General features: G+C 71.9%; 200 protein-coding genes, 3 pseudogenes and 2 riboswitches (2 of these 205 cut by a window edge). Of the genes and pseudogenes, 103 read left to right on the forward strand and 100 right to left on the reverse strand.

The features are described 5' to 3' along the window. Positions 1-318 carry the 5' end (the start) of an ADP-ribosylglycohydrolase family protein gene (locus AB0C15_RS06805; RefSeq protein ID WP_357349453.1) on the reverse strand. The gene continues 603 nt to the left of window position 1, outside the view, so 318 of the gene's 921 nt are visible here — the first part of the coding sequence; its start codon is at positions 316-318; its stop codon lies beyond the left edge, outside the window. 73 nt (positions 319-391) lie between these two features. Here AB0C15_RS06805 and AB0C15_RS06810 point away from each other — a divergent pair, with 73 nt between their 5' ends. Both AB0C15_RS06810 and AB0C15_RS06815 read left to right on the forward strand, forming a co-directional pair. Then, on the forward strand, positions 392-1,081 hold the full coding sequence (locus AB0C15_RS06810) for a response regulator transcription factor (protein WP_091401712.1): 690 nt from the start codon (positions 392-394) through the stop codon (positions 1,079-1,081). Positions 1,082-1,110: 29 nt separating this feature from the next. Further along, positions 1,111-2,514 (forward strand): HAMP domain-containing sensor histidine kinase, encoded by a 1,404-nt coding sequence (locus tag AB0C15_RS06815; protein WP_357349455.1) that lies wholly within the window; start codon positions 1,111-1,113, stop codon positions 2,512-2,514. A 229-nt stretch (positions 2,515-2,743) separates the two neighbouring features. Here AB0C15_RS06815 and AB0C15_RS06820 read toward each other — a convergent pair whose 3' ends face one another. Together AB0C15_RS06820 and AB0C15_RS06825 are read right to left on the reverse strand one after the other, a co-directional pair. Further along, positions 2,744-3,766 carry an adenosine deaminase gene (locus tag AB0C15_RS06820; protein WP_357349457.1) on the reverse strand — a complete coding sequence of 341 codons (1,023 nt, stop codon included), beginning with the start codon at positions 3,764-3,766 and terminating at the stop codon, positions 2,744-2,746. Further along, positions 3,763-4,584 (reverse strand): trans-aconitate 2-methyltransferase, encoded by an 822-nt coding sequence (locus tag AB0C15_RS06825; RefSeq protein WP_357349459.1) that lies wholly within the window; start codon positions 4,582-4,584, stop codon positions 3,763-3,765. Before AB0C15_RS06825 ends, AB0C15_RS06820 begins: the two co-directional genes overlap by 4 nt. Positions 4,585-4,667: 83 nt before the next feature. Here AB0C15_RS06825 and AB0C15_RS06830 point away from each other — a divergent pair, with 83 nt between their 5' ends. After that, positions 4,668-5,651: an aldo/keto reductase gene (locus tag AB0C15_RS06830; protein WP_357349460.1), complete on the forward strand. Its 984-nt coding sequence runs from the start codon at positions 4,668-4,670 to the stop codon at positions 5,649-5,651. A gap of 77 nt (positions 5,652-5,728) precedes the next feature. Further along, on the forward strand, positions 5,729-5,920 hold the full coding sequence (locus tag AB0C15_RS06835; RefSeq protein WP_357349462.1) for a hypothetical protein: 192 nt from the start codon (positions 5,729-5,731) through the stop codon (positions 5,918-5,920). Between the two features lie 126 nt (positions 5,921-6,046). On the opposite strand, the gene AB0C15_RS06840 is transcribed toward AB0C15_RS06835, so the two are convergent. The 7 genes from AB0C15_RS06840 to AB0C15_RS06870 form a co-directional block, all read right to left on the reverse strand. Further along, a complete protein-coding gene (locus AB0C15_RS06840; protein ID WP_030338233.1) occupies positions 6,047-6,250 on the reverse strand; it encodes a cold-shock protein in 204 nt (67 codons plus the stop codon). A 287-nt stretch (positions 6,251-6,537) separates the two neighbouring features. Further along, the gene (locus AB0C15_RS06845) at positions 6,538-6,810 is read right to left on the reverse strand and encodes a DUF4235 domain-containing protein (protein WP_130400249.1); all 273 of its coding nucleotides are present in this window, start codon (positions 6,808-6,810) and stop codon (positions 6,538-6,540) included. Further along, positions 6,807-7,181 carry a DUF3618 domain-containing protein gene (locus AB0C15_RS06850; RefSeq protein ID WP_357349464.1) on the reverse strand — a complete coding sequence of 125 codons (375 nt, stop codon included), beginning with the start codon at positions 7,179-7,181 and terminating at the stop codon, positions 6,807-6,809. The genes AB0C15_RS06845 and AB0C15_RS06850 overlap by 4 nt, the downstream gene beginning before the upstream one ends. Continuing rightward, on the reverse strand, positions 7,178-7,612 hold the full coding sequence (locus tag AB0C15_RS06855; RefSeq protein ID WP_357349466.1) for a phage holin family protein: 435 nt from the start codon (positions 7,610-7,612) through the stop codon (positions 7,178-7,180). Before AB0C15_RS06855 ends, AB0C15_RS06850 begins: the two co-directional genes overlap by 4 nt. Positions 7,613-8,107: 495 nt before the next feature. Beyond that, the gene (locus AB0C15_RS06860) at positions 8,108-9,295 is read right to left on the reverse strand and encodes a mechanosensitive ion channel family protein (RefSeq protein ID WP_357349468.1); all 1,188 of its coding nucleotides are present in this window, start codon (positions 9,293-9,295) and stop codon (positions 8,108-8,110) included. 83 nt (positions 9,296-9,378) lie between these two features. After that, complete coding sequence (locus AB0C15_RS06865; protein ID WP_357349470.1) at positions 9,379-10,200, reverse strand: DUF1206 domain-containing protein; 822 nt, start codon at positions 10,198-10,200, stop codon at positions 9,379-9,381. Positions 10,201-10,260: 60 nt separating this feature from the next. Next, entirely contained in the window at positions 10,261-10,605 is a 345-nt protein-coding gene (locus AB0C15_RS06870; protein ID WP_357349877.1) for a hypothetical protein, read from the reverse strand. Between the two features lie 97 nt (positions 10,606-10,702). Between AB0C15_RS06870 and AB0C15_RS06875 the strand changes: the two genes are divergently transcribed. After that, on the forward strand, positions 10,703-11,929 hold the full coding sequence (locus AB0C15_RS06875) for a cysteine desulfurase-like protein (RefSeq protein WP_357349472.1): 1,227 nt from the start codon (positions 10,703-10,705) through the stop codon (positions 11,927-11,929). Next, positions 11,926-12,213 (forward strand): GNAT family N-acetyltransferase, encoded by a 288-nt coding sequence (locus AB0C15_RS06880; RefSeq protein WP_357349474.1) that lies wholly within the window; start codon positions 11,926-11,928, stop codon positions 12,211-12,213. Before AB0C15_RS06875 ends, AB0C15_RS06880 begins: the two co-directional genes overlap by 4 nt. 9 nt (positions 12,214-12,222) lie before the next feature. On the opposite strand, the gene AB0C15_RS06885 is transcribed toward AB0C15_RS06880, so the two are convergent. Further along, positions 12,223-13,713 carry a glycoside hydrolase family 3 N-terminal domain-containing protein gene (locus AB0C15_RS06885; RefSeq protein WP_357349476.1) on the reverse strand — a complete coding sequence of 497 codons (1,491 nt, stop codon included), beginning with the start codon at positions 13,711-13,713 and terminating at the stop codon, positions 12,223-12,225. Further along, positions 13,710-13,838 (reverse strand): hypothetical protein, encoded by a 129-nt coding sequence (locus AB0C15_RS06890; protein WP_357349478.1) that lies wholly within the window; start codon positions 13,836-13,838, stop codon positions 13,710-13,712. Before AB0C15_RS06890 ends, AB0C15_RS06885 begins: the two co-directional genes overlap by 4 nt. An 80-nt stretch (positions 13,839-13,918) precedes the next feature. On the opposite strand from AB0C15_RS06890, the gene AB0C15_RS06895 reads away from it, so the two are divergent. From AB0C15_RS06895 to AB0C15_RS06905, 3 genes are all read left to right on the forward strand, one after another. Then, positions 13,919-14,044: a hypothetical protein gene (locus AB0C15_RS06895; RefSeq protein ID WP_357006270.1), complete on the forward strand. Its 126-nt coding sequence runs from the start codon at positions 13,919-13,921 to the stop codon at positions 14,042-14,044. 83 nt (positions 14,045-14,127) lie between these two features. Continuing rightward, complete coding sequence (locus AB0C15_RS06900; protein ID WP_357349479.1) at positions 14,128-15,759, forward strand: RecQ family ATP-dependent DNA helicase; 1,632 nt, start codon at positions 14,128-14,130, stop codon at positions 15,757-15,759. A gap of 88 nt (positions 15,760-15,847) precedes the next feature. Then, positions 15,848-16,351: a hypothetical protein gene (locus tag AB0C15_RS06905; protein ID WP_357349480.1), complete on the forward strand. Its 504-nt coding sequence runs from the start codon at positions 15,848-15,850 to the stop codon at positions 16,349-16,351. Here the strand turns inward: AB0C15_RS06905 and AB0C15_RS06910 are convergent. Continuing rightward, entirely contained in the window at positions 16,341-17,930 is a 1,590-nt protein-coding gene (locus AB0C15_RS06910; RefSeq protein WP_357349481.1) for an MFS transporter, read from the reverse strand. The genes AB0C15_RS06905 and AB0C15_RS06910 overlap by 11 nt on opposite strands. 82 nt (positions 17,931-18,012) lie before the next feature. Between AB0C15_RS06910 and AB0C15_RS06915 the strand changes: the two genes are divergently transcribed. Next, positions 18,013-18,774: a TetR/AcrR family transcriptional regulator gene (locus AB0C15_RS06915; protein WP_357349482.1), complete on the forward strand. Its 762-nt coding sequence runs from the start codon at positions 18,013-18,015 to the stop codon at positions 18,772-18,774. 10 nt (positions 18,775-18,784) lie between these two features. Next, positions 18,785-19,819, forward strand: coding sequence for a helix-turn-helix domain-containing protein (locus tag AB0C15_RS06920; protein WP_357349483.1), 1,035 nt, complete (start codon positions 18,785-18,787; stop codon positions 19,817-19,819). A 155-nt stretch (positions 19,820-19,974) separates the two neighbouring features. On the opposite strand, the gene AB0C15_RS06925 is transcribed toward AB0C15_RS06920, so the two are convergent. The 8 genes from AB0C15_RS06925 to AB0C15_RS06960 are packed head-to-tail and all read right to left on the reverse strand — an operon-like array spanning position 19,975 to position 28,539. Beyond that, on the reverse strand, positions 19,975-20,958 hold the full coding sequence (locus AB0C15_RS06925) for a DNA topoisomerase IB (protein ID WP_357349485.1): 984 nt from the start codon (positions 20,956-20,958) through the stop codon (positions 19,975-19,977). Further along, complete coding sequence (locus AB0C15_RS06930; protein ID WP_357349487.1) at positions 20,942-21,895, reverse strand: glycosyltransferase family 9 protein; 954 nt, start codon at positions 21,893-21,895, stop codon at positions 20,942-20,944. The genes AB0C15_RS06925 and AB0C15_RS06930 overlap by 17 nt, the downstream gene beginning before the upstream one ends. Beyond that, positions 21,892-22,593, reverse strand: coding sequence for an SDR family oxidoreductase (locus AB0C15_RS06935; RefSeq protein ID WP_357349489.1), 702 nt, complete (start codon positions 22,591-22,593; stop codon positions 21,892-21,894). The genes AB0C15_RS06930 and AB0C15_RS06935 overlap by 4 nt, the downstream gene beginning before the upstream one ends. After that, entirely contained in the window at positions 22,590-24,029 is a 1,440-nt protein-coding gene (locus tag AB0C15_RS06940; protein ID WP_357349491.1) for a PfkB family carbohydrate kinase, read from the reverse strand. The genes AB0C15_RS06935 and AB0C15_RS06940 overlap by 4 nt, the downstream gene beginning before the upstream one ends. A 16-nt stretch (positions 24,030-24,045) precedes the next feature. Then, positions 24,046-24,738 carry an SIS domain-containing protein gene (locus AB0C15_RS06945; protein ID WP_357349879.1) on the reverse strand — a complete coding sequence of 231 codons (693 nt, stop codon included), beginning with the start codon at positions 24,736-24,738 and terminating at the stop codon, positions 24,046-24,048. Continuing rightward, positions 24,735-25,952 (reverse strand): glycosyltransferase, encoded by a 1,218-nt coding sequence (locus AB0C15_RS06950; RefSeq protein WP_357349493.1) that lies wholly within the window; start codon positions 25,950-25,952, stop codon positions 24,735-24,737. The genes AB0C15_RS06945 and AB0C15_RS06950 overlap by 4 nt, the downstream gene beginning before the upstream one ends. Continuing rightward, positions 25,937-26,911 carry a glycosyltransferase gene (locus AB0C15_RS06955; RefSeq protein WP_357349495.1) on the reverse strand — a complete coding sequence of 325 codons (975 nt, stop codon included), beginning with the start codon at positions 26,909-26,911 and terminating at the stop codon, positions 25,937-25,939. Before AB0C15_RS06955 ends, AB0C15_RS06950 begins: the two co-directional genes overlap by 16 nt. Continuing rightward, entirely contained in the window at positions 26,908-28,539 is a 1,632-nt protein-coding gene (locus tag AB0C15_RS06960; RefSeq protein WP_357349497.1) for an HAD-IIIA family hydrolase, read from the reverse strand. The genes AB0C15_RS06955 and AB0C15_RS06960 overlap by 4 nt, the downstream gene beginning before the upstream one ends. A gap of 200 nt (positions 28,540-28,739) precedes the next feature. Between AB0C15_RS06960 and AB0C15_RS06965 the strand changes: the two genes are divergently transcribed. From AB0C15_RS06965 to AB0C15_RS06975, 3 genes are all read left to right on the forward strand, one after another. Further along, on the forward strand, positions 28,740-29,180 hold the full coding sequence (locus tag AB0C15_RS06965; protein WP_357349499.1) for an SRPBCC family protein: 441 nt from the start codon (positions 28,740-28,742) through the stop codon (positions 29,178-29,180). Positions 29,181-29,182: 2 nt separating this feature from the next. Next, positions 29,183-30,184 carry an SDR family oxidoreductase gene (locus AB0C15_RS06970; RefSeq protein ID WP_357349502.1) on the forward strand — a complete coding sequence of 334 codons (1,002 nt, stop codon included), beginning with the start codon at positions 29,183-29,185 and terminating at the stop codon, positions 30,182-30,184. Between the two features lie 149 nt (positions 30,185-30,333). Next, a complete protein-coding gene (locus AB0C15_RS06975; RefSeq protein ID WP_357349504.1) occupies positions 30,334-31,101 on the forward strand; it encodes a polyprenol monophosphomannose synthase in 768 nt (255 codons plus the stop codon). Positions 31,102-31,195: 94 nt separating this feature from the next. On the opposite strand, the gene AB0C15_RS06980 is transcribed toward AB0C15_RS06975, so the two are convergent. Further along, positions 31,196-32,824: an NAD(P)/FAD-dependent oxidoreductase gene (locus AB0C15_RS06980; RefSeq protein ID WP_357349506.1), complete on the reverse strand. Its 1,629-nt coding sequence runs from the start codon at positions 32,822-32,824 to the stop codon at positions 31,196-31,198. A 72-nt stretch (positions 32,825-32,896) separates the two neighbouring features. Here AB0C15_RS06980 and AB0C15_RS06985 point away from each other — a divergent pair, with 72 nt between their 5' ends. Continuing rightward, positions 32,897-34,330: an aldehyde dehydrogenase family protein gene (locus AB0C15_RS06985; RefSeq protein ID WP_357349508.1), complete on the forward strand. Its 1,434-nt coding sequence runs from the start codon at positions 32,897-32,899 to the stop codon at positions 34,328-34,330. Between the two features lie 72 nt (positions 34,331-34,402). Here AB0C15_RS06985 and AB0C15_RS06990 read toward each other — a convergent pair whose 3' ends face one another. Next, on the reverse strand, positions 34,403-34,804 hold the full coding sequence (locus AB0C15_RS06990; RefSeq protein ID WP_210785235.1) for a ChaB family protein: 402 nt from the start codon (positions 34,802-34,804) through the stop codon (positions 34,403-34,405). Positions 34,805-34,980: 176 nt separating this feature from the next. Here AB0C15_RS06990 and AB0C15_RS06995 point away from each other — a divergent pair, with 176 nt between their 5' ends. From AB0C15_RS06995 to AB0C15_RS07010, 4 genes are all read left to right on the forward strand, one after another. Beyond that, positions 34,981-35,967, forward strand: a complete 987-nt coding sequence (locus tag AB0C15_RS06995) for a YihY/virulence factor BrkB family protein (protein ID WP_357349510.1) — start codon at positions 34,981-34,983, stop codon at positions 35,965-35,967. Between the two features lie 91 nt (positions 35,968-36,058). Next, positions 36,059-36,475: a DUF2795 domain-containing protein gene (locus AB0C15_RS07000; RefSeq protein ID WP_203149384.1), complete on the forward strand. Its 417-nt coding sequence runs from the start codon at positions 36,059-36,061 to the stop codon at positions 36,473-36,475. A gap of 52 nt (positions 36,476-36,527) precedes the next feature. Beyond that, positions 36,528-36,989, forward strand: a complete 462-nt coding sequence (locus AB0C15_RS07005; RefSeq protein ID WP_357349512.1) for an SRPBCC family protein — start codon at positions 36,528-36,530, stop codon at positions 36,987-36,989. Positions 36,990-37,086: 97 nt separating this feature from the next. Beyond that, positions 37,087-37,347: a hypothetical protein gene (locus AB0C15_RS07010; RefSeq protein WP_357349514.1), complete on the forward strand. Its 261-nt coding sequence runs from the start codon at positions 37,087-37,089 to the stop codon at positions 37,345-37,347. On the opposite strand, the gene AB0C15_RS07015 is transcribed toward AB0C15_RS07010, so the two are convergent. Further along, positions 37,305-38,588: an MFS transporter gene (locus AB0C15_RS07015; protein ID WP_357349516.1), complete on the reverse strand. Its 1,284-nt coding sequence runs from the start codon at positions 38,586-38,588 to the stop codon at positions 37,305-37,307. The genes AB0C15_RS07010 and AB0C15_RS07015 overlap by 43 nt on opposite strands. 158 nt (positions 38,589-38,746) lie before the next feature. Here AB0C15_RS07015 and AB0C15_RS07020 point away from each other — a divergent pair, with 158 nt between their 5' ends. Next, positions 38,747-38,956 carry a hypothetical protein gene (locus AB0C15_RS07020; protein WP_196922173.1) on the forward strand — a complete coding sequence of 70 codons (210 nt, stop codon included), beginning with the start codon at positions 38,747-38,749 and terminating at the stop codon, positions 38,954-38,956. Here AB0C15_RS07020 and AB0C15_RS07025 read toward each other — a convergent pair. Beyond that, on the reverse strand, positions 38,953-39,402 hold the full coding sequence (locus tag AB0C15_RS07025) for a hypothetical protein (RefSeq protein WP_357349519.1): 450 nt from the start codon (positions 39,400-39,402) through the stop codon (positions 38,953-38,955). The two genes, AB0C15_RS07020 and AB0C15_RS07025, sit on opposite strands and share 4 nt — an antisense overlap. A gap of 162 nt (positions 39,403-39,564) precedes the next feature. On the opposite strand from AB0C15_RS07025, the gene AB0C15_RS07030 reads away from it, so the two are divergent. Further along, positions 39,565-39,918, forward strand: coding sequence for a DUF6401 family natural product biosynthesis protein (locus AB0C15_RS07030; protein ID WP_357349521.1), 354 nt, complete (start codon positions 39,565-39,567; stop codon positions 39,916-39,918). 65 nt (positions 39,919-39,983) lie between these two features. Here AB0C15_RS07030 and AB0C15_RS07035 read toward each other — a convergent pair whose 3' ends face one another. After that, positions 39,984-40,793 (reverse strand): hypothetical protein, encoded by an 810-nt coding sequence (locus AB0C15_RS07035; protein ID WP_357349523.1) that lies wholly within the window; start codon positions 40,791-40,793, stop codon positions 39,984-39,986. Between the two features lie 187 nt (positions 40,794-40,980). On the opposite strand from AB0C15_RS07035, the gene AB0C15_RS07040 reads away from it, so the two are divergent. The 3 genes from AB0C15_RS07040 to AB0C15_RS07050 all read left to right on the forward strand — a co-directional run bounded on the left by AB0C15_RS07040 (position 40,981) and on the right by AB0C15_RS07050 (position 45,226). Then, positions 40,981-43,119 (forward strand): SpoIIE family protein phosphatase, encoded by a 2,139-nt coding sequence (locus tag AB0C15_RS07040; protein ID WP_357349524.1) that lies wholly within the window; start codon positions 40,981-40,983, stop codon positions 43,117-43,119. A 27-nt stretch (positions 43,120-43,146) separates the two neighbouring features. Beyond that, on the forward strand, positions 43,147-43,824 hold the full coding sequence (locus AB0C15_RS07045) for an HAD family hydrolase (RefSeq protein ID WP_357349526.1): 678 nt from the start codon (positions 43,147-43,149) through the stop codon (positions 43,822-43,824). Positions 43,825-43,930: 106 nt separating this feature from the next. Then, positions 43,931-45,226 (forward strand): cation:proton antiporter, encoded by a 1,296-nt coding sequence (locus tag AB0C15_RS07050; RefSeq protein ID WP_357349528.1) that lies wholly within the window; start codon positions 43,931-43,933, stop codon positions 45,224-45,226. Between the two features lie 43 nt (positions 45,227-45,269). Here the strand turns inward: AB0C15_RS07050 and AB0C15_RS07055 are convergent, their stop codons facing one another. Next, positions 45,270-46,229, reverse strand: coding sequence for an FAD-dependent oxidoreductase (locus AB0C15_RS07055; RefSeq protein WP_357349530.1), 960 nt, complete (start codon positions 46,227-46,229; stop codon positions 45,270-45,272). A 107-nt stretch (positions 46,230-46,336) separates the two neighbouring features. Between AB0C15_RS07055 and AB0C15_RS07060 the strand changes: the two genes are divergently transcribed. Further along, positions 46,337-46,555, forward strand: a complete 219-nt coding sequence (locus tag AB0C15_RS07060; protein WP_357349881.1) for a DUF3072 domain-containing protein — start codon at positions 46,337-46,339, stop codon at positions 46,553-46,555. A 475-nt stretch (positions 46,556-47,030) separates the two neighbouring features. Here AB0C15_RS07060 and AB0C15_RS07065 read toward each other — a convergent pair whose 3' ends face one another. From AB0C15_RS07065 to AB0C15_RS07075, 3 genes are all read right to left on the reverse strand, one after another. After that, complete coding sequence (locus tag AB0C15_RS07065; RefSeq protein WP_357349533.1) at positions 47,031-47,531, reverse strand: metallophosphoesterase; 501 nt, start codon at positions 47,529-47,531, stop codon at positions 47,031-47,033. Positions 47,532-47,664: 133 nt separating this feature from the next. Beyond that, a complete protein-coding gene (locus AB0C15_RS07070; protein ID WP_357349535.1) occupies positions 47,665-50,541 on the reverse strand; it encodes a ricin-type beta-trefoil lectin domain protein in 2,877 nt (958 codons plus the stop codon). 152 nt (positions 50,542-50,693) lie between these two features. Next, positions 50,694-52,523: a glycoside hydrolase family 15 protein gene (locus tag AB0C15_RS07075; protein WP_357349883.1), complete on the reverse strand. Its 1,830-nt coding sequence runs from the start codon at positions 52,521-52,523 to the stop codon at positions 50,694-50,696. A gap of 112 nt (positions 52,524-52,635) precedes the next feature. Here AB0C15_RS07075 and AB0C15_RS07080 point away from each other — a divergent pair, with 112 nt between their 5' ends. Further along, positions 52,636-53,223 (forward strand): general stress protein, encoded by a 588-nt coding sequence (locus AB0C15_RS07080; protein ID WP_357349538.1) that lies wholly within the window; start codon positions 52,636-52,638, stop codon positions 53,221-53,223. Positions 53,224-53,275: 52 nt separating this feature from the next. On the opposite strand, the gene AB0C15_RS07085 is transcribed toward AB0C15_RS07080, so the two are convergent. The 3 genes from AB0C15_RS07085 to AB0C15_RS07095 form a co-directional block, all read right to left on the reverse strand. Continuing rightward, entirely contained in the window at positions 53,276-53,593 is a 318-nt protein-coding gene (locus tag AB0C15_RS07085; RefSeq protein ID WP_357349540.1) for a DUF6506 family protein, read from the reverse strand. Positions 53,594-53,839: 246 nt separating this feature from the next. Further along, complete coding sequence (locus tag AB0C15_RS07090) at positions 53,840-54,436, reverse strand: DUF1684 domain-containing protein (RefSeq protein WP_357349885.1); 597 nt, start codon at positions 54,434-54,436, stop codon at positions 53,840-53,842. Continuing rightward, positions 54,433-54,870: a helix-turn-helix domain-containing protein gene (locus AB0C15_RS07095; protein WP_357349542.1), complete on the reverse strand. Its 438-nt coding sequence runs from the start codon at positions 54,868-54,870 to the stop codon at positions 54,433-54,435. The genes AB0C15_RS07090 and AB0C15_RS07095 overlap by 4 nt, the downstream gene beginning before the upstream one ends. Positions 54,871-54,931: 61 nt before the next feature. Here AB0C15_RS07095 and AB0C15_RS07100 point away from each other — a divergent pair, with 61 nt between their 5' ends. Further along, on the forward strand, positions 54,932-56,005 hold the full coding sequence (locus AB0C15_RS07100; RefSeq protein WP_357349544.1) for a hypothetical protein: 1,074 nt from the start codon (positions 54,932-54,934) through the stop codon (positions 56,003-56,005). On the opposite strand, the gene AB0C15_RS07105 is transcribed toward AB0C15_RS07100, so the two are convergent. Further along, on the reverse strand, positions 55,952-56,521 hold the full coding sequence (locus AB0C15_RS07105; protein WP_357349546.1) for a WHG domain-containing protein: 570 nt from the start codon (positions 56,519-56,521) through the stop codon (positions 55,952-55,954). The genes AB0C15_RS07100 and AB0C15_RS07105 overlap by 54 nt on opposite strands. 60 nt (positions 56,522-56,581) lie before the next feature. On the opposite strand from AB0C15_RS07105, the gene AB0C15_RS07110 reads away from it, so the two are divergent. After that, positions 56,582-57,070 carry an FBP domain-containing protein gene (locus tag AB0C15_RS07110; protein WP_357349548.1) on the forward strand — a complete coding sequence of 163 codons (489 nt, stop codon included), beginning with the start codon at positions 56,582-56,584 and terminating at the stop codon, positions 57,068-57,070. A gap of 45 nt (positions 57,071-57,115) precedes the next feature. Here AB0C15_RS07110 and AB0C15_RS07115 read toward each other — a convergent pair whose 3' ends face one another. Further along, positions 57,116-57,649 (reverse strand): GNAT family protein, encoded by a 534-nt coding sequence (locus AB0C15_RS07115; RefSeq protein WP_357349550.1) that lies wholly within the window; start codon positions 57,647-57,649, stop codon positions 57,116-57,118. A gap of 158 nt (positions 57,650-57,807) precedes the next feature. On the opposite strand from AB0C15_RS07115, the gene AB0C15_RS07120 reads away from it, so the two are divergent. Together AB0C15_RS07120 and AB0C15_RS07125 are read left to right on the forward strand one after the other, a co-directional pair. Beyond that, a complete protein-coding gene (locus tag AB0C15_RS07120; protein WP_357349552.1) occupies positions 57,808-58,290 on the forward strand; it encodes a MarR family transcriptional regulator in 483 nt (160 codons plus the stop codon). Between the two features lie 11 nt (positions 58,291-58,301). Next, the gene (locus AB0C15_RS07125; protein WP_357349554.1) at positions 58,302-59,288 is read left to right on the forward strand and encodes a pirin family protein; all 987 of its coding nucleotides are present in this window, start codon (positions 58,302-58,304) and stop codon (positions 59,286-59,288) included. A 67-nt stretch (positions 59,289-59,355) separates the two neighbouring features. Here AB0C15_RS07125 and AB0C15_RS07130 read toward each other — a convergent pair whose 3' ends face one another. Beyond that, the gene (locus AB0C15_RS07130) at positions 59,356-59,484 is read right to left on the reverse strand and encodes a hypothetical protein (RefSeq protein WP_357349556.1); all 129 of its coding nucleotides are present in this window, start codon (positions 59,482-59,484) and stop codon (positions 59,356-59,358) included. A gap of 134 nt (positions 59,485-59,618) precedes the next feature. Here AB0C15_RS07130 and AB0C15_RS07135 point away from each other — a divergent pair, with 134 nt between their 5' ends. After that, positions 59,619-61,208, forward strand: coding sequence for a phospholipase D-like domain-containing protein (locus AB0C15_RS07135; RefSeq protein WP_357349558.1), 1,590 nt, complete (start codon positions 59,619-59,621; stop codon positions 61,206-61,208). Here AB0C15_RS07135 and AB0C15_RS07140 read toward each other — a convergent pair. Then, a complete protein-coding gene (locus AB0C15_RS07140; protein ID WP_357349560.1) occupies positions 61,157-61,906 on the reverse strand; it encodes a hypothetical protein in 750 nt (249 codons plus the stop codon). The two genes, AB0C15_RS07135 and AB0C15_RS07140, sit on opposite strands and share 52 nt — an antisense overlap. Positions 61,907-62,282: 376 nt before the next feature. On the opposite strand from AB0C15_RS07140, the gene AB0C15_RS07145 reads away from it, so the two are divergent. Beyond that, entirely contained in the window at positions 62,283-63,107 is an 825-nt protein-coding gene (locus tag AB0C15_RS07145; RefSeq protein WP_357349562.1) for a SigB/SigF/SigG family RNA polymerase sigma factor, read from the forward strand. 151 nt (positions 63,108-63,258) lie between these two features. Beyond that, positions 63,259-65,799 carry an ATP-dependent helicase HrpB gene (gene hrpB, locus AB0C15_RS07150; protein ID WP_357349564.1) on the forward strand — a complete coding sequence of 847 codons (2,541 nt, stop codon included), beginning with the start codon at positions 63,259-63,261 and terminating at the stop codon, positions 65,797-65,799. An 8-nt stretch (positions 65,800-65,807) separates the two neighbouring features. On the opposite strand, the gene AB0C15_RS07155 is transcribed toward hrpB, so the two are convergent. Beyond that, positions 65,808-66,533 carry a protein phosphatase 2C domain-containing protein gene (locus AB0C15_RS07155; RefSeq protein ID WP_357349566.1) on the reverse strand — a complete coding sequence of 242 codons (726 nt, stop codon included), beginning with the start codon at positions 66,531-66,533 and terminating at the stop codon, positions 65,808-65,810. Between the two features lie 261 nt (positions 66,534-66,794). Between AB0C15_RS07155 and AB0C15_RS07160 the strand changes: the two genes are divergently transcribed. Beyond that, positions 66,795-69,404 carry a glycoside hydrolase family 9 protein gene (locus AB0C15_RS07160; RefSeq protein ID WP_357349568.1) on the forward strand — a complete coding sequence of 870 codons (2,610 nt, stop codon included), beginning with the start codon at positions 66,795-66,797 and terminating at the stop codon, positions 69,402-69,404. A gap of 64 nt (positions 69,405-69,468) precedes the next feature. On the opposite strand, the gene AB0C15_RS07165 is transcribed toward AB0C15_RS07160, so the two are convergent. Continuing rightward, positions 69,469-70,125 carry an HAD family hydrolase gene (locus tag AB0C15_RS07165; protein ID WP_357349570.1) on the reverse strand — a complete coding sequence of 219 codons (657 nt, stop codon included), beginning with the start codon at positions 70,123-70,125 and terminating at the stop codon, positions 69,469-69,471. A 14-nt stretch (positions 70,126-70,139) separates the two neighbouring features. Here AB0C15_RS07165 and AB0C15_RS07170 point away from each other — a divergent pair, with 14 nt between their 5' ends. From AB0C15_RS07170 to AB0C15_RS07180, 3 genes are all read left to right on the forward strand, one after another. Next, a complete protein-coding gene (locus AB0C15_RS07170; protein ID WP_357349572.1) occupies positions 70,140-70,469 on the forward strand; it encodes a hypothetical protein in 330 nt (109 codons plus the stop codon). Positions 70,470-70,661: 192 nt separating this feature from the next. Further along, positions 70,662-71,912, forward strand: a complete 1,251-nt coding sequence (locus AB0C15_RS07175) for a DUF222 domain-containing protein (RefSeq protein WP_357349574.1) — start codon at positions 70,662-70,664, stop codon at positions 71,910-71,912. A gap of 120 nt (positions 71,913-72,032) precedes the next feature. After that, on the forward strand, positions 72,033-73,376 hold the full coding sequence (locus AB0C15_RS07180) for an MFS transporter (RefSeq protein ID WP_357349576.1): 1,344 nt from the start codon (positions 72,033-72,035) through the stop codon (positions 73,374-73,376). A gap of 3 nt (positions 73,377-73,379) precedes the next feature. Here the strand turns inward: AB0C15_RS07180 and AB0C15_RS07185 are convergent, their stop codons facing one another. The 5 genes from AB0C15_RS07185 to AB0C15_RS07205 are packed head-to-tail and all read right to left on the reverse strand — an operon-like array spanning position 73,380 to position 77,940. Continuing rightward, positions 73,380-73,637: a UBP-type zinc finger domain-containing protein gene (locus AB0C15_RS07185; RefSeq protein WP_091401591.1), complete on the reverse strand. Its 258-nt coding sequence runs from the start codon at positions 73,635-73,637 to the stop codon at positions 73,380-73,382. Then, a complete protein-coding gene (locus tag AB0C15_RS07190) occupies positions 73,634-75,205 on the reverse strand; it encodes a Na+/H+ antiporter (RefSeq protein ID WP_357349578.1) in 1,572 nt (523 codons plus the stop codon). The genes AB0C15_RS07185 and AB0C15_RS07190 overlap by 4 nt, the downstream gene beginning before the upstream one ends. Before the next feature lie 37 nt (positions 75,206-75,242). Further along, positions 75,243-76,208, reverse strand: a complete 966-nt coding sequence (locus AB0C15_RS07195; protein ID WP_357349580.1) for a TIGR03885 family FMN-dependent LLM class oxidoreductase — start codon at positions 76,206-76,208, stop codon at positions 75,243-75,245. A gap of 40 nt (positions 76,209-76,248) precedes the next feature. Next, positions 76,249-77,664, reverse strand: a complete 1,416-nt coding sequence (locus AB0C15_RS07200; RefSeq protein ID WP_357349582.1) for an NADP-dependent succinic semialdehyde dehydrogenase — start codon at positions 77,662-77,664, stop codon at positions 76,249-76,251. A 12-nt stretch (positions 77,665-77,676) separates the two neighbouring features. Further along, positions 77,677-77,940, reverse strand: coding sequence for a DUF6343 family protein (locus AB0C15_RS07205; RefSeq protein ID WP_357349584.1), 264 nt, complete (start codon positions 77,938-77,940; stop codon positions 77,677-77,679). A 123-nt stretch (positions 77,941-78,063) separates the two neighbouring features. Here AB0C15_RS07205 and AB0C15_RS07210 point away from each other — a divergent pair, with 123 nt between their 5' ends. After that, positions 78,064-78,657, forward strand: coding sequence for an antibiotic biosynthesis monooxygenase (locus AB0C15_RS07210; RefSeq protein WP_112584652.1), 594 nt, complete (start codon positions 78,064-78,066; stop codon positions 78,655-78,657). Between the two features lie 120 nt (positions 78,658-78,777). After that, positions 78,778-79,629, forward strand: coding sequence for a GDSL-type esterase/lipase family protein (locus tag AB0C15_RS07215; protein WP_357349586.1), 852 nt, complete (start codon positions 78,778-78,780; stop codon positions 79,627-79,629). A gap of 16 nt (positions 79,630-79,645) precedes the next feature. On the opposite strand, the gene AB0C15_RS07220 is transcribed toward AB0C15_RS07215, so the two are convergent. The 3 genes from AB0C15_RS07220 to AB0C15_RS07230 all read right to left on the reverse strand — a co-directional run bounded on the left by AB0C15_RS07220 (position 79,646) and on the right by AB0C15_RS07230 (position 81,564). Further along, positions 79,646-80,416: an EcsC family protein gene (locus AB0C15_RS07220; protein ID WP_357349588.1), complete on the reverse strand. Its 771-nt coding sequence runs from the start codon at positions 80,414-80,416 to the stop codon at positions 79,646-79,648. 49 nt (positions 80,417-80,465) lie between these two features. Beyond that, the gene (locus AB0C15_RS07225; protein WP_165435705.1) at positions 80,466-80,612 is read right to left on the reverse strand and encodes a hypothetical protein; all 147 of its coding nucleotides are present in this window, start codon (positions 80,610-80,612) and stop codon (positions 80,466-80,468) included. Positions 80,613-80,718: 106 nt separating this feature from the next. Then, positions 80,719-81,564: a peptidase M23 gene (locus tag AB0C15_RS07230; RefSeq protein ID WP_357349590.1), complete on the reverse strand. Its 846-nt coding sequence runs from the start codon at positions 81,562-81,564 to the stop codon at positions 80,719-80,721. Between the two features lie 419 nt (positions 81,565-81,983). Here AB0C15_RS07230 and AB0C15_RS07235 point away from each other — a divergent pair, with 419 nt between their 5' ends. From AB0C15_RS07235 to AB0C15_RS07245, 3 genes are read left to right on the forward strand one after another with little or no spacing between them, the layout of a single operon-like run. Further along, positions 81,984-82,904 (forward strand): PAC2 family protein, encoded by a 921-nt coding sequence (locus AB0C15_RS07235; protein ID WP_357349592.1) that lies wholly within the window; start codon positions 81,984-81,986, stop codon positions 82,902-82,904. Between the two features lie 37 nt (positions 82,905-82,941). Next, complete coding sequence (locus AB0C15_RS07240) at positions 82,942-83,739, forward strand: exodeoxyribonuclease III (protein ID WP_357349594.1); 798 nt, start codon at positions 82,942-82,944, stop codon at positions 83,737-83,739. 17 nt (positions 83,740-83,756) lie between these two features. After that, the gene (locus AB0C15_RS07245; protein ID WP_357349596.1) at positions 83,757-84,074 is read left to right on the forward strand and encodes an antibiotic biosynthesis monooxygenase; all 318 of its coding nucleotides are present in this window, start codon (positions 83,757-83,759) and stop codon (positions 84,072-84,074) included. 39 nt (positions 84,075-84,113) lie between these two features. On the opposite strand, the gene AB0C15_RS07250 is transcribed toward AB0C15_RS07245, so the two are convergent. Further along, complete coding sequence (locus AB0C15_RS07250; protein ID WP_357349598.1) at positions 84,114-85,082, reverse strand: zinc-binding dehydrogenase; 969 nt, start codon at positions 85,080-85,082, stop codon at positions 84,114-84,116. A 196-nt stretch (positions 85,083-85,278) separates the two neighbouring features. On the opposite strand from AB0C15_RS07250, the gene AB0C15_RS07255 reads away from it, so the two are divergent. Beyond that, positions 85,279-86,148: an alpha/beta hydrolase gene (locus AB0C15_RS07255; protein WP_357349600.1), complete on the forward strand. Its 870-nt coding sequence runs from the start codon at positions 85,279-85,281 to the stop codon at positions 86,146-86,148. On the opposite strand, the gene AB0C15_RS07260 is transcribed toward AB0C15_RS07255, so the two are convergent. Both AB0C15_RS07260 and AB0C15_RS07265 read right to left on the reverse strand, forming a co-directional pair. Then, on the reverse strand, positions 86,094-86,759 hold the full coding sequence (locus tag AB0C15_RS07260; protein WP_357349887.1) for a class F sortase: 666 nt from the start codon (positions 86,757-86,759) through the stop codon (positions 86,094-86,096). The genes AB0C15_RS07255 and AB0C15_RS07260 overlap by 55 nt on opposite strands. 253 nt (positions 86,760-87,012) lie before the next feature. Continuing rightward, on the reverse strand, positions 87,013-87,675 hold the full coding sequence (locus tag AB0C15_RS07265) for a hypothetical protein (RefSeq protein ID WP_357349602.1): 663 nt from the start codon (positions 87,673-87,675) through the stop codon (positions 87,013-87,015). Between the two features lie 134 nt (positions 87,676-87,809). Here AB0C15_RS07265 and trmB point away from each other — a divergent pair, with 134 nt between their 5' ends. Together trmB and AB0C15_RS07275 are read left to right on the forward strand one after the other, a co-directional pair. After that, complete coding sequence (trmB, locus tag AB0C15_RS07270) at positions 87,810-88,439, forward strand: tRNA (guanosine(46)-N7)-methyltransferase TrmB (protein ID WP_357349889.1); 630 nt, start codon at positions 87,810-87,812, stop codon at positions 88,437-88,439. Between the two features lie 106 nt (positions 88,440-88,545). Then, positions 88,546-91,059: a DUF3516 domain-containing protein gene (locus tag AB0C15_RS07275; protein ID WP_357349604.1), complete on the forward strand. Its 2,514-nt coding sequence runs from the start codon at positions 88,546-88,548 to the stop codon at positions 91,057-91,059. Here AB0C15_RS07275 and AB0C15_RS07280 read toward each other — a convergent pair. Beyond that, the gene (locus tag AB0C15_RS07280; RefSeq protein WP_357349605.1) at positions 91,037-92,167 is read right to left on the reverse strand and encodes an acyltransferase; all 1,131 of its coding nucleotides are present in this window, start codon (positions 92,165-92,167) and stop codon (positions 91,037-91,039) included. The genes AB0C15_RS07275 and AB0C15_RS07280 overlap by 23 nt on opposite strands. A 127-nt stretch (positions 92,168-92,294) precedes the next feature. After that, a complete protein-coding gene (locus AB0C15_RS07285; RefSeq protein ID WP_357349607.1) occupies positions 92,295-93,398 on the reverse strand; it encodes an LPXTG cell wall anchor domain-containing protein in 1,104 nt (367 codons plus the stop codon). A 276-nt stretch (positions 93,399-93,674) separates the two neighbouring features. On the opposite strand from AB0C15_RS07285, the gene AB0C15_RS07290 reads away from it, so the two are divergent. Both AB0C15_RS07290 and AB0C15_RS07295 read left to right on the forward strand, forming a co-directional pair. Continuing rightward, positions 93,675-94,319 (forward strand): hypothetical protein, encoded by a 645-nt coding sequence (locus tag AB0C15_RS07290; protein WP_357349609.1) that lies wholly within the window; start codon positions 93,675-93,677, stop codon positions 94,317-94,319. Between the two features lie 460 nt (positions 94,320-94,779). Beyond that, complete coding sequence (locus tag AB0C15_RS07295; protein WP_357349610.1) at positions 94,780-95,673, forward strand: hypothetical protein; 894 nt, start codon at positions 94,780-94,782, stop codon at positions 95,671-95,673. 388 nt (positions 95,674-96,061) lie between these two features. Here the strand turns inward: AB0C15_RS07295 and AB0C15_RS07300 are convergent, their stop codons facing one another. Genes AB0C15_RS07300 through AB0C15_RS07320 form a run of 5 tightly spaced genes read right to left on the reverse strand, consistent with a single transcriptional unit; the run spans position 96,062 to position 102,198 of the window. Further along, positions 96,062-97,009, reverse strand: a complete 948-nt coding sequence (locus tag AB0C15_RS07300) for an iron-siderophore ABC transporter substrate-binding protein (RefSeq protein ID WP_357349611.1) — start codon at positions 97,007-97,009, stop codon at positions 96,062-96,064. Continuing rightward, positions 97,009-98,004: an ABC transporter ATP-binding protein gene (locus AB0C15_RS07305; protein ID WP_357349614.1), complete on the reverse strand. Its 996-nt coding sequence runs from the start codon at positions 98,002-98,004 to the stop codon at positions 97,009-97,011. The genes AB0C15_RS07300 and AB0C15_RS07305 overlap by 1 nt, the downstream gene beginning before the upstream one ends. Before the next feature lie 19 nt (positions 98,005-98,023). Next, positions 98,024-99,139: an iron ABC transporter permease gene (locus AB0C15_RS07310; protein ID WP_357349616.1), complete on the reverse strand. Its 1,116-nt coding sequence runs from the start codon at positions 99,137-99,139 to the stop codon at positions 98,024-98,026. Further along, a complete protein-coding gene (locus tag AB0C15_RS07315; protein WP_357349618.1) occupies positions 99,136-100,182 on the reverse strand; it encodes an iron ABC transporter permease in 1,047 nt (348 codons plus the stop codon). Before AB0C15_RS07315 ends, AB0C15_RS07310 begins: the two co-directional genes overlap by 4 nt. Before the next feature lie 60 nt (positions 100,183-100,242). Further along, entirely contained in the window at positions 100,243-102,198 is a 1,956-nt protein-coding gene (locus tag AB0C15_RS07320; RefSeq protein ID WP_357349620.1) for a multicopper oxidase domain-containing protein, read from the reverse strand. A gap of 117 nt (positions 102,199-102,315) precedes the next feature. Between AB0C15_RS07320 and AB0C15_RS07325 the strand changes: the two genes are divergently transcribed. Beyond that, a complete protein-coding gene (locus tag AB0C15_RS07325) occupies positions 102,316-102,675 on the forward strand; it encodes a YciI family protein (RefSeq protein ID WP_357349622.1) in 360 nt (119 codons plus the stop codon). A 12-nt stretch (positions 102,676-102,687) separates the two neighbouring features. On the opposite strand, the gene AB0C15_RS07330 is transcribed toward AB0C15_RS07325, so the two are convergent. Continuing rightward, on the reverse strand, positions 102,688-103,074 hold the full coding sequence (locus AB0C15_RS07330) for a cytidine deaminase (RefSeq protein ID WP_357349624.1): 387 nt from the start codon (positions 103,072-103,074) through the stop codon (positions 102,688-102,690). A gap of 150 nt (positions 103,075-103,224) precedes the next feature. Between AB0C15_RS07330 and hrpA the strand changes: the two genes are divergently transcribed. Then, the gene (gene hrpA, locus AB0C15_RS07335) at positions 103,225-107,271 is read left to right on the forward strand and encodes an ATP-dependent RNA helicase HrpA (protein ID WP_357349626.1); all 4,047 of its coding nucleotides are present in this window, start codon (positions 103,225-103,227) and stop codon (positions 107,269-107,271) included. Positions 107,272-107,336: 65 nt separating this feature from the next. On the opposite strand, the gene AB0C15_RS07340 is transcribed toward hrpA, so the two are convergent. Beyond that, positions 107,337-108,269 carry a LysR family transcriptional regulator gene (locus AB0C15_RS07340; RefSeq protein WP_357349628.1) on the reverse strand — a complete coding sequence of 311 codons (933 nt, stop codon included), beginning with the start codon at positions 108,267-108,269 and terminating at the stop codon, positions 107,337-107,339. Between the two features lie 35 nt (positions 108,270-108,304). Between AB0C15_RS07340 and AB0C15_RS07345 the strand changes: the two genes are divergently transcribed. The 7 genes from AB0C15_RS07345 to AB0C15_RS07375 all read left to right on the forward strand — a co-directional run bounded on the left by AB0C15_RS07345 (position 108,305) and on the right by AB0C15_RS07375 (position 116,514). After that, positions 108,305-109,036 carry a succinate dehydrogenase cytochrome b subunit gene (locus tag AB0C15_RS07345; protein ID WP_357349891.1) on the forward strand — a complete coding sequence of 244 codons (732 nt, stop codon included), beginning with the start codon at positions 108,305-108,307 and terminating at the stop codon, positions 109,034-109,036. Position 109,037: 1 nt separating this feature from the next. Beyond that, the gene (locus AB0C15_RS07350; protein ID WP_357349630.1) at positions 109,038-110,975 is read left to right on the forward strand and encodes a fumarate reductase/succinate dehydrogenase flavoprotein subunit; all 1,938 of its coding nucleotides are present in this window, start codon (positions 109,038-109,040) and stop codon (positions 110,973-110,975) included. After that, on the forward strand, positions 110,972-111,736 hold the full coding sequence (locus AB0C15_RS07355; protein WP_357349632.1) for a succinate dehydrogenase/fumarate reductase iron-sulfur subunit: 765 nt from the start codon (positions 110,972-110,974) through the stop codon (positions 111,734-111,736). Before AB0C15_RS07350 ends, AB0C15_RS07355 begins: the two co-directional genes overlap by 4 nt. A 267-nt stretch (positions 111,737-112,003) precedes the next feature. After that, entirely contained in the window at positions 112,004-113,188 is a 1,185-nt protein-coding gene (locus tag AB0C15_RS07360) for a zinc-dependent alcohol dehydrogenase (RefSeq protein WP_357349634.1), read from the forward strand. Positions 113,189-113,201: 13 nt separating this feature from the next. After that, a complete protein-coding gene (locus AB0C15_RS07365; RefSeq protein ID WP_357349636.1) occupies positions 113,202-114,131 on the forward strand; it encodes an SDR family NAD(P)-dependent oxidoreductase in 930 nt (309 codons plus the stop codon). Between the two features lie 114 nt (positions 114,132-114,245). Further along, the gene (locus AB0C15_RS07370) at positions 114,246-115,250 is read left to right on the forward strand and encodes a serine hydrolase (RefSeq protein ID WP_357349639.1); all 1,005 of its coding nucleotides are present in this window, start codon (positions 114,246-114,248) and stop codon (positions 115,248-115,250) included. 124 nt (positions 115,251-115,374) lie between these two features. After that, positions 115,375-116,514, forward strand: coding sequence for an MBL fold metallo-hydrolase (locus AB0C15_RS07375; RefSeq protein WP_357349641.1), 1,140 nt, complete (start codon positions 115,375-115,377; stop codon positions 116,512-116,514). 48 nt (positions 116,515-116,562) lie between these two features. On the opposite strand, the gene dgt is transcribed toward AB0C15_RS07375, so the two are convergent. Next, entirely contained in the window at positions 116,563-118,074 is a 1,512-nt protein-coding gene (gene dgt / locus AB0C15_RS07380; RefSeq protein WP_357349644.1) for a dGTP triphosphohydrolase, read from the reverse strand. Between the two features lie 141 nt (positions 118,075-118,215). Here dgt and AB0C15_RS07385 point away from each other — a divergent pair, with 141 nt between their 5' ends. Together AB0C15_RS07385 and AB0C15_RS07390 are read left to right on the forward strand one after the other, a co-directional pair. Beyond that, the gene (locus tag AB0C15_RS07385) at positions 118,216-120,744 is read left to right on the forward strand and encodes a Tex family protein (protein WP_357349646.1); all 2,529 of its coding nucleotides are present in this window, start codon (positions 118,216-118,218) and stop codon (positions 120,742-120,744) included. A gap of 466 nt (positions 120,745-121,210) precedes the next feature. Continuing rightward, entirely contained in the window at positions 121,211-121,678 is a 468-nt protein-coding gene (locus AB0C15_RS07390) for a hypothetical protein (RefSeq protein ID WP_357349647.1), read from the forward strand. On the opposite strand, the gene AB0C15_RS07395 is transcribed toward AB0C15_RS07390, so the two are convergent. Then, positions 121,608-122,555, reverse strand: coding sequence for a DUF389 domain-containing protein (locus tag AB0C15_RS07395; RefSeq protein ID WP_357349649.1), 948 nt, complete (start codon positions 122,553-122,555; stop codon positions 121,608-121,610). The two genes, AB0C15_RS07390 and AB0C15_RS07395, sit on opposite strands and share 71 nt — an antisense overlap. Positions 122,556-122,973: 418 nt before the next feature. On the opposite strand from AB0C15_RS07395, the gene AB0C15_RS07400 reads away from it, so the two are divergent. From AB0C15_RS07400 to AB0C15_RS07445, 10 genes are all read left to right on the forward strand, one after another. Then, positions 122,974-123,687: a sugar transferase gene (locus AB0C15_RS07400; protein WP_357349651.1), complete on the forward strand. Its 714-nt coding sequence runs from the start codon at positions 122,974-122,976 to the stop codon at positions 123,685-123,687. Further along, positions 123,684-124,832, forward strand: a complete 1,149-nt coding sequence (locus AB0C15_RS07405; protein ID WP_357349653.1) for an aminotransferase class I/II-fold pyridoxal phosphate-dependent enzyme — start codon at positions 123,684-123,686, stop codon at positions 124,830-124,832. The genes AB0C15_RS07400 and AB0C15_RS07405 overlap by 4 nt, the downstream gene beginning before the upstream one ends. Continuing rightward, positions 124,829-125,473, forward strand: a complete 645-nt coding sequence (locus AB0C15_RS07410) for an acetyltransferase (RefSeq protein WP_357349655.1) — start codon at positions 124,829-124,831, stop codon at positions 125,471-125,473. The genes AB0C15_RS07405 and AB0C15_RS07410 overlap by 4 nt, the downstream gene beginning before the upstream one ends. A 72-nt stretch (positions 125,474-125,545) precedes the next feature. Continuing rightward, entirely contained in the window at positions 125,546-126,769 is a 1,224-nt protein-coding gene (locus AB0C15_RS07415) for a glycosyltransferase family 4 protein (protein ID WP_357349657.1), read from the forward strand. A gap of 140 nt (positions 126,770-126,909) precedes the next feature. Beyond that, complete coding sequence (locus AB0C15_RS07420; RefSeq protein WP_357349658.1) at positions 126,910-129,636, forward strand: O-antigen ligase family protein; 2,727 nt, start codon at positions 126,910-126,912, stop codon at positions 129,634-129,636. Positions 129,637-129,653: 17 nt separating this feature from the next. After that, on the forward strand, positions 129,654-130,922 hold the full coding sequence (locus AB0C15_RS07425) for a glycosyltransferase family 4 protein (RefSeq protein WP_357349660.1): 1,269 nt from the start codon (positions 129,654-129,656) through the stop codon (positions 130,920-130,922). Further along, positions 130,919-132,157: a glycosyltransferase family 4 protein gene (locus tag AB0C15_RS07430; RefSeq protein WP_357349662.1), complete on the forward strand. Its 1,239-nt coding sequence runs from the start codon at positions 130,919-130,921 to the stop codon at positions 132,155-132,157. The genes AB0C15_RS07425 and AB0C15_RS07430 overlap by 4 nt, the downstream gene beginning before the upstream one ends. Before the next feature lie 113 nt (positions 132,158-132,270). Beyond that, entirely contained in the window at positions 132,271-134,145 is a 1,875-nt protein-coding gene (locus tag AB0C15_RS07435; RefSeq protein WP_357349664.1) for a nucleoside-diphosphate sugar epimerase/dehydratase, read from the forward strand. A gap of 192 nt (positions 134,146-134,337) precedes the next feature. Beyond that, positions 134,338-137,442 (forward strand): M14 family zinc carboxypeptidase, encoded by a 3,105-nt coding sequence (locus AB0C15_RS07440; protein WP_357349665.1) that lies wholly within the window; start codon positions 134,338-134,340, stop codon positions 137,440-137,442. 91 nt (positions 137,443-137,533) lie between these two features. Next, positions 137,534-138,469: an NAD(+)/NADH kinase gene (locus AB0C15_RS07445; RefSeq protein ID WP_357349667.1), complete on the forward strand. Its 936-nt coding sequence runs from the start codon at positions 137,534-137,536 to the stop codon at positions 138,467-138,469. 545 nt (positions 138,470-139,014) lie between these two features. On the opposite strand, the gene pgm is transcribed toward AB0C15_RS07445, so the two are convergent. Together pgm and glgC are read right to left on the reverse strand one after the other, a co-directional pair. After that, the gene (pgm, locus tag AB0C15_RS07450; RefSeq protein WP_357349669.1) at positions 139,015-140,655 is read right to left on the reverse strand and encodes a phosphoglucomutase (alpha-D-glucose-1,6-bisphosphate-dependent); all 1,641 of its coding nucleotides are present in this window, start codon (positions 140,653-140,655) and stop codon (positions 139,015-139,017) included. Between the two features lie 31 nt (positions 140,656-140,686). Beyond that, positions 140,687-141,919, reverse strand: a complete 1,233-nt coding sequence (gene glgC, locus AB0C15_RS07455; protein WP_357349671.1) for a glucose-1-phosphate adenylyltransferase — start codon at positions 141,917-141,919, stop codon at positions 140,687-140,689. A 72-nt stretch (positions 141,920-141,991) separates the two neighbouring features. On the opposite strand from glgC, the gene glgA reads away from it, so the two are divergent. Continuing rightward, a complete protein-coding gene (glgA, locus tag AB0C15_RS07460) occupies positions 141,992-143,197 on the forward strand; it encodes a glycogen synthase (protein WP_357349673.1) in 1,206 nt (401 codons plus the stop codon). A gap of 14 nt (positions 143,198-143,211) precedes the next feature. Here glgA and AB0C15_RS07465 read toward each other — a convergent pair whose 3' ends face one another. From AB0C15_RS07465 to AB0C15_RS07475, 3 genes are all read right to left on the reverse strand, one after another. Beyond that, positions 143,212-143,418, reverse strand: coding sequence for a hypothetical protein (locus AB0C15_RS07465; protein ID WP_357349676.1), 207 nt, complete (start codon positions 143,416-143,418; stop codon positions 143,212-143,214). A gap of 632 nt (positions 143,419-144,050) precedes the next feature. Continuing rightward, positions 144,051-144,491, reverse strand: coding sequence for a hypothetical protein (locus AB0C15_RS07470; protein ID WP_357349678.1), 441 nt, complete (start codon positions 144,489-144,491; stop codon positions 144,051-144,053). After that, positions 144,488-144,709: a hypothetical protein gene (locus AB0C15_RS07475; RefSeq protein ID WP_357349680.1), complete on the reverse strand. Its 222-nt coding sequence runs from the start codon at positions 144,707-144,709 to the stop codon at positions 144,488-144,490. The genes AB0C15_RS07470 and AB0C15_RS07475 overlap by 4 nt, the downstream gene beginning before the upstream one ends. A gap of 285 nt (positions 144,710-144,994) precedes the next feature. Between AB0C15_RS07475 and AB0C15_RS07480 the strand changes: the two genes are divergently transcribed. From AB0C15_RS07480 to AB0C15_RS07490, 3 genes are all read left to right on the forward strand, one after another. Then, on the forward strand, positions 144,995-147,226 hold the full coding sequence (locus AB0C15_RS07480) for a maltotransferase domain-containing protein (RefSeq protein WP_357349682.1): 2,232 nt from the start codon (positions 144,995-144,997) through the stop codon (positions 147,224-147,226). Next, positions 147,214-149,316 carry a 1,4-alpha-glucan branching protein GlgB gene (glgB, locus tag AB0C15_RS07485; protein WP_357349683.1) on the forward strand — a complete coding sequence of 701 codons (2,103 nt, stop codon included), beginning with the start codon at positions 147,214-147,216 and terminating at the stop codon, positions 149,314-149,316. The genes AB0C15_RS07480 and glgB overlap by 13 nt, the downstream gene beginning before the upstream one ends. 101 nt (positions 149,317-149,417) lie before the next feature. After that, positions 149,418-149,780 (forward strand): hypothetical protein, encoded by a 363-nt coding sequence (locus AB0C15_RS07490; protein ID WP_357349685.1) that lies wholly within the window; start codon positions 149,418-149,420, stop codon positions 149,778-149,780. A 27-nt stretch (positions 149,781-149,807) separates the two neighbouring features. Here the strand turns inward: AB0C15_RS07490 and AB0C15_RS07495 are convergent, their stop codons facing one another. The 4 genes from AB0C15_RS07495 to AB0C15_RS07510 all read right to left on the reverse strand — a co-directional run bounded on the left by AB0C15_RS07495 (position 149,808) and on the right by AB0C15_RS07510 (position 157,790). Then, complete coding sequence (locus tag AB0C15_RS07495) at positions 149,808-150,200, reverse strand: hypothetical protein (protein ID WP_357349687.1); 393 nt, start codon at positions 150,198-150,200, stop codon at positions 149,808-149,810. A 59-nt stretch (positions 150,201-150,259) separates the two neighbouring features. Continuing rightward, positions 150,260-150,664 carry a hypothetical protein gene (locus AB0C15_RS07500; protein WP_357349689.1) on the reverse strand — a complete coding sequence of 135 codons (405 nt, stop codon included), beginning with the start codon at positions 150,662-150,664 and terminating at the stop codon, positions 150,260-150,262. Positions 150,665-150,729: 65 nt separating this feature from the next. Beyond that, on the reverse strand, positions 150,730-151,311 hold the full coding sequence (locus tag AB0C15_RS07505; RefSeq protein WP_357349691.1) for a DUF6346 domain-containing protein: 582 nt from the start codon (positions 151,309-151,311) through the stop codon (positions 150,730-150,732). 26 nt (positions 151,312-151,337) lie between these two features. Beyond that, positions 151,338-157,790: an RHS repeat-associated core domain-containing protein gene (locus tag AB0C15_RS07510; protein WP_357349694.1), complete on the reverse strand. Its 6,453-nt coding sequence runs from the start codon at positions 157,788-157,790 to the stop codon at positions 151,338-151,340. Positions 157,791-158,170: 380 nt separating this feature from the next. On the opposite strand from AB0C15_RS07510, the gene AB0C15_RS07515 reads away from it, so the two are divergent. Then, a complete protein-coding gene (locus tag AB0C15_RS07515) occupies positions 158,171-162,625 on the forward strand; it encodes a LamG-like jellyroll fold domain-containing protein (RefSeq protein ID WP_357349696.1) in 4,455 nt (1,484 codons plus the stop codon). Between the two features lie 94 nt (positions 162,626-162,719). Here the strand turns inward: AB0C15_RS07515 and AB0C15_RS07520 are convergent, their stop codons facing one another. Continuing rightward, on the reverse strand, positions 162,720-163,715 hold the full coding sequence (locus AB0C15_RS07520; protein WP_357349698.1) for an alpha/beta hydrolase: 996 nt from the start codon (positions 163,713-163,715) through the stop codon (positions 162,720-162,722). Between the two features lie 83 nt (positions 163,716-163,798). Between AB0C15_RS07520 and AB0C15_RS07525 the strand changes: the two genes are divergently transcribed. Then, positions 163,799-164,446, forward strand: a complete 648-nt coding sequence (locus AB0C15_RS07525; protein WP_357349700.1) for a TetR/AcrR family transcriptional regulator — start codon at positions 163,799-163,801, stop codon at positions 164,444-164,446. A gap of 7 nt (positions 164,447-164,453) precedes the next feature. Here the strand turns inward: AB0C15_RS07525 and AB0C15_RS07530 are convergent, their stop codons facing one another. Then, a complete protein-coding gene (locus AB0C15_RS07530; protein ID WP_357349893.1) occupies positions 164,454-165,494 on the reverse strand; it encodes a phosphatase domain-containing protein in 1,041 nt (346 codons plus the stop codon). A 172-nt stretch (positions 165,495-165,666) separates the two neighbouring features. Here AB0C15_RS07530 and AB0C15_RS07535 point away from each other — a divergent pair, with 172 nt between their 5' ends. From AB0C15_RS07535 to AB0C15_RS07550, 4 genes are all read left to right on the forward strand, one after another. Beyond that, positions 165,667-167,283, forward strand: coding sequence for a hypothetical protein (locus AB0C15_RS07535; RefSeq protein WP_357349702.1), 1,617 nt, complete (start codon positions 165,667-165,669; stop codon positions 167,281-167,283). A gap of 65 nt (positions 167,284-167,348) precedes the next feature. Then, positions 167,349-168,146 (forward strand): peroxide stress protein YaaA, encoded by a 798-nt coding sequence (gene yaaA / locus AB0C15_RS07540; protein WP_357349704.1) that lies wholly within the window; start codon positions 167,349-167,351, stop codon positions 168,144-168,146. Between the two features lie 106 nt (positions 168,147-168,252). Beyond that, on the forward strand, positions 168,253-168,999 hold the full coding sequence (locus tag AB0C15_RS07545) for a hypothetical protein (RefSeq protein ID WP_357349706.1): 747 nt from the start codon (positions 168,253-168,255) through the stop codon (positions 168,997-168,999). Between the two features lie 58 nt (positions 169,000-169,057). Continuing rightward, a complete protein-coding gene (locus AB0C15_RS07550; protein WP_357349708.1) occupies positions 169,058-170,014 on the forward strand; it encodes a TAXI family TRAP transporter solute-binding subunit in 957 nt (318 codons plus the stop codon). A gap of 10 nt (positions 170,015-170,024) precedes the next feature. Here the strand turns inward: AB0C15_RS07550 and AB0C15_RS07555 are convergent, their stop codons facing one another. The 3 genes from AB0C15_RS07555 to AB0C15_RS07565 all read right to left on the reverse strand — a co-directional run bounded on the left by AB0C15_RS07555 (position 170,025) and on the right by AB0C15_RS07565 (position 172,531). After that, on the reverse strand, positions 170,025-171,455 hold the full coding sequence (locus AB0C15_RS07555; protein WP_357349710.1) for a HAMP domain-containing sensor histidine kinase: 1,431 nt from the start codon (positions 171,453-171,455) through the stop codon (positions 170,025-170,027). 9 nt (positions 171,456-171,464) lie between these two features. Further along, positions 171,465-172,121, reverse strand: coding sequence for a response regulator transcription factor (locus tag AB0C15_RS07560; RefSeq protein WP_357349712.1), 657 nt, complete (start codon positions 172,119-172,121; stop codon positions 171,465-171,467). A 98-nt stretch (positions 172,122-172,219) separates the two neighbouring features. Further along, a complete protein-coding gene (locus AB0C15_RS07565) occupies positions 172,220-172,531 on the reverse strand; it encodes a hypothetical protein (RefSeq protein ID WP_357349714.1) in 312 nt (103 codons plus the stop codon). A 103-nt stretch (positions 172,532-172,634) separates the two neighbouring features. Here AB0C15_RS07565 and AB0C15_RS07570 point away from each other — a divergent pair, with 103 nt between their 5' ends. Further along, positions 172,635-172,973, forward strand: a complete 339-nt coding sequence (locus AB0C15_RS07570; RefSeq protein WP_357349716.1) for a DUF952 domain-containing protein — start codon at positions 172,635-172,637, stop codon at positions 172,971-172,973. A 56-nt stretch (positions 172,974-173,029) separates the two neighbouring features. On the opposite strand, the gene AB0C15_RS07575 is transcribed toward AB0C15_RS07570, so the two are convergent. From AB0C15_RS07575 to AB0C15_RS07585, 3 genes are all read right to left on the reverse strand, one after another. Then, on the reverse strand, positions 173,030-174,814 hold the full coding sequence (locus tag AB0C15_RS07575; RefSeq protein ID WP_357349718.1) for a CDP-glycerol glycerophosphotransferase family protein: 1,785 nt from the start codon (positions 174,812-174,814) through the stop codon (positions 173,030-173,032). Between the two features lie 201 nt (positions 174,815-175,015). After that, on the reverse strand, positions 175,016-177,127 hold the full coding sequence (locus AB0C15_RS07580) for a DUF6077 domain-containing protein (RefSeq protein WP_357349720.1): 2,112 nt from the start codon (positions 177,125-177,127) through the stop codon (positions 175,016-175,018). 125 nt (positions 177,128-177,252) lie between these two features. Then, positions 177,253-177,891, reverse strand: a complete 639-nt coding sequence (locus AB0C15_RS07585) for a TetR/AcrR family transcriptional regulator (RefSeq protein WP_357349722.1) — start codon at positions 177,889-177,891, stop codon at positions 177,253-177,255. Positions 177,892-178,071: 180 nt separating this feature from the next. Here AB0C15_RS07585 and AB0C15_RS07590 point away from each other — a divergent pair, with 180 nt between their 5' ends. The 4 genes from AB0C15_RS07590 to AB0C15_RS07605 all read left to right on the forward strand — a co-directional run bounded on the left by AB0C15_RS07590 (position 178,072) and on the right by AB0C15_RS07605 (position 183,162). Then, positions 178,072-178,968 (forward strand): ABC transporter permease, encoded by an 897-nt coding sequence (locus AB0C15_RS07590; protein ID WP_357349724.1) that lies wholly within the window; start codon positions 178,072-178,074, stop codon positions 178,966-178,968. Continuing rightward, positions 178,955-179,794, forward strand: a complete 840-nt coding sequence (locus AB0C15_RS07595) for an ABC transporter ATP-binding protein (protein ID WP_357349726.1) — start codon at positions 178,955-178,957, stop codon at positions 179,792-179,794. Before AB0C15_RS07590 ends, AB0C15_RS07595 begins: the two co-directional genes overlap by 14 nt. A gap of 146 nt (positions 179,795-179,940) precedes the next feature. After that, entirely contained in the window at positions 179,941-181,458 is a 1,518-nt protein-coding gene (locus AB0C15_RS07600) for a bifunctional cytidylyltransferase/SDR family oxidoreductase (protein ID WP_357349728.1), read from the forward strand. 33 nt (positions 181,459-181,491) lie between these two features. Next, entirely contained in the window at positions 181,492-183,162 is a 1,671-nt protein-coding gene (locus tag AB0C15_RS07605; RefSeq protein WP_357349730.1) for a CDP-glycerol glycerophosphotransferase family protein, read from the forward strand. A gap of 4 nt (positions 183,163-183,166) precedes the next feature. Here the strand turns inward: AB0C15_RS07605 and AB0C15_RS07610 are convergent, their stop codons facing one another. From AB0C15_RS07610 to AB0C15_RS07630, 5 genes are all read right to left on the reverse strand, one after another. Next, positions 183,167-183,904 carry an alpha/beta hydrolase gene (locus AB0C15_RS07610; protein ID WP_357349733.1) on the reverse strand — a complete coding sequence of 246 codons (738 nt, stop codon included), beginning with the start codon at positions 183,902-183,904 and terminating at the stop codon, positions 183,167-183,169. A 123-nt stretch (positions 183,905-184,027) separates the two neighbouring features. Further along, positions 184,028-184,876 (reverse strand): C39 family peptidase, encoded by an 849-nt coding sequence (locus AB0C15_RS07615; RefSeq protein ID WP_357349735.1) that lies wholly within the window; start codon positions 184,874-184,876, stop codon positions 184,028-184,030. A gap of 231 nt (positions 184,877-185,107) precedes the next feature. Then, positions 185,108-185,249, reverse strand: a riboswitch (cyclic di-AMP (ydaO/yuaA leader). Positions 185,250-185,533: 284 nt separating this feature from the next. Then, entirely contained in the window at positions 185,534-186,304 is a 771-nt protein-coding gene (locus tag AB0C15_RS07620) for a hypothetical protein (protein WP_357349737.1), read from the reverse strand. A gap of 134 nt (positions 186,305-186,438) precedes the next feature. Beyond that, positions 186,439-186,825 (reverse strand): hypothetical protein, encoded by a 387-nt coding sequence (locus AB0C15_RS07625; RefSeq protein ID WP_357349739.1) that lies wholly within the window; start codon positions 186,823-186,825, stop codon positions 186,439-186,441. A gap of 129 nt (positions 186,826-186,954) precedes the next feature. Beyond that, positions 186,955-188,169, reverse strand: a complete 1,215-nt coding sequence (locus AB0C15_RS07630; protein ID WP_357349741.1) for an acyltransferase — start codon at positions 188,167-188,169, stop codon at positions 186,955-186,957. A 298-nt stretch (positions 188,170-188,467) separates the two neighbouring features. Between AB0C15_RS07630 and AB0C15_RS07635 the strand changes: the two genes are divergently transcribed. Then, positions 188,468-189,631: a glycosyltransferase gene (locus AB0C15_RS07635; protein WP_357349743.1), complete on the forward strand. Its 1,164-nt coding sequence runs from the start codon at positions 188,468-188,470 to the stop codon at positions 189,629-189,631. A gap of 133 nt (positions 189,632-189,764) precedes the next feature. Beyond that, the gene (gene pseI, locus AB0C15_RS07640; RefSeq protein ID WP_357349745.1) at positions 189,765-190,817 is read left to right on the forward strand and encodes a pseudaminic acid synthase; all 1,053 of its coding nucleotides are present in this window, start codon (positions 189,765-189,767) and stop codon (positions 190,815-190,817) included. A gap of 341 nt (positions 190,818-191,158) precedes the next feature. On the opposite strand, the gene AB0C15_RS07645 is transcribed toward pseI, so the two are convergent. From AB0C15_RS07645 to AB0C15_RS07660, 4 genes are read right to left on the reverse strand one after another with little or no spacing between them, the layout of a single operon-like run. After that, a complete protein-coding gene (locus AB0C15_RS07645) occupies positions 191,159-191,683 on the reverse strand; it encodes a hypothetical protein (protein WP_357349746.1) in 525 nt (174 codons plus the stop codon). A 19-nt stretch (positions 191,684-191,702) separates the two neighbouring features. Then, complete coding sequence (locus tag AB0C15_RS07650; RefSeq protein WP_357349749.1) at positions 191,703-192,458, reverse strand: SDR family NAD(P)-dependent oxidoreductase; 756 nt, start codon at positions 192,456-192,458, stop codon at positions 191,703-191,705. Beyond that, entirely contained in the window at positions 192,451-193,731 is a 1,281-nt protein-coding gene (locus AB0C15_RS07655; RefSeq protein ID WP_357349751.1) for an AMP-binding protein, read from the reverse strand. The genes AB0C15_RS07650 and AB0C15_RS07655 overlap by 8 nt, the downstream gene beginning before the upstream one ends. Beyond that, entirely contained in the window at positions 193,728-193,979 is a 252-nt protein-coding gene (locus AB0C15_RS07660) for an acyl carrier protein (RefSeq protein ID WP_091401397.1), read from the reverse strand. The genes AB0C15_RS07655 and AB0C15_RS07660 overlap by 4 nt, the downstream gene beginning before the upstream one ends. A 100-nt stretch (positions 193,980-194,079) precedes the next feature. Between AB0C15_RS07660 and AB0C15_RS07665 the strand changes: the two genes are divergently transcribed. Next, positions 194,080-194,589 carry a GNAT family N-acetyltransferase gene (locus AB0C15_RS07665; protein ID WP_357349753.1) on the forward strand — a complete coding sequence of 170 codons (510 nt, stop codon included), beginning with the start codon at positions 194,080-194,082 and terminating at the stop codon, positions 194,587-194,589. Positions 194,590-194,685: 96 nt separating this feature from the next. On the opposite strand, the gene AB0C15_RS07670 is transcribed toward AB0C15_RS07665, so the two are convergent. Next, positions 194,686-196,422 carry a hypothetical protein gene (locus AB0C15_RS07670; protein WP_357349755.1) on the reverse strand — a complete coding sequence of 579 codons (1,737 nt, stop codon included), beginning with the start codon at positions 196,420-196,422 and terminating at the stop codon, positions 194,686-194,688. A 365-nt stretch (positions 196,423-196,787) separates the two neighbouring features. Here AB0C15_RS07670 and pseB point away from each other — a divergent pair, with 365 nt between their 5' ends. The 7 genes from pseB (at position 196,788) to AB0C15_RS07705 (ending at position 204,268) form a co-directional block, all read left to right on the forward strand. Further along, positions 196,788-197,771 carry a UDP-N-acetylglucosamine 4,6-dehydratase (inverting) gene (gene pseB / locus AB0C15_RS07675; RefSeq protein ID WP_357349757.1) on the forward strand — a complete coding sequence of 328 codons (984 nt, stop codon included), beginning with the start codon at positions 196,788-196,790 and terminating at the stop codon, positions 197,769-197,771. Then, positions 197,768-198,925: an aminotransferase class I/II-fold pyridoxal phosphate-dependent enzyme gene (locus AB0C15_RS07680; protein ID WP_357349759.1), complete on the forward strand. Its 1,158-nt coding sequence runs from the start codon at positions 197,768-197,770 to the stop codon at positions 198,923-198,925. The genes pseB and AB0C15_RS07680 overlap by 4 nt, the downstream gene beginning before the upstream one ends. Before the next feature lie 10 nt (positions 198,926-198,935). Beyond that, positions 198,936-199,784: a hypothetical protein gene (locus AB0C15_RS07685; protein ID WP_357349761.1), complete on the forward strand. Its 849-nt coding sequence runs from the start codon at positions 198,936-198,938 to the stop codon at positions 199,782-199,784. Then, positions 199,774-201,594: a class I SAM-dependent methyltransferase gene (locus AB0C15_RS07690; protein WP_357349763.1), complete on the forward strand. Its 1,821-nt coding sequence runs from the start codon at positions 199,774-199,776 to the stop codon at positions 201,592-201,594. Before AB0C15_RS07685 ends, AB0C15_RS07690 begins: the two co-directional genes overlap by 11 nt. Then, a complete protein-coding gene (locus tag AB0C15_RS07695) occupies positions 201,591-202,355 on the forward strand; it encodes a glycosyltransferase family protein (RefSeq protein WP_357349765.1) in 765 nt (254 codons plus the stop codon). The genes AB0C15_RS07690 and AB0C15_RS07695 overlap by 4 nt, the downstream gene beginning before the upstream one ends. Next, positions 202,352-203,470 (forward strand): spore coat protein, encoded by a 1,119-nt coding sequence (locus tag AB0C15_RS07700; RefSeq protein WP_357349895.1) that lies wholly within the window; start codon positions 202,352-202,354, stop codon positions 203,468-203,470. Before AB0C15_RS07695 ends, AB0C15_RS07700 begins: the two co-directional genes overlap by 4 nt. 162 nt (positions 203,471-203,632) lie before the next feature. Beyond that, on the forward strand, positions 203,633-204,268 hold the full coding sequence (locus AB0C15_RS07705; protein WP_357349767.1) for an alpha-ketoglutarate-dependent dioxygenase AlkB: 636 nt from the start codon (positions 203,633-203,635) through the stop codon (positions 204,266-204,268). Positions 204,269-204,459: 191 nt separating this feature from the next. Here the strand turns inward: AB0C15_RS07705 and AB0C15_RS07710 are convergent, their stop codons facing one another. From AB0C15_RS07710 to AB0C15_RS07730, 5 genes and pseudogenes are all read right to left on the reverse strand, one after another. Continuing rightward, positions 204,460-204,978 (reverse strand): TrmH family RNA methyltransferase, encoded by a 519-nt coding sequence (locus AB0C15_RS07710; protein ID WP_357349769.1) that lies wholly within the window; start codon positions 204,976-204,978, stop codon positions 204,460-204,462. Positions 204,979-205,241: 263 nt separating this feature from the next. Beyond that, a pseudogene (locus tag AB0C15_RS07715) lies at positions 205,242-207,323 on the reverse strand (DNA gyrase subunit A); the annotation flags it as partial. Between the two features lie 393 nt (positions 207,324-207,716). Continuing rightward, positions 207,717-208,364 (reverse strand): annotated as a pseudogene (locus AB0C15_RS07720) (LAGLIDADG family homing endonuclease); the annotation flags it as partial. A 246-nt stretch (positions 208,365-208,610) separates the two neighbouring features. Continuing rightward, positions 208,611-209,012: pseudogene (locus tag AB0C15_RS07725) on the reverse strand (DNA gyrase subunit A); the annotation flags it as partial. Between the two features lie 32 nt (positions 209,013-209,044). Continuing rightward, positions 209,045-211,174, reverse strand: a complete 2,130-nt coding sequence (locus tag AB0C15_RS07730; RefSeq protein WP_357349897.1) for a DNA topoisomerase IV subunit B — start codon at positions 211,172-211,174, stop codon at positions 209,045-209,047. A 324-nt stretch (positions 211,175-211,498) separates the two neighbouring features. Between AB0C15_RS07730 and AB0C15_RS07735 the strand changes: the two genes are divergently transcribed. Both AB0C15_RS07735 and AB0C15_RS07740 read left to right on the forward strand, forming a co-directional pair. After that, positions 211,499-212,755: a hypothetical protein gene (locus AB0C15_RS07735; RefSeq protein WP_357349771.1), complete on the forward strand. Its 1,257-nt coding sequence runs from the start codon at positions 211,499-211,501 to the stop codon at positions 212,753-212,755. Positions 212,756-212,874: 119 nt separating this feature from the next. Then, positions 212,875-213,738 (forward strand): alpha/beta fold hydrolase, encoded by an 864-nt coding sequence (locus AB0C15_RS07740; RefSeq protein ID WP_357349773.1) that lies wholly within the window; start codon positions 212,875-212,877, stop codon positions 213,736-213,738. Positions 213,739-213,824: 86 nt separating this feature from the next. Here the strand turns inward: AB0C15_RS07740 and AB0C15_RS07745 are convergent, their stop codons facing one another. Then, on the reverse strand, positions 213,825-213,995 hold the full coding sequence (locus tag AB0C15_RS07745) for a hypothetical protein (RefSeq protein WP_357349775.1): 171 nt from the start codon (positions 213,993-213,995) through the stop codon (positions 213,825-213,827). 198 nt (positions 213,996-214,193) lie between these two features. Here AB0C15_RS07745 and AB0C15_RS07750 point away from each other — a divergent pair, with 198 nt between their 5' ends. Next, positions 214,194-214,823, forward strand: coding sequence for a hypothetical protein (locus AB0C15_RS07750; protein ID WP_357349777.1), 630 nt, complete (start codon positions 214,194-214,196; stop codon positions 214,821-214,823). A 192-nt stretch (positions 214,824-215,015) separates the two neighbouring features. Next, entirely contained in the window at positions 215,016-215,387 is a 372-nt protein-coding gene (locus AB0C15_RS07755; protein WP_357349779.1) for a hypothetical protein, read from the forward strand. A gap of 36 nt (positions 215,388-215,423) precedes the next feature. On the opposite strand, the gene AB0C15_RS07760 is transcribed toward AB0C15_RS07755, so the two are convergent. Next, positions 215,424-216,329: a DUF72 domain-containing protein gene (locus AB0C15_RS07760; protein ID WP_357349782.1), complete on the reverse strand. Its 906-nt coding sequence runs from the start codon at positions 216,327-216,329 to the stop codon at positions 215,424-215,426. 133 nt (positions 216,330-216,462) lie between these two features. Between AB0C15_RS07760 and AB0C15_RS07765 the strand changes: the two genes are divergently transcribed. Continuing rightward, positions 216,463-216,966 carry a DinB family protein gene (locus AB0C15_RS07765; protein ID WP_357349784.1) on the forward strand — a complete coding sequence of 168 codons (504 nt, stop codon included), beginning with the start codon at positions 216,463-216,465 and terminating at the stop codon, positions 216,964-216,966. 78 nt (positions 216,967-217,044) lie between these two features. On the opposite strand, the gene AB0C15_RS07770 is transcribed toward AB0C15_RS07765, so the two are convergent. Continuing rightward, positions 217,045-219,108 carry a glycogen debranching N-terminal domain-containing protein gene (locus tag AB0C15_RS07770; protein ID WP_357349786.1) on the reverse strand — a complete coding sequence of 688 codons (2,064 nt, stop codon included), beginning with the start codon at positions 219,106-219,108 and terminating at the stop codon, positions 217,045-217,047. Continuing rightward, entirely contained in the window at positions 219,105-219,518 is a 414-nt protein-coding gene (locus tag AB0C15_RS07775) for an SCP2 sterol-binding domain-containing protein (protein ID WP_357349788.1), read from the reverse strand. The genes AB0C15_RS07770 and AB0C15_RS07775 overlap by 4 nt, the downstream gene beginning before the upstream one ends. Before the next feature lie 380 nt (positions 219,519-219,898). On the opposite strand from AB0C15_RS07775, the gene AB0C15_RS07780 reads away from it, so the two are divergent. After that, positions 219,899-220,084: a hypothetical protein gene (locus tag AB0C15_RS07780; RefSeq protein ID WP_204944262.1), complete on the forward strand. Its 186-nt coding sequence runs from the start codon at positions 219,899-219,901 to the stop codon at positions 220,082-220,084. A gap of 16 nt (positions 220,085-220,100) precedes the next feature. On the opposite strand, the gene corA is transcribed toward AB0C15_RS07780, so the two are convergent. Continuing rightward, positions 220,101-221,228 (reverse strand): magnesium/cobalt transporter CorA, encoded by a 1,128-nt coding sequence (corA, locus tag AB0C15_RS07785; protein ID WP_357349790.1) that lies wholly within the window; start codon positions 221,226-221,228, stop codon positions 220,101-220,103. 186 nt (positions 221,229-221,414) lie between these two features. On the opposite strand from corA, the gene AB0C15_RS07790 reads away from it, so the two are divergent. From AB0C15_RS07790 to AB0C15_RS07805, 4 genes are all read left to right on the forward strand, one after another. Continuing rightward, positions 221,415-223,355, forward strand: coding sequence for an amino acid transporter (locus AB0C15_RS07790; protein WP_357349792.1), 1,941 nt, complete (start codon positions 221,415-221,417; stop codon positions 223,353-223,355). Positions 223,356-223,441: 86 nt separating this feature from the next. Then, a riboswitch (SAM riboswitch) is annotated at positions 223,442-223,553 on the forward strand. A 273-nt stretch (positions 223,554-223,826) separates the two neighbouring features. Then, positions 223,827-224,693 carry an ABC transporter substrate-binding protein gene (locus AB0C15_RS07795; protein ID WP_357349794.1) on the forward strand — a complete coding sequence of 289 codons (867 nt, stop codon included), beginning with the start codon at positions 223,827-223,829 and terminating at the stop codon, positions 224,691-224,693. A gap of 39 nt (positions 224,694-224,732) precedes the next feature. Beyond that, positions 224,733-225,503: an amino acid ABC transporter permease gene (locus tag AB0C15_RS07800; protein WP_357349796.1), complete on the forward strand. Its 771-nt coding sequence runs from the start codon at positions 224,733-224,735 to the stop codon at positions 225,501-225,503. Beyond that, positions 225,500-226,243, forward strand: coding sequence for an amino acid ABC transporter ATP-binding protein (locus AB0C15_RS07805; protein WP_357349798.1), 744 nt, complete (start codon positions 225,500-225,502; stop codon positions 226,241-226,243). The genes AB0C15_RS07800 and AB0C15_RS07805 overlap by 4 nt, the downstream gene beginning before the upstream one ends. A gap of 28 nt (positions 226,244-226,271) precedes the next feature. Here AB0C15_RS07805 and AB0C15_RS07810 read toward each other — a convergent pair whose 3' ends face one another. Together AB0C15_RS07810 and AB0C15_RS07815 are read right to left on the reverse strand one after the other, a co-directional pair. Continuing rightward, positions 226,272-227,846, reverse strand: coding sequence for a Na+/H+ antiporter (locus tag AB0C15_RS07810; protein WP_357349800.1), 1,575 nt, complete (start codon positions 227,844-227,846; stop codon positions 226,272-226,274). A 117-nt stretch (positions 227,847-227,963) separates the two neighbouring features. After that, positions 227,964-230,686 carry the 3' portion of a BTAD domain-containing putative transcriptional regulator gene (locus AB0C15_RS07815; RefSeq protein ID WP_357349802.1) on the reverse strand. It continues 601 nt past the right edge of the window, so the window shows 2,723 of its 3,324 coding nt (coding positions 602-3,324); its start codon lies beyond the right edge, outside the window; it ends in the stop codon at positions 227,964-227,966.

Below are 230,686 nucleotides of genomic sequence, written 5' to 3' on the forward strand. Positions count from 1 at the left end.
GCCGGTGCGGATCAGCTCCAGGATCAGCATCGCGCCCGCGCCGTAGCCCCGGCCCGCCGTACACCGCTCGGCGAAGGCGAGGGCCAGCCGGTCCCGGTCGACGCCGCTGGAGTCGGCCATTTCGGCGAAGACCGAGCAGGCCATCTCGGTGTCGTCGGTCCACTCCCAGGGCCCCGGGGGCAGGGCCTCGGCGGCGAGATCCAGGGGTGCCGGCCCCGACAGGAAATACCGTGCGCCGAGCGCGTCGCCGGTGGAGAGACCGGCGAGGCTGTCCCGGGCGAGCGCCAGGCGGGCATCGGCGAACAGGGTGAACGACATCGTCGTACCAGCTTGCCCGGTCCCCAGGCACGTCGCAACGCGATCAACTTGCCAGGCCAAGTACGGTCTTGTCGTGGCCTCCGTGCTCCTGGTCGAAGACGATCACGTCGTACGCGGCGCGATGCTGCGGTCCCTCACCGACCGGGGGCATGCCGTGCACGCCGTGGGCACGGCGTTGGACGCGCTGCGTCGGGTGGCCGCGGAGACACCCGACCTGGTGGTGCTCGACCTCGGCCTGCCCGACCTGGACGGCTCGGACGCGCTGCGGATGCTGCGCGGAATCACCGATGTTCCGATCATCATCGCCACTGCCCGCGACGACGAGCAGTCGGTCGTCAAGCTGCTGCGCGCCGGCGCCGACGACTACATGGTCAAGCCGTTCACCGGGGCGCACCTCGATGCCCGGATCACCACCGTGCTGCGGCGGGCCGGGCGGGCCAGTCGGTCCGTGCAGCCCGCCGTGCACAGTGTCGGCGGGCTGCGGGTGGACGTGGGCGAGCGCAGCGCCCAACTCGACGGGGAGCCGCTGGCGCTGACCCGCAAGGAATTCGACCTGTTGGCGTATCTCGCCGCACGGCCTGGGCGGGTAGTGTCCCGCCGGGAACTCTTGGAGGAGGTATGGCGGCAGCCATCGGTCGGCGAGGACCAGACCATCGACGTTCACCTGTACTGGCTCCGCAGAAAGATGGGCGAGTCCGCGGCGAAGCCGCGCTACCTGCGCACCGTGCGGGGGGTGGGATTCCGGCTGGTAGCACCGGACTGAGGACGGCGCTGGCCCTGCTCACGGCCGGCATGTGCAGTCTCGTGGCGCTCGCGTTCCTGATCCCGCTCGGGCTCAGCCTGCGCGAGCAGAGCCGCAACGAGGCGATCGCCGACGCCGCGCGGCGCAGCGCGCTGGTGACCGGCGCGCTGGCGGTCAGCACCGACCCGGCGGTCGTCGAGCGTGCCGTGGTGGCAAGCGCCGAGGGTGCCCCCACCCGCCCCGTGGTGCACGGGTTGGGGCTGGACGAGTCGGCCGGTCGCGCCAGCGGCGGCGACCTGGACCGGGCCCGCGCCGAGCGCCAGTCGTTGCTCGTCGACGTCGACGGGGGTGTGGCCCGGCTCGATCCGGTGGTCCTCGGTGACCGGACCGCGGTCGTCGAGGTGTTCCTACCGGAGTCCACGCTCGGCGAGGGCGCCGGCGGCACCTGGCTGCTGCTGTTCGCGGTCGGTGCGGCGATGGCCGGCGCGGCGGTGTTGGTGGTCGACCGGGTCGCCGCCCGCGCGGTGGACGCGACCCGGGGTCTGGTCAAGGCCGCGCTCTCGGTGGGCGACGGCGACCTCGGCGTACGCGTCGAGCCGACCGGTCCCCGCGAGCTGGCCGAGGCCGGGTACGCCTTCAACCGGATGGCCGACCGGCTGGACGCCGCCCGCACCGACGAGCGGGAGTTGGTGGCCGACCTGTCGCACCGGCTGCGTACCCCGTTGACGGTGCTGCGGTTGGACGCCGAGGCGTTGGAATCCGACGACACGAGTGTGGGTTCCTTCAGCCCGGCGGAGTTGGACCGGCTGCGCGGGATCCGGCGGATCCGGCAGGCGATCGTCACCCTGGAGGGTGAGATCGACGTGCTGATCAAGACCACCCGCAAGGCGGTCGCGCACGAGGCCGGGCCGGCGATGTGCGACGTCAGCGAGGTGGTCCGGGACCGGATGGTGTTCTGGGCGGCGTTGGCCGGAGACCAGAATCGGCCGCACCGGGTCAACGGGGCACAGTTGCGCATCCCGGCGCCGGTGCCACGGGCCGAGCTGGCCGCCGCGCTGGACGCGGTGATCGGCAACGTCTTCCGCTACACCCCGCAGGGCACCGCGTTCGAGGTGGCCGTGTCCCGGCGTGACGGTTACGTGGCGATCCGGATCGACGACGCCGGCCCGGGCATCGCCAACCCGGACCGGGCACTGCGCCGGGGTGCCAGCGACCAGGGCTCGACCGGGCTCGGTCTGGACATCGCCAAGCGGGTGGCGTTGCAGGCCAACGGTTCGGTGAGCATCGACCGCGCCCGGTTGGGCGGGGCCAGCGTGGTGATGCTGCTCGCCGACCCGGAGGCGACGCCCCGGCAGGTCAGCCGCTTCGGTCTGGTCGGTCGGATGGCCCGCGACGCCCGGGACACGAAGGCCAGTGGGCGCCGGTGGCCCCGCCAACGCCCCACCGACGACTGACGGGGCCGGTTTTGCGCCGGCGCAAGTCTTCCTTAGATCGCGGTTAACGACCGCGTTGGATCGGCTGCGAACTGACAGGATCACAACGCGAACCCACCAGTCCCCCGGCCGAGCGCACCGCGCACCCACGGCCGGTGGAGTCGCGCGCGCGGCGGGAGTCACAGGTCCCCCCACACCCACGCTCCCGCCGCGCGCCCAGCTCGCCGAGGTGACTGCCGCGTCGACAAGCTCAGCCGGCGGTGGCGAGGTACGCGTCGATCTCGGCGGTGATCCGCTGCTTGCCGGCGGCGTCGAGGAAGGACGCGGTGACCGCGTTGCGGGCCAGCCCGGCCACCCCCTCGGCGCCAACACCGAGCAGGCGGGCCGCCACCGCGTACTCGTCGTTGAGGGTGGTGCCGAACATCGGCGGGTCGTCGGAGTTGATGGTGACCAGCAGCCCGGCCTCGACGAGCCGGGGCAACGGGTGCTCGTCGAGGGTGGCCACCGCCCGGGTCCGCAGGTTGGACGTCGGGCAGACCTCCAGTGCGATCTGCCGCTCGGCCAGGTGGGTCAGCAGCTCCGGATCCTGCGCGGCGGAGATGCCGTGCCCGATCCGCTCGGCGCCCAGCTCGTTCAGCGCGTCCCAGATCGTCTGCGGCCCGGTGGTCTCGCCGGCGTGCGGCACCGAGCGCAGCCCGGCCGCGCGGGCCTGGTCGAAGTAGGGGCGGAACTGCGGTCTGGGTACGCCGATCTCCGGGCCACCCAGACCGAAACTGACCAGCCCGTCGGGGTGCTCGTCGAGCGCGATGCGCAGCGTCTCCTCGGCTGCCGGCAGGCCGGCCTCGCCGGGGATGTCGAAGCACCAGCGCAGCTCGATGCCGAAGTCGGCCAGGGCGCGCTTGCGGGCGTCCTCGATCGCCTCGCAGAACGCCGGCGCGGGGATGCCCCGTCGGACGTGCGAGTACGGGGTGATGGTCAGCTCCGCGTAGCGGACCTGTTGGCGGGCCAGCTCCCGGGCCACCTCGTGGGTGAGGATCCAGACGTCCTCCGGGTCGCGGATGAGGTCGACCACGCTCAGGTACACCTCGACGAAGTGGGCGAAGTCGCGGAACTCGAAGTAGCTGGCGAGCGCGTCCGGGTCGGCGGGCACGGGGGTACGCCCCTGGTGGCGGGCGGCCAACTCGGCGACGATCCGGGGCGAGGCGGAGCCGACGTGGTGCACGTGCAGCTCCACCTTGGGCAGGCCGGCGATGAAAGTGGGCAGGTCGGTCACGGGTTCTCCTGGTCATGGTCGCCGGTGCGGGCGACGAGGTCATGGTCGCCGGTGCGGGCGACGACGAAGACGCGGCGGAACGGGAAGTACACCTGACCCTGCCGCACCGGGTACGCCGCGGTGAGCCGTACCCCCAGCTCGGCCCGGAAGGCGGACCAGCCGGCGGCGTCGAGCGCGGCCCGGACCGGGCGCAGCGCCGTGCCCTCCATCCAGGCCAGCACCGGGTGCTCGGCGGCGGGTCGAGCCGGCAGCAGGTGCACGTAGGTAGTCTCCCAGGCGTCCACCGCGCAGCCGGCGGCGGTCAGCAGCGCCGCGTAGTCGGCCGGGTCGTCGACCGGGTCCGCGCGCAGCAGCGGGGCGACGTCAGCCCGCCAGGCCGGCCGGTCGGCGACCTCCCGCAGGGCGCGGTGCGAGTCGGCGGCGAAGTTGCCGGGAACCTGCACGGCGAGCCAGGCGCCGGTGGGCAGCTCGGCGGCCCAGCGGCGCAGCAGCTCCTGGTGGCCGGGGACCCACTGCAGTGCCGCGTTGCTGACCACCACGTCCTCGTCGCCGGCCGGACCCCAGTCGCGCAGGTCGGCGACCGTGAAGTCAACAGGCGCACCGAGGGCCACCGCCCGTTCGATCATGTCGGGTGAGGAGTCCAGGCCGAGCACCCGGCTCGTCGGCCAGCGCTCGGCCAGGACGGCGGTGAGCTGGCCGGGGCCGCAGCCGAGGTCGACCACCCGCCGGGGTCGGTCGGCGGGGATCCGTGCGAGGAGGTCGTGGAACGGCCGGGACCGTTCGTCGCCGAAGCGCAGGTAGGTCGCCGGGTCCCACATGACCGCCCCCTTAACCGTACGTTCGTACTGCTGACGGTACGGCTCGCCTGGCAGGGTGGCAACCCGATCACTAGGCTCGGGGCATGGAACAGCGCAGCTTCAACCGGCTCGGCCGGACCGTTGGCGCGGTCGGCCTGGGCGCGTGGCAACTCGGCGCCGACTGGGGCACCGTCAGCGAGGACGACGCGATGGCGGTGCTCGCCGCCGCCGTGGACGCCGGGGTCACCTTCCTCGACACCGCCGACGTGTACGGCGACGGCCGCAGCGAGCAGCTCATCGGCCGCTTCCTGCGAACCCGACCCGACGCCGGGCTGACCGTCGCCACCAAGATGGGTCGCCGCGTCGAGCAGGTGCCGGAGTCGTACACCCTGGCCAACTTCCGGCAGTGGACCGACCGCTCCCGGACCAACCTGGGCATGGACACCCTGGACCTGGTCCAGTTGCACTGCCCGCCCACCGAGGTCTTCTCCTCCGACGAGGTCTTCGACGGCCTGGACACCCTCGTCGCCGAGAAGGCCATCGCCGGGTACGGGGTCAGCGTCGAGACCTGCGACCAGGCCCTCACCGCGATCGCCCGGCCGGGCGTGGCGAGCGTCCAGATCATTCTCAACGCGGTCCGCCACAAGCCCCTGGAGCAGGTGCTGCCGGCCGCGGCGGCGGCCGGTGTCGGCATCATCGCCCGCGTGCCGCTCGCCAGCGGCCTGCTCTCCGGCCGCTACGACGAGCACACCGAGTTCCCCGCCGACGACCACCGCAACTACAACCGGCACGGCGCTGCCTTCGACGTCGGGGAGACCTTCTCCGGAGTCGACTTCGACCGGGGCCTGGCCGCCGTACGCCGACTGGCCCCGCTCGTCGGCACGGACCGCACCATGGCGCAGTTCGCCCTGCGCTGGGTGTTGGACCAGCCGGGCGTCACCGTGGTCATCCCCGGCGCACGCGACGCGGAGCAGGCCGGCCGCAACGCCGCGGTGGCGGCCCAGTCCCCGCTCACCGAAGAGCAGTTGGCAGCCGTACGCGACACCTACGACGAGTTGATCCGCCCGCAGGTGCACGACAGGTGGTGACCCGCGCTCGCGCCGCGCCGCCCGGCCCGCGATGCTGGACGTCGGCGTGCCGCCCCGGGCGGCGGAGAGGGGACGCGATGAGGGGTTGGCTTGCGCTCACCCTCGGCCTGCTGGCCGTGGTGATCGGGGCGGTGTGGACGGTCCAGGGCCTTGGCTACGTCAGCGGCAGCGTGATGACCGACCAGAAGATCTGGGCGGTGCTGGGCCCGGTCGTGGCGCTGGCCGGGCTGGTGGTGCTCTGGTTCGGCCTACGCTCGCGTCGACGCTGAGCGGTTGCTCCACTGGGGAGGGCGTACCTACCTACGCGAAGCCCCGCATCCCGAACGGGATGCGGGGCTGCACAGCGACCCTTGGCCGGGTCGTCCCACTGGCCGGCGGGGGCCGACCAGTCTCACTCAGATGGGACGAACCTGCTCGGCCTGCGGGCCCTTCTGACCCTGAGCAATCTCGAACTCCACCCGCTGGTTCTCCTCCAGCGAGCGGTAGCCGCTGGTCTGGATGGCCGAGAAGTGGACGAACACGTCAGCACCCCCACCATCGACGGTGATGAAGCCGAAGCCCTTGTCAGCGTTGAACCACTTCACGGTTCCCTGAGCCATGTGTATCTCCCTCTAAAAACTGGCGGCCGTGCACGCCGTCCGGCCGATTGGCCGTTTTTGAGCAGCGGTGCCTGAGGCGGCCCCACGAAGGAGACTTCTCTCAACCCACGCCATCTCGCAACAGCGGGGACCAGCAAATCACGGAGGCAAAAAGTCTGTCACGACCTTCCCGACGAATTTCTCCGACATGTGACCTGACGGATGCCTCAGGTGCGCTGGGCGGCGTCCAATGCCATGCGAAAGCCCCCTTCCCATCGATGCGGGTAGGGGGCTGAAGTCGCTGCTGGTCAGTCCGGCCAACTGCCGGTCATCCGGCGGACGCCGACCGCGCCGCCCCGGTCCACAGCGGCCCGGACGACCGCGAAGATCGCGCCCTGCAACGCCGCCGCGGCCAGGATCTCGCCCCAGCCGCGATCCTCGTCGGTCGCGTTCGGCGCCTCACCGTCGCCCGCGGTGACCTTCCAGACCTGCCGGAAGATCGCCCCGGCCACCGTGCCTGCGGCGATACCCAACAACACGCCGACCGGCCGGTACGCGACCCTGCCGATACTCTTGCTCACCTACGCCTCCCCCGCACGATCATCAGCACCACCACGGTGGCCACCGCACCGGCCGCGACGACCGCCCACGGCACCGGGTTGCGGCGCACCAACTCGCCCTTGTCGTACGCCTGTGCGCGTACCAACTCGCCCTTCTCGTACGCCTGCGCCCGGGCCACCCCGGCGCCCCGCGCGGCCTGCCCGCGAACCCGGGCGACGGTCTGCGCCGCCTGCTCACGCATCCGCTCCTTGGCCTGCTCGGCGGACTCCTTGAGACGGGCCTTGACGTCGGCCTTGGCGGCCAACGCCTCCATCGTCTCGCCCAACTCGACCCGGGTACGACGGATCTCCTCGCGGAGCGCCTCCGTGTCGCCGGTCCCGTTGCCGGTCATTGCCGCCCCCTGTCCTTCACCGCGGCGGTGACAGTGTCCATGTCGGCCCGGAGGCTGCGGACCGTGGCCGCCGGAACCGGCGGGACGGCACGACTGACCTGCTTCTTGCCCACCAGGGCGAGGATGCCGGCCACCAGGAAGCAGGCCACCGCCACGATCAGCGCCGCGGCCCAGGCGGGCAACACCAGGTCGAGCAGCAGGATCGCCGTGGCGACAAACGCACCCAGGCCGAAGAACGCGAGCGCGCCGCCGCCGCCGAACAGGCCGATCCCGATGCCCGCGTGCTTGCCCTTCTGGGTCAACTCCGCTCGGGCCAGCGTCAGTTCGTCCCGTACGAGACGGGAAATCTGCTCGGTGGCCCGCTGCACCAACTCGGCGGTGGAGGGCTCGCTCCCATTCTGGGATGTGCGGGCTTTCGCCACGTCAGCCATGCTGTCCTCCTTTCCTCATCACCGCGCTGTATGCCCGGAGTCGCCGCTCGTCAATCCTAAAGCGCGGCAAGCGGCTCACCGTCACGGTTGTCCGGACGCCGCGCCGCCGATACGCGGCCAGCAACCGCGATCACGCCAGAGACGTCCGGCAGCACATCCCCCACCCAACCGCAACCAAACCTCCCAGACCCCCAACCCCTCCCCCCACCCCACCCCACCCCCACCCCCCACCCCCCAAGGTGATCAAGAGGTTTGCGTCAGAAATCGGGCTCCCGGTGACGCAAACCTCTTGATCACCGCGGGTCGGCGGGACCGGGCGCTTGGGCAGCTCAGTTGATCATGAAGTTGTTGCCGCCCGGGTCGGCGTGTCTTGGCGATAACTTCATGATCAACGCGGCTGGGCATGGGGGGAGCGGGCGAGGGGGCGGGGGGCGAGGGGGCGGGGGGGGCGAGGGGGCGGGGGGCGGGCGAGGGGTGGGGGTGGGGGTGGGGGTTTCAGGGGCGGGATTCGTCGGGGCCTACGAAGGCTTCGCTGCGGGCGTCGCCGTCGTCGCTGCCACCGAAGACACGGGCGTCGTCGGGCGCCTCGGTGTCGGGCAGGCGCCGGGCCGGCCGCCTGGGCTGCACCCACTGCCAGGAGAGGTTGCTGTTGGAGTCGCCCAGCTCGGTGCGGATCCGGGGCATCGCCGTCGGGCGGTTGTCCCGGATCCAGGCGACCAGATGCTCCCGGACGAGGCAGCGCAGATCCCACAGGCTGCCCGCGTCGGCGGCGCTCACCAGCGCGCGCACCTTGATCATCCCGCCGGTGGCGTCGGTGACCTGGAGGACGCAGACCCGGCCGTCCCACAGCTCGGTGCCCTCGCAGAGGCGGCGCAACTCCTCGCGCATGGTCTGCACCGGCACCGCCCAGTCCACGTCGAACTCGGCGGTGCCGAGTACCGCCGCCTCGGTCCGCGTCCAGTTCTGGAACGGCTTGCTGGTGAAGTACGAGGTGGGCAGGATCAACCGGCGGTCGTCCCAGATCTGCACCACCACGTAGCTGAGGGTCAGCTCCTCGATGCGACCCCACTCCCCCTCCACGACGACCACGTCGTCGAGCCGGACGGCGTCACTGAAGGCGAGTTGGAGGCCGGCGAAGACGTTGCCGAGCAGGCTCTGCGCGGCGAGCGCGGCCACCACACCGACCACACCGGCGGAGGTCAGCACACCGGCGCCGATGCCCCGCACGCTGGGGAACGTCATCAGCATCACGCCGACGGTCAGGATGACGATCACCGCGATGGTCAGTCGGCGCAGCATCACCACCTGGGTGCGTACGCGTCGGGCGTGCCGGTTGTCCGGTACGTCGATTCGGAACCGGGCCAGCGCCGTGTCCTCCACGACGATCAACAGCGAGGCGACCAGCCAGGCGGTGGTGGCGATGACGCCGAGGATGAGCAGGTGCAGCAGCAGTCGTCGCCAGCCCTCGCCGACCGCGTACCCGGTGCTGAAGCGGACGGCGAACTGCACGGCCAGGACCGTCCCGGCGACCTGGAACGGGCGGTGTGCGTGCTCGGTCAACTCGGTCAGCAGCAGTGACCGGCGGCCGAATCGGCGGGTCGTCCGGTGCACGACCTCGACCAGGAACAGGGCGACCGCCGCCGCGACGAGCGCGGCAACGGCCGTTTCGAGATAGTTCTGCACGGCTTCGGTGCTTCCCTTCGATCAGACGACGGGCACTCCGGGCAAAAGCCCAAGAGTGCCCGTCGTCCTCAGAATCGACCAGCTCAGACCTTGCGGTACCGGGACTGGAGGAAGCAGTAGACGCCGAAGGCGGCGATGCCGAGGGCGACCAGGGTGAGCAGGAACGTGCCGTACGACTGCTCGCGCAGGGTGTGCAGCGCGGCGTCCAGGCCACGGGCCTTCTCCGGGTCGTAGTTGACCGCCGCGACGATGATCAGCAGGCCGGAGATGCCGTACGCGACGCCCTTGGCGATGTACCCGGCCATGCCGAGTCGGCGGGCCAACTGGCGGGTCTTCGGGCTCATCTCACCGGTCTTCAGGTGCTTCTCGAACTTCTTGCGGGCGCCGTAGATGACCAGGCCGATGCCGATCGCGGCGAGCACCAGACCGGCCAGGCCGACGAGCCAGCGGCCTCCGCTGGAGGTCATCAGCTTGCCGGTCAGCGCCTCCTGCTGGTCGGCGCTGTTCGACGAGGCGTCCTTGAAGACCTTGAACGCGGTCCAGGCGAAGTAGAGGTAGACGATGGTCCGGCCCGCCGAGGCGACCCGTTCCATGACCCGCTCCTTGCCGCGCTCGGCGCGGTGCCCGCTGGCGGCCTCCAACGCCTGCCAGATCGCCATCGCGAGCAGGCCGACGGCGACCGCGATGACCAGGAACTTGCCCAGGGGCTGCTCGGAGAGGGTACGCAGCGCGCCGGACTGGTCGCCGTCGTCGGACGACGTGCCGAACGCGATCTGCAACGCCAACCAGGCGAAGAGGAGGTGGACGATGCCGTAGCCGATGAAGCCGGCCCGGGCGAGAAGTTCCAGCCACCGGCTGTCCGCCGTTCGGGAGGCGGTGGCTTGCGCGCTACGGGTGAGTGACATGGCGTCACAATCTCCCAATCCGACGATTTCCAAACGTCGGCCACCGCCTCCCGGCCTGGGTCAGTTACCCGGGTTGCGCGAGACGCGGATCTTGACCTGCTGGTCGGTCACGCTGTCCAGGGTGACCGCGAAGCCTCCGGCCTCGGCGGCCTGCTGGCCGGTGGTCAGGGTGAGCTGCTCGCCGGCGACCTCGACGGTCACCTGGTCGCCCTCGGCGCCGACCAGCTTGGCCTCGACGCCCAGGATGGTGGTGCTCGCGTCGACACCCCGCTCGAAGGTGACCGTGCAGGCGTCCAGCCCGCAGTCGGTGGAGGCGCCCTGGGAGCTGCACCCGGCGAGCACGGCGAGGCCGAGCGCCAGACCGGCGAGGAGACCGGCGGCGCGGCGGACGGGGGGCATGGACATGGTGGCGGGTCGGTTCGTCACCCCGCCAAGGGTACGAGACGCCCGCGACGCCCAGGCGACAGCGAGCGCGGGCCGGGCCCCGGCTATGGTCCGGGACATGCCGTTCGACATCGCCCGCACCCGGGCCGCGTACCCCGCCCTGACCGAGGGCTTCGTCCACTTCGACGGTGCCGGTGGCACCCAGACCGCGGCGGGTGTGATCGACGCGGTCACCGACGCCATGCGGTCGGCGGTCGGCAACCGCAGCGCCGCCTCCGTACCGGGGCGCCGGTCGTTGGAGCTGGTGGCCGAGGCCCGTTCGGCGGTGGCCGACCTGCTCGGCGCCGACCCGGCCGGGGTGGTGCTCGGGCCGAGCGCGACCGCGCTGACGTACACCCTGGCCCGCACGCTCGGCGCGACCTGGCGCCCGGGTGACGAGGTGGTGGTGTCCCGGCTCGACCACGACGCGAACATCCGGCCGTGGGTGCAGGCCGCCGAGGCGGCCGGCGCGACGGTGCGCTGGGCCGAGGTCGACCCGGGCACCGGCGAGCTACCCGCCGACCAGTACGCGGACCTGGTCGGTGAGCGGACCCGGCTGGTCGCGGTGACCGCCGGCAGCAACGCCATCGGCACCATGCCGGACGTGCCGGCGATCGCCAAGGCCGCGCACGCGGTCGGCGCGTTGGTCTGTGTCGACGGGGTGCACTCGGTTCCGCACGGGCCGACCGACCTGGCCTCGCTCGGTGCCGACGTGCTGGTCACCAGCGCCTACAAGTGGTCCGGCCCGCACCTGGCGGCAATGGTGGCCGACCCGGCCCGGTGGGCGGCGCTGCGCCCGGCGAAGCTGGTGCCGTCGTCGGACGCGGTGCCGGACCGGTTCGAGTACGGCACACCGAGCTTCCCGCTGCTCGCCGGTGTGACGGCGGCGGTGGACCACCTGGCGGGGTTGGACCCGGACGCGGTCGGGGACCGGCGGGCGCGGCTGCGGGCCGGGCTGGCCGCCGCCCAGGCGCACGAGGAGGCGCTGCTGGACCGGCTGCTCACCGGGCTGGCGCAGCGGCCGGCGGTCACCGTCTACGGAACGCCTGCCCGGCGCTGCCCGACGGTCTCGTTCCGGGTCGCCGGCAGGTCGCCGGCGGCCACCCAGGAGGCGTTGGGCGCCGCCGGCTTCTGCCTTTCGGTCGGCGACTACTACGCCTACGAGTACTTCCAGCTGATGGGTCTGCGCGACAGCGGCGGCGCGGTCCGGGCCAGCATCTACCACTACAACACCGCCGACGAGGTGGACCGGTTGCTCGCCGAACTCGACGCGCTTGCCGACGCCGCGGGGACAATGGCCGGATGAGCACCCTGGTCGAGGACAACCCGGCGAAGCACCGCTTCGAGATCCTTGTCGACGACGCGCTTGCCGGCTTCACCGCGTACCTGCCGCGCGGGGAGGTCCTGGTCTTCACCCACACCGAGGTGGACCGGGGCTTCCAGGGCAAGGGGGTGGGCGGCACGCTGATCCGCGGCACCCTGGACCAGCTTCGCGCCCGTGGCACGAAGCTGGTGCCGCAGTGCCCCTTCATGGCCGCGTTCATCGACAAACACCCGGAGTACGCCGACCTGGTCGTCGACCTGGCGTAGGCGGGACTGTCAGCGGGCGCCGGTGAGCACCTCTGCGGCGGCCTGTCCGCTGGCCCGGGTGGCGCCGTGGGTGGCCAGGTGCACCGCACCGGTGACCAGCTCGGGCACGCCCAGCTCGACCACCACCGCGTCCGGCCGGACGGCGAGCGCGCGGTGCACGGCGGCGGCCATCCAGTCGTGTCGGTGCAGGTCACGGACGACCAGGACCAGGGGACGGGTGCCCGCGCCGGCCCCCGGGTCGGCCGGCACGTCGGGTTCGGCGTAGCGGACCGTGCTGGTGCCGGGCAGCAGCTCGCCGAGTGGTCCGCCGACGCCCCAGGGGGTCTCGGCACCGATGGCGATGTTGCGCTGCGGCTCGAACTCGACGACGTGTGCGGCCCGGGTCAGGGGCAGCGTGGCCGTGGCGCCCCGGGTCGCCGTGACCCGGACGGCCCGGCGGGCGGCGACCAGACCGACGTCGGTCGCGGCGCGCGTCGCCGCCGCGCTGTCGCTGCGGGCAGCCATTGTCCAGGCGGCGAGTTGACCGACGCGCTTGGCGGCCTCGGCGAGACGCTCCTCGGGCAGCTCGCCGGAGACCACGGCGGCCACGATGGCGTCGCGCAGCTCACCTGCGGCGTGCTCGTCGGCGCGTTCGCCGCCGATGCAGATCGCGTCGGCCCCGGCGGCGAGGGCCCGGACCGTCGCCCCGGCGAAGCCGTACCGGTCGGCGACCGCGCGCATCTCCACCGCGTCGGTCACCACCACGCCGGAGAAGCCCAGTTCGTCGCGGAGCAGCCCACCCAGGATGCGCTGGCTCAGTGTCGCCGGCAGGTGCGCGTCGAGCGCGGGCACCAGCAGGTGGCCGGTCATCACCGCCTGCACCCCGGCGGCCACCGCGGCGCGGAACGGGGCCAGTTCGCAGGCGTCCAGCCGGGCCCGGTCGGCGGTGATCCGGGGCAGGTCGTGGTGGGAGTCGACCCGGGTGTCGCCGTGCCCGGGGAAGTGTTTGGCGCAGGCCGCGACGCCGCCGGCCTGGAGCCCGCGGACCCAGGCGGCGGTGTGCCGCGCGACGAGCGCCGGGTCGGCGCCGAAGGAGCGGACGCCGATCACCGGGTTCGCCGGGTTGGAGTTGACGTCGGCGTCCGGGGCGTAGTTGAGGGTGACCCCGGCCGCGGCCAGTTCGACGCCGAGGTCCCGGGCGACGGCTTCGGTCAGCGCCGGGTCGTCGACCGCGCCGAGAGCGAAGTTGCCGGGCCGGGAGCTGCCGTGGACGGACTCCAGCCGGGTGACGTCGCCGGCCTCCTCGTCGATCGCCACGATGATGTCCGGCCGTTCCGCGCGCAGCGTCGCGGTGAGCGCGGCCACCTGCTCGGTGTCGACGACGTTGCGGGCGAAGAGCACCACCGAGCCGAGACCCTCGCCTAGCCAGCGGCACACCCACGGCGGTGGCGTGGTGCCGACGAAGCCGGGTTGCAGCACGGCGGCGGCGAGCGCCGGAAGGTGCCCGGAGGTGGCGGTCACTGCGCCGCCTCGTCCATCACCGGCGACGGTGCGCCCCCGTCGACCCGCTGGTTGCGCTCGCTCATGCGGCCCCCGTACCCCATCTCTCGCGCGCCCTCGGCGCACCGCCACCGGCAGGCGGTCATGCCATGGTCACACCGGGCGATTCAATAGTCAATAAACCTTACAGTTGCCTCAGGGGCCGCTCCCCGGGGAGAGTTCGAGCATGGAACCCGCACTGCTGGCCGACGCGACGAGCCCGGCCGACATCCCCGGCGTACGCCTGCTCGGCCTGGTGGTCGGCGCCCTGCTGCTGCTCGCCGCGATCCGGGCGATGTTCGGCCGACGCTGACCGGGCTACGGCTCTGGCGGCCCGAGCCGATGATCTCCCGAATGCGTTTCGGTTGTCCTGGGCTCGGGTACCTCCGGCCCTCGATGAAACTGTCCACGCACTCGATGACGTTGCGCCGCGCCGCACGCAGCCTGTTCGGCTGGAAGGCACTGCGGCCCAACCAACTGGCCGCCATGCGCGCGGTCATGAAGCGACGCGACGCGCTTGTGGTGTTGCCCACCGGCGCCGGCAAGTCGGCGATCTACCAGATCCCGGCCAGCCTGATCCCCGGCCCCACCGTGGTGATCTCCCCGCTGCTGGCCCTCCAGCAGGACCAGATCGCCTCCCTCAACGAGCGGCAACGCCCGGAGCTGCGGGCGGTGCGGATCAGCTCGAACGAGACGCCCAACCAGCAGGCCGAGGCGATCACCGAGGTCCGCGAGGGCCGGGCGGAGTTCCTCTTCATCACCCCGGAGCAGCTCAGCAACCCTGCGCGGATGGCCGAGGTGGCCAGCCTGAAGCCGGCCCTGGTGGCGATCGACGAGGCGCACTGCATCTCGGCCTGGGGGCACGACTTCCGCCCCGACTACCTGGCGCTCGGGCACCTCATCGAGGGCCTCGGCCGGCCGCCGGTGGTCGCGCTGACCGCCACCGCCTCCCCGCCGGTACGCGACGACATCATCGCCCGGCTGCGGTTGCGCGACCCGGACGTGGTGGTCTCCGGGCTGGACCGACCCAACCTGTTCCTCGAGGTGGCGCACTGCCCGGACGAGGACTACCGGTGGCGGCGTCTGATGACCCTGTTGAGCGACGAGGGGCGGCCCGGGATCATCTACGTGCCGACCCGCCGCGCCGCGGAGGAGTTGGCCACCCGGTTGACCGACGCCGGCTTCCCGGCGCAGTTCTACCACGGTGGGATGGCGATCGGCGCCCGCGCCGAGCTGCACGAGGCGTTCCTCGCCGACCAGGTCCCGATCATGGTCGCGACCTCGGCGTTCGGCATGGGCATCGACAAGCCGAACATCGCCTGGGTGGTGCACATGGCGCTGCCCGACTCACCGGACAGCTACTTCCAGGAGATCGGCCGGGCCGGACGCGACGGGCAGCCGTCCCGCGTGCTGCTGCTCTGGCGGGCCGAGGACGTGGGCCTGCAACGGTTCTTCAGTGGTGGCCTGCCCGACGAGAACGAACTGCGCGACCTGGCCGCGCTGCTGCGCAAGAAGGCGGCCACCAAGACCGAACTGCGCGAGACCACCGGTCTGGGGCCGCGCAAGCTGGGCCAGTACCTGTCCCTGCTGGAGCAGGTCGGCGCGGCCGAGCCGCGCGCCCGGCAGCGCATCGGCGCTCCCCGCTACTCCCCCAACCCGACCGACGCCGCCGCGGCGGCGCTGGCCGAGGCGGAACGCCAGCAGACCGTGACCCGGTCCCGCACCGACATGATGCGGGCCTTCGCCGAGACCCGATCCTGCCGTGGGCAGACCCTGCTGGCCTACTTCGGCGAGCAGATGACGGAGGTCTGCGGTCACTGCGACAACTGCCACCACGGCACCAGCGTGGCCGACCAGGGCGCGGTCGGACCGTTCCCGGTGCACAGCCAGGTGCGGCACCCGGAGTGGGGGCAGGGCATGGTGCTCTCGTACGAGGACGACAAGATGACGGTCCTCTTCGAAGAGGTCGGGTACAAGACGTTGTCCGTGCGCGTGGTGTCCGAACAGGGCCTGCTGACCCTGGACTAGCCTGACCCGGGCACGGTTTCCGGGCCCGGTGGATCGACAAAGCAGAGCACCGATTGACCAAGCAGAGCAGGGCGGAAGGGGCGTTGTCGTGATCGAGCAGCCGGCGTACACCGGGTTCGGTTTCTCCGACGGGGAGTGGGGGCTGCTTGTCGGCCTGCCGCAGTCGGTGCTGACCGCGGCGAGCGCCGCCGAGTCCGACGGCACCCGCCGGACCATGGCGGAGAACGCCGCCGGGCTGGAGACCATCGCCGCCGGCCGGGAGTCGGCCAGCCCGCTGGTCAACGCCGTGGCCGGTGAGATCGTCAGCCAGGTCGCCGACCCGGACACCGGCGAGGAGCTGCCGGTCATCGCGCCCGCCGACCCCGGGGCGTACATCGACGACGTGCTGCTGCGGGCCGGCGAGGCCAACGCGTTGCTGGCCGCGCGGGTCGACGAGGGTGAGGCCGGCGCGTACAAGCACTGGCTCGTGAAGATCGCCGAGCAGGTGGTGGGTGCCGCGTCGAGCGGCGGGCTGCTGGGCATCGGCGGCGAGTCGGTGAGCGACTCCGAGCGGCGTTTCCGCGACCGGCTCGCGCACGTGCTCATCGACTGACCGGGGACAACGACGCGTCGGCCGGCCCGGTCGGCTCGGCGGCAAGCACCGCCGGGTCGGCCGGTCGCACGTCGCGCAGGGTGACAAGCGCGGTGACCGCGCCCACGAGCATGACCGCCATGGCGGCGTACGCGGCCAGGTGCAGCCCGTCGGTGAAGGCGACCTCGGCGGCGTGCCGCACCGCGTCGGCCAGGTCCGCCGGCAGACCCTGGGCGACCGCGAGCGCGCCGCCCAGGGTCTCCTGGGCCGCGGCGCCGGCAGCGCCGGGCAGCCCGGCCGGTAGGCCGTCGACGATCTCGCGGCGGTAGACCGCCGCACCCACGCTGCCCAGGATCGCCATTCCCAGCGCACCACCAAGCTCGCTGCTGGACTCGGTGAGCGCCGACGCGACACCTGCCTGCTCGGGTGGTGCCGCACCCAGGACCAGTTCGGTGACGAGGGCCATCACCATCACCAGGCCGGCGGCGTAGACACTGGCGCCGCCGAGCAGCAGCCACAGCGGCGTCTCCGGGGTGACCCGGGTCAGCACCACGAAGCCGAGCACGGCGATCCCGAACCCGGTACCGATCAGGTAGGCCCGTTCGACGCGCTGGGCGAGAGCGGCGGCGGCCGGCGCGATGCCACCCACGGCGAGCGACGGCACCAGGCTCCACAGCGCCGCCCGCAGCGGGCTCAGGCCGAGCACCAACTGCAGGTGCTGAGTGGTGAAGATGGCGAAGCCGACGATTGCGAACATCGCCAGCAGGTTGACCGCGAGCGACCCGGCGAAGCCGCGACGGCGGAACAACGCGAGGTCGACCATCGGGTACGCCCGGGTCCGCTGCCGGCGCAGGAAGAGCGCGCCCACCAGCAGGCCGCCGACGACGGCGAGGACCCGCACCGGGTTGAGGCCGTCGCGGGCCATCTCCTTGATGCCGTAGATCACCGGCAGCAGCGCCCCGAGCGACAGGGCCGCGCTGACCAGGTCGAACCGCCCGGTCGCCGGGTTACGGAACTCGGGCACCAGGAGCGGGGCGAGCAGGAGCAGCATCAGCATCGCCGGAAGGTTGATCAGGAAGATCGAGCCCCACCAGAAGTGCTCCAGCAGGATGCCGCTGAGCACCGGACCGATCGCGATGCCGCCGGTGAGGGTGGCGGTCCAGATGCTGATGGCGGTGCCCCGCTGCCTGGCGTCGTGGAACATGTTGCGCACCAGGGCGAGGGTCGAGGGCATCAGGGTGGCCCCACCGACGCCGAGCAGGGCGCGGGCGGCGATCAGCGTCGCGGTGCTGTCGGCGTACGCGGCCAGCAGCGACGCCGCGCCGAACGCGGTGGCGCCGATCAGCAGGAGCCGGCGGCGGCCGATCCGGTCACCCAGGGCGCCCATGGTGATGAGCAGCCCGGCCAGCACGAAGCCGTAGATGTCGAAGATCCAGAGCTGCTCGGTGGCGGTGGGGCGCAACTCCGCGCTGATGAACGGGACGGCGAAGTAGAGCACCGACACGTCCATCGAGACCAGCAGCAGCGGCAGCATCAGCACCGTGAGCCCGATCCACTCCCGCCGACCGGCTCGCGGTGCCGGCGTGGTGTTGGCAGTCATGATCAGTTTCCTTTCTGCGTATGTCGTACGCTGTTATGCGTAGACCATACGCAGAACTAGGATGGCGGGGCAAGGAGGAAATGTGGCGGCGAAGACAGACGACAGCGGGCCGAAACTCCCGCCGGCCATCGAGAGCGCCTGGGGGCTGCGGGAACGCCCACCCAAGGGCCCCCGGCCGGGAATGAGCGTGCCCACCATCGTGGACGCCGCCGTGCGCGTGGCCGACGCCGACGGCCTGGCGGCCGTCTCGATGAGCCGGGTGGCCAAGGAGTTGGGCGCCGCCACCATGGCCCTCTACCGGTACGTCGGCTCGAAGGACGAACTGCTGATGCTCATGGTGGACACCGGGTACGGCCCCTCCCCCGGCCCGCCCGCGGCGGAGGCCGACTGGCGCGCCGGCCTGACCCGCTGGGCGTGGGCCGAGCACGACGTGCTGCGGCACCGGTCCTGGCTGCTGCACGTGCCGATCAGCGGCCCACCGATCACCCCGCAGCAGCTCGGCTGGATGGAGGACGGGCTGCGCTGCCTCGACGGCACCGCGCTCGGCGAGGGCGAGAAGATGTCGGTGCTCCTGCTGATCACCGGTTACGTCCGCAACGAGGCCACCCTCACCTCGCAGGTCGCCGAGGGCAGCCGGGCGGCCGGGGTCGAGCCCAGCGAGATGATGCCCGCGTACAGCCGGACGGTGGCCCGGCTCATCGACCCGGCCCGCTTCCCGGCGCTGCACCGGGTGCTGGCCGCCGGTGTGCTCCACCAGGCCGACAACCCGGACGACGAGTTCACCTTCGGCCTGGACCGGATCCTGGACGGCGTCGAGGCGCTGATCCGACGCCGACCGGCCTGAGGGGGCCCGGATGCTGCCAAGAGACACCATCGACACCACAGTCCTGCCGCCGGGTGAACGGTTCGGCATGTGGCTGGACCTGGTCGCACGCACCTCGGCGCCGCTGCGTATCCAGTCCGCGCACCGCGACGACTTCGCCGCCCGCGCCGACTTCATCGACCTCGGCCCGATCCAACTGGTGCAGTACGAGTACCCGTCGCTGGACGCCACCCGGACCCGGAAGCTGGTCCGTCAGTCCGACCCCGAGCTGTACATCCTCGCCTTCACCACCGGCGGCGTCGGCACGTCCAGCCAGGACGGTCGCCGCAGCGAGATCCTGGCCGGTGAGTTCACCTTCTACGACGGGTCCCGGCCGCACGACGTCTGCCACCACGCGACCGAGCCGGAGCGGGACCAGGCCACTTCGATCATCACGCTGATCCCGCACGCCGCCCTGCCCCTGCCACCACAGCGGATGGCGGCGCTCTACGGCGGCCGGATATCCGGTAGCGAGGGGATCGGGGCGCTGCTGGCGCAGTTCCTCGTCCAGGTGACCGGGCACCCCGAGCAGTACCATGCCGCCGACGCCAGCCGGCTCGGCGCGGTGGGGCTCGACCTGGCCACCACCATGCTCGGCCGGCACCTCGTCGCCGAGGACGCCGTGCCCACCGAGGTCCGCCGCCGGGCGCTGCTCACCCAGGTGCAGTCGTACATCCACCGCCACCTCGGCGACGCGACCCTCGGCCCGCAGGTGGTCGCCGACGCCCACCACATCTCGGTGCGGTCCCTGCACCGGCTGTTCGAGACAGAAGACTCCACCGTGGCGTCGTACATCCGGGACCTGCGGTTGGCCCGGTGCCGCCGCGACCTCACCGATCCGGCGCTGCGCCACCAGCCCGTGCAGACCGTCGCGGCCCGATGGGGCTTTCCCGACAAGGCCCACTTCAGCCGGGCGTTCCGGGCCGCGTACGGCACCACCCCGCAGGACCATCGCGACAGCGGCTCGGATCTGGCACGGATCGTCAACCGTCGGGCGTCCATGGTCAACTCGCTGCCGGCAGACTGACACCAACGCGGCCGGCCGTCACCCGGCGGGCCGCCAACGGGGGCCGTGGCGAGGCGCCCGCCGCGCGAGCGGCGGGCGGCCGCCCGGTGGCACCCCGCTGACGCCCGAGGCTCCGGTCCCGTCGCGCTTCCCCCCAGAATCGCCGACGGGGCCGGTCAGGACCTCTCCAGCAGCTCCAGGACGACCCGTTCCGCCTCCTCGCGAGGCGCCAGCGGATCCAGCGACGCCACCACCCCGTCGTGGTAGAGGTCGACCACCCGGGGGTCCACGTAGGACGCGCGGGCCACCGTCGGCGTGTTGCCCAGCAGATCCGCCACCGCACGCATCACGGCGACCACCGCCCTGCGCCTGGCGGTCACCGAGCGGGCCGGGTCGGCGGTGGCCAGCTCGGTGGCCGCGAGCACCGTGGCGTGCCAGGTGCGGAAGTCCTTCGCGGTCATCTCCCCACCGCTGGCGTCCCGCAGGTAGCCGTTGACCTCGTCACTGCGCACGTCGCGCCACTCCCGGCCGTCCCAGTAGCCGAACAGCCGCTCGGCCCGACGCCGTCGACGGCGCAGATCGACGAGCACCTGGCACAGCTCCGGGTCCTCGATCCGGCGTACCTGCTCGATGCCGCCCTTCGCGGGGAACACCAACACCACGCAGCCGCCACGGGACCGGGCATGCTCGGGGCGCAGGGTGGCAACCCCGTACGTCGGGTCGTCGCCGGAGGCGTACTGGTCGCTGCCCACCCGGAACATCCCCATGTCCAGCAGCCGGGCCACCGTGGCCAGCACCCGGTCCCGGTTCAACCCCCGGCCGTCCAGGTCCCGCCCCACCCGCTCGCGCAGCGCCGGCAGCCGCCGCGCCACCTCCAGCACGCGGTCGAACTTCGCCTCGTCCTGCTTCTCCCGCCACCTCGGGTGGTAGACGTACTGCTTGCGTCCGGCCGCGTCGATACCGATCGCCTGGATGTGCCCGTTCGGGTGCGGCGCGATCCAGACGTCCTGCCACGCCGGGGGGATGACCAGCTCCCGCAACCGGACCAGGACCTCCGGATCCCGCACCGGGTCGCCGGACGGGTCGACGAAGAGCCAACCCCGTCCGCGCCGACGCCGTCCGTACCCCGGTCGACCCGGGTCGCTACGCCGCAACCGCACCGGAGACCCGCACCACCCTCTCCACCTCGGCCACGGCGGCAAGCACCTCGTCGAGGCGCAGGGCCGCCATCGTCGGGTGGCTTCCTACCCCGTCCCACCTGGGCCAATCCGCCTCGCCGGCCCAGAGCACCCGGTGCCGTGGCCGGTCCGGCGGTGGCCCCCACTGCGCCGGTGGCACCGGCCCGAAGAGGACCACCGACGGGGTGCCGTACCCGGTGGCCAGGTGGGCGACGCCGGTGTCCCCGCTGACCACCAGCCGGGCGTCGGCCACCAGCGCGGCGAGCGCGCCGAGGTCGGTCCGGCCGGCCAGCACGGCGTCCGCGCTCAGGCCCGCCGCCTCGGCCACCCGGGCCGCCAGCGCCCGTTCGTCGGCCGAGCCGGTAAGCAGCACCCGGTGCCCCTGGTCGGTGAGCGCCCGGGCCAGGGCGGCGAACCGCTCGGCGGGCCACCGCTTGGCCGGGATCTTGCTGCCCGGGTGCAGCAGGGTGGCCCCGCCGGGCAGCCCCGCCGAGGCGGGCCGGCGCAGGGCGAGGTCGGCGCGGTCGGCCGGGATGTCGTACCAGGACAGCAGCCGGCACCACCGGTCCACCTCGTGCTCGTCGACGGCCCAGCGCGGGCCGTCGGCGCGGCCGGCGTCCGGGTTGGCGAAGGCGAGCAGCCGGTCGGGCCGGGTGGCCGCGAGCAGCCGGTGCGACCGTGGGCCGCGCCCGTGCAGGTTGACCGCGACCCGTGGGGCCACCCCGACCCGCAGGGGTCGGTCCAGCCCGGCGGTGTCCACCAGCCGGTCGACGCCGCCGACCAGGTCGACCAGCGGGGCCAACCAGCCGGGCGCGGCGAGCGCCAGCTCCCCTGCCGGGTACGCGGCCCGCAGCGCCCGCAGCGCGGGCACCGCGGTCACCAGGTCGCCGACGCCGAGGGCGCGCAGCACGAGGATCACGGGTACGAGGTCTCCTGCTCGGCGCAGACCACCATCTCGCGCACCGCGCAGCCGGGCGGCTGGTTGAGCGCGAACATGATCGCGGCGGCGGTGTCGGCGGGCTCGTTGAGGATCGCGTCCGGCCCCGGCTTGTACTGCGGGTCACGTTCGTCGAAGAACGCGGTGCGCATCCCACCCGGGATGAGCAGGGTGACGCCGACCTGACCGGCCAGCTCGGCGGCGAGGGCCCGGGTGAACCCCACCACCCCGAACTTCGCCGCGCAGTACGCGGTGGCGTCGCTGACCGCCTTGACGCCAAGGGTGGAGGCGACCGTGACGATGCGGCCCCGAGAGGTCAGCAGGAACGGCAGCGCGGCCCGGACCACCGCCGCGGTGGCCAGCAGGTCGACGGCGACGATCCGGTCCCAGGTCTCCCCCGGCAGGTCGGCGAGGCGACCCGGCACGTCCGTGCCGGCGGCGGTGACCACCGCGTCCAGGCCACCGGCCTGCTCGGCGAGGTGCCGGGTGGCGGCCTCGGCGGCGCGGGTGTCGGCCAGGTCGCACTCGGTCCAGGACACCCCGTCGACCGGCGGCTGCCGGTCCAGCACGAGCGGTCGACCACCGGCGTCGGCCACCGCGGCGACCACCGCGGCGCCGAGGCCGCTGGAGCCGCCGGTGACCAGGACGGTGCGCCCGGCGCCGGGCCGGGTGGCGGTCATCGGGTCCGCTCCGCGAGCGTACGGACGATCAGGTCGGTGGTGGAACGACCGTCCAGGTAGGGCACCACCACGGTGTTCCCACCCCACCGGCGCAGCACCTCCGCCTCCGGCAGGGCGGCGGTCGCGTCCCCGCCGCCGGTGGCGTAGTCGCCGCCCTTGACCCAGACGTCGGGGCGTACCCAGGACAGGGCCGCGGCCGGCGTCGGCTCGTCGAAGACGAGCACCGCGTCGACGCAGCTCAGGGCGGCCAGCAGTCGGCTCCGGTCGTCTTCGGACTGCACCGGCCGGTCCGGCCCCTTCAACCCGGCCACACTGGCGTCGGAGTTCAGGCAGACGATCAGACAGTCGCCGAGCTGCCGGGCCGCCTCCAGGGTGGCCACGTGCCCCGCGTGCAGCAGGTCGAAGCACCCGCCGGTCGCCACCACCGTGCCGCCCGTTGCCCGTACCTCGCCCAGCAGCGTGGCGACGGCGGCGACCCCGACCCGGTCGGCCACCGCGCTCGTCGGTGTTCGGGGGCGCGACTGCGGTGTGTCTCCCGCCCTGGTCGGAGGCAGGGCCGCCGCCACTCCCCCACCCGCCACGTACGCGGACGCCTCGGCGACCGCCGCCTGCACCGCCTCGGAGACCAGCGCGCCCTGGGCCAGGGCGAGACTGGCGGCCGCCGCGAACCGGTCGCCGGCACCGCAGGTGTCCCCCTCGGCACTACCGGGCGTCGGCACCACGAGCGGCGTCGACCCGGCGTGGCAGAGCAGCGCGCCGTCACCGCCGAGCGTCACCGCGACCGCGCCGGCCCGCCAACGCCGCCGCAGCGCCTGGGCGCCGTGTGACGCGGTGGCCAGTCGGGAGGCGCCGGACAGCGCGGGGACCAGCTCGCGCACCTCGGACTCGTTCGGGGTGACCAGGTGCACGCCGGGCACCGCCGCCGGGCCGCGCGGGTGCGGGTCCCACACCACCGGCGCGCGGGTGGCGGCCAACGCGTCGCGCAGCGCGGGCTGCCGGGCAACCCCTCGACCGTAGTCGCTGACGAGCACCGCCGACGCGCCCGCGATCACCCGGAGCACCTCGTCGGAGGGCTGGCCCGGCGCGCCTGACGTGCCGCCACGGTCGTGGCGCAGCAGCACCCGCCCCCGGGCCCGCAACCGGACCTTCTCCGGTGTCGCGCCGGCGAGGGCCAGCGGGTACACCTGCACGCCGGCGGCGGTGAGCAGAGCGCTCAGCCGAGCCCCGCCGGCGTCGTCGGCGAGCGCGGTCACCAGCACCACCTCGGCGCCCTGCGTGGCGGCGAACACCGCCGCCAGGCCGGCGCCGCCCGGCCGGTCGGCGGCCGCGGTCTCGTCGAGCACCGGCACCGGGGAGTCCGGGCAGAGCCGGTTGACCACACCTTCCACGTCCCGGTCGAGCAGGGTGTCCCCGAGCACCACCACCGGTCCCCTCACGCTTGCCTCCTCATCCTCACGCGTCGACCTGCTGGCCCGGCCCGCCGTCGAGCACCACCTCGACCCCGGTGCGCACCGGCGCCGACTCGCCCCGCACCGGGCGGGCCGCCGCCGAACCGGCGACCGCCGCCAGCGCGGCCGGCAACTCCTGTTCGAGGTACTCGCAGAGCAGATGACTGGTCACCAGGTGCAGCTCCTGGACGACCTGGGTGTCCGGGGACGCGACGGCCAGCGCGTCGTCGCAGGCGTCGGCGAGCGGGTTGGGTACGGCGCCGGTGAGCGCCCAGGTGGTCACGCCGACGGCCCGCCCGGCCTGCGCGGCGGCGACCAGGTTGGCGCTGGTTCCACTGGTGCTGAGCAACAGCAGGACGTCGCCGGGGCGGCCGTGGGCGCGCACCTGGCGGGCGTACACGTCGGTGTAGCCGTAGTCGTTGGCGATGGCGGTGAGCGCGCTCGTCTCGGCGTGCAGCGCGATCGCGGAGAGCGGCTGACGGTCGTCCCGCAGCTTGCCGACCAGCTCGGCGGTGAGGTGCTGGGCCTCGGCGGCGCTGCCACCGTTGCCGGCGACCAGCAGGCGACCCCCGGCGGCCAGCCGGTGGGCCAGGTCCGCGCCCCAGCGCGCCAACTGCCGCTCACACCGCCGGTACGGCACCAGCGCCGCCGCGAGACTCGTCAGGTGGGTGTCGAGCAGGCTGCCTGTCGGCATCAGGCCACCACCCGGGTGGGCCGGCGCACTGCGGCCACCTCGCTGTAGACCTCGACCAGCCGTTCGGCGGTGGCCGCCCACGAGTACCGCGCCCGAGCCCGCTCACGGGCCGCCGTCGCGTACGCGAACCGCCTGATCCGGTCGTCGAGCAGCCCTTGGATCGCGGCGGCCAGCGCCTGCGGGTCCCGGGCCGGCACGAGGTCACCTGTCGTGCCGTCCAGCACGGTGTCCCGGATACCGCCCACCGCCGTACCCACGACCGGCACCCCGCAGGCCATCGCCTCCAGCGGGGTCAGCCCGAACGGCTCGTACCAGGGGGCCGCGACCAGCAGGTCCGCCGAGCGGTACCAGCGGCCCATCTCCTCCCGGGGCACCGCCCCGACCAGGTGCACCCGGTCGGCCACCCCGCACGACTCCGCGAGCGCCCGCAGCCGGCGGGCGTACGGATCGGTCTCCAACAGCCCCTCGGGCGGGCCGCCGACGACCACGCACTCGGCGTCCGGGACCAGCGCCATCGCCCGGACCACGGTCTGGAAACCCTTGCGCTCGACCAGCCGACCCACGGTGAGGATCCGGGCCCGTCCCGGTTCCCGCTCGGCGGCCGGTCCGAGCGGGGCGAAGGTGGCGAGGTTGACCCCGGACGGCACCACCGTCATCCGGGACCGGGGCACACCCATCCGGACCAGCTCGCCCACCTCGTCGCGGCACTGCGCGACGACCCGGTCCACCGACCGGCCCAGCTCCCGCTCGTAGGAGACCCGTCGGGCCGGGCTGGTGTCCTGCACGCCCTGGTAGCGGCGCTTCACGGTGCCCAACGCGTGGTACGTCTGCACCACCGGCACCCCGGTCTGCCGGCCGGCGGTCAGCCCGGCCAGACCACTCATCCAGAAATGCGCGTGGATCACCTCGGGCACCCAGTCGCCGCCGCGCCACCGGCCGACCAACCACTGACTGAACTCCCGCATGTGCGGCAGCAGGGCGTCCTTGACCACCGGCTCGGCCGGGCCGGCCGGCACGTGCACCACGTCGTACCCGTCCGGGCTGCGGACCGTCACCGGCAGGTCCGGCGCGTCGCGGCGGGTGTAGACCCGCACCTCGTGCCCGGCGGCGGCGAGCGCGGCGGACAGCTCCGCGACGTGCGTGTTCTGGCCGCCGGCATCCTCCCCTCCGAGGACGGCGAGCGGGCTGGCGTGCTCCGAGATCATCGCGATCCGCATACTTCCTCCTCCAGCAGCCGGTCCCAGTCAGCGAGGAAACGGTCGAGGCCGTACCTGTCGCGCGCGGCGGTTCGCGCCGCCGCTCCGGCCTGACGCGCGGTGGCCGGTTCGGCGATGAACCGGCGGGCGGCGTCGAGCAGGGTGTCGGTCCGGGTGGCAAGCGCCCCCGCCTCCGGCGGCACCGCCATCACCGCCTCGGTGGTGGCGAGGGCGACGACCGGCATGCCGATCGCCATCGCCTCGATGAGGCTGAGCCCGAGCGAGGTCCACCGGCACAGGTGCAGGTACGCCCGCCGACGGGCCAACTCGGCGTGCATCCGCTCCTGGGGCACGTCGTCGTGGCTGGTGAGCCGGTCGGCGGGCAACCCGAGGTGGTCGGCGAGGCCGGCGACACCCATGCCGAACACGTCGAGCGGCGCGATCTCGGCGAACTGGGGCAGCAGGTCGGTGCCGGTGACCCGACCGCGCCGTACCGGCTCGTTGATCACCACGGCGAGCCGGTCCAGCTCGCCGGTGTAGGACACGGTGGGAGCGACGATGCCGTGGTCGACCACCGTGCTGCGGGTCGCGCCGGTGTCCCAGAAGATCTGGTTGAACCCGGTGACGTGGGCGACGAGCAGGTCGTCGCGGTCGGCCATCGGGTGCCGCGTGTTGGGCACGTCGCCCTTGGGGGTGTTGTGCTCGACGTAGATCGCCGGAACGTCGCGGCCCGGGCGGCGACGGAGCCACTCCTCGGCCCGGTCGATCTCCTCCGGGCGTTGCAGGATGACCACGTCGACGTCGGCGCCCGGCAGCTCCTCCGGGGTGACCTCGACCGCGCTGTCCGGCCACCGGTAGGTGCGGGCCCGGCCGAGCCCGTACGGGCCGCGGTCCGGTGTGGTGGGAATCAGGTAGCGGTGGCTGCCGTGCACGAACGACGTGGTCCAGGAGCCGTGCACGTGCCAGAGCAGGATGTTCATCGCCCGCCACCACCACCGACGGCGAGCGTCCGAAGCGCGCCGACCACCTCGTCCGGGTCGATGCCGCTGAGGCACGGATGCCCGGGGACGGGGCAGCTGGCCGCCCGGGTGTCCCGGCAGGGCGCGGCGGCGTCACCGAGCCGGACGGTGGGCACCCGGTAGGGCCCCCACTGTCCGAACGGGACGGTCGGCGCGAAGAGACTCACCACGGGCACCCCGCTGGCCGCGGCCAGGTGCGCCGGCCCGGTGTTGCCGACCACGACGGCACTGGCGTCCGCGACGATCGCGGCCAGCCCGGCGAGGTCGGTACGGCCGCCCAGGTCGGTGCCGCCGGCCGCGGCGACCCGTGCGGTGACCGCGCGCTCGTCCGGTCCACCCGTGACCAGCACCCGGTGCCCGGCCTCGGTGAGCGCACCGGCGATGCGGGTCGCCAGCTCGGGCGGGCAGGCCCGGCTCGACGCGGCCGACCCGGGGTGCAGCACCACGTACCCAGGGTCGCCCAGGTCGGCGGGGCGCGGCGGCACGGCCTCGCGGCGGAGCCGGAGTACGGGTTCGTCGCCGTCGGACAGCCGATGGCCCGCCGCCGCCGCCAGCGAGAGGGCACGTTCGGGCTCGGGAACGCCGACCGGCACCCGGTGCCGGATGTCCAGCAGCGAGCCCGGATAGTCGTCGCTGATCGCGGCGATCCGCTCGATCCCCGCCATCCGCAACAGCAGCGCCAGCGGCAGGGCGGACTGGTGGAACGAGGTGAACACCACCGCCTGGTCCACGCCGAGGGCGCCCAGACGCGCGGTCAGGCCCCGGAGGTCCTCCGGATCGACCGGCCCCGGCGCCGGATCGATCCACGGCAGCGGGTGCTCGATGATCTCGTCGACACCGGGCAGCAGCTCGGCGGCGGCACGACCACGCGGCCCGCAGAGCAGCACCACCCGCTCCGCACCGGCCGCGACAGCGCGGATCGCCGGACCGGTGACCAGCACGTCACCCGCCGAGTCCGAACGCACCACGAGCGCCGCCCGTACCGGCGCGATGGACGAGGCCACCGGCCGCACGGCCTGTTGGCGGCGCAGGATCTCCGCCACCGCCGCCGGCAGGTCACGTGCCACCCAACCGGCGGCGGCGACCTCCTCCGGTCGGGTCACCGCAGTGGGCACCAGCACCCCCGCGGCCCCGGCGGCCAGCGCGGCGGCGACGTCCCGGCCGATGTCGCCCACGAGCACGCAGCGCGAGGCGGTGGTGCCCAGTTCGCGCGCGGCGGCGTGCACCAGACCGGGCGCCGGCTTGCGGCAGCCACAGCCGGCGGCGTCGTCGTGCGGGCAGACCAGCCACGCGTCGAAGTGGCCCAGCAACTCCTCGACGCGGGCGTGCACCGCCCGCATCTGCTCCCCGGTGAAATATCCCCGGGCCAGGCCCGACTGGTTCGTGACCACCGCCAGCCGCAGCCCGGCCGCGCGCAGCCGGTCCAGCGCCGCCCGCGCGCCCGGCACCGGGCGCACCTTCTCCGGGTCGCCGTTGTACGGCACGTCCTCGATCAGGGTGCCGTCGCGATCCAGCAGCACCGCGTCGTAGAGGGCGGGTCGGGGGCTCGCGACAGGCCCGGAACCGGCGCGGTCAGCAGCGGCGTACACCGGGGCTGACCTGCGCTGATACGGATCCTCCTGGTCCTGTCGCACAGGCGGCGGGTTCCCTGCGCCCCGAGGAGTAAACGTCGTCGTCGAGGCGGTGGGCGAGCGCGGCGAGCGGTGCCCCGGGTCGGCCTTACCCGCCGAGCCGGAGAAGCTAACCCCGCCTGTCGTTAGCCCGTACCCGGCCTGGGTATGAAAGCCCAGTGGCGATTGTGGAGAAAGTGATCGACGCTCCCCCGCAGCAGGTGTTCGACGTGCTCGCCGACGGGTGGACGTACAGCGACTGGGTGGTCGGCACCGCACACATGCGGAACGTGGACGACGCCTGGCCCCGGGTGGGCAGCCAACTGCACCACCGGGCGGGGCCGTGGCCGGTCTCGTTGCAGGACGCGTCGACGGTGCTGGTCTGCGAACCGCCACACCGGCTCGTCCTGAAGGCCGGTCTCTGGCCCGCCGGCGAGGCGATCGTGGCCTTCACCCTGGAACCCGTGGGTGACGGCGCCACCCGGGTGCGTCTCGGGGAGGACTTCGCGGCCGGACCGCTCCGCTGGGTCCACAACAAGATCAACGATCTGGTCCTGCACCGGCGCAACCGGGAGACGCTGGCCAGACTCTCCGACATCGCCATCCGGCGGAAGGGTTGACCGTGACACGGACCGTGGTGGTGACCGGTGCGAGCGCCGGTGTCGGCCGGGCCGTCGCCCACGCGTACGCGGCGCGCGGCGCCCGGCTGGCGCTGCTGGCCCGGGGTGAGGCCGGCCTGGTCGCCGCCGAGCGGGAGTGTCGGGAGCGGGGCGCGACCGACGTGCGCGTGTACCGGGTCGACGTGGCCGACGCGGGCGCGGTACAGCGGGCCGCCGACGACGTGGTGCACCACTGGGGCGGCATCGACGTGTGGATCAACAACGCGATGGTGTCGGTGTTCGCGCCGGCCTGGGAGATTCCGGCGCGGGAGTTCCGCCGGGTCACCGAGGTGACCTACCTGGGCACGGTGCACGGCACTCTCGCCGCGCTGCGGCACATGCGGGCGCACGGGCGGGGCACGATCGTGCAGGTGGGCTCCGCGTTGGCCTACCGGGGGATCCCGCTGCAGTCCGCGTACTGCGCGAGCAAGCACGCCGTCCAGGGCTTCAACGACTCGCTCCGCGCCGAGCTGCTGCACGACTGCCCGGCGGTGAAGCTGTCCATGGTGCAGTTGCCCGCGCTCAACACGCCGCAGTTCTCCTGGGTGCGCACCCGGCTGCCCCGGCATCCGCAGCCGGTGCCGCCGATCTTCACGCCGGAGCTGGCCGCCCGGGCCATCGTCTGGGCCGCCGACCGCGGGACCCGGGAGCTGAACGTGGGCGGCCCGACCTGGCAGGCCCGGGTCGCCGACGCCCTGTTCCCCGGCCTGCTGGACCGGAAGCTGGCCCGCGACGGCTACGACAGTCAGCAGACCGGTGCGGAGATCGACCCGGCGACCTGGCGGGACAATCTGGACCACCCTGGCGACGCGGACACGGACCGGGGCACGGCGGGGGTGTTCGTCGAACAGGCACGTGACCGTTCCGCGGCACTCTGGGTCGGCACGCACAAGCCGGCGCTCTCCGGTGCCGCGCTCGCCGTCGCGGCGCTCGCCCTCACTGCTGTCGCGCGCCGGCGACGGTGACCTTCGCAATCCCCTGACCAGGGCTTTCGCCTCTGTAGGCGACGGGCGGCAAGGGCCCGCAACGCCCGGGAGGGGTGCCTCCCTCGGAGCGAATGCGGGAACTGGATACCCTTTCCATGACTCTTGTCCGCAAACCGAGGATGACCGACATGATCAAGCCGGTGCAGTTGCCGTCGCCGTGGCGGGACGCACGCCTGACCGTCGTCGTGCCCACCTACAACGAGGCGGGCAACCTCCCGGCGCTTGTCGAGCGACTGCTCGCGCTGCCGCTGCCGGGGCTGCGCATCCTCGTGGCCGACGACAACTCCCCCGACGGCACCGGTGAGGTGGCCGACAAGCTGGCCATCGAGAACCCCGACCGGGTCGAGGTCGTGCACCGCGCCGGCAAGGAGGGCCTCGGCCGGGCGTACGTGGACGGGATGAGCCGGGCGATCGAGGGTGGCGCCGAGTACGTGGCGCAGATGGACGCCGACCTCTCGCACCCGCCGGAGGCGCTGCCGGGAATGCTCGGCGCGCTGCTCTCCACCCAGGCCAGCGTGGTGATCGGCTCCCGGTACGTGCCCGGCGGCGAACTGGACGAGAACTGGCCGCTCTACCGCCGGGCGCTCAGCGGCTGGGCCAACCTCTACGTGCACACGCTGCTGCGGGTACGGATCCGCGACCTCACCGCCGGCTTCAAGATCTGGCGGGCCGACGCCCTGCGCGACATCGACCTGGAGCGGGTGCAGTCCAACGGCTACAGCTTCCAGGTGGAGATGCACTACCTCGCCACCAAGCTGGGCCACACCATCCTGGAGGTGCCGATCCGCTTCGAGGAGCGGCGCGAGGGCGCTTCCAAGATGACCACCGCGACCAAGGTGGAGAGCGCGCTGATGCCGTTCCGCCTCCGCAGCAAGCACCGCAACATAACCCGCTGAACCACCCCACCCACGCCGAACCCCGCCGGGTTGATCAAGAGGTTTGCGTCGCCAGCGCCGGAGAATCCGACGCAAAGCTCTTGATCACCAGGGCTCAGGGGGATGGCGGTTGGCGGTTGGCGGGGTAGATGGCTTTGTGGGCGGCGGCGATGGCGGCGGCGTAGGCGCGGCCGGTGAGGGCGCGGTCGCGGGCGAGCGCCGCGCGGGCCGCGTTCGCGCCCGGTGCGCCGTGCACGCCGCCACCGGGGTGCGCCGACGCGCTGGCCAGGAAGAGCCGGTCCACCGGGGTGTCGGCCCGCCCGAGGCCGGGAATCGGGCGTAGGAAGAGCTGTTGGTACGCGGCGGCGGTCCCGCCGCCGAGCGTGCCACCGACCAGGCTCGGGTTGCCCTTCTCCAGGTCGGCCGGCCCGGCCACGTGTCGACCCACGATCAGGTTGCGGAAGCCCGGGGCCGCCTCCTCGAGCACGTCCTCCATCCGCTGTACGTGCCCGGCGACCTCCTCGGCCCGCCAGTTCCGCCGAAACGGCAGGTGGGTGTACGACCAGAGCGACTCGGTGCCCGGCGGGGAGTGGCTCGGGTCCGCGACCGACATCTGACCGACGAGCAGGAACGGGTCGCGGGGCAGTTCGCCACGGGCCAGTTCGCTGGCGTAGTGGGTGAGCCCGTTCAGGTCGGCGCCGAGGTGGACGGTGCCGGCGCCGGCCAACTGCCGGTTGGTCCAGGGCATCGGCGCGGAGAGCGCCCAGTCCACCTTCAGCGTGGAGCCGTCCCACCTGAAGTGCGCCAGGTCCTCCACCAGCCGGGACGGCAGCGCGGCCGCGCCGACGAGGTCGAGGTAGAGCGCGGGTGCCGGCACGTCGGCGAGCACCGCCCGCCGGGCCCGCCACAGTGCCCCGCCGGCGGTGCGGACCCCCATCGCCCGACCTCGGGCGGTGAGCACCCGGTCGACCGGAGCGCCGTAGAGGATCACCCCGCCGCGTCCCTGTAGCCGATCGACGAGCGCGGTGGTGATCTGCTGCGCGCCGCCGTCGGGCACCGGCCACCCGATCTGCTGGCCGAGCATGGCCAGCAGCCAGCCGTACACCCCGGAGCCGGCCTCCTCCGGGGAGAGGTCGGTGTGCAGGGCGCAGCCGGCCAGCAGCGCCGGCCCGCCCTCGCCGTCGAAGAGTTCACCGCCGAGTTTCCGTACCGGCACGACCAGACGCCGCCCCAGCCGCAGCGCGCCGGCGACGCGCAGCCGGCGCAGCAGACCCAGCCCGCCGCGTACCGGCGGGAAGGGTGAGGTGATCGTGTCGAGCATCGGCTCGGCCACCTCGACCCAGTCGGTGTAGGCGTTGAGCCAGCGTTTGCCGTCGCCGGGTGCGAACTGCTCGAGTGAGGCGGCGGTGACGTCCGGGTCCCGGTTGATCACCGCGGCCCGACCGTCCGGCAGCAGGTGGGCCAGGACGTCCGGGGCGTGCCGCCAGGACAGCCCGTACCGGCCGAGGTCGAGGCCACCAAGCACCGGTGAGGCGTACCCCAGGGGGTAGAAGGAGCTGTAGAGGTCGCTCAGGTAGCCCGGCGCGGTGACCTCGGCGGAGCGGACCGCGCCGCCGGGCGCCGCGGTCGCCTCCAGCACCACCACGTCCCAGCCGGCGTCCGCCAGGAGGTTCGCCGCCACCAGGCCGTTGTGTCCAGCCCCGACCACGACGGCGTCGGCGGTCTGCGCGGCGGTGGTTGTCATCGGATCCGCCTACCCGGCCCGCAACCGGGCGAAACGCGTTTGCCTTGCCGAGGCCGGGGCATCCAGCGCCGCATGTACACGGTTGCGCAGCTGGTGGGTGGGGTGTGGGGTGCGGGCGGCGACGGCGGCGAACTGGTCGTGCGTGATCCCGCGGACGACGCGCCGGTGAGTACGGTGCCGGTGGCCACCGCCGACGAGGTGGGCAAGGCGACCCAGGCGGCCCGCAACGCGGCGGCCCTGTGGGCGGCGACCGCGCCGGCCGAGCGGGCGGCGGCGCTGCACCGGGCGGCGGACGCGGTGGCGGCGGTCACCGAGGAGCTGGCGGCGGCGGTCACCGCCGAGATGGGCAAGCCGTTTGCGGACGCCCGCGGCGGCGTCGAGGCGGGCATCGGCACGCTGCGACAGTACGCGGAGCTGGCCCCGTTGCGCGGCGGGCGCTCGCTCAACGGCGACGCCGACGCGCTCGACTTCCTCACCCCGCAGCCACGTGGCGTGGTCGCGGCGATCACCCCCTGGAACGACCCGGTGGCGGTCTCCTGCGGGTTGCTCGGAGCGGCCCTGGTGACCGGCAACGTGGTGCTCTACAAGCCGAGCGAACGGGCACCGGCGACGGGTTGGCTGCTGGCCCGCGCACTGGACCAGGCGTTTCCGGCCGGGGTGTTGTCACTGCTCACCGGCGGCCCGGAGGTGGGGGCGGCGCTTGCGGCGCAGGAGGTCGACGTGGTGGCGCACGTGGGCTCCACCGCGACCGGACGGGCGATCGCCGCCGCCGCGGCCCGCACCGGCGCGAAGGTGCTGCTGGAGAACGGCGGCAGCGACCCGTTGATCGTGGACGCGGGCGTCGACCCGGAGTGGGCGGCGGAGCAGGCGGCGCTCGGCGCGTTCGCGAACGCCGGGCAGATCTGCGTGGCGGTGGAGCGGCTCTACGTGCACCGGGAGGTGGCCGACGACTTCCTGGCCGCCCTGGTGCGACGTGCCGAGGCGCTGCGGGTCGGGCCGGGCCGGGATCCGGGCACCGAGCTGGGTCCGCTCGTCGACCGGCGGCACCGGGACCACGTGCACGGCCAGGTGGCGGCCGCGGTGGCGGACGGCGCGCGGGTGCTGGTGGGCGGGGAGGTGCCGGACGGGCCGGGGGCGTTCTACCCGGCAACCGTCGTTGCGCGGTGCCGCCACGACATGCCGCTGGTGCGGGAGGAGACGTTCGGGCCGGTCGCCCCGGTGGTGGTGGTCGACTCGTTCGACGAGGCGCTGCGCTGCGCGGCGGACTCCCCGTACGGGCTGGCCGCCACCGTGTTGACGCGGTCGATGAGCCACGCGCAGCGGGCCTGGCGGGAACTCCCGGTGGGCACGGTGAAGGTCAACGCGGTGTTCGGGGGTGCGCCGGGGGGTGCCGCGCATCCGCGCCGGGCCAGCGGGCAGGGCTTCGGGTACGGCCCGGAGTTGCTGGACGAGTTCACCGCCACGAAGGCGGTGCACATCGAGGCGCCGGGCGGCGGGCAGTGGTGAGAACAGCACGGGCGGACGCAGGGGTGGAGCGTCCGCCCGTACCGCGTCGGTGGTGCGCCGGTGCGGCGGCGGTCAGTCGCCGCGAGCCTTGCGGGTGGCGCGGTCGTTGGCCTTCTCGATGGCGGTGACCAGCTCCGGTTTGGTCATGCTGGACCGGCCTGGTACGTCGAGCTTGCGGGCCACCGACATCAGGTGGTCCTTGGTGGCGTTGGCGTCCACCCCGCCAGCGGTGGGGGCCCGCCGTTCCGGCCCGCCGCCGGCGGCCTGCTGGTCGCTGGGGCCCTTGCGGCCCTTCGGCTCCCAGTGGTCGCCCACCTTCTCGAACTGGTGCTTCACCGCGGCGAAGGCGGTGCGGTGCGACCGCTCTCCCTCGCCGTAGGTCTCGACCGCCGAGTCGTGCGTCTTCTCCCAGGTGCGTTGCGCCTTCTCCGGGGAGCGTCGCAGCGTGCTGGGCAGGTCCTCGCGCCCGGGCATCTCGTCCTCCTCCGTGTCGACGGGGTGACTGAGAGACTTCCCCCGGGGCGCGGCGGCAAACCCTGGCGGCACCGACCGGGCGCGGTGGGGTTTGTCGATTTCGCTGTCCGGGTACCGCCGCGTCCAGGCCAGACCGGACGACCGGTCAACCGGCGGCCGGGGCGCAGGGAGCGGGCATGACGACCACGGACCCCGGTACGACGCTCGACGGCACCCCGGGCACTCCGGTGCCCCGACGGATGCGGCAGCTGAGCTGGCGGACCTGGCGCGGCGTGCTGGTCCGCAGTGTGCAGAACTTCGTCAACGACAACTGCTCCGACTGGGCCGCCGCGCTCACCTACTACGGCGTCCTGGCGCTCTTTCCGTCCGCCATCGTGGTGGTGGCGCTCGTCGGTCTGGTCTCCGACGGGGAGCGGACCCTGGACACGGTGGTCGACCTGGCCGACCAGGTGGGCGCCGGGTCGGTGCTGACGACGGAGAACGGCGGCGTGGTCGGGGTGATCAAGACCGTGGTGCTCGACCAGAGCAATCCCAAGCTGCTGCTGAGCTTCGGCCTGCTCGGCGCGCTCTGGTCCGCGTCGGGCTTCATCGGCGCGTTCACCCGGGCGTCGAACGCCGTCTACGGGGTGACCGAGGGCCGCCCGGTCTGGAAGCTCCGGCCGCTGCAGATCGGCCTGGCGGCGATCACGCTGGTGCTGCTCGCGGTGGTCGCCCTCGCCCTGATCGTCAGTGGGCCGGTCACCGACGCGGTCGGCGACCTGGTGAACGCCGGCGGTCTGGCCCGCACGGTGTGGAGGGTGGCGAAGTGGCCGGTCCTCGCCATGATCATGATGGTGCTGCTGTCCCTGCTGTTCTGGATCGCGCCGAACGTACGTCAGCCCCGGTTCCGCTGGCTCACCCCGGGCGGCGCGGTGGCCCTGGTCTCCTGGGCGGCGGCCTCCTTCGGCTTCGGCCTCTACGTGGCCAACTTCAGCTCGTACGACACCACCTACGGCAGCCTCGGGGCGGCCATCGCGTTCCTGGTGTGGCTCTACCTGTCCAACTCGGCACTGATGCTCGGTGTGCAGATCAACGCGGAGGTGCAGCGCGGGCGGCGGTTGCAGGCTGGCGAACCGGACCCGGAGGACCCGGTGCTGCCGCCGCGCAAGCCCGCCGACGACTGAGCCTGGCGTTTCCGGCCCGGATGTCCGGCCCGCCGCCGGACCGAGGGCCGGTGCCGGTTTATCGGCCCGGGTGCCGGGTAGCGCAGAAGGCATGGAGCGTGGCAACAGCAAGCACGGACCGAGGATCGACGAGCAGATGAGCCAGGAGGTCAGCGGCCTCGTACAGGGGCCGGGGACCGGTGGCTCTCGGGTCGACGAGTCGAGGGTGCCGGAACCGGCCGGCGAGGACCAGCCGGAGACGACCACCGCCCCGGCCGGCGACCTGCGCACCGGAACCCCGCAGGGCATGAGCTCCACGGACGTCGAGCAGCGCAGTCGGCTCGGCCGGTTCATCTCGATGAGTGCGCTGCCGGGCGACCGTCTGGTCCTCGTCGCCAGCGCCCGCGAGAACGAGGCGCCGGACGACATCGTGGCGGCGCTGGAACGGCTGCCCGAGGGCACCGTCTACCAGACGGTCTCCGAGGTGTGGGCCGCGCTGGGCAACAAGAACGAGACAACTCGCTGGTGAGAGGGATCGCCCCCGATCCGACCATCCACCGGCGACTGAAGGAGGTTCCCCGATGAGTGGCGTTACCGAACATGTGGACGTTTCCGTGCCCGTACGCACCGCGTACGACCAGTGGACGCAGTTCGAGGAGTTCCCCGAGTTCATGGAGGGTGTGCAGGAGGTCCGGCAGCTCTCCGACACGATGACCCACTGGACTGTGGACATCGCCGGGGTGAAGCGCGAGTTCGACGCGGAGATCACCGAACAGCTCCCCGACGAGCGGGTCGCCTGGCGCTCGACCGACGGCACCCAGCAGGCCGGTGTGGTCACCTTCCACCGACTGGACCAGGACAAGACCCGGGTCACCCTGCAACTCGAGTTCGAGCCGCACGGTGTGGTCGAGCAGGCCGGCGACAAGCTCGGCATCGTCGACCGGCGGGCCAAGGGCGACCTGGAGCGGTTCAAGACCTTCATCGAGCGGCGTGGTCAGGAGACCGGCGCCTGGCGCGGGCAGGTGGACCGCCCGCAGCCGTGACCGCGAGCAGTGAAGTTGAGATGGCCGCCGGAGCTTCGGCGGCCATCGCCGTGCCCGGGTCCGTTTGCGATCATCGTGCCCGGGTACGGCTGACGGTATGACCGACGACAACATCAGGGTGTGGCGGGACGAGGAACGGCTTCCGTTGGAGGAGTTGGAGCGTGCCGTGTCGGGCTCCAGCCTCGACGGGCAGGCCGACGACGTGACGGGTAACGACGCCGGTGAGGAGGCCACCTTCGGGCACGGGCCGGCCGCGTCGGACCGGGACGGGACGGCCCAGGGCAACAGCCGCGAGGCCACCGACCCCCAGCGCGCCTACCGCCCCTCCACCACGGGCAGGACCGGGCCGGACGTCTGAGGACCGCTGCCGGGCTGGGTGGGCACCTCCGGCGCGGGGGACCCGACGCCGGGTCGGCGCGCGCCCGACTCGTAGAGCGCGATCAGCGCCAGCGCGAGCACCAACAGGGCCGAGCCCAGCACCTCCACCGAAATGTTGCCGATCAGCACGCCCAGCCCGGCCGGGACGAGCGCCGCACCGATGCCGGCGGCGCCGATCTGCAACCCGATGGCCCGGTCCGCGTGCGCCGCGCCGACCCGCTCGGCGGTGGTGAGGGTGAGCAGCGGAAACACCGGTGCGGCGGCGAAACCGACCACGACCAGGCCGAGCACCGCGAGGACGGCCGGCCCGGGTACGGCGATCAGCGCCGCACCGACCGCCATCCCGGCCAGGCTGGCGCGCAGCACCAGCCCCGCCCCCAGGCGTTCGGCCACCAGCCCCTGCACGACCCGGCCGACGAAGAGGCTGCCCCAGTACGCGGAGACGGCGCCGCCGGCCAGCGCCGCGCTGAGCCCACGCCCCTCGGTCAGCAGCAGAAACGCCCACAGCCCGGCGGACACCTCGATCGCCACGTACAGGACGAAGGCGAGCGTCCCCGACCAGACCGCCGGCAGTCGCAGCGTCTCCTTGACTGTCGGTGCCGGCGCGGCGGGCGTGGCCTGGGCGGGGTCGCCCGCCTCGTTGCCGGCCGGGCCGCCGCGGTGCCAGGCCCGCACGGTGAGCACGAACGCGGCGGCGAGGACGAGTTGGGCGGCGGCCACGATGCCGTACCCCCAACGCCACGCGAGCCCGGCGCTCAACACGCCGGTCATGATCAGTGGGCCGATGGCCACGCCCAGGCCGAAGAAGGCGTGCAACCAGTTCATGTGGCGGGGTCCGAAAGCCCCGGCGGCGTACGCGTTGAGCCCGGAGTCCACCGCGCCGGAGCCGAGCCCGAGCACCAGCGCACAACCCACAAGCACCGCCAGCACCGGGCTCACCGAGTAGCCGGTCAACGCCAGGCTGGCCAGCAGGGTGCTGCCGGCGAGCAGGGCGCCCACGCCGACCCGGGCCAGCGTGAAGCCGGCCAGCACGCTCGAGGTGAGATAGCCGACGGTGCCGGCGGTGAGCACCCATCCGACCGCCTCGGTGGGTACGTCGAAATCGGCCCGGATCGACAGCCAACTGACGCCGAGCAGGCCGTCGGGGAGGCCGAGACTGACGAACGCGAGGTAGGCCAGCAGGAGCAGCATGGCGCGGGGGCGCGCGGGCGGGGTGGACACGGGACACCATCTTGCCGCAGGGGCACCCTAGCGCCGTCGGCAGCCGATCGCCCGCCGCGCAAAGAAGTCGTGTCCGTACGGTCGAGAAAACGGACAGCTCATCCAGAATCGGCCGATCGGACGACGGCAAGCCGGCTGTTTCGCGTAAGAATTTCGGGATGCATCAAGGCTCCGGAATCCTCTCCACGCGTCAGCGCCGGCTCGCCTGGCTCGGCTTCCTGCTCGCCGCGCTCCAGGCACCCGTGTCCGCCTGGCTCGTCGCCGACGAGTCGTGGCTGTTCAGCCTCTGCGTCGCGCTGATGGTGGCTACCGTGATCATCGCTGACGACGCGGCCCGGCGACGCCCGGCCGACGCGACAAGCGACTAACCTTCGCCGCCCGGCCGGGCCTCGTGGCCCGGCCGGCCCCGGCTGCGACGACGTTCCTTCATCTCCGCCTCGTAGAGGTGCCGCCGCCCGCCCACCAACTCGTCGCGGGCCTGCTGGTCCACCTCCCGGAAGAGCGCGTGGTAACCGTCGTCGAAGTCCTCGACGATCTGGAACGTCCACCGTCCGGCGATGACGTTGCGGCCGCGCAGCTCGGTGCCGATCCGCTCGGCCAGATGCGGATGCCCGGCGGCACGAAACTGCTCCACCGCGTCGTCGAGCATCAGGTCGGCGTGGCCGACCAGCTGGTGCATCGAGTAGAGGTGCCCCCGGGCCCGCTCCACACACTCCAGCGCCTCGCTGAGTTTGCCGAGTGCGGCGACCGTCTCGTCGCTGACCCCGTCCGGCCGCCGGTGCCGCTCGTCCGGTCCGTCCGCCCGCTGTACCATCCGTGCCTCCGTGCCGTGTGCCGCAGTCGGTGCCTGGTTCCCTGCTGCCCCGTCTGTGCCGGATCAATCCCCCAGGTCAGCGGTGATCGCCCCAGTGGCGCAGCCGACATCCACCGAGCGGCCGAGGTCGACACCGTCACCCGTCGGTTAGCCTCGGTCACCATGCGTGTGCCGTTCACCCGGGTCGCCTCCCGTACCGCCGTCGACTCGGCGCGGTCCACCCTGGCCGCCCTCACCGTCTCCGTGGGCACGGCCGGGCTCACCGCCGCCGCCGCGCGACCGGGTCTGCTGGCCCTCGTCGACCAGCACGCGGCGGCCGTCCGGGACAGCCTCGACGGCGACCACACGCCGCTGACCTCAGCGACGCTCGCCGGCTACGCCGAGGGGGTCCGCGCCGCCGCCCTCGAGCACGGGTGGGCGCCGCCCAGCGGGCCGGTCGACTGGAGCCAGCCGGAGTGGCTGCTCACCCGCCTGCTCGCGATCTGTGCGCTGGCTCGGGCCCTCGACCGGGACTGACACGCGAAGGAGGGCATCCCGCGTCGTGCGCGGAACACCCTCCCCACGTCGTACCGGTTCGCCCGCTACGAGCGGTACTGCTGGGCTTCGTCCACCCGGGGCATGGCCTGGGTGCGGTCACCCCCGCGGTCGGCCATCTGCCGCTCCACGTCGCTACGCCCGACCGATGCGGCCTGACGTTGCTGCTGCACCGCCCGGGCCTCCTCGGCCGCTCGACGCAGCCAACCGTCCCAGCGGTTCTGCATCGGCTTCACGAGACCACCGCCGACGCCGACGATCAGGATGCCGGCCACCGTGGCGAGCACCGCGATCAGCACCGGAGTGGTCACCGTGGTGGCGATACCCACCTGGTTCAGGGCGGCGATCACACCCAGCGCGATGATGAAGATCGCCGTCAGGTCGGCCAGCACCTTGCCGTACGAGAGCCCTCCCAACGCGCCGGTGACCAGATCCCGCACCGCGTTGGCGATCGCGGCCGCCACCACCACGATGACGATCGCGATGAACGCACGCGGCAGCCAGGCCACCACGCCGCTGATCAGGTCACTGATCGCGTTGGGCCCCCAGACTCCGAAGGCGAACTGCAGCGTGAACAGCAGTACGGCGTAGTACGCCAGTCTGGCCAGGATGTCGCTGGCGTCGTACTTCGTCCTCTCCAGGGCCCGTTTGATGCCACCGCGTTCGACCGCCTGGTCGAAACGCACCCGTTCCAGCACCGTATCCACGATCTTGAGGACGGCTCTGGCGATCAGCCAGCCGACCACGAGGATGACGATGAAGGCCACTGCCTTCGGGATGAAGAGCAGCACCGACCTCCAGGTGTCGGCGATGGCATCGCCAATGTCGGCCTGCCGGACCGCGAGGGTTTTCAGCATGATGTCCCTCCTGTCGCATGGACTGCGCCGGGCGCATACCCGGCAACAGGTCCGGCACTCCGCGCAGCACGCGGCGTTTTTCGCAACCAGGGCCCCTGAACTGCGCGAACGGCCACGGCGAGGGACGCGGCGACGGCCCGCCGCAGTGATCGGATGCCTTTTCCGGTCGGCCGACTAGGCTGCGGACATGCCAGGAACGGTCGGGCGGGTCCCCACGCCAGCAACTCCGGGCCCGGACGCACCCACCGGGTCCGGCCCGGGGCTCGGCGTGCTCGCCCACGACTGGGCCGACAGCCCTCTGGGTCCGGCCGACGACTGGGACGTCGCCCTCCGGGCCGTGGTGGAGCTGATCCTCGCCGCGCCGATGCCGATGGCCCTGGCGTACGGCGACGACCTCGTCCTGCTCTACAACGCCGGCTACGCCGACCTGCTGGGCAGCAAGCACCCCAGCGCCTTCGGTCGCCCGGCCGCGGAGGTGTTCGCCGAGATCTGGGCCCTGCCCGGCGTCGGTGCGGTGATCGAGCGCTGCTATCGGCAGGGCGTGCCCTTCCTGGAGAAGGAGTCCACCCTGCCGCTGGTCCGTGGGCACTCCGCGACGGTGGAGCAGGCGGTCTTCACCCGGAGCTACTCGCCGGTGCGCGACAGCGCCGGGCAGATCGTGGGCGTCTTGACGGTCGCGGCCGAGACCACCCACGTCACCGAGCAGTTGCAGAGCCTCAGCGAGGTGGCCGCGGCGCTCGCCGGCACCCTCACCCTCGACGACGTGGCCCGGGTGGCACTGCGGTACGCGATCACCACGTTCGACCCCGACCAGGCCTCGTTCGCGGTCGACGAGGGCGGCGGCGGCTGGCGCATGGTGCGGCGGGTCCGGGGCGAGTTGCTTGACGAGGCCGACGAGCGGCTGCCCCCGCTCTGGCGGCGCGCGGCTGCGGACTGGTCGGCCCCCCTGGTGCAGGCGGCGCGCTCCGGCGGCCCGTCGTTCACCCGCGACGGGCAGCCGCTGCGGGACACCGCGGTGGACCGCCACGACCAGAAGATCCGCGCGATGGCGGCCCTGCCCCTGGGCACCTCGGTGGTCCGTGGTGGGCTGGCCGTGGGCTACCAGGTCCCGCACACCTGGTCCCCCGCCGAGCGGGCCCTGCTGGCCGCCTCGGCCGAGCTGATCGGCCAGGCCGCGGAGCGGGCCCGCCGGTTCGAGACCCAGCACGGCACGGCCCAGCTGTTGCAACGCAGCATGTTGCCGGAGCACCTACCGGATCTGCCCCAGTTGCGGATCGCAGCCCGCTACGACCCGGGCGTGGACGGCAATGCCGCCGGCGGCGACTTCTACGACGCGTTCCTGCTGCCCAACGGCTCGCTCGGCGTGGTGCTCGGCGACGTCGCGGGGCACGACGTGCAGGCCGCCGCGCGGATGGGGCAGGTCCGCGCCGCGCTGCGCGCCCTGGCCCTGGCCGACCCGGCGCCCGACGCGGTGCTGGCCGGCCTGGACCGGCTGGTGACCAGCCTCGGCGCGGAGGCCAGCACGCACGAGCTGTTCGTCACCGTGGCGTTCGGGGTGATCGACGCCGAGCGGCGGGAGCTGACCCTGTCCAGCGCCGGGCACCCCGCGCCGCTGATCCGCCGCGGTGGCCCGGAGGGCCGGTTCCACGCCGAGTACGTCGACGTCCCGGCCGGACCGCCGCTCGGGCTTGGCGGTCGGCTGGGCACCACGATCGTCCCGTTCCGCCCCGGCGACACCCTGCTGCTGTTCAGCGACGGGGTGGTGGAGCGCCGCCGGCAGAGCCTGAGCGCCGGGCTGGCCACCCTGAGCGACGCCGTCGCCAAGGCCGGTAGTGGCGACCCGCGCGCGCTCTGCGCGGTGGCCACGGCCGCGGTCCCGGGCGGCACCGAGGACGACGTGGCCGTACTTGCGGTCGAGCACGCGCTCACGCCGAGCCGGTCGGCGAGCATGGAGGTGCCCGCGGAGCCGACCGCGCCCAGCCGGGTCCGACACTGGCTGACCGGCCAGCTCACCGAGTGGCAGGTGCCCGAGTCGGTGATCGGGGCGGCGGTGCTCTGCACCAGCGAGCTGACCACCAACGCGTTGCTGCACGCCGGCACGGCCGCCCGGGTCGAGATCGACCTGAGCGCCGAGCGGCTGCTCGTCTCGGTGGCGGACTCCGGCACCCGGGGCACCGTGACCCGGGCCCGTACCGACACGTTGAGCAGTCGCGGGCGCGGCCTCGGCCTGATCGAGGAGCTCAGCGACGCCTGGGGCACCGACCCGTCGGTGCGCGGCTCCACGGTGTGGTTCGAGATCCTCACGCCGCCGGCCGCGCACCCCTGAGACCACCGCAACGGTGTGGAGGACACGATGGCCACCGACCGGCCAGCCGGAGTGCTCTTCGACGTCGACGGCACCCTCGTCGACACCACGTACCTGCACACCGTGAGCTGGTGGGAGGCGTTACGGCAGACCGACCAGCCGGTGCCGATGGCGACGGTGCACCGCTCGATCGGGATGGGGTCGGACAAACTCCTCGACCACCTCCTCGGTCCGGAACGGGACCGCGACGCGGACTCGAAACTGCGCGACGCGCACGACACCCTCTACGCCGAGTACTGGGAACGGCTCACGCCGCTCCCCCGGGCGGCCGACCTGTTGCGCGCCTGCGCCGAGCGGGGGTTGCGGGTGGTGCTCGCCACCTCCGCCACGGGAGCGGAGGTGGCCGCGCTCCGTCGGGCGCTCGCCGCCGATGACGTGATCGACACGGTCACCTCCGCGGAGGACGTTAAGCAGAGCAAGCCGGCACCGGACATCCTGGTCGCCGCGCTGGAGCAGTCCGGGTTGGCCGCCGAGCGGGCGGTCTTCGTCGGCGACTCGGTGTGGGACGTCGTCGCGGCCGGGGCGCTGCACATGCCGTGTGTGGGCCTGACCTGCGGTGGCACCAGCCGCGGCGAGTTGGCCGGTGCGGGTGCCGTGGCGGTGTACGAGGACCCGGCCGCCCTGTTGACCGAACTTACCGACTCGCCGCTCACCCACCCCCGGTAAGGAACACTTCGGTCCACCGCCGCGTACGCGCATAGCCGGAGCCCTTGCGGGGCAAGGACTGTCACCACCTGCCCGCACCCTGCGGGTGCGGCGGAAAGGTGGTGCCGTGGAGCCGGTAGACGTGGCGTTCGCGCTGGTGGGCCTGGGCGCTCTGCTGGCGGGCATCCTGCCCCGGGTGTTGGAGCAGCGCCCGCTGTCCATGCCGATCGCCTTCCTCGCCCTCGGCATGGTGGTGTTCCTGCTGCCGGTCGGGCTGCCCTCACCGGACCCCCTGGCCCACCCGGAGCTGGCCACCCACCTCACCGAGATCGGAGTGATCGTCGCGCTGATGGGCGCCGGGCTCAAGATCGACCGGCCGCTGAGTTGGCGGCGGTGGTCGTCCACCTGGCGGCTGTTGGCGATCGCGATGCCCCTGTGCATCGCGGCGGTGGCCCTGCTCGGCTGGTGGTGGGCGGGGCTGGTGCCGGCCGCCGCGCTGTTGTTGGGTGCCGCGCTGGCCCCGACCGACCCGGTGCTCGCCGCCGACGTGCAGGTCGGCGAGCCGACCGACGTGGAGGATTCCGAGGACGAGGTCCGCTTCGCGCTGACCTCCGAGGCCGGGCTCAACGACGGGCTGGCGTTCCCGTTCGTCTACGCCGCCATCGCCATCGCGTCGACGAGCCTCGCCCCGGGCGACTGGCTGGCCGAGTGGTTCACCGTGGACGTGCTCTGGAAGGTCGGCGTCGGCGTCGGCGGTGGCCTGCTCATCGGCTGGCTGCTCGGCAAGCTGTTCTTCCGCGCGCCGAGCGAGCTGCGGTTGGCCCGGCACGCCGAGGGCTTCCTCGCGCTGGCCGCCACGTTCCTGGCGTACGGGCTGGTGGAGGTGGCCGGCGGGTACGGCTTCCTGGCCGTGTTCGTGGCCGCCCGGGCCATCCGGGCCGCCGAGCGGACCCACGAGTTCCACTCGGTGCTGCACGACTTCGCCGAGCAGGTCGAACGGCTGCTCACCCTGGTCCTGTTGCTGCTGCTCGGCGGCGCGATCGTGGGTGGCCTGCTGGGCCCGCTGACCTGGCCGGCGGCCGCCGTCGGGCTGGCGCTGGTGTTCCTGGTACGACCGCTGATCGGCTGGTTGTCGCTGCGCGGCGCTCCAGGGCGCCCGGCCGAGCACTGGGTCATCTCGTTCTTCGGCATCCGCGGTGTCGGCTCGTTCTACTACCTCGCGTACGCCACCACCAAGGCCGACTTCCCCCAGGCCGAACTGCTCTGGGCGACCGTCGGGCTGGTGGTGCTCGTCTCCGTCGTGGTGCACGGCATCACGGCGACCCCGGTGATGCAACTACTCGACCGGGAGGGCGAACGAACCTCCGACCCGGCCGAGCGCGACGCCGACCCGCGCCCCGTCGCGGCAGCCGGGCACGCCTGACCGGCCGCCCGCTCAGGCCGTGCACTCCTGACCAGCCGCCCGCTCAGGCCAGCCGGGCGGCCAGCGCGCGGCCGAGGTCCCGGCCGGAGCGCCAGGCGCTCTGCACCCGGGGCTTGCCGAACGCGTCGCCGGCCAGGCCGATCCCGTCGGCGTCCAGGTGGTGAGTGGCGCCGCCGGCATCGCTCGTCGGCTTCGCGTACGTCCAGCGGTGCACGTGCACCTCGACGGCCTGCTCGGGCAGCCCGAGCAGGTCGCGCACGGCCTGCTCGATCGCCGGACCGGCCCCGGTGGGTTGGGCGAGGTGACCGGCCGCGAACTCCGGCACGGTGTGCGCGACAAGCACCGGTGCGCCGTCACCACGCCTGTCGCCGTCGTCGCAGACGAGGTTGAGGACCGGATGCTCGTTGACGAACGCGCCCCGGAAGTCCGGCCAGCGTCGGGTCGGGAAGCGCAGCACCGCGGCCAGCGACGGCGACCACCGCTGTGCCTGTACGACCCGGGTGGCGTCGGTCAGGGCTGGGTCGAGCAGCAGGGCGGCCTGCGGGCCCGGCATGGCCAGCGCGACCGCCGCACACGACACGCCGTCCACCACCGGACCGGGCTCGACGGTGAGCACCAGCCGGTCGACGGTCACCGGTACCGCACCGGCCAGGTGCTCGACCACCGAACGCAGCCCACGCGGGGCGGCGAACCGCATCGGCCCGGTCACCTCGTGGGTCCCGCTCCGGTCGTACGCCTGGAAGGTGTCGGTCCACTCGCGGACCAGCCCGTCCGCGCACCACTGCGCGACAAGCGCGGCGAAGTCCGGGTCGGTGGCGGTGAAGTAGGCGGCGCCGATGTCCGCGGGCCGGCCCTGGAAACGCTTGCTCGCCATCCGGCCACCGCGGACGTGACCCCGCTCCCGGACCTGCACCGGCACCCCGGCCCGGATCAACTCGACCGCACAGGCCACCCCGGCGATGCCCGCCCCGACCACCACGACACCCGATCGATCCTCCGTCACCCGATGATCGTAGGTGGCGGCGTTCCGGGCGAACGCCGGTGGCGGCCTCCGGGAATGAATCACCCGCGATCGGGGTACTGGCACACCTGTTCGAAGAGAGGGTGATGATGATGACGGACCGCCGCACCGAGCAGGCCGACCAGAACGCCGCGATCAAGGACCCGGACGAGTGGGTCACCGGAGACGAGCCGCCGACCGCCGCGCAGGAGTCCTACCTGAGTACGTTGGCCCGGGAGGCCCACGCCGACGTCCCGCACGACCTGACCAAGGCCGAGGCGTCCAAGCGCATCGACGAACTCCAGGCCAAGACCGGCCGAGGCCAGTAACCCCGCACCCCGATGCTGTTGCGTCGGGGCTGTTGGCCGCCGAACCAGCCCGCGTTGGACAACGGGCCTTGTGGTAGATCAACGCGTCTCGAGCGATAGGCCCGCGCCGATCTTGCGCTTTCTGTCGTCGGCCTGGACGGGTATGTCCCTTGTGTCAGGACAGGAAGTGCAAGATCGCGGAGCCAGGGCCGCCCAGGTCCGCCGATCATGGAGTTGTGGTGCCTGACTTGTGGTTTACAGGCCGCATTGTCGCCCACCACAACTCCATGATCGGCGAGGCGGTGCCGGTCGACTGACAGCCGTCCCGCCAACCGAGACAGCATCGCCCGCACCTCTCCACGCGATATTGCACTTCCTGTCGCGACAAAAGGCGTACAAGGCGCAAAACAACGACAGCAAGTGCAAGATCGCGGGAGCAGGGGCGCGGGGGCCCGGGCGCGCGGGCGGGCGGGCGCAGGCGGGGGCAGGGTTGTGGTCAGGGGCGGGGTAGTCGGTGCAGGTGCACCTCGGTCAGGCTGCCCTCGTGGATCTCGGCGGTGAGGTAGGTGGCGTGGGGTTGGGAGCGGCGGTCGGTGGGTGAGCCGGGGTTGAGCAGGCGCAGCCCACCGGGCGCCTCGGTGTCCCAGGGGATGTGCGAGTGCCCGAAGACCAGCAGGTCGACGTCGGGGAAGCGCACCGCGCACCGCTTCTCACGGCCGGTCCGGGGCCCGGTCTCGTGCACCACCGCGACCCGCAGACCGTCGAGCTGGACCCGGGCCACCTCCGGCAGCCGGGCGCGAAGCGCCGGGCCGTCGTTGTTGCCGTACACCCCGACCAGTCGGCGCGATCGCGCGGACATGGCGTCGAGCAGCGTCTCGTCCACCCAGTCGCCGGCGTGCACCACCACGTCGGCCGCCTCGATGGCCGCCCAGAGGGGCCCGGGTAGGTCCCGGGCCCGCTTCGGTAGGTGGGTGTCCGCCGTGAGCACCAGCCGCATACCCGGCATTGTCCCCCGAGTCCCGGCCGCCCACCCGGGAGAACGCGGGTGGACCGCCGGGCCCCGCCTCCGCCGCCCGGCACCCGTGCGTCAGGGACGCTCGGGTACGGGTGCCGAGCCGGTCAGGGGGCGGTCACGGGAGGGTCCAGCGTTGGGCCCCGGTGCCGTTGCAGGTCCAGATCTGCAGTTGCCGACCGTCGGTGAGGTCCGAGCTGGGGATGTCCAGACAACGCCCGGACTGGGGGTTGCGCAGGCTGCCGTCCGACTGGGCGGCCCACTGTTGGGCCCCGCTGCCGTTGCAGTCGTAGAGCTGCACGGGCGTGCCGTCGGTGGTGCCGCTCGCCTTCACGTCCAGGCACTTGGCGAGCCCCCGGACGGTGCCGTCGCCGGGCAGGGTCCACCGTTGCGCGGCGGTGCCGTTACAGGTCCAGGTTTGCACCCTGGTGCCGTTCGCGGTCTGGCTGGAGGCGATGTCCGCGCACTTGCCGAGGGCCTTGACCGCACCGGTGCGCGCCCCACCGGTGCCGACGCCCGGCCCGGTGAAGGTGTAGCTGTCCACGTCGAGCAGCGCACCGCTGCCGCCGGTCATCACGAGGTACAGGTCGTGGGTGCCGTCGTCGGGCCTGGTCACCGTGGCGCTCAGCTCGGAGTAGTTGTCCCAGCCGCCGGTGTTCGGCACCGCGATGCGGGCGACCTCCGTGCCGGTCGGTGAGTCGTACCGGAAGGAGATGGTGCCCCCGGGGCCGCCGGAGGAGACCCGGGCCCGGACGCCGGTGATTCCCTTGAGGCTCACCGCGTGGTGTCGGACGCTCTCGCCGTTCTGGATGTCACCGAGCCGCTTGCCACCCTCGGCGGCCGCCTGGTCGATCACCCTGGGGCCGTTGAGCTGGACGAGGTGCTCGGCCTGCCACTGTTTCGGGTAGAGGACGATCTCCTGTTCTCCGGTGAGCGCGGCCGAGCCGGTCGCGCCGCGGTCGGTGTAGCTGCCGCGCAGGACGAAGAAGAGCACCGAGTCGGGTCCGGCGTGCACCGGGCCGGTGTTGAAGGTCGCGCCGCAGCCGGTCCCCTCCCCCTCCTCGTGGGCGTGTTCCTGGTGCCCGAGCGCGGCCCGGACGACCACCGCCGAGCAGGCCGGCGTGCCGTCCTGCGGGTCACTTGCGGTGGCGGCCACCGCGAGGTCCTGCCCCCAGTCGAAGAGCCCGCCGGCGGGCAGGCCGGTCAGGCTGACCGTGGGGCGGTTGTTGCCGACCACCACCGACACCACCGTGGTGGCGCTGCGGCCGGTGCCGTCGTCGACGGTGAGCCGGGCGCTGTAGGTCCCGTTCGCGGAGTACGTGAACGACGGGTTGGCGGCGGTCGAGTCGGTGCTGCCGTTGTTGGTGAAGTCCCAGGCGTACGTCAGCGGGTCACCGTCCGGGTCCGAACTGCCGGCGCTGGAGAAGGTCACCGAGAGGGGGGCCAGGCCGTTGTCCCGGTTGACGGTGGCCCTGGCCGCCGGCGACCGACCAGCCTGGACGTAGTTGATTTTGTAGAGGCCGGCGTCGGCAGCACCGGAGAAGTAGCCGCTGCCGTACTCCAACAGGTAGAGCGAGCCGTCCGGGCCGAACTGCCAGTCGATCGGGTGGACGAACCTCATGCCGGCGAGCACCGGCTCGATCACGGTCGGCGCGCCGGTGGCGGGGTTGCCGTTGTCGAACTGGACCTCCTTGATCCAGTTGCGGCAGTACTCGGAGATCAGCCACTTGTTGTCGTAGTAGGCCGGCCACTTCACGTCCGACACGAGGTTCGGGTCGTAGTGGTAGACCTCGACGTGGTTCGGCGACCCGCACCCGCCGGGGTTGTCCAGGGCCGGCCAGTCCTCGCTGCCGCCGTGCTGCTCCCAGACCAGTGCGGGTTTCGTCGGCGGGAGCTGTTGGATGCCGGTGTTGCGGGGTGAGTTGTTCACCGGGCCGGTCGAGCCGCCGCAGGGGAACCAGCCGCGCGGTGTGGCGGTGGCGAAGTCCCAGTCGTTGTAGGCGACGTTGGGGCCGCCGCAGTACGGCCAGCCGTAGTTGCCGGGCCCGCTGGCGCGGTTGAACTCGTCGTACGCCGCCGGGCCGCGGTTGGCGAGGTCGGCGCCCGCGTCCGGGCCGACCTCACCCCAGTAGAGGGTGTTGTTGGCCGTGCGGTCCACCCAGATCCGGTACGGGTTGCGCACGCCCATCACGTAGATCTCCGGGCGGGTCCGCGCGGTGCCGGCGGCGAAGAGGTTGCCGGCGGGGACGGTGTAGCTGCCGTCGTTCTCCGGGTGGATCCGGTTGATTTTTCCGCGCAGGTCGTTGGTGTTGCCCGAGGTGCGTTGGGCGTCGTACTGCGCATTGCGGGTCGTCCGCTCGTCGATCGGGGCCATCCCGGCGGAGTCGCCGCCGGAGTTGGTGTTGTCGCCGACGGCGAAGTACAGGTTGCCGGCGGTGTCCCAGCTCATCGAACCGGCCGAGTGGCAGCACAGGTCGCGGTCGGTGGGCCACTCGATGAGCGTGTCCTCGCTGGCCGGGTCGAGCAGGAGGGTGGACGGGTCGAAGGTGAACCGGCTGATCCGGTTGACCAGCGGGGTGACCTTCGGCGAGTAGAAGAGGTAGACCCAGCGGTTGCTCGCGAAGCTCGGGTGCAGGGTGATGCCGATCAGGCCGTCCTCGAAGCGGGCGTCCAGCGCCAGGGTCAGGGCCACGGTGGTGGACCTCGTCGCCGGGTTGTAGAGGCGCACCTGGCCACCGGCGCTGCTGGTGCCCCGGTTGATGTAGAAGACCTTGCCGTCGGGGGCGACGGCCAGTTCGATCGGCTCGCCCATGGAGAGTCCACCGTCGAGGGCGACCTTCTCGAAGCCGTTGGTGGCGGGTGGTGCGAGGGCGGCGGCCCGGGCCGGGGAGGCGGCGGCCGGGCGTTCGACGGCCTGCGGGACGAGGCAGAGGGTGAGCAGGACGGTGAGCAGGGTGGTGACGCTGACGAAACGTCGGCGCGGTGTGCGAGACACGAGACCTCCAGCTGTCCGGGGGATCTCGGTGCCGCTCCCGCCGACTGGAGGAGCACCGCAAGGTGTCCCGGACATTAACGTCTTTCACTGGAGTGCGATAGAACTTCACGCCCACAGATAGAAAGTTGTCACGATCTACACGAAAGTCCGGCCTACGGGCGCACTGGTGAGAAGTACGCCGGAGGCATCCCACGCTGACGCAACGTCGGGTCCCGCTCCACGTCGGTCAGCACACCTGCGGCGTTGATCAGGCCGATGTGCGAGAACGCCTGGGGAAAGTTGCCCAACTGCTCCCCGGTCACCGGGTCGATCTGCTCGGCGAACAGGCCGAGGTCGTTGACCCGCTCCGCCAACCCCCGGAACAACTCGTGCGCCCGGTCCCGTTCACCGGCCAACGCCAGGCAACAGACCAGCCAGAACGAACAGATGAGGAAACCCGCCGGGTCGCCGTCCCAGCGCCGCAACAGGCCGTCGTGGGAGAGCCGCTGCTCCACCGCGCGGATCGTCGAGAGCATCCGCGGGTCGTCGGCCCGCAGAAAGCCGACAAGCGGCATCACCAACACCGAGGCGTCCAGGTCGTCGGATTCGAAACTCCCGGTGTACGCCTGGAGCCGCTCGTTCCAGCCCCGCTCGACGACCTCCGCGCGCACCGCGTCGCGGGCGGCCGCCCAGCGGGCCACGTCCTGCGGCTCGCCCAGCAGGTCACCGAAGCGGACCGCCCGGTCCAGGGCGACCCAGCACTGCACCTTCGAGGAGACGTGGTGGTGCTCGATGCCACGCTCCTCCCACATGCCCGCGTCCGGCAACGACCAGTCCCGCGCGGCCTGGTCCGCGAGCACCCGGAGTACGTGCCGCACCTCCGGGTCGAACGGTTGCAGCTTGTCGCGCATCAACCAGGCGGCGTCCATGGCCTCGCCGAAGATGTCGGTCTGCCGCTGCTGCCACGCGTCGTTGCCGATTATCACCGGCGGGCTGTCCCGGTAGCCGCCGAGCTGATCCAGGCGGTGCTCGGTGAGGTCCCGTTCCCCCAGCACCCCGTACATGATGGGCACCGGCCTGTCGTCGACGCGGCCCATCGCCCGACCCAACCAGGCGAACTGCCGTTGCACCTCGTCCAGGCACGTCGTCCGCCACAGTGCCCGCAGGGTCAGGCTGAAGTCACGCACCCAGACGTAGCGGTAGTCGTAGTTGCGGTCGCCGCCGAGCTTCTCCGGCAGCGAGGTGGTCACCGAGGCCACCACGGCACCGCTGGGCCGGTACGTCATGCCCTGCACCACCAGCCGGCTGCGCCGCACCTGCTCGGCGTAGAGCCCGTCGTACGGGTGCTCGTCCACCCAGGAGCGCCAGCCGGCGGCGGTGTCGGCGATGGTCTGGTCGGCGTCCGGCACCTCGGGTAGCGGGGCGTCGTAGGTCGGGGCGTACCCGAGGGTGAAGGTGTGTTTCGTGCCGGCGCGGGCGGTGAACGTCCCGGTGGCCTCGCCGCCCCGGGCGGTCAACCGCTCGCTGCAACGCAGGGTGAGTCGGGCGGCCCCGGCGATGGCTTCGAGCATGTCCTCCCGCTCGATCAGGTAGGCGATGGTCCGGCCGTACTCGAAGCGCGGCCGGTAGTGCACCCGCATCGGCACCGAACCCGACAGCCCTTCCACCGAGCGGGCCAGCACCTGCGGCGAGCGCAGCCCGATGTCGTGACCGCGCGAGCCGGGCTCGAAGGCGAGCGCGTCGGTGAGCGCGACGTCCCCCTGCGCGGTGCGGAAGACCGTCCGCAGCACCAGGGTGTCGTCGAGGTAGCAGCGTTCGACGCGGTAGTCGCCCTCGGGCTGGATCGACCAGTGCCCGGCATCGTCGTCGAGCAGCCGCCCGAACACCGACGGGGCGTCGAACCGGCCCGGGCACCACCAGTTCACCGAGCCCGAGGCGTCCACGAGCGCCGCGCTGCGGCAGTCGGCGAGGAACCCGTAGTCGCTGATCTGTCCGATCTCCACCCGACTGGCTACCCGGGCAGTCCACACCCATGCACGGCCCAGCCCGGCGGTGGGCCACGCGTTAGCTGTCGGCAGGGACGGGAAGGCGGGGAGCTGACGAGGGAGGATGCTCATGACGTCAGCTTCGGGGCCGACCGCCGCCTGGCGGACCGGCACACAGGGTGGCGACCTGCTTCCGTCCGGGCCGGCCGGCCACCTGTCGACACCGGCCGGGGACGGCCACGGGCCGGAGAGCGGCCCGCCGACCGTGACGATCGGGTCGTACCCGGACTATCCGACCGCGCAGCGGGTCGTCGACTACCTGGCCGACAACCGCTTCCCGGTGGAGCACAGCGCCATCGTCGGCACCAACCTCACCCTGGTGGAGACGGTGCTCGGACGGATGACCACCGGCCGCGCCGGCCTGCTGGGCGCCGGCACCGGCGCCTGGTTCGGGCTCTTCATCGGCCTGCTGTTCGGCATCTTCACCGTCGGCAACTGGCTGGCGGTGATCCTGGTCGGGCTGGTCATCGGCGCGATCTGGGGTGCGGTGTTCGGCGCGGTCGCCCACGCCATGACGGGCGGTCAACGCGACTTCACCTCGGCCAGCTCACTGCGCGCCGGCCAGTACGCGGTGACCGTCGACGCCCAGCTCGCCGACCAGGCGCGACAGCTGCTCGCCCGGATGCAGACGCCCGGCTCGGCGGCGAACGGCCGCTGACCCACGACCGACCGGCCGTCCCGACAGCGTGTCGGGGCGGCCGTGGCGTCGTTCAGTCGGGCTGGGCCTCGAACAGCTCGCCGTAGCGTGTCGCGCCGCGTACCGAGTCCACCGCGAATGTGACGTGCCCGACCGGAACCCGTCCGCCGACGGCCTCGACCACCCGTGCCGCCGCCGCCAGGGCGAAACCGCCGCAGAGCTCGATCAGCGCGACCCCCTCGGCCAACAGGTCAACCGCGACGGCGGGGGCCACCGCCGGGTCCGGCACGGGCACCAGAAAGGTGCGTTGGCCGTCGCGATCCAGCACGACCCGGTCGCCAATCGGGTCGCTGCCCGGATGCTCGTAGATGTACGCCCAGCTGACCGTCATCGGACGTCCCTCCTCACGGGATCGGATACGCAAACCGACGGTAGGCGTTGAACGCGACGTGAGGTCAAGCCGCGCGCCGTCATGGGAATCGGGTCGATCAAGGAGTTGCGGTGGGTGACAAAGCACCCGCCGGTTGCCCAACCAGGCACCACAACTCCTTGATCGACGAAGCCGAGCTGCCCCCGCTGAGACCTTGCGCCTCGCCGACCGCAACGCAACGGCGTGGTGTTTGCTCCGACGGGCCGATCACTGGCCGTTGGGCGGGTACGTCTGCTCGCCGGCGCGGATGTCGACCTCGACCCGGTTCTCCGGAGGTGCCAGCGGGCACGCCCAACGGTCGTCGTAGGCACAGCTCGGGTTGTAGAGGTAGTTGGCGTCCAGCCGGACCCGGTCACCGGGCAGCAGCTCGACGCCTCGGCCGAAGGTGCCCTTCACCGTGTCGGTGAGGTACCGCCCTCCGCCGTAGCTCTCCCGCCCGCAGGTGCCGTCGCGCAGCGGAACGAACAACCCGCCCCCGTACGCCTCGATCCACCACAGGGTCAGCGGCCCCCAGGGTGTCTCGGCCACCGCCACCCGCCGGTACGCGACGACGCCGTCCGGCCCCCCGGTGTCGATGCGCAGCTCGCCGCCGGCCGGGCGCAGGGGCGCCTCGACCACGGCTTCGGGATTGGGCGGGAAGTACCGCACGCCGGTGAAGCCCGGCCGGTCGGCTGGGGGGATCGGGCTCTGTGGGTGGGTGGCGAAGAGGTCGTCGCGGCCGGCCCGGAAGCCGGCCAGGTCGACGTCGGACAGGTACAGCCGGGCCACCCGCTCGCGCCAGTCGGCCAACTCCAGGTCGGTCAGCATGCCGGGGACTCCTGATCGAATGAGAACTCGCCGGAACGGGCGGGCCTGCCACACGCCCGGCAGCGCACCTCAGCGACGAAGACCTGGCCGCAGACGTCGTGGATGAAGTCGACCCTGGGCACGCCGTCCTCGCTGTAGGTGTCACCCCAGCGCTTGAGCACGAGGATCACCTGCCCGAGGTCCTTGCCCTTCTGGGTGAGTTCGTAACCCGCGACCTTGCCGTTCTCGCTGTCGCGGGCTTGGAGAATGCCGGTTTCAGCCAGTTTGCGCAGCCGGGCGGCGAGGACGTCTCGCGGTGCGCCGACGGCCCGGAGGATCTCGGTGTACCGGGACGCCCCGAATGCGAGCGCCCGCACGATGTGCAGCGACCACCTGTCGTTGACCGCGTCGAGCGCCACAGCGAGAGAGTCCCGCTCCGGTTTGGTTTTCAAACCGTCGGTGCTACGGTTCGTTTGGTTGGACATTCAAACCACACTACCCGAGGAAGCGCTCATGACGTTCCCATCCGATCCACCTACCGACGCGGCATCGCCGGTCGCCACCCAGCGCCGAGCCTGGGCCACACTCGTCATCACCGGGCTGATCATCGGCACGGCGTTCATCGCGGTCTATGTCGGACTGCAACGCAGCCCTCAGCCGAGCCGACTGCCGATCGCCGTGGTCAGCGAGCGACTGGCGGACACCGCACAGGCCGGTTTCGGCAGTTCCGTGGCAGTCACCGAGGTCGCGAGCGTCGCGGACGGCGAGACCATGGTGCGACACGGCGACGCCGTCGCCGTCCTCGGCGCGACCTCCCCCACCACGCTGACACTCGACTACGCCGGCGCCAGCGGACTCAGCGAGAGCGGAGCCGCGCGCCAGCTCGCGGCCGGCTTGGCCGAGAAGGCCGGGGCGACCATCCAGGAGAACGACATCGTTCCGTTGGCCACCTACGACAGCCGGGGGTTGTCCGCCTTCTACGTGGTGTTCGGCGTCACCCTCTCGTCGTTCGTCCTCGCGCAGGGCCTCACCGCGGCGACCGCGAAGGTCCGCCTCCGCCACCGGCTCGTCGCGATGGGCGGCTTCGCCGTCGCGATCGGCGTGATCGCGGCAACCGTCGCCGGCCCGATCTACGGATCACTGACGGCCCCATTCCCGCTGCTCGCGCTCTCGCTCATCCTCCTCTCCGCCGCCAGCGCCTTCACGACGAAGGCCCTGGGGGCCTGGCTCGGCCCGGCCGGAATCGCCCTGGCCGTCCTCACCCTCACCACGATCGGCAACGCGACGAGCGGAGCGACGATCGGGATCGACCTCCTGCCGGCGTGGGCGCAGGCCATCTCGGCGAAACTCCCGCCGGGCGCGGCCGTACGGGCTGTCAACAACTTCGGCTACTTCGACGGCGCACACACCGTGGCACCCCTCGCCATCCTCGCCACCTGGTTCCTGGCGGGCCTGGGATTCGTCCTGCTCCGGCAGCGGACCGCAAAGCGCCGCCCGCTCACCGCTGAGCCTGTGTCGCTTGGCCACGACGCTTCAGGGCGACGGCCAGTTGGCGAGGACGGCGTCGAGAGCGTCCAGGGCGCGTGACCACGAGTCGTCGGTGGGGCGCGGGGTGTGCCGGAACCCGCCGGTCCGCTCCAGGCTCACGAACCCGTGGAACGTGCTGTGCATCATCCGTACCGCGTCGGTCTGGTCGGGCTCGGAGAGCCGGTAGCCGCGCAGGATCGCCCGGGTCATCTCGGCGTGCCGGACGCCCGCGCTCGCGGCGGCGGTCTCCGGGTCGAGGTCGATCTGCATGGCGGCGTAGCGGCCCGGGTGCTCTCGGGCGTAGTCGCGGTACGCGTTGGCGAAGGCCACCAGGGCGTCCTTGCCAGCCCGACCGGCGAGCGCGGCGGCGACCCGGTCGGCGAGTTCGGTCAGCGCCAGCAGGGCGATCCTGACCCGCAGGTCGTGCGCGTTCTTCAGGTGGAAGTAGAGGCTCGCGTCCTTCACCCCGAACTGTCGGGCGAGCGCGGCGATCGTGACGTTTTCCAGGCCGACCTCGTCGGCCAGTTCGGCCGCGGCCAGCGTCAGGCGTTCGGCGGTCACGCCGGCACGTGCCATGCAGCACACTCCCAACCTATCCCTAATAAACACTTGCCTAGGAGGGCTAGGCTACTACCTATGCTACAGGTTACCGAATCCGCCATCCGCGCGTCCTTCGTCAATTGCAGTCGGGGCGAGGCGAAGCGGCTGGCCGTACCCAATGATCTTGAGATGCGCCCGTGGGACGACCTCGACTTTCTCGGCTGGCGGGACCCGTCCGCGCCGCAGCGGGCCTACCTGGTCGCCGAGACCGACGGCGGGCTGGCCGGGGTGGTGCTGCGGGCCGCGACCCACCAGACCGGGCGCGTACGGCACAGCATGTGCTCGTTCTGCCTGACCACCCACCTGGGCGGAGGCGTCTCGTTGATGACCGCCCCCAAGGCCGGCCCGAGTGGGCGGCAGGGCGACTCGGTGGGCACCTACCTCTGCTCCGACCTGGCCTGCTCGCTGTACCTGCGGGGCAAGAAGCACGCCGGGCCCCCGGCGCCCGAGCCGCTGCCCCTGCCGGAGCGCATCGACCGCGTCACCAGCGCCCTCGCGACGTTCCTCCGCAAGGTCACCGGGTGACGGGTCGAGGCGAGCGGCGGGGCCGGGGCGTGAACAGCCCCGGCCCTAGCTGTCGGTGGCCAGGCGGGCGTGCAGGTGCTCGTCGTAGCGGCGGCCGTCGCCGTAGCGGTACGACTCCCGCAGGGTGCCCTCGGCCGGGTAGCCTGCGCGCTCGGCCACCCGGCAGGACGCCGGGTTCGCCACCGCGTGGCACAACTCCACCCGGTGCAGCCCGAGATCCGCGAACGCCCAGTCGGTGAGCCGGACGACGGCGCGCACCGCCACCCGACGCCCCCGTGCCGCGGGCATCGTCCAGTAGCCGATGGAGGCGTCGCCGTCGCGGATGTTGTGCAACGACACCGAGCCGAGCAGCTCGCCGTCGACCGCCGCGGTGATCGCCATCGAGGCGTGACCGCCGGTGGACCAGTCGGCGCGGCGGCGCACCCAGAGCAGCGCGACCCGATCGTCGATCGGGTCCCCGCCCTGCGGGTTCCACTGCGCGATCGCCGGGTCGCGGAGGGCGTCGCGCACCGCCGGTGCGTCCTCGTCTCGCCAGGGGCGCAGCAACAGGTCGGCGGCGGCGAGTTCCACGTGTTCCACGAGGCCGGAGTCTGGCACAACCCGAGAGTCGCCCACCGCCGCTTTTCGCGCGCACTTTCTTCAAAGCTGCACGATCCCGGCCGCCAGGGTGCGAATGAGTGACCCAGACAACGTCGAACGACGTTATTTAAATTTTGAAAGAGTGCTATCGTCGTGGCATGACCGAGAGCCTGGACAGCACCCGAGAGGCCGCCTGGCGTGCCTACATCGAGGCCAGCCAGCGTCTCTACACACAGTTGGAGGAGGATCTGCGGGTCGACAGCGACCTCAGCTTCCCCGACTACCACGTGCTGGTCCTGCTCTCCGAGGCACGCGGGCAGCGGCTCCGGATGGGTGAGCTGGCCAGCCGACTGATCTTCTCGCCCAGCCGCCTCACCTACCAGGTCTCCTCCATGCAGCGTCGTGGCCTGGTCAGCAAGGAGCCCTGCCCGGACGACAGGCGCGGCAGCGAGGCGGTCCTCACCGCCGCCGGGCTGCTCGCGCTACGGGAAGCCGCACCTCACCATCTGGCGTCGGTGCGCACCCACCTGATGGACGACCTCGACGACGCCGAGGTCGCCTGCCTCACCCGGGTCTTCGACCGGCTCGGCGAGCGCCTGCGGGCATCGCGGGCCAACCCGAGCACCCCCGCCTCACGCTAGGAGCCTCCGACATGCCCGCGATCACCGTCGACAACGTCCTCGTCCTGCCCCGCCTGCCCCGACTCGACGAGGCCGCCACCATCCGCCCGGTCCGCTCGGTGACCACAGCGCCCAGCGGCTTCGAGGGTGAGGGCTTCCCGGTCCGTCGCGCCTTCGCCGGCGTGTCGACAGCCGACCTGGACCCGTTCATCCACCTCGACCAGATGGGCGAGGTCGACTACGCGCCGGGCGAGCCCAAGGGCACCCCGTGGCACCCGCACCGCGGCTTCGAGACCGTCACGTACATCATCGACGGCGTCTTCGACCACCAGGACTCGAACGGTGGCGGCGGCACCATCACCGACGGCGACACCCAGTGGATGACGGCGGGCAGCGGCCTGCTGCACATCGAGGCGCCGCCGGAGCACCTGGTGGTGAGCGGCGGGCTCTTCCACGGCACCCAACTGTGGGTCAACCTGCCCCGAGCGGCCAAGATGAACCCGCCCCGCTACCAGGACATCCGTGGCCGGGAGTCGGCGCTGCTCACCACGCCTGACGGCGGCGCGCTGATCCGGGTCATCGCCGGCGAGGTCGCCGGGCACCGCGGCCCGGGCTCGACCTTCACCCCGATCACCATCACCCACGTCACCGTGCAACCGGGCGCCCAGGTCGACCTGCCCTGGCAGCCCGACTTCAACGCCCTGGTGTACGTGCTGGGCGGGCGCGGCACGGTCGGCACCGACCGGCGGCCGGTGCGTACCGGCCAGCTCGCGGTGCACGGCCCGGGAGACGCGCTGCGGTTCGGCGCCGACACGGCGCAGGACAGCAACACACCGGCGCTCGACCTCTACATCATGGGTGGTCAGCCGATCCGGGAGCCGGTGGCACAGTACGGCCCGTTCGTGATGAACACCCGGGACGAGCTGCTCAAGGCATTCGAGGACTTCCAGGCCGGCCGCCTCGGCGTGATCCCCACCGAGCGGCTCCCGCACACCGGCGGCCAGGGCACCCGCCCCTGACCACGCACGAGCGCTGAGATCGGCGCCGACGCCCCCGACTGACCCACCCGGGGGCGTCGGCGCCGCCTCAGGAGACCGCGAAGATGCCGGCGACTCCCAGGATCACCATCACCAACACCGCTACCAGCGCCCCCCGTTCGCTCTCCACCGCCGGCTCGCGGTTCTCGGTCAGGGGAGTCGTCGTGTCGCGGGGCATGGTGTGGCCTCCTCGGCTGTTGTCGCGTCACTGTCGATGGCGTTGGCCAGGTCACTGGTCCGTCGGCCTGGCGTGCGGACCCGCGTCGGGGGTCCTACCGTGAGGACGTTGCCGACCTCCAGGAGGGCTGGACGGTGCCGTTGCAGGACTGGTTTCTCACCGCTGAGGAACGCGCCAACCCGGTCTCTGGGATACCCGTCTGGACCACGGGAAACCTCGCCGAGCCGTTGATTCACGGTGCCGCGTACTTCGACCGGCTGGTCGACGAGGTCGAGGCACTGGGCCACGGCGACCACCTGTTCTTCACCGACTGGCGGGGTGACCCGGACCAGCGGCTGCGCCCGGACGGTCCGACGGTCGCCCAACTCTTCGCGCAGGCCGCCCAGCGCGGCGTGGTGGTCAAGGGGCTGATCTGGCGCTCGCACCTCGACGTGCTGGCGTACAGCGAGGCGGAGAACCGCGACCTCAGCGAGACGATCTCGGCCGCCGGTGGCGAGGTGCTGCTCGACCAGCGGGTCCGGCGCGGCGGCTCGCACCACCAGAAGCTCGTGGTGCTACGGCACCTGGGCGCCCCCGAGCGGGACATCGCCTTCGCCGGCGGGATCGACCTGTGCCACAGCCGCCGCGACGACGCCGACCACCACGGCGATCCGCAGCCGGTGCAGATGTCGGCCCGGTACGGCCCGAACCCGCCCTGGCACGACGTGCAGCTCGCGGTGCGCGGCCCGGTGGTCGGCGCTCTGGACACCCTGTTCCGGGAACGCTGGACCGACCCGATGCCCCTGGACTCGGAGAACCCGATGGCCTACCTGCGGGACCGGCTGCGCGGCTCGGACCTGCGCCCGGACCCGCTGCCGGAGCAACCGGCCGACCCGCCACCCTGCGGCCCGCACCAGATCCAGGTACTGCGCACCTACCCGGCCGTCCGCCCCCGTTACTCGTTCGCTCCGGACGGGGAGCGGACCGTGGCCCGCGGTTACACCAAGGCGGTACGCCGCGCCCGTCGGCTCATCTACCTGGAGGACCAGTACCTCTGGTCGGCCGAGGTCGCGGACCTGTTCGCGCACGCGTTGCGGGACAACCCGGACCTGCACCTGATCGCCGTCGTCCCCCGCCACCCGGACGTGGACGGCAAGCTGGCGTTGCCGCCGAACATGGTCGGGCGCGAGCAGGCGCTGTCGCTCTGTGAGCGGGCCGCACCGGACCGGGTGCACGTGTTCGACGTGGAGAACCACGCCGGCGACCCGGTCTACGTGCACGCGAAGGTGTGCGTGGTCGACGACGTCTGGGCCAGCGTGGGCAGCGACAACTTCAACCGGCGGTCCTGGACGCACGACAGCGAGTTGTCCTGCGCCGTGCTCGACGAGACCCCGGACGACCGCTCGCCCACCGACCCGGCCGGGCGCGGCGACGGCGCGCGGAGCTTCGCCCGGGACCTGCGACTGCGGCTGTGGCGCGAGCACCTGGACCGTGACCCGGGCGGCGCGGACGACGCGGACCTGCTGGAGCCGGCGGACGCCGTCGCGGCCGTCACGGCCGCCGCCGACGCGCTGCAGCGGTGGTACGACGACGGTCAGGTCGGGCAACGGCCGCCCGGACGGCTGCGCCCGCACCGCCCCGAGCGTCTGCCGTGGTACACCCGGGCCTGGGCGCTGCCGGTGTACCGGCTGGTCTACGACCCGGACGGCAGGCCGCTGCGGGCGAGGTTGGCCGGCACCTGGTGAGGTGGCCGGGCCGGCTCCGGTGTGGCGACCGCGTGCACGTGCAGCCCGCCGGGGTAGGCGAACGACGAGCGTGGTGAGTAGTAGCCGAAGCCGATCGTCAACGGGTTGGCCGGGCGCAGCGCGTACATCGGGTGGCCGGGCTGGAGGAACTCCACCGACTCGATCTCGAACGGCGCGACCGGCTCGGCGACGAACGGGTAGGCCGAGCTGAGCAGCTGACCGTCGCGCCGGGTGAAGTAGCGGTGGTGCCCGCTGCTGATCACGTGCCCGGTCTCCCCCACCCGGCACCGCGCCCGGATCAACGGCGTGCCGTCGATCTCCGTCTCGGAGAGCAGGTCCTCGCCTGTCACCTCGATCCTGGTGCGGCCGGCCAGCACCGGGGCGCCGCGGGCCACCGCGTAATCACGCACCCGCCGGCTGGAGGCCACGTAGTGCGTCCACCAGCCACCCGGGTTGAGGCCGCCGGGCGCGTCGACGCCGAGGAGCGAGACGCCGAGGTAGGTCAGCGAGTACGCGCCGAAGCCGGAGGTCTGCGTCTCGTCGTCGACGACGTACTGGTTGAGGAACACCTGCCGGTCGGGGCGGGGGTTGAGCCCCGGGGGGACGAGTGCCGCGACCGCGTCGGGGTCCGCCGGCAGCCAGCTGAAGTAGAGGGTGCGGCTGTTCACGACGAGCTGGGGAGCGGCTGGATCGAGCACGGTGCCTCCGAACCGGGTGTGTACACGCGACGCTACGGCCGGTCCCGCCAGTGGGACAACGACGGATAGTCGACACTGCTACCGAGTTGTCGGGTTTGGTGTTGACCAGTCGATGCGGCACCGGAACCGATCGGGCCGACCAGCCGGCCGACCGGACAGTGGGTGCGGCCGGAAAATCGGGGTAAGGATCCTCACAGCCACCCCAACTTGTGCGGCTTTTGCCCCTTTTGTGGCTGAACACGCCTTAAGTACATCAACCTTTCGGCTAGATTTCGGGGAGACGATCAGGTTAAGGTGACTCCCGAACGGCCCACTGAAAGCTAAACCAAAGAGACACGCCTTTTTGTCCGCGGACGAGGTGCAGGGAGGACCACCCATGACCGCGCCAACGATCACCGAGCAGTCGAGTGCCCCCGTCAAGGCCACCACCAAGCTCGACCCGCGCGCTCTCACCGACAGCGCCGCCGACCTGCTCAACGCGATGGCGGCGCTGCCCGCCACCCACCCCTCGCGCGCCGCCCTGCGGGACCGGGCGATCGAGGCCTGGCTGCCGCTCGCCAACCACCTGGCCCACCGCTACAGCGGGCGCGGCGAGCCGAACGACGACCTGGCGCAGACCGCCGCGATCGGTCTGATCAAGGCCATCGACAAGTTCGACCCGTCGCGCGGCGTCGACTTCGCCGGCTACGCGATTCCCACCATCATCGGTGAGCTCAAGCGGCACTTCCGGGACCGCACCTGGGACATCCGGGTGCCCCGCCGGCTCCAGGAGCTGCGGCTGGCCATCTCCGACGCCAACAGCTCGCTCCTGCAGACCCTCGGCCGCTCGCCGACGGTCGCCGACATCGCCGCGCACCTCAAGCTCACCGAGGAAGAGGTCCTGGAGGGCCTGGAGGGCGCCCGGGCGTACAACGCCGTGTCGCTGTCCACCCCGACCGGCGACGGCGAGCGCGCCACCGAGCTGGGCGACATGCTCGGCGGCGAGGACAACGAGTTCGAGCTGGCGGAGCTGCGGGTCGCCCTCGGCCCGGCGCTTGCCACCCTCGACGAGCGCGAGCAGAAGATCCTCACGCTGCGCTTCTACGGCAACCTGACCCAGTCGCAGATCGCCGACCAGATCGGTGTCTCGCAGATGCACGTCTCGCGGCTGCTGACCCGGGCGCTGACCAAGCTGCGCGGTCAGCTCGACGGCACGTACTGAGCAGTTCACGGCAGGAGGGCCGGGTCCGTGGACCCGGCCCTCCTGCCGTGTCCGCGTTGTCACGAGAACGTGACAGGTTGACCGCGCTGCGTAGTGGCGCGGATGAGGGTCCGTCGCTCCTGACGCCCGAACCCCGGTGCGAGACTGGGCCGTGCTCTCCGACGTAACCCTCGACCTGCCGGTCCGTCCGGTGCTGCCGGCGCTGGTCGCGGCGCTCGACGCGGCCGGCACCGGCGTGCTGGTGGCCCCGCCCGGCACCGGCAAGACCACCCTCGCGCCGCTGGCCGTGGCCGACCGGGTGACCGGTCGGGTGGTGATCGCCCAACCCCGACGGGTGGCGGCTCGTGCCGCCGCCAGGCGGATGGCCGAGCTGCTCGGCGAGCGGGTCGGTGAGCGGGTCGGCTACGCGGTACGCGGCGAGCGCCGGGTCGGCCCGGCCACCCGGATCGAGGTGGTCACCACCGGCCTGCTGGTCCGCCGGCTGCACCACGACCCGGAGCTGCCCGGCACCGGCGCCGTGCTGCTCGACGAATGCCACGAACGCCAACTCGACGCCGACCTCGCGCTGGCCTTCACCGTGGAGGCGCGCGCCACCCTCCGGCCGGACCTGTGGCTGCTGGCGATGTCGGCCACCCCGGACACCGACCGGTTCGCCGCGCTGCTGGGCGGGCCCACCCCGGCACCGGTGGTGCAGGCCGACTCGGCGTTGCACCCGGTGGAGCGGATCTGGGTGCCCCCGGCGCGCCCGATCGCCCCGCCCGGGGCCGGCCCGGTGGACCGGGCCCTGCTCGACCATGTGGCGAGCACCGTCCGGCGGGCGCTGCGCGAGCACGACGGCGACGTACTCGTCTTCCTTCCCGGGGCCGGCGAGATCGCGGCGGTCACCGCCCGACTGACCGACCTGCGGGACGCGGTGGCGCTGCTGCCGCTGCACGGCCGGCAACGCGGCACCGAGCAGGATGCCGCGCTGCGTCGCGCGGACCGACGACGGGTGGTGCTCGCCACCGCGCTGGCCGAGACCAGCCTGACCGTGCCGGGCGTGCGGATCGTGGTGGACGCCGGGCTCTCCCGGGTGCCCCGGATCGACCTGGCCCGAGGGCTTGGCGCGCTTGTCACCGTGCCGGTCTCCCGCGCCGCCGCGACCCAGCGCGCTGGCCGGGCCGGCCGGGAGGGCCCCGGGTACGTCTACCGCTGCTGGTCGGAGGCCACCCACCAGCGGCTGCCCGCCCGCGCCGAACCGGAGATCGCCACCGCCGACCTGACCGGCTTCGCGCTGGAGCTGGCCGCCTGGGGCCGACCCGACGGCATCGGGCTCGCGCTGCCCGACGCGCCGCCGGCCGCCGCGATGACGGTCGCCCGGGACACCCTGGAGACCCTGGGCGCGATCGACGCCGACGGTCGGATCACCGCGCGAGGGCGGTCGATCGCCGCCGCCGGGGCGCACCCCCGGCTGGCCCGGGCGCTGCTCGACGGCGCCGGTCGGGTCGGCGCCGACCGGGCCGCCGAGGTGGTCGCCCTGCTCGCCGAGGAGAGCGCCGCCGGCCCCGGCGACGATCTGGTCGCCGGCTGGCGTCGGCTGCGCACCGGCGTGGACGCGGGCGCGACCGCCCGCTGGCGCACCGAGGTACGCCGGCTGCGCGCCGCGCTGCCCGCCGGCGACCCGCCGACGGGACGCGCCGACGCCACCGGCCGCACCGGCACGACTGGGCTGAGCGACGACCTCGCCGCCGGGCTGCTCGTCGGTCTGGCGTACCCGGAGCGGTTGGCCCGGGTGCGGCGGCCGGGCGGTTCGGCGTACCTGATGACCGGCGGGACCGCCGCGGAGCTGACGGCCGGCTCAGGGCTGGCCGGGTCCGACTGGCTGGCGGTGGCGGTCGCGGACCGCACCCCCGGCGCGCCGTCGGCCCGCATCCGCCGGGCCTCCCCGGTGGACGAGGCGACCGCGCGGGAGGCGGCCGGTCCGTTGCTGCGCACGAACCGCGAGGTCGGCTGGTCCGACGGGGACGTGGTGGCCCGGGAGGTGACCCGGCTGGGCGCGATCGAGCTGGTCCAGCGGCGGCTGGACCGGCCGGACCGGGCGGAGCTGGCCGCCGCGCTGCTGACCGGCCTGCGGCACGACGGGCTGGGCCTGCTGCCCTGGACGCCGGCGGCGCGGGCGCTGCGCGAGCGGCTCGCGTTCCTCCGGCAGCACCTGGGCGACCCATGGCCGCAGGTCGACGACGACTCGTTGCTCGACGCCGCGCCGAGCTGGCTCGGCCCGGAGCTGGCCGCCGCGCGCCGCCGGGCCGACCTGGCGCGGGTGGACGTGCCGTCGGCGCTGCGGCGGCTGCTGCCCTGGGCGCAGGCCGGCCGCCTCGACGAGTTGGCCCCGGAGCGGATCGAGGTGCCGAGTGGCTCCCGGGTCCGGCTGGACTACGCCGACCCGGGCGCGCCGGTGCTCGCCGTGAAGCTCCAGGAGACGTTCGGCTGGCCGGCGGCCCCCCGCATCGCCGACGGCCGGGTGCCGGTGCTGCTGCACCTGCTCTCCCCCGCCGGCCGGCCGGTGGCGGTCACCGCCGACCTGGCGTCGTTCTGGCGTACCGGTTATCCGCAGGTCCGCTCCGAGCTGCGCGGGCGTTACCCCCGGCATCCGTGGCCGGAGGACCCGGGAACGGCGACACCCACCCGGCGCGTCACGCCACGTAGACGCTGAGCGCCGGCCTACTCCTCGACGATGTCGGCCACCACGACAGTGACATTGTCCGGTGCGCCGGCGTGCAGGGCCAGGTCGATCAGCTTGCCGGCGCAGGCGTCCCGGTCCGGGTGGCCGCTGAGCACCTCGGTGAGGGTGTCCGGGCGGACCACGTTGGAGAGCCCGTCGCTGCACAGCAGCCAGCGGTCGCCGGCGCGGGGCACCATCGTCGCGTACGACGGGGAGACCTCGTCGCCCTGCAACGCCTGGGTGACCACGGCGCGGCGCGGATGGCTGCTGGCCTGGTCCGGGGTGATCACGCCCTGGTCCACGAGCATCTGGACGAACGTGTCGTCCCGGGTGACCTGTTTGAGCACGCCCTCGCGGAACAGGTAGGCCCGGGAGTCGCCGACGTGGGCGAGGGCCAGGCAGCTGCCGGTACGCGCGAAGAGCAGGGCGGTCAGCGTGGTGCCCATGCCCTGGCGCTCGGGATCCTCGGCGACCGCCGCTCGGATCCGGGAGGTGGCCAGCGCGATGCCACCTTCGAGCGCGGCGACCAGGGCGTCCTCGGGTGTCTCCACGTCCAGTGGGGCGACCGCGTCGATGGTGAGGGCGCTGGCCAGGTCGCCGGCGGCCATCCCGCCCATACCGTCGGCGACGGCGACGAGCCAGGTGCCGGCGTGCAGGGCGTCCTGGTTTCCGCTGCGGATCAGCCCACGGTCGCTCGTTCCCACGGAACGCAGCTTCAGGGTCATGGGAGGCAGCCTGCCAGGCGAGGGGCGCAGTTGTCTCTAGGAGATCAGGACGACGGCGCGTGGCGCGGCCAATCTCACGTCCTGGTGACGCCCCGGATCGGTACGCCCGCCGCGCCGACCGCCCTCGTCGAACGCCACAAACCATCCAACCAGATCAATTGACATCGCCTACCGACGCTGGAAACATCGAGCCGATACTGGGAGCGCTCCCAGCTTTCTTGTCGCCACCACCGTCCCGTTCCCGTCCCGGAAGGACTCCCCGTGACGTCATCCCGACGCCGCCTCCTGTTGGCTGCGGCGACCACTCTGGCCCTCACTGTCGGGGGCGCCGGTGCGGCCCACGCCGACCCACCACCGGACGCTCCCGAGCAGATCGACAACGGCGACTTCAGCGACGGGGTGAGCCCCTGGTTCTCCTTCGGCACCGGCGCGCTCGCGGTCACCGACGGCCAGCTCTGCACCACGGTCGCCGGCGGGTTGGCCAACCCGTGGGACGCCGGCATCGGCCAGGACGGCGTGCCGCTGATCGCCGGTGCCGAATACACCCTCGGCTTCGACGTCTCCGCCACTCCCGGCGCCGCGGTGAAAGCCGTGTTGCAGCTCGGCAGCGCCCCGTACACCACGTACGCGGCCGTGGACGCCACCGCGACCAGCACCCTGCAGCGGGTCGAGCAGACCTTCACCGTTCCGGACGACAACCCCAACGCCCAACTGATCTTCCAGGTCGGCGGTGCCGCCCAGGCGCAGACCATCTGCCTGGACGACGTCTCGCTGCGCGGGGGCGAGCCACCCGAGCCGTACGTGCCGGACACCGGCCCGCGGGTGCGCGTCAACCAGGTCGGCTACCTTCCGGGCGGCCCGAAGAACGCCACAGTCGTCACCGAGGCCACCGCGGCGCTGCCCTGGCAACTGCGCAGCGCCGGCGGCTCCGTCGTGGCCAGTGGCACCACCACGGCTCGCGGTGTCGACGCGGCCTCCGGGCAGAACGTGCACAGCGTCGACTTCTCCAGCTACCGCACCCCCGGCGCCGGGCTCACGCTCACGGTGGACGGCGAGACCAGCCACCCGTTCGACATCTCCGGCACCCTCTACAACCAACTGCGCTCGGACTCGCTGCAGTTCTTCTACGCCCAGCGCAGCGGCATCGCCATCGACGGTGACCTGATCGGCGACGAGTACGCCCGCCCCGCCGGTCACCTCGGCGTCGCGCCCAACAAGGGCGACACCAGCGTCCCCTGCCAGCCGGGTGTCTGCGACTACTCCCTCGACGTGCGCGGCGGCTGGTACGACGCCGGCGACCACGGCAAGTACGTCGTCAACGGCGGCATCGCCACCTACCAGCTACTGAACACCTTCGAGCGCACCAAGACGGCGGCCACCGCGGCCGGCGGTGCCGCGCTCGCCGACAGCACGCTGCGGGTGCCCGAGCGCGGCAACGCCGTACCGGACATCCTCGACGAGGCCCGTTGGGAGCTGGAGTTCCTGCTGCGCATGCAGGTGCCGGCCGGCAAGCCGCTCGCCGGCATGGTCCACCACAAGATCCACGATCAGAACTGGACCGGTCTGCCGCTGGCACCGCAGGACGACCCGCAGCTACGCGAGCTGCACCCGCCGTCGACCGCGGCCACCCTCAACATGGCCGCCACCGCCGCCCAGTGCGCCCGGCTCTTCGCCCCCTACGACGCGGCGTTCGCGACCCGCTGCGGCACTGCCGCGAAGACGGCCTACGCTGCGGCCAAGGCACACCCGGCGGTGTACGCCAGCCCGACCGACGGCACCGGCGGCGGCGCGTACGACGACGGCAACGTCACCGACGAGTTCTACTGGGCGGCGGCCGAGCTGTACCTGACCACCGGAGCGCAGACCTACCTGACCGACCTGACCGCCTCCCCGCACCACACCGGGAACGTGTTCGACACGCTTGGCTTCAGCTGGCAGAGCGTCGCCGCGTTGGGCCGTCTCGACCTGGCCACCGTGCCGAACGGTCTGCCCGCCGCCGACCTGGCCCGGGTTCGCGCCTCGGTCACCACGGCCGCCGACACGTACCTCGCCGAGCTGCGCCGGCAGGCGTACGGGCTGCCGATGCCCGGTGACGCCAACAGCTACTTCTGGGGCGGCAACGGCAACGTCATCAACAACGCCGTGGTGCTGGCCACCGCCTTCGACCTGACCCGCAACCCGGTCTACCGCGACGGTGCCGTGCAGGCGATGGACTACATCCTCGGTCGCAACGCGCTGAACATCTCCTACGTCACCGGGTGGGGCGAGCACGCCGCGCAGAACCAGCACAGCCGCATCTTCGGCCACCAGCTCGACCCGAGCATGCCCCGGCCGCCGGCCGGCTCCATCGCCGGTGGCCCGAACGCGGCCCTCCAGGACCCGTTCGTGGCGCAGCTGCTGGCCGGCTGCAAGCCGATGTTCTGCTACGTCGACGACATCAACTCGTACTCGACGAACGAGGTGGCGATCAACTGGAACTCGGCGCTGGCCTGGATCGCCTCGTTCCTGGCCGACCAGGGTGACTCGGGCGCGGTGCCGGCCACCACCTGCTCGGTGCAGTACGCCAACTACGGCGCCTGGCACGGTGGCACCGGGTTCACCGCGCAGTTGACCGTCCGCAACACGGGCACGACGGCAGTCAACGGCTGGAGCGTGCGCTTCGCGTTCACCGGCGACCAGCGGGTACGCGAGGCGTGGCTCGCGAAGGTCACCCAGTCCGGTGCGACGGTGACCGCACGCAACGAGTCGCACAACGCCAAGATCGCACCCGGCGGCACGGTGACGTTCGGCTTCAACGCGACGACGGCCGGCGGTGCCAACCCGAACCCCGGCCTGGTCACCGTCAACGGGGCAGCCTGCTCGCTGACCTGACCGACGTCCTGGTGGCCGCCGGGGAAGGCGGCCACCAGGACCGCACCAGCACGCGGCCGGCGGGTCAACCGCCGGCCGCGTTGTGCTTCGCGACCAGGCCGGGGAGTTCGTCGAGCGAGTCGATCCGGAACTGGCACCGCCCGGCCACCGTGGAGGGGTCGAGAATGTGCCCCCACGGCCCACGGCGGATCAGGCACGTCTTCATGCCAGCCGCCAGCGCCGGGCGTACGTCGTTGTCGGGCCGGTCACCGACGTACAGGATCGTCGACGCGACGCCCCCGCCAGCCTCGACGACCCGCTCGAAGAACGCCGGTGCCGGCTTCGCCACGCCCCAGCCGTGCGACGTGCCGATCAGGTCCACGGGGAGGTCGAGAGCGCGCAGGGTCGCCTCCGCGTGGGCTGGCTGGTTACCGGCCAGGCCCACGAACAGGCCCTGCTCCTTCAAGGCCCTCAGGCACCCTCGCGCGTCCGGGTAGAGGTCCTCGGCGGCGAACGACTCCGGCTGGCCGGCAGCCGCCCGCCGCGCCAACTCCACCGCGAGGTCGAAGTCGGGCCGGAAGACCCGGAACGTCTCCTGGTAGTCCAGCCCACGCGCGACCACCGCACCGAACACCGCCGACAGGGTGTGCCGGGGCACGCCGAACCAGTCGGCCCAGGCAGCAAACTCGCGGGACTCGTCGAGAATGGTCCCGCCGACATCGAAGAACACCGCTCTGATCATGTTTGTCCCCCGTCGTGGTCCAGCCCTCGGCGGAGCATAGACGTCCGCCCCCTCAGGACCGCCCCACGCTGCGCGGGCAGGCGACGGACGGCGGGCGGCTCGCCGACACCGTCCGGCCGGCACTGGACGCAGGCGTGGTGCCGCTTGTGGACGAACCGGAGCGGTCGCGCGGTCGTGGCTACTACACGGGGTGCGCCCTGCGGATAACCGTCCGGGGTGGCAGCCTGGAGATCGGCGACGGCGGCCTCACCGACTGGACCGCCAGGCTGAGCGGTGACGCCAAGGAACGCTGCCTCGTCTCCTGCCTCGCCACCGAACGTCTCGTCGACGCCACAAGCCGCTGAGCCGGGTGGCGCAGGACGACGTACGCCGCGCGGTCCCCGAGCCGGTGCTCGGCGGTCCGGTGGCACGCGCGGGCAGCGACGAAGGCTCCTCGTCCAGGTTCGCCTCACCAGGCGCTGCCACCGCTCGAAGCAGCCGAGCCTGCGCCACCGATCGATCCCTGAACTGTCGTACACCTGTTCTATTGTTGGTCCATGTTGGAGGCGTTGGCGCAGGCGGAGGGCGCGGTCGCCGACTGCCTCGACACGCCGTCATGGGCGCTTCCGGAGCACGACCTCGTCGCGGCACTCGACGCCGCGCACCGGCTCGAGCAACGCCTGGCCGCGGTCAAGCTGGCCCTCGTCCGGGAGCTGGACGGTCGAGGCACCGCGACCGCGCAGGGCGCCTCCTCGACGGAGGTGTGGCTGCGCGACCGGCTGCGCCTCGGGGTTGGCGCGGCCCGCCGCCTGGTCGAGCTGGCCGTGACGCTCGAAACCGCCCCGGCCGGTGTACGGGACGCGCTGGCCGGCGGAGTGGTGGACGTGGAGCAGGTCCGGGTCATCGGCGACACGGTCAGCGCGGTGCACACGGCCGCTGGCAGCGAGGCGGCCCAGAAGGCGGTCGGCGTCCTGGTCGATTGGGCCCGGCAGTTCGAGCCGACCCTGCTGCGCAAGCTGAGCACCCGCATCCTCGACCACGTCGCTCCCGAGGTGGGTGAAGCCGCGGCCAGGGCCGCACTGGAGGCTGAGAGCCGCCGCGCCTGCCGAGACCGTCATGTCACCCTGTCTGAGCTGCGGGACGGCCGACTACGTCTGTCCGGCATCCTCGACGGTGAGACGGCCGGCCTGCTGCGCGCCGCGATCGACCCGCTGACCGCACCGTCCGGTCCGGACGACCCGCGTTCTCCCGGGCAACGCCGCCATGATGCGCTCGCCGATCTCTGCCGGCTCGCCCTGCGCACCGGTGAGTTACCCGAGCGCGGCGGCGACCCCGCCCAACTCGTCGTCACCACCAGCTTCGAGACGCTGAGCCAACGGCTTGACGCCGGCGCTCTCGACACGGGCCTGCACCTCACCCCGGAGACGGTCCGCCGCCTCGCCTGCGACGCGGCGATCCTGCCCGCCGTTTTCGGCGCCGCCGGTCAGACACTCGATGTGGGCAGGCAACGCCGGCTCATCACCGGCCCGCTACGCCGGGCCCTGGTGCTGCGTGATCGGGGCTGCGCCTTCCCCGGCTGCGACCGCCCACCGCGCTGGTGCGACGCCCACCACATCCGGCACTGGGCTGACGGCGGCGACACCAGCCTGGCCAACGCGGTGCTGCTCTGCGGCCACCACCACCGACACGTGCACGGCAGCGACTGGAGCGTACGGCTCGGCGCTGACGGGCACCCGGACTTCATCCCACCGGCCTGGCTCGACCCCGAGCAGCTCCCCCGCCGCAACCGGTACCACCTACGGACATGACCCACCACCGGCCCGACTCAGACCGACCGAGCCGGGATCGGCGCGATCCGCAGACCGGCTGTGACGGAGGCCCCGTCCGGCGGGGCATCGACATGCATCCGTTGGCCCTGCGGTCGAGGGGTGGGCACCACGGCGCGGGTTGACGGCCGCAGGCGGTCGCTCTCGCCGCTGCCGCCGCCCGGTCGGCTGCGCACTCTGTCGCTGGCCACCCTCGCCAACACGGTCGGCACCGGGCTGTGGGTGACGGGCGCGGCGCTCTTCCTCACCCGCACGGTGGGGCTGACCCCGACCGAGGTGGGGCTCGGGCTCACTGTCGCCGGCCTGATCGGGCTCACTGCCAGCGTGCCGCTCGGCGGGCTGGCGGACCGCCGTGACCCCCGGGGGCTGCGCGCCGGCCTGCAACTGGCGCAGGCGGTTGTCGCCGCCGCGTACCTGCTGGTCGGCTCTTTCCCGGTCTTTCTGCTGGTGGCCAGCCTGGATGCTCTGCTGATCTCCGGCAACCTCGCCGTCCGCGCCGCGCTGGTCGCGGCGGTGGGCGGCCCCGAGGGCCGGGTGCACGCCTTCGCCACCCTGCGCGCGGTGGCCAACCTGGGCGTGGCGCTCGGTTCGGGGCTGGCCGCGTTCGCGCTGGTGGCGGACACCGGGTGGGCGTACCGGCTGCTGGTGGTCGGCAACGTCGCGACCTATCTGGTGTCGGCGGCGCTGATCATGCGACTCCCGGCGTACCCGCCGGCCCGGCGCCCCCTGCGCCAGAGAGCCGGTCGGGCGTTGCGCGACGGGCCGTTCCTCGCGGTCGTGGGAGCCTCGGCGGTGCTCTCCGTGCACCAGGTGGTGCTGACGCTGGTGCTGCCACTGTGGGTGGTGGCGCACACCGATGTGCCTCTGGTGACGGTCTCCGCCCTCCTGCTGGTCAACACGCTGCTCACCGTGCTGCTCGCCGTACGGCTCAGCGGGAGCGCGCGGCACGCGGTGCCGGCGGCGACGACGATGCGCCGGGCCGGGCTGGTGCTGGCGGCCGGGATGCTGCTCTGGGCCGCCACCGCTGTGGTGCCCACCGCGGTGGCGGTCGGCCTGCTGCTGGGGGCGACGGTGATCTACACCCTGGGCGACCTGTGGCACGCCGGGGCAGGGGCGGCGCTGGCCTACGACCTCGCCGCCCCGGACGCCCTCGGCGCCTACCAGGGGGTCGACGGACTGCTCGCCGGGCTGGTCCGTGCGGCCGGCCCGGCCCTGCTCACCTGGTTGATCATCGACGGCGGCCCGGTCGGCTGGCTGGCGCTGGCGGGGTCGCTCGCGCTCACCGGCCTCGCCGTGCCGCCGCTCACCCGACGGGCCCTGGCCGCCCACGCCAAACGCGGCAACCACGCCAAACGCGCTGACTGCGGCGACCACGCCGACCGCAGCGACCGCACTGACCGCGCCGACCGCACTGACCGCACTGACCGGTCACCGCACCCGGGCTGACCGTCAGCCGATCTCCTCGTCGACGAAGCACCAGCGCCAGGCTTCGCCCGGCTGCGCCGAGCGGATCACCGGGTGGCCGGTGGACGCGAAGTGCTTGCTCGCGTGCTGGTTCGGCGACGAGTCACAGCAGCCGACCTGCCCGCAGCTCAGGCAGGTGCGCAGGTGCACCCAGTAGGTGTCGCCGATGGCGACGCAGTCCGCGCACTCGTCGGGGGTACGCGGCTCGGCGGCGCCGGCCTCGGTCAGGTGCTGACAGCTCACTTCTCAACCTCTCGCAGCAACGACTCTTCCAGGTCCAGGTCACGGTAGGCCTGTACCAGTACTTCCTCGGGGATCCGACCGGAGTCTCGGGCCGCCCGGAACACGTCCCGCTCGGCGTCGATCATCTCCTGTCGCAGCCGACCGTACGCCTGCGAGGGGGTCTCCCGCTCGTCGCCGCCGAGGCGTTCCCACGCCATGTTGGTGCGGTCGCCCACCGCCCGGCGCAGCCTGTCCACCACCGCGTCCGGGGCGCTGTCGGCCAACTCGTCGAGGCGGTCCTGGGCGGCCTTGCTGGCCTGCTGCTGCACGGCGGCCGCGGAGAGCGCGTCCTGTACCGGGTCGTCCGCCGGCAGCTTCAGCCGCCGGGCGACGAGCGGCAGGGTGGCGCCCTGGCCGACCAGGGTGAAGACGATCACGGCGAAGGCCAGCCAGATGAACAACGCCCGGGGGTACGGCTCGTCGTCGGCCAGGGTCAGCGGCAGGGCCAGCGCGGCGGCCAAGGTCACCACGCCCCGCATGCCGGCCCAGCCGATGATGATCGGGAACTTCGGTGACGGGCGGGCGTCACGGCGGCGGACCCGGGGGACCAGCCGGGCCAGGTAGGTGGCGGGGAAGAGCCAGACGAACCGGGTCAGGAAGACGGTGGCGAGCACCGCGAAGGTGATCAGGATGAGCGAGCCGACCGGCTCGTCGAGGTCGTGCAGCACCTCCCGCAGTTGCAGACCGACAAGCAGGAAGACCAGGCCCTCCAGGAGGAAGCGGACCAGCCGCCAGAACGCGCCGATCTGCAACCGGGACGCCGCCGACAGCAGCTGCGGCAACTTGTGCCCGAGCACCAGCCCGGTGACCACCACCGCGACCACACCGGAGGCGTGCAGGTGCTCGGCGGTGAACACCACCGCGAACGGGATGATCAACGACAGCGCGTTGTCGAGCAGCGGGTCACTGATCCGCCGGTGCAGGAAGCCGAACACCACCGCCCCGAGCGCCCCGATCAGGATGCCACCGCCGGTGGAGCGCAGCACCTCGATGGCGATCCGGTCGGCGCCGACCGCCGAGCCGACGGTGGCCATCGTCGCGACCCGCAGCAGCACCAGCGCGGTGGCGTCGTTGACCAGGCTCTCGCCCTCCAGGATGGTGACGACCTGGCGGGGCAGGCCGACCCGGCGGGCGACGGCCGTGGCGGCCACCGCGTCCGGCGGGGCGACCACCGCGCCGAGGGCCAGGCAGATCGCGAACGGTAGCTGCGGCAGCAGCAGGTGCAGCACCAACCCGACCACGAACGCGGTGAACAACACCAGGCCGACCGCGAGCAGCAGGATCGGCCGGATGTTGGTCTTGAACGCCGGCACCGAGGTCTCCAGCGCAGCCACGTAGAGCAGCGGCGGCAGAATGCCGACCAGCACCAACTCCGGTTCGAGGTGCACCTGCGGGAAACCCGGCACGTACGAGAGCGCCAGGCCGAAGACGACGAGCACGATCGGCGCGAGCAGACCGAGCCGACGGGCCAGCGCGGCGCCCAGGGTGGCGATCGCCAGGAAGACGACGACCGGAAACAGGCTTTCCATGGGGTACGAGCCTAGGGGTAGCCCTGTTCGACCCCGATCAGCCGCCCGGGCGCAGCTTCGGCAGCACCTCCGCGCCGAACGCGTCGATGAAGCCGCGCTGTTCCTGCCCGACGTGGTGCAGGGCGATCTGGTCGAAGCCGAGCTGCGCGTACTCCTCCAGCCAGCCGACGTGCCGGCCCAGGTCCGCCGACACGTTCACCACCTCGGCGACCCGCCGCGCCGGCACGTCGGCGGAGACCACGTCGAAGTGTTCGACGGTCTCCAGGTCCCAGCAGACCGGCGGGGCGAAGACGTTGCTGCGCCACTGGTCGTACGCGAGGGCCTCGGCCGCTGCCTGCTCCGGCGCCCAGGAGACGTGCACCTGCAGGTGCAGCGGCCCACGCCCGCCCGCGTCCCGGTAGGCGTCGATCATCTCGCGCAGGTGGGCCACCGGGGCGTTCACGGTGATCAACCCGTCCGCCCACTCGGCGCACCACCGGGCGGTGGCCACGCTGACGGCGGCGCCGACCAGCGCGGGTGGCTGCTCGGGGCGGGTCCACAGCTTGGCGCGGTCCACCCGGACCAGGCCGTCGTGGCTGACCTCCTCGCCGGCCAGCAGGGCCCGGATCACGTCCACGCACTCACGCAGCCGGGCGGCACGGACGTCCTTGCGCGGCCACGGGTCGCCGGTGATGTGCTCGTTGCTTGCCTCGCCGGTGCCCAGGGCCGCCCAGAACCGGCCCGGGTACATCGCGCCGAGGGTGCCGATCGCCTGCGCGATGATCGCCGGGTGGTACCGCTGGCCGGGCGCGTTGACCACCCCGAACGGCATGCCGGTGGCCTGCAACGCCGAGCCCAACCAGGACCAGGCGAAGCCGGACTCGCCCTGCCGGGCGCTCCACGGGGAGAAGTGGTCGGAGCACATGGCGGCGTCGAAGCCGGCCCGCTCGGCGTGCATCACCGCCTCCAACAGGGCGCGCGGACCGATCTGCTCATGGGAGGCGTGGAAGCCGAACGACGTCATGGGCACACCTCCTACCCACGACGGCGTCCGGTGATGCGTGCTACTCGGCGTGTGCCCCCGCACCGGCGGAGGCGGCGCCCTCGCCCACCCAGACCGTCTTGGTGTTGCAGAACTCCCGCATGCCCAGTGCCGACAACTCCCGCCCGTAACCGGAGTTCTTCACACCGCCGAACGGCAACTCCGGGTAGGAGGTGGTCATCCCGTTGACGAAGACGTTGCCGGCGTCCAGGTCGGTGGCGAAGCGCTCCTGCTCGGCCGGGTCCCGGGTCCAGGCGTTCGAGCCCAGCCCGAAGCTGGTGCCGTTGGCGACCTCGATCGCCTCCTCGTACGACGAGACCCGGAACAGGCCGGCGACCGGGCCGAAGACCTCCTCGGACCACATCCGCATCTGCGGGGTGAGGTCGGTGACCACCGTCGGCGGGTAGAACCAGCCGTCGCCGGTCGGCGGTTCGCCGCCGCAGAGCACTGTCGCGCCGTTGTCCACCGCGTCGCGCACCTGGGCGTGCACCTCGTCGCGGCCCCGCTCGCTGGCGAGTGGCCCGACGTCGGTGTTCGGGTCCATCGGGTCGCCGACGCGCAGCGCGGCCATGTTCGCGGCGAACTTCTCCGCGAAGGCGTCGAACACGTCGGTGTGCACGATGAACCGCTTCGCGGCGATGCAGGACTGGCCGTTGTTCTGGCAGCGGGCGGTGGTGGCCACCTCGGCGGCCCGGTCCACGTCGGCCGACGGCATCACCACGAACGGGTCGCTGCCGCCGAGTTCCAGGACTGTCTTCTTCAGCTCCCGCCCGGCGATCTGCGCGATGGACCGACCGGCGGGCTCACTGCCGGTGAGCGTCGCGGCGCGTACGCGGGGGTCGCTGAGGATGTGGTCGACGGCGTCGGAGCCGACGAGCACCGTGGTGAAGGCCCCCTCGGGGAAGCCGGCCCGCCGGAACACGTCCTCCAGCAGCAGCGCGGTCTGCGGCACGTTCGAGGCGTGCTTGAGCAGGCCGGTGTTACCGGCCATCAGCGCCGGGGCGGCGAAGCGCATCACCTGCCAGAGCGGGAAGTTCCACGGCATCACCGCGAGCACCACGCCGATCGGCTGGTAGCGGACGAACGCCCGGGTCGCCTTCACGGCGGGCGCGTCGGCCGGCTCGTCGGCGAGGAAGGCGGGGGCCTTGTCGGCGTAGAAGCGGGCGGCGGTGCCGCACTTGGTCACCTCGGCCTGCGCCGCCACGTACGTCTTGCCCATCTCCGTGGTCATGATGCGGGCGATCTCGTCGCGTTCGGCGTCAAGCAGGTCGGCCGCGGCGTTCATCCACTGGGCGCGCTTGTCGACTGTCGTCTCCCGGAGCTGGTGGAAGGCGAGGTCGGCGCGCTCGATGGCATCGTCGAGTTGCTCGGTGGACATCGCCTCATACGTCTTGAGCACCTGTCCGGTGGCGGGGTTGGTGGTGGCGATGTGGGGCATTCCGTCCTCCTGTCACTCGAACAACGAGTGTCGTACGCCCGGCTCCTCGCGGCGGCGGGCGGCGCGGCGACGCTGGATCACGACCAGGTCGACCACGGCGACCACGGCGAAGATCGCGCAGACCACGCCGAGCCAGGCGATGCCGGCCCAGAACGCCAGCACCGCGAAGAGCGCCATGATCACCAGCCCGAACCCGGCAAGGGTGAGCCGGAGGTTCAACGCGCTGTTCGCGTGGCCGACCGTGCCACGGGCGCGCCGGGGCTGCGATCTCGTCATACCCACCGACCTACCCCCGATCGGCCGGATTAAGCAGTACCGCCCGCCTGCACAGCCGCACGCGCCGGTGTGCTCCGGCACATCCGTTCGCGCTGCGGCCCCCGTCGACCGCAGGATGGGCGCATGTCGATGACCCTCGCCGTGCCGGTGACCGTCTCCATCGCCCGCCGGGTCGACCCCGGCCGGGCCAGCGAGATGGTGGCCTGGATGCGGGCCGGCACCGCGCTGGCCGAGGCGTTCCCCGGTTTCCTCGGGGCCGGTTGGGTGCAGAGCGGCCCCGGTTCGCCGGAGTGGCACATGCTCTACCGCTTCGCCGACGCCGAGACGCTGCGCCGGTGGGAGGAGTCGCCGCAGCGGCACTGGTGGCTCAGCTCGGCGCAGGGCATCGTCGAGCACACCCGGGTCGAGCGGCGTACCGGGATCGAGGGGTGGTTCGACAGGCCGCTGGAGCACTCGGTGGACCCGGTGGAGCCGGCCCCGCCCGCGTCGCCGCCCCGCTGGAAGCAGGCGGTGACCATCTGGTTGGCGTTCTTTCCGCTGAGCCTGACCGCCACCCTGCTCACGAGCCGCTTCCTGGACGCGGTGCCGCTGGCGGCCCGGGTGCTGCTGATGACCCTCTGCCTGACCCCGCTGATGACGTACCTGGTGCTGCCCCGGATCACCAGGGCGTTGCACTGGTGGCTGCACGGCCAGCGGGCCCCGTGGCGGGACGCATAGCATCTCGACGGCTTCGGTGTCGGCACTCTGCCGCATACCCGACAGCAACTTCCCGACAAGCCCCGTCCTGCGCATAGAGTTACCGCGCTGTCGCTCTGTGCTGCGGGAACGGGAGACGTCATGCCTCGACGCTGGGTCGCCGCCCTGGCCTGTCTCGCGGCGCTGGTGGCGCTGGCCTGCGAGGGCGGCAACTCCGCGGACCCCCGCCCCACCACGAGCGCCCCGCCGTCGAGCGGGCCCGGCGGCATCGCCGCCCTCGGTGACTCGATCAGCACCGGCTTCGCGTCCTGTCTGGTGCTCACCTCGTGCGAGCGGAACTCCTGGTCGACCGGGGACGGGCTGCGGGTGCAGAGCCACTACCGGCGGCTACTCGAACAGAGTTCGGCGATCCGGGGCCGAACGTACAACCATGCCCGTCCCGGCGCCCGCGCGGACGCTCTCGCCGGTCAGGCCCAGGCTGCGGTACGCGACCGCGCCGACTACATCACCGTCCTGATCGGGGCCAACGACGTCTGCCGGGGCGGGGTGGACGCGATGACTCCGGTGGCGCAGTTCCGGGGCGACGTAGACCGGGGCCTGCGGGTCCTGCGGACCGGTCGGCCGAAGGCCCGGGTGCTGGTGGTGAGCATCCCCGACCTGTACCGGCTCTGGGAGGTCGGGCACGACGACCCTCGGGTGACCCGCGCGTGGCGGCGAGGCATCTGCCCGGCCCTGCTGGCCGAGGCGACCTCGACCGCGCCCGCCGACAAGGCACGCCGGGCCGCCGTTCGGGACCGGATCGACGCGTACAACGCCGAGTTGAAGGCGGCCTGCCGGGCGTACGGATCACGGTGCCGGCACGACGGCGGCGCGTTGCACAGGGTCCGGTTCACCCTGGACCTGCTCAACCCGTTGGACTGGTTCCACCCCAACGCCACCGGCCAGGGCCGGATCGCCGAGGTGACCTGGCGCTCCTCCGGCCTGGCCAGCTGACGACACGGGCCGCAGGTCAGGGCTGGCGCGGCTCCGGGACTGCGCTGCCACGGGCCTGGTAGAGGGCCCGGGACCGTTTGGCGAGATCCTTTGTGGCCGACGAGTTGGCCCAGGTGCCAAGCACGATTGCCGCACCGGGGACGATCTTGGCGACCATCCGCTTCGCGGCCCGGACGCCGGCCATCTGGGCCAGCCGGACACTGAGTTGCAGCATGACCCGACCGAGTGGACGCTGGCCGCCCAGACCGAAGAGCGCGTCGGCGCGCTCCCGGCCGGCGGCCACGCCGAGCGCCAACCGGGCACTCTCGGCGACCTTGTGCACCCGCTGGAGCACCAGCAGGTCGGTGGCCCGATCGCCGTGCAGCGGGTCGACGTCGTACGCGGCGGCGATGTGCAGCACCATCCGCGCCTGGGTCCAGGCCAGCACGCCGACGTCGATCACGGCCCCGGGCAACCCGGCCGCGCCGGAGACCGCCCCGGAGAGCCGGGCCAGGTTGACGAACTTGCGGGCCGCCTGGTCGGCCAGGGCGTCAGCGGAGATTCCGGGTTGCTCGGCCCGGGCGCGAGCGACCCACTGCGCGGCTTCCGGCCCGAGGCGGCGCACCGCCTCCAGGGAGAGGTGCTCCGGCGCGTACTGCGGGTCGTCACGCATCCGGTCCCAGAGACGGGCCGGCGGGCCCTCCGGGGCGTCCACCGGTGCCGCCGGCAGGTTGACGGGCGGCAGGTCGACGGGCGGCTGAGGAGTCGGCACGGCGGGCTGACCGCCGACGGGCGGAGTGTCGGTCACCAGGTCTCCCCAGGGGTGGAAACGGTGGACAGGGCGGCCGATGGAGCGGTCAGCGGCGGCGGTTGGACAGCCTGGCCGCCAACCCCTTCAGCTTCTGCTGGTTGGCCGGCTTGGCCATCTCGCGACGGCCGCGCTCGACCAGCTGCTGCCCCTTCGGCGATCTCAGGAACGTGGTGATCCGCTGCATCAGTGACATGGCGTCCTCCTGTCGGTGGTCCCAGACTCATGTGTACCTCGAACCCGCAACACATGTACCCGGGATGCGACAGCCTCAACCCTGACCGTCCACAGTGGTCGGTACGTTACCGCCCCGCCGGCACGATGGCGTCGACGACCCGGGTGGCCCGCCACTCGTGCTGCTGGTAATGGTCGGGGTACGCGGAGACCTGCACCGCCTGAGCGGCGTCGGTGAGCCGCATCTGCTGCCAGCCGGGCACCTGCTCCAGCGCGCTGAGGAACTGCCGGGTGGCGAACTCCGGGTCCATCAGCCGGCCCACCGGGCCCCAGCCGCTGCTGGAACGCTGCTGGAACAACCCGACCGAGTCATGGTCCCAGCCGACGCCCTGGTGCGGGTAGTCCTGCGACTCGGGCAGCACACCGCTTGCGACGTTGTAGAGATTGCTCTCCTGCATGGCGGTGGCCACCGCGATCACCAGCCCGCGGCGGGGCACCCCCATCTCGCGGCCGGTACGGACGATCGCCTCGGCGTTCTCCATCTGGGCCCGGTCCAGGCCGGCGACGGGAGCCGGGCGGGTCGGGCGAACCGGCTTGGCCTTGCGGGCCGGCGCGGTGGTGTCCGGGTCGGCCGGGGTCGCCGTGGCGGACGCGCTCGGGGCGGCCGTCCGGTCGAGGGACCGGGAGGCGCGCTGCTGCTCGGCGCGCTGCGCCATCTCCGAGGTGGAGGGCGAGGCGACCCGGGTCGCCGCGTCGGCGTCCTCGTTGCGCACCTGGGCGGTGGCCGCCAGCCCGAGGCAGCACACCACACCGGTAGCGAGGGCCACCTGCGCCCGGCGTCGACCGGTCAGGTCCCGGGCGTACGCCCGGAGCCGGCTCGCGGCGGTTGTCCGTTCGGCTGAGGTGCCACCCTCCGTATCGGTAGTGGGGTTGCTCGGGGCGTACGGGTCGTCGAGGGTGCCGTCGTCACGCATCAACCGAGGCTAGGCAGGCCAGAACCCCGATCACGCACGGTGATCACGTGGTGATCGACACAGATCGGGCTGGTGCTGGTGGACGACCCGGGCGGGTCGCTGCACCCAGGGAACGTACCTCGCGTACCGGATGAAGCTGGCTTCGCACGCGGACCGGCACGGACCGGCGCAGGCCCGGACATCGGACCGTCGAGCCTGACATGATCGACAAACTCGGCTTTTGGGCCTAACCGCCCTCGACCGATCAGTCGACAGGCTCGACCTGGTGGCGTAAAGAGACGATTGGTCCGGTCACGCCCACGACCCGGCCAACGGATCGCCCGACGCAGGAATGCAGCAGGATGGCGGGTACGTTGCCCGAACGGGTGCCCTCCGTCGCGACGGCACCCCGCAGGCACATTTCAGGGAGGTCCGCACCGGTGCTCGACCCACACGAGCTCTACCAGCTCACCGACGATCTGCCCGACCTCGGGCAGCCGGTCCTGATCCAGGCCCTCACCGGGTTCGTGGACGCCGGAAACGCCAGCCGACTGGCGCGTGAGCAGCTACTCACCTCGCTGGAGGGTCGGCCGATCGCCACCTTCGACGTCGACCAGCTCTTCGACTACCGATCTCGACGACCGGTGATGACCTTCGTCGAGGACCACTGGGAGAGCGTCGACGCGCCCAAGCTGGAGCTGCACCTGCTGCAGGACGACGACGAGACCCCCTTCCTGCTGCTCACCGGCCCCGAGCCGGACCTGCAGTGGGAACGTTTCGTGGCCGCCATCGCCGGGCTCGCCGCGCGGTTGGACGTGCGGCTCACCGTGGGGCTCAACTCGATCCCGATGGCGGTCCCGCACACCCGACCGACCGGGGTGACCGCGCACGCCACCCGCCCCGAGCTGATCAGCGGTTACGAGCCCTGGCTGCAACGCGTCCAGGTGCCCGGCAGCGTCGGTCACCTGTTGGAGTTCCGCCTCGGCGAGCAGGGCCGCGACGCGCTGGGCTTCGCGGCCCACGTGCCGCACTACGTGGCGCAGACCGAGTACCCGGCCGCCGCCGAGGTGCTCCTCGCCTCGGTGTCGCGCAGCACCGGGCTGCTGCTGCCCGGCGACGGACTGCGCTCGGCCGCCGAGGTGGTCCGGGTGGAGATCGACCGACAGGTCGCCCAGACCGACGACGCCGCCGCCCTGGTCCAGGCCCTGGAGGAGCAGTACGACGCGTTCGCCCGAGGTCGGGGCGAGAAGAGCCTGCTCGCCCCGGACGCCGGCCCGCTGCCCACCGCCGACGAACTCGGTGCCGAACTGGAACGTTTCCTGGCCGAACAGACCCGTCCCGGCGACACCCCGGGCAGCTGACCCGGCGTCGCGGGGGCGGATGCGGCAGGCTGGGGGCATGCGCCTGGCGACCTGGAACGTCAACTCGGTGAAGGCCCGCCTCCCCCGGCTGCTCGAATGGCTGGCCGACACCGGGCCGGACGTCGTCTGCCTGCAGGAGACCAAGTGCCCGGACGGTGCCTTCCCGGCCACCGAGGTGGGCGAACTGGGCTACACGGTGGCCAGCCACAGCGACGGCCGGTGGAACGGCGTGGCCATCCTGTCCCGGGTCGGGCTGGACGACGTCCGGGTCGGCTTCACCGACGAGCCCGGCTTCCCCGAGCCGGAGGCCCGCGCCATCTCCGCCACCTGCGACGGGGTGCGGGTCTGGTCGGTGTACGTGCCCAACGGCCGGACGCCGGAAGACCCGCACTACGCGTACAAGTTGGCCTGGTTCGCGGCGCTGCGCGACGCGCTGGAGACCGAGCTGGCCGGCGGACTTCCGCTTGCGGTCAGCGGCGACTTCAACGTCGCCCCGACCGACGCCGACGTCTGGGACCCGGCGGTCTTCACCCACTCCACGCACGTCACCCCGGCCGAGCGGTCGGCCCTCGCGGCACTGCGCGACCTGGGCCTCAGCGACGTCGTGCCCACCCCGATGAAGGGCCCGCACCCCTTCACCTACTGGGACTACCGAGCCGGCATGTTCCACCAGAACAAGGGCATGAGAATCGATCTGGTGTACGCGTCCGCGCCGTTCGCCCGAGCGGTCCGCGCCGCGTACGTGGACCGCGAAGCCCGCAAGGGCAAAGGCCCCTCCGACCACGCGCCGATCGTGGTCGACGCGGACCTGGTGCCCGCGGTCGAGACGTTCTGAGTGGCTAGGGTGGGCAGATGGCAGTCGTGAAGATCAACGCAATCGACGTCCCACCCGGTGGCGGCGCGGAGTTGGAGAAGCGGTTCGCCGCTCGGGCCGGCGCGGTGGAGAACTCCCCCGGCTTCCTCGGCTTCGAACTGCTCCGCCCGGTGGCCGGCGAGACCCGCTACTTCGTCTACACCAGGTGGGAGAGCGAAGAAGCGTTCCAGGCGTGGGCCGCCGGCCCGTCCCGCGCCGCCCACGCCACCGCACCCGGCGACAAGCCCCGCCCGCCGGTCTCCACCGGAGCCAGCCTGCTGGAGTTCGAGGTGGCGCTGCACGTCCCCCAGCCCTAGCCGGGCGCCGAGGGTCACCACAGCGGTCCGCGACCCGCCTCACGGAATGAGCAGGGCCTTGCCCGGGATCGAGCGCGCCTCCATCGCGCGGTGAGCGTCAGCCGCGCGGGACAGCGGATACTCGCGTGCGATCACCGGGCGCATCCGCCCCTCCACCGTCCCGGTCAGGGCCCGGCTCGCGAGCCGCACCATCTCCGTCGCCTCGAACTGGACGTCCGCGATGCCGTGTACGTCGATGCCGCGCGCTCGCGCGCCTCCCAGGTCCACCGTGGCGAAGGTGCCACTCGCCGCCCCATGGGTCGAGACCCGCCCGCCGTCGGCCACCAGGTGGAAGGCGTCCCCGCCCAGGTCTCCCCCGACACCGTCCAGCAGCACATCGACGGGCAGACCACCTAGGGCTTCGCGCACCGCGTCGGCCCACCCCTCTCCGGCGTAGTCGACGACAGCGTCCGCGCCGAGCCGTCGTACCAGTGTGAGCTTGTCCGCGCCACGGGCCGCGCCCACGACCTGCGCACCGAGACCGTGGGCGAGCTGAACGAGCAGCGTTCCCATGCCGCCCGCGGCCCCCAGGATCAGCACCCGGTCGCCAGGCTTGACGCCGAGGCCGTCGATGATGCCCATGGCGGTCACGCCGTCGTGCGCGAGAGCGGCCGCTTCCCGCAGGCCCAGGCCGTCGGGGACCGGCACCAACCGGTCGACGCTGGCCCGAACCAGTTCGGCGTACGAACCCCGCGTCCCGGCACCCGCGACGACCCGGCGGCCCAGCCAGGACGCAGAGACGTCCGGCCCGGTGGAGACGACCGTTCCGGCCGCTGCGCCGCCCGGCACGTACGGCGGGATGACGCCGAACCTCTCACCCCAGCCACCGCGGATCTGGGTTTCCACGTAGATCGTGTCCACGGCCTCGGCCCGAACAACGACCTCACCCTCCCCGGCCTGCGGATCGGGCAGGTCCACCGAGGTCAGAACCTCCGGACCCCCGTACGAAGAGACCTGGATCGCGCGCACGTGTGTCTCCGATCAGGCGCAGTCGACGGCTCAGAGCCGCCTCGACGTGTCTTCTCAGCGACGCTAGGACTTGAACGCCGGTTGAGGTCAAGCGGGAGTTGATAGCGTCGAAACGGCCTGAGCGGTAGCCGGCCACCAGGCGCCCTGCCACGCCGTTCGCCCGGGGCGCATCCCAAGCTGCGGGGGGATTCTGGCGATGTTCGACGGCTTCGACGTGTTCGACATCGAGACGCGTGGCGCGACGATCCACGGCCGCCGAGGTGGCAGCGGGCCACCCGTTCTGCTGCTGCACGGAATCCCCGAGACGCACCTCATGTGGCACAAGGTCGCGCCACGGCTCGCCGAGAAGTACACGGTCGTCGCCACCGACCTGCGCGGTTGGGGCGACAGCGGCACCCCGCCCAGCACGTCGGATCACGAGCCGTACGGCATGCGCGCCATCGCCCGCGACCAGGTCGAGGTGATGCGCAGCATGGGTTACGAGCAGTTCCGGCTCGTCGGCCACGATCGTGGGGCCCGTTGCGCGTACCGTCTCGCGCTTGACGAACCGGACGCCGTCACCCGGTTGGCCGTCATGGACGTGGTTCCCATCGGCGACGTCTACAACCGCGCGGACCGGGCGTTCAGCCTCTCCTACTGGGTCTGGTCCTTCCTGGCGGCACCGGAGCCGGTGCCCGAGCGGTTCATCGAGGCAGCACCCGCGGTGCTCGTCGACTTCATGCTCGACACCTGGCCCGAGGTCAAGGACGCCTTCCCGGCCGAGGTACGGGCGGCGTACGTCGAGCAGTTCAGCGACCCCGCCACGGCGCACGCGATCTGTGCGGAGTTCCGCGCCGCCGCGACGGTGGACTACCAGCAGGACGAGGCCGAGGCCGATGCCGTCGACCTCCACCCGCCGGTGCCGGCTACCCAGCGCTTGATCCACTCGGGTTCATTGACGTCGGGGTGTCCGGGTGACGTGGTTACCCCGGTTTCCGGGAAGGCGAGTGGATCAAGCGCCGCAACCGCCGGTCAGGACGTGCGGGAACTCTTCAGGGTGGCGAAGGCGATGACGTTGTCCGCGTAGCCGGTGCGACCCCCGATGAACTGCCCACCGCAGGTGATCAACCGCAGCCCCGGTGGGCCGTCGTGGCCGTAGATCCGCTCGGCGGGCAACTGGTCCTTCGGGAAGTGCTCGACGGTGTCCACCCGGAACACCACCACCGACTCGTCCGCCCGGGCCACCTCGACCAGGTCGCCGGGCTTGAGCTTGCCCAGGTCGTAGAAGACCGACGGGCCGGTCTTCGTGTCCACATGCCCGACGATCACCGCTGGGCCGGGCTCGCCGGGGGTGGGCCCACGGTCGTACCAGCCGGTCTCGTTGTGCTTCTCCAACGGCGGCACGGCGATCGAGCCGTCCCGTGCCTGCCCGACGGGCGCCACCGGCGCGGCCACCTTGATCGCCGGGACGCTGAGGCGCACCGGCCGGCTGGCCGACAACCCGACAGACTCACTGCGGGCTGGTCGGTCGCCGCCGGCCGGGGCGAAGTCGAGGGGACCGACCGAGCGGCCCAGCCCGGCCCCCGTGGCGAAGACCCCGGCCAACACCAAGACCACGGCCAGGGGTACGGACCAGGGGCTGCGGCCGGACGGACGACTACGCCGGGGTGCGACGGCGGTCGGCGGACGGGCAGCCACCGACGGTCGGTCGGGATCCCGTAGCCGGTCGGGGTCCGGTAGCCGGTCGGGATCCGGCAGGCGCTGCGGTTCCGGCCGGCGGTCGTCGTCCGGCCAATCGTCGTCCACGGGCAGCCGTACCTCGTCAGGCGGCGACGCGGGACGGCCGGCGAACGGCTGGCGCACACCACCGGGCGGCGACGCGGGACGGCCGGCGAACGGCTGGCGTGAACCGGCCGGCGGCGGTGTGGGGCGGAAGATCTCCATGGCGGCCTCAGCGACGCACGGCTGCTCGGGGGCGACGCAGCGCCAGCACGGCGACGACAAGCCCGGTGATGGTCAGCGCCGCGCCGACGGGCAGCAGCAGCCTGCCGGTCATCCCGCCGCTGCTCCCACCGAAGCCGGTCGCCGGACCACGGCTGGGTTGGACGGGAACCTTCTTGACCACCTGGAGCATCGTCGATGCGGTCTCGCCGTCGCGGCACTCCAGCTTGACCCGGTAGTTGCCGGGGCGGGTGCGCTCGCGCACCATCGGCGCGGCGGTGAGCACCCCGCGCTGCGGTTGCACGCCGACCGCCCCGAAGGCGTCGGAGACGACTGTGGCGCCCACCGAGTTGTCCCGACAGCTCGCCCGGATGCCGACCAGGTACCCGGGCTGCACGGTGCTGGGGCTCACCTCGACGAAGATGTCCACCGGCGGCGTCGGCTGAGGCGCGCCACCTGGCGGGCCCTCCGGCTGCGGCCCGGGCGCAACGGCGACAGCCCGCTCCGGCGCGGCGGCGAGGGCGGGCGCGGCCAGCAGCGGGCCGGCGAACACGGTCACCAGCGACAGGGCCACGAGGCGGCGGGTCACTGTCACGATGCCCCCTTCCGACGCCGTGCGGCCCGGGTCGGGCAGCGGTTCAGCCGACCTGCCGTACCAGTTGGATCCTCTCATTTCCGGTCGCACATCACATCCGATCCGCCGGCGGAGTCGCGTACGCTCGGGTCGCTGTGACCGCCACCGACCATGACCCCGCCGTCCCGCCCGCGAGCCGGACGATCCGCACGTTCCACCCCCGCCGGGGTCGGATGAGCGACCGGCAGACCGACGCGCTGAGCCGGCTCTGGCCCGCGTACGGCCTGGACGTGCCGGACGGACCTGTCGTGCCCGTCGACCTGGCCGACCTGTTCGGTCGCCGGGCGCCGGTGGTGCTGGAGATCGGCTCGGGCATGGGCGACAGCACCGCCGCGATGGCTGCCGCCGACCCGGATCGAGATTATCTGGCGGTCGAGGTGCACACGCCGGGAATCGCCAACCTGCTCGACCTGGTGGACCGCGGCGGCCTGAGCAACGTACGGGTGGCGCAGGGCGACGCGTTGTCCCTGGTCAGCGGCTTGCCCGAGGGCTCACTGGATGCCGTACACGTCTTCTTTCCGGACCCGTGGCCGAAGTCCCGGCACCACAAGCGGCGGATCATCCAGCCGACGCACGTGGCGCTGCTGCGGTCCCGGCTGCGGCCCGGCGGCGTGCTGCACTGCGCGACCGACTGGGCCGAGTACGCCGAGGCGATGCGGGAGACCCTGGAGGCGGACCCGGAGTTGGTGGACACGTACGGCGGCTTCGCGCCGCGTCCGGCGCACCGGCCGGTGACGAAGTTCGAGCGGCGGGCGATCACGGCCGGTCGGCCGGTCGCCGACCTGCTGTACCGGCGACGGTGACCGACGACGCGCCCCGGAACGCGGCGGGCGCCCGGGGCGTCCGGGCGGGATCCGGTGCGGGCCCGGTTGGCGTCTCGGGGCATGATCCAGGCACCATGGACAGGCTATGACGCTCACCGCCGCGCTGCCGACAAGCGCCGACCCCGACACCCTCTTCGACGCGTTCGCCGGCTGGGCGAAGGAGCGCGGCCTCGACCTCTACCCCCATCAGGAGGAGGCGGTCATCGAGATCGTCTCCGGCGCCAACCTGATCATGAACACGCCCACCGGCTCGGGTAAGAGCCTGGTGGCGATCGCCGCGCACTTCGCGGCCCTCGCCGACAGCCGGACGACCTTCTACACCGCGCCGATCAAGGCGTTGGTGTCGGAGAAGTTCTTCGCGCTCTGCGAGGTCTTCGGCGCCGAGAACGTCGGCATGCTGACCGGCGACGCGAGCGTCAACGCGGACGCCCCGATCATCTGCTGCACGGCGGAGATCCTGGCCAACCTGGCGCTTCGCGAGGGCGCGAAGGCCGACGTCGGCCAGGTGATCATGGACGAGTTCCACTTCTACGCCGAGCCCGACCGGGGCTGGGCGTGGCAGGTGCCGATCATCGAGCTGCCGCAGGCCCAGTTCATCCTGATGTCCGCCACCCTGGGGGACACCACCCGCTTCGTCGACGACCTGACCCGGCGCAACGGCCGGCCGACCGCCGTCGTGCGCTCGGCCGAGCGGCCGGTCCCGCTCATCTTCTCGTACGCGATGACGCCGCTGCACGAGACACTCGAGGAGCTGCTGGAGACCAAGCAGGCCCCGGTGTACGTGGTGCACTTCACCCAGGCCGCCGCGCTCGAGCGAGCCCAGGCGCTGACCAGCGTCAACGTCGCCACCCGCGCCGAGAAGGACATGATCGCCGAGGCGATCGGTGGTTTCCGGTTCACCGCCGGCTTCGGCAAGACGCTGTCCCGGCTGGTCCGGCACGGCATCGGCGTACACCACGCCGGCATGCTGCCCAAGTACCGCCGCCTGGTGGAGACCCTCGCCCAGGCCGGCCTGCTCAAGGTCATCTGTGGCACCGACACCCTCGGCGTCGGCATCAACGTGCCGATCCGCACCGTGCTCTTCACCGGCCTGTCCAAGTACGACGGGGTGCGGACCCGGCTGCTCAAGAACCGGGAGTTCCACCAGATCGCCGGGCGGGCCGGCCGGGCCGGCTACGACACCATCGGCCGGGTCGTCGTGCAGGCTCCCGAGCACGTCATCGACAACGAGAAGGCCCTCGCCAAGGCCGGCGACGACCCGAAGAAGCGGCGCAAGGTGGTCCGCAAGAAGCCGCCGGAGGGTTCCATCGGCTGGGGTCAGCCCACCTTCGACCGACTCGTCGACGCCGAGCCGGAGCCGCTCACCTCCAGCTTCCAGGTCAGCCACTCGATGCTGCTCAACGTCATCGGTCGGCCCGGGGACGCGTTCACCGCGATGCGGCACCTGCTCACCGACAACCACGAGGAGCCCGCCGCGCAGCGCCGGCACATCCGCCGGGCCATCGCCATCTACCGGGCGCTGCGGGCCGGCGGGGTCGTCGAGGAGCTGCCCGAGCCGGACGAGACCGGCCGACGGATCCGGCTCACCGTCGACCTCCAGCTCGACTTCGCCCTCAACCAGCCGCTGTCCCCGCTCGCGCTCGCCGCCATCGAGCTGCTCGACGCCGAGTCCCCGTCGTACGCGCTCGACGTGCTGAGCGTCATCGAGTCGATCCTCGACAACCCCCGGCAGATCCTGTCCGCGCAGCAGTTCAAGGCGCGCGGCGAGGCGGTCGCCGCGATGAAGGCCGAGGGCATCGAGTACGAGGCCCGCCTCGAACTGCTCGACGAGGTGACCCACCCGAAGCCCCTGGCCGAGCTGCTGGAGGCCGCGTACGAGATGTACCGGCAGGGCCACCCGTGGGTCGCCGACCACGAACTCTCCCCCAAGGCCGTCGTCCGCGACATGTACGAGCGGGCCATGACCTTCACCGAGTACGTGCAGTTCTACGGGCTGACCCGCTCGGAGGGCCTCGTCCTGCGCTACCTTGCCGACGCGTACAAGACGCTGCGCCAGACCGTGCCCGAGGACGCCAAGACCGAGGAACTGATCGACCTCATCGAGTGGTTGGGCGAGTTGGTCCGTCAGGTCGACTCCAGCCTCATCGACGAGTGGGAGCGGCTGCGCAACCCGTCCGACGTGGCCGAGGTGGCCCAGGCACACGCCGCCCTGACGGATCGGCCGCCGGCGGTGACCCGCAACGCGCGGGCGTTCCGGGTGCTGGTGCGCAACGCGCTGTTCCGGCGCGTCGAGCTGGCTGCGCTGCGCCGCTGGGACCTGCTCGCCGAGTTGGACGCCGAGAACGGCTGGGACTACGACGCGTGGGCCGACGCCCTGGGTCCGTACTTCGAGGCGTACGACTCGATCGGGGTCGGGCCGGACGCCCGCGGCCCGGCGCTGCTGATGATCGAGCAGGGCCGCGAGCGGTGGACCGTACGGCAGATCTTCGACGACCCGGACGGCGACCACGACTGGGGCATCAGCGCCGAGATCGACCTGGTGGCCTCGGACGAGGTCGGCGCGGCGGTCGTGCGGATCACCGACGTCGGCCAGCTCTGAGGTGTCTCGCCCGGTGTGCCCGCCGGCTGCCGGCCGGCCATGGCCCGAACAGTGTCGGGGTACGCCGGGCAGCCACGTCCTCGATCCAGCCGAACAGCAGCACCGCTCCGGCGGTCAGTAGGCACACCCCGGTCAGCCGCAGCGCGATCGAGGCCACCGAGGTGTACGGGAGCACCGGCGCGAGCAGCAGGAACATCCCGAGGCTGGCCGGGATGTGCCACAGGTAGATGGTGACCGCCCGGGCGTTGACCACCTGGAGCGTGCGGCCCAGCGACACCCGGCCGACGAGGCGGGGCTCTGCTCTCAGCAGCACGGCGACGAACGCCATCGACCACAGCGTGGTGCCACCCGCGACGTGGTTCAGGTCGGCGGCCCGGCCGGTCACCATGGCTGTCACGACCCACGTTCCACCCGTCCCGGCGAGGGCGGCGACGAGTAGGCCGTACCAGCGCCACGGGACGCGGTGCAGCAGCCGGTCGCGGTGGGCGAAGCCCAGCAGCCAGCAGGACAGGTAGGCGGCGACGAAGTAGCCGGTGTGCACACCTGCGAGGTGCATCCCCACGGGTAGCGCGGTGGCGACACCGAGGCTTGGCCACGGCCAGCGGCGGAACAGCCGCAGCAGGACCGGGGAGCACAGCACCAACCACAGGTAGGTCACGACGTACCAGAGGCCGATGTGGAACGCCCAGGCCCAGGGCTGCCCACCCACCGGCGGCACCCGCAGGGGTACGACCCACCAGAGCAGTTCAGCCCAGCCGGTCACACCGCTCGGCCGCCAGCCGACGGAGAGCACCGCCAGGGTGATCGCGCCGAACGCCCAGAACGGCAGCAGCAGCCGGCGCATCCGCCGGAGCACGGCCGACAGACCGTGCCGGTCCAGTGACGCCGCCATCAGCGAACCGGCGATGCCGAACATCAGACCCATGGCCGGCACCAGCAGGCTCAGCCAGATCCATCCGGTCACGTGGTAGAGCACGACGCGGACGAGCGCGATCGTCCGCAGCAGGTCCAGGTAGCGGTCCCGGTCAGCGGTGGGGTCGGCGAACTGGACGGTCCTCGCCGCCGTACCCCTGCCAGGGATGACCCTGGCCGCCTCATCAATGACCACAAGGCACAATAGCTCCACAAGTCGGGCAAAGTTCGCAGCATTGCGAACGCGAAACAGGGAGTTGCCCGTCCCCGCGCGGCTGTTCCTCTGATCAGCCCGCCGCCCCCGCGAGGCCCGCCTGCGAAAGTCAGACGGTGAACCAGATCCGTCGACGACGGGCCAGGACGAACAGGATCGCACCGACGCCCAGCAGCAGGCCGGCACCCGCGACCACGCCACCTGTCGACTGGCCGGTCACCGGGAGGCCGCCGCCCCCGCCGTCGGCGCAGCCCGCTGGCCGCTCCCACCGGTACGGACCATTCAGGTGGCTGAGCTGCGGGTCGAACTCGTCCGACCGGAGTGTGACAGCCAGCCCCGCGACGGCCGGGAAGGAGACGTCGACGGTGGCGCCGCTCTCGATGGTCCGCCGCTGCTCCGGGCCACGATTGGGATCGAAGGTGACGAACAGGTTCCAGCCGACGTTCGGAGCCGACACCGCGATGACGAACTCGTCGCAGGTCGAGCGGGCACGGATGTCCGGGACGATGCAGTGACCCGGATCGGCGACCCAGGAGTACACGGCGAACGCCTCCCGCTCTCCCACGACCGTAACCGAGAGAACATCGGATCCCCTGGGCACCTCGATACCCTTCACGGACTCTCCCGGGGCCAGGGAGATGGTTCGCGTAAAGCCCCCGGGGACGGTCTTCACCACCAGGTCGACCGTCCGCCCCGCGGGCGGGTTCGCCAGGTCGACAAGCACGCTGCCGTCGCACCGGGACTGGAAGGTGGCCGTCGGATCGGTAGGAGGCTGCCCGCACCTGCCGTCGAGTGGGACGCCACCGGCGAAGCCGGACGTCTCGTAGTAGCCGTCGTCCCACTGCACCCACACGGCCAGGTCAGCGAAGGTGGTGGTGCCGGGCAACGTCTGGCTGCCGACCACCGGCTCGCCCACCGAGTGCGGGAAGACGCCCTCGGGGCTGGCCGCGATGGGGTCGATGGTGCTGTCGGGCGGATACACCTCCACCTTGACGAACCGGTATCGCGTCGCGTCGGTCGACTGCTCCTCGGCAAGGACGGTCCACCGGATCTGGTAGGTGCCGTCGGCCAGACACCTGACCTCGTGATTGACGCTGAAGTTCGAAGGATCCGCGTTCGCCGGAGTCATGAGGACAAGCGTCCCGGCGAGGCCGACCACAACCGCCCCGAGAGCGGCGAGCGCCCCTCGTGGCCACGATCGGATATTGATCATGGTTGCTCCCGCAATGAGGTGAGCCAGGGTGGACGACTCGGCCGGCGCGAAGCCCTGCTGCCCGCTGCCTCGCATCGATTCCGGGGCGGGACCGATCGGTGAGCCCGCGCAGATGCTATCGGCGTCGACCACCGGCGGTGGCCCACGACACGCGTCCAGCCGGACGATTCGTCCGGTTCCCAGGAGGCGGCACACTCTGTCAACTTCGCTGGGCAATGTCAGACCCGTCGATTAGAATGTATGTACTAATCAAGTTCCTGACCTGGGAGGACGCCCGTGACCGCGCCCGCCTCCACGCCCCTCACCCCCTACGCCACACTGCTCGGTTTCACCCGCTACGTCGACCGCACCGGCCCCACCAAGGCAACCTTCGTCGGAGGGCTGCGCAAGCAACGCGCCAGCCGGTCCGGCTTCAACCCGCACGGCCAGTTCGTCAAGGCGCTCAAGGCCGACATCGCCTTCCACACCGGCGGCACCCACCTGGCCGGGGTCGTCGACATCGTCAAGCCCCGCTGGCGCCCGCTCTACCAGGCACTCGTCCCCGGCGCCACGACCTGGCTGCACTCCCTCGGCGAGCCGGCCGCGCTCGATCTCGCCCAGACCCGCGACGCCCTGGCCATGCTCGGCGACCTACCCGTCAAGATCAACCCCCACTTCGGGGTACGCCACGCCGACGGCCGCGCCGAAGCGGTCCGCCTGCACTTCGACGAGGCCCCGCCGAGCGAGGAGTCGGTGCTCGCCACCCTGCACCTGATGGCCCGACACATGGACGCGGTGCTCCCGCACGCCGAGCCGGTCCTGGTCGACGTCCGTCGCGGCCAGGCCCACCACATGCCCTCCGACGCCAAGCCCGACCAGATCGAACGATGGCTCTCCGGCGAAGCCGCCGCCTTCCGCGCCATCTGGTCCACTGCCGCCTAACCCTTCTCCCCACGCCCTCCACCGCCCACGCCCTCCACCTTCCACGCCCTCCGATTCCCACTCCTTCACTCCTACGTCCCCACCCCTCGCGCGCCCAACGCTCCACGCGCCCCGGTTCCACGCCCAACGCCCTGATCCCTCAGCACCCCACGATTCCGGCCCTCAGCACCTGAAGGCCCCGGCCCTGAGCACCCCACGACCCCAGCCCTCAGCACCCCACCACCCCGGCCCTCAGCACCCCACAAGCCCATCCACCTCTTACGCGCCCACCTCTCGCGCCGCCCATCCGTCCACCGTGTTCCGACCGCCCAAGATCCGCGCAACCTCGGGGATGCTGCTGTCTCGCGACGCGAGGAGGCAGCAAGAACAGCGAAGTTGCGCGGATCTTGGCGTTCGGCCCTGGTCCGGGGTTATCCACAGGGACTGCGGGCGAATGCGAACGCCGGTCATCGTATTTGTCATGCCTATTTCCCCGCGACGGCCAACAAAGCTGCAGGGACGCCTCTTTCGCGGCTCCCACGTCATTGCCGAAGGCCTGCTGACCCGGGCAGAGTTACGCAGCGCGGCGTGGCGTCCGCTGTTCCGGGATGTCTACGCCGATACCCGGCTGGCGATCACCCACCGCACTCGATGTGCCGCTGCCGCGCGGTGGGTTCTGCCGCCGGGCGTAGCGGTCGCCGGTCGCAGTGCGGCCGCGCTCTATGGCGCCGTGTCGGTCGCCGAGCACGAGCCCATCGATGTGCTCGTGCCCGCAGGGCAGCGGTTCGGGCCGGTCTCGGGCCTCGTCGTGCACACCGGCACGATCACTGCGGGGGACGTTGCGATACGTCAGGGCATCCCGCTGACCACGCCGGCGCGCACCTGTTGGGACCTGGCCCAGTGGTTACCAACGGAGGACGCAGTGGCCGTCGTGGATCGTCTCGCCCACCAACAGTTGGTGGCGCTCCCCCAACTGCGCGCCGACTCTCGAGCGGAAATTGGCAAACGGGGGTGGAAACGAATGGTACGGGTGGCTGAACTGGCCGACGCGGGCGCGGAGTCGATCCCGGAGTCCCGGCTCCGTGTCCGGATAGTCCTCGCCGGAGTGCCGATGCCCGTGACTCAATTCGTGGTCGAGCGAGATGGGAGCTTTGTGGCCCGCCTTGATCTGGCGTGGCCGCACCTCAAGGTCGCGGTCGAGTACGACGGGATGTGGCATGACGATCCCGAGCAGTTCCACCGAGACCGACGCCGCCTCAACCGTCTGCTCGGTGAGGACTGGATCGTCCTGCACGTCACCTCGAAGCGGTTCCGCGAGGACTTCGACGGCTTCCTCGCCGAACTACGTCAAGCCCTCCGGTCCCGCTCCCGCTGACTCAGCCCCCGAACCCACACCGAGCAGACCCGTGCTCGGCCCGGACCCGGGCTCGCACCCAGGCTCAGGCTCGCACCCGGACCCGGGCTCGCACCCAGGCTCAGGCTCGCACCCGGACCCGGGCTCGCACCCAGGCTCAGGCTCGCACCCGGACCGGGACCCGGACCGGGACCGGGACCGGGACCGGGACCCGGACCGGGACCGGGACCGGGACCCGGACCGGGACCGGGACCGGGACCCGGACCGGGACGCCCCAAGATCCGCGCAATATCAGGGATTTTGCTGCCTCGAGGGCGCGTGAGGCAGCACTTTCACCGAACTTGCGCGGATCTTGGAAGTCGGCGCGGCGCGCCTGGGGGGCGGGGCCGTGCGCGGAGGGGCCGGTTTGTCAGGCGGCGGGGAGGTACTTGGTCAGGTCGTCGAGGATCTTGTTGGCGGCGCCGACACCGATGCCGGTCATCCAGACCTCGTCGGAGACGGGGTACGCCTTGCCGGCCTTCACCGCGCCGAGGCCCTTCCACAGCGTTCCGCCGGCGACCTTGGTCTGCTCGGCGGCGGCCTTGTCGCCGTACGCGGTCACGAAGATGACGTCGCCGTCGACCTCGTTGATCCGCTCGGGGCTGACCAGGTCGAAGCGCTTGTCCTCCTTGTTGGCGAGCAGTTGACGCTCGGGGCGGCCCAGGCCGGTGTCGCCGATGACGATGCCGGAGAACGAGTCCGGGCCGTAGACCCGGATGTTGCCGGGCAGGAACCGCACGATGGAGACCTTGCGGGCGGCGGCGTCGCCGAGCGTCGCGCCGAAGTCCTTGGCCCGCTTCTCGTACGTGGCGAGCAGATCCTTGGCCTGCTGCTCGCGGCCGAGCGCCTTGCCGTCGAGGAGGAGGTTCTCCTTCCAGGTGATGCCCACCTTGTCGGTGAACACGGTGGGCGCGATGGCGGCCAGCTCGTCGTAGAACTTTTCCTGACGGAACTTGCTGCCGAGGATCAGGTCCGGCTTCAGCGCGTTGATCGCCTCCAGGTCGGGCTCGGTGAGCACCCCGACCTCCTTGATGGTGGCGAGCTTGTCCGCGCCGAAGTACGTCGGCCAGCTCTTCGCCTCGCCGGCGGTGGCGGCGCCGATCGGGGTGATGCCCAGCGAGAGCGCCGTGTCGATCTTGTCGGTGTCGAGGACGACGACGCGCTTGGGCTCGGCCGGGACCTTCGTGGTGCCCATGGCGTGGGTGATCTCCCGGGTCTCCCCGGTGGTGGAGCCGGCGACCGGGTCGCTCTCACCGCAGGCGGTGAGTCCGGCACCGAGGGCGACGGCCGCGGCGAGAGCGGCGACGAGACGACGCATCAGAGTCCTTTCGAGGGGTGCGAGCCGGCGAGCGGGTTGGCCGCGTCGCCGGTGGCGGGTCGAGCGTCCGGTACGGACGCCGTCGACGAAGAGGGGTCACCCGCGCCCGCGGACGCGCCGACCGGACCAGGCCCGTCGGCGGGAACGCCGACCGAACCAGCCGCGCCCGCGGACGCGGCGGCGGGACCGGCCGCGCCGGCGGCGGGCGGGGCGGAGGTGCCGCCGGTGTACGCGGGCACCACCAGCGGGGCGCCGGTCACCGGGCAGGGCACGACCACGCAGGCCAGGCCGAAGACGTCGCGGACCAGGTCGGCGGTGAGGATCTCCCGGGGCGGTCCGGCGGCGACCACGGCGCCGGCGCGCATGGCGACCAGGTGGTCGGCGTAGCGGGCGGCCTGGTTGAGGTCGTGCAGCACGGCGACCACGGTGCGGCCCCGCTCGGAGCGCAGCCGGTGCAGGAGGTCCAGCACCTCCACCTGGTGGGCCAGGTCGAGGAAGGTGGTCGGCTCGTCCAGCAGCAGGGCGTCGGTGTCCTGGGCGAGTGTCATGGCGATCCACACCCGTTGCCGCTGGCCGCCGGAGAGGCTGTCGACCGGCCGGTCGGCCAGGTCGGTGACGTCGGCGAGGGCCATCGCCTGGTCGACCGCCGCGCCGTCCTCCGTCGACCACTGCCGCCACCACCGTTGGTACGGCTGTCGGCCGCGCCCGACCAGGTCGGCCACCGTGACGCCCTCGGGCACCAGTGGGCTCTGCGGTAGGACGCCGAGGCGGCGGGCCACCTCCCGGGTGGGCAGGTCGCGGATGGCGCTGCCGTCCAGCAGGACGGTGCCTCGACGGGGGGTGAGCAGCCGGGCCATCGTGCGCAGCAGGGTGGACTTGCCGCACGCGTTGGGTCCGACGATCACGGTGAACGCGTCGGTGGGCAGGTCGAGGTCGAGCCCGTCGAGCACGGTGCGCTCGTCGTAGCCGGCGACCAGATCGCGGGTGGAGAGCATCACACCACTCCTTGAGGCGTCACGACGACCGCCGCCGGCCGCGCAGCAGCAGGAAGATCAGGTACGGGCCGCCGATCGCGGCGGTCAGCACACCGGCGGGCAGTTGGGTGGGTGCGAACAGCCGTCGGCCGGCGAGGTCGGCCAGCACCAGCAGCAGTGCGCCGAGCAGCGCCGCGCAGACCAGCGGTGGTCGTTCGGCGCGTACCAGGCGGCGGGCCACCTGCGGGGCGACCAGGGCCACGAAGTCGACCGCGCCGACCTGCGCGGTGACCATCGCGGCGACGAGGACGCCGGTGCCGGCGAGGCCGATCCGGCGGGCCACCGGGCGCAGCCCGACACCACGGGCGGTGTCGTCGTCCAGGGCGGTGCTGTTCAACGCCCAGCCGGCCCAGGCCAGCACCGGCAGCAGCACCACGAGGGTGCCGGCGATCCAGGCGGCCTCGGTCCAGCCCTTGCCGGCCAGGGTGCCGATCAGCCAGATCTGCGCGCGCAACCCGTCGATCGGGTCGGCGGTGAGCATGACGACCTCGGTGAGCGCCCGGAAACCGAACGCGACCGCCACCCCGGCGAGCACGAACCGCTGCGCGGCCAGCCCGTGCCGGGCCCCGAGGGCGAACAGCAGCACCGCCGCGAGCAGCCCTCCGACAAGCGCGGTGGGCGCGACGAGCACCGCGGCCATTCCGCTGGTCAGGGCCACGGTCGCGGCGAGGCCGGCGCCCTGGGTGATGCCGATGACGTCCGGGCTGGCGAGCGGGTTGCGGGCCACGCTCTGGATCAGCGTGCCGGCCACGCCGAAGGCCGCGCCGGCCACGGCCGCGAGCACGACCCGCGGCAGCCGAAGGTCAAGGACCACGAGGTCGTACGGGGTGCCGGCGCCGGAGAGGGCGCGCAGCACATCGGCCGGGGCGACGTACGGGGTGCCGAGCGAGAGGCTGAGCACGACGGCAAGCAGGAGCAGCACGATCAGCGCGGTGGCCACCAGCACCGCGCGACGGCGGATCAGCAGGCTGACCGGGCCGATCCGCAGCAGCGAGCGCCCCGCGAGCCGGGCATGCCCAGCCGGCTCGGCGAGCCCAGCCAGGCCGGACGCCCCGATCGAGCCGGAGGGGCCTGGGGGGCGCTGGGTGGTGGTCACGCGGTCACCACCCGGGCACGGCGGACCAGCACGGCCAGCAGTGGCGCGCCGATCAGGGCGGTGACGACCCCGGCCGGGATCTCGCCGGGCGGGGCGACGAGCCGACCGACGATGTCGGCGGCGAGCAGCAGGGCCGGCCCGAGCAGTGCGGAGACGGCGAGGGTCCAGCGGTGGTCGGCGCCGACCAGGGCGCGCGCCAGGTGCGGAACGGCCAACCCGACGAACGCGACGGGTCCGGCGGCGGCCACCGCGGCGCCGGTCAGCAGTACGGCGGCGAGGCCGCCGCCGAGGCGGACCAGGCCGATCCGGTGGCCGAGGCCACGGGCCACGTCGTCGCCGAGGGCAAGCGCGTCCAGCCCTCGGGCCACCAGGGCAGCAAGCACCAGGCCGGTGAGGACGAAGGGAAGCACCTGCGCGGCGACCGACAGGTCCCGGCCGGCAAGGCCGCCGACCACCCAGAAGCGGTACTCCTCGAAGGTGCGGGCGTCGATGCTGAGCAGCGCGTACACCCCGGAGGCGAGACTGGCGTCGAGCGCCGCGCCGACGAGCGCGAGGGTGACCGGGCTGGCGCCGTCGCGGGCGCGGGTGGCGATGGCGAAGACCAGCAGCCCGGCGATCAGCGCTCCGGCGATGCCGAACCAGACGTACCCGGCGAGCGTGCCGACGCCGAAGACGGAGATCGCGAGCACCACGCCGAACGACGCGCCCGCGCTGATGCCCAGGATGCGCGGCTCGGCGAGGGGATTGCGGGTGAGCGCCTGGAACAGCACCCCCGCCACGGCGAGTGCGAGCCCGACGGCGAGGCCGAGCGCGGTCCGTGGCATCCGCAGCTCACGGACGATGGTGCTGGCGTCGCCGCCGTCGGGCGCGACGAGCGCGTGCCAGACCTGGCCGACGCCGAGTGACCGGCTGCCGAGCGCGAAGCTGGCCAGCACGGTGAGCAGCAGCACCAGCGCGGCCCCGATTGTGACGGCCACCCGGCGGCCGGTACGCGTGCCGGACCGGTTGCGGGCCGGGGTCGGCCGGGTGGCGAGGGTGGTCACGAGTCTCCTGCACGTTCTGGCTTAGGTTCGCCTAACCTTAGCCGAGCTGCGGAAAGAGGGCTAACCGGCGTCCGTCGATGCCGTACCAGGCTCCGCCGGCCCACCCGCCGCGCCACCGTCCCCCGCCGCCGCTCCGCCGCGCGGCAGCACGTTCAGTGGTCGCATCATCTCGTTGTCCTCGTGCTCCAGCAGGTGGCAGTGCCAGGCGTACCGACCCGGCAGGTCGAACCGCGCCTTGATCCGGGTCACCTCCCCCGGGTACGCGAGCACCGTGTCCATCCACCCCCGGTCCTGTGGGCCCGGCAGCGACCGGCCCGAACGCCCCCGGCCGAGCAGCTCGAACTGGACCTGGTGCAGGTGGACCGGGTGCACGTGGTGGGTGAAGTTGCGCACCTCCCACACCTCGGTGTCGCCAAGGGTGGGCTGCTCGGTCACCGGGTCGCTCCAGCGCAGGGGCAGACCCCGACCACGCTCGTCGAGGACGCCGAGCAGCATGACCGTCGAGCTGCCGGACCGCCGCTCGTTGAGCGACAGCCGGCGTACCCGCTGAGCCGACCCGAGCCGCGGGTGCGACGGCAGCCGCAACTGCTCCGGTGGGACGCTCGGGTCGGCGCCGGCCGCGTCGGTGACCACGAAGCGCAGCACCTGCCCGGTGGTGTGCGGGTCGGCGGGGTCGAAGTCCACCCCGGGCCGGCCGCCGCTGTACATCCCGTCCGGACCTTCGTTGACGAGGTACAGCTCGGTGCCGACCGGGACGTTGGTGAAGTCGACGATCGCGTCGACCCGCTGGGCGGGGCCGAGTGCCACCCGTTCGTGCGGCACCGGCTCCGGCAGGAGGCCGCCGTCGCTGCCGATCTGCCAGACCGGCAGCACCGGCCGGGCTGGGCGGGCGGTGGCGTTCGCGACCACGCTGAGCAGCAGGAACCGGCTGTTGCAGGCATTGAGCAGCCGGAACCGGTAGCGCCGGCGCTGGACCGTCAACGAGGGCCAGGTGCGGCCGTTGACCACCATCGCGGAGCCGGAGAACCCGGGCACCCAGGTCGGTGGCCCGTCGGCGCGACCGGAGTACCGGGTCGGGTAGCGCAGCTCGCCGTCGGCGGTGAAGCTGCGATCCTGGATCATCAGCGGGATGTCGTGGTACGAGGCGTTCGGCGGATCGTCGCGGGTCGGTGCCGGGCCGGGCAGCACCCCCTCGGGCAGTTCGTCCCCACCGTCGAGCAGGTAGAACCCGGCCGGCCCGACGTAGACGTTCTCCCGGGTGAGCCCGAGCGCGTGGTCGTGGTACCAGAGGGTGCACGGCCGCTGGTCGTTGGCGTACTCGAAGGTGGCCGAGCCCGGCGCCCAGCGCAGCCCGCACCGGTCGGCGAACCGGGACCGGAACTCGCGGTACGCGCTGCCGGCCACGGCGAAGTCGGGCGGCAGGTTCCGGGCCGCCGGCAGGTACCACGCCTCGGAGTGTCCGTCGCTGTCCTGGGTGCTGTGCGCACCGTGCAGATGGACGACCTGGGGCACCGGGCCGCCGTACCCCTGCGGGCTGCCGTCCCACTGCCCATGGTGGTCCCGGTGCTCGATGCCACCGCCCGGGTTGGCCCAGTGCAGGGTGGGGTCCACCGGCAACAGGTGCGGCAGGTAGTCGCCCCGGTCGTCGACGAGCTGGTTGACCCAGGTCACCCGCACCGGGCGGTCCACCCGGGCCATGATGGTGGGCGCCGGGTAGCCGAAGCTGCCGGGGTGGGCGGTGGAGCCGTAACCCCACACGGTGGTACGCGGCCACGACGGCGGCAGGATCTGCTGGCGAAACTGTCGTACCGCGATCTCGTACGTGTCGCGGTCCGGATCGGTGGCCACCGTCGGCATGGCCGGGAGGATCCGCAGCGCGGTGACGTACTTCGGGATGTCCTGGGCGTTCAGCGCCGCCGCGGCGAGCGCCCGGCCCGACGCCGCCCAGCCCGCCGGGATCAGCGCCACCGCGCCGCCGGTGGCACCCGCCGCGAGCAGCCGACGTCTGGTGACCATGCCGCACCCCCTCATCGTTCCGGACCTCATACGAGAATGAGATTCGCGGACGGTCGCAGGGCGGACAGCTAGCCGATGACACCCAGAAGAGGGACATTCGGGTCATAGGGTAGGAACATGCGATTCGACCAGCACACGGTCGTCCTGTTCACCCGAGCGCCGGCCCCACCGGAGCTGCCGCAGGACGCGATCGACCGGTTGCAGGACGCGCACCTGGCGCACCAGGCGGGCCTCGTGCAGCAGGGCCTGGTCCTCGCGGCCGGGCCGTTCCTGCATCCCGACGACGAGCACCTGCGGGGCTTCGTGGTGCTGTCCATCGCCCCGGACGAGGCGCGCACACTCTTCGCCAACGACCCCGCCGTACGGGCTGGTCGCCTGGTCGCGCGGGTCACGACGTGGCTGCTGCCGGAGGGCAACCTGCGGTTCGGGAGCGTCCCGGTGCCGCAGTCGATGCTCGAGGCCGCCGCCGGGGACTGACGCCGCGACCGGTCAGCCGGCCGAGCCGCTCCCGGCCTCCGCCGGCAACTCCCCGAGCGGGACCACCCGCAGCGCGTCCATCGGGCCGACGATCACCCGCAGCAGCGGAAAGAGGTCCCGCAGCACCTGCCGGCAGCCGGCACAGGGTGCGACGACCTCGCGACCCCGGTCGGCGACCGTGACGATCGTCTCCAGCGCGGTGACACCCTGCGTGGCGGCCGTGCCGACCACGACCAGGTCGGCGCAGGCTCCGCCGGTGACGTGCTCGACGTTCACTCCGGTGAAGACGCGGCCGTCCGCCGTCCGGGCCGCCGACGCGACGGTGTGGTGCGGGCTGCGGCAGCGCAGCTTGGAGACCGCCGTGGCGGCCTGCACCAGGGCGCGGTCGGTGTCACGCATCTCCAGCACGGCTCCCCCAACGCTCGACGTCGGCCGCCAACTCTAGGTCCCGCTCCTGGCCGTCCCGGGACGGGAGGTGGCCTCGCCGGAGCCGGCCGCTCGGTAACCCAGGGGCGGCGCGACGCCGGGCTGCCTATCCTTGGGCACGACATGCAGAATCCAACCGCCTCCGTCGCGTCCGACCCCGTTCGCGAGTTGCACCGCCGCCTCACACCTCTGATGTTCCGCGACCAGCGCCGGCTCCAGCGGCGGCTGGACGGTGCCCGCAAGCTGCGCGACCCGCAGCGTCGGGAGGCGGCGCTCACCGAGATCACCGCCGACCTGGTCCGGGCCGAGCAGCGGCTCGCCGCCCGTCAGGCCGCGGTGCCCGTGATCACGTACCCGGTGGGTCTGCCGGTCAGTGAGCGCAAGGACGACATCGCCGCCGCCATCCGCGACCACCAGGTGGTGATCGTGGCGGGCGAGACCGGTTCCGGCAAGACCACCCAGATCCCCAAGATCTGCCTGGAGTTGGGGCGCGGGGTGCACGGCCTGATCGGGCACACCCAGCCCCGGCGGTTGGCCGCCCGGACGGTGGCCGACCGGATCGCCGACGAGCTGGGCACCGAGCTGGGTGACGTGGTCGGCTACAAGGTGCGCTTCACCGACCAGGTGAGCGACCGCAGCCTGGTGAAGCTGATGACCGACGGCATCCTGCTCGCCGAGTTGCAGACCGACCGGATGCTGCGCCAGTACGACACGCTGATCATCGACGAGGCGCACGAGCGCAGTCTCAACATCGACTTCATCCTCGGCTACCTGCGGGAGCTGCTGCCCCGACGACCCGACCTCAAGGTGGTCATCACCTCGGCGACGATCGAGACGGACAGGTTCGCCCGGCACTTCGCTGACGCCGAGGGCATTCCGGCGCCGATCGTCGAGGTCTCGGGTCGGACCTACCCGGTCGAGGTGCGGTACCGGCCCCTCGTCGAGCTGGCCGAGGGCGAGGAGGACGGCGACGGCGACGAGGAGAACGTCCGCGACCAGATCCAGGCGATCGGTGACGCCGTCGAGGAGCTGGCCGCCGAAGGGCCCGGCGACATCCTGGTCTTCCTCAGCGGCGAACGGGAGATCCGGGACACCGCCGACGCGCTGGGCAAGCTGGTGCAGAAGAAGCGCTCGCTGCTCGGCACCGAGATCCTGCCGCTGTACGCGCGACTCTCCAGCGCCGAGCAGCACCGCGTCTTCGCCGCGCACTCCGCGCGCCGGGTGGTGCTCGCCACGAACGTCGCGGAGACCTCGCTGACGGTGCCCGGCATCAAGTACGTGGTGGACCCGGGCACCGCCCGCATCTCCCGCTACTCCAGCCGGCTCAAGGTGCAGCGGCTGCCGATCGAGCCGGTCTCGCAGGCGTCGGCCAACCAGCGCAAGGGTCGCTGTGGCCGTACCTCGGACGGCATCTGCATCCGGCTCTACGACGAGCAGGACTTCACCTCCCGGCCCGAGTTCACCGACCCGGAGGTCCTGCGCACCAACCTGGCGTCGGTCATCCTCCAGATGACGTCGATCGGGCTCGGCGACCTGGCCGCGTTCCCGTTCATCGATCCACCCGACAAGCGCAACATCACCGACGGCGTCAACCTGCTGCACGAGTTGGGCGCGTTGAACCCGACCGAGGTCGACCCCGCGAAGCGGCTCACCGCGCTCGGCCGACGGTTGGCCCAGCTACCCGTCGACCCGCGCCTGGCCCGGATGGTGGTCGAGGGCGAACGCAACGGCTGCGCCACCGAGGTGCTGGTGATCGCCGCCGCGCTCTCCATCCAGGACCCCCGGGAGCGGCCGGCGGAGAAGCAGGCCCAGGCCGACCAGGCGCACGCCCGGTTCGCCGACAAGGAATCCGACTTCGTCGCCTACCTCAACCTGTGGCGCTACCTGCGCGAGCAGCAGCGGGAGTTGTCCTCCAGCGCGTTCCGCCGGATGTGCAAGGCGGAGTACCTGAACTACCTGCGGATCCGCGAGTGGCAGGACATCGTCAGCCAACTGCGGCAGGTCCTGCGTACCCCGGCCGAGGGTGACCGGCGTGGTGGGCGGCCGGCGCGCGACACCGCGGACGACGCGGACGCCGGCCGGGGCCGCCGTGGTGGCGCGGACCTGCCGGAGGAGATCGACACCCCGAAGGTGCACCAGTCGCTGCTGCCCGGCCTGCTGTCGCACATCGGCCTGAAGGACGCCCAGAAACATGAGTACCTGGGGGCGCGGGGCGCGAAGTTCGCGGTCTTCCCCGGGTCGGCGCTGTTCAAGAAGCCGCCGCGCTGGGTGATGGCCGCCGAGCTGGTGGAGACCTCCCGGCTGTGGGGACGCATCGCCGGTCGGGTCGAGCCGGAGTGGGTCGAGCCGCTCGCGCAGCACCTGGTCAAGCGCAGCTACAGCGAGCCGCACTGGGAGAAGAAGCAGGCCGCGGTGATGGCCTACGAGAAGGTCACCCTGTACGGCGTTCCGCTGGTCAGCTCCCGCAAGGTCAACTTCGGACGGATCGATCCGACGCTGAGCCGGGAGCTGTTCATCCGGCACGCCCTCGTCGAGGGCGACTGGCAGACCCACCACCAGTTCTGGGCGGACAACAAGCGGCTGCTCACCGACATCGAGGAGTTGGAGAGCCGGGCCCGACGCCGGGACATCCTGGTCGACGACGAGACCATCTTCGGCTTCTACGACCAACGGATCCCGGCCGACGTCTCCTCCGGTCGGCACTTCGACAGCTGGTGGAAGAAGACCCGCCGCGAGCAACCCGACCTGCTCACCTTCACCCGCGACCTGCTGGTCAACGACGGCCGGCCGGGGGTGGACGAGGACGACTACCCGGACGAGTGGCAGGCCCACGGGGTGCGCCTCCCGCTGACCTACCGCTTCGAGCCGGGCACACCCGACGACGGCGTCACCGTCGACATCCCGTTGCCGCTGCTCAACCAGGTGCCTGCGGAGAGCTTCGACTGGCAGGTGCCGGGGCTGCGCGAGGAGACGGTGATCGCGCTGATGCGCTCGCTGCCCAAGGCGATCCGCCGCAACTTCGTTCCGGTACCGGACTTTGCCCGGGCGGCGCTGGCGGCGATCACCCCCGGCGAGGAGTCGCTGCTCGACGCGCTCACCCGGCAGCTACGTCGGATGACCGGGGTGACGGTGCCCCGCGACGCCTGGGAGCCGGGCAAGCTGCCGGCGCACCTGCGGGTGACGTTCCGGGTCCTCGGCGACGACGAGAAGCCGGTCGCGGAGGGCAAGGACCTGCCCGCCCTGCAACGCCAACTCCGCCAGGAGGTACGCCAGGTGGTGGCGGCCGCCGCGCCGGAGGTGGCCCGCACCGGGCTGCGCGAGTGGAGCGTCGGCGATCTTCCCCGCACCATCGAGCAGGTCCGGGCCGGCTACGCGGTCACCGCGTACCCGGCGCTCGTCGACGAGGGCGCCGCGGTCGGGGTGAGGGTGTTCGACTCCCCCGCCGAGGCGGAGGCGGCGCACTGGGCCGGCACCCGCCGGCTGCTGCGGCTCACCGTGCCGTCCCCGGCGAGGTTCCTGCAGGGGCGGCTGGACAACGAGGCGAAGCTGGCGTTGAGCCGCAACCCGCACGGCGGCGTACAGGACCTGATCGAGGACGCGGCGGGCGCGGCCATCGACCGGCTGATCGGCGCGGCCGGCGGGCCGGCGTGGACCGCCGACGGGTTCGCCGCCCTGCGCGAGAAGGTCCGCGCCGATCTGGTCGACACCGTGGTGGAGGTGATGGACCGGGTCCGCAGGGTCCTCGCCGCCGCGTACGCGGTCGAGCAGCGCCTCGGCGCGACCCGCAACCTGGCCGTGGTGGCGGCGCTCGCCGACATCCGCAGCCAGCTCGCCGGGCTGGTGCACGCCGGGTTCATCACCGAGACCGGGTACGCGCGCCTGCCCGACCTGCTGCGCTACCTCACCGCCATCGAACGGCGCATGGACCGCCTCGGCGGCAACCCGCAGCGCGACCGCCAACAGCAGGATCGGATCGCGGTGGTGCAGAAGGAGTACGCCGACCTGCTCGCCAACCTGCCGCCCGCCCGCCGGCAGGAGACGTCCGTCCGACAGATCCGTTGGATGATCGAGGAGCTGCGGGTGAACGTCTTCGCCCAGGCGCTGGGCACCCCGTACCCCGTCTCCGAGCAGCGGATCTACCGCGCGATGGACGACGCCGAGGGCCGCTGAGGTCGGCGCGGCCGGGCCTGGTCGCTGCCGCCCGGTAGCGGCGGCCGGCGGGGCGGGCTCGGGGGTCAGGTCAATGGCTCGACGCCGGGAGGCAGTTCGCCGAGGTCGATCGCCGACTGGACGTAGTCGAGCAGGATGCGCCGCAGCTCCCGACCGGCGTGGGTGGGTACGACGTCGCGGCGGCGGGCCACCGCGATGGTCCGCCGCACTCCGGGCGGCGCCAGCGGGGTGATCCGTACGCCCGGCCGGCGGGCCAGCACGATGCCCGGCAGCAACGCGATGCCGAGCCCCGCCTCGACGAAGCTGAGCACCGCGTCCATCTCGCCGCCGTCCACCGCGAAGGTGGGTTCGAAGCCCGCCGCCCGACACGCCTGGATGGTGGCGTCCCGCAGGTCGTACCCCTCCCGGAACATCACCATCGGCTGGTTCCGCAGGTCGGTGATGTGCAGCTCGCCTGTGGTGGACGCGGTCGGCACCTCCCCGACCGAGGCCACCACCAGGCTCTCCCGCAGGATCGGGTCGACCCGCAGCCCCGGGTCGGCCCCCTGCGCCGGCATGATGATCAGGGCCAGGTCGAGGTCGCCGCGGAGCAGGTCACGGACCAGGTCCTGGGAGCCGCCCTCCTCGACGCGCAGGTCGATGGTGGGGTGCGCGTCGCGGAACCGGCGCAGCACCGGCGGGGCGAGCGAGGTGGCCAGGCTGGGGGTGGCGCCGAGGCGGACGCGGCCCCGGCGCAGCCCGACCAGCTCCTGGACCTCGCGGGTCGCGGTCTCCACGTCGGCGAGGATCCGGGTGGCCAACGGCAGCAGCACCTCCCCCGCCGCGGTGAGTGCGATGTTGCCCCTTACCCGCTCGAACAGCGGTGCCCCGAGGTCGGCCTCCAGAGCGTGAATTTGCTTACTGAGAGAAGGCTGAGTGATGCCCACGATGTCGGCGGCTTGGGTGAAATGTCGTACTTCGGCCACCGCAACGAAGTACCGGAGCTGATGGAGCTGCATCTACATAGCTTACGGCTATCAACACTGCGAGTTTGATGCATTGGACGACTGATCGAAGTGCTCCTAGCGTCGGTCCTGTGGTAATCACGAAAACTCGGTCGCCCATCCGCTCGAACGTCGGCCTCAAGGCCGTCATGGCGGTGACGGGTATTGCGCTGGTCCTGTTCCTGATCGCGCACATGCTCGGAAACCTGAAGGTGTTCACGGGGGAGACCTCGTTCGACCACTACGCGCACTGGCTGCGCGACATCGGCAAGCCGCTGCTGCCCGGCGTCTGGTTCCTGTGGATCCTGCGCACCGTGCTTGTGGTGGCGGTCGTCGCCCACATCGTGGCCGCCACCGTGCTGGCCCGGCGTGCCCGCGCCGCCCGCCCGGTCAAGTACGCCCACCGCAAGAAGGTCAACGGCAGCTACGCGGCCCGCACGATGCGCTGGGGTGGAGTGATCATCCTGCTCTTCGTGATCTACCACCTGCTGGACCTGACCACCGGCACGCTGAACCCGGTCGGCAACGAGAGCAAGCCGTACGGCAACGTCGTCGCCGACTTCGCCCCGGAGCGCTGGTACGTCACGCTCTTCTACACGCTCGCCATCGTCACGGTGGGCTTCCACCTGCGCCACGGCGCGTTCAGCGCGTTCCGCAGCCTCGGCCAGCAGACACCGCGCGGCGAGCGCCGGGCACGTGCCGCGGCCCTGGTCTTCGCCGTGCTGCTCTGCGCCGGATACCTGGTGGTCCCGTTCGCCGTACTCACCGGATTGGTGTCCTGACATGGATCTCTTCACCGAGGGCGACCCGATCGCCGACACCAAGGCACCCGCCGGCCCGGTCGAGAAGCGCTGGGAGACGCGGCGCTTCGAGGCCAAGCTGGTCAACCCCGCCAACCGCCGCAAGATGACGGTGATCGTGGTCGGCACCGGCCTGGCCGGCGGCTCCGCCGCCGCGACCCTCGCCGAGCAGGGCTACCACGTCAAGTCCTACTGCTACCAGGACAGCCCGCGCCGCGCGCACTCCATCGCGGCCCAGGGCGGCATCAACGCGGCGAAGAACTACCGCAACGACGGCGACTCCGTGCACCGGCTGTTCTACGACACCGTCAAGGGCGGCGACTTCCGCTCCCGGGAGTCGAACGTGCACCGACTCGCCGAGGTGTCCGTCAACATCATCGACCAGTGCGTGGCCCAGGGCGTGCCGTTCGCCCGCGAGTACGGCGGCCTGCTGGACACCCGCTCCTTCGGTGGCGCCCAGGTGCAGCGCACCTTCTACGCCCGGGGCCAGACGGGCCAGCAGCTCCTGCTCGGCGCGTACCAGGCCCTCGAACGGCAGATCGGCCTGGGCAACGTGGAGATGAACACCCGGCACGAGATGCTGGAGCTGGTCCTCGTCGACGGCAAGGCCCGCGGCATCGTCGTCCGGGACATGGTCACCGGCGAGATCAGCACCGAGATGGCCGACGCCGTCGTGCTCGCCTCCGGCGGCTACGGCAACGTCTTCTACCTCTCCACCAACGCCAAGGGCTGCAACGTCACCGCCACCTGGCGGGCACACCGCAAGGGCGCGTACTTCGCCAACCCCTGCTACACGCAGATCCACCCCACCTGCATCCCAGTCTCCGGCGACCACCAGTCGAAGCTGACCCTGATGAGCGAGTCGCTGCGCAACGACGGCCGGGTCTGGGTGCCGAAGGCCAAGGGCGACGACCGCAGCCCGAAGGACATTCCGGAGGACGAGCGGGACTACTACCTGGAGCGGATCTACCCCTCCTTCGGCAACCTGGTCCCCCGCGACATCGCCTCCCGCGCCGCCAAGAACGTGTGCGACGAGGGCCGGGGCGTCGGCCCGACCAAGCTCGGCGTCTACCTCGACTTCGCCGACGCGATCAACCGGCTGGGCCGCAAGGCCATCGAGGCCAAGTACGGCAACCTCTTCGAGATGTACGAGCGGATCACCGGCGAGGACCCGTACGAGGTGCCGATGCGGATCTACCCCGCCGTGCACTACACGATGGGCGGCCTGTGGGTCGACTACGACCTCCAGTCGAACATCCCCGGCCTGTTCGTGATCGGTGAGGCGAACTTCTCCGACCACGGCGCGAACCGGCTCGGCGCCTCGGCGCTGATGCAGGGCCTCGCCGACGGCTACTTCGTGCTGCCCACCACCATCGCCAACTACCTGGCCTCCGGCGGGTTGGACAAGGTCGACGCCAGCCACCCGGCGGCGATCGAGGCGCGCACCGACGTCGAGGACCGGATCCGGCGGCTGCTGGCGGTCGACGGCGACCGGACCGTCGACTCGTTCCACCGCGAGCTGGGCCAGATCATGTGGGAACACTGCGGCATGGAGCGCAGCGAGGCCGGGCTGCGCAAGGCGATCGGCGAGATCCGCGACCTGCGCGAGGCGTTCTGGCAGCGGGTCAAGGTGTCCGGCACCGGCGAGGAACTCAACCAGTCGCTGGAGAAGGCCGGCCGGGTCGCCGACTTCTTCGAGCTGGCCGAGCTGATGTGCATCGACGCCCTGCACCGCGAGGAGTCCTGCGGCGGCCACTTCCGGGCCGAGCACCAGACCCCCGACGGTGAGGCGCAGCGCGACGACGAGAAGTTCGCGTACGTGGCGGCCTGGGAGTTCACCGCCGACGGCGAACCCTCGGTGCTGCACAAGGAAGACCTGACATTCGAGTACGTCCACCCCACGCAGCGGAGCTACAAGTGAACCTGACCCTGCGCATCTGGCGCCAGAAGGGCCCCGAGGACAAGGGCCGGATGGTGACCTACCCGGTCGACGACGTGTCTCCGGACATGTCGTTCCTGGAGATGCTCGACGTGCTCAACGAGCGGCTGATCCTCGCGGGCGAGGACCCGGTGGCGTTCGACCACGACTGCCGCGAGGGCATCTGCGGCATGTGCGGCCTGATGATCAACGGTGACGCGCACGGGCCGCAGCGCGGCACCACCGCCTGCCAACTGCACATGCGGCAGTTCAAGGACGGCGAGACGATCGACATCGAGCCGTGGCGGGCCAGCGCCTTCCCGGTCGTCAAGGACCTGGTCGTCAACCGGAGCGCCTTCGACACGATCATCGCGGCCGGCGGGTACGTCACCGCGCCGACCGGCAGCGCGCCCGAAGCCCACTCCACCCCGGTGGCCAAGGCCAACGCCGACGCCGCCTTCGAGTCGGCCGCCTGCATCGGCTGCGGCGCCTGCGTCGCGGCCTGCCCGAACGGCTCCGGCATGCTCTTCACCGCCGCCAAGCTCACCCAGCTCTCGCTGCTGCCGCAGGGCCAGCCCGAGCGCTACACCCGGGTGATCGGCATGGTCGACGCACACGACGAGGCCGGCTTCGGCGGCTGCACCAACGCCGGCGAGTGCACCCCGGCCTGCCCGAAGGGCATTCCGCTGAACACCATCGGCCGGCTCAACCGCGACTACCTCGCGGCCACCGCCAAGGGAGCCAACAACACCCCCGGCTCCTGACGTCCACCAAGGCCGCCGTATCCCGCGTTCCCCGGGGGTACGGCGGCCTTCGTGGTGGGCCGGTCTGGTGGTCCCTCCCGGATCGCGTGATCCACTCGGGTTTCAGGAAGTCGGCCTGTCACGGGGCGTCGGATACCGCGTCGTCAAGGAACGCGAGTGGATCACTGAGCGGAGCCCGAGGCACCAGCGGAACTGGCGGGCGGCCGGTTCAAGTGCCCGAGCCCGGGTAGCAGTCTTTCGAGACGGCGGTACGAAGGGATGAGGGACATGAAGGCGCTCACCTGGCAGGGCAAGCGGGACGTACGGGTCGAGGACGTCCCGGACCCTCGGATCGAGGAACCGACCGACGCGATCGTGAAGATCACCTCGACCGCGATCTGCGGTTCCGACCTGCACCTGTACGAGGTGCTCGGGCCGTACCTGAAGCCCGGTGACGTCCTGGGTCACGAGCCGATGGGCATCGTCGAGGAGGTCGGGTCGGAGGTGACCGGGCTCAAGCCGGGTGACCGGGTGGTGGTGCCGTTCAACATCGCCTGCGGCAGTTGCTGGATGTGTTCGCGCCAGCTCTACGCGCAGTGCGAGACGACCCAGGTCACCAGCGAGGGCAAGGGTGCGGCCCTGTTTGGCTACACCTCGCTCTACGGTTCGGTGCCGGGCGGGCAGGCCGAGTACCTGCGTGTCCCGCAGGCCCACTTCGGGCCGATCAAGATCCCGGAGACCGGCGCCGACGAGCGCTACCTGTACCTGTCCGACATCCTGCCGACCGCCTGGCAGGCGGTGAAGTACGCGGACACCCCGCCGGGCGGCACCCTGGCCGTCTTCGGGTTGGGCCCGGTCGGGCAGTTCTGCGCGCGGATCGGCCGTCACCTCGGCGCGGGCCGGGTGATCGGGTTGGATCTGGTGCCGGAGCGGCTGGAGCTGGCCCGCCGGCACGGCATCGAGGTGCTCGACGTGAGCCAGTTGTCCGATGTGCCGGGCGCGTTGATCGACCTGGTCGACGGTCGGGGCCCGGACGCGGTGATCGACGCGGTCGGGATGGAGGCGCACGGTTCGCCGGTGGGCAAGCTCGCCCACGCCGCGGTCGGGCTGCTGCCGGACAAACTGGCCCAGACGATGACCGACCGCGCGGGCGTCGACCGGCTGTCCGTCCTGCACGCCGCACTCAAGGGGGTTCGTCGTGGCGGCACCGTGTCGGTCTCCGGGGTGTACGGCGGCGAGGCGGACCCGATGCCGCTGATGGAGATGTTCGACCGGGGCGTCCAGCTACGGATGGGGCAGTGTCACGTGCGTCGGTGGACCGACGAGATCCTGCCGCTGCTCTCCGGCGACGACGACCCGCTGGGCGTGGAGGACCTGCGTACCCACCGGCTGCCGCTGGGCCGGGCGCCGCAGGCGTACGAGATGTTCCAGAAGAAGGAGGACGGCTGCATCAAGGTCGTCCTCGAACCATGAGTGCGAGAGTGCGGTGAGCCGGGTGGTCGTGGTCGTCGGCGCGAGCAGCGGGATCGGCCGGGCGACGGCCCGGGCGTTCGCCGAGCGCGGCGACCGCCTGGTCCTCGCCGCCCGCGCCGCCACGACCCTGGCCGAGGTACGCGCGGAGTGCTCCGACGTCGACGTGCTGACCGTGCCGACCGACGTGACCGAGCCGGACGCGCTCGACGCGCTCGCGGAGGCCGCGCTCGACCGCTTCGGCCGTGTCGACGTGTGGGTGCACACGGCGGCGGTGATGGCCTACGGTCGCTTCGACGAGCTGCCCGGGCGGGTCTTCGACCAGGTGGTGCGGACGGACCTGCTCGGCGCCGCCGGTTCGATACGGGTGGCGCTGCGGCACTTCCGGGGCACCGGCGCCGGGACGGTGATCGTCACCGGTTCGGTGCTGGGGCACGTCACCGCGCCGTACATGGGCGCGTACGTGGCGAGCAAGTGGGGGTTGCAGGGTCTGGCCCGGACGGTGCAGCAGGAGTTGCGCGACAGCCCGGAGATCCGACTGTGCCTGGTCAACCCGGGCAGTGTGGACACTCCCGTCTACCAGCAGGCGGCCAACTATCTGGGCCGGATCGGGCGACCTCCGCCGCCGGTCACCAGCCCGCAGCGGGTGGCCAGGGCCATCGTGGACTGTGCCGACCGGCCCCGCCGGGAGGTCTCGGTGGGCCGGCTCAACGTGGTGCTGCGGGCCGGCTTCACCGTGCTGCCGGGGGTCTACGACGTCCTCGTCGGGCCGCTGATGCGAGCGGCTGGCCTGAGTGGACGCTCAGTCGCCGCGCACGACGGCTCGGTCTTCACCGCGAACCCGGTCGGCGAGGCGGTACGCGGCGGTCACCTGCCTGACCTGCGGAAACTGGTGCTCGGACCGGTCGGCGCGGTGGGCGCGGCACTGCGTCGACGGTTCGTCTGACCTTGTTCGGAACTGTTCGGGACACGTTCGGGGGGCATCGTGCGTCGATCAACTCGCCTAGGGTGGTGGGCTGGCAAGCGCTCCGGCGCACCACGATCGGGGAGACGATTCACGATGCGATTGAACCGCAGGACCGCACTCGGGTTGGGCACTGTGGCCACCGCTGGCACAGTGCTGGGCGCTGCCGCCCCGGCGAGCGCCGCCGAGGCCACCGAGGCCGCACCGACAACCCCCGCTCGGGCCGCCCTCCGGGTCGCCTCCGTCTTCACCAAGCACAGCACCGCGGCCGGCGGCAACTGGCAGGCGTACGTCAGCGTCGCCGACCCCGCCGGTGCGCCGGTGGTCGCGGTGGAGGCTGACGCGGACCGGCGGATCGAGGCGTACAGCGTCAACAAGATCGCCGTGGCCACGGCGGTGCTCGACAAGGTCGACAGGGGGCTGCTCACCCTGGACCAGCAGGTCGAGGTGAGCGCGGCGATCGTCGTGCCGGGCGGTGACGGCATCTTCAGCCTGGACGGCGCGTACCCGAGCATGGTCACCATCGGGCACGTGCTGGCCAACCTGCTGACCGTCTCGGACGACACGGCGGTGCGGCTGTGCGGCCTGGTCGCCCCGGCCGCCGAGATCAACTCCATCCTGGTGGCCAAGGGCTTCCCGAACACCCAGGTCCAGCCGGTGGCCAACCCGAACCGCTTCTTCCTCGGCACCAGCACCCCCCGCGAGACGCACGACCTGCTGCGCGCCCTCGTCGCTGGCACGCTGCTCTCCCCCGCCTCGACGACGTACCTGCTGGGCATCCTGCGCTCCCCGGTGGCGTTCACCGACGGCATCCGGCGCACGATGTCCTCCGACGAGCGGGCCCGGATCGCCACCAAGGCCGGCTGGTTTGCCGACGCCCGGCACGAGGCCGGTGTGATCTTCGACCGCTCTGGCGCGGCGGTCCTCACCTACGCCCTCTTCGCCGACGGGCAGGCCAACCCGGAGGACTTCGGCGCGACCCACCCGGCGGTGCAGGCCCGGGCCGCCATGGGCCCGAAGCTCCTGGCCGCCGTGGACCGGATCGCGGGCGTGGGCAAGACGTTCCGGATCACCGCCCGACGCCCCAGCAACGGCGGCTGAGCAGGCTCCCCACCTCGTCCCGGGTCGGTCGTCGCTGCCGGCGACCGACCCGGCGTGGCGACCGCCGAGGCGCGGCTCGGTCCGGGTGACTACCGTGTAGGGCGGACACGTCGGAGGGACGGCAATGGCACGAGCGCAGAGCACTGACGTCGAACGGTCACTCGGGCGGCGGATGCGGGGCGCGGCTGGCCTGGCCGCGCTGGCCGGCCTGGCCTGGGTCGCCCGGGATGTGCCGGCGGCGCTGGGTGGCCGGCTCAGCGGGGCGCGGGCCGAACGGGCGGCCCGCTCGCCGCAGTTCCGCGAGGGCACCTTCCACAACCGGGCCGGCACCCGCACGATGGTCGCCGAGCCGGGGCGCAACCTGGTGCGCGAGCTGATCTTCGGTAAGCAGAAGCGGCGTCCCACCGCGCCGGTGCCGCTGCTGCGCCCCAGCGTCGACGCGCCGCAGGCCGCCGACGAGCTCAACATCGTCTGGTACGGCCACGCCTCGACGTTGATCGAGATCGAGGGCCGGCGGGTGCTGCTAGACCCGGTGTGGAGCGACAGGTGCTCACCCTCCGGGTTGGTCGGCCCGCGCCGGCTGCACGAGCCACCGATACACCTCGACCAGCTGCCCCGGCTGGACGCCATCCTGATCTCGCACGACCACTACGACCACCTCGACATGCACACCGTGCGGGCGCTGCTCGTCGTGCAGTCCGCGCCGTTTCTGGTGCCGCTCGGCGTGGGCGCGCACCTGGAACGCTGGGGCGTACCCGCCGAGCGGATCATCGAACTGGACTGGTCCGAGTCGCACCGGGTCGCCGGCCTGGAGATCACCGCCACCGCCGCCCAGCACTTCTCCGGTCGAGGGCTGCGCCGCGACGGCACCCTCTGGAGTTCGTGGGTGGTGGCCGGGGCGCGTCGCAAGGTCTTCTACACCGGCGACTCGGGCTACTTCGACGGGTACGCGGAGATCGGTGCCGAGCACGGGCCGTTCGACGTGACGCTGATGCAGATCGGCGCGTACGACCGGGCCTGGCCGACGATCCACATGTTCCCGGAGGAGGCGGTCGACGCCCACCTCGACCTGCGCGGCGGGTTGTTCGTGCCGGTGCACTGGGCGACGTTCAACCTGGCCCTGCACGACTGGTCCGAGCCCGTCGACCGGCTCTGGGCCGAGGCGAAGGCCCGCGACGTGCGGCTCGCCGTGCCCCGGCCGGGTGAGCGGGTGGTGGTCGACGAGCCACCAGCGGTCGACGGCTGGTGGCAGGCCATCGCCTGAGCAGAACGGCCTGCGGCCTGGGCCAGGTCACCGGTCGGAGCGGCAGGGTCAGAGCACGAACGCGTCGGTCCAGAGCGCGCCGGACCGACCGGAGAGCGCGTCCAGCATGGCCACCGCCTGACCGTCGGTGAGCTGCGCGACGAAGTCCACGATGGCCCGCCCCCGGGCGCGACCGATCCGGTCCGGGGTACGCGGGTGCAGCTCCGCCTCGGCCAACTCGACCAGGTCGTGCAGCCGGCGGGGCAGCCGGGACTCCTCCTCCGGGTCGAGCAGCCACTCCCAGAGCGCCTCGACCAGGGTGCCCAGCAGGCGGGCCTGGCCGCGCTGGTGCAGGGCCAGGTCCGGGCGGGCCAGCACGAACCGATGGTGGACGAACTTGAGCACCTGCACCTCGTGCCACTGCGCACAGCCCAGCAGCACGTGCCCGGAGCGCACCGACGGCGTGTCGGCGACGGTGATCGCCTCGACGAAACGGGTGGACCACCGGGCGGAGAAGCGCGCCACGTACTGCTCGGCCTCGATCGAGCCGTCGAACGGCATCGCCAGCAGCCCGTCCACCAGCTCCTCGCGGACGTGCTCGACGGCGGCGGCGAACGCGTCGTCGTCGGCGATCCAGGCGTCCTTGCGGTGCAGCTGCCGCCGTAGCCGTTCGATCGCCGCCCCGGGGCGCCGGGCGGCCGTGGCCAGCGCCGCGTCGGTGATCGCCCGGAGCTGCCCGCTCTCGCGCTGCCAGGCCATCAGCTCCGCGGAGACCGAACCCTGCTGGAGCACACCGACCCGGTAGAAGTCCTCCACGTCGTGGATGGCGTACGCGATGTCGTCGGCGGTGTCCATCACGGACGCCTCCACGGTCTGCTGCCAGTCCGGGATGCGGCCGGCGAACGGCTCCCGGGCCTGCCGCAGGTCGTCCACCTCGGTCCGGTACGCGCCGAACTTCGACGAGCCGCTCTCCGGGTCGTCCGGCGGCGGGGTGGCCCCGCGCGGCGGCGGGTCCATGGTGCGGGGGTGCGGGTCGGGGTGGTCCAGCCGGGTCCACGGGTACTTCAGCATCGCCGCACGGACCGCCGCGGTGAGGTCCAGGCCGGTGGTGGCGGCGCCGCGGATCTCGGTGCTGGTGACGATCCGGTACGACTGGGCGTTGCCCTCGAAACCGTCGGAGAGGCCGAGACGCTGACGGGCCAGCCGGTCCAGCACCCGCTCCCCCAGGTGCCCGAACGGTGGGTGGCCGAGGTCGTGGGCGAGCGCGGCCGCCTCCACCACGTCGGGATCGCAGCCGCCGAGCTTGTCCAGCAGATCGCGCCAGCGCTCGTCGGCGGTCAGCCGCTCGGCGATGGACCGGGCCACCTGGGCGACCTTGAGGCTGTGCGTGAGCCGGTTGTGCACCAGCAGGCCGGACCCGACCGGGCTGATCACCTGGGTGACACCGCCGAGGCGGGCGAAGAACGGCGAGCCGACGATCCGGTCCCGGTCGGCGCGGAACGGGTTGGCCGTGAGGTCGCCGAGGGCCCGGGCGCTGCCGCCGAAGAGCCGTCGGGCGCGCGGCTCCGCGACAGATTCCATGATCGCCACGCTAGCGCAGGCCGCGAGGGAGCGCCGCCGGGTCATCCCGGCCGGGCGCGACGACAACCGTCGGGGCCGCCCGGCACAATGCAGGCGTACCCGCTCTCTGAGGGCGGATCGAGTCGAAGGCGGATCGAGATCGTGACCCAGTCTGTTCATCAGCGCATCGCCGACGAGCTCGGCGTGGCCGAGCGTCAGGTGCGGGCGGCCGTGGACCTGCTCGACGGCGGCGCCACCGTGCCGTTCATCGCCCGCTACCGCAAGGAGGCCACCGGCCTGCTCGACGACACCCAGCTGCGCACCCTGGAGGAGCGGCTGCGTTACCTGCGCGAGTTGGACGAGCGGCGGGCCGCGGTGCTGGAGTCGATCCGCGGTCAGGGCAAGCTGGACGAGGCCCTGGAAGCGCAGATCATGGCCGCCGACTCGAAGGCCCGGCTGGAGGACATCTACCTTCCGTACAAGCCGAAGCGGCGGACCCGGGCGCAGATCGCCCGCGAGGCCGGGCTCGCGCCGCTGGCCGAGACGCTGCTTGCCGACCCGACCCAGGACCCGAAGGCCACCGCCGCCGCATTCGTCGACGAGGAGAAGGGCGTCGCCGACGCCGCCGCCGCGCTCGATGGCGCGCGGGCGATCCTCATCGAGACCTTCGCGGAGGACGCCGACCTGATCGGCACGCTGCGCGAGCAGATGTGGTCGCGGGGCCGGCTGGTTTCCCGGGTACGCGACGGTCAGGAGACCGCCGGCGCGAAGTTCGCCGACTACTTCGACTTCTCCGAGCCGTACCCGAAGCTGCCCTCGCACCGGATCCTGGCGATGTTCCGGGGCGAGAAGGAGGGCATGCTCGACCTGACGATGGAGCCGGAGGAGGCGGGCGAGGCGGACGCCGTACCGACCGGGCCCAGCCGGTACGAGGCGGCGATCGCCGGCCGGTTCGGGGTGTCCGACGCGGGCCGCCCGGCCGACCGTTGGCTGACCGACACGGTGCGCTGGGCGTGGCGTACCCGAATCCTCATCCACCTCGGCGCGGACCTGCGATTGCGGCTGTGGCAGGCGGCCGAGGAGGAGGCGGTGCGGGTCTTCGCCACCAACCTTCGGGACCTGCTGCTCGCCGCGCCGGCCGGCACCCGACCCACGATGGGCCTGGACCCGGGCCTGCGGACCGGGGTGAAGGTGGCAGTGGTGGACGCCACCGGCAAGGTGGTCGCCACCGACACCATCTACCCGCACGAGCCGCGCCGGCAGTGGGACGCGTCGGTCGAGACCCTCGCCCGACTGGCCGGGGCGCACGGGGTGGAGCTGATCGCGATCGGCAACGGCACCGCCTCCCGCGAGACCGACAAGCTCGCCGCTGACCTGATCGCCCGGCACCCGCAGCTCAACCTGACCAAGGTGATGGTCTCCGAGGCCGGCGCGTCGGTCTACTCCGCCTCCGCGTACGCCTCGCAGGAACTGCCGGGGATGGACGTGTCGCTGCGCGGCGCGGTCTCCATCGCCCGGCGGCTCCAGGACCCGCTCGCCGAGCTGGTCAAGATCGACCCGCGCTCGATCGGGGTCGGTCAGTACCAGCACGACCTGTCCGAGGTGAAGCTGTCCCGGTCGCTCGACGCGGTGGTGGAAGACTGCGTCAACGCGGTCGGGGTGGACGTCAACACCGCCTCCGCACCCCTGCTCACCCGGGTCTCCGGGATCGGCGCCGGCCTGGCCGAGAACATCGTGCTGCACCGGGACGCCAACGGCCCGTTCCGCTCGCGTACCGCGCTGAAGAAGGTGGCCCGGCTCGGGCCGAAGGCGTTCGAGCAGTGCGCCGGCTTCCTGCGCATCCCGGACGGGGACGACCCGCTGGACTCGTCAAGCGTGCACCCCGAGGCGTACCCGGTGGTGCGCCGCATCCTCTCCACCACCGGGCAGGACCTGCGCTCGGTGATCGGCAAGAGTGGGATCCTGCGCGGGCTGCGGGCCACCGACTTCGTCGACGAGCGGTTCGGCCTGCCCACCGTCACCGACATCCTCGCCGAGCTGGAGAAGCCGGGCCGCGACCCCCGCCCGGAGTTCCGCACCGCCACCTTCGTCGAGGGGGTGGAGAAGATCAGTGACCTGACGTCGGGGATGGTGCTGGAGGGAGTGGTCACCAACGTGGCCGCGTTCGGCGCGTTCGTCGACGTCGGGGTGCACCAGGACGGTCTGGTGCACGTCTCGGCGATGTCCCGGACCTTCGTGAAGGACCCCCGCGAGGTGGTCAAGTCCGGCGACGTGGTCAAGGTCCGGGTGCTCGACGTGGACGTACCCCGTAAGCGCATCTCGCTGACCCTGCGCCTGGACGACGAGCCAGGTGCCGACGCCGGTCGGGGCGACCGGACCAGCCAGGAGGGTCGCGGCGGACCGGGTGGTCGCGGCGGCCAGCGCGGTCCGGGCGGCCAGGGCGGTCCGGGCGGCCAGGGCGGTCGCGGCGGGCAGGGCGCACAGGCCGGCCAGGGCGGTCGCGGCGCGCAGGGCGACCGTGGTGGGCAGAGCGGTCGCGGTGGCCAGGGTGGGCAGATCGGTCGCGGCTCGCAGGGCGGTCGCGGTGGGCAGGGTGGCCAGGGCGGTCGCGGCGGCCAGCAGCGGCAGGGCGGGTCGGCTCCGGCCAACGACGCGATGGCGGAGGCCCTGCGCCGCGCCGGGCTTGCCTGACCAGACCAATTGACGACGGCGCCCGGGATGCCTGCGGCATCCCGGGCGGCGTTCCCGGCGGCGTTCCCGGCGGCGCTTCCGAGCGCCGCGCTTCCGGGTGAATCTTGGACACTTTCCGTTAGCGCGTAACGGAAAGTGTCCAAGATTGACAGTCGCGGCCGTCTTTCGAGTGGACCGGCGGCCAGACGGTGGAGGGCTGCGGCCGGCCAGTGGGGGTCGGCTGGGGCACCTGTCGACGCGGATTCGCGGGAGACGTACCGGTGAGCGTGGACGACAACACGCGGGAGGGCGGGCGTGGGCGCTGGCCCAGCGATCAACGCGCTTGCGTCCGCGCCGCGAACAGCTGACGCACCCCCGGGTCGGCCCGCGGCAGCCCCTACGGCGGAACGGGCCGGCCGCCGACGGCGATCGCGCGGCGCGCAGTGCGGACCGTACTCGAATGGGCCTGTCGCGTACCGTTGAGGTCGTGAGTGAGCCCGACGGTCGGACGTGGCGGGACCAGCAGCGGCAGGCGGTGCGGGCGCACGCCGACGCGGAGACGCGGCGGCGGGCGGCCGAGCAGTCCGAGGCGGCGGAGCTGGTGGCCTGGTTCGTGGCCGAGGCGATCCGGCGCGGGCTGCCTCCCACCCGCCTGGTCGCCCGGGGTTACGACGGCCGTGGTCGCTACCGGACCGGGCTGACCGGGTGGTACGTCGACCGGGCCGAGACCCGGGCGGTGGACGTGGCCGGCCGCTTCCACCTGCTGAACGTGCCGGGTGGTCTGCGGGCCTGGATCTTCGGTGTCGACCCGCAGCCGAGCCCGGCGCCGTTGGTCGTCGGGGCGGGTGGCCGCGACGGAGAGTCGATCCCGTTGCGGACGCTGCTCACCCGACTGCTGGACGGCGGGCCCGGCGAGCCAGGTACCACCACCAGACCTGCTGCACCACGAGGGTGAGCAGCCCGGCCAGGACGATCGCACACAGGTTGATCACCAGTTGGAGTGCCGAGCCGCCCGCCTCGTCCCACACTCCGTAGGCGGCGGCCACTGCGACGTTCGCCGCGGCCGGCACCGTGGTCACCGAGATCAACACCCCGACCAGGCTGCCGGACTTCTTCGACGTCAGGGAGAGCATCCCGGCCACCCCGGCAAGCAGACCGATCACCCAGGACAACGCGTCCGGTCGCCAGATGAAGTTGGTGAGCGGGCGTTCGGCGAGCAGCATCTCCCGGCTGACCAGATCGGCGGCGGTCAGCGCCCAGGTGCTCAGCACGGTGACCGCCATGGCCGCGACAAAACCGACAGTCAGGGCCAGCACCGAACGGCCGATCACGTCGAACCGGCGGCGTAGCAGCGCCACGCAGAGCGCGGCGAGCGGGCCGAACTCCGGACCGACCACCATCGCCCCGACGATGAGGATCGGCTGGTCCAACAGCACACCGATGCCGGCGATCATGGTGGCCACCACGATCAGCACGAGGTAGGTGCCGGAAAGTTCGGTCTGCTCACCGGTCTTCGCGGCGATCTCGTCCCAGACCACCGCGTCCGCTCCGCTCCCCGGTGCCCGTTCCGCCGCCCTGTCCGCCGCGGCGGAGACGGTCAACTCCACATCGTCGGCCGCGATGCCGCCGGTGGCGTCCACGCCAATCCGCTGCAACTCCCGCAACACCCGGTCGGCGCTCTCCCGGACGACGTCGCACTGAATGAGGTCGCCCACGGGTTTCCGGGCGACGCCGGGCTGCACCACCAGATGGGTCACGCCGGGCTCGGCCGCCAACAGGTCGATCACGTCCGCCGACTGCTCCGGCGGAGCGATCACCCTCAGGTGCAGCACGCGTCCTCCCCCTCGCCGACCGCCGGTCCCCTGCTCGCCCGACTGGCCGGTCGAGACCCTACCCGGCCGCCGGCCGCGCCGATCGCAGGAGGGCGCGCCACCAGGACCCACATCCGACCGATCTGGCGCTCCTGACACGCCGACCTTCACGCCAGGCGTTGCTACTCTCCGCAACCCTCTCGTCACTATCGCCCGACCGGCCAGTTCTTGCCCGCCTGAGTGGCCGACGCGTGCCTGCCGCTCGGGCGGATGACCACCGGAGCCGCACAACGCCACAGATCTGGCCGTGTCCGACTACGGGGTTTCGGGGTTGATCGGGGGAATGCGGGCCCAGTGTCGCTATTCGCCGTCGACACACTGTCTATGCCTGATATGACAAATGCGTACGTTTTGTGTAGGTCACGTGGGAGGTCACAACGTGCCAGTGCCTGGTGGTCTCGTGGATGCCGACCTGTCCCTGCGCCGGAGCAGCCCGCAGCGGAGCAAGCGAATCATCGACGTGGTCGTGGCCGCGGTCGCCCTCATCCTTGCAACGCCACTGTTGATCATGGTGGCGGTCCTGGTCACGGTTGGTCTCGGTCGACCGGTCCTGTTCCGCCAGTGCCGTGCCGGGCGGCACGGAGAGCCCTTCGAAATGGTCAAGTTCCGCACCATGCGGCCGCCCAACCTGAGGCTCGGCCTGCTCGGCGACCGCGACCGGCTCACCCCGCTCGGACGGTGGCTGCGCGCCACCAGCCTGGACGAGCTACCGACGCTGTGGAACGTGCTGCGCGGTGACATGAGTCTGGTCGGCCCGCGACCGCTGCTCCCGGAGTACCTCAGCCGCTACTCGCCCCACCAGGCCCGACGGCACGAGGTCCGTCCCGGCGTCACCGGCCTGGCCCAGGTACGCGGGCGCAACAGCCTGAGCTGGGAGGAGAAGCTGGACTTCGATGTGCGGTACGTGGACAGCCACAACCTCCGGGTAGACCTGAAGATCATCGCCGGGACCGTACGGACGGTACTGCGCCGCGAGGGGATCTCCGCCGCCGGCTCCGTCACGGCACCCGAATTCCTCGGGACGCCACGCTGGTCACCGCCGCCACGCGGAAACTCCGAACCGATGCGTACCCGCTCGGGCGGTGTCCGATGAGTCAGACGGTGTACCTGTCACCGCCGGACGTCGGGCCGCTGGAGGAGTCGTACCTCGTGGCCGCGCTCCGCTCCGGCTGGGTGGCCCCGGTCGGCCCCGACCTCCAGGCATTCGAACGCGACGTCGCCGAACGGGTCGGTACGGACGGCGCGGTCGCCGTCAACTCCGGGACCGCCGCGCTGCACCTGGCCCTGCTCGGCGTGGGAGTGGGCCCCGGCGACGTGGTCGTCGTGCCCACCCTCACCTTCATCGCCACCGCCAACGCGGTCCGCTACATCGGGGCCCGGCCGATCTTCGTCGACTGTGACCCCCGAAGCGGCAACGTCGACGTCGGCCTGGTCGACGAGGCGGTACGACGGTCGCGGTCCGCCGGCGAGCGGGTCGGCGCGGTCGTGCCGGTGGACATGTTCGGCAGCTGCGTGGACTACAGCCGACTGGTCCCGATCTGCGCCGACGCCGGGATCCCGCTTGTCGAGGATGCCGCGGAGGCGCTCGGCGCGCACCATCGAGGACGCCCAGCCGGGTCTTTCGGGCAGGTGGGGGCACTCTCCTTCAACGGCAACAAGATCATGACCACCTCCGGCGGTGGGATGCTCGTGTCCAACGACGCGGCCCTGCTGGCCCGAGCCCGCCACCTCTCCACCCAGGCACGAGAACCGACGCCGCACTACGAACACCGCGAGACCGGCTACAACTATCGGCTGAGCAACCTGCTGGCCGCACTCGGCCGGGCCCAGCTCGTCCGGCTGGACGGGATGATCGCCCGACGCCGTCACCTCCGCGACCAGTACGCCAAGGTGTTCGCGCCGGTCCCCGGAGTCGAACTGGTCGGCCTCGACGACGCCGGCTCGAACTGCTGGCTCACCGTCATCACCGTCGACGAGGAACAGTGCGGCTGGCGGGCCGCCGACCTGGCGGCGCATCTCGCCGGCCACCACATCGAGACCCGGCCGGTCTGGAACCCGATGCACCGTCAGCCCGTCTTCGTCGGCGCGGACAGTCTGCTGACCGGCGCCGCCGACCGACTCTTCACCCACGGACTCACCCTGCCCAGCGGCAGCGCCCTGACCGAACAGCAGGTCGGCAGGGTGTTCGAGGCGATCGACGAGTTCCTCACCGGGCAGGCGACGGGACGGACAGCATGACGATTCCGCTGGTGATCGTGGGGTGCGGTGGCCACGGCCGTGAGGCGCTGACCATCGCCCGCGCCATGAACGCCGAAGCGGACCAACCGTGCTGGCGCCTGCTCGGCTTCGTCGACGACCGGCCCAGCGAGGTGAACCTGAAACGGGTTCAGCAGCTGGACGTGCGGTACCTCGGCGGGCTGGCGTGGCTGCGCGACGCCCCGGCGGACACCCACCACGTCATCGGTATCGGGGATCCCCGGGTACGACGCGCGGTGGCCGAGCGTGTCGACGCGTACGCGACGCCGGCGACGAGCCTCGTCCACCCCGAGGCGACGATCGGGCCGGACACCCGCCACGGCCCAGGCTTCGTGGCGTTCGCGGGTGCCCGGGTCACCACGAACGTGACCATCGGCCGGCACGTCCACCTCAACCAGAACGTCACGGTCGGCCACGACAGCACACTCGCCGACTTCGTCTCGGTGAACCCGCTCGCGGCCGTCTCCGGCGACTGCGAACTCGGCGAGGCGGTGCTGATCGGCACCACCGCCGCGGTGCTGCAGGGGCTGCGGGTCGGTCGGGACGCCACGGTCGGCGCTGGCGCGTGTGTCACCCGGGACGTGCCCGCCGCCGCCGTGGTCAAGGGCGTACCGGCGCGCTGAGCAGCACCGACCGACCCCAGACGGGATCGACACCGACGCCGTGCCCACGTGGCCCGGCACGAGGAGCAGGACGTGAGCACACACCCCCGCAGTGCCAGCGAACGGCCACTGCGCGTACTCCAGGTGACAAGCACAGCCGTCGGCGGCGACTGGTTCCACGATCAGGTGACCGGGTTGGCGCGGCGCGGCCACGACGTGTGTGCGGTCGTACCGGGCGAGGGTCCGCTGACCGCCCGCCTCCGGGCAGCCGGAATCCGCACCGAGGTGGTGCAGATGTCCGGCTGGCGCCCACAGCAACTCCCCCGGGTCGCGGCGGCTCAACTGCGCCTCGTCCGCCTGATCAGACGGTTCGACCCCGATGTGGTGCACGGCCACCTGGTGAAGGCCAACATCGCCTGCCGGTTGGCCAGCCTGGCCGCTGCACGGCCGCTGCTCGTCAACCAGATCGCCGGCGCCGTGCACCTGCGCAGCCCGCTGTTCAGCCGCCTCGACCGCGCGACCCTGCCCCGGGTGGACGTGCTGATCGGGTCGTGCCACGCCTTCGCCGAACGGTACCGACGCCTCGGGGCGCGGACGGTGACGGTCAGCCACTACGGGTGTGACGTGCACCGACTCGACCCGACCGCGAGCGGGCAGCCGTTCCGCGCGGAGTTCGGGCTGCCCGCCGACACCCCCACCGTCGGGATGCTCGCGCACATGTACCGCAGCCGGCTGCAGGCGTTCCAGGACATCGGTTTCAAGGGCCACGAGGTCTTCATCGACGCGGCGCCGCGCCTGTTGGACCGGGTGCCGGCAGCCTACCTCTTCGTCGTCGGCGACGAGTTCACCGGGGACGTCGGCTACCGACGCGAGTTGGAGCAGCGCGCCGCCCGGTTGGGCGTGGCCGAGCGGGTGCACTTCACCGGCCGCCGCACCGACGTGCAGAACGTCCTGGCCGGCCTCGACGTGGCGGTCACACCATCGCTCGACGAATCCGCGTCGTACGCCACCGTCGAGGCGCTGTTGATGGAGCGGGGCGTGGTGGCCAGCGACGTCGGCGGGCTGCCCGACACCGTGCAGCACGGGGAGAGCGGCCTGCTGGTGCCCCCGGCCGACCCGGCGGCGCTCGCCGACGCCGTCAGCGACCTGTTGCAGGCTCCTGAGCGGCGGGCCGCCATGGGCCGGCTCGGACGCGACCGCTGCCTGCACCTGTTCGACATCGAACGGACGGTTGCCGACGTCGAGGCGATCTACCGGGCGGCACTCGACGGTCGTCCACTGCCGCAGTCCGGTCGCCTGTCGGAAGTTGCCACGTGACGGCCGCGACGCCGCCTCCCGGTCCGGGCACCGCCCCGGGTACGGATGCAGGGCTCGCGGCGGCCGACTGCCGTGACCTGGCCGAACCCGACCCTTCACGCACCGAGCCCGGCGGCCCGACGCGCGTCTCGGAGAGCACGATGTCGGCCGCCGCCGCCGGATCGGTCGGGACCCGGGTGGTCCTGCTCGCCGTCAGCCTGGCGACAGGGGTGCTGGCGGCCCGGGTGCTCGGCCCGCACGACCGGGGCGTGGTGGCGGTCGTCCTCGCCTGCGCCTCGATCTTCGGAGCGCTCCTCACCGTGGGGATGGAGACGGCAAACCTCCGGTACGCCGGCGGTTCGGTCGACGCCCACCGTCGAACGGTGTGGTGGAGCCTGCGCCACGTCGGGACGGTGGGAGTCGGGGTGGCGGCCACCTGGGGAGCACTGGCGGTGGTGGTCGGACCGGCCGTACGGATCGGGCTCGACCCGCTCACCCTCGGCCTGGCGTTGGCCCTCGGCCCGGTGGTGCTGCTCTCCTCCCTGCTCGGCACGGCCGAGATCGGCCGTAGTCGGGCATCGGTCTACAACCTGACCGTCATCGGAGGGCTGCTCGTCTACGGTGTGCTGCTCGTCGTCCTGACGGTGACAGGTCGGGCGGACACCAACACGGTGATCGGCGCGTACCTCCTGGGGCAGGGCTGCACCGCGGCGGCGCTGCTGGTCCGCGCGCTGCCGTTGAGCCGCGAGCCCGGCCCGCCCGAGGACGCGGCGGCGTACCGGGCCTTCGCCCGCCGGGTCTACGCACCGAACCTGGCCCAGTTCGCGATGGTCCGCAGTCAGGTCCCCGCCATCCACCTCCTGTCCGGTGCGGGTGGCGTCGGCGTCTACGCGGTGGCGGTGCCGTTCGCCGAGATGCTCCTGGTGCTGCCGGTGGCGCTCAGTCTCATCCTGGTGCCGGCGGTCGCGCACGGTGGCGCCGACTGGCACACCGTCCGCCGGATGTCCGGGTGGACGCTGCTCATCACCGCGGCCGGGGCGGGAGTGCTGGCCGCGGTCGCGCCGCTGGTCTTCCCGTTGCTCTTCGGGCCGCAGTTCGCCGAGGCCGTACCGGTGCTGTGGGCGATGCTGCCCGGCCTCATCGTGCTCGCGGTCGCCCGCACCGCGCAGAGCTACCTCACGGCGGTCGACCGCCCGGGCCCGCCGACCCTGGCGGCCGTCGGCGCCGCCGCCGCCGGGCTGGCCGCCATGGCAGTCCTCATTCCACGGTTCGGCACCCTCGGAGCGGGCCTCGCCGTATCGGCTGGATACGTCTTCTATGGCCTGGTCGTCGGCTGGGCCTTCCTCGGTTACCGGCCTGTCCAGGGCCGGAGAAACGGTCCGACGAACATGACGATCGAACACGGGGACCGGCACGCGAGGTCACCACGACGCGAACGCGAATCCATGCTGCCGGAGTGGGGCAGGGCGGCCGGCGTACTCGTCGCCGGCACGGCCGCCGGCGTGGTCGCGGTGCAGGACACCACGCTCCTGCTGCGACTGGCTGCCCTCGCTGTGGTGGTGCTCGTCATCACCCTGCCCGGGTTCGGCCTCTACTGCATCGCGCTGGCGGTGCCCGCGTCGCAGTTGCCCATCGCCCTGGCACCGGACACCACACCGTTGCTGGCACTGATCCTCTGCACCCTCGTCGGCACGCTGCTGCGGGGCCGTCCGGCCCGGCGCAGCATGCCCGCCGTCCTCATCGTCACCGCCCTGACCTGCCTCCTCGCTCTCGGTGTGGCAGTCGGTGGTCAGCCCAACCAGGCGTTCCGGTCGGTCGCCGTGATCGCCGTTCCGCTGGCCTGCATACCGCTCATCGACAGTGCCCGGGCCCGATCGAGGAGCGTGCTGCTCGTCTTCGCCGTCGCGGCCACCGCCGTCGGTCTGGTCCACGCCGCGCTCGCCCTGGTCGGGACACCGATGCTCACCGAGGAGAACCCGGCCCTGGCCGAGTCGCTCAGCGGCCTGAACCACAACGCGTGGGGGCCGATGTTGCTGCTGGCGCTCGCCGTGCTGCTCTCCAGGCTGCGGCCGGACGTGTCGCGTGCGGCCCGCCTCCTGACCGTCGTGGGGGTCGGCGCCATCACCGTCAGCGTGGTGCTGTCCTACAGCCGCTCGACGTACATCGGTGGGGCGTTGCTCCTGCTCAGCTTCGTGATCCAGCGACGCCGCACGGTGGCCCTGGCCTTCACCGGCATGGTCGTCGTACTCGCGGTCGGCCTGACCGGCGTGCAGTTGGTGCCCGACAAGGTGGCCGAACGGATCGCCTACACCACGGTGGACGGACGACTGGACAGCTCCAGCAGCGTCCGCCTGGACCTGTGGCTCAGCGCCCTACGGATGGCGGCCGATCACCCGGTGGTCGGCGTCGGGTTCCAGAACTTCCGGGCCCACCTGCCGGAGTACTTCCAGTCCGAGGTCACCGTGGCGGCCGTCGACGTGCAGATCGACAGCCTCAACCACGCCCACAACACCTACCTGACGGTGCTGACCCAGACCGGGCTCGTCGGCGTCCTCCTGGTGGGTGGACTCCTGTTCATGGTGATCCGGCTGGTCCGCCGACGCCTGCGCGCCGGTGAGTCGACGGCGGAGGCGGCAGTGCTCGGCATGGCCGCGATCGCGGGGTGCAGCCTGTTCGGCGAGCCGTTGCTCACCCTCCCGGTCCTCATCCCGTTCGTGCTGCTGCTGGCCGTCGCCACCGCCCGCCTGCCGGTCGAGGCGGACCCCGCTGCCGGCGTACCCCCGGCCGGGCCCAAGCACTCGATGCGGAACAGGCCGGCCCGCAGGCCCGCCTCCGTCGGCAAGCGCCCGGCCCGCAGCCGCTCCGCCGTCGACCGGGTCCTGACATGACCACGAAGGAGACAAAGGTGACCGCGACGCGTCTCGACAGCTCGGGAGTCGACAGCGCCGACCGTCCGGGTCGGCAACGGGCCGCCCCGGACAGCGCTCCCTCAGCGGCGCTCCCGTCCGTGATGCTGCTCTGCGGCGCGAGTTCCCTGCACGCGCGCAAGTGGGCGACCGCGCTCGCCGAACGCGGCCACCCGGTCATCGCCGCCAGTTGGATCGGCGCGGAGCCGATCGACGGCGTCGACCTGCGCGTCGCCCCCGGCACCGGTCAGACCCGGTACGGGCGGTGGGGCGCGGTGTGGCAGCTCGTCGCGGCCGGCTGGTGGCTGCGCCGACAGGTACGCGAGGCGCGCCCGGACGTGTTGCACGTGCACTCGGTGGGGATGGCCGGTCTGCTGTCGCTGCTGGCACCGCGTCGACCCGCCCGGGTCGTCACGCCCTGGGGCGTCGACCTGCAGTCCGCCCGTCGGTCCCGGGTCCGTCGCTGGGTCGCCCGCGCCGCCCTGCGCCGCTGCGACCTCGTCCTCCCCACCGCGGGGTCGGTCCGCACCGAGATCGTGGAGAGCTACCGCATCCCGGCGGAGCGCGCCCGCACCGTGTCGTGGGGTGTCGACGACCGGCTGTTCGCGCTGCGCGACACGGTGACCCCGTCGGCGGTGCGGCGGGAGTTCGGCATCCCGGTCGACGCGACGGTGCTCTTCGCGGCCCGCACGACAGGGCCCGTCTACCGCACCCCCGAGGTCCTGCGGGCGTTCGCCCAGGTGGCCGCGGCCCGCCCCGACCTGCACCTCGTCGTCCTGGCCGGGCACCGTCCCGCCGAGGCGGCAGCCGCCCAGGCCCAGCGACGGTGCGTGACGCAGGCCCACGACCTCGCCGCGAGCCTGCCCGGACGCGTCACGGTCCTGGACCGGCCGCTGAGCCCGGAGGACACCTTCCGACTGATGCGGGCCAGCGAGGTGAGCATCTCGGTCCCCCGCTTCGACCAACGCAGCTGCACCGTGCTGGAGGCGGCGCTCGCCGGTTGCCGGCTCCTGCTCGCGGATCTACCCCCGTACCGGGAGATGGTCGAGGACGGCCTGGTGGCCGACATCGTCAGCGGACCGTTGGAGGCCGCGCTGGCGGAGCAGTTCCTGGCCGCCCGCCCACTGGATCCGCCGCTGCAGGATCGGAACCGGCACTTCATCGAGACGTCGGAGTCCTGGTCCCGTCAGGTCTCGGTGGTGCAGGAGTGCTATCAGCGGTTGACCACGGACCGGGTCGGACGGCGTTCGGGCGGGGTGCCCCGGTGAAGATCGTCTACCTGCACCAGTACTTCCGCACCCCGGACATGTCCGGCGGCACCCGCTCCTACGAGTTCGCCAGGCGCCTGGTTCGCAACGGTCACGACGTGCACGTGGTGACAAGCGACACCGACGCCGCGCCAGACGCCCGGCGGACCTGGCGGACCACTGTGGAGGCGGGCGCGGTGGTGCACTGGGCGGCCGTCCCCTACCGCAACGCGATGTCCGCTCGGGACCGGCTCTCGGCCTTCGGCCAGTTCGCCCGGTTGGCCGCCACCCGGGCCGCCTCGTTGGAACAGGACGTCGTCTTCGCGACCAGCACCCCGCTGACCATCGCGCTACCCGCTGTCTACTCGTCCCGCCGTCGACGATCGCCGATGGTGCTCGAGGTGCGCGATCTGTGGCCGGAGGTGCCGATCGCCCTCGGCGCGCTGCGGTCACCGCTGACCCGCCGGGCGGCCACCGCGCTGGAGGGGTGGGCGTACCGCAACGCCGCACACGTCGTGGCGCTGTCGCCGGGCATGGCGGCGGGCGTTCGGGCGCGCCACCCGGGGGCGGCCGTGACAGTCGTACCCAACGGCTGTGACCGTGCGTTGTTCGCCGACGCGGACGCAGCCGGTCAGGCGCTGCGGGCCCGCACGCCGTGGTTGGGCGATCGACCGCTGATCCTGTACGCGGGGACGCTCGGTTTCGTCAACGACGTGGGCTATCTGGTCCGGATGGCGGCGACGCTGCGTCGGGACCGTCCCGACGTGCGGGTGGCGATCGTCGGACAGGGCGCGGAGACGGCGCGGGTGCGGGAGCTGGCAACCAGGGCCGACGTCCTGGGCCGGAACCTGTTCATGTTCGACCAGATGCCGAAGACCGAGGTGGTGGCGTTCTTCGGGGCGTGTGACCTCGCCGTCTCGACGGTGCGGGACGAGCCGGCCCTGCACGCCAACTCGGCGAACAAGGTCTTCGACGGGTGGGCTGCCGGTCGGCCGGTCGCCGTCAACCACGAGGGGTGGATCGCCGACGTCCTGCGGCGCAGCGGCGCCGGGCTCGTGCTGCCCCCGGCGGACTCCGCTGCCGCGGCGGAACTCGCTGGCGCGTTCGTCACCGACCCGGCCAGGACCGCTGCGGCGCGGACTGCGGCCCGAGCGGTCGCGGCCACCGAATTCGACCGGGACCTGCTCTTCGAGTCGTTCGAGGCGGTGCTCTCGAGGGCCGTGGCGCCTCGGTCAGCACTGTCCGCAATCGGATGAACTTCGCAAACTGTCAAAAATCAGTCAAAAGCAGATTATTTTTGGTAGGACGTCCATAACACCGTCTGGGTTGAATCGCCCCAGATAAGCCGCTATGCAGCAGGAGTTTCCACATGGATCTTTCGGGGACAAGCCCAAGCGAGTCTGCACACCGGAACCGGTCGCGTCACCACCTCCGGCTGGCCGTCGGTCTCCTCGCAGCGGACACCCTCGCCTGGATCGCGGGGTTCGCCGTCGCCGCGTGGGTGCGTTTCGAGTTCTCGCTCACCGGCCCCGCCCTGGCCCGCGCCGTGGGCATGGGTGTGCTCGCCGCGGTCGTGCACGTCGCGGTCTCCGCCGTCCGCCGCAAGCACGCCGGTCGACACCCCCTGGGCAGCCTGGAAGATATGCAGGGGCTCGCCAACACCGCCCTGACCAGCGGAGTACTCGTGCTGATCGCGCTCGTGCCGATGGCGTCCCGGCCGGTGCCGGCGAGCACGCCACTCGTCGGCGCGGCGATCGCACTGCTGCTCATGCTCGGCACCCGACTGGCGTACCGCAACCGCAGCGACCGGACGCTGCGCCCGGACGCCGGCCGCGCCGAACCGGTCCTGCTCTTCGGTGCGGGCTCGGCCGGTCAGGGCCTGCTGCGGGCCATGCTCAGTGACCCGGCCGGCCAGTTCCTGCCGGTGGGCATGCTCGACGACGACCCGCAGAAGCGGCACCTGTCCCTGGCCGGCGTCCGCGTACTCGGCTCCCGCGTGGACGTCGGCACCGCCGTGCGGCGCACCGGCGCCAAGATGGTGATCTTCTCGGCCGCGAACGCCAACTCGGACCTGATCAACGAGGTCCGCGAGAGCACCCTGAAGACCGGGGCGACATTCAAGATCCTTCCTTCGGTACGGGAACTCGTCGACCACCGGATCACCGTGAGCGACGTCCGCGACCCCGACATGGCCGACCTGCTCGGCCGACGACAGGTGGTGGGCGACCTCAGCGATGCGGAGTCGCAGCTACGGGGGCGGCGGATCCTGGTGACCGGCGCGGGCGGGTCGATCGGCTCCGAGCTGTGCCGTCAGATCATGCGCGCCGACCCGGGTGAGCTGATGATGCTCGACCGGGACGAGTCGGCCCTGCACGCGCTACAACTGTCGATGTCGGGACGGGCGATGCTCGACAGCCCCGAACTGATCCTCGCCGACCTGCGGGACGAGGAACGGATCCGACGGGTGATGGCGGAACGTCGACCCGACGTCGTCTTCCACGCCGCCGCGCTGAAGCACCTGACGCTGCTGCAACGCCACCCGGGGGAAGCGGTCAAGACGAACGTGTGGGGTACGCAGTCGGTGCTCAACGCGTGCCGCGACGTGGCGCGGTTCGTGAACATCTCCACCGACAAGGCCGCCGACCCGGTAAGCGTGCTCGGCTACTCGAAGCGGATCACCGAACGGCTGACCGCGAACGCCGGCGCCAACCACGGCGGCACGTTCCTCAGCGTACGGTTCGGCAACGTCCTGTCCAGCCGGGGCTCGGTCGTCACGGCGTTCCGGGCCCAGATCGAGGCCGGGCTGCCGATCACCGTCACCCACCCCGATGTGACCCGCTACCTGATGACCGTCCAGGAGGCGGTACACCTGGTGCTCCAGGCCGCCGGCATCGGCCGCGACGGCGAGGCGCTGGTCCTCGACATGGGCGAGCCGGTACGCATCGACGACATCGCCCGCCAGTTGGCCAGCCAGGCGCCCGGGCCGGTGCAGATCGTCTACACCGGGCTCCGGCCGGGCGAGAAGCTGCACGAGGATCTCATCGGGGCCGGCGAGGAGGACCTTCGCCCACTGCACCCGCTCATCTCGCACGTGGCAGTGCCCCCACTCGACCCGATCGAGATCACCACACTGGACCCGTTCGACGACCCAGACAAGATCATCGACCGCCTCGCCTGGTTGTGTGGTCAACCGACAGGCGTCGTCGCGCAGGCCACCAAGTCGATCGCGCCCGCTCCGCGCTGACCCGACGGCCGCGCCCCGCAGGTGACGCCCGAAGGAGAACCCTCGGCGGACCTGCGGGGCGCGAGCCCACGCGGCCGTCACGGTTGGCACCGACATCGACACGGGCAGCAACGACACACCCATCGACCGATTGACAGAGATCAGTCCTCACCGAAGGCTCGCGCCTACAGGTCCTTCACACAAGGAGGCGCGATGAGACCGAGACGACTGGCGATCGCCAGCGTGGTCACCCTGCTCGGCGCACTGGCACTGACTCCACCCGCCAGCGCGCGGCCACCAACTGAACCGGGCGCCCGCGACGGCCTGGAGGTCTACGTCGGCACCGTCGACGCGAAACAGCGGGACAAGCTGCGCGCGGCGGGGGTCGACCTCGGCCACGACGCGAAGACGGACTCGACCGGCACGACGACTGTCGAGACGGTGCTCAGCCGCCGGCAGGCGAAGCGGCTGACCGACCAGGGCGTCCCGTTGTCGGTGAAGAAGGTGCGCGGCAAGGACGCGTCGCAGGCGCTGCGGGAGCAGGCGGCGGCGGGCTGGACGGCGTTCCGGCCCTACGGGGAACCGGGTGGTCTGCGCGACGAGCTGAACGCCACCGCGGCCCGCTATCCCAAACTGACCAAGGTGGAGACGATCGGCCGCACCCAGCAGGGCCAGCCGATCATCGCCGTCAAGGTCACCAAGAACGCGCGGACCGTAGCGGACGGGAAGCGGCCCGCAGTGCTCTACGCCGGCGCGCAGCACGCCCGCGAGTGGATCACGCCGGAGATGACCCGCCGGTTGATGCACCACGTGCTGAACAGCTACGGCACCGACCGGGAGATCACCAAGCTCCTGGACACGACCGAGCTGTGGTTCCTGCCGGTCGCCAACCCGGACGGTTACGACTACACCTTCACCACCGGCAACCGGCTGTGGCGTAAGAACCTGCGGGACAACAACGGCGACGGACAGATCACCTCCGGCGACGGCGTGGACCTCAACCGCAACTTCAGCTACAAGTGGGGGTACGACAACGAGGGTTCGTCACCGGAGCCGAACAGCGAGACCTACCGGGGCCCGGGCCCCAACTCGGAGCCGGAGACCAAGGCCCTGGACCGGCTCTTCAAGCGGGTCGGGTTCGAGTTCTTCGTCAACTACCACTCGGCGGCCGAGCTACTGCTCTACGGCCTCGGTTGGCAGGTGAGCACTCCCACCCCGGATGACGAGATCTACAAGGCGATGGCCGGGGACGACGCGCACCCGGCGGTGCCCGGCTACGACCCGGACATCTCCGCCGAGCTGTACACCACGAACGGTGACACCGACAGCCACGCCACCGTCAAGTACGGCACCCTCGGCTTCACCCCGGAAATGTCCACCTGTGAGGCCGCCTCGGCGGTCGACCCGGACGACGAGTGGCGCCCGGAGGACTGCGTCAGTGGCTTCATCTTCCCCGACGACGAGACGTTGATCGCCGGTGAGGTGAGCAAGAACCTGCCGTTCGCGCTGGCCGTGGCCAAGTCGGCGGCGGACCCGGACGAGCCGGTGTCGGTGGTCGGCCGGAGCACCCCGGACTTCGTCGTCGACGCCTTCGACACCTCGTACGGGCGCACCCAGCAGGTCGCCGCGATCACCCGGCGGGCGCTGAAGAACGTGAAGATGCACTACACGGTCAACGGCGGGCGACCGAAGACCGTCGCGGTCCGCGAGTGGCGCGGCGGTGAGCGGTACGGCGGCTCGCACGACGACTACTACGCGGAGCTTCGCGGCAGGGTCGGCGGCACGAAACCGGGAGACCGGGTGGAGGTCTGGTTCACCGGCAACAAACCCCGGTCCGGGGTGGTCGCGAGCGAGCACTTCACCTACCGGGTGCACACCGACATCGGTGGTGACGTGCTGGTCTTCGCCGCGGAGGACGTCACCGGTCTCAGCCCGGCGCAGTCCGGCACCTCCGCGAAGTACGCCGACGAGGTCGCGGCGTCGTTGAGCGCCGCCGGGCGCAGCAGCGACGTGTACGACTTCGACGTGATGGGCCGCAAGGCGCCGCACCCGCTCGGCGTGCTGTCGCACTACAAGGCCGTGGTGTGGGAGACCGGCGACGACGTGATCATGCGCTCGCCGGGCCAGGTCGCCGGCACCGCGGCCAAGGCTGCGCTGGACACCGAGCTGGCCGTCCGGGACTACCTCAACGAGGGCGGCAAGCTCCTGGTCAGCGGGCAGTACGCGTTGTTCGCCCAGGGTGCCAACGGCTCGTACGTCTACCACCCGGACGCGCCGCCGGAGTGCACCGACGCCGACGACCTCGCGTGCCTGCCGCTGCTTAACGACTTCCAGCAGTACTGGTTGGGGGCGCACAGCTACGTCAGTGACGGCGGCACCTCGCCGGAGGGAGAGCCGTTCCCGGTCGCCGGCCGCGACGGCACGTTCACCGGCTTCGACGGGCAACTCAACGCGGCCGGTTCGGCCGAGAACCAGGGGCACACCGCGTCGTTCCTGACCACGTCGAGCTTCCTGCCGCCGGACGAGTTCCCGCAGTTCGCCAGCTCCGCGCCGGTGGGCTGGACCCGACCGGGCGGCGCGCCGTTCGACCCGCGTACCGGTGAGTGGTACCTGCACAGCGGGCAGACCGACGAGTCGTACAAACGGCTCACCCGCACCGTGGACCTCACTGGGGCGACCAGCGGCGAACTGCGCTTCTTCACCTCGTACGAGATCGAGCAGAACTGGGACTTCCTGTTCGTCGAGGCCCACGAGGTGGGCAGCGACAACTGGACGACCCTGCCGGACCTCAACGGCAAGACCAGCACGGTCACCGGGGAGAGCTGCGCCTCGGGTTGGGGTCAGTTGCACCCGTTCCTCGCCCACTACCAGGGCGCGGGCTGCTCCCCCACCGGAAGCACCGGGAGCTGGAACGCGGCGACCGGGACGTCGAGCGGCTGGAAGGAGTTCGCGGTCGACCTGACCGCGTACGCCGGAAAGCAGGTCGAGGTGTCGATCACGTACGCCTCGGACTGGGCCACCCAGGGCCTGGGCGTCTTCCTCGACGACGCCCGGGTGGTGGTCGACGGGTCGACAGTGGCGGAGACCTCGTTCGAGTCCGCCGACCTGGGCGGCTGGACGGTGGCCGGGCCTCCGGCCGGGTCCGGTGGCAACGCCAACGACTGGTCGCGGAGCCAGCAGGCGTTCGAGGAGGGCTCGGTGGTGGTCACCGGGGACACGGTGTACCTGGGCTTCGGGCTGGAGGGTCTCCCCCCAGCGGCCCGCGACGACCTGGTCGCCCGCTCGTTGACCCACCTCACCGGTCAACCCCGCCCCTGACGGCGGCGAGGTGCGCCGGCGGTCCACGGGCCGTCGGCGCACCTTCGGCGTACGTCGGGTGCGCCCGGCACCGATGTGATGAGCTGTACGGGTGTCGGGGCTGGGACTTGTGCTGCACCCCACCCGGGATGTCACCGAGGTGGTGGGGATCATCGAACGGTGGGCCACCCGCCATCACAAGACGCTCGTGGTGCGCGAGGAAGACACGCACCGCGTCCCGTCCTGCGTCGAACCGGTGCCGGCGGACGAGGTCGCCGGCCGCTCGAACGCGTTGATCAGTATCGGCGGCGACGGCACCATGCTCGGCGCGCTGCGACTTGCCGTCCGCGACCCGAAGCCGGTCCTCGGCGTACACCTGGGTCGTCTGGGGTTCCTGGTGGAGATCGAGCCGCCGGAGTTGCCCGAGGCACTGAGCCGGCTGCTGTCGAAGGACTTCACCGTCGAGTCGCACGCCTGCCTCGCCTGCGACGTGTGCGGTGACGACGTCGTGGCGTTCAACGACATCGCGTTGGTCCGCCAGCCGGGCGCCGGTTTCGTCAGCGTCACGCTCGCCGTCGACGGCCAGCAGTACGGCTACTACCGCAGCGACGCCATCGTGGTCGCCACCCCGATCGGCTCGACGGCGTACAGCTACGCCGCAGGTGGTCCACTGATCTCCCCCGCCGCGGACACGCTGGTGATCACGCCGGCGGCACCGATGGCAGGCATCTCCCGGGCGGTGGTGCTCTCGCCGGACGAGAAGATCCGGCTGGAGCTCCAACCCAACTCGTCGCCGATCGTGGTGGAGATGGACGGGGTGGTGTTCCGGGACGCGGCGACGGAGGGTGCGGTGGACATCTCGTACCGCCGCGACGCCGGTCTCGTGGTCCGCTTCGACCCGCAGCGCTACCAGGAGCGCAACCAGTTGAAGATGACGCTGCTCGACCTGCCGTTCCTCCCGGAGCAGCTCCGCGAACTCCTCCCCAAGGAGCTACGCCGACGCAGCGGCACCGACCTCCCCCCACCCGCCGACCCCCCACCCTGCTAACCCCCACCCCCCCTGCTGCCCCCCACCCCCACCCTGCTGCCCCCCACCCCCACCCACCCCTCACGGCCCGGCGGCCCATTGCGGTTGATCAAGAGGTTTACGTCACGACACGCCGGTGAGCTTGACGCAAACCTCTTGATCACCCTGGCTACCGATCACCCTGGCTACCGGCACGGGTCACCCGTTGGGTGCTCGGTTGCCAAGATCCGCGCAACATCGGGGATCCTGCTGCCTCAGGCGGGCGGGAGGCAGCAGGATCCGGGAAGTTGCGCGGATCTTGGGCACTGCAAGGCCCCGCACGGGGCGGGGCGCACGGGCGGCGGGGACGCGGCGCGGCCCGCACGGGCGCGGGGGGCGCGGCGCGGCCCGCACGGGCGCGGGGGGCGCGGCGCGGCCCGCACGGGCGCGGGGGGCGCGGCGCGGCCCGCACGGGCGCGGCGCGGCGCGGCACGGGCGCGCGCGTGCGTGAGGGGTGCGGCCGGAGTTGTGGCGGCGGTCGGCGTGGGGCCGCCGATGACCGCCGACCGGCTGGGCTCCTCCTGCCGTTACGGTGCCAGGGCCTGGTCCACCAACGTCTTGGCTTCTTCCTGGATCTTCTTGAGGTGGTCGGGGCCCTGGAAGGACTCGGCGTAGATCTTGTAGACGTCCTCCGTGCCGGAGGGCCTGGCGGCGAACCAGCCGGACTTGGTGCTGACCTTGAGGCCGCCGATGGGTGCGCCGTTGCCGGGGGCGGTGGTGAGCGTCGCGGTGATCGGCTCGCCGGCCAACTCGGTGGCGGTGACCTGCTCCGCGGAGAGCTTGGCGAGCACCGCCTTCTGCTCGCGGGTGGCCGGGGCGTCGATCCGGGCGTACGCGGGCGCGCCGAAGCGCTCGGCCAACTCCGCCCAGTGCTCGCTCGGGCTGCGCCCGGTGGTGGCCAGGATCTCGGCGGCGAGCAGGCAGAGCAGCAGGCCGTCCTTGTCGGTGGTCCAGGTCGAGCCGTCCCGCCGCAGGAACGACGCTCCGGCGCTCTCCTCGCCGCCGAAGCCGACCGCGCCGTCGAGCAGGCCGGGCACGAACCACTTGAAGCCGACCGGGACCTCCAGCAGCGGTCGGCCCAGGTCGGCGGCGACCCGGTCGATCATCGACGAGGAGACCAGGGTCTTGCCCACGGCGGCGGCCGGACCCCATTCGGTACGGGTACGGAACAGGTGACCGATCGCCACCGCCAGGTAGTGGTTGGGGTTCATCAGCCCGGCGTCCGGGGTGACGATGCCGTGCCGGTCGGCGTCGGCGTCGTTACCGGTGGAGATCTGGAAGTCGGCGCGGGCGGCGATCAGCGACGCCATCGCGTTCGGCGAGGAGCAGTCCATCCGGATCTTGCCGTCGCCGTCCAGGGTCATGAACCGCCAGGTCGGGTCGACGGTCGGATTGACCACGGTCAGGTCCAGACGGTGCCGCTCGGCGATCTCACCCCAGTAAGCCACGCTCGCCCCACCCAGCGGGTCCGCGCCGATCCGGATGCCCACGTCGCGGATGGCGTCGATGTCGATCGCCGCCGGCAGGTCGTCGACGTAGTTGGCGAGGAAGTCGTACTCCCCGGTGGTGTCGGCGGCCCGGGCCCGCGCGTGGGTGATCCGGCGGACCTCCTTGAGCCCGGCGGCCAGGATCGCGTTTGCCCGGTCCTGGATCCAGCGGGTCACGTCGGTGTCGGCCGGCCCGCCGTTCGTGGGGTTGTACTTGAAGCCGCCGTCGTCCGGCGGGTTGTGCGACGGGGTGATCACGATGCCGTCGGCGAGCCCGCTGGTCCGCCCCCGGTTGTGGGTGAGGATCGCGTGCGACAGGGCCGGCGTCGGGGTGTAGCCGTCGCGGCTGTCCACCAGTACGGTGACCCCGTTTGCGGCGAGCACCTCCAGCGCGTCCACGGCGGCCGGCGCGGAGAGCGCGTGGGTGTCCCGGGCGAGGAAGAGCGGGCCGTCCAGCCCCTGCTCCCGTCGGTAGTCGCAGAGCGCCTGGGTGACCGCGAGGATGTGGTCGGAGTTGAACGCGTTGCGCAGGCTGGAGCCGCGGTGGCCGGAGGTGCCGAAGGAGACCTGCTGCGCCGGGTCCGCTGGGTCCGGGTGCTCGGCGTAGTAGGCGGTCACCAGGCGCGGCACGTCGACCAGGTCGGCGGGCTGGGCGGGCTGGCCGGCACGGGGGTGGGTCACTGCGGGATCCTCCTCGAGAAGTGCGGGTCGGTCACGGCACGACCTTCTGGCCCTTGCCGATCACCACGATGCCGTTGTCGGAGACGGTGTAGCGCTGCCGGTCCTTCTCCAGGTCGACGCCGATCTCGACGCCCTCCGGGACGAACACGTTCTTGTCCAGGATGGCCCGCCGGACCACCGCGTGCCGGCCGATCTCCACACCCTCCATCAGCACCGAGCCCTCGACGTGCGCCCAGGAGTGCACCCGCACCTTCGGCGAGACGATCGAGTTCTCCACCAACGACCCGGAGATCACCACACCCGGGGAGACCATCGAGCCGACCGCCCGGCCGACCCGCTCACCCCACTGGTGGACGAACTTCGCCGGCGGCCACGGCGGCTGCTCGGTATAGATCGGCCAGTCGAAGTTGTACATGTTGAAGACGGGGTGCACGTTGATCAGATCCATGTGCGCGTCGTAGAACGAGTCGAGCGTCCCCACGTCCCGCCAGTAGCCGCGGTCCCGGTCGGTGCTGCCCGGCACCTCGTTGTCACGGAAGTCGTAGACGTTCGCCTCGCCCCGCTCGACGAGCATCGGGATGATGCTGCCGCCCATGTCGTGCTTGCTGCTCTTGTCGGCGGCGTCGCGTTCGACGGCCTCGCAGAGCGCCCGGGTGGTGAAGACGTAGTTGCCCATCGAGGCGTAGATCTCGTCCGGCGCGTCGGGCAGGCCGACCGCGTCGGTGGGCTTCTCCCGGAACGCCCGGATGCGCTTGCCGTCCTCGCCGACCTCGATGACGCCGAACTGGTCGGCCATCGACAGTGGCTGGCGGATGCCGGCCACGGTCACCGCGGCGCCGGAGGCGATGTGGTCCTCCACCATCTGCCGCGGGTCCATCCGGTAGATGTGGTCGGCACCGAAGACGATCACGTAGTCCGGCTGCTCGTCGTTGATCAGGTTGAAGCTCTGGTAGATGGCGTCGGCCGAGCCGGCGAACCACCACGGGCCACGACGCTGCTGCGCCGGCACCGGGGTCACGTAGTTGCCGAGCAGCGTCGACATCCGCCAGGTCTTGGTGATGTGTCGGTCGAGGGAGTGGGACTTGTACTGGGTCAGCACGACGATCTTGAGATAGCCGGCGTTGGCCAGGTTGGAGAGGACGAAGTCGACCATGCGGTACATCCCGCCGAACGGGACGGCCGGCTTGGCCCGGTCCGTGGTGAGTGGCATCAGGCGCTTGCCCTCACCACCCGCCAGGACGATCGCGAGAACCTTGGCAGCCATGCCCCGACGCTATCCACCCGCGTCGCACTTCACCACTCGTACGGGGACTCTTCTGCACTAGGGTGCGGGGTCATGACGGAACCCATCCCGCTGCGCGTCGATCTGCTCACCCGCGAGTACCCGCCGGAGGTCTACGGCGGAGCGGGCGTGCACGTCGAGTACCTGGCCCGGGAGTTGCGCCGCCTCGCCGACGTCCGGGTGCACTGCTTCGGTCAGCCGCGTACCGAGCCGGGCGTCACCGCGTACCCCGAACTGCCCGGCCTGAGCGGCGCGAACGCCGCGCTGCGGACGATGGGCGTGGACCTGGAGATGGCCGCCGGCACGGCCGGCACCGACGTGGTGCACAGCCACACCTGGTACGCGAACCTGGCCGGGCACACCGCGAAGCTGCTGCACGGGGTGCCGCACGTGGTGACCGCGCACAGCCTGGAGCCGTTGCGGCCGTGGAAGGCCGAGCAACTCGGCGGTGGTTACGCGCTCTCCTCGTGGATCGAGCGGACCGCGATGGAGGCGGCCGACGCGGTGATCGCGGTCAGCGGGGGCATGCGCAGCGACGTGCTGACCGCCTACCCGCAGATCGATCCGTCGAAGGTCCGGGTCGTCTACAACGGCATCGACACCATTCAGTACGCCCCGGACCAGGGCACCGACGTGCTCGACCGGCTCGGCGTCGACCCGTCCCGTCCAAGCGTGGTCTATGTGGGCAGGATCACCCGGCAGAAGGGGCTGCCGTACCTGCTGCGGGCCGCCCGGGAACTGCCGGCCGACACCCAGCTCGTCCTGCTCGCCGGCGCACCCGACACCGCCGAGATCGCCGCCGAGGTGGAGGGGCTGGTCGCCGAGCTGCGGGCCAACCGCTCCGGCGTGGTCTGGGTGGCCGAGATGCTGCCCAAGCCCGAGGTGATCCAGGTGCTCACCCACGCCACCGTCTTCGTCTGCCCGTCGGTGTACGAGCCGATGGGCATCGTCAACCTGGAGGCGATGGCCTGCGAGACGGCCGTGGTGGCGACCGCCACCGGCGGCATCCCCGAGGTGGTGGCCGACGACGAGACGGGCCTGTTGGTGCCGATCGAGCAGGCCACCGACGGCTCCGGCACCCCGTTGGAGCCGGAGAAGTTCGTGGCCGACCTGGCGGCAGCGGTCAACACGCTGCTCGCCGACCCGGCACGGACCGAACGGTTCGGCCTGGCCGGTCGCCGACGCGCGGTGCAGCACTTCTCCTGGGACGCCATCGCCCGGCAGACCCTGGAGGTCTACCGCTCGGTCGGCGCGGCCTGAGGGAACGGGCGGGGTCAGACCGCCGTTCCCGGCGGCGACTTGAGCAACGACGTCGCCTCGGCGCAGTGGCCCCCACGCCCATTGCGCAGGGCGCTGGCGGCGATGCGGACCAGGTCGATGTTGACGCCCGCGGCGCCACTCGGATCGTGCACCTTCAGTTTCACGTCGAGGCTCACTGAGGTCTCGCCCCAACCCCGCGCCTCGACGTTGAGGTGCGCCACCTTCTGCGACCCGAGGTGCGGGAGGTACCCGAGCGGGGCGACTGGCCAGGTCGTCGCCGATCAGCGGCAGGCCGGCCGCCTCGAACCTCTCCATCCGGTGTGGGTCGCGGGCGACCGGGTCGGCGGTGGTGTTGATGAAGGCGACACCCGCGGTGAAAGCTGCCTCGGCGTACGCCTGGGCGGTCTCCGGTCGGCCGCTCGGCGCCGAGTAGAGCAGCACCTCCGCTCCCGCCAGCGCCGCCGCCACCCGCCGCACCTCGCTCGCGTCGACGAGGCCCTTCGTTACCGGTACGCCCGCTGTGGGCAGGTCGCAGTCCAGCCGGGGGAAGTTGTTGGGTGCCAGGAAGATCGCCTCGGCCAGGTCCCGACCGACCTTCTTTTTGGAGGTGGCGAAGGCCGCGACGATGTCGATGTCCCCCACCCCCCGACGACCGCGACCCTCACCCGTTCGATCATGGCGGGAGGCTACGTCACCTCCGCGCGTCGTGCCGGTGCGCGACGGAGAGTGACCTCCGCGCGAGGCAACACCCCGGCGAGCGTGATGTCCCTGAGTCATCGAGATGCCCCTGTGTCATCACGCTCACCGCAACGTCCATCCCCAGGGCTCGACCCGCGGAGGCGACCGCCATTCCTCACCGGCCACCAACCACTCGGGTCGGGCCGACGCCGCACAGGCGGTCCCGGCAGAAGTCCCGGAAGGATCGTGGCGGACGACCTGTCACGTCCGCGACGGTCGACGTCGTCCGGTCCTCCGCGCCCGACGCGATCGCCGTGTCCAGGCTCGCGAGGAAGCGGGCGAAGTCCGGCGGTATGCCGTTCGCGCTGTGGCGTACGGCAAGGTCCGCCGCGTCGATCGCACGGTGCCGGACCGGCCGGCCACCGACCTCGGTGAGGACGGCGGCGATCTCGTCGTAACTCAGCGCCTGCGGGCCGGTGATGACGTGGTCGGTGTTGTGCGGCGTCGGGTCCGTGAGGGCCCGCACCGCCACCTCGGCGATGTCGGCAGGATCGACGAAGCCGACCCTGCCGGCGCCGGTGGCGCTGACGATCTCGCCGTGCTCGCGGGTGCTCACGGCGTGCGGCTGCTCACCGACGAAACCGCCCACTCCGGGAACAGCGCGTCCAGCCGTGCGTGCACCAGCCCCAGTCCGTGTTCGGCGGGCCCGATGGCCGAGGAGCTGAGCAGCACCACCCGGCGGACACCTGCGCTGCGTGCCTGGTCGAGGAAGGGCAACATGATCGGCGCCGGGTCGACCTCGCCGAGCGGCGGAATGGCGTAGATCGCGAGCACGCCAGCCAGCGCGCCCGGGTGGGTGGTCGGGTCGTACCAGTCGAAGCGGAACCCCGCCGTCCGCAGCGACCTGGTCGAGCACCTGCGCGGCTGGCCCGAAGCCCGGTGGCACGAGGGACTGGACGCACTCGTCGGCTCCGTCCTCGGCGACGACCGTCGATCCGCCCGTTCTCCGTGAAGATCCGCACAACTTCACCGAAGCTGCGCAGGTCTTGGCCACGCTCCGGGGAGCACGGTGGCGGCCTTGGCCGCGCGCGAACGGATCTCGCGCAGTAGGTTGGCGGGGTGACTGGACGGTTCCCGATCGAAGACGTCTCCCCCGTCGTCTCGTGCGGGCGGTACCCGGCCAAGGCGGTGGTCGACGAGCCGATTCCGGTGTCGGCGCGCGCCTACCGGGAGGGGCACGACGCGCTGGGCTGCACCGTGGTGTGGGCCGGTCCGGACGGCGCGAGCCGGCCGTTGACCCGGATGCGCCCCGGCGAGCCCGGCCAGGACCGCTGGCACGCCACAATCGTGCCGGACACCGTCGGCGCCTGGACCTTCTCCGTCGAGGCGTTCCAGGACCCGTACCTGACCTGGCAGAACGCGGTGACCAAGAAGATCGCCGCAGGTCAGGGCCCGGAGGACCTGGCCAACGACCTCGCCGAGGGCGCCCGGGTGCTCGCCGCCGCGCAGGACCTCGTGCCGTCCACCGACCGGCCCCGGGTCGCCGACGCGCTCACCGCGCTCGTCGACACCGACCTGCCGTTGGCGCAGCGGGTTGGCCCGGCGCTCGCCCTGGCCGACCTGCTCTGGGAGCACCCGGTGCGGGAGCTGGTCACCGCCGGTGACACGTACTCCATCTGGGTGGACCGCAAGCGGGCGCTCTACTCGGCCTGGTACGAGTTCTTCCCCCGCTCCGAGGGGGCGGTGGGCGGCCGGTCCGGCACCTTCGCTACCGCCACCGAGCGGCTGCCGGGTGTCGCCGCGATGGGCTTCGACGTGCTCTACCTGCCGCCGATCCACCCGATCGGGCGGATCAACCGCAAGGGCCGCAACAACGCGCTCACCGCCGGCCCGACCGACGTGGGCTCGCCGTGGGCGATCGGCGCCACCGAGGGCGGCCACGACACGATCCACCCCGACCTGGGTACGCCGGCAGACTTCCGGGCCTTCGTCCAGGCGGCTGCGGCGCAGGGCCTGGAGGTGGCGATGGACCTGGCGTTGCAGTGCGCGCCGGACCACCCGTGGGTCACCGAGCACCCGGAGTGGTTCACCACCCGGGCCGACGGCAGCATCGCGTACGCGGAGAACCCGCCGAAGAAGTACCAGGACATCTACCCGGTCAACTTCGACAACGACCCGGAGGGCATCCGGGCCGAGGTGCTGCGGGTGGTGCTGCACTGGGTCGGCGAGGGCATCCGGATCTTCCGGGTGGACAACCCGCACACCAAGCCGTTCGACTTCTGGCACTGGCTGATCGCCGAGGTCAAGAAGGTCGACAAGGACGTGCTGTTCCTGGCCGAGGCGTTCACCAGGCCGGCCATCATGCACGGCCTCGGTAAGATCGGCTTCACCCAGTCGTACACCTATTTCACCTGGCGCACGACGGCCGCCGAGATGCGGGCGTACTGCGAGGAACTGGTCGAGGCGGCCGACTACATGCGGCCGAACTTCTGGCCGAACACGCCGGACATCCTGCACGAGTCGTTGCAGCACGGCGGGCCGCCGATGTTCAAGATTCGCGCGGTGCTGGCCGCGCTGCTCTCCCCCTCCTGGGGCATGTACGCGGGCTTCGAGCTGTTCGAGCACGTGGCCCGGCCGGGCGCGGAGGAGTACCTGGACAACGAGAAGTACGAGCTGCGCCCCCGGGACTGGGCCGCCGCCGAGGCGCAGGGTCGCTCGCTGGCGCCGTTCCTGACCACTCTCAACCGGGTACGCCGTGACAACCCGGCCCTGCACCAGCTCCGTAACCTGCGCTTCCACGACATCGACAACCCGGCGCTGCTCTGCTGGTCCAAGCACGACCCGGAGACCGGCAACACCGTCATCGTGGTCTGCTCGTTCGACTCGCACACCGTGCAGTGGGGCAACACCACCCTCGACATGCCCGCGCTCGGCTTCGACTGGCACGAGCGGTTCACTGTGCACGACGAGCTGACCGGCACCAGCTACGACTGGGGTCAGCGCAACGCGGTACGCCTCGACCCGTACCTGCAACCCGCACACGTACTGACCGTGCGCCGCCCGACGCCGCCGGCCGCGCCGCAGCTCGCCGGCGCCGAACCGGCGGACCTCACCGTCGCCGACGTGCCGGACGACCTGTCCGGCGGCACCGCCCCGGTGGCCCCGGCCACCAAGCCGTCGCCCCCCGCCACCGCGCCGGGGACCCCAGCCAGCGTGGCGGCGACGCCGGCCACCGTGGCGGCGACGCCGGCCACCGTGGCGTCCCGGGCGGCGGCCCGGGCGGCCGCCACCCGCCCGTCCCGCTCCGCGCCGAACGCTCCCGCCCCGAAGGACGACCGATGGACCAGCTGATCTCCGGCGCGACGCACGACCCGCACGCGCTGCTCGGCGCGCACCCGGCCGACTCCTCGACGACGATCCGCACGATGCGCCGGGGAGCCGGCGACGTGACACTGCTCGTCGGCGACGAGCGGTACCCGATGAAGCGGGTGCACGACGTGGGCGTCTTCGAGGCGCAGGTCGACGGCGTCGTGCTCGACTACCGGGTGGAGGTCGACGGCACCGCGCACGACGACCCGTACCGCTACCCGCCGACCCTCGGCGAGCTGGACCTGCACCTCATCCGCGAGGGCCGGCACGAGCGACTGTGGGAGGCGCTCGGCGCCCGGGTCTTCGACGAGGGCGTCGCCTTCAGCGTCTGGGCCCCCAACGCCCGGGGCGTCCGGGTGGTGGGCGACTTCACCGGCTGGGGCGCCGACGACGGCTGGCCGATGCGGTCACTCGGCTCCAGCGGCGTATGGGAGCTGTTCGTCCCCAACGCCCGGGTCGGGGCCCGCTACAAGTACCGGGTGCTCGGCGCCGACGGTCAGTGGCGGGACAAGGCCGACCCCCTGGCCGCGTACGCCGAGGTGCCGCCGGCAACCGCCTCGGTAGTGCACCACTCGACGTACCGGTGGAACGACGCGGACTGGCTGGCCCGGCGAGCCGAACGACAGCCGCACCAGGAGCCGATGAGCGTCTACGAGGTGCACCTCGGCTCGTGGCGCCCCGGCCTGAGCTACCGCGAGCTGGCCGAACAGCTCACCGCGTACGTCACCGAGCTGGGCTTCACGCACGTGGAGTTCCTGCCAGTGATGGAGCACCCGTTCGGCGGTTCCTGGGGCTACCAGGTCACCGGCTACTACGCGCCGACCTCCCGGTTCGGCGACCCGGACGACTTCCGCCACCTCGTCGACCGGCTGCACGAGGCCGGCATCGGCGTACTCCTGGACTGGGTTCCCGCGCACTTTCCGAAGGACGAGTGGGCGCTCGCCCGGTTCGACGGCACCCCGCTCTACGAGCACCCCGACCCGCGGCGCGGCGAGCACCCCGACTGGGGCACGTACGTCTTCGACTTCGGCCGCAACGAGGTGCGCAACTTCCTGGTCGCCAACGCGCTCTACTGGTGCGACCAGTTCCACGTCGACGGGCTGCGGGTCGACGCGGTCGCCTCGATGCTCTACCTGGACTACTCCCGCAACCACGGCGAGTGGGCCCCGAACCAGTACGGCGGCCGGGAGAACCTGGAGGCCATCGCGTTCATGCAGGAGGTGAACGCGACCGTCTACAAGCACCACGCCGGCGTCGTCATGATCGCCGAGGAGTCCACGGCCTGGCCGGGGGTCACCGGCTCCACCGCCGACGGCGGGCTCGGCTTCGGGTTCAAGTGGAACATGGGCTGGATGCACGACACCCTGCTCTACACCTCGAAGGACCCGATCTACCGCCAGCACCACCACCACCAGCTCACCTTCTCCCTGGCGTACGCCTGGAGCGAGAACTACGTGCTGCCGATCAGCCACGACGAGGTGGTGCACGGCAAGGGCTCACTGGCCGGCAAGATGCCCGGCGACACCTGGCAGCGGCTGGCGAACGTGCGGGCGCTGCTGGCGTACAAGTGGGCGCACCCCGGCAAGCAACTGCTCTTCATGGGCTCCGAGCTGGCCGACGACCGGGAGTGGAGCGAGGAACGCGGCCTCGACTGGTACCTCCTGCACGACCCGGCCCGCGCCGGCGTGCAACGGCTCGTCGGTGACCTCAACCGGGTCTACCGGGACACCCCGGCGCTCTGGGCGCAGGACACCGAACCGGCCGGCTTCCGCTGGATCGCCGGCGACGACGTCGCCAACAACACCGTGTCGTTCGTCCGGATCGCCCCGGACGGCTCGACGCTTGTCTGCGTGGCGAACTTCTCCGCGTCACCGCTGCACGACTACCGGATCGGGCTCCCGGCCGGCGGCACGTGGACGGAGGTGCTCAACACCGACGCCCACCACTACGGCGGGTCCGGGGTGGGCAACCTCGGTGAGGTGCGCGCCGAGGACGTGCCGTGGCACGGGATGGTGGCTTCGGCGGCGCTGCAGGTGCCTCCGCTGGGGGCGATCTGGCTCCGGCAGGGCTGACAGTCGCCGCTGGTCGCGGGAAGGCTTGGGCTTACGGCAGATCGGCGCAGACCCGTACTAGCGTTGACGCCGTGAGCAATCGTGCGGCGAGGTACGAACCGATGACGATCGCACGGCTGGGTGTCCTGCTCGTCGGCAGCGACGACACCAGGCGGTGGCGTCTGGTGGCGGAGTTCCTGGAGGAGTACGGCTGGGAAGCATCCGAGCATCGCGCTGACCTGCTGATCCGGGAGCCAGCGCCCGCCGGTGACAATCATTGGGATGTCTTCCTCGCGGCATTGGCGGAGTATCTCTCCGCCCGCGACGGGCGCGGCGCACCCTCGTGGGTCGAGACGCGGTCGCTACGGCAGTTCTGGTTCCCCTTCGACACGCGCGCCGCCCGTGTCGACGCCGTGGTGCACGCGCCTGCGGCATTCCGGCGCCGTGGGGTCTTCATCTCCCCGCAGGAGTTGAAGGTCGCGTGAGCCCACGACCGGGCCGTCGCGGATGAGCTAGGGCTGCCGCAGTGGTGGCTCAACGAACAGGCGAGCGCGTACGTCGCCGTTGGCGGGGATCCGGAGGCACCACGAGTCTTCGATGGCCCTGGCCTGCGGGTCTCGGCGGCGTCCCCGGAGCATCTGCTTGCCATGAAGGTTCTCGCGGCACGACGTCGAGACGCCGAGGACATCCGCTTCCTCGTGGCGCACCTCGTGTTGAACGACCCCGCAGAGGTCCTCGGCCTTTGCGCCGAGATCTTCCCGGACGAAGAGGTTTCCGGCCGGGCATGGCTTGTCCTTGAAGACGTGTTCGATGGTCGGTAGCCCGGCAGAGGCCGTCGGTGAGACTAGTTCGGCGTCGCGCAGCCTGGGCTTGGGCACGCCGAGGACGTGCTGTGGCACGGACATGTGGTGTCCACAGCCCTCCAGGTGCCCCCACCGGGCGTCATCTGACTGAAATAGGGAGATCAAGTGAGCGCGAGCGCGATGAGCGCCGCCACCACCACGACCACCGCGATGATATTGAACACCATGACGGTCGAGTATCCCCTCGACGCCTGTACGCCGGGTGCGGCAAGTGACCCTCGGGCGAACGTCATCGTCGGTGCCATGTACTCCAGGGCCAGATCTTGTCCATCGGCAACGGTGATGTTGCGTCGAGCCCGGCCTGCACGTCTTGGTATGACGTATGGCACCCAGACATCGAGCCGGTGCTCGCCCGGCGTGATCGGGATGCGTTGCACGCCCCAGCCGCTCGTCTCTAGGTCTACGCCGTCCAGACGGATGCGAGGTTTGGTGGCTTGGTAGAGAAAAGTGGCAACCGGGTGGCGCAACGTCAGTGTCAGCGTGCTCTGGTCGGACGGTGTTTCCACATTCAACTCCTGAAGGGTGTTCGAACGAAGCTGCCCGAACCTCCAAGAGGTCCGGGCAGCGTCGCTTATGACCTTTCGCTCAAAGGTCGACTCCCGCGGAACCGGCAGTATCGAGGCGCACCAAGCAGTGCCCTGGTCAGGTACATCAGGACCCCGAGGGCGCTGACGACTGCGATCACCCAGTTCAATTTGCCGATAAGTAGTACGCCGACTTCGAACCATTCGTTGACCGGTCTGCCGTAACCGCAATCGGTTAATCCGCTCTTGTCACGGCAACCTTCCCGCAGCTCAACCGGCTGGCCTCGGTCCTCGGGTGTAACGATCGATCGCTCAAGCCGGGCTTGACGTGCAGCACCGTCCGCTGCGGTCACTATTGCATTGCATTCCCACCAGTAACCGAAGCCATTCTTGCTGATCGGACCAATCTGCTCGCACTCACCGACAACCACACTCACCGGGCGCTCCCCGGGCCCCTGGTAGACGGTCCCGCTGCCAGGAAAAAAGCTGACCAAAGTTACGATTCCGAGGAAAATCACTACTCCAGCGAAAGCCACCAGGACTGCGAGCCCGGCGGAGCGCAGGCGATACCTAGCCGGCCCCAGGGTCTGCCAGAGCCGCATCTCGCGGTCCCGGATATCAGGATCCATGAGGCCGGAACCAGGACTTGTCCGAATCACGGGAACCAACCACCAATATTTCCACCGAATCCGTTAACACCGTTTTGGGGCTGGAACGGGTTGTAGTCTAGGACATCGTTCAGGCTACCCGGCATGAGCCCAGCCATGATAGACCCGCCGACAGCTTCGGGCGAATCGCTGGCCATCATCACGTCCCGCGCGATGTTGCGAGTAGTGCCGCCCACACCCTCCCGCTTAACCTCCCTGCGAAGGTCCTGCCAGGAAGACTTGACGAAGAGGTCGAGATTCTGCTTCGGGTTGCCGCCGATGCGCCTGCTGATGAACTGCGGTGCCCCATTTCGCAGGGCTCCCAGACTATCGAGCTCTGACCAAGCCGTCCTCATGCCGGCACCCCCACCTTTGAGAAGGCCACCGAAGCTAGCCCCGAGACCGCCGCCGATAGCACCGAAGGCAGCCCCCTCCACCGTGTACTGGACCAACCCCAGCCCGCACTTTGTCTTGTCGCCGCCCTCGCACTTTAAAGCCCCGGCGGTCCAGTTAGTCACCGCTCCGCCGAGGGCGCCACAGCCTATTGCGCCGGCGCCGCCGGTAACGACCGTGCATGTGACCCCCACCAACACGCCTGCAACCGCCCCGGTGACATCGGCGTGGTCGACAGCCCAGTTGCACACGCTGCCGAAGAAGCCACCCCCACACCGTTGCGGCTTCGGCTTCGGCTTCGGCGCTTGCCTCGGCGGCGGTACGTACGTGCCTCGCTTCAACTTGGTGCTGCCGAGCTTCAGCTTCTTACCGTATTTGACGTTGGTCGTCGAGCCGCATCCGCCCGGGCAGCCCTTCTTCACGTCGTACCCGTAGCAATCGAAGTACTTGCAGTCGTCGGGGATCATTCCGGTCGGGTCGCTGGACGTCACCGGAGTGTTGTTGGCGTACGAATATCCATTCCATTGCTGCGGCTGGGCCGCATCTTGCAGTGGGTCGACGGATACAAATCGTCCTAGAGTCGGGTCATACGAGCGGGCACCGACGATGGTAAGACCCGTGGGGCTCATAGGCTTGTTCAGAAAACCGTGGTTGTCCGGTCCAGTGACGTTTGCGCCTCGCGGTGCGCCGTACGGGGTGTACTGCCGCCAGGTCGGATTCTGAGCGGTGTTGTCGAGGTAGAGCGACGGAGTGCCCTGGTGGTCGGCGATGGCAAAGGTGTACGCCGTGCCGCTGCCGGTGCGGATGCAGCTGCCGCCGCCGGGGAGGGCGTAGTAACGGTTGCCCGTGACGACGGTGGACGTGGTGTTGAGGGTGAGTTGCTGCCCCGGCAGGTAGAGGGTGTTCTTGCCCGGTTCCTTCTGTAGCAACAGATTGCCGTCGGCATCGTAAATGAAGCTGTTGTTGCCGCTGGTGCCGCCGGTCACCGTGATCAGATCGCCGGCGTCGTCCCAGGTGAGAGTCTGGTTGCCCTGGGCGGCGTTGCGGCCGGTGGTGTTACCGGCGTTGTCGTAGGCGTATGACGTGGTGCCGGTTGCTCCGCCGGTTGTGGTGGTGGAGGTCAGGGTGTGGGGCTTGTTCTGAGCGTTGCCGTTGTAGGCGTAGACGGTTTTGGTGTCGGTGCCGCCGGTGAGGTTGTGCTCGGTTTGCTGGGTGCGGTTGCCGATGAGGTCGATCTGCCAGCTGGTCCAGTAGGCGCTGCCGGCGCCGATGGCGTTGCCGACCATGGACTTGTTGGCGTCGGTCGGCGCGGTGGCGCAGGCGTCGGTGCCGGTCCAGGCTTCGGTGAGGCGGGCCAGGCCGTCGTAGCCGTAGCACTGGGTCTCCGCCGGGGTGGTGGCGCCCAACCTCTTGCTGATCTTGCGGGTGATGTTGCCGACCAGGTCGTACTTGTACTCCTGCTCGTCGACGTTCGACGGGGTTGCCGTCGAGCGGGTGACGAGTTGGTTGGTCAGCCGGCTGTTGTGCGGGTCGTAGGTGTTGGTGACATACGCCAGGTTGGTGCCGGTGCCGAGGGTCTGCTGGTCGACTCGGCCGTAGGCGTCGTAGCTGACACCGTTGGCATAGCCGTTCAAACCACCGAGGGTGGTGGGCAGGTCCAGCACACCGGTGTAGCCGTGCAGGACGGTTTCGGCGGGCAGGCTGCCCTTGGCCGGGTAGGTGTCGGTCAGGGGCAGGCCCAGCACCGAGGAGTAGGTGTGCCCGAAGACATACGACCCAGCGAGGGCACCCTCGGTGTCGGGGACGGTGACGGTGACGCCGAGGGAACTGCCGAAGACGTTGAACGCCTTCTGCTGGGTGACGTACGCCTGCCCGCCCCGGTAGGCGGTGGTGGTAGTCAGCTTCCCGAGCGCGTTGGTGACACCCGCGACGCCGTTGCTGTTGTCGTAGACCCAGGACGCCCGCTGGTTCGCCGTCGACTGGTTCGCAACGGTGGACGTATATTCCCCGGTCCTTCGATTCAGCGCGTCGTAGGTGAACGAGAGACTCTTGCCGCGGCCGTCGGTGGACTGCTGCAGGTTGCCGTTGGCGTCGTAGCTCATGCTGCTGGTGCCGGCGTCCGGGTCGACCTTGCCGACGACCTGGCCGAGCAGGTTGTAGGTGGAGGTCCACACGTTGTTGCTGGCGTCGGTGAGCGTCGACTGGTTGCCTCGCTCGTCGTAGCCGTACTTGCTGACCGTCGCGGTACCACCGGTGACGGTGAACATGCCGGTGAACGTGTCCGTCGGCGTGGTCACCGTCGGACGGGCGCTGTACTCGTGCAGTTCCTTCTTCCGACCGAGCGGATCGGTGAGAGTGGCCGAGACGACCCCACCCAACGGCGGGACGACCGTGCTGCGATCGCCGGCGTGCACGGTGGTGGTGGTCGAGACGGTCACGCCGTTCTTGGCGTTGGTGGCCACGACCGCCCGGCCCAGGCCGTCGTAGGTGGTGAGGGTCTGGTTCGGGACCTGCTTGCCCAGGTCCGCCGCCGACACCGGCGTGCTCACCGCCGGAAGGTTGGCGTCGTCCCACCAACCGTTGTAGGTCGCGCGGGTCCACCCGCGAGTGTCGAAGAAGGTGTCCGTGACCATCCGACCGCCCCGAGGGGTGATCGACTGTGTCTGCCGGGTCCGCAACAGCGCGTCGTAGATGGTGACAGACGTCTGATACCCGTTGGAGTTGTTGAGGGTTTGGGTGGTGGTGGCGGATACCCCGCTCTTGGACACGGTGTAGGTGAACTTGTGGTTCGCGCCGACGCTTGTGGCGCGGGAGTTCAGCCACACCGACGTGGCCCGGCCGAGCGCGTCGTACTGCTGGGTGGTGACGACGCCGTTGGCATCCGTGCTGACCAACGGGATTCCGCGCTTCGTATCGAGCGTTGCGGAGCTGCCGTGCCCGGCGGGGTTGGTGGTGGAGGTGGCGGTGACCAGTTTGGCGGCGTTCATGGTGTAGCCGCTGGTGGTCTTGTTGCCCTTGGCGTCGTAGGAGTCGATCACCCGACCGTAGCTGTCGTAGGTCGACCGCTCGGTGGTCTGCCAGACGTACGCGCCGCCGGTGTAGTCCTTGGCGACCTGACTGACCGTGACGTCACCCTTGGAGGGTGCTGCCGCCTGCGGGAACGTGGTGGAGAAGTCGGTCACGTCGTAGAAGCTGCGTTCGGCTTTGACGACCTGGGCGGGTCGGTTGACGCTGCCCGGTGCGGTCAGGGTGTTGATGCTGCCGGGCACTGACGCGGGGTTGCCCTGGGTGAACCCGCCGCAGGCCACGGCCACGGTTTCGGTCTGGCTGACCAGTCCGGCGAGGTTCTTGGTGGTGTTGGTCGGGGCGTAGGTGTAGGTGGTGCACTGGTTGTACGCCGCGTCGACCGGCACCGTGTAGGTGTAGGTGTTCTTCAGCTCACCGAACGTGGCGCTGGTGGTGGTCGCGTCGTAGCTGCTGTCCGTGCCGGTGTACCGCCAGGTCACCGATCCGCTGCTGGTGACTGCCTGACGGCTGTAGGTTTTGATGGGTGCGACCCACTGCGCGGTCAACGCCGGCAGCCCGGTCCTGCTGCGGGTGGCGGTGGCTGCGGATACCCAGTAGGAGGTGATGGTGGAGGAGTCGACCCGGCCGCCTTCGCCGAGGTACTGGGTGCTCTCCAACTCCTTGCCGGCGAGTTCGTCGATGTCCTCGTGGGTGCCGCCGACGGAGTCGGTCACGTTGACCACGGTGGTGTTGTTGTTCTTCGACATGCCGCGGTAGTACGCGGTCTCGGCCTGGGTGCGGCGGTCGTTGACACCGTCGCCGGTGAAGGTCTGCACCTTGCCGTAGCCGCGGAACTGGCCGTAGCTGCGGTACTTGGCCTTGACGACCTCGTTCTCGTCGTAGTGCCACGCCGCGCCACCCAGGTACTTGTAGCTGGTCGACAGGGCCGCCGCGCCGCCGGTCGGGTCGGTGGAGGTGACCCGGGTAACGGCGTACTTGTTAAACCAGTCCTTCAACGGGTCCGTGTACCCGTCCGGGGTCCAGAACACCGGGTAGCAGGACTTCGTGTTCGCCGCCGGATCAACGGTGACCGGCGCCGTGCACGGCACCGGCAGCTCGTACGACGGGCTGATCACCGACCCGGTTTCGGTGGTGATCGTCGCGATGCGCTGCCGGTAGAACGACGGTAGGCCGCCGGCGGTGTCGACCCGGTTGGGCAACTTGATGCCGGTGAACGACACCGACGGCAACGTGATGGCCGCCGTCGACCCACCCGCGCTGGTGTCATGACCCGTACGGGCGATCCCGGTCAACCACAACGTCGGCGACGTGCCGTCACCGGTGGCCGGCATGCTCTGCGACAACGCGTACGAGTCGACCTTCTCGTAGGTCGAGGTCGCCGTGTTGTACTGCTGCGCCTCGATCGACGTCAGCCGGACCGTCGAGAAGAACGACGGACTCCAGTCGTCACAGTCCGCCCCCGACGCGCAGATCAAGTCGAACGGCACATCCGGCCAGTTCGCCTTGTTCGCCGAGTTCAACGGCTGACACGTCCCCGACACACACCGGTCACCGGTGTTGAAGACCACCTGGTTCGCCACCGTGCCATACGCGCCACCATCGGTGAACCCGTAATCGATACGCGCCAGGTTGCTGTCACGGATGTAGGACACATCAGTGGCGCCCTTGTTACGGCCGTAGAAGTTCGTGGCCTGGTTGTAGTAGTACGCCATCGCGTTACCGTGCGTGTCGGTGACGTAGTCCAGGTTCCACCGGTACGCCATCGTGCACACCGACGACGAGAACCCCGCCGAGCTGTAACACGGATCCCCCGAGTGCGGCGAATACACCGGCGAGTGATCCACCGACTTCGTCTCCGTCTTACCCGAGGACCACCCCGGCAGGCGGTTACGGCCGAACTCGTAGGCGGTGCCGTCGCGCAACGTCACCCGCCAATAGTCGGTGTTGTACGTGCCCGAGCCGTTGTTCGCGTTCTCGACGTGGGTGACGACCTCACCGTTGTCCGACTCCGGCTTCCACACCTTCTTCGCCGCGTCCCAGACCAACGCCGTCGACGAACCATTGAGCGACAACGTCAACAACGGGCCGTCGTAACACCGGTCCGGGGTCTTCACCGGCGACGCACTGCCACCCGGCTCATCCATGCACGACGCGAACGTCTGCTCCACGTACGAGCGCGGCGTGGACCAACCATCACCCACCCACGACGACTGCGCGTTCGTCGACGCCGTCTGCCCATCCACACTGCCCGAGTCATACGACAACGCCACCGTCGGCACCAACTCCGACGCCGCCGGCGGCATGGTGATCGGGTACGAGTACGAGAACGAACCCGTGCTTCCCCCACCGGTCCACGATCCGGACGGCTTCAGGTCAGTGGCCGCGTACGTGCCGCCCTTACCGCCCTCCTCACCGGCTGCGGCCACCGCCGCCAGCACCGTGACACCGCCGGCCGCCTGGACCCGCGCGTCCGAGGCCATCGGCACCTCGGCCGACACCGACCGCGCACCCGCGTCGTTCGTCGACACCAGCGGCGTCGCCGTCCGGCACTCGCTGCGCGTCGGCGTCGTCACCGCACACGCCGGCAACCGCACCAACCGCAACCGCGACCCGTAGTTACCGCCGAACGCCTCCGCGAACCCCGCGTAATCCACACCGACCCGCACCGCACCGGCGCTGACGTCCGGAGACACCGACAGCAGGACACCGTCGACCCCGGCCGCCTCCGCAGCCTTACGGTCGGCCACCGTCACCTTCAGGCTGCGCGGGCCGGCCTTCGCCGCCACCGACTCGGCCCACACCGGCGTGCCCGCAGCGCGCACCCGCGACGGCGACGCCGCACGCGCACCCGCCGCGACAACCGGCAGCTCGACCTCCGCCGATGCGGCCTTCGGCCACACCGTGCGCGTCGGCCGGAACGTCGACTTCGCGTCATCCGGCGGCGTCACGAACTTCGTCGGCAACGGCTTCACACCCTTGACCGACTGCCCCGGCGATGTCGCCGGGGCCTTCGCCAACTCGGGCCCCTTCGGCTTCGCCACCGCCGGCGCACCCGACAACAGGCTGGCGGCGAGCGACGTGGCCGCGACAACCGCGACCAAGCGTCTGGGACGTGTGAGCAGGCGTAATCCCCCGTGGACGGCCATGCGTACCTCAGCTCTGCGAGATGGGATGGAAACCACGCAGAGTGATACGACGCGCACCCCCGTGGCGCGAACAATGTTTCACGTCCGAACCGGCCGAAGGTCACGGACTCATAACGATGATCGACCCCCGATGCCATCAAATCCCTCTCACTGAGTGCCAAAGGGACAGCGAAAAGTGACCAGAGACGTTTCCCGTAGGCAGGCGTGACTGATTCACTGTGGCCGCTCGATCGGACGCGGCTACGCGTCCACGTCACTAACGGGGAGAACTTCATATGATCAAGAGACGACTGCGCGTACGCGCCGTCGCATCGGGTGCGGTGGCCGCTGTCGCCATCGCCGCGACCGCAGTGCCCCTGGCCCTGCCAGCCGCCGCCGCTGCCGCTCCGGCGAAGCCGAAACCCGCTGCTGAGCCGGCCGGGCCGCTCGGGGTGGACGCGGCCCTGGCCAAGGCCAAGCGAACCGGCAAGCAGGTCGAAGCGACCGCCGCCGGCACCTCGACGGAAACCCTGACCGCACGGCCGGACGGACGGCTCCTGCTCAGCCAGAGCGCCGTACCGAACCGTAAGCGCGTCGGCAACGCCTGGAAGTCACTGGACCCCACCCTGGTTCGACGGGCCGACGGCACCATCACCTCGACCACCACCACGCATGAGGTCACGCTCTCCGGTGGTGGCACCGGACCGATGGCACACCTGGTCAGCGGGGACCGCTCGCTCACCCTGACCGCACCCGTCGCCCTGCCCAAGCCCACGCTGGCCGGTCCGACGGCGACGTACGCCGAGGTACTGCCCGGTGTGGACCTGACGGCGACCGTCAACGCCCAGGGTGGCTTCTCGCACGTCTTCGTGGTCAAGGACGCGAAGGCCGCGGCGAACCCGAAGCTGGCGACGCTCGAACTGGCCACCGCCGCCAAGGGCTTCACGCTCGGCGCTGACGCGGCCGGAAACATCAGCGGGCAGGACCGCTCCGGCGACGCGGTCATCACCGCACCCGCGCCGCTGATGTGGGACTCCTCGGCGGGTGGCACCAGCGGACCGACCGCGCGCAGCGGCGCCGCGTCGACCAGCGCGGCTCCCGGCCGCGCGGCACGCACCGCCGCCATCGGGGTGGCCATCGCCCCCGGCAAGCTCGGCCTCAAGCCGGACCGCAAGCTGCTCACCGATGCCGCGACCGTGTACCCGGTCTACATCGACCCCAGCTTCAGTTGGAGCACCACCGGCCCGCGGATGTCCGGCTGGGCCAGCATCTCGTACCAGCACCAGTCCACCAACTACTGGAACAACACCCCCGACCCGATCGGTCGGATGCAGGTGGGCAACTCCGGCAGCCAACGCTCGAACACGCTGATCAACTTCCCGGTGCCCTACAGCGCCCTGAAGGGTGCCGAGATCAGCTCGGCCACCTTCAAGATCACCAACACCCGTTCGTGGTCCTGCAACGCGAAGCGGGTGAACGTCTACGCCCCGAACACCGTGCTCGCCAAGTCCAACGCCACCTGGAACTACTGGGAGACGCAGAGCACCACCCGGCTCGCGGCGTCGGCAAGCTTCGCCCACGGCTACAGCGGCTGCGCCGCCGCCGGCGTCGCCTTCAACATCACCGACCAGATCAAGACCGACATCACGAACAACCGGACCGCCACCCGGACCCTGTGGATGGTCGGCGACAACGAGGGCAGCGACGCCCAGAGTTGGAAGGAGTTCCTCCAGACCAGCCCCACGCTGGAGATCCTCTACAACCACAAGCCGAACAAGCCGAGCGGCATGACCACCTCGCCGCGGACCGCGTGCGCCGGCGGGTCGACGATCGGCGACAACCCGGTCTACCTCTACGCTCCGGTGTCCGACCCCAACGGCGGCACCCTCGGGGTGAGCTTCAAGCTCTGGAAGACCGCCGACGCCTCGCAGACCGCCCTGGCGTCGTCCAACCCGAACCTGCTCACGTACTCCTCGGGCAGCACCGGCGTGCTGATCGTGCCGTCCGCCACGCTGCGCGCCGCCGCCGGCGGCGCGGTCACCAACTTCTCCTGGAAGGTCCAGGCGACCGACTTCCGGACCGCCAGCGACTGGTCGGCGACCTGCAACTTCACCTTCGACCCCACCCGGACCGGCGCGCCGGAGATCAGCCAGCCGCAGGGCCAGCCGAAGATCGGCGATGAGGTCAGCTTCGCCATCACGCCGCCGAGCACCGGCACCCAACCGACCAGCTACAGCTACCAGCTCAACGGTCTGCCCCCGGTCACCGTCTCCGCGTCGGCCGGTGCTGCCACGGTCTTGACGACGCCGACCCGGTTCACCAACACGCTCGCGGTGACCAGCCTGTCGGCGGGTGGCAACTTCGGCGAGACCGCCACCGTCACCTTCAACGCGGACCCCGCCGACATCGCTGCCGACGCGGACCTCACCGGTGACGGCGTCGCCGACCTGCTGACCGTCGGCGCCCGCAACGGGATGCCCTCCGGCCTCTGGCTCGGCACGGGCATGAACAGCGGCGCGGTGCGCACCACGGTGAACGACATCGGAGCACGGGGCAACGGGGTCACCGGCAACGAGGACCCGTCCGACTTCAACGGCGGCCAGGCCATCTCCGGTCACTTCTTCGGGTCGGGTCTGCAGGACGTGCTCGTCTACTACACGGCGGGCGCCAACGCCGGCAACGGCACCATCCTGCGGGGCAGTGGCGACGGCTCGGTCATCCAGCCCTACAACAACCAGGTCAGCGTCTCCGGCGAGCTGTTGCTCGACGGCAACGGCAACGCGCCACTGCAACTGGTCAACGCCGGCGACGGCCGTGGCACCGGGTCCACCATGCCCGACCTGATCGGCACCAGCGGTGACGCCACGAACGGCTACTTCCTCAACTACTACCCGATGGTCCCTGCGCCCGGCCTCTACTTCTACAACGGCAACACCCAGAACCTGACGCCGACGGGCGGCGTGGACTGGAACAACTGGACCATCGCCACCGCCCAGATCAAGGGCAGCACCGCGATGTTCCTGTGGAACAGCAGCACCGGGGCCCTGCACCTCTGGACCAACCTGGCCTACAACCAGGACACCAACCAGCTCACCTACACCCCGTTCACGCTCTCGACCAACTGGAACCGGGGCGCCACGCTCAGCCTGCGGGCCGCCGACGTCAACTCCGACGACACCCCGGACCTCTGGACCGTCGGCGGCAACGGTCTGACCACTGCGTACCTGGTGACCGGCCTTGGCGGCACGCCCACCATCGCCACCCAGCAGGCGCAGGGTCTGGTCACCGCCAAGAACACCTGGCCGCTCAACGACGGCGGGGCGGGTGCAGCGGCGGCGACCGCGGCCGACATCTCCGGCGGCAGCACGCTCACCGGCACCGGCAACGCGTACTGGCACGAGGGTGACCTCTTCAGCCCGGACCTGCGGCTCAACAGCGACAGCACCGGCACCGGCGTGGACGCCAACGGCACCGGCAGCCTGGTCAGCGCCGCCAGCCCGGTGCTGATCGACACCACGAAGTCGTTCAGCGTCGCCGTCTGGGTGAAGCCCACCACCGCCGGCAAGGTCATCCTTTCCGAGGAGGGGTCGCGCTCGGCCCGGTTCATCCTCTGGCAGGAGCAGAGCGACAACACCTGGCGGTTCGGGATGGCCCGCGCCGACGGTGACGCCTGGTCGTACGACCAGGCCGCCAGTGCACCAAACGCGCAGCTCGGCGTCTGGACGCACCTGGTGGCCACCTACAACGCCACCACGAGCACGATGGCCCTGTACGTCAACAACAACCTGGCTGGCACGGCACAGCACGCCGCCGCCGTGTCCTGGCCGAGCACCGGGCGCTTCGTGATCGGTCACTACCGCTACAAGGGCGCACCGAGTTCGTACTACTCGGGTCAGGTCAGCAACGTGCAGCACTGGGACCGGGCCCTGAACCCGGCCGAGGCCACCGCGCCGGGCAACTACGCCCAGACGCTCCTCGCACCGAACGTCCGCGACGTCACCGGTGACGGCCGGGGCGACATGCTGATCCGGCAGAGCAACGGCGACGTGCTGCTGCGCCGGGGAACCAACCTGGACGGCACGCTGACGTTCGACGCCGGTGTGGTGGTGTGCGGTAAGTGCGGGGGCTACGACTCGTTCAACATCGCCGACGCCAACAACGACGGCAAGCTGGACCTGTTCATGCGCCAGATCAGCACCGGCGACATGTACGTCTACCCGAACACGGTCGCCAACGGTGACCCGGTCTGGGCTACCCGGCAGCTGGTCTGCGGCAAGTGCGTCAACTTCGCCACGTCCGACCTCGCCGATGTGAACCGGGACGGCAAGACCGACCTGTTCATCCGGGAGACCAGCACCGGGGACATGTACGCGTACCTGGGCAACGGCCCGACCGGCGGCGCAATCACCTGGAGCAACCGGATCCTGCTCTGCGGCTCCTGCGGTGGATACGACAACGTGCACATCGAGGACGCCAACAACGACGGCAAGCCGGACCTGATCATGCGCAACGCCAGCACCGGCGACATGTGGGTCTACCCGAACACGGCCGCCAGTGGGGCCCCGGTCTGGGGGACCCGTGTCCTGGTCTGCGGCAAGTGCAAGGACTTCGACATGAGCAGTCTCGGCGACGTCACCAACGACGGGAAGATGGACCTGATGGTCCGTCGCAGGAGCAACGGCACCCTGAACCTCTACCCGGGCAACGGCGCCCCCGGCACCGTCACCTGGGGCTCACCCTCGTTCATGTAGTCCGAAGGGCCGAAACCCCCGGGCACCGCGACAGCGGTGTCCGGGGGTTTCGCATGTGCGGTCATGCCGACCGACGTCGAGGAGGGTTCGCCTGTCAGTCGAGGAACGCGGAGATGTCGGCAGCTATCTCGTTCGGGTATTCACCGTTGAGGGCGTGCGACGCGTGCGGGTAGATCTTCACGGTGCCGTGGGTCAGGGACCGATCGGCCAGCTTCGCGGCCTCGTCGGCGTCGTGCAGGCGGGACTTCCCCGCCATCAGGACCAGCACCGGGACGTCGACCGCCGCGAGCTGGTCCTCGGACGGTCGGGCCGGCGAAGACAGCTTCACCACGTACGCCTGCATGCCGGCCTCGATCATCCGAGCGATCGGTACGTCCTCCACCGGGGCGCCGTTCGCCGTCCAACTGGTGAAGCTGTCCCGCCAGGATCGAGGGGCCCAGCGGACGCTCACCGGGATGGACCGCAGCACCACCTCCGCCGACAGACCAGCGAAGACCAGGACCGGATCGAGCAGGACGACACTGCCGACCTTCTGTGGCCGGTGTACCGCGAGGTTCATCGCCGTCCAACCGCCGAACGACACGCCGACCAGATGGATGGTCGGCTCGGGCAACGCCAGCAGGACCTCGTGCAGCCACTGCGCGTGCGCTGTCGCGTCCCTGATGGGGCGCTGCTGGATGCTCATGCCCGGCTCACCGAGCAGGTCGACGGTGTAGACGTCGCGCGACCGCAGCAGCGACGGCAGATTGTCCGCCCAGACCGGGGACGCCGACGCCCGGCCGGGCAGAAGCAGCAGGGGCGCGGCGGCCGGGCCGGTGCCGCCGTTGAAGTGGTAGAGCCGTACGACGCCGTATCCGGTCCGGACGTCGAGGGTGCGGTCGGGCTCCGGCAGGTCCGCCATCGCCTCCCGGTACGCACCGACGAAACGATCATGGGACTCGGTGGACGTGAAGTAGCCGACGGGCGCGGGGTCGCGCAGCGCGTACGCGATCGCCACCGTGATCGCCGTGAGCACCGCGGCGGCCCGGAGAAGGCCGCGCCGACGCGCTCGCAGAGAGCCGCCAACCTTTCCCACGAGCCTCATCACCATGGGGTCAGATTACTGACCGCATGGTAGAAAATACAACCGCCCGGTCAGGAAGTGCGTGACGAAGGGGCCGGTACGGTAAGCGGGTGCAGCCGAACGACGCCACGTCAGCGCAGGTCCGCGCCGCCAAGCCGCTCACGATCACCGAGCAGGCGCGACGCGCGCAACTCGTTGGCGTGACCATCGACCTGGTCGCCCGGCACGGTTACCCGGGCACCTCACTCGCCCGGATCGCGGAGGCGGCCGGCATCTCCAAGGCCGCCGTCCTCTACCACTTCCCGTCCAAGGACGCGGTCGTGCAGACCGCCTACGCCGAGGTCCTGGAGTCCCTCACCGCGTACGTCGGTGCCGAGGTCGGGGCACGATCCGGTGCGTCCGCCGTGGAGGCCTACGTCCGGTCTTTGGTGGCGTACCTGCGCAATTACCCGGACCACACCCGGATGATCGTGGAGGCGTTGAGCGAGGAGACCGGCATCGATGACACGCCGAACGCGCGCAGTCGGCGGGAGGCGGTCGCCGGTCTGATCGACGCGGCGCGGGCGGCCGGCGACTACCGGCCCGGCATCGACCCGCAGGCCACCGCCGTCATCGTGAACGGAGCCATCGACGCGATCGTCTCGGAGTGCCTGGCCGACCCCGACTTCGACAGCCGCCACGCCGCCGAGGAACTGGTCACCATGCTTCGCCGGTCCCTCGGCACCGCACCGCAGGACGCCGACGATCCGTCGTCCTGAACGGAAGTCACACCAGGCCGGCGTCGCGGAGCAACTGCCACAGGCCGGCGCCGTCCGGAGCGGAGAGCCACTTCTGCCCCACCGGCCCCGACGACGGCCGGCCGGCCGGGGCGGGCAGGCTACCGGCCAGCACCGACTGGGTCGGGGAGAGTCGGCGGATCGCCACCCCGGCGACGTTCTCCGGGTGGGCGGCGGCGAACTCCCGGTAGATCTCCTGGTCGTGCTGGCCGTCGTCGCCGACGAGCAGCCAGCGCACGTCGGGGAACTCCCGGGCCAGCCGGGCCAGCGTGGAGCGCTTGTGTTCCATGCCGCTGCGGAACCAGCGGTCGGCGGTCGGGCCCCAGTCGGTGAGGAGCAGCGGCCCGGCCGGGTAGAGGTGCCGGGACAGGAAGCGGGTCAACGTGGGCGCCACGTTCCACGCGCCGGTGGAGAGGTAGAAGACCGGCGCCCCGGGGTGCGCGGTGACCAGGCGCTCGTACAGCACGGCCATGCCGGGCACGGCCGCGCGGGCGTGCTCGTCGAGCACGAACGTGTTCCAGGCGGCGAGCAGCGGTCGGGGCAGCGCGGTCACCATCACCGTGTCGTCGATGTCGGAGAGGATGCCGAACGTGACGGCCGGGTCGAGGATGCGCACCGGCGCGTCGACCGGGTCGGCGTCGGGGACGCTGAGCCGGACCGTGCCCCAACCGGGCGGCAGGTCGGCCTCGACGAGTGTGTCGACGAAGCCGCTGCGGTCGGCCCGTGTCTCGTGGCGGACCCCGCCGGCCTCGATGGTCACGGTGACGTGCTTGGCGGGCAGGGTGGTGAAGCTGCGCCAGCCGCGAACCTTGTCCAGCCGACCCCGCTGGCGGGTGTCCGGTCGACCCAGCAGCACCCGGCACATCACCCGCACCCAACCCGGCGCGCCGTAGCCGGTGTACGCGACGATGTTGATCCGCCAGCCGGTGCGCCGCAGCCGACGCTCGACGAGCTGGTGTACGGCGTCCTCGATCCGCGCTGCCCGGTGCAGATTTGGAACGGCCAGTTGACCGGCGGGAGTGGGTGGCACGCGCCAACCCTGCCACACGTCGGCAGCCTCGGCCATGCGAGCCGACCCCGGCCGCGCCGATGCGAGCCGGCCATGGTCGACCCGGTCCGGCCCGCCCGGCTGCGCCGATCCACCCCGGGGGCCCGACCGAACGTGAAACACTCCGGTCGGGACGACGACGGGGGCGTTGGTCGTGTCGCATGCAGAGCAGCACCGCGGGCGATGGCGCCCGCGACTCGACCGGCCGGCGCTCGTCGCGCTGCTGTTCGGGCTCGCCGGTGTCGTCTACCGGCTGATCCTCACGCTCTTCACGGTGCCGGTGTCGAACAGCGACGAGGCGACCTTCGGCCTCGCCGCGCTGCACATCGGGCAGGGTCGGGAACACCCGGTCTTCCTCTACGGCCAGCACTACATGGGGACGTTGGAGTCGTACCTGGCCGCTCCCCTGGTGGCGGTGTTCGGGCCGAGCTGGCCGGTGCTGCGCCTGCCGATGCTCGTGCTGTACGCGCTCTTCCTCTACCTGATCCACAGGTTGACCCGCCGGCTCGGCACCCCGTGGTTCGCCGCGTTCGTGGTGGGTCTGCTCGCGTTGGGGCCGGAGCGGGTGGTGCGCGACCAGCTCACCGTCGTCGGTGGGCGGCCGGAGGTGAAGCCTGCGGTGCTGCTGATGCTGCTGATCACCGTGGGGTTGGCGGCCGGCACGATCCACCGCCGACGGCTCGCGATCGGCCTGTTCGGGCTGCTCGTCGGGGTGTCCGTCTGGTCGGACTGGCTGATCCTGCCGTACCTCGCGGTGGCCGGGCTGGCCCTGGTCTGGGCGGTACGGCGGGAGCTGTTGGGGTGGTCCGGGCTGCTGCTGGTGGCGGGGGTGGTCGTCGGCGTGGCCCCGATGATCGTGGACAACCTGCGGGCCGGGCCCGGTGACGACTCGCTCTCGGTGTTCCGGGACGTCAGCACGAAGGCCGGGCCGCAGCCGCCGTGGTCCGACCGGATCCGGGGCGGTCTGCTGGAGGGGGTGCCGCTGGCGCACGGGTTCTGCCCGGTGGACGGCTGCGGACGCTTGCAACAGTGGTTCGGGGTGCTGTACCCGGTGCTGCTGCTGGCCGCCGCGGCGCTCGCGGTGCTCGCCTACCGGCACGCCGGGGCGTCGCGCGGGGAGCGGGTCGGGCCGGTCGTGCAGCTCGCGCTCGTCGCCGGTGCGGCGTTGACCCTGCTGTCGTACGTGCGCAGCCCGCTCGCCGCGACCAGCCCGCTGGACAACGCCCGCTACCTGTCGGTGCTGCAACTGTCGCTGCCGGCCGTGCTCTGGCCGCTCTGGGTGGCGGCGCTGACCGCGTGGCGGGGCACCAGCAGCGTGCTGGGGCGGGTCGCCGGCGCGCTCTCCACCGCCGTGCTTGCCGCGTTGACCGTGGCCACGCTGGTGACCACCGTGCTCTTCGCGGCCACCGGCACGGCGGCGTCGCGCACCGAGGAGCGCCAGGCCCGGAAGCTGGCCGCCGCGCTGCGCGCCGACGGACCCCACGAGGTGTACGGGGACTACTGGACCTGCAACCGGTTGATCTTCAACACCGACGAGGCAGTGGTGTGCGGGGTGCTCGACGACGCGCTGACACCGGGGCAGAACCGCTACCGACCGTACTGGCGGCAGGTGGGGCGGGCCGAACGGCCGGGCTACGTGGTGGAGGTCGACTCGCCGATGGACCGGCGGCTGCGCGGGTTGCTCGCCGACCGGGCCGACGCCGCGCTGGTACGGGAGGTCGGCGGCTATCGCGTGTACCACCCCGACACCCCGGTGCGGCCCTGGCGGTAGCGGCGGGTCGTACGCTGGCCGGGCCGGCGCGTGGGGTGCCGCCGTTTCGCCCGTCGAGGAGAACCATGCTCATCCTGCTGCCGCCCTCGGAGGGGAAGGCCGACGCCGGCACCGGACGGCGGTGGGCCCCGGACCGGCTCTCGCTGCCCGACCTGAACCCGGCCCGGGAACGGGTGCTGGACGCCCTGGTGGCGCTGAGCGCCGGGCCGGACGAGGAGGCCGCCCGGGTGGCGCTCGGCCTCAGCGAGGGTCAGCGGGGCGAGCTGCGGCGCAATGCCCGACTACGGGAGGCCGCCACCGCACCGGCCGAACGGCTCTACACCGGCGTGCTCTACGAGGCGCTGGACCTGGCCTCGTTGCCGGCCCCGGCGCAACGGGCGGCCCGCCGGTCGATCCTGATCAGTTCCGGGCTGTGGGGTGCGGTCCGGCTGGCCGACCGGATCCCGCCGTACCGCTGCCCGATCGGCGCGCGCCTGCCCGACGTCGGGGCGCTGTCGACGTACTGGCGCGGGGAGCTGACGCCGGCGGTGGACGCCGCCGCCGGGCGGGGGCCGGTGCTGGACCTGCGCTCCGGCGCGTACGCCGCCACCTGGACGCCGCGCGGCGAGTTGGCCGAGCGGACCGTGACCGTCCGGGTGCTGCACGAGCGGGAGGTCGACGGTGTGCCGGTCCGGTCGGTGGTCAGCCACTTCAACAAGGCGACCAAGGGGCGGCTGGTCCGTGACCTGCTCGTCGCCGGCGCCCGGCCACGCACCGCCGCGGAGCTGGTGGGCACCCTGCGGGAGTTGAAGCACACCGTGCTGGAGCACGACAGCGCTCCGGGCCGGGTACGGCAGGTGGATCTGGTGGTCACCGACCTGTAGCGGGGCGGCTGCCGCAAGATTTGCTCAAGGCTGGGCCGCAGCGGTTCCGTAACGGCGCGGCAGGGGCCACGGTAAGGCAACCCAGACTCCGACAAGGGAGCCTCCGTTGACCCGCGAACCCGCCCTGCTCGACCGGCCCCACCCCTCGACGACCCCGGCCCCGCTGGGCTGGTTGACGCTCGGCGACGCGTTCGAGGCCGCCTGCCTGCTGCGCTGCACCCCGCCGCCGACCGCCACCCGACCGAGCGCGGTCCGCGCCGAGCACACCCCCGCGGTGGAGTTCAACCGGGAGGACGCCGCGCAGCGGATGCGGCAACTGCTCGCCCGGCTGGACATCCCGGTCACCCACGAGGTGGCCGTCGGTGGTCTGCGCCGCCGCTACGAGCTGCACCGGCTGTGGGTGCCCCGGGAGCACCAGAGGGCGTACACCCGGGTGGTGGACGCGGGCTGGCGGCAGGGGCGGCGCGAGCTGCTCGGCGGGCCGCTGCCCGGCGCCTCACCGGCCCGTCGGCGGTTGGTGACCCGGCTGGCGGAGGCGGCCTGGCGCTCGGCGCTGCTGGCCGCCGGGCGGCACGTCCGGCGGCACATCCTCGGGGTCCGGCTCACCGACCGGGAGTTGGCCGCGGTGCTGATCCGGGGCGCGGCCGTGCTCGACGTGCCGGCCCGGCTGCACCCGGGCACCGGCTGCTTCCTGGTCAGCGTGGCCGACGGCCCGGACCGGCAGCGGATTCTGCGCAGCGCGGCGTTGGAGCCGGCGCGCGGCCCGATCTCCGTACCCGCGACGGCGCGTGCGACGAACCCGACGCCGGCGCGGGGCGCGGGCGTGCTGCCGGCAGCTCGCGCGGCCTGCTGATCAGGTCCCGACGGTCCGGCACGGTACGGGCTTGCGCGCACCCGCCCGACGGCGCACAGTGCAGCGCGTGAGTCGTACCTCGTCCAGCCGTGCCGGCCTGGCCGCCCTGTCGACGGCGTTGCTGATCGCGAACCTGGCCGTGGCCAGCTGCCGGGACACCCCGACCGAGCCGACGTCGATCCGGATCGCCACCGGCAGCCCCACCGCCGTCTACTACGCCTTCGGGCAGTCCCTGGCGACCATCCTCAACCGGGAACTCCCCGGCGTGCGGGCCAGCGTGGTGATCACCGCCGCCTCGGCGGAGAACGTCCAACTCGTCGGCTCCGGCGGGGCGGAGCTGGGTTTCACCCAGGCCGACGTGCTGCCCACCAGCACGGCGGGCAGCCCCACCGTCGAGGCCGTCGCCCGGGTGTACGACGACCAACTGCACCTGGTCACCACGAGCGGCGGCCCGGTCCGCACGGTCGCCGACCTGCGTGGCCGGCGGATCTCCGTCGGCGCGGCCGGCTCGGGCACCGAGATCACCGCGACCCGGCTGCTGGAGGTGGCCCGCCTCGGTGGCGACGAGGTGCGCCGCGAACGGCTCGGCCTGGACGACTCGGTGACGGCGCTGCGCTCCGGGCGGATCGACGCGTTCTTCTTCTCCGGCGGATTACCGGTCCGGGGCATCGAGGAGTTGGCCAGGGCCAGCGCCATCCGGATCGTGGACCTCAGCGAGTGGACCGAGCCGCTGCGCTCGCGGTTCGGCCAGGTCTACGTCTCCCGCGACATCCCCCGCTCGGTCTACGGGACGGACGCGGTGACCACGGTGGCCGATCCGAACTACCTGATCGTCCGGGCCAACCTGCCGGAGCCGCTGGTCCGTGAGGTGACCCGGCTGCTGATGGAGCGCCGGGCGGAGTTGGCCGCCGCCCACCCGGCGGCGGGACGGATGAGCCCCCGCTCGGCGATCGTCACCGCGCCGCTGTCGCTGCACCCGGGCGCCGCCGCCTGGTACCGCGACACCAAACCGTGACGGCCGGCCCTCAGCGCACCGGTGAGGGCCGCAGCTCGGCGGCCGGTTCCTCCTCCGCCGGCTCCGTCGCGAGGGGAGGCGTCGGGAACCACAGGGCGGCGACCAGCCCCCGCGACTCCCCCGGGCGCATGGTGAGCCGCCCGTCCGACGCGTCGACAAGTACGGCGGCGATGGTCAGGCCCAACCCCGCGCCGTCCACGTTCTGCGCGTCCGGGGCCCGCCAGAACCGCTCGGTCGCCTGGCCGAGCTGACTCTCGGTCATGCCGGGGCCGGAGTCGCGCACCTCAAGGGCCACCCCGCCGTCGCGGCGGGCCACCGTCACCGTCACCGCACCACCCGCCCCGCTGAACTTCACCGCGTTGTCGATGAGCGCGTCCAGCGCCTGGTCGACGGCGGTCGGCACGGTCTGGGCGTACGCCGGGGCGTCGGTCGTGGCCAGCCGCAACGCGACCGACCGGTGTCGGGCCAGCGGCGCCCACGCGGCCACCCGGGAGGCGGCCACCGCGGCGGCGTCCACGGTGACGCGCTCGTTCTCCTCCCGTTCGGCGCGGGCGAGGGTGAGCAGCGCGTCGAGCACCAGCGCGAGCCGGTCGGTCTCCTCCAGTGCCAACCGGTGCTCCGAGCGGCCGGCCGGGTCGGTGAGACTGGGCCCCAACTCCTCCACCCGCAACCGCAGCGCGGTGAGCGGGTTGCGCAGTTGGTGGCTGGCGTGCGCGACGAACGCGCGCTGCCGGTCCATCACGTCGGAGACCACGTCGGCCATGTGGTTGAAGCTGCCCGCGAGACGGCGCAGCTCCGGCGGCCCCAGCCGGTGCTGCACCCGGGCGCCCCGGTCACCCTCGGCGATCTCGTGGGTGACCGCGTCCAGTTCGGTGACCGGCCGCAGCACCCACCCGGCCAACCCGAACGCGGTGAGCACGCAGGCCAGCACGGCGAGCAGGCCGGCCAGGGCGAGCAGCAGCCACCACGAGAGGACAGCGCGGCGGATCGGGCCGGCCGAGGTCACGATCACCACCGCGCCGAGCACCTCACCTCCGTCGTTGATCGGTACCGCCACCACCACCGGGTCGGTCGTCCAGGGCCAGACCGACTCGGGGGCGCTCGTCTGCTGCCCGGACAGCGCGACGTCCAACACCGCCGCGGTCGCCGGGCTGGGCTGCCACCTCGGCGACGAGACCGGGGTGTTCCGGTCCCGGTCGACGATCGCGGTGCCGATGGCGTACAGGTCGTCGTAGCTGCTCAGCTCCGACTCGATCGGGCCGGGCCCACCGTCGCGCAGCGCCGGCCCGGCGAGCGAGGCGAACCGGGTGGCGTCGGCGAGCCGGTCGGCGCGGACCCGTTCGGTCTCCCGGCTGGCCATCGTGGCGGCGAGCGGGGTCTCCAACGCGATGAGGACGAGGACCATCAGCAGCAGATAGCTGATCACCAGGCGGCGGCGCACGTCAGCTCCTCACGCGTCGCGGAGCCGGTAGCCGACGCCGCGTACGGTCTCCACCAGGCTGGCGTCGCCGAGCTTGCCGCGCAGCGACCCGACGTGCACCTCCACCGTGTGCCGGTCGGCCCAGGTGGTGCCCCAAGCGTCGAGCAGGATCCGGTCGCGGGGCACCGCCACCCCGGGCTGGCGGGCCAGCGAGAGGAGCACGTCGAACTCCTTGCGGGTCAACGTGACGACGCGGCCGTCCACGGTCACCGTTCGCGCGGCCACGTCGATGCGGACCGAACCGGCCTCGATGAGGTGCCGCTCGGGCGCGGCGTTCGCGGCGCGACGCAGCACCGCCTCGATCCGGGCCTGCAACTCCACCATCGAGAACGGCTTGACCACGTAGTCGTCCGCGCCGAGGCGCAGACCAAGCACCCGGTCCCGTTCCTCACCCCGGGCGGTCACCGCGATGATGCCGAGCTGGCTGCTGCGTCGCCGCAGCTCCCGGCACAGGTCGGTGCCGTCCCCGTCGGGCAGGGTCAGGTCGAGCAGCACCAGGTCGCAGGGGGCGGCGGAGAGCGCGGCGGCGACGGTGGCCGCGTGCTCGACCTCGTACCCCCGGCGGGTGAGGGCGGAGGACAGCGCAGCGGCGACCCGGCGGTCGTCCTCCACCAGCAGGATCCGCACCCGTGCCCCCGTCCGTCGCAGCGCTGTTCTGCGAATGGTGGCAGAAGCGCGCGCGGACCGGGAGGCCGCCCGCCCCCGACCGGGCGGGCCACCGGCCGCTACAGGCCGAAGACGTCGTCGGCGGTGGCGTCCCGGACGCCGTCGGTGAACCCCCGGAAACCCGGGTCCTCGTGGCTGGCCGGCACGCTGGTGACGGTGACCCCGCCGGCCTGGGTGACCGCGTCGACCAGGGGCGGAAAGTCGATCTCGGCGTCCTGGAAGGCGTCGTCGTCCGCCTCGGCCAGGTTGATCACGTGCTGTACGTCGTCGGACGGAGTGTCCGGGTCCTCGGCCCACTCGCCGCCGGCCCGGTAGCACTCGTCGTACAGCGCGCGCTGGCTGTCGGTCCAGTCATCGTCGTAGCTCTGCATCGCCCATCCCTCCGCGGCCGTTGACCTGAGCATGCCCGGCGGGAGGCGACGGGCGCGGCGAAACCGGGCGAGTGCGCCGGCGGCAGCCCCGTACGCTGCTCTGGTGATCTACAAACTGCTGTCGAGCGCGGAATGGGACGACGCTCTCGCCGCCGGTGCCTTCGCCGGCTCCCCGGTGGACCGACAGGACGGCTTCATCCACCTCTCCGGCGGCGACCAGGTGGTCGAGACCGCCCGGCGGCACTTCGCCGGCGTCACCGGGTTGACGCTGCTCAGCGTTGACGAGGAACGCCTCGGCGACGCGCTGCGCTGGGAGCCGTCGCGCGGCGGGGCCCTCTTCCCGCACGTGTACGGCCCGCTGCCGGTCGCGGCGGTGGTGGCGGCGCAGGCGTTGCCGGCGGACCGTCCGGCCGCCGACGCGGTCGCCGCCCTGCTGGGCTGACACGGACGCGCCCGGCCCGAGATGTCTCGGACCGGGCGCGCCGGGTGTACGCGGGATCAGCGGCAGAGGCGGCCGATCTCCTCCTGGAACCGGTCCATCGGGTTCGCCTCGGCGGGGCCGAGCAGGTAGGTCTTCAGCTCCCGGCGGGCCTCGGTCATCGGGTCGTCGCCGGCCCGGGTGACAGTCACGATCTTCTCCAGCTCGCCGCAGTCCTTGGAGAGCAGGTACGCGGCCCGCGCCGTCGGGTACTCGCGGCGGAAGTCGTCCTCGGAGAGGCCGGCCGGGTTTGCCACCACGTACGGCCGCTGGCTCTGCACGAAGTCCGACACCACACTGGACACGTCGCTGATCAGCAGATCCGTCTGGTTGAAGCAGTCGAACAACCCGGGCGTGCGGCCGGTGACCACCAGGTGCGCGGTGCCGTCGAGCGAGGACGCGTCCGGGTTGCCCCCGGCGGCCCGGATCGCCGCGACGATCCGCTCGTGCACGGCCTTCGCCATCTTGGACCGCGACCCGGTCAGCGGGTGCGGCTTGTAGATGAGGCGGAGCCGGGGGTTGGTGGCGAGCAGCCCCTTGACGATCCGCTCACCCATCAGCACCAGCGAGGTGTGGTACGGATCGTCGTCGAGCCAGCCCTCCCAGGTGGGCGCGTAGAGCACGGTGAACGGCCGGTCCACCGACTCGGCGCCGAAGGTGTGCACCCCGGCGAGCTGCGGCCGACCGATCTCGACGATGTCCGAGTCGAGCACTCCCACGCCGGCCCGCGCGTAGCGCTCCCGACCGGCCAGGCCGGCGACCCAGACCTCGTCGTACACCTTGCTGTAGGGGTTGACGCTCGCCTGCTTGTCGCTGTCGCCGTGCCCGACGAAGACGTGCGCCGTACCCGGCTCGCGGAGCATGTGGATGTTCGCGCCGACGTTCGCGGCGTAGAGCGCCGCGCGGACGCCGCCGAGGTCGAGGTTCATGAAGTCGACCCCGGCCGGTACGCAGATCACCGGCAGCCGGGTGTCGGCCAACTCGAAGAACGCTTCCTTGCTGCGCATCAGCACCACCGCGCGCTGCTGGAGCGCCTCGGTCGGGGCGAGCCACATGTTCGCCTGGTAGACGTCCTTGGCCGGGCCGGCGAAGTAGAGCGCCACCTCCGGCCGGTAGGTGTCCAGCCACCGCTGGACCGCCGGCAGCAGCGGGCCCTGCCCGGAGCCGCGACCGCGGAGCCAGGTCAGCGCGATGATGGCCCCGACCAGACCGGTCGCCACGGCCGACACCGCACCGGCCGCGAAGAACGGCGTCGGATCGTGTTGCACCGCGGCGGCCACGCCGGCCGGCACCAGCAGCAGGTTGAGCAGGGGCATCCGGTCACCGGCGACCGCGGCCGCCCAGGCGGGCGGCGTGGGTGCGCTGGACAGTGGACCCAGCTCGATGTTGCGCACCATGGCGGAGAGCGGGTTACGACGCTCGATCATGGTGGACAGCGCGCCGGCGAAGACCGACACGACCCACACCGCGGCCGGCAGTACGAGCAGCAGGGTCAGTTCGCCGCCGCTGAGCCGCACCTCGGCGGCGACCAGCAGCACGGCGGCGAGGTCCCGGGTGAGCTGTCGGTACGACCAGTGCAGGCCCACCTTCTCCAACAGCAGCTGCGACGGCGGCGACCAGCGGGCGACGGCGAACTCGCCGATGATGGCGGCCAGACCGGCGACGGCGAACAGGCCGATCCAGCCGAATACGCCACCGACGAGCATGACCAGATAGGCCAGTACCAGCAGTGCGCTCTGGGCGGCCACTCCGAGGCGTCCTGTCAACGTGCCGAACAACGAGGTTCGCTCCCTACGAGATGTCATTGCGGGCGGTGCCCGTGATGGATCGACGTCACTCCCCCGTCGCGCACCGACTCGGTAGCGGCCGGCTGCGTGTGACTGCGACCTTAACGCGAGAGGACAGCTCGGTGTCGCTCGGGTATCCGGCACCATTTCGGGCAAAGTTCCCCAGTGGGGCGGGCCCGGCCCCGGCACGGGGTCGGGCCCGCGGTGCGGGCGGAGCGCTCAGCCGGCCCGCCGGAAGCAGGTCACCGCCCCGGGCGCCTTGCGCTTGGCGAACTCCTGGTAGCCCAGCTGGGGCGCGGTGTCGCGGGCGTACGTGTTGCCGTTGTAGACGCAGATGGTGCCCACGTCCAGGCGGTTCAGTGCCGCCGTCAACTCGGCCGGTGCCGGGCTCTGGGCGCCGTCGGCGAAGCCGGCGAGCAGCAACCTGTCCTTGGCGAACTGGGAGTTGAGGTCGTACTCGACGAGGTAGAAGTCACGGGGCAGGACGACCCGGACCTCGCTGGTGACAATCGGGGTGGTGCGCATGATCGTCTTCGGGGCGAGCAGCAGGCCCTCCGGGCGGTCCAGATCCTTGATCCAGAAGGCGATCGCCTGACGCTGCTGCGGAAGCTTCCAGGTGGGGCGTTCGTGCACCTCGACCCAGCTCTTCTCGGACCACATCGGGGTGGCGAACAGCGCGAACGCGGCGACCAACAGCACCGCGATCCCGCCGGACGCGGCCCGCCGCAGCGCCGGGGTCGGCGCCGGTACGCGCACGGTGCAGAGCAGGCCGATGAGCGTGGGCAGGGCCAGCAGCCACGGCACGCGCCAGAGCACCACCGAGATGCCGCTCAACGCGCTCAGCACCTCGAGCACGCCGGGCACGAACAGCACGCTCATCGCCAGGGTGGCCCCGGCGGCGAGCAGCGCGGGCGTACGCCGACGGGCGAGCAACGCCCCGCACCACAGCGCCAGGCCACTGATCACCCCGACCACGCCGAACAGCAGGGTCCGCTTGTAGGTGTACGCCGCGTCGAAGAAGGCGTCGTCCGCGCCGGTCGCGGCCATCCCGCCGAGCAGCAGACGGGAGACCACGAGAGAGCCGATCGGGTACGCGAGGGCGGCGACCGCCGCGACGACGGCTGCCTTCCAGCGACCGACCAGCAGCATGGCGAAGCCGGCCGCGCCGACGAGCATCGGCAGGATGATCGCCGCGGTGTTGGTGAGCCCGATCGCGGTGACGGAGAGCGCCACGATGAGCACCAGGCTGCGCCGCGACCGGTTGTCGAACCACTCGGTCAGGTAGAGCCACATCAGCGGGATGACCGCCGAGACGAACATGCCCTTGCCCTCGTGCAGCCGGGGCAGGTGGAACGTGCCCAGCGCGGCGTCCCCGCCGGCCACGAGGTAGAGGTACGCGACCGCCACGGTGAAGGCCAGCACCGGACGCCGCGGGGCCCACCGGTGCGTCAGCCGCCACAGCGCCAGCACCGCGATCACCGCCATGATCGGCAGCAGCACGTACCAGAGGGCCGAACTGGCGTGGATGCCGACGACGTGTGCGAACGCGCCGTCGAAGACCTCGATCGACGGAATAGGCGGCTGGGAGCCCATGGCCGGCAGCACGTTGTCGGAGAACAGGAAGTCGTTGAGCGGAATCAGGTCACGCTCGGCGATCCACACCGACTTGCCGACGTAGTAGACGTCGTCCGGGGTGTTGCGGGCCAGGAAGAGCGAGGAGACGCCGACCAGGACCGAGATGACGAGCGCGTACGCCGACTGCCCCGCGGTGGGCGCCGGGGCGGCCGGGCCGGGCGTCGGGCCGCTCAACCAGGCCTGGCGTACCAGCAGGAGCCCACCGACGGCCGCGACCAGGCCGAACACGGCCGGGATCCACCACGGGACGCTGTCGCTGGTGCCGGCCACGCCGGCGGTGACGGCGGCCACGGCGGCGGCGACCAGGACCCCGACCAGCAGGCGGCGGTCGGCGGCGGGCGGTGCGCCGACGGACTCCTCGGGAGCCGTCGGAGCGCTGTCGTCCGGGGTGCTGTCGGTGCCGGCGCGGCGGCGGGCGCGCAGCACGGCCACGACCGCGAGCACCACACAGGCCACCAGCCAGATCCGGAAGGTCACCGACGGACGCAGGTCTCCCAGGAAGGCCAGGTGGTAGAGCACGGTGAAGAGCGCGAACGCGATCACGGCGCCGTCGGTGAGCAGCGCCGGAGTGACGGCCACCAGCGCGCGCACCCGGGACGTCACCGCGCGGGAGTTGGCGGGTCGGGCTGCCGGCCCGGTCCGCGGCGCCGGGTCCGGTTCGGCGGGCGCTACGGCGATGCTGTCGACGTTGGCCACGGGCATCCTTACTCGTCAGGCGGATGAGGGGCGTCGGCACGGTGACGGCCGGGTGTCAAGGGGGCAGCGTAGCGGAGTCGGGCGCGATGGCCGCTGCTACCGACGGTCGTGTGTCCGGGTGCTGGTCAACCCGACATCGGGGCGGTCCGGGGACGGGGCAGCACGCTGTCGGCGCCCAGCCCGGCCGCCACGGATTCGACCAGGTTGTCGAGGTAACCGTCGGTGAGCGGAAGCCGGGCGATGGCCAGCCGCCAGTAGAGCGGACCCACGATGAGGTCGACGGCGGCGTCCACCTCGGTGTCGGCGGGCAGCTCGCCGCGTTGCACGGCACGGGTGACCAGGCGACCGCCGATCTCCTGCTGCCGGACATGCAGCACCTGACGCAGGGTCGCGTCGATGCTGGGATTGCGGGCGGCCTCGGCGAGCAGGTCCGGGATGATCTGCGACGCCAGTGGGTGCCGCAGCGCGTGGGCCACCGCCTGGAACAGCAGCGCGAGGTCGCCGCGCAGGGTGCCGGTGTCCAGCGCGGGGAGCTTGCCGTGCGCGGCGGCGGCGACGATCTCCAGCACCAGGTCGAGCTTCGAACTCCACCGGCGGTAGATCGCCGTCTTACTGACGCCGGCCCGCCGGGCCACCGCCTCGATGGAGAGCCGGCCGTAGCCGACCGCGGCGAGCTCCTGCATCAGCGCGCGGCGGATTGCCGTGGTGATCTCGTCGCGCAGCACCGCCGCGCCGGCCGGCACCCGCCTCTTTTCGGTGGTCATCGGGGGCTCTTATCGCAGGTCACGCCGGATAGCGTAGCGCAACGACGGTACGGTTGCGTCCCGACGTGTTTCGGACTACTGTCCTCGCAGCGACGAGGCGGCGCCCCGCGCACACGTCCCACTAGGATTCGATCGTCGCGAGCAACCCCCGTCTGCACGAAAGATCGGAGCGCCATTTCCATGGCCACCACCGCGCTGGTCGACCCCGACACGGGCCTGACCCAGGCGCAGCTGGCCGCTCGGCACGGGCTCCGGGTCGCCGGTGAGCGCCCCAGCCTCGTCGAGTACAGCCGCCGACTATGGGCCTACCGGCACTTCATCGCCGCGTACGCCAACGCCAAGCTCGTCGCCTCTTACAGCAACGCCAAGCTGGGTCAGCTCTGGCAGGTGCTCACCCCGCTGACCAACGCGGCGGTCTACTACCTGATCTTCGGGGTGGTGCTGGCACAGAACAGCAGCATCCCGAACTTCATCGCCTACCTGACCACCGGGCTGTTCATCTTCAACTTCACCCAGAGCGCGGTCCTGGCCGGCACCCAGGCGATCAGCAGCAACCTGGGGCTGATCCGGGCGCTGCACTTCCCCCGGGCCAGCCTGCCGCTGTCCACCACCATCACCCAGTTCCAGCAACTGCTGGCCTCGATGGTGGTGCTCGTCGGCATCGTGCTGGTCACCGGCGAGCCACTCACCTGGGAGTGGTTGCTGATGGTGCCGGCCCTGCTGTTGCAGGCGGTGTTCAACGCCGGCGTGGTGCTGGTGGTGGCCCGGCTGGGCTCCAAGTCGAGCGACCTGAAGCAGGTCATGCCGTTCATCATGCGCACCTGGATGTACGGCTCCGGTGTGCTCTACAGCGTCAGCCTCTTCGAGCGGCTGCCCGGCTGGGCGACCACCCTCGTGCAGTACAACCCGCTGCTGGTCTACATCGAGCTGGCGCGGTACGCGCTGCTCGAGGAGGCACCGCTGCTCAACGAGTCGCTGGCCCAGCTCTGGCTGGTCGGCGCCGGTTGGGCGCTGGTGGCCGGCATCGGCGGTTTCATCTACTTCTGGCGCGGCGAACAGGAGTATGGACGTGGTTGAGCGATTCGGCACCCCCATCGAGGCGGCCCCCATCGAGGCGAGCGCGACGATGACCCGGACGCAGGAGCGCATCCCGACCGTGGTCGTGGACGACGCGCACATCATCTACCGGGTGCACCAGGGCGCCTCGGGCGGCACCACGCCGGTGGCCGCGCTGCGCCGGCTGGTCAAGCGCACCCACGCGCCGAACATCCGGGAGGTGCACGCGATCAAGGGAGTCTCCTTCACCGCGTACCGGGGCGAGGCGATCGGGCTGATCGGCACCAACGGCTCCGGCAAGTCCACCATCCTGCGGGCCATCGCCGGCCTGCTGCCGGTCAACCGGGGTGCCATCCACACCCAGGGGCAGCCGTCGCTGCTGGGCGTCAACGCCGCCCTGCTCAACGACCTCTCCGGGGAGCGCAACGTCGTGCTCGGGTGCCTGGCCATGGGCATGCACCCCGACGAGGTGGCCAAGCAGGCCGCGGGCATCATCGACTTCTCCGGGATCAACGAGCGGGGTGACTTCGCCAGCCTGCCGATGCGCACGTACTCGTCCGGCATGGCGGCCCGGCTGCGGTTCTCCATCGCCGCCGCCAAGAAGCACGACGTGCTGCTGATCGACGAGGCGCTCGCCACCGGTGACAAGGGCTTCCGCAAGCGCAGCGAGCAGCGGGTGCGGGAGCTGCGCGAGGGCGCGGGCACGGTGTTCCTGGTCAGCCACCAGCTCTCCTCCGTACGGGACACCTGCGAACGGACGATCTGGCTGGAATCGGGCCTCATCCGGATGGACGGCCCGACCGACGAGGTCATCCGGGCATACGAGGCGTACGCGAACAGCAAGTAGAGTGCCGGCGAACGTCCGGCATCGACACGGCACCTGAGGACCGCGTCGCCCGCGTTGGGGCGGCGCGGTCCGCGCGTTAAGGTTCATTCCGTCGCCGCTCGGGCGGAACCTTCCGTTAACGCATCCCTGAGAGTGAGGATCCGGCAATGACGCAGGACCAGACCACTGGCCCGGACGCCGAAGCGGAGACCCCGACCCCGTGGCGGCCCTCGCGGACAGTGGCGGTGGTTCTGGCCGGAGGCACCGGGACCCGCCTGGGTCTCGGCATCCCGAAGCAGCTACTCAAGATCGCCGGTAAGCCGATCATCGAGCACACCCTGGCGGTCTTCGAGGCGGCACCGGAGATCGACGAGATCATCGTGCTGATGGCCACCGGTCACGTCGACGACGCCCAGCAGATCGTCGACAAGGCCGGCCTGCGCAAGGTCACCAAGGTGATCGAGGGTGGCGACACCCGCAACGCCACCACCCGGATCGCGCTCGACGCGGTCGGCCCGCAGGACTGCAACATCCTGTTCCACGACGCGGTCCGCCCGCTGCTCAGCGGCCGGATCGTGCGCGAGTGCGTCAACGCGCTCTGGAGCTACGACGCCGTGGACGTGGCCATCCCCTCCGCGGACACGATCATCCAGGTGGACGAGAACGACTGCATCACCGACATCCCGGTGCGCTCCCGGCTGCGCCGGGGCCAGACCCCACAGGCGTTCCGCTCCCCCACCATCCGGGAGGCGTACCGGATCGCCGAGGGTGACCCGAACTTCGCCGCCACCGACGACTGCGGCGTGGTGCTGCGCTACCTGCCCGGCACCCCGATCAAGGTGATCGACGGTTCGGACGAGAACATCAAGGTCACCCACCCGGTCGACGTGCACCTGGCGGACAAGCTCTTCCAGCTCGCCGCGGCGCAGGCCCCCCGGCTGACCGACCACCGCAGCTACAGCGAGGAGCTGACCGGCCGCACCATCGTGGTGTTCGGCGGCAGCTACGGCATCGGCCACGAGTTGACCGAGCTGGCCCGTCGCTTCGGCGCGCAGGTCTTCCCGTTCAGCCGTTCCAGCACCGGCACCCACGTGGAGCGGGCCGAGGACGTCGAGGCCGCGCTGACGACCGCGTTCGAGGCGACCGGCCGGATCGACCACGTGGTGGTCACCGCCGGTGTCCTGGAGCGGGGCGAACTCGCCGAGATGGACGAGGAGACCATGGCCCGGGTGCTCCAGGTCAACTTCGTCGGCCCGGTGACCATCGCCCGCCAGGCGCTGCCCTACCTGCAACAGACCAAGGGCCAGTTGCTGCTCTACACCTCCAGCTCCTACACCCGGGGCCGGGCCCGCTACGCGCTCTACTCGGCCACCAAGGCGGCCCTGGTCAACCTCACCCAGGCGCTCGCCGACGAGTGGGCCGACGTCGGCGTCCGCGTCAACTGCATCAACCCGGAGCGCACCGCCACCCCGATGCGCACGCGGGCCTTCGGCGAGGAGCCGGAGCACACCCTGCTCGCCGCGGAGGCAGTCGCCCAGTCGTCGCTCGACGTGCTGATCTCCGACCTGACCGGTCAGGTGATCGACGTACGCCGGGCACCCGGCGACGGGCCCACGCCGACCGTGCCGGCCCAGGCCGGAGCGGCCCGGGTCGAGACGCCGTCCGGCGCGACGTCCCCGAACTGACGCCGACGGCTGCGGAACCACGAACGGAGCGACATGCGCGGCGACCTGGTCCGAAAGCTGGCCGCCCGGTGCCTGACCACCGGGTTGGCCGTGCTGGCCTTCGTCGTGCTGGCGCTCACCGGCGCCACCGGCTGGGGGCTGGCGCTCGCCGTCGCCGCGCTTGCCGCCTCGGCCGCCGAGCAGCGGATCCGACCGGGCGCCGACCTCGTGGCGGAGACCACGTTGGTCGCCGCCGCGGTCCTGGTCGGCTACTCCCGGCGGCTTGACGACGGGCTCGACCTCGCGCTCGTCGCCACCGGGCTGGTCCTGCTGGGGCTGGTGCTGCTGGTGGGGCCGCTGCGTACCGCCGGCGGTCTGGAGATCCGGTCGGCCAACCTGCCGGTGCGCGCCTGGACGCCGCTGATCGCCGACCGGCTCGGCACCGCTCTGCTCGGGTTGCTCGCCGTCGTGGCGCTCGCCGCCGCGCTCGCTCTGCCTGCAGGTGTGGCGCTCGCCGCGAGCCTGCTGGTCGGGGTGGGCGCCGGAGCGGTCGCACTGGACCTGGCCCGGCGGCGCTTCCGGCCGGGGGCCGGAGGCGGCACGGTGGCCGCCGCGCTGCGCCGGCACCAGCCGGAGTTCCTGCTCTACTTCTCCGCGCCCCCCGGGTCGGAGTACCAGGTCACCATGTGGCTGCCGTACCTGGAACGGATCGGCCGGCCGTTCCTGGTCGTCGTGCGCGAACCGGAGTTCCTGGCCCCGATCGCGGCGGCCACCGACGCCCCGGTGGTCTACTGCCCCACCCTGCGGGCGATGGACGAGGCGTTGGTGCCGAGCCTGCGGGTGGCGTTCTACGTCAACCACGGGGCGAAGAACAGCCACTGCGTCCGCTTCACCCAGCTCACCCACGTGCAGTTGCACCACGGCGACAGCGACAAGGCGCCGAGCGCCAACCCGGTGTCGGGGATCTTCGACCGGATCTTCGTGGCCGGGCAGGCGGCGATCGACAGGTACGCCCGCGCCGGGGTGCAGATCCCGGCGGACAAGTTCGTGGTGGTGGGTCGCCCCCAGGTCGAGTCGATCGAGGTACGCCCGGAGCCCGCGCGCGGGCTGGCGCACCCGACGGTGCTCTACACCCCCACCTGGACCGGGCACCACGCCGACGCCGACTACTGCTCGCTGCCGGTGGCCGAGAAGCTGCTGCGGGGGCTGCTGGAGCGCGGCGCCACGGTGATCCTGCGGGCCCACCCGTACACCGCGCAGAACCCGGCGTCGGCCCGCCAACTGGGCCGCCTGACCGAGCTGCTCGCCGCCGACCGGGCCCGCACCGGCCGCCAGCACGTGGTCGGGGCGGCGGCTCGGGAGCTGAGCCTGACCGAGTCCGTCAACGCGGCCGACGCGCTGGTCTCCGACGTCTCCGGGGTGATCTCGGACTTCCTCTACTCCGGCAAGCCGTACGCCGTCACCGACATGGGCGGCGAGGGCGACCGCTTCGTACAGCGGTTCCCGCTGGCCGGGTCCGGTTACGTGCTGCGCCGGGACATGTCCAACGTGGACGGGGTGCTGACCGCGCTGCTGGACACCGACCCGCTGGCCGAGACCCGTTGGGCCACCCGCCGCCGCTACCTGGGTGACTTCCCGGCCGAGTCGTACGCCGAGGCGTTCCTGAGCGCCGCCCGCCGGGAGCTGGCACCGGCCGAGACACAGGCCGCGCCCGCGCCGGCGTAGCCGATCAGCGGTACGGATCCAGCAGCGCCAGCACCGCCGCCGGGTCCTCCACGTGCGCGTTGTGCCCGAGACCGGGCAGCGTGGCGACGGGTACGCCGTACTCCTTGAGCTGTTCGTCGGTGACCATCGGGTCGTTCTCCCCGCGCGCCAGCACCACCGGCACGTCGGTCGCCGCGAGCAGCGCGGCCAGGTCGGGCTCGCCGACGGCGAAGGCGCTCGGGTCCATGGCGAGGCACCACCGGCCGTCGATCTGACGCAGCCCCGCGTCCACCACCGGGTGGTCCGGTGGGACCAGGCCGACGAGCCCGGAGACGCGCAGGTAGCGGCGTGCCGCCTCGGCGCGGGTCGCGAACCAACTGACCGGGCGGGCGGCGAGGTCGGCGGCGCGGGTCAACTCGTCGGGTGACCACTGTGCCTTGATGCCGAGGCCGACGGCCGCGTCGACAGGCATCCCGGCGTCGCGGGCGGCGAGAGCCAGGCCGACCACCCCACCCAGCGAGTGCCCCAGCACGACGAACCGGTCGTCGGGGGCGAGGGCCTGCCCGATCCGCTCAGCGAGACCAGCGAAGGAGTACGAGGGCAGTGGCGGCGCCCAGCCGTGGCCGGCGAGGTCCGGTGCCAGCCACCGCCCGGGCCAGTGCTGCTCGAGGTACGGCGCCCAGGGCAACCACACGTCCCCGGTCGCCCCCATGCCGTGCAGCAGCAGCAGAACCGGCCTTCTACCACCCGATTTCTCCACCACGGCCGCAGTCTGCCACGGTTCACGGCCAGGTACGAGAGCCGCCGACGACGGACCGCGCAGACAGACGCCGCGGGCGCCGGCCCCTTGTGGGAGACGGCGCCCGCGGCGGTAAGGGTGCCCGGGTCAGGCGGAGTAGCCCCGGCTGGTGATCCAGTTGGCCAGGTCGATCGTGGTGATCCAGTACGACGGGTCGGTCGGGTTCGCCGAGTCGGCGATCCGCACGGTGCGGCCGTTGTCCTTGTAGCCGACGACGGCGATGTAGTGCCCGCCGCCGTAGGAGTGCCAGCCGCCGTCGGTGTCGGCGGCGTCTCCGACGACGTTCGCCACCACGCCACGGCCGTCGGTGATGGCCTTCACCACGTCTGCCTGGAGCCGGTCCATCTGCGCCGGGCTGGGCGCGCCGGGGAACATCCGGGTGCGGTACGGGGAGCCCTTCACCTCGGCGTTGAGCACGCGGGTGGTGTCCTCGGCCGAGTTGGTGCCCATCTCGGTGGTGCCCAGCTCGGCGCCGAGCTCCTCCTGGGTGCGGTCGATGCCGGCGGCGCTGAGCGCGTTCCGGGTGGCCGCCGGGCCGCAGTTGTAGTAGGTGTTCTGCGCCTCGTAGTCGTAGTCGAGCACCTTCGTCGCGGGGGGCTTCGGCGGCGTCGGCTTACGGGTGAGGTCCGGGTTGCTCTTGGCCTTGGCGGCCGGCGACGCGGCATCTGTGGTCGGGGCGGCCGTGGTCGGCGCGGCGCTAGCCGAGGGGGACGCGTCCCGAACCTCGCCGCTGGAGGCGGCGACGTCGCTGCGCATCTCGGCGACCGTGGTCGCGGTGCGCTGGCTGGCCGGGGCGTGGTCGGCGGTGGTGAGCAGGGCGCCGGTGGTGGTGGCGATCGCGAGGGCCGCGGCGGAGGCGGCAACGATCTGGTACGGGCGCTCGCTGGCGAGACGGCGGAGTTGACGCTGCAGGGTGTGCTTCACGGGGTCCTCCACGGATCAGGGGGAGAGCGGCGCACCGGGGCCGGACCGGTATCCGGGCAGGCGCCAGCACGCGGACCGTGGTCCGCGGATGGTGAACCGCTCAGGGGAACGCCCGGCGCGGCCGGGCGGGAAAGGCGATGACCCGGGGGTCAGCTCACCGTCACGTGACGAATGAGCGGGTGCACCGCCGCGCCGTGGAGGCGAGGGAACAACCGAGGGGTGGAAAGGTGCTGCACGAGGAGTGACTCCTTCCGACACCGCCTACCGGGTTAGCTGACGGATTCGGGCGGGAAGATCGCCCTACCGCGGGCCGTGGCTCGCGGATTCACCCCGGACTTACTGATGGGTCCCCGGTTCGTAGATCACGATTAAGCGGGTCGATGCGGCGTCGCTTCCTGCGATCGATTACCGCATCGGACGTGACGACACTACTGGCCGCTCCGCACCCTGCCAAGCCAGGTTCACCTGTGTAAACCCCAATTGGCGGAACAATTTCTGCGCGTATTGCCGATGACGTGACTCGATGGGACAACCGGTTACGGCGGCACCGATGGGCGACAACCGGACAGGGCGCAAACAACCGCACCGCATTCACCGGAACAATCCCACCAACCGCGCCGGACGTCCGATTCACCACACCCGTGACCGGCCTCACATCACGGATCGGGCTCAACCCACCCGGGCCGGCCGCCACCGTGCCACGAGGGCGGGACGCAACGCCCGGGCCACCGACCGCGGCGCGGGCGCCGGGGTCGGGTGCAGCCTGGCCTTCGCCGCGTACGCCTCCTCGGCGAGAACACGAGCGGACTCGGCGGCCAACTCCGCGTCCCGCCAGGCGGCCCGTTCCCGGCCGGCGGCAGCCTGGTAGTCGACCAGCCGCGCGTCCCGGACCACCCTGCTGATCAGCGCCTCCTGCTCGACCGGGTGTCGCCGGGAATCCCAGCCGTTCCGGTGGCCGAACACGTCGCCGAGCTGCGCCATGGTGAGGTCGCCCCGCCAGTAGGCAGCCATCGCCGCCCGGTGCAGATAGCGCTCCCGGGCGGCGTACTCGGCGGGGGTGTGCGGCGTCTGCGGGGTGGGCAGCATCGCGGCGCCGGCGAAGCGACGCGCGGCGGTGTCCGCCTCGTCGTACCCGGTCCAGGCCCGCTCCAACTCCTCCTGAGCGGTCAGCCAGGCGGCCCGTCGCCGCCTGGCGGTGGTGGCCGCGCCGGCCGCGGCAACGGCCACCTCCTCGGCGTAGCGGCGCCGGTCGACCGCCTCGGCGGCGGCCACCTCCCGCGCGGTGGGCGCGGCCGGGAGCGGATCGTCAGCGGGCCGGTCCCGTTCGGGGCGGGCGGCAAGCACGGTGAGCAGGCCCAGGGTCAGCAGGAACAGCGTCGACCAGATGGCGGCGGCCTGCGGCACCTCGGTCACGAACTGGTAGAAGACAGCGGTCTCCATGGTCGGCACCTCGGGGAGAGAGCAGTGCGATGGGGGCCCGCGCCGACCGGCGGGCCACGGCGGGGCCACGGGTCAGCGGGGTAGGAGGCTTGTGGGTCGACAGGGCGCGGCGACGGGACGGTCGTCCCGGTGGCTCAGCGCCCGGGCGGGGCTCGGGGAGCCCGACCGCTCGCCCGGTCGAGCAGGGGCAGCGGCTCGGACCCGGCCGCGCGCACCGGCAGCACCCCGGCCACCACGGTGCCCTCGTCGCCGGGGAGCGCCACCGGCGTGCCGACCGACCATGCCGGCACCGACTCCTCGGTGGCCTCCGGAGGTATCGCCGAGGCCGACCGCGCCACCCCCGGCGCCTCGGCGTGGCGGCAGGAGGCCTCCAGCGGCCCGGCAACGACGGCGGCCGGCACCGCGCCGAACGTCGACAGCGGGCTGGGCATCGACCCGGCGGCCGTGGCCGGGCCCGCGCCGAGCGCCAGGGCCGCGACGACGGCGAGGCTGGTCAGCACCCGCGTCGCCCAGCGCGCCACCCACCACAGCGGACAGGGTGAACGCAACCGGAAGCACGTACCCACGCTACCGTCGCACCGACCCGGGCGCACCGACCACGGGCGTGTCGGACGACGCCGCGCCGACCCCGCTGACCAGGGTGGACGCTGTCAGCGCCGGTCGACGTACGCTGATCGACCGACGGCCGGACCGGCCCCGTCGGCGGCCCCGCTCCGGGCTTCGCCCGCGGTGTCGTCGCCGGCTGCACGTTGCCGGGGCACGGGCGCCGGACGGGCCGCACGGCGCGGCGCCAGGCGACGCATCATCGGGGTCTCGACGAAGCGGTGCAGCAGGCCGGCGAGGACCAGGTTCGCCACCAGGAAACCGAGCACCACGGCCGGGCCACGCCAACCTCCGAAGCCGACCCCCCAGGTGCCGCTCCAGCGCAGCACGCTCGTCATCACCAGCACGTGCACCAGGTAGAAGGCGAACGAGACCTCACCGAGCCACACCAACGGCCGGGACCGCCACGGCGAGCGCCGACCGCGCACGTCCGCGTCCGCGGCGGCGGTGATCACCAAGAGGTACGCGACCGCGAGCAGCGTGGTCCACAGCTCGGCACGGATCCACTGCGCCGCCGCCACCCAGATGACCACGAAGATCCCGCTGGCCACGCCCAGACCGGGACCGCGCCAGAGACCTCGACGCATCAACTCGGCCGCCACCGCGCCCAACCAGAACTCCAGCGACCTGGTCAGCGGGAAGACCTGGGTGAACCACCACCGGCTCACCTCCGGCACCAGCTCCTGCGCCGGCCAGAGCGCGAGGATCAGCAGCGGCAGTACGACGACGAGCGCCCAGAGCAGCTTCGGCCGGGCCCGGCGCAGCAGCGGCAGCACCAGCGGCAGACAGAGGTAGAAGAAGAACTCGCAGGAGAGCGACCAGCTGACCGTGTTGATGCTGTAGAACCAGCCCGGCCGAGGGTCCCACGCCTGCAACAGCAGCAGGTTCTCCAGCGCGGCGGCCGGGAGGACCGGGTCGGCGAACCACCAGGCCACCACGAGCGTCGCGGCCCACAGCACCAGGTGGTTCGGGTAGATCTTGGCGACCCGCCGCCGCCAGAAGGTACGCCGGGAATCCCCCGGGCGAGCCGACCAGACCAGCACGAAACCGCTGAGGATGAAGAAGAACTGCACCCCGGAGAGGCCGAGGGTGAACAGCGCGTCGACAACCGCCTTGTAGTCCGGCTCGGCGATGATCCGCATCGTCCCGGCGTGGAAGCCGAAGACCAGCAGCGCGGCGATCCAGCGCAGCCCGGTCAACGACGGCAGCCGGGGCGGGGCGGGCACGGACCGCGCGGCCGACACCGCCGCGGCGCTCGTCATGCCGGGATCCCGACGATCGGCAGGGTCACCAGCACTGTCGTGTCCTCCTCGGCGCGGCGTCGGACGGCACGACGGCGACGCCCGCGGCGGCCCGGCAGAGCCGCACCGAGGCACCCTACCGGGTCACTCCCGGGTGAACCGGACGTGTCCCACCCGCCCCACCAGCCGGCGATCCCCGGACCGGGAAACGCCCGCCGACCGCCGTTAACCTTCCGCTGGGCGGGAGTTCAGTGATTCCACAGTCAGCGGCAACGTCAGGTTCCGGGGCCGGCCACCCGGGTCGTCGAACGTGGCGGACGTGGTCAATCAGCCGACGCACGCACCGCTGCTGAGCATCATCGTGCCCGTGTACGGCGTCGAGGCGTACCTGTACCAGTGCCTCGAGTCGATCAGGGCCGACATCCCGGTGGCCGAGTCGGACGCGGTCGAACTGGTCGCCGTCGACGACGCCTCCCCGGACGGCTGCGGCGACATGCTCCGCTCGTACGCGGCCGGCCGCGACGGCGTCCGCGTCGTGCACCTGAACACCAACGTGGGGCTGGGGCTGGCCCGCAACGCCGGACTCGACGTCGCCACCGGCAGGTACGTCTGGTTCGTCGACAGCGACGACTGGTTGCCGCCGGGCACGATCGCCGCGGTGCTGGACCGGCTGCGCCAGCACCAGCCCGACGTGCTGATGCTCGACCACCTGCGGGTGCACGAGGACGGCCGCCGGGAGGTCGACGCCAGCAGCCCACTGCTGCGCGGAATCACCGGCGTCACCCGGCTGGCCGACCAGCCGCAACTGCTGCGGGTGCAGCACACCGCCTGGAACAAGGTGGTCCGCCGGGACTTCATGAACGAGTTGGAACTGCGGTTCTTCCCCGGCTGGTACGAGGACATCCCGTTCAGCCACCCCCTGCTCATCGGGGCCGAGAAGATCTCCGTGCTGGACCGGGTCTGCTACCTGTACCGCCAGGGCCGCCAGGGCGCGATCACCTCCACCCGCAGCGGCCGGCACTTCGACGCCTTCGCCCAGTACGAGCGGCTGATGGACTGGGTCACCCGGAAGCACCCGGACGAGCGGTTGCAGGCCGAGCTGTTCGAGCTGATGATCAGCCACTATCTGGTGGTGGTGGGCAACGACGGTCGACTGCACCCGCACCTGCGCCGCGCCTTCTTCCGCCGGGCCGCCGCGCACTACCGCCGATACCTGCCCACCGGCGGCTACCCGCTGCCCCCGGGCGTGACCGGGCTCAAGCACCGCCTCGTCGGGCGGGGCGACTGGTTGGCGTACTCGGCGCTGCGCCAGGCCCACCGGGTCGCCGGCCGCCTGCGTCGGCCCGCCACGGTGGGCGGCGCCGACAGCGGTTCGCCCGCTGCCGACGAGGACGCGGGCCGAGGGGCCGACGCGACGCCGACGCGCGACGGTGGGCGCGCACCGCAGCGACACGACGCGTTGGCCGGCAACCGCCTGCCGTGACCGCCCCCACCGCACCGCACGCCGGGAGCCGGGGCGGCTCCCGGCGCCCTCGTTTTCCAGGTCGCCCACCCGCCGGGAGGGCGACGACAGCACCACCGCACCCCGGTGCGGACGTACCCGAGCAGAGGTCGGAATGACGGCGACAATCAAGATCGGACCGCACGCGGTCGGTGCCGGGGAGCGACCGTTCGTGGTCGCCGAGATGTCCGGCAACCACAACGGCGATCTGAACCGGGCGCTGGCCATCGTCGACGCGGTGGCCGAGAGCGGCGCGCACGCGCTCAAGCTCCAGACGTACCGGCCGGACACGATCACCATCGACGTCGACACCCCGGCGTTCCGGATCTCCAGCGGGCACTCGCTGTGGGGCGGGGAGAACCTGTACCGCCTCTACGAGCGCGCGCACACCCCGTACGAGTGGCACGCCCCGATCTTCGAACGGGCCCGCGAGCATGGCCTGACCGTCTTCTCGTCACCGTTCGACGCGACCGCCGTCGAGCTGCTGGAGTCGTTGGACGCGCCCGCGTACAAGATCGCCTCGTCGGAGCTTGTCGACCTGCCACTGATCCGGCTCGTGGCCAGCACCGGCAAGCCGATGGTGATCTCCACCGGGATGGCGACGGTCGCCGAGATCGACGCCGCCGTGCGCACCGCCCGAGACGGTGGCGCGGCGGGCATCATCCTGCTGGCCTGCACCGCCTCCTACCCGGCGCCGCCGGCCGACAGCAACCTGCGCCGGCTGCCGGTGCTGGCCGGGGCGTTCGACGTGGCCGTCGGGCTCTCCGACCACACGCCCGGCATCGGAGTGGCGGTCGCCTCGGTGGCGCTCGGCGCCTGCTTCATCGAGAAGCACGTCACCCTGGACCGGGCGGACGGCGGAGTGGACTCGGACTTCTCCCTGAACCCGGCGGAACTCACCGCCCTGGTCGCCGAGTCCGGCCGGGCGTACGCGGCACTTGGCGGCACCGCGATCGGCCCGACCCCGGCCGAGCGGGAGGGGCTGCGCTTCCGCCGGTCGCTCTTCGTGGTCGAGGACGTCCGGGCCGGCGACCCGGTGACCGCGCAGAACGTCCGTTCGATCCGGCCGGCCGGCGGGCTGCCCCCGGTGGAGATCGAGCGGGTCCTGGGCCGCACCTTCACCACCGACGTCCCCCGAGGAACCCCCCTGACCTGGAACCTCATCTAGCCCCGAACCCGCCCTCCCCGTCGGCTTCGCCTCGCCCCGAACCCGCCGTGCCCCGCCCCGCCCTGCCCCGCCCTGCCCTGCCCCGCCACGCCCTGCCCCGCCCTGCCCTGCCCCGCCACGCCCCGCCCCGCCCCGCCGATCATGGAGTTGTGGTGGGCGTTTCGCCCATCGGTGCCCCTTCTGGGGGGCACCACAACTCCATGATCGAGCGGAAGGGCAGGGCCTGGCCGGGGCCGGCCCGGCGATCTTGCACTTACTGTCCCGGCAGAAGGCGTGCAAGCCGCAATTCGACGTCCGAAAGTGCAAGATCGCGGGGGCGGGCAGGGCGGGGGCGGGCAGGGCTAGGGCGACAGGGGGAAGGGCGGGGGCGGGAGGGGCGGGCCGAAGCCGACGGTGATCACCAGGTCGGCCAGTCGCAGGGTCCGCCAGACCGCCGAGCCGTCGGCCGGCGCGCCCAGGCCGTGGCGACGCCACCAGATCGCGATCGGCACGTCGGCCAGCTTGCAGTAGCACTCGGCGCGGGTCCACCGGGCCCAGAAGTCACCGGCGCCGAACCGGCGGGCCAGTGCCGGGGGCACCGGGGCGCTGGCGCGCTCCGCGTCGATCGCCACCCGCCAGCCGGGCACCGACGGGCCGTACCAGCCGACGCAGCGTCCATCGTCGAGGTGACTGCGGGTCACCGCGTCGGCCACCGTGGCCGGTGACCCGATGCGTAGGTGCCGCTCGGCGGCGGCCAGCAGCGCCGGCACCGGGCGGGGCACGGCGGCGCCACCCGCCCCCGTCGACACGGCCGCCCGGACACCGCCACCCGGCCCCGTCACCACGGCCGCCCGGGCACCGCCACCCGGCCGGACTGGTTGCCCCACAAGGGGACCTGGCCGCAGGTCAGATGGCGGCGGCACCGTCCACCACGATGACCTGGCCGTTGATGTTTGTGTGCTCCCGCAGCAGCATCCGCACCACGGGCGTGACCTCCTCCGGCTCGGTCAGGTGACCGGTCGGGGTGCGGCGCACGATCTGGTCGAGCTGGGTCGGGCCGAGCACGGCGGACATCTCCGAGGCGAAGAAGCCGGGCGCGACCGAGTTGACGAGCATCCGGCCGCCCAGCTCGCGGGCGAGCGAGCGGGTGGCGGCGTCCATGCCGCCCTTGGTGGCCGAGTACGCGACGAGACCCGGGAAACCGCGCTGCCCGCAAATGGAGGTGATGTTGACGATCCGCCCGCGCAGCCCCTTGGCGAGCATCCGGCGGATGACCAGCCGGGTCAGCTGCAGCGGGGCCGTCAGGTTGGTCTCGATGATCCGGGCGATGTCGTCGGTGGCGGTGTGCGCGTGCAGGGAGTCCTGCCCCATGGCGGCGTTGTTGACGATGCCGTCGATCGGGCCGAGACGCTGCTCCACCTCCCGGACGAAGCTCTGCGCGGCGCGCAGGTCGGTGACGTCCACCGAGCCGACGTGCACCCGGTCGGGGTGCTCGGCGGCGAGCTTCTCCAGCTCCGGGGTGATGGTGCGGGCGAACGCGGCCACGCGTACGCCCGCGTCGAGCAGGTCGGTGACGATGGCCAGACCCAGGCCACGGGAACCACCGGAGACGAGGACCACGGAGCTGGGCGGGACGAGCTGGGTGTCGGTGGGCTCAGACATCGCTCTTCAGGGTCTCCTTGACGGGAATGTCGGTCAGGACGCGGATGCGGCGCGGCACCGCGTGCTCGGGTAGCCGGTCGGCGCACCAGCGGACCAGCGCGGCCTCGTCCGGCACACCGGCGTCGGCGCCGGACGGGTCGACGGCGGCGAGGACCACCTCGGCGACCACCATCCGCCCGAGCACCGGGGCACGGCGGCCGGTCACCCGGGCCCAGGCCACCGACGGGTGCTCGGCCAGCACGCCGCGGACCACACCTGCGGAGACCTTGCTGCCGCCGACGTTGATCTCGTCGGAGTCCAGCCGGCCGGTGATCAGCACCCGGCCGTCGAGCACCTGCACCCGGTCGCCGGTGCGGACCGGGCCGGCGAGACCGGCACCGTGGTACGGGGAGGTGACCACCAGCTCGTCGTCGCGGACGGAGAGCGTCGGTCGGCCCGGGGTTTCCCGGTCCAGCCAGTCGACCGGGAACCCGGCCCGCCCGTCGTGCACCACAATGGACGCACCGACCTCGGAGGAGGCGTAGATCCAGGAGATCCGGGCCGTCGGGAAGATTTCCCGTAGCTGGTCCAGGATCGCCTGGTCCACCGGCTCTCCACCGAGGGTGATCTGGCGCAGCGGCACCCGGGCCAGCGCGTCGGCGTCGCGGTAGAGGGTGCGACGCCAGAAGGTCGGGGTGCCGGAGGCCGCGTCGACCCCGTGCGCGGCCGCGACCGAGGGCCAGTCGTCCAACTCGTCGGGCTCGACCACCACCAGGTGCTGGCCGGGCTGGGTCAGCGACAGGGTGACCACCTGCCACCAGGCGTACGTGCCGGGGGCGTACGGGCAGAGCCAGGTGCGGTCCGGCTGGTCGGCTCGCACGGTGGTCAGCGTGTCGAGGGTGTGCCCGACCCGCTTGGGACGCCCGGTGGAGCCCGACGTCAACAGCCAGAGCCGGCCGGGCTCGGCGGCTCGTGGCCGGGCCGGCACGCCCGGGTGCACGCCGTCGTCGTCGAGGACGCCGACGGTGAACCCGGCCTCCGACAGCTCGGCGCGCATCACCGCGTCGACCCGACTCTCGGTGCTGAGCAGCAGTTCGGTGCCGTACACGGCGTGCTGCCGCGCCGCGGTGAGCGCGTGCACCGCGGCGTGGGCGAGCACCGCGCCCGGGTCGGGCAGTGCGGGCGTGGGCAGCGAGCGCCAGGTCAGCGCGGCGCCACCGACGACGAGCCGGTTGTCGACACCGGCCGGCTCCGCGTGCCCGGCGGCGGGGTGGCGCGACGTCGCGACGGTCACTGGTGTTGAAGCTCGACGAGGAAGTCGAGGACGTCCCCGACGGTGGCGATGCGACGCAGCCCGGGGGCGTCGAAGTTGAGCTCCTCCCCCGTCTCGTCCTCCACCCGCAGGGCCAGTTCGGAGAAGTCGAGCGACCGGAAGCCGATCTCCCGCAACTGCGCCGCGTCGTCCGCGGGCAGCTCCTTGTCCTGGTTCTTCAGCACCTGAGCCATGAGGTCGCGGATCTGCGCGCGACTCAATTCGTTCATGCGGCGCAGTCTACAACCCAACGAATGGATATCTGATTTCCAGGTGGGCCCGGGTAAGGTGCCGGGGCCCGACGTGAACGGCTAGGAAAGCGAGACGCACGTGCTGCGCGAAGCGACGGCGGACGACGTTCATCTGATGTTGTCCTGGCGTAATCAGGAAACCAATCGACAGGTCAGCAAGACCAGTCACGAGATCACCGCCCAGGAGCATGCCAGGTGGTGGTCGGCGGTCCGCGAGGACCCGTCCCGGCGGGTGCTCGTGTACGTCCGCGACGACCGTCCCTGCGGCGTGGTCACCTTCTTCGACCTGCGGCTGGACGGTCCCCGTACCGGCGCGTGGGGCTTCTATCTCGACGCCGACGGGCTGGCCGGGCGGGACGAGACGCTGCCCGCCTGGTTGGGGGTCATGCGGGAGGCCGTCGAGTACGCCTTCGACGGGTTGCACCTGGACCGACTCGACGGCGAGGTGCTCGGCCACAATACTGTCGTACGACAGATGAACCGGCGTTTCCGATTCGTCGAGGGCACCCCACGGCAGGAGCTTTCCGACGGCCGCGAAATCACGGTCATCCCGATTTCCCTGGCTCGGGCGGATCGCCGTCAGCGCTGATTGCAAGCCCTTTTCCGCGATGGACCGCAACCATTAATGGACCGTGTTCCCGGTGGTCATCCGCCGTTCACGAAACAGCGGTGCCCACCGGGCGGGTCAGGCCCGCCGCCAGGCGGCCCAGTGCTGCTCGGGGTTGCCGCCGAGGCGGACGAAGCCGTACGCGGTGCCGTCCCAGTCGTCGGCCTGCCCGGGTGCCCAGCGGGCGAACACCACCTGCGCCGCGGCCGGCGGCTGCCCGACGCCGAACCAGCGGACGTCGCTCCAGGTCACCTGATGGCTGAGGTTGAAGCGGAGGATGTAGTGCACGCCGGTTGAGGCCCACACCCGCTCGCCGGGGCGTACGCCCACGTCGGCCACCCGGGGCGTCGGGGCGGTCCTTTCGGCGGCCGGTCGCACGATCCCGTCGTCGATCACCTGCATCGTGACGAGGTTGACCGCGACGAGGGCACCGAGGATCGGCACCCGCAGGCGGGGCACCCGGGCCGCGGCGACGAGCAGCACGCAGCCGGCGATGCCGACGAGCGACCCGACCACCGGTCGCAGCTCCCGCAGGCCCCCGGTCAACGCCGCCAGGTCCGGGGCGCTGAAACCGCCGTACCGCAGCTGGTGACCCTGGCTGGCCACGTACGCGAGTCGGGCCGCGATCAGCGCACCGCCACCGACCAGCAGCGCGACCGCGACGGCCGCCCGGCGCAGCACCACCCGCCACCCGGCGGTGAACAGCACCCCCAGCCCGACGAGCAGCCAGAACGGCGCCAGCATCTGCACGTAGCGGCCGTAGATCGCGTCCAACGGCTTGCCGGTGATGCCGGACAGGATCACCGACGCGCCGCCGGCCACCCCGACGGTCACCGCGAGCGCCACGCCCATCGTCCAGCGGGCGGCGTCGCCGTGGCGGGGACGCCACAGCTCGCGCACGGCGCCGGCCCAGGCCACCCCCGCCATCCCGAACGTGATCACCACGAGGTACCAGAGCTGGGTGGTGACCGCCGCGCCCACCCGGACCACCCCCTGGGCGGAGGCGATCGCCTCGATCGTGCTGCCGCCGGGGGTGCTGCCGAGCAGGTAGACCCTGCCGCCGAGGTGACGGATGGCGGCCTCGTTGACGAGCGCCATGGCGAGCACCGGCAGCAGCGCCGCGAGCACCACGGGCGGGCTGATCCGGCGACGGACGAACAGCAGCAGCACCAGCCCGGCGTGCACCGCCACGATCACCAGGCCGCGCGAGTGCAGCAGGTGGAACCCGCCGACCAGCAGTCCGACGGTGGCGGCGGCGAACGGGCCGGGCCGGCGGATCCAGCGGTGCACGGCGAGCAGCCAGGCGACCACGAGCGGCGCCATCACCGCGTCGATCATGGCGACGCCCGCGTAGAAGGCGGTGGCCGGCAGGGTCACCGCCGCGACCGCGCCGAGCAGCGCGTACGGGCGGCGCAGCTCGAACAGACGGCGACCGAAGAGGTACGCCAGCGGCAGCAGTGTCGAGTTCACCATCGCGTTGATCAGCTGGACGAGACGGTAGCTGTCGGTGAAGTCCCGGTCCCCGAGGAACGCCGGCGAGATCAGCATCGGGTAGCCGACCCGGCGCAGCAGGTCGTTCTCGCTGCTGAAACCCCCCGGGCCACCGGCCAACGCGCGGGCGGTGTTCAGGTAGCTGTCCTCGTCGGTGTGGGCGATCGGCAGCACGATGTGTCGGGACCACCACATCCGCCAGGCCACACTGAGCACCCAACCGACGACGAGCAGCAGCGGCACCAGCCACCGCCGGGCGGGCCGGTCACTCGGCGTCTCGACCACCACCGCCGGCCGTTCGACCACGTCACTACCGGGTGCCATCAACGCCTCCAGAACTGCCGGCCGGGCCGGGCCCACGCGGATCCGACGAGCCCGTCGGCCGGCGGTGGTGACGCTGGGGGTGGCCCGCTCACACCACGCTGGCGTGAATGTCGGGTGAACACGGGAGCCGGCTGCGCGCGGGGCCGCCGGGTCGTTCGCGCGGTCACTGTAGCGGCCCGATCCGGCCTGGTCAGCCCCCATCCCGGGTGGTCGGAAGTGTTCGCCTGGGCGGTGTCCGCCATTCACGGGGGCAGGGGTCGCGGTTCACCCACGAGCGCCGGGGAGTTAACCCGCCATGGCTAGCGTGTCACCCCGGTCGGCCGGCCCAGGGCCGCTCGTTCATCCACGAACACGGGAGCACCACATTGAGTGAGTTGAATGGATCGTCCATTCTGATCACCGGCGGAACTGGTTCCTTCGGCAGGACGTTCCTCCGGCACATCCTCAACGAGGCCGACCCCGCCCGCGTGGTGGTGTTCTCCCGCGACGAGCTGAAGCAGTACGAGCTGCGCCAGCAGCTCGGCGACGACCCGCGGCTGCGCTGGTTCATCGGCGACATCCGGGACCGGCACCGCCTGACCCGGGCCATGCACGGCGTGGACCACGTCGTGCACGCCGCCGCGCTCAAGCAGGTGGACACCGCGGAGTACAACCCCTCGGAGTACATCGCCACGAACATCACCGGCTCCCAGCACGTCGTCGACGCGGCGATCGAGGCCGGCGTCAAGAAGGTCATCGCGCTCTCGACCGACAAGGCGTCCAGCCCGATCAACCTGTACGGCGCGACGAAGCTGGTCGGCGACAAGCTGTTCGTGTCGGCCAACCACTACGCCGCGCAGCACCCCACCCGGTTCGCGGTGGTGCGCTACGGCAACGTGGTGGGAAGCCGTGGCTCGGTCGTCCCGCTGTTCCGCCGGCTGGCCGCCGAGGGCAAGAGCCTGCCGATCACCGACAAGCGGATGACCCGCTTCTGGATCACGCTCGACCAGGCCGTGCAGTTCGTCATGGACTCGTTCGACCAGATGCAGGGCGGCGAGCTGTTCGTGCCGCGCATCCCGAGCATGCGCATCCTCGATCTGGTCGAGGCCGTGGCCCCGGACGCCACCACGCACGAGGTGGGGATCCGGCCGGGCGAGAAGCTGCACGAGGAGATGATCGCGCCCGACGACAGCCGGCGTACGCTGCGCGCCGACGGCCGGTTCATCGTCCAGCCGACCATCGCCACCTGGGGCTACCGACCGCCGGTCGACTGCGATCCGGTGCCGGACGGTTTCGCCTACCAGTCGGACACCAACGACGAGTGGCTCACCGTCGAGCAGTTGCGCGACATGCTCGGCATCAACGGGTGACGGGGATGCTCCCGTACGGCCGGCAGTCGATCAGCGAGGACGACGTCGCGGCGGTCGCCGACGTGCTGCGCGGCGACTGGCTCACCACCGGCCCGCAGGTCGACGCCTTCGAGGCCGACCTCGCGCGGTGGACCGGCGGCGTCGGTGTCGCCGCCGTCTCCAACGGCACCGCGGCGCTGCACGTGGCGTACGCGGCGGCCGGGGTGGGTCCGGGCGACGAGGTGGTCGTCCCGCCGATGACGTTCGTGGCGACCGCGAGCAGCGCGGTGGCCCTCGGCGCGACGATCGTGTTCGCCGACGTCGACGACGAGACGTTCTGCCTCGACCCGGCGGCGGCCGCCGCCGCGGTCACCTCCCGGACGAAGGTCGTCGCCGCGGTCGACTACGCCGGCCACCCGGCCGACTACGACGCACTGCGGACATCGGTCGAGGGCAGCGACGCGCTGCTGCTCGCCGACGCGGCGCACTCGATCGGCGGGACGTACCACGGTCGGCCGGTCGGTTCACTCGCCGACCTGACCACGTTCTCGTTCTTCCCGACCAAGAACATGACCACCGCCGAGGGCGGTGCCGTAGCGGCGCTGGACCCGGAGGTCCTGAAGCGGGCCCGCCGGTTCCGCGGCGTGGGCGTGGTCCGCGACCGCGACGACCTGCGCTTCCCGGACGAGGGGGGCTGGCACCAGGAGGTGCACGAGTTCGGGCTGAACTACCGGCTACCGGACGTGCTCTGCGCCCTGGGTCGCAGCCAACTGCGTCGGCTCGGCGAGTTCACAGCCCGGCGCAGCGCCCTGGTCGCCCGCTACGACGAGGCGCTCGCCGACCTGGACGGCGTGCGCACACCGACCCGCAGGTCGTGGGCCGACCCGGCCTGGCACCTCTACCCGATCCGGGTGCTCGACGGGCGTCGCCGCGAGGTGTACGACCGGATGCGGGCCGCCGGCATCGGTGTCCAGGTCAACTACATCCCGGTGCACTGGCACCCGGTCTTCGCCGACCTGGGATACCGACGCGGATCCTGCCCGGTCGCCGAGTCGTTCTACTCCCAGCAGCTGTCGCTGCCGCTCTACCCGGGGCTCAGCGACGCCGACCAGGACCGGGTCATCGACGCGCTGACCGCCGCGGTGCGGGGCGTCCCGGTGCGTTCCGCCGCCTGATGGGAACCTGATGCACCACGCCAACCACTTCTACGGCCACGCGCACGTGCTGGCCCGCTACGCCGGCCTCGGCGACCGGCACCCACCACGGATCAACGGGTACGTGCAGCACGGCTGGAACATCGGCGACGGGCTGGCCCCCGGGCACCCGTACGCCGAGTTCACCCCCAGCCTGCTCTGGTCCGAGCAGACCCGCCGCCGGGCCTGGTCGGTCGGGCGCCGCAACGTGGTCGTCATCGGCGCGCCGTTCAGCTACCTGCTGGCCCTACGACCCGAGGAGCCACCGGCGGAGGAACGGGAGGGCACCATCTGGTACCCGTTCCACGGCTGGGAGGGTCAGCACGTCAAGGGCGACCACCGCAAACTGATCGCCCTCATCCAGGACACCGAGCCCGGCCCGGTGACGGTCTGCCTCTACTGGCACGAGTACCGGATGCGCAACGTGCGTCGGCTCTACGAGCGTGCCGGGTTCCGGGTGATCTGCCACGGCTACCGGGGGCACTGGTGGAAGGACACCGACCCGGAGTTCCTCGACCGGCAGCTCACCGAGCTGCGCCGGCACCGCCGGGTAGCGTCCAACCGGCTGACCAGCGCGATCTTCTACGGCATCGCTGCGGGGTGCGAACCGGCGGTCTACGGCGACCCGATGATCCTGTCCAACGAGGACCCGACGTTCGGCGGCACCGCCCGGATCCGGCGGCAGTGGCCGCAGCTACACGGCACCACCGTCGACCTGCCCACCGCTGTCGAGATCGCCCGCGCCGAGCTGGGCACCGACCACCGCTGCACGCCGGCCGAGCTACGCGAGCTGCTCGGCTGGGCGAACCTCCAGGAGGAAGAGGAAGACCGTGACGACTGAGACGGCACCCGCCGACCGGATCACCCTGCCGGGCGGCGAGATGCTGGCCTGGTCGGACCTGCCGCAGGAACGGCTGGCCAACGGTGGTCCGCTCGCCGCGCTCGCCGCCCGGCTGGTGCCGCCCGGCGCCCGGGTCCTGGTGGCCGGCCCACACGACCCGGCGCTTCTCGAACAGCTCACCCACGCCGAGGTGACCTGCCTGCTGCGCAGCCACCCCGACGCGGTGGCGCTGGCGCACCGGGCCGCCCGCGTGGTGGTGGGCGGCCCGGCCGGGCTGCCCGACGACGAGACGTACGACGTGGTGATCGCCGCTGCCGGGCTGGACCCGGTGGAGTCGGTGGAGGGCACCCGGCTCGGCTGGGACGGCGTGCTGGCACGACTCGCCGCCGCGGTACGACCGGGTGGCGCGTTGCTGGTGCGCCTGGACAACCCGCTGGGCCTGCACCGACTTGTCGACACCACCCCCTGGTACGCCCGCCGGGACGACTCCGCCTGGACGATCGGCGGCGTGCTGGACCGCGCCCACCCGGCCAACCGGGACCAGCTGGGCGAGCGGCTCGGCGCGGCGGGGCTGCGGCCGGTCGCGTGCTGGGCCGCGTACCCCGTTGTCAGCGCCCCGACGGCGCTGCTGGACGCCGACCACCTCGACCGGGACGCGGGCTCCGGCCTGTTCGACGCGGTGCTGCACGGTGCCTGCGCCGGGGGTTCCACGAACGCCACGGTGCTCCAGGACCCGGCCCGGCTGGCGGTGGACGCGCTGCACGCCGGGCGCGCCGCCGACCTCGCACCGGCCTGGCTGACGCTCGCCCACCGGCCCGCCGGCCCCACCGCACCGACCGTCGACCGGGACCTGCCGGTGGTTCTCGTGCAGACCGGCCGCCCCGGGGTCGGGGTGCTCGAGGTGCTGGACGGCCCCTCCGGGCGACGCTGGGGGCTCATCCCGGTCGCCGACGAGAAGAGGCCGGCCGCGGCGCCGTTCGCCAGCCGTGAGGCCGCGTACCGGGACGCGGACGCGCTGTCCGGGCCGGTGCCGTCCGGCCGGCTGCTGCGTACCCTGTTGCTCGACGCGGCCCTGCGCCGCGACCTGGCCGCCCTGCGCACGCTGCTGCACGGCTACGCGGGCTGGCTCACCGACCACGCCGACGCCGACGGCCGGATCGCCGGCGCGGCGGCGCTGGCCGGCACCGACAACGTGGTGGTCGACGGCGAGCGGTACGCGGTGCTCGACCCGAGCTGGCGGGCCACCGCCGCGCTGCCCGCCGACGTCGTGCTCGCCCGCGCGATGTGGCGCTTCGCGGCGGGCCTGCTCACCGGCGGGTACGCCCACCCGTGGTCGTCCACACTCGACGTCGCCGGCCTGACCGTGGTGCTCGGCGGCCTCGCCGGCCACGACCTCGACCGCGCGACCGTCAGCGAGGCGATCGAGGCCGAGGCGGCCATCGCCGCGGCGCTGCACGGGCTGGACGCCGACGGCACCGTCGATCTCGCCAGCGAGCTGCACGCGGTCGCGCCGACCGACCCGCCGCTCGGCGGGCACAGCTACCAGCAACTGCGTGAGGCATGGCTGCGCCAGCGCGAGGAACTCACCCGGCTGGCCGCGCTGACCGCCTGGACCGAGGAGCTGCTCACCTCAAGGGAACGGGCGCTGCGCCGGGCCGAGACGACGATCAGCCTGCTCAGCGGGTCGATCAGCTACCGGGTGGGCCGACTCGCCATCACCCCGGCCCGGCTGGCCAAGCGGGGCGCCCGCGCCGCCAAACGCCGGGCCCGCGCGGCACTCGCCCCCCGGCAGCAGGAGGAACAGCAGTGACCGGCGTACCGGTGCCCGGGGCCGCCACGGAGCCACGGATCGTCGGCATCGTGCAGGCGCGGATGGGCTCGTCCCGGCTGCCCGGCAAGGTGCTCCGCCCGCTCGCCGGACGTTCCGTGCTGGGCCGGGTCGTACGGGCCGCCCGCGACAGCGGTGTCCTTGCCGACCTCGTGGTCGCCACCAGCACCGACGCGGTCGACGACGCCGTGGCCGCCGAGTGCGCGCGGCTGGACGTGCCGTGCCACCGCGGGCCCGTCGACGACGTCCTGGACCGCTTCGTGGGCGCCCTCGCGGCGCACCCGGGAGACGCCGTCGTGCGGTTCACCGCCGACTGCCCCCTGCTCGACCCGGAGATCATCGCCCTCGTCGCGTCGGTGTACCGGGCCGTCCCCGGGCTGGACTACGCGAGCACGTCGATCGCCCGGACCCTGCCCCGGGGGCTGGACGTCGAGATCATCCGAGCGGAGACACTCCGCACGCTGGGCCGGCTCGCCACCGACCACCACCGGGTGCACGTGACCTCGTACGCGTACACCCACCCGGAGCTGTTCCGGGTGCTCGGGGTGACGCTCACCCCGGACCGCTCCGCACTGCGGCTCACCCTCGACACCGAACAGGACTGGGCGCTCGTCAGCGCCATCATCGACCACTTCGGTGACGTGAGCGTGCCGCTGGCCAAGCTCGCCGACTGGCTCGACGGCCAGCCCCGGCTGCGTACGCTCAACGCCGACGTACGCCAGAAGCAGTTGGAGGAGTCCTGAGCACCCTCCGGGTCGGGTTGCGCTGCGACGCCGGACCCAAGCGCGGCGTCGGCCACCTCGTGCGCTGCCTGGCGCTCGCCGAGGAGTTCCTCGCCCGGGGCGCCCACGTCGCCGTGTTCGGGACCGTGGAACGGCTCGACTGGGCCACCACGGAGCTGACCGCGCGGGGCATCCCACTGCTCCCCGGCCCGGACTCGGCGGCCGACCTGGTCGACGCGGCCCGCCGCCACGAGCTGGACGTGTTCGTCCTCGACTCCTACGAACTGGACCCGGCCGGCGCCGGCGCGCTACGCGCCGCCGGCGTGTACACCCTCGCCATCATCGACGGCGACAGCCGGGGCCAGGTCGCGGACCTCTACCTCGACCAGAACTTCGGCGCGGAGCTGCCGGGGTCGGGTTCCGGGCCGGAGGTGCCGGGGCCGGGGCCGGGGCCGGGTCCTGGAGCAGGGCTGCCCGGTCGGCTGCTCGCCGGGAGCGGGTACGCCCTGCTGCGCGACACCGTCACCCGCGCCCGGCCGCCGGTCGCCCCGCCCGCCGCGGCGGTCGCTCGTCCCCGGGTGCTGGCCTTCTTCGGTGGCACCGATGCCGTCGGGGCCGCCCCGGTCCTGACCCGGGTGCTGGTGGCCACCGGCCACCCGATGGACCTCACCGTCATCGTCGGGCGGCCCGAGATCGAGGCCGAGGTCGAGGACGTCGCCCCCGGCCGGGGGCAGATCATCCGACCGGTCCCACCCACCACCTCGCTACCGGATCTGATCACCGAAGCCGACCTGGTGGTCAGCGCCGCCGGCACCTCCACCTGGGAACTCTGCTGCCTCGGTGCGCCCAGTGCGCTCGTCTGCGTCGTCGACAACCAACGTGAGGCGTACACCCGGGTGGTGCGGCACGGCCTGGTCGCCGGCCTCGGCGAACTGCCGGACCTGACCGCCGGTGGTGTCACCGGACGAGCCGCCCGCGCGACGGCGGCGCGGACCCTGCACGGCCTACTCAGCTCGCCGCAGCGGCGCGCGACGCTTGCCGCGCGTGCCTGGTCCACCGTCGACGGCCAGGGCCGCGCCCGGGTGGTGGACGCGGTCTTCGACGCCGTACGCGCCGCCACCCCCACCAACGGCTGACCGCCGCCGACGGTCAAGGTCGCGCTCGATCCCGGATGTGGTCCCCTCGACCCGCGCCCGAGGCCACTAGATCCAGGATCGAGCACGATCGTGCTGAACAAAGGCCGGCCGGCGCGGCCCGCGGCTAGCACGGGTGTACGAAAGTGCTGCTAGGGTGGCCGCATGACGCCTGCCGCCTACCAGCCGTCGATGCTCGACCTGGCCGACGCCGGGCCGACCCTGAGCCCGCTGCCCGGCCAGATCCGCCGACACCAGCTCAGCCGGGGCGCCTGGGTCGACCACCTCCCCGGCTGGGTGCGCGGTTCCGACGCGGTCCTCGACACCCTGCTCAGCGAGGTGCCCTGGCGGGCCGAACGCCGCACGATGTTCGACAACGAGGTCGACGTGCCCCGTCTGCTCTGCTGGTACGACGGCGAGGCTCAGCTCCCCCACCCGGTGCTCACCGCGGCACGGGCCGCGCTGACCGGGCACTACGCGCCCGAGCTGGGCGAGCCCTTCGTGACCGCCGGCATGTGCCTCTACCGTTCCGGGCGCGACAGCGTCGCCTGGCACGGCGACACCATCGGCCGATCGGCACACACCGACACGGTCGTCGCGATCCTCTCCTTCGGAGCACCCCGACCGCTGCTGCTCCGCCCACGCGGCGGCGGCGAGAGCCTGCGCTTCCCGGTGGGCCACGGCGACCTGATCGTCATGGGCGGCTCCTGCCAACGCACCTGGGAACACGCCATCCCCAAGACCACCCGCACGGTGGGCCCCCGGGTGAGCGTCCAGTTCCGCCCCATCAACGTCGCCTGACCCGAATCCTGCGTCACCCCGACACGCCCGCACCCCCGCCCCGCCCGCTCCGCCCGCGCCGCCCGCCCCGACCCCCGCTCCGCCGATCTTGCACTTTCGGATGTTGTTCCGCCCCTTTTTGCGTGGCTTGTCGGGACAGAAAGTGCAAGATCGACGCAAGCGGAGGGCTCGCGGAGGGCCTGCGCGGAGGGCTAGAGGAGGCCGGCCAGTTTGTAGAGGACCAGGGAGCCGGCTACCGCGACATTGAGGCTCTGGCCATGGCCGACCATGGGGATTTCCACCGCACCGTCCACCTGGTCCAGGGCCTCGGGCGGGATGCCGGTCGCCTCGTGGCCCAGCAACACGATGGTGCGACCCCGAGCGGCGGGCAGGTCACCGAGCCGGATGGCCTCGTCGGCCAGCTCCACCCCGAGGACCCGGGTACCGGCGGCCCGTTCGGCGGCCAGCCAGCGCAGCGGACTGCCGACCCGGTGGACACAGCCCGGCCGGCGCAGCGTGTTGCCCCGGGCCACGGCTTCGTCCACCCAGCGGAACGGCGGCACGGCCAGGCAGGCACCGACCGCGTCGCAGGTACGTAGGAGGGTGCCCAGATTCGCACCGTGCAGTGGCCACAGCGGGGCGGCGACCAGGTGCCCCCAGCAGCGGTGTTGGCGGGGCCGGCGGGCGGCGCGCAGCTCACGCCCAGGCCGGACCCGGATGGCGGCGCTCACGCAGCGTCGGCGACTCCGCCGGACAGAAGAAAGTTCATCTGAGAGGTGCTTGGCGGCGCACCCGGGCCATCACCGACAACAGGGCCCTCATCCTAACGCGCGGACGTCTCCGCATGATCGCTCGATCCAGGATCGAGTGGCCTCGCCGCGTCGGTGATGCCACTACTTCCAGGATCGAGCACGATCTTCGCCGGTCTGAGCGTCAGGACCAGCGCGGACCCACCGCGGCCAGCGCGGGCACCCGGGACGACTCGGGACAAGGGTCAGTCACGCTCGATCAGGTGGCCTACCACCGTTGGGCCGAGCATCACCGCGAACCCGCTGCCGTCCCGGCGGGGATCCGCCGCGGGCAGCTCCACCGGGTCGCCGGTGGCGGTCGCGCCGACCGGTCGCGGGCCCACCCAGGCAACCGCCACGTCGGTCTCACCCTTGAGGAAGCGGTGCGCGCGCACGCCGCCGGTCGCGCGGCCCTTTGCCGGGTACGCCTTGAAGGGCGTCACCTTGACCGTCGCGCCGGTGGAGGTGACCACCATCGGCTCGCCGTGCCCGGGGTCGTCGGTGCGCACCGCGCCGAAGAACGCCACCCGCGCCCCGACCGGCAGGTTGATGCCGGCCATACCGCCGCCCTTGAGGCCCTGCGGCCGGACCAACCCGGCGGGGAACCGCAGCAGCGACGCCTCCGAGGTGACGAAGGTCAGCGTCTCGGTGCCGTCGGTCAGCCAGGTCGCCCCGACCACCTCGTCACCGTCGCGCAGACCGATCACCTCGAACTCGTCGGAGCGCACCGGCCACTCTGGCGCGCAGATCTTCACCGCGCCCATTCGGGTGCCGAGCGCCAGCCCCGGCGAGCCCTCCGCCTGCCCGCCGAGCGGGGCCAGCCCGACGACGGTCTCCCCCGCCTCCAACGGCACCAGCTCCGCCGCGGACATGCCGCCGCGCAGTGACACCGTGCCCGCCTGTTCGGGCAGCACCGGCAGCGGCAGGACGTCGACCTTGAAGGCCCGGCCGGCACTTGTCAACAGCAGCACCCGACCGCGGGCGGTGGAGTGCACGATGGCGCGTACCGTGTCGTGCTTGACCCGACCGTTGCGGCGGCGCCCCTCGGCGCTCTCCTCCGACTCGGCCGCGGTCCTGGCGACGAGCCCGGTCGCGGAGAGAATCACCTGGCACGGGTCGTCGGCGACCTCCAGCGGACCGGCCGGCGCGGACGCGGCCAGCACCTCTTTCAGGTCACCGTCGACGAGTGTCGTACGACGGTCGGTGGCGAACTGCTTGACCACGGCCGCCAACTCGTCGGAGACGACCTTCCGGAGCACCCGCTCGTCGTCGAGGATCTTGCTCAGCTCGGCGATCTCGGAGCGCAGCCGCTCCTGCTCGGTCTCCAGCTCGATCCGGTCGAACTTGGTCAGCCGGCGCAGCGGGGTGTCCAGGATGTACGTGGCCTGGATGTCGGAGAGGCCGAACCGGCTCATCAGCCCGTCCTTCGCGGCCTGCGCGTCGTCGCTGCCCCGGATCAGCCGGACCACCTCGTCGATGTCGAGCAGCGCGATCAGCAGACCGTCGACCAGGTGCAGCCGCTCCTGGCGCTTGCGCCGACGGTACGAGGTGCGTCGGGTGACCACCTCGTACCGGTGGGCGAGGAAGACCTCCAACAGCGCCTTCAGCCCGAGCGTGCGCGGCTGCCCATCAACCAGGACCAGGTTGTTGACGCCGAACGACTGCTCCAGCGGGGTCAGCCGGTAGAGGTCGGCGAGCAGCGCCTGCGGGTTGACGCCAACCTTGCACTCGACGACGAGGCGGGTGCCGCTCTCCCGGTCGGTGAGGTCCTTGACGTCGGCGATGCCGGTCAGCCGCTTGGTCTTGGTCACCTCGTTGGTGATCGCGGCGATGACCTTCTCCGCGCCGACGCCGTAGGGCAGCTCGACCACGGTGATCGCCTGGCGACCCCGGCTGCCCTCGATCGGGCCGATCTCCACCTTGCCACGCATCCGCACCACGCCGCGCCCGGTCTCGTACGCCCGGCGCACCTCGTCCAGGCCGAGCAGCACCCCGCCGGTGGGCAGGTCCGGGCCGGGGACGAACTCCATGAGTTTGTCCAGGGTGGCGTCCGGGTGGTTGATCAGCCAGCGGGCGGCGGAGACGACCTCGGCCAGGTTGTGCGGGATCATGTTGGTGGCCATTCCGACCGCGATCCCGGACGCGCCGTTGACAAGCAGGTTGGGGAACGCGGCCGGCAGCACCGTCGGCTGGGTCAGCGACCCGTCGTAGTTGGGCTCGACGTCGACGGTGTCCTCGCCCAGCTCACCGACGAGCAGCATCGCCTCGCGGGACATTCGGGCTTCGGTGTTGTGGTTGACGAAACCGCCAGCAAGGAACGAGTGATCCTCGGAGATCACCCGGACCGAGTAGACCTCTGCCGGCTCGCAAGGCGTCACCTCGGTGACGCGCTCGAACCGGTATCCAGAGTCCATAATCGGGAGGATGGTTGCCAGGAGTTCCGGCTCTTTGATGCGATCGATGATCCGAAGGCGCTCGGTTTCCCATCGCTCGACGCGATCGAAGTTGTGCGTCGTCAACCACTTGCGTCCACTGCCACGACGGTCAAAGTCCAAGCCGTCTCGCACATAAGCGGCAACGAAGGGAACGTGGTCCTTGCTCAGTCGATGCGGACGCAGCGGCGCGTGTCGGAGAACCTTGTTCAGCTTTGCCTGTTTGGTGCGGAGGAAGCCCACCCGATTGGCGAATGCCTTGATGTTTCGCAAGCCGGAAATCACCAAACGGTGCTCGACCGAGCCGCTGGGGCGCGTGTAACGGCGCCAGCAGGCGACAACGCCGAATTCGGTGAGAAGCTCCTGGACCTCCCTGGTAAGCCGCTCGCTGTAACTCGTGTACTGGATCGTGAAGCTGTCCTTGGCGACCCGCACTCCGCCGTCCCCTTCGAAGAGGGACATCAGAAAGGCTCGCTTAACGCCCCATCCACCGTTCCAGACGAATTGCGGAACGAACTTGTCCCGGGCCTGATGCCCGATGAACTCAGCCAAGGGACTTGCCCGGAAGGCGTCCATGCCGCCGGCATAAATTTGAACATCGATCTCCTGGATACGCTTCCGGTCGCGACGGGTCTGCCGTTCGCTGACGTAACGCCGACCCCCAACGACTTGGTCGTACGCATGCAGAACCTCACCGAAGAAGTGCTCGTCGGTGTTGTTGAACCCGGCCCGGGACTCACTTGCGAAGCCCTCGGACGCCCACGCGCCACCGAGGACACCCAGCGAGTATTCACGAGCGGTGGGTACGACCTGAGACCACGCGTTCCGTGCCACACAGACGATCGAACCAACGGCAAGCTCGTCGAGCCGTCGCCACTGGAAGATAGGAACGCCCATCGGCGACTCAAGACAGAGCACCAGGTGATTCTCGCTGCCCCGGAGTGAAAAGCCGGCCTCGGTGCCGATCCGGACCGTCGGGTGGACGCCGGAGTTGAACACCCTGTCGACCTGGACAGCCTTACCGTCCTTGTCGAGCACCTCGAAGTCGACTTCGGCTTCGCTGTTCGCAGAGAGGCTGACGACGTCAGCGATTCGAGGGCTGGTGCCGTCGGCAAGTCGAAGGCGGGTGTCTCCGGTGACGCAGTATCTCGACGCAGCCGGGCCGTCGTCCGGCGACCCGAAGTTTCCATGCCCGTCGATGAGCGGCACGTTGAGCGAGAAGTCCTGGGCGAGGCGGACCATCGCGTCGTAAATCGCCGTATCGCCGTGTGGATGGTACTTTCCCATTGTATCCCCGACAATTCGGGCAGACTTCACGTGCCCTCGGTCGGGGCGGTAGCCCTGCTCGTACATCGACCAGAGGATGCGCCGGTGCACGGGCTTGAGGCCGTCGCGGGCGTCGGGCAGGGCGCGGGAGTGGATGACCGAGAACGCGTACTCCAGGTAGGAGTCGGACACCTCGGTTACCAGCGGGTTGTCGAAGACCCGCGCGCCGGCCTGGTCGAACGAGGAGAGGTCGACCTTGTTTTCCTTACGGCGTGCCATGGCTCAGCTCTCCACTCGAGACGAACGGTCGCTCATGCGTCGATCGCTTCCCGGTCGACCCGGTCGGCGGAGTCGATGAGCCAGTTGCGGCGCGGCTCGACCTTCTCGCCCATCAGCAGTTCGAGGATGCGCTCGGCGGCGTCGACGTCGTCCAGGGTGATCCGACGGACGGCACGGGTGGCCGGGTTCATCGTGGTGTCCCACAGTTCGTCGGCGTCCATCTCACCGAGACCCTTGAACCGTGGGATGGGCGTGACGATCTGCTTGCCGGCCTTCGTCAGCTTGCTGACCGTCGTCTCCATCTCGGCCTGGGTGTAGGTGTAGACGGTCTGCGGGTTACGCCCCTTGGTGGTGATCTTGTGCAGGGGCGGCATCGCGGCGTAGAGCCGACCGGCTTCGATCAGCGGCCGCATGTACCTGGCGAACAGGGTGATCAGCAGCGTCCGGATGTGGGCGCCGTCCACATCGGCGTCGGCCATGATCAGCACGCGGCCGTAGCGCAGCGCCGCGAGGTCGAAGGTGCGCCCCGAGCCGGCGCCGAGGACCTGGACGATCGCCGCGCACTCGGCGTTGTCGAGAACCTGCTGGAGGTTGGCCTTCTGCACGTTGAGGATCTTGCCCCGGATCGGCAGCAGCGCCTGGTATTCCGAGGAGCGCGCCATGCGGCTCGTCCCGAGGGCGCTGTCGCCCTCCACGATGAACAGCTCGCTGCGGTCGATGCCGGTGGCCCGGCAGTCGACGAGCTTCGGCGGCATGGACGCGCCCTCCAGGGCGGTCTTGCGCCGGGCGGCGTCCTTCTGTTGCTTCTGGGTGAGTCGCACCCGGGCGGCGTCGACGATCTTCTGTAGGACGGTGCGCGCCTCGGCCTTGGTGCGCCGGTCCTCGAGCCACGCCTTGACGTGCGCGTCGACCAGAGTCTGGATGACCTTGGTGATGCCGGTGGTGGACAGCTCGTCCTTGGTCTGCGAGGTGAACTGCGGCTCCGGGATGCGCACGTGCACCACCGCCGTCATGCCCTCCAGGACGTCGTCCAGGGTGGGCGGTTCCTCCTTGGCCTTGAGCAGGCCGCGGGTGTTGCGGACCGCGTCGGCGAGCGCGCGGACGAGGGCCCGCTCGAAGCCCTTGCGGTGGGTGCCGCCGTGCGCGTTGCGGATGGTGTTGGTGAAGCACTCGACGGTGCGCTCGTAGCCGGTGCCCCACCGGAACGCCACCTCGACCTCGGCGCGGCGCTGCACGTTGGACTGCATGACACCGTTGGCGTCGGCGGCGTTCTCCCGGTAGGTGCCCTCACCGTTGACCAGCAGGGTGCCGGAGACCGGCCGGTCGCCGGCCGGAGCGAGGAACTCCACCATGTCGCTGAGCCCGTTGGGGTAGTGGAACCGCTCCTCGACGGGTGTCTCGCCGGTCAGGTCGCGGAGCAGGTAGGTCACGCCGGGGACCAGGAACGCGGTGTTGCGCAGCTTCATCCGGACGGCGTCGACGTCGAGTGCCGCGCCGGTCTCGAAGTAGCGGGCGTCGTGCCACCAGCGGATCGAGGTGCCGGTGCGCTGGCCACGCTTCACGGCGCCGGTCACCTGGAGACCGGGACCGGCGGTGAAGGGCGCGTCCGGCCCGTCGCCGTCGAAGATGCCGGGGACGCCGTGCCTGAACGACATCGCGTGGACCTTGCCGGCCCGGCGGACGGTCACGTCGAAGCGGTGCGACAGCGCGTTGACCGCCGAGGCACCGACGCCGTGCAGACCACCTGAGGTCTTGTAGCCGGAGCCGCCGAACTTGCCGCCCGCGTGCAGCCGGGTCAGCACCAGCTCGACGCCGGAGATGCCGGACTTGGCGTGCACGTCGGTGGGGATGCCCCGGCCGTCGTCGTCGACCTGCACCGAGCCGTCGGCGTGCAGGATCACCTCGACGTGGCTGGCGTGACCGGCGACTCCCTCGTCGGTGGAGTTGTCGAGGATCTCGTTGACGAGGTGACCCACGCCACGGCTGTCGGTGGAGCCGATGTACATGCCGGGCCGCTTGCGGACAGCGTCCAGCCCCTCAAGGTGGGTGAGGTCATCGGCCCCGTACAGGGTGTCAGGCTCTGCGGTCAACTGGTCGTACTCCCCGGTCTCGGCGGTGTGCTGCCGGTCACCGGCGACTTCAGCCGGCGTGGCGCGCCGCAGCGAGCCTAGCCCGAGGCTAGGACAAGTGTCGGAGGCCCTGTGCGACCCGCCGCGCGGCGCCCTCCGGACGTGAGCCAACGAACAGCCGACTGGTGATCATGGGACCACGCAGCGACACCGCCGACCGGCCCGCGACGCCTACCCCACCCCGGCCGCCCGCCATCTCCCCGGGCCGAGGGCGGCGACACGCGCGGTAGGGCATGCCGTCGACGCGCGCGTGTCTTTCGTCGAACGAATCTGTTACGGGCCATTGACGCCCGTCGCACAGGGGTGATCTGATCGCGCTCTCAGAGAATCTTTCATCTTTCGATGGATGGGGGCCCCATGCCCAGGTTCCGGCGTACCGCGCTCGCCGCGGGACTAACGATCGCCATGGCCGCGTTGTCGACCGCCGTCGCGCTGCCCGCACCCGCGTCCGCCGCGCTGCCCACCGCCGCGGTGGCGCTCGGGGACAGCTTCATCAGCGGCGAGGGCGCCGGGGCGTACACCCCGGTGGTCGACGCCAACGGCGTCAGCCAGGGCTTCCCCGGTTGGACGGCGGCGAACAACAACGCGTTCTTCTGCCACCGTTCGGCGAACGCCTCGCTCAACCAGGCCAACCTGCCCGGCATCCAGAACCGCTTCAACCTGGCCTGCTCGGGTGGCCAGCCACACGACATCGCCAACGCCTCGCAGGCGCGGACCAACGGCCGTACCGTGGCCTCGCAGCTGAGCCAGCTGCGTGCCGTCGCGCAGACCCAGGACATCGATCTCGTGCTGATCGGTCTGGGCTCCAACAACAGCTCGTTCACCTTCGGCAGCGTCGCGGAAAAGTGCGCCAACCGGTTCATCGCCGACGCCTGGACCGGCTGGTGGGAGTTCTGGGCGTACCTGAACGGGCCGGTGGAGCAGAAGCCGTGCAGCGACGCCGACCTGGCCACCGCCGCGCAGCTCAGCGCCGCGACCGCGGAGACCACCGCCGCCGTACGCCAGATCCTGACCACCCTCGACCAGGTGGACGCGGACGGGCAGCACCGGGTGGTGTTCCAGGACTACACGAACCCGTTGCCGCTGGACCTCAACCAGCAGTTCCACGAGGAGGACAGCCGGGACGACACCCGGGACAAGTTCCGTGACCTGGGCGCCGAGCGGTACGCGGCCGGGTGCCCGATCCACCGGGCCAGCCTGGCGCCGGGGCACCGCTTCTCCCAGGGGCTCGGCGGCATCGTGAAGTCCACCCGGGACACCCTGGCCGCCGAGTTCCCGGCCGACGATCTGGTGTACCTGAACGTGCAGCAGGCCTTCAACGGCGCCCGGCTCTGCGAGCAGACCAGCAGCCCGAGCGGCGCGCTGGCCACCCCGATCCGGCTTCAGGACGGCGCGACCGGCACCTTCGTCACCAGCCTCGCCGGCAAGGACAAGATCGCCATCCAGCGGATCGCCAACACCTGCGTGAGCTACTTCCAGACCTGCCAGGAGTCGTGGCACCCGAACGCCACCGGGCACCAGGTGCTCGGCCAGTGTCTGAGCGGCGCGGCCTCCACGAGTGCGCGGTCGGTGGCCTGTGTCCGGGCCAGCAACGGGGCGATCTCGGTCTCCTGAGCGCAACGCCGATCGGAGGGCTCCGCCACCCGGCGGGGCCCTCCGTCGCGTCCGGCGAGCCGTGGGGCCGCCTCGACCGGCGGCTACCCGCCGGTAACGCCAGGCCGTACGCTGGGCCGGTGAACCGGGATCCGGAGTACGCGCAGGAGTTCGTCGACGTCGACGGTGCGCGGCTGGGTGTGCAGGTCTATCCGGAGCCGGCCGGGGTGACGGGTGCGCCGGTGGTGGTGGTCCTGCCCGCGATGGGGGTGCGCGCCCGGTACTACCGGCCGTTCGCCGCCGCGCTGCGCGCGGCCGGGCTGGCCGTGGTCGTGGCCGACCTGCGCGGCACCGGGGCGAGCACGCCCACGCCGAGTCGGGCGGACCGGCACGGCTACGCCGAGTTGGCCAGCGACGTAGGTGCCGTGCTGGCCGCCCTCAAGCCGCGCCTGGACGGGCGCACCCGACTGCTGCTCGGGCACTCGCTCGGCGGGCAGGCCGCGCTGCTGCACCTCGCCCTGCACGGCAGCGACGAGGTGGACGGGTTGGCGCTGGTCGCGGTCGGCATCCCGTACTGGCGGAGCTACCCGGGCCTGCGCGGCCTCGGCGTGCTGCCGTACACCCAGGGGATCGCCGCCACGGCGGCGCTGCTCGGGGTCTGGCCGGGCTGGGGCTTCGGCGGTCGGCAGTCGCGCGGCGTGGTCCGCGACTGGGCGTCCACCGCGCGGACCGGCCGGTTCCCCCGACTCGACGGTACGGACACCGAGGCCGCGGTCGAGGCGATCCGAACCCCGGTACTGGCCGTCAGCGTGGACGACGACCAGTACACCCCGCACCAGACCATGGATGCCCTCTGCGCGAAGCTCGGCGGCGCGCCGGTGACCCGGGAGCGGTACACAGTGGCCCAGGCCGGGGCCGCATTGGACCACTTCACCTGGGTCCGGGCGTGCGCGCCGCTGGCGCGGCGGATCGCCGCCTTCGCCGGCGACCTGCCGCCGCGCTGAGCCGTACCGGCCCGCCGCCGCGCTGAGCCGTACCGGCCCGCCGCCGCGCTGAGCCGTACCGGCCCGTCATCGGGCGAGGCGTCGGCTCACTCGTCCTGCTCCAGCGGCACCAGTTCACCGTCGCGCTCGACCTGGATCTCGGCGTGGTCCGCGCGCGGCGCGACCTCGGCGGTGCTGCGGTGCGGGTCGTTGTCGGGGTGCATGAGCACCGCGTCTGTTTTGGGGGTCTTCTCCCGGCTCTCGTCCGGCTGCGACATCGCGTTCCCCTCTCGTCGGCGTCGCTGGAGGATCTACCCGCCACCGGGCGAACGACTCCTGCTCGGGCGGGACCGACGAACCGACGACGCGAATGTCCCATAGCTGCACGTCAGGGCGTGGATCGGCTCGCTCGGGGCGGGGTTAGCCGCCCGACCGGCGGGTAAGCCGCACCGCCCGACACGGCGGAAGGGGATCACATGTCCGAACGGCACACCGCACTGCGTTCGATGCACGATCTGGGCCTGGCGGCCTGGTTCGGCGGCTCCCTGATGGGTGCCTTCGGCGTCAACGGCGCAGCGGCGAAAATCAGCGACTCGACCCAGCGGCTCCCGGTCGCGTCGGCCGGTTGGTCCAAGTGGACACCGGTCAACGCGGCGGCGATCGGCGCCCACCTGGCCGGCGCCGTCGGCGAGTTGGTGACCGAGAGCCCACGGGTGGCGGCCCAGTCCGGCGTCGGCCGGGCCAGCGCCATCAAGACCGCGTTGACAATCGGCGCGCTTGCGGTCACCGGCTACAGCCGGTTGATCGGCATGCGACTGGAGAAGGCCGGCGGCCCGTCGGTGAGCGGCGCGACCGAGCCGAACCACCAGACGCCGGCGAGTGTGGCCTCGTCGCAGCGGCAGATGAAGCTGCTCCAGTGGGCCATTCCGGCGCTGACCGGAACCCTGGTCGTGGTCACCGCGTACATGGGTGAGCAACAGAAGCCCGGCCAGGTGTTCCGCGGGATGCTCGGTCGCGCCGGTGGGATGAGGGGCGCCTCGAAGAGCATGATCAAGATGGGGGCGATGAGCAACGGTAAGCGGCCGATGGCGATGGCCGGACGCTGAACGTCGAGCCGGCCGGCGTCCCGCCGCCACCTTGACGGCGGGGCGCTGGCCGGCTCTGCGCGCGCAGCGACGCGGCGGCGGCTGTCGTGTACGAGCGGCGAGGTGTCGCGCGCCGCGCTCGGGGCGGGCAGTCCCGGCACCCGAGGACGGGACATCGTCCGCCGGAATGGCGGACCGAGGAGCGGGGTGGCCATGACGGCGGACAAGGGACGCGGCGGGAACAACGACCGGCTGGAGCCGGAGGCGACCAGGCCGTGGGGCACCGGCGACGGCTTCGACGCCGACGCGCCCTGGGGCACTGGCGACGACTCCCCGATGGACGAGGGCAGCGAGGAGACCGCGGTGCCCGAGGGACGGCGCGGCGAGCGGCGCTCGGGTGCCCCGGCGGGACGGTCGAACCCGGCGGGACGACACGGCTTCGGCTCGGTCGAGCCCACCCGTACGACGATGGCCGGCCCGGGTGCCCCACCCGATCCCGCCCCCAGCGGCCGGACCTTCCCCGACGACGCGGACATCGGCGACTCGACCCAGGACGCGCTCCGCAGCCGGGGCCGGCGGTCCTGATTCGACAGGCACGTGGCCGGCCGGCACCCGCGGCGATCAGCCGGAAGCCGGAACGGTGTGGTCGACGACCATCGTCTCGGTGAGCAACTGCGCCAGCCGGGTGGCGTCCCGCTGGGCCTGCCCGGCGCAGCAGTTGTTGAACAGCACGTGCAGCTCGTCGGGGAGACCGGCGAACTCGGCCAGCAGCCCGGCCCAGTGTCGAAGCTCGTCCTCGGCGTACGCGTACCGGAACTTGTCCTGCTTGTCGCCCTTGGCCCAGGCGTCGCTGTGACCGTGGAACCGGACGATCGCCGGCTCCGCCGTCATGGTCAGCAGCGGTGGCACCGACGACGGATGCCCCTGTGGCATGTCGACGCAGACAAGTGACAGATCGTGGGCGCGGAGCAGGTCCAGAGTGTCCGTCGCGGCGCCGTCCGCGAACCACGAGCCGTGCCGCAGCTCCACGCCGACCTGCCACGGCCGGCAGCGCTGGGCCAACTCCACGATCCGGCGCTCCGCCGCGGGGCTGCGCACCAGCCACGGCGGGAACTGCACCATCACCACACCGAGCTTGCCGGCCGCCGCGATCGGGTCGAGGGCCGCCCGGAACCGGGCCCACAGCTCGTCGTACGCCCGCTCTGGCAGGTCCCGGCGGCGGATCCGGCTCGGGCCGGCGGCCGGGCGCAGGTCGCGGGGCAGCACCGCGACCGGCGTGGGGTGGCCGGTGAAGAGGCTGAACGCCTTGACGTCGAAGGTGAAGTCGTCAGGGGTGGCGTCCACCCAGCCCTGGGTCGTCTCCGGCACCGGGATGGCGTAGTAGGACGTGTCCACCTCGACCATCGGGAAGCGGCTGGCGTAGAAGCCCAGCCGGCGGGCCGGCGTGCTGGCCGAGCGGGGGTACCACCCGGAGCGCAGCAGGGACTGGTCCGCCCAGGACGACGTGCCCACCTTAATCACACCCATGTCATTCAGTGGACCGTCACCGGCGCGGATCGGCAACCGCTGGCGGTGCCCGCGTGCACCTGTGTCGTGCTCGGAAAGTGTCGGGGCCTGGGCCTACGGTGGCACCGGGTGGACATCGACGAAGGGTGGCGACATGACCAGCACGGGGCAGCTCACCGGTGAGCGCACCGACCTCCTGCAGACGCTGCGCAAGCACCGCGGTTTCCTTCTGCAGACGGTCGACGGGCTCACCGACGAACAGGCGGCCAGCCGCCCCACGGTGAGCGGCCTCTGCCTCGGCGGCCTCATCAAGCACGTGACGAACGTCGAGCACCGCTGGACGCTCTTCGCGGTGGGTGGCGCCGAGGCGATGGAGCGTGAAGAGATCGACTGGGTCGGTCAGTTCCAGATGCTGCCTGGCGAGACCCTCGCCGTCCTGGTCGAGCGCTTCCAGGAGGTGGCCGCCCAGACCGACGAGCTGGTCGCCACCCTCGACCTGGACGCGGCGCACCCGCTGCCGCAGGCGCCCTGGTTCGAGCAGGGGGCGAGTTGGACGGTCCGCCGGGTGCTGCTGCACGTGATCGCCGAGACGTCCCAGCACGCCGGGCACGCCGACATCCTGCGGGAGTCGATCGACGGCGCCAAGACCATGGGCTGACCCGGGCGTCGGCGGTCGGGGCGCCCGGCCGCCGACGGGCCTGAGCGCGGCGGTCGGGGCTCTGCCGCCCCTCGGTGGTCAGCGCGCTCGGGGGCGGTGCCGCCCCTCGGTGGTCCGGTCTCTCGCGTAGGCGTCGGAGTGGCCCCAGCGACCCGGGATGTCCAGCAGCTCCAGTCGACCGAACCCCTCCGGCACCGCCGGGTTCACCAACAGGTTGTCGCCGGTGGGTCGCAGCCCCAGCGTGGTGCTCAACAGCATCAGCAGCGCCCCGGACGACCACGACTGCGGGCGGGCGGCCCCCGGCAACTGGACCGGATACTTCGTCAGGCTGCGCTCGTGGCCGGCGATCGCCTCCGGCACCGCCCCACCGAGAGTCTGCGCCAGGTCGAAGATGCCCCCCGCGATCGTGGCCGCCTGCGTGTCCAGACGATAGCGGCGCAACCCGGCGGCGATCAGGGCGTTGTCCGCCGGCCACACCGCGCCCAGGTGGGCGCCCACCGGGTTGTACGGGCGCTGCCCGGTGGCGAAGGTACGCACCCCCCAACCGCTGAACAACCGCGGCCCGACCAGGTGCTCGGCGACCGTCTCCGCCCGGTCGTCCGGCACGATGCCACTCCACAGCAGATGCCCCATGTTGGAGGCGAGCGCGTCGACCGGCGCACCGTACGGGTCGAGCGCCAACGCGTAGTAGTCCCGGTGCGAGAGCCAGAAGTCCCGGTTGAAGCGGTCCTTCAGCGCGGCGGCTTCCCGCTCCAACCGATCGGCGTACGCGGGGTCGCCCCAGAACTCCCGGGCGAGCCGCGCCCCGCGCCTCTTCGCGTCGTACGCGTAGCCCTGCAACTCGCAGGTGGCTCGGGGAAAGGCGGGCTGCCGGTCGTCGGCGCTGGTGATCCCGTCCGGAGAGTCCTTCCAGCACTGGTTGATCGCGCCGTGGCGCTCGTTGCGACGCTGGTAACGCACGTAGCCGTCCCCGGTCAGGTCGCCGTACTCGTCGATCCAGTCCAACGCCATCCGGGCCGGGTGGCGCAGTTCCCGCACCAGGTCCGCGTCACCGGACCACCGCTCGTACTCGTCGAGCAGCACGACGAAGAGCGGGCTGGTGTCCGCCGAGCCGTAGTACAGCGCGTTCCCCCGGTCGCCGAACGCGCCGGACTCGCCGTAACGGAGGTGGGCCAGGATCTTGCCCGGCTCCTCGTCCAGGTCGTCGTCGAGCTGACTGCCCTGCATGAACGCCAGCATCCGCAGCGTCGCGGGGGCCAGTTGGGGCGTGAACGCCAGCGTCTCCAGACAGGTGACGATGCTGTGCCGCCCGCACAACCACATCGCCCACGGCAGGCCGGCGATCGGCACTCGGGCGTCGTACGACAGCGGCCGGTACCGCAGTGCCGCCAGGTCGGCCAGGCTGCCCCGGTACATCTCCTCCAGACCGTCACGCTCGGCCACCAGTTCCGGGGCCTGGTCCATCCAGTCCGCCAGGCTCTCGCGCATCCCGGTCCGCACGGCCCGCTGGTGCGACTCCAGGGAGGCGCGTACGTCCTGCCCGTCCTCGCCGCCCATGGTCATCGCGACGTGCAGGTCGGTCTCCCACTTCCCGTCCGGGGCGATCCGGATCCGGAACGTCATTCCCCCCTCGTCCACCTCGACCGGCACGGTGCTCCGGACGGTGGTCTGGCGGACGAACCGCTGCCGTTGGTACCGCAGCACCAACTGCTGGTTCGCCGAGTCCGCGACGACCTCGACGGCCCGCTGACGGAGGTGCCCGATCTCGGCGATGTCGGTGAAGTCGTTCGCCATCTCCACCCGTATCTCGAAGTCCGCGGGCTCCGACGAGTGGTTGAGCACGGTGATGTTCTCGTGCAGACAGTCGTGGATGGAGCGGTGGCGGATGATCGACACGTCGGCGTCGACGTAGTGGCTGGCCGCGCCGGGGACCAGGAAGTACCGGGTTTCGAAGTACGTCATGTCGTCGCGGGAGAGAGCGTTGATCCGTTCGCCGTCGACCCTGAGCACCCAGTGCGACAGGAAGCGGGTGTCGTACGCGAAGAGGCCGACCGGAGACTTCGGGTCGGCCTGGATGTCACCCTGGGCGTCGCTGATCGCGAACACGTTGCCGGCGATCACGTGCAGCAACTCCTGCTTCACGACCGATCCTCCCGAGCGTCCGTCGAGCTTCGGCCCTGGGCGGCCAGGGCGGCCCGGCCCAGGTCCCGCGGGTGGCGGGCGCCGCTCGGCCCCGCGAAGATCCGCCTAAGCACCATCAGCAGCCGCATGTCGCCCTGGAGGGTGAGGTCGTTGCGCAGCAGAGCCGCCCCGGGGTGCAGTTGACCGTCGACCATCTGGTCGAACACCCACCGGTCCGCGCGGACCACCAGATCGGCGTCGTCGGCCGACCGCGCCACCTGGACCTGCTGGTCGGAGACGGTCAGGTACCAGTGTTCGGTGCTGCCGTCGTCGCGGACGTCCAGCCGCAGCGTCCCCGCGGTGGTCTCCGGCAGGTTGGGACGCCGACCGGCGTCCAACTGTTGCAGGTACTGCTCGGCCGTCGTGCCCATCAGGCCCCCTCCCCACGGCTCCCCGCAGGATCACCCGGGCCGGGGTGAGCGCGGTTCACCCGATGCGGGTGAGGGGAGGCTTCAGCCGGCGCGGAGGCGTTGCGGGGAACTGTGGTGGCCGCCCCGCTGCGGCTCGACTTCCCGCGCGGGGCATCGCCGAGCCGCTGCCTTGACCGTGACTCGACCGTCGATGCGTAATGTCCGGTTTGGCGGGCGACAGTCGGAAACCCGAAAACAAGCGGTGCGGATGCGGCCGGGCGTGGGAAGGTTCGAGTGGCTGCCGTACCGGTGGTGGGCTGCTCAGAGGTGGTCTGCCCGGCCGGTGGCGTGGGTCCGCCCCGCGCCGCCCACGGCGGTTTCGACGAGGAGAGGCAGGGCCCATGCAGGCTCAGCGCAGGCCACCGCGTGCGGAGCGGAGCCAGACCCGGGACGACCGGACCGGCGGCGGGATGACCGGGGCGGCCACCCCACTGACGATCTGGGCGGCAGCCGTACTGCTCGGTCGGATCAGTGCCGGCGACGACGACGTCGAGGACGAACGGCACATCCTGCGCGGCATCGAGTGAGTCCCGGCCACGCGGCTCACAGCCAGCCGCGCCGCTTGAAGATCAGGTAGAGGGTGCCGCAGACCAGCAGCATCAACAGCAGCGCGAAGAGGTAGCCGAAGCGCCAGTTCAGCTCGGGCATGTGGACGAAGTTCATGCCGTACACGGTGCCGATGAGCGTGGGAGCGAAGAGGATCGCCGCCCAGGAGGAGACCTTCTTCAGCTCCTCGTTCTGGCTGTAGCTGGCCGCGGTGAGGCTACGCATCTCCTCGTTCTGCTGCTGCGAGACGAGGGTGGCGTTGACGGTGAGGATGTTCTGCAACAGGTGCCGGAAACCGTCCACCCGCTCCACCACCTGGGTGAGGTGGTCGGTCACGTCGCGTAGGTAGCGGCGCAGTTCCTCGTCGGCGCCGGCGCTGCCGTCGGCAAGCGCGCCGAGCACGCTGAGCAGGGGTCGGGCGGCCCGCTGGAACTGGATGACCTCGCGGCTGAGGCCGTAGATGCGGCGGCTGGCGTTCGGGTCGCCCCCGAACACCTGGGTCTCGATCTCGTCGATGTCGTTCTCCAGTCCGGCCACCACCGGCGCGTACCCGTCGACGACCTGGTCGAGGATCGCGTACAGGACCGCCTCCGGCCCCCGCGCGAGCATCTGCGCCTCGGTCTCCATCCGCCGCCGTACCGCGGCCAGGTCCGGCGCCTCACCGTGTCGGACGGTCACCACGAACCCTGGCCCGATGAACAGGTGCAGCTCGGAGAACTCGACCTCCTCCCGGAGGTCGTCGTAGCGGGCGGCGCGCAACACCACGAACAGGGTGTGCCCGTACCGCTCCAGCTTGGGCCGCTGGTGAGCGTTGATCGCGTCCTCGACGGCCAGGTCGTGCAGCCGGAACTCCCGGGCCAGCGAGGTGATCTGGTCGATGTCGGGCCGGTACAACCCGATCCAGGCCATCGCGCCGTCCTGCTCCTGGAGGCAGCGGTACGTCTCGGCCAGGCCGGGCGGCGAGGCGAACCGGTGCCCCCGGAGGTAGACCGCGCTGTCCACCAGACCGCCCTGCGGAGCGGTTGCCGGCGACTGCGGGGGCGGCGGCTCGCCGACCCTCGTCTCGTACTCGTCGAGTTGGCGGCCGAAGCCGTCACCCGGGCGGAAGCGACGGCCGCCGACCATGCCCTGTCCCTCCCCCGGTGCCCTCCGGTCCGGCGCGCGCCCGCCAACCCGGGGGCGCTGCTTCCCCCCTGTCCCGGGCCCGAAACCCGCCGCGTCGTCGGTCGGGTTCCGCGCACCGGCGGACGGGGACAGCCCGACGGGCGGATACTCACGGTGACCGCGGGCGGGATGACGGGGGACGCGCCGGTGACTGTCGACAGACGCGCCAGCCGGTTGCGGGAATGGTTGTTCGACGCCGGCTCGGACCAGGCCGTCCAGCACCCGGGGCCGCACGGGCGCCCGCCGGAGCGCCGGCACCACCGGTGGTGGAAGGTGATGTGCCTGACCGGGGTCGACTACTTCTCCACACTGGGTTACCAGCCGGGCATCGCCGCGCTGGCCGCCGGGGCGCTCTCGCCGGTGGCGACGCTGGTGCTGGTGCTGGTGACCCTGCTGGGGGCGCTGCCGGTCTACCGACGGGTGGCGGTGGAGAGCCCGCACGGCGAGGGTTCCATCGCGATGCTCGTCCGTCTGCTGAGCTATTGGCCGGGCAAGTTGCTGGTGCTGGTGCTGCTCGGTTTCGTGGCCACCGACTTCATCATCACCATCACTCTCTCGGCCGCCGACGCGACCGCGCACATCGACGAGAACCCGTTCTGGCCGAGCGGGCTCAAGGGCCACGAGGTGCTTGTCACGCTGCTGCTCGTGGCGTTGCTGGGCGCGGTGTTCCTGAAGGGATTCACCGAGGCCATCGGGATCGCCGTCGTCCTGGTCGCGGTCTACCTGACGTTGAACGCGGTGGTGGTGGTCGACTCGCTCTGGCGGGTGGCGACGCATCCCCACGCGGTCGGCGACTGGACCACCATGCTGACCACCGGGCACGGCGATCCATGGTTGGTGGTCGGGTTGTCGCTGCTGGTCTTCCCGAAGCTGGCGTTGGGCCTGTCCGGCTTCGAGACCGGGGTGGCGGTCATGCCGAGCATCCGGGGTGAGCCGCAGGACTCGGAGGCACGACCGCTGGGCCGGATCCGTGGCGCGCGTCGGCTGCTCACCACCGCAGCGCTGATCATGAGCGTCTTTCTGATCACCAGCAGTGTGACGACCACCGTGCTCATTCCGCCGGAGGCCTTCCAGCCGGGCGGTCCGGCGAACGGTCGGGCGCTGGCGTACCTGGCGCACGCCCACCTCGGTGAGGTGTTCGGCACCGTCTACGACCTGTCCACGATCGGAATCCTCTGGTTCGCGGGCGCGTCGGCGATGGCGGGTCTGCTCAACCTCGTGCCGCGCTACCTGCCCCGCTACGGCATGGCACCGACCTGGGCACGGGCCGTCCGACCGTTGGTGCTGGTCTTCACCGGCGTGGCCTTCCTGATCACGGTCGTCTTCGAGGCCAGCGTGGACGCGCAGGGCGGCGCGTACGCCACCGGGGTGCTGGTGTTGATCACCTCGGCGGCGACGGCGGTGACGCTCGCGGCGCGCCGGCAGCGTCAGCGCGGCCGCACCATCGCGTTCGGCGTCATCGCGGTGATCTTCGTCTACACCACGTCGGCGAACGTGGTGGAACGTCCGGACGGTGTCAAGATCGCAGCCTGTTTCATCGGCGCGATCATCCTGGTGTCGGTGCTGTCCCGGTTGATGCGGGCGTACGAGCTGCGCGTCGACCACGTCGAACTGGACCCGGCCGCGGCCCGGATGATCGACGAACGCGCCGGGCGACGGATCCGCCTCGTGGCGCACGAACCCGACCGGAGCGACGAGGCGGAGTACCGCGCCAAGCTGGCGCAGACCATGGCCGACAACGACTTCCCGGACGACAGCGACGTCATCTTCGTCGAGGTCACGGTCACCGACCCGTCCGACTTCGAGACCGAGCTGCTGGTGCGCGGCAGCATGGCCGCCGACCGCTTCCCGGTGCTCAGCCTGGCCAGTTCCTCGGTGCCCACCGCGCTCGCCGCCCTGCTACTGGAGATCCGCGACCGCAGCCGTCGGCGCCCACACATCTACTTCGAGTGGTCCGAGGGTGGCCCGACCCGCAACCTCCTGCGCTACCTGGCGTTCGGGCAGGGCGCCATCGCCTCGGTGACCCGGGAGATCCTGCGCCGCCACGAGCCCGACCCGGGCCGTCGACCGCACGTGCACGCCGGCTGACCTGCGGACGGGCCGCTCCACGCGGACGGTGAGGGTGGTCATAACGACTGGACGCACCACAGGTGGCTGCTGCTAGCCTCGGCGCAGGTCATGAGCGCCAGCGCGAAGCCCCGGCTCGCTGGCCGGCAACCCTCCTCCGCGGTGGGGTGCCCCGGGTGAAGACCAGGCACCGGCACGACGTCGGTGCAAGCGTGGCCTGGCACCCAGGTCAGCACAGACCCGGGAGAACCATGCGCATCCTCAGCACCACCCCACCGACCGACGTCGCGGACGCCCGCACCGGTCGACCCTCGCCCGCACTGACCCGGCGACGGCACGTGGACATGATGCGAATGTGCAGCGCCGCCTGTCGTCGCGGCACCACGCGCTAGCACTTCCCTTCCGGAACACCTTCCCACCGGTACGCCCCTCGGGCGCGCCGTCGGTGGCGTACGCCCGTGCGCGCCGAGACACCACCCTTCGGAGACACCCGTGCGATTCCTTCCTGCCCTGACCCGTGCCGCCGCCCTGGGCGCGGCCACGATCCTCGCCGCCACCGCCCTCACCGCCTGCGGCGACGACAGCTCGTCCGACGCCACCGCCAACCCGTACGGGCTGGCCCAGCCGGGTGTGCTGCGCGCCGGAACGCTCACCGACGCCCCGCCGAACGTCTACCTCGAGGACGGCAGGTTCACCGGCTTCGACAACGACCTGCTCACCGCCGTGGCCCGCAAGCTCTCCCTCAAGGTCGAGTTCGTCGGCACCGACTTCTCCGCGCTGCTCAGCCAGGTCAACAACCGCAAGTTCGACGTCGGCAGCTCCTCGATCACCATCACTGAGGCCCGCAAGAAGACTGTCGACTTCGGCAACGGCTACGACTTCGGCTACTTCGGCCTGGACGTCCCGGCCGGCTCGCCGATCACCGGCTTCGAGCAGCTCGCCGGCAAGCGGGTCGTGGTGGTGCAGGGCACCGTCCAGGACGACTACGCCACCGGCAAGCAGCTCAACCCGGTGCGGGTGCCGGACTACAACGGCGCGATCAACCAGCTCAAGGCGGGCACCGCCGACGCGTGGATCGCCCCGGCGGAGATCGGCGAGAAGTCGGCCGCCGACAGCAAGGGCAAGATCACCGTGGCGGCCAAGCAGCTCAGCCCGGCGCCGACCGCGTACGCGGTGGCCAAGGGGAACGACAAGCTGCGCGAGGCGCTGAACAGGGCCCTGGACGAGGTCATCGCCGACGGCACCTGGACCCGGTTGCAGGCGCAGTACTACCCGGGCCGGCCGATCCCGGCGGACTTCAAGCCGGGCAGCGGCGCGGTCGCGGTGGCGCCGTCGGCGTCCGCGTCGGCCGCGTCCTGAATCGGTGACGAGCGAGCGGGGCGGTAGGAGGGGCGACCGATGGATCCGTTGAGCACCCTGTGGGAGACGTTCTTCGACGCCGACGCGATGCGCGAGGCGCTGCCCGAGATGCTGACCGTCGGGCTGCCCAACACGCTGATCCTGGCGGTCTCCGCCGCCCTGCTCGGCTCGGTGCTGGGGCTGCTGCTGGCCGTCGCCGGAACCTCCCGCAGCCGCTGGTTGCGCTGGCCCGCACGGGTCTACACCGACGTGTTCCGAGGGCTGCCGGCCGCGGCGACGATCCTGTTGATCGGCGTCGGGCTGGCCCCGCTGGGCATGCAGGTGTGGGGGCCGGACCCCTACCCGCTGGGCATCCTGGCGCTGTCGCTCATCGCCGCCGCGTACATCGGGGAGATCTTCCGCTCGGGCATCCAGTCGGTGGAGGCCGCCCAGTTGGAGGGGGCCCGCGCGCTCGGCTTCCCGTGGGCCGACGCGATGCGGCTGGTGATCATCCCGCAGGGCATCCGGCGGGTGCTGCCGGCCTGGGTGAACCAGCTCATCGCCCTGATCAAGGACTCGAGCCTGGTCTACTTCCTCGGTCTGGTGGCCAGCCAGCGGGAGCTGTTCCGGATCGGGCAGGACTACGCCGCAGCCACCGGAAACGAGTCGGCGCTGCTGTTGGCGGGTCTGTTCTACCTGGCGTTGACCGTTCCGCTGACGCACGTCGTCAACTGGATCGACGGGCGGCTGCGCAACGGTCGCCCGGTCGCCGCGCCGAACGACGAGGACGACGAGGACCTGCTGACCGCCACCGAAGGGAGCCGACGATGACCACCGACACCACCACCTCGGTCAGCCTCGACGTCCGCGATGTGCACCTCGCCTTCGGACCGAACCGGGTGCTGCGCGGGGCCGACCTCTCGGTGCCGCGCGGCACCACGGCCTGCGTCATCGGCCCGTCCGGGTCGGGCAAGTCCACCCTGCTGCGCACCATCAACCGGCTGATCGAGCCGGACCGGGGTGACGTGCTGTTGGACGGGCGCAGCGTGCTCGGCGACGACCCGGACGCGCTGCGGCAGCGGGTGGGCATGGTGTTCCAGCAGTTCAACCTCTTCCCGCACATGAGCGTGCTGCGCAACGTCACGCTGGCGCTGCGCCGACTGCGCAAACTCGGCGCGGACGAGGCGGACGCCGTCGCCCGGGCCCAGTTGGAGCTGGTGGGGCTTGCCGGCAAGGCGAACTCCCGACCGGCGCAGCTCTCCGGCGGTCAGCAGCAACGGGTGGCGATCGCCCGCGCGTTGGCGCTGCGGCCCGAGGTGATGCTCTTCGACGAGGCGACCTCGGCGCTCGACCCGGAGCTGGTCAAGGGCGTCCTCGGGGTGATGGCCGACCTGGCCGCCGCCGGCATGACCATGGTGGTGGTGACCCACGAGATGGGCTTCGCCCGGCAGGTCGCCGACACCGTCGCCTTCATGGACCGGGGCGTCGTGCTGGAGCAGGGCCCACCCGAGGCGATCTTCGAGCGGGCCGAGTCTGCGCGACTGCGCCGGTTCCTCGACCAGGTGCTCTGAGCCACGCCGCTCGGACGGTCGCCGCCGGTCACTCGGTGGGACCGCGTCCCAGCAGCCGGATCTCCTCGTTGTCCAGCGCGGACTGGAGTTCCTGCAGCACCAGGTCGTCGATCTCCCGGTTGTCGCGCAGTCGGGTGACCTCCCGTCTCTTGTGGGCCAGGACGCCCAGGCGCAGTCGGCGTTCCAGCCGGCGCTCCTCGGCGGTGTTCGCGCCGCTGTCGTCGAGGTCCTCCAGGTGCCGCCGGTACTCGGCCTCCAGCCGACGCACCGAGTCGTCCTGGGCGCCCACCTCCGCGGCGACCCGGGGAAGAGCGGCCAGGCCGACCTCGGTGGCCCGCCGCCGGGCGTTGCGGGCCTCGTCGACCCGCTCCGGGTCGCCCTGGAGCCCGGCCCAGCGCACCACCAACGGCAGGGTGGTGCCCTGCAGGAGCATGATCAGGACGATCACCAGCGCGGTGACGAAGATGATCAGGTCGCGTTCGACCACCGGTCGACCGTCGACCATGACCGTCGGCACGGCCAGGGCTGCGGCGAGCGACACCGCACCGCGGAACCCGGACCAGCCCGCGACGGTCCCCACCCGCCAACTCGACGGCCCCTGGCTGGGATCCATGATGCGACGGCGCCGCAGCCGCGCCGACTGCGCGGTGAGGTAGACGAAGAGCAGGCGGGTGCCGATCACGACCAGGGTCACCACGAGCACGATCAGCAGCGCCCGCTGCGGCGACGTGCTGCTGATGCCCCGGACCGCCCGGGGTATCTGGGTGCCGAGCAGGACGAACAGTCCGCCGTTGATCAGGAACGTGCTCAGGTCCCAGAACGCGTACGCCAGCACCCGGGACCGGGCACGGATCACCCGTGGGCCGGCGTAGGCGAGCACCAGGCCGGCGACCACCACCGCCAGCACGCCGCTGGCGTGCACCGAGTCGGCGAGCAGGAAGGCGCCGAACGGTGTCAGCACGCTGAGCGCGCCCTCGCGCAGCGGGTCGTCGAGCCGCTTGCGGACCAGCACCACGGCGCCCCCCACCAGCAGACCGGCGACCACGCCGCCGACGCTGGCCCCCACGAACTCCTCGCCGATGCCCAGCACTCCCGGCCTGGCGCTCTGACTGAGCAGGCCGACGGCGACCGCGAAGACCACGAGCGCGGTGCCGTCGTTGATCAGACTCTCCGCGTGCAGGGTGGTGAGCAGCTTCCGAGGCAGCCGCTTGGCCAGGCCGGTGACGGCGGCGGCGTCGGTCGGCGCGAGGACCGCGCCGAGCACCCAGGCCGCAGCGGGGTTCACCCCGAACGCCTGCGCGGCGTAGGAGACCGTGACCATGGTGAGCACCACCAACACCACGGCGAGCAACCCGATCACCGGCAGGTTGGCCCGGATCTCCCGCAGGCTGATGGTGAGGCTCTCCCGGTACAGGATCGCCGGCAGGAAGATCAGCAGAACCAGGTCGGGTTCCAGGGTGACCTCGGACAGCGGCGGCATGAGCCCGAGCAGCACGCCCAACGCGATGAGCAGGACCGGCGGGGCGACCCGGTACCGACCGCCGAGCGTGGTGCCGACGAGGACGGTGACGCCGAGCGCCACGATCAGGACGAGCGCCTCCACGCGTACCCCCTCGGACCACGGCCGACGGTGGACACGCCGGTGGTTCCATCTGACCGCACCCGGCGTCGGGTTCCGGCGTAAACCGGCAAGTCGTTGGTGGCCCGGACGTGATCCCGCTCAGGTCGGGTCGTCGGCGCGTACGCGCGCGGTGAGCACCCGGGCGGCACGACGGTGCGCGGCGGCCTCCTCGTCGCGGCCCAGAGCGGCGGCCAGATCCGCGAGGTGCCCGGCCACCGGGCCGACGGTGACCACCCCACTGCCGGCCGCCAGCTCGGTGGCGGCCGGGCGGAGCGCGGCGGCGACGCGTTCCATGGTGGGTCGGTCGCCGACGGCGAGCGCGGCCCGGGCGGTGAGGCAGAGCCGCACCTCCCGCAGCAGGTCGTGCGGCCCGTCCGGCAGGGCTCGCAGCGCCGCCCGGGTGGCACCGTGATCGCCGGCGGCAGCGAGCAGCAGTGGGCGGACCCAGGGCTCGTGCGGGCCCCAGTCCAGCCGGGCCCAGTCCTCGTCGTCCGGCCCGGGGATCGGTCGCTCCCCGGGGGTCGGCCGGGAGTCGCCGGCCGGCACGTCACCGCTGACGGCGTCGGCAAGTCGCAGGCCGAGCAGGGCGAGCGGCAGCAACCCCTGGGCCAGGCCCGGCATGCCGTCGGCCGGTAGTCGTTCGGCGGCGGCCCGGTAGCCGGTCGCCGCCGCGTCCGACTCGCCGTCGAGTGCCAGGCGCAGTGCGGCGTACCACCGGGTGAAGACGTCGACCAACGGCAGCTCGTACCGCTCGGCGAGGCGGTCGGCGGCGTGCGCGTGCGTGTCGGCGGCGCGCCGGTCGGCCCGCGCGCAGTTGGCCTGGACCAGCACGAGGTGGCCGAGCACCTCGAAGGTCACCAGGTGGTGTCGGGCGGCCAGGTCGACGAGTTCGACGCCGATCCGGGCTCGCGCACCGGCCAGACCGACTCGGTCGAAGGTGTGCATGAAGCGGGCGTTGAGCGCGAAGGCCAGCAGCCCGGGGTCGCCGATGCCACGGGCGATCGTCTCGGCCTCGTCGGCGGCACGGCGGCCACGGTCGGTGGTGCTGCCGCGCAGCTCCAGCGCGAGGGTGCTCAGCAGCCGGCTGCGCTGCGCCGAGGGGGTCGGGCCGAGCGTGGTCAGTGCGTGTTCGGCGGCTCGGACGATGTGCCCGGAGAGCACGTCGTCGTCGTTGCGCGTCCAACTCGCCGGCACCTCGAAGCCGGCCAGCGCCTCCTGGGCGAGCAGCGGGTCGCCGGTGGACTCGGCGGCGGTGATCGCCTCGGCGCGTCGTCGCCGCGCCTCGGCCAGCCGGCCCGTCACGGCCAGCGCCCGTCCCAGGCCGAGCAGCGCGGTCACCCGCCCGTGCGGGTCGACCCCGCCGGCCCGGTCGTACGCGTCGATCGTCTGCCCCCACAGCCGGGCCGCCTCGTGCGGGTTACCGCCGCGTTCGGCCCGTTCGGCCGCCACCCGGGCGTACGTCGACGCCTCGGCGGCGGCGACCGGCCCCCCGGCGCGCAGCAGGTGGTACGCGAGGGCCGCCGGTTCGACGGGTTCCCGCTGTCGCAGCACCTGCGCGACGGCCGCGTGCCAGGCGGCGCGGCGCGGCGCGGACAGGTCGGCGTAGAGCGTGTCGCGGACCAGGATGTGGGTGAACCGCAGCCGCCCGTCGGACTCCCGCTCGGTGAGGAACCCGGCTGCCAGGGCGCGGTCCACGGCGTCCAGCGCCGCCGTCGGGTCACCTGTCAACGCGACGAGCACGTCCGGGTCGAGGTCCCGGCCGAGCACCGCCGCCTGCCGCAGCACGGTACGGGTCGGGGCGGGTAGCTGCGCCACCCGGTGCCGGATCACGTCGCGTACGCCGGGCGGCACGGCGGCGAGACCCGCCTCCCCGGCACTCGCGTAGAGCTGGGCCAGTTCGCGGACGAAGAACGGGTTGCCGCCGCTTCGCCGGTGGATCGACCTGGCGGTTTCCGGGTCCAGTTCCGCCCCGGCGATGGCGCCGGCCAGCTCACCCGTCGCCGACGCGGGCAGACCGGCCAGGTACTCCCGGGCCGGCTCCAGCCCGGCGACGCGGGCCAGGGTGGCGGTCAGCTCCGGGCTGATCTCGGTGGCCCGGTAGGTGCCGAGGATCAGCATCGGCCCGAAGGCCGGCTGCGGGCCGCTGAGCAGCGCGGTCAACAGGTCCAGGGTGTCACCGTCGGCGCGGTGCAGGTCGTCGAGGACCAGCAGCAGCGGCCCCCGGTCGGCGACCGCCGAGAGCAGCGACGCCACCGCACGGTGCCGACGGAACCGCACCTCGGCGGGGTCAGCCGAACCGTCGTCCGGGTCGGCGGCGACCACGGGGGCCGCGGGCCCGGCGAGCGCGTCGGTGATCTGGGTCCACGGCCAGGCCGGCGGGGCACCCTCGTACTCCGGGCTGCGGCCCCACGCCGTGCGCCAACCGTCGGCGGCCAGTCGCCGGGTCAGGGCCTCGGCCAGCGCCGTCTTGCCGGCGCCCGGGTCGCCGCTGAGCAGCGCAAGCGTGGGCTGGTGGCGGTGGGACGCCGTCTCGGCGGCGCGTCGCAGCCGCTCCAGCTCGGTGTCACGGCCGACGAACGGCCGCTGCCCCGACCCGGCGGGTGCGCCGGGGGCGGTCACCCCCGCGACGGGCGGGGTGAGGTGCGGGGCCTGGGCCAGGATGTCGGCCTCCACTCGGCGCAGCTCCGGCCCCGGGTCGACGCCCAGCTCGGTCACCAGCACGTGGCGGGCCTCCCGCAGCGCCGCCAGCGCGTCGCCCTGCCGGCCGGCGCGGTAGCGGGACACCGCGAGCAGCCGCCAGGCATCCTCCCGCAGCGGGTGGC

The organism is Micromonospora sp. NPDC048835, from assembly GCF_040649995.1.
Classification (GTDB): domain Bacteria; phylum Actinomycetota; class Actinomycetes; order Mycobacteriales; family Micromonosporaceae; genus Micromonospora.

Excerpts from the sequence above, each read along its gene's own strand:
- AB0C15_RS06815 (WP_357349455.1), top strand. The coding sequence starts at position 1,111 with ATGTGCAGTCTCGTGGCGCTCGCGTTCCTGATCCCGCTCGGGCTCAGC.
- AB0C15_RS06825 (WP_357349459.1), bottom strand. The coding sequence starts at position 4,584 with ATGTGGGACCCGGCGACCTACCTGCGCTTCGGCGACGAACGGTCCCGG.
- AB0C15_RS06830 (WP_357349460.1), top strand. The coding sequence starts at position 4,668 with ATGGAACAGCGCAGCTTCAACCGGCTCGGCCGGACCGTTGGCGCGGTC.
- AB0C15_RS06835 (WP_357349462.1), top strand. The coding sequence starts at position 5,729 with ATGAGGGGTTGGCTTGCGCTCACCCTCGGCCTGCTGGCCGTGGTGATC.
- AB0C15_RS06840 (WP_030338233.1), bottom strand. The coding sequence starts at position 6,250 with ATGGCTCAGGGAACCGTGAAGTGGTTCAACGCTGACAAGGGCTTCGGC.
- AB0C15_RS06850 (WP_357349464.1), bottom strand. The coding sequence starts at position 7,181 with ATGACCGGCAACGGGACCGGCGACACGGAGGCGCTCCGCGAGGAGATC.
- AB0C15_RS06855 (WP_357349466.1), bottom strand. The coding sequence starts at position 7,612 with ATGGCTGACGTGGCGAAAGCCCGCACATCCCAGAATGGGAGCGAGCCC.
- AB0C15_RS06865 (WP_357349470.1), bottom strand. The coding sequence starts at position 10,200 with ATGTCACTCACCCGTAGCGCGCAAGCCACCGCCTCCCGAACGGCGGAC.
- AB0C15_RS06870 (WP_357349877.1), bottom strand. The coding sequence starts at position 10,605 with ATGTCCATGCCCCCCGTCCGCCGCGCCGCCGGTCTCCTCGCCGGTCTG.
- AB0C15_RS06875 (WP_357349472.1), top strand. The coding sequence starts at position 10,703 with ATGCCGTTCGACATCGCCCGCACCCGGGCCGCGTACCCCGCCCTGACC.
- AB0C15_RS06880 (WP_357349474.1), top strand. The coding sequence starts at position 11,926 with ATGAGCACCCTGGTCGAGGACAACCCGGCGAAGCACCGCTTCGAGATC.
- AB0C15_RS06890 (WP_357349478.1), bottom strand. The coding sequence starts at position 13,838 with ATGACCGCCTGCCGGTGGCGGTGCGCCGAGGGCGCGCGAGAGATGGGG.
- AB0C15_RS06895 (WP_357006270.1), top strand. The coding sequence starts at position 13,919 with ATGGAACCCGCACTGCTGGCCGACGCGACGAGCCCGGCCGACATCCCC.
- AB0C15_RS06900 (WP_357349479.1), top strand. The coding sequence starts at position 14,128 with ATGAAACTGTCCACGCACTCGATGACGTTGCGCCGCGCCGCACGCAGC.
- AB0C15_RS06910 (WP_357349481.1), bottom strand. The coding sequence starts at position 17,930 with ATGACTGCCAACACCACGCCGGCACCGCGAGCCGGTCGGCGGGAGTGG.
- AB0C15_RS06920 (WP_357349483.1), top strand. The coding sequence starts at position 18,785 with ATGCTGCCAAGAGACACCATCGACACCACAGTCCTGCCGCCGGGTGAA.
- AB0C15_RS06935 (WP_357349489.1), bottom strand. The coding sequence starts at position 22,593 with ATGACCGCCACCCGGCCCGGCGCCGGGCGCACCGTCCTGGTCACCGGC.
- AB0C15_RS06950 (WP_357349493.1), bottom strand. The coding sequence starts at position 25,952 with ATGCGGATCGCGATGATCTCGGAGCACGCCAGCCCGCTCGCCGTCCTC.
- AB0C15_RS06955 (WP_357349495.1), bottom strand. The coding sequence starts at position 26,911 with ATGAACATCCTGCTCTGGCACGTGCACGGCTCCTGGACCACGTCGTTC.
- AB0C15_RS06975 (WP_357349504.1), top strand. The coding sequence starts at position 30,334 with ATGATCAAGCCGGTGCAGTTGCCGTCGCCGTGGCGGGACGCACGCCTG.
- AB0C15_RS06980 (WP_357349506.1), bottom strand. The coding sequence starts at position 32,824 with ATGACAACCACCGCCGCGCAGACCGCCGACGCCGTCGTGGTCGGGGCT.
- AB0C15_RS06985 (WP_357349508.1), top strand. The coding sequence starts at position 32,897 with ATGTACACGGTTGCGCAGCTGGTGGGTGGGGTGTGGGGTGCGGGCGGC.
- AB0C15_RS06990 (WP_210785235.1), bottom strand. The coding sequence starts at position 34,804 with ATGCCCGGGCGCGAGGACCTGCCCAGCACGCTGCGACGCTCCCCGGAG.
- AB0C15_RS06995 (WP_357349510.1), top strand. The coding sequence starts at position 34,981 with ATGACGACCACGGACCCCGGTACGACGCTCGACGGCACCCCGGGCACT.
- AB0C15_RS07000 (WP_203149384.1), top strand. The coding sequence starts at position 36,059 with ATGGAGCGTGGCAACAGCAAGCACGGACCGAGGATCGACGAGCAGATG.
- AB0C15_RS07005 (WP_357349512.1), top strand. The coding sequence starts at position 36,528 with ATGAGTGGCGTTACCGAACATGTGGACGTTTCCGTGCCCGTACGCACC.
- AB0C15_RS07010 (WP_357349514.1), top strand. The coding sequence starts at position 37,087 with ATGACCGACGACAACATCAGGGTGTGGCGGGACGAGGAACGGCTTCCG.
- AB0C15_RS07020 (WP_196922173.1), top strand. The coding sequence starts at position 38,747 with ATGCATCAAGGCTCCGGAATCCTCTCCACGCGTCAGCGCCGGCTCGCC.
- AB0C15_RS07025 (WP_357349519.1), bottom strand. The coding sequence starts at position 39,402 with ATGGTACAGCGGGCGGACGGACCGGACGAGCGGCACCGGCGGCCGGAC.
- AB0C15_RS07030 (WP_357349521.1), top strand. The coding sequence starts at position 39,565 with ATGCGTGTGCCGTTCACCCGGGTCGCCTCCCGTACCGCCGTCGACTCG.
- AB0C15_RS07035 (WP_357349523.1), bottom strand. The coding sequence starts at position 40,793 with ATGCTGAAAACCCTCGCGGTCCGGCAGGCCGACATTGGCGATGCCATC.
- AB0C15_RS07040 (WP_357349524.1), top strand. The coding sequence starts at position 40,981 with ATGCCAGGAACGGTCGGGCGGGTCCCCACGCCAGCAACTCCGGGCCCG.
- AB0C15_RS07045 (WP_357349526.1), top strand. The coding sequence starts at position 43,147 with ATGGCCACCGACCGGCCAGCCGGAGTGCTCTTCGACGTCGACGGCACC.
- AB0C15_RS07060 (WP_357349881.1), top strand. The coding sequence starts at position 46,337 with ATGATGACGGACCGCCGCACCGAGCAGGCCGACCAGAACGCCGCGATC.
- AB0C15_RS07065 (WP_357349533.1), bottom strand. The coding sequence starts at position 47,531 with ATGCGGCTGGTGCTCACGGCGGACACCCACCTACCGAAGCGGGCCCGG.
- AB0C15_RS07080 (WP_357349538.1), top strand. The coding sequence starts at position 52,636 with ATGACGTCAGCTTCGGGGCCGACCGCCGCCTGGCGGACCGGCACACAG.
- AB0C15_RS07085 (WP_357349540.1), bottom strand. The coding sequence starts at position 53,593 with ATGACGGTCAGCTGGGCGTACATCTACGAGCATCCGGGCAGCGACCCG.
- AB0C15_RS07100 (WP_357349544.1), top strand. The coding sequence starts at position 54,932 with ATGACGTTCCCATCCGATCCACCTACCGACGCGGCATCGCCGGTCGCC.
- AB0C15_RS07105 (WP_357349546.1), bottom strand. The coding sequence starts at position 56,521 with ATGGCACGTGCCGGCGTGACCGCCGAACGCCTGACGCTGGCCGCGGCC.
- AB0C15_RS07110 (WP_357349548.1), top strand. The coding sequence starts at position 56,582 with ATGCTACAGGTTACCGAATCCGCCATCCGCGCGTCCTTCGTCAATTGC.
- AB0C15_RS07120 (WP_357349552.1), top strand. The coding sequence starts at position 57,808 with ATGACCGAGAGCCTGGACAGCACCCGAGAGGCCGCCTGGCGTGCCTAC.
- AB0C15_RS07125 (WP_357349554.1), top strand. The coding sequence starts at position 58,302 with ATGCCCGCGATCACCGTCGACAACGTCCTCGTCCTGCCCCGCCTGCCC.
- AB0C15_RS07130 (WP_357349556.1), bottom strand. The coding sequence starts at position 59,484 with ATGCCCCGCGACACGACGACTCCCCTGACCGAGAACCGCGAGCCGGCG.
- AB0C15_RS07145 (WP_357349562.1), top strand. The coding sequence starts at position 62,283 with ATGACCGCGCCAACGATCACCGAGCAGTCGAGTGCCCCCGTCAAGGCC.
- AB0C15_RS07155 (WP_357349566.1), bottom strand. The coding sequence starts at position 66,533 with ATGACCCTGAAGCTGCGTTCCGTGGGAACGAGCGACCGTGGGCTGATC.
- AB0C15_RS07165 (WP_357349570.1), bottom strand. The coding sequence starts at position 70,125 with ATGATCAGAGCGGTGTTCTTCGATGTCGGCGGGACCATTCTCGACGAG.
- AB0C15_RS07175 (WP_357349574.1), top strand. The coding sequence starts at position 70,662 with ATGTTGGAGGCGTTGGCGCAGGCGGAGGGCGCGGTCGCCGACTGCCTC.
- AB0C15_RS07190 (WP_357349578.1), bottom strand. The coding sequence starts at position 75,205 with ATGGAAAGCCTGTTTCCGGTCGTCGTCTTCCTGGCGATCGCCACCCTG.
- AB0C15_RS07195 (WP_357349580.1), bottom strand. The coding sequence starts at position 76,208 with ATGACGTCGTTCGGCTTCCACGCCTCCCATGAGCAGATCGGTCCGCGC.
- AB0C15_RS07200 (WP_357349582.1), bottom strand. The coding sequence starts at position 77,664 with ATGCCCCACATCGCCACCACCAACCCCGCCACCGGACAGGTGCTCAAG.
- AB0C15_RS07205 (WP_357349584.1), bottom strand. The coding sequence starts at position 77,940 with ATGACGAGATCGCAGCCCCGGCGCGCCCGTGGCACGGTCGGCCACGCG.
- AB0C15_RS07210 (WP_112584652.1), top strand. The coding sequence starts at position 78,064 with ATGTCGATGACCCTCGCCGTGCCGGTGACCGTCTCCATCGCCCGCCGG.
- AB0C15_RS07215 (WP_357349586.1), top strand. The coding sequence starts at position 78,778 with ATGCCTCGACGCTGGGTCGCCGCCCTGGCCTGTCTCGCGGCGCTGGTG.
- AB0C15_RS07225 (WP_165435705.1), bottom strand. The coding sequence starts at position 80,612 with ATGTCACTGATGCAGCGGATCACCACGTTCCTGAGATCGCCGAAGGGG.
- AB0C15_RS07230 (WP_357349590.1), bottom strand. The coding sequence starts at position 81,564 with ATGCGTGACGACGGCACCCTCGACGACCCGTACGCCCCGAGCAACCCC.
- AB0C15_RS07240 (WP_357349594.1), top strand. The coding sequence starts at position 82,942 with ATGCGCCTGGCGACCTGGAACGTCAACTCGGTGAAGGCCCGCCTCCCC.
- AB0C15_RS07245 (WP_357349596.1), top strand. The coding sequence starts at position 83,757 with ATGGCAGTCGTGAAGATCAACGCAATCGACGTCCCACCCGGTGGCGGC.
- AB0C15_RS07255 (WP_357349600.1), top strand. The coding sequence starts at position 85,279 with ATGTTCGACGGCTTCGACGTGTTCGACATCGAGACGCGTGGCGCGACG.
- AB0C15_RS07265 (WP_357349602.1), bottom strand. The coding sequence starts at position 87,675 with ATGAGAGGATCCAACTGGTACGGCAGGTCGGCTGAACCGCTGCCCGAC.
- trmB (WP_357349889.1), top strand. The coding sequence starts at position 87,810 with ATGAGCGACCGGCAGACCGACGCGCTGAGCCGGCTCTGGCCCGCGTAC.
- AB0C15_RS07275 (WP_357349604.1), top strand. The coding sequence starts at position 88,546 with ATGACGCTCACCGCCGCGCTGCCGACAAGCGCCGACCCCGACACCCTC.
- AB0C15_RS07285 (WP_357349607.1), bottom strand. The coding sequence starts at position 93,398 with ATGATCAATATCCGATCGTGGCCACGAGGGGCGCTCGCCGCTCTCGGG.
- AB0C15_RS07295 (WP_357349610.1), top strand. The coding sequence starts at position 94,780 with ATGCCTATTTCCCCGCGACGGCCAACAAAGCTGCAGGGACGCCTCTTT.
- AB0C15_RS07300 (WP_357349611.1), bottom strand. The coding sequence starts at position 97,009 with ATGCGTCGTCTCGTCGCCGCTCTCGCCGCGGCCGTCGCCCTCGGTGCC.
- AB0C15_RS07305 (WP_357349614.1), bottom strand. The coding sequence starts at position 98,004 with ATGCTCTCCACCCGCGATCTGGTCGCCGGCTACGACGAGCGCACCGTG.
- AB0C15_RS07320 (WP_357349620.1), bottom strand. The coding sequence starts at position 102,198 with ATGGTCACCAGACGTCGGCTGCTCGCGGCGGGTGCCACCGGCGGCGCG.
- AB0C15_RS07325 (WP_357349622.1), top strand. The coding sequence starts at position 102,316 with ATGCGATTCGACCAGCACACGGTCGTCCTGTTCACCCGAGCGCCGGCC.
- AB0C15_RS07330 (WP_357349624.1), bottom strand. The coding sequence starts at position 103,074 with ATGCGTGACACCGACCGCGCCCTGGTGCAGGCCGCCACGGCGGTCTCC.
- hrpA (WP_357349626.1), top strand. The coding sequence starts at position 103,225 with ATGCAGAATCCAACCGCCTCCGTCGCGTCCGACCCCGTTCGCGAGTTG.
- AB0C15_RS07340 (WP_357349628.1), bottom strand. The coding sequence starts at position 108,269 with ATGCAGCTCCATCAGCTCCGGTACTTCGTTGCGGTGGCCGAAGTACGA.
- AB0C15_RS07345 (WP_357349891.1), top strand. The coding sequence starts at position 108,305 with ATGCATTGGACGACTGATCGAAGTGCTCCTAGCGTCGGTCCTGTGGTA.
- AB0C15_RS07350 (WP_357349630.1), top strand. The coding sequence starts at position 109,038 with ATGGATCTCTTCACCGAGGGCGACCCGATCGCCGACACCAAGGCACCC.
- AB0C15_RS07360 (WP_357349634.1), top strand. The coding sequence starts at position 112,004 with ATGAAGGCGCTCACCTGGCAGGGCAAGCGGGACGTACGGGTCGAGGAC.
- AB0C15_RS07370 (WP_357349639.1), top strand. The coding sequence starts at position 114,246 with ATGCGATTGAACCGCAGGACCGCACTCGGGTTGGGCACTGTGGCCACC.
- AB0C15_RS07375 (WP_357349641.1), top strand. The coding sequence starts at position 115,375 with ATGGCACGAGCGCAGAGCACTGACGTCGAACGGTCACTCGGGCGGCGG.
- dgt (WP_357349644.1), bottom strand. The coding sequence starts at position 118,074 with ATGGAATCTGTCGCGGAGCCGCGCGCCCGACGGCTCTTCGGCGGCAGC.
- AB0C15_RS07405 (WP_357349653.1), top strand. The coding sequence starts at position 123,684 with ATGAGTCAGACGGTGTACCTGTCACCGCCGGACGTCGGGCCGCTGGAG.
- AB0C15_RS07410 (WP_357349655.1), top strand. The coding sequence starts at position 124,829 with ATGACGATTCCGCTGGTGATCGTGGGGTGCGGTGGCCACGGCCGTGAG.
- AB0C15_RS07420 (WP_357349658.1), top strand. The coding sequence starts at position 126,910 with ATGTCGGCCGCCGCCGCCGGATCGGTCGGGACCCGGGTGGTCCTGCTC.
- AB0C15_RS07435 (WP_357349664.1), top strand. The coding sequence starts at position 132,271 with ATGGATCTTTCGGGGACAAGCCCAAGCGAGTCTGCACACCGGAACCGG.
- AB0C15_RS07440 (WP_357349665.1), top strand. The coding sequence starts at position 134,338 with ATGAGACCGAGACGACTGGCGATCGCCAGCGTGGTCACCCTGCTCGGC.
- glgC (WP_357349671.1), bottom strand. The coding sequence starts at position 141,919 with ATGGCTGCCAAGGTTCTCGCGATCGTCCTGGCGGGTGGTGAGGGCAAG.
- glgA (WP_357349673.1), top strand. The coding sequence starts at position 141,992 with ATGACGGAACCCATCCCGCTGCGCGTCGATCTGCTCACCCGCGAGTAC.
- glgB (WP_357349683.1), top strand. The coding sequence starts at position 147,214 with ATGGACCAGCTGATCTCCGGCGCGACGCACGACCCGCACGCGCTGCTC.
- AB0C15_RS07490 (WP_357349685.1), top strand. The coding sequence starts at position 149,418 with ATGACGATCGCACGGCTGGGTGTCCTGCTCGTCGGCAGCGACGACACC.
- AB0C15_RS07495 (WP_357349687.1), bottom strand. The coding sequence starts at position 150,200 with ATGTCCGTGCCACAGCACGTCCTCGGCGTGCCCAAGCCCAGGCTGCGC.
- AB0C15_RS07505 (WP_357349691.1), bottom strand. The coding sequence starts at position 151,311 with ATGGATCCTGATATCCGGGACCGCGAGATGCGGCTCTGGCAGACCCTG.
- AB0C15_RS07515 (WP_357349696.1), top strand. The coding sequence starts at position 158,171 with ATGATCAAGAGACGACTGCGCGTACGCGCCGTCGCATCGGGTGCGGTG.
- AB0C15_RS07520 (WP_357349698.1), bottom strand. The coding sequence starts at position 163,715 with ATGGTGATGAGGCTCGTGGGAAAGGTTGGCGGCTCTCTGCGAGCGCGT.
- yaaA (WP_357349704.1), top strand. The coding sequence starts at position 167,349 with ATGCTCATCCTGCTGCCGCCCTCGGAGGGGAAGGCCGACGCCGGCACC.
- AB0C15_RS07565 (WP_357349714.1), bottom strand. The coding sequence starts at position 172,531 with ATGCAGAGCTACGACGATGACTGGACCGACAGCCAGCGCGCGCTGTAC.
- AB0C15_RS07575 (WP_357349718.1), bottom strand. The coding sequence starts at position 174,814 with ATGACATCTCGTAGGGAGCGAACCTCGTTGTTCGGCACGTTGACAGGA.
- AB0C15_RS07585 (WP_357349722.1), bottom strand. The coding sequence starts at position 177,891 with ATGACCACCGAAAAGAGGCGGGTGCCGGCCGGCGCGGCGGTGCTGCGC.
- AB0C15_RS07590 (WP_357349724.1), top strand. The coding sequence starts at position 178,072 with ATGGCCACCACCGCGCTGGTCGACCCCGACACGGGCCTGACCCAGGCG.
- AB0C15_RS07595 (WP_357349726.1), top strand. The coding sequence starts at position 178,955 with ATGGACGTGGTTGAGCGATTCGGCACCCCCATCGAGGCGGCCCCCATC.
- AB0C15_RS07600 (WP_357349728.1), top strand. The coding sequence starts at position 179,941 with ATGACGCAGGACCAGACCACTGGCCCGGACGCCGAAGCGGAGACCCCG.
- AB0C15_RS07605 (WP_357349730.1), top strand. The coding sequence starts at position 181,492 with ATGCGCGGCGACCTGGTCCGAAAGCTGGCCGCCCGGTGCCTGACCACC.
- AB0C15_RS07620 (WP_357349737.1), bottom strand. The coding sequence starts at position 186,304 with ATGGAGACCGCTGTCTTCTACCAGTTCGTGACCGAGGTGCCGCAGGCC.
- AB0C15_RS07630 (WP_357349741.1), bottom strand. The coding sequence starts at position 188,169 with ATGACGAGCGCCGCGGCGGTGTCGGCCGCGCGGTCCGTGCCCGCCCCG.
- pseI (WP_357349745.1), top strand. The coding sequence starts at position 189,765 with ATGACGGCGACAATCAAGATCGGACCGCACGCGGTCGGTGCCGGGGAG.
- AB0C15_RS07650 (WP_357349749.1), bottom strand. The coding sequence starts at position 192,458 with ATGTCTGAGCCCACCGACACCCAGCTCGTCCCGCCCAGCTCCGTGGTC.
- AB0C15_RS07660 (WP_091401397.1), bottom strand. The coding sequence starts at position 193,979 with ATGAACGAATTGAGTCGCGCGCAGATCCGCGACCTCATGGCTCAGGTG.
- AB0C15_RS07670 (WP_357349755.1), bottom strand. The coding sequence starts at position 196,422 with ATGGCACCCGGTAGTGACGTGGTCGAACGGCCGGCGGTGGTGGTCGAG.
- AB0C15_RS07685 (WP_357349761.1), top strand. The coding sequence starts at position 198,936 with ATGCACCACGCCAACCACTTCTACGGCCACGCGCACGTGCTGGCCCGC.
- AB0C15_RS07705 (WP_357349767.1), top strand. The coding sequence starts at position 203,633 with ATGACGCCTGCCGCCTACCAGCCGTCGATGCTCGACCTGGCCGACGCC.
- AB0C15_RS07735 (WP_357349771.1), top strand. The coding sequence starts at position 211,499 with ATGCCCAGGTTCCGGCGTACCGCGCTCGCCGCGGGACTAACGATCGCC.
- AB0C15_RS07745 (WP_357349775.1), bottom strand. The coding sequence starts at position 213,995 with ATGTCGCAGCCGGACGAGAGCCGGGAGAAGACCCCCAAAACAGACGCG.
- AB0C15_RS07750 (WP_357349777.1), top strand. The coding sequence starts at position 214,194 with ATGTCCGAACGGCACACCGCACTGCGTTCGATGCACGATCTGGGCCTG.
- AB0C15_RS07755 (WP_357349779.1), top strand. The coding sequence starts at position 215,016 with ATGACGGCGGACAAGGGACGCGGCGGGAACAACGACCGGCTGGAGCCG.
- AB0C15_RS07760 (WP_357349782.1), bottom strand. The coding sequence starts at position 216,329 with ATGGGTGTGATTAAGGTGGGCACGTCGTCCTGGGCGGACCAGTCCCTG.
- AB0C15_RS07765 (WP_357349784.1), top strand. The coding sequence starts at position 216,463 with ATGACCAGCACGGGGCAGCTCACCGGTGAGCGCACCGACCTCCTGCAG.
- AB0C15_RS07775 (WP_357349788.1), bottom strand. The coding sequence starts at position 219,518 with ATGGGCACGACGGCCGAGCAGTACCTGCAACAGTTGGACGCCGGTCGG.
- AB0C15_RS07780 (WP_204944262.1), top strand. The coding sequence starts at position 219,899 with ATGCAGGCTCAGCGCAGGCCACCGCGTGCGGAGCGGAGCCAGACCCGG.
- corA (WP_357349790.1), bottom strand. The coding sequence starts at position 221,228 with ATGGTCGGCGGCCGTCGCTTCCGCCCGGGTGACGGCTTCGGCCGCCAA.
- AB0C15_RS07800 (WP_357349796.1), top strand. The coding sequence starts at position 224,733 with ATGGATCCGTTGAGCACCCTGTGGGAGACGTTCTTCGACGCCGACGCG.
- AB0C15_RS07805 (WP_357349798.1), top strand. The coding sequence starts at position 225,500 with ATGACCACCGACACCACCACCTCGGTCAGCCTCGACGTCCGCGATGTG.